This window comes from Mycobacteroides sp. H003 (assembly GCF_001440135.1).
Classification (GTDB): domain Bacteria; phylum Actinomycetota; class Actinomycetes; order Mycobacteriales; family Mycobacteriaceae; genus Mycobacterium; species Mycobacterium gwanakae.
Window position 1 is genome coordinate 1 of record NZ_LJYL01000029.1, and the last position, 227,916, is coordinate 227,916.

The following is a 227,916-nucleotide window of genomic DNA, read 5'->3' on the forward strand; positions in this document are numbered from 1 at the left end:
GGTATTGCAGGAGACGGCCGCCGCCGGTTATGCCACGGCTCTGGCCGCGATGCCGACGCTGGCCGAGCTGGCGGCCAACCACATGATTCATGGCGTGCTGCTGGCCACCAATTTCCTTGGTATCAACACCATTCCGATCGCGCTCAATGAGGCCGACTACATCCGGATGTGGGTTCAGGCCGCCACCACGATGGGCGTCTACCAGGGGGTCTCGTCCACAGCGCTGGCTGCTACGGCTCCGACGGAGCCCTCACCGATGATCATGGCTCCGGGTGGGGAAATGTCGCGGATGTCCGCCGACATGACCTCGATGGCGGCGCAACCGCAAGCCCTCGAATCCGGCACCGCGCTGGATAACAGCAATAACATGATCGACCAGCTCATGCGGTTCATGACCAATCCGCTCGGCACGCTCCAGGACATGATCGAAGACTTCATGAAGAACCCGATCGCTGCGTTCTTCGCGTGGTTCCCACTGTTGTTCTTCATCGCGTACGAGGCGTTCTTCATTCCCTTCGGGTTCACCTTCTGGGGCATTGTGCTTTCGGCGCCGGCCTGGCTGCCGATTGTGCTCGGACTCGCTCTTTCAGCCCTGGTTCCGCCCGCCGGTATCGAAGAGCCCGGGCATGAGGACGAGCCCGGCCGCGAGCCTGCACGGATCGAGCGCCGCAACCTCCAACAGGATCTACAGCTCGCGCAGGTGCCGTCAGGGCAGTCGATGCCGGGCGGCTCATCCTCCGCCCCAACGACTTCCAGTGCACCCACGTCCACATCACCGGCTCCGGCGGCCGCCACTCCCGCATACATGGTGTACGCGGTGCAGGAGGATCCGCCGGCGGCGCGGTTTGGGCCGACATTGAATGAAGGTGCAGGTGCCAAGGCGCCGGCAGCGGGGATCTCCGCAGCGGCCGCCGCGGCCGCGGCGGCGCGTTCACGTGCCCGCCGCAAGCGCGCGGCGCGGATCAAAGATCCGGCCCCGCAGTTCATGGACATGAATTCCACCGTGGACCCGGACTTTTCGGAACAGACAACACGGCAGCCTGCTGGCGTGGGGGCTTCTTCTCGCGGCACGGGCCAGCTCGGCTTTTCCGGGACCGTGTCCAGGAGTACCTCGAGCACCAGCGCGGCCGGTCTGATCGAACGCGAGACCGCCTCGGAGAGCATGGACGGCACGCGCACCATGCCCATGATCCCCACCACGTGGGGAGCCGAACCTGACGGACCCGCCGAAGGGGGGTCCAGCAGCTGACCGGCCGCCCCACTTCACTGACCATTTGAATCACATGCAACACAACATAATTCAGGAGGAACAATGAGTTTGCTTGATGCGCACATTCCGGCCCTGGTGGCTGCGGAGGGCACCTTTGGTGCCAAGACTGCTTTGATGCGTTCGACGATCTCGCAGGCGGAGTCGGCGGCGTTGTCGGCGCAGGCGTTCCATGTCGGTGAGTCTTCGGTGGCTTTCCAGGCTGCGCACGCCCGGTTCGTGGAGGTCGCCGCGAAGGTCAACGCGCTGCTCGATATCGCGCAGATCAACCTTGGTGATGCCGCCGCGACCTATGTGGCCGAGGATGCCGCCGCCGCCAGCCGTTACGTCGGTGTCTAAAACGGGACTTTTGAGGAGATAGAAATGTCGCAGATTACTTTCAACTACCCCGCCATGCTGGCCCACGCCGGCGAGATGAACACCTATTCCGGTGTGCTGACCGCTCTGGGTGCTGACCTGGCCGCTCAGCAGGCTTCCCTGCAGGCGGCCTGGCACGGTGATACCTCGATGAGCCAGGCCGCCTGGCAGGCTCAGTGGAACACCGCGATGGAAGAACTCATCCGCGCTTACCGCGCCATGGGCACCACCCACGAAACCAACACCCTGTCCATGAACGCCCGCGACATGGCAGAAGGAGCCAAATGGGGCGCATAAACGCCGGCTAGCGATTCGCATAAGGGCCAGAAACTCTCAAGAGTTTCTGGCCCTTATGCTTTGCCGATCCGACGAAACCTACCGAGCTGCGTTGATGGCCTTGATGATTCGTTGCTCACTGACCGCACGCGCGGTGCCGAGCTGCTGGGCCCACAGGCTCACCCGCAATTCCTCGATGAACCACGCGATATCCCTGATATCGGGATCATCGGAGCGCCCGGCGGGTAGATCACGCAGCAGATCGTCGTAGACGTCCTCGACTGCATGCACGCGTTGCATGCGTTCGCGGTCCGCCTCCACCCCCTGGGGCAGACGTTCCAGTCGCTTACCGATCGCGGTGACGTAACGCGCAAGATCGGCCAGCTTCGCGGCGCCGGTGGCCGCGACGAATCCCGCCTCCAGGAGTCTGGCGAGCTGATCGCGCATGTCGGCGATCGCATCGGCCTGCACCGCAGGCACTGTGGTGGGCAGCGCCACGTGTACCTCACTCCAGGCCGTCACAACCTTCTGGGCACGGCGCACGGTATCGAGCGTGGTGGCTGCCAGACTCTGTGCCGTACGATCGCGGAGCGCCGTGAACTCTGCCCGGGTCCATACCGGTGCGGGGGCAAGCAGATCGACGGCTGCGTCGGCACAGTCGTCGAGCAACGCGGCCAAGGAACCATCTGGGTTGGACGAGAGTACGAGCCGGGATCGCGGGTCCAGGCCGCGTTCAACGGCTTTCATCGGCGACGGAATCGACAGCCGCAGCAGGCGACGGGTGCCCGCCGCCATGGAGGCCCGTTGCTCGGCAGCGGTGGCGAAGACGTGAATGTCCACCGCGTTGCCCGTATCCACCAGCGCCGGATATCCGCGTACGGTGTGGGCGCCGCTGACTTGTTCCACGGTGCAGGGCAATTCGGGTAAGTCCTCCGGCCAGCCGCGTAGATCCCTGCGCTCCCAATCCCCCGCGACCGCCGCCGCCACGGCCTGGCGGGTGGAGCCCGCGAGCTGTTGCTGCAGCGCATCGAGGTCCTTGTCACGTGCCACCTCGGTGCCGTCGGCGGACTCGACCACGAAGGTCACCCGCAGGTGCGGGGGCACTTTGTCCAGGTCGAACGCGTCGGTGGGTACACGGATGCCGGTGAGCCGGTGCAGCTCCCGCCCCAACGCGTACACCAGCGGTTCGGATCCGGGCGCAATGTTCTCGAGCACCGCCCGGGCGGTGTCGGGCGCGGGAACAAAGTTGCGGCGCAGATCCTTCGGTAGCGAACGGATCAGCGCGGTGATCAGTTCTTCACGCAGAGCCGGCACATGCCAAGCGAATTCGTCGCCGCCCAGGCGAGCAAGAACCTCGACCGGAATATGCACGGATACGCCGTCATCAGCCGCACCGGGTTCGAATCGATAACTGACAGGCAACGCCACATCACCGGACCTCCAGGTGTTGGGCATATCGTCGATCGCGTGTTCGGAACGCAGCAGATCGTCACGTGTGAACGTCAGTAGAGCGGGCGTCTTGTGCCGCTGTTTGCGCCACCAGGCATCAAAATGCCTGGCGGACACGGCATCCTCCGGTATGCGTGCCGCGTACAGGGTGAAGATCTCGTCATCACCCACCAGCAGATCGCGCCGGCGCGCCTTGTCCTCGAGCTCGGACAGCTCGCGCAGCAGTCGCGCGTTGTCCCGCAGGAAGTGGTGCTTGCTCTGCCAGTCGCCCTCTACCAGCGCGTGCCGGATGAACATCTCGCGAGCCAGCTCCGGATCCACCTGCGCGTAGCCCACCCGGCGGCGCGGCACCAGTGGCAGCCCGTAGAGAGTCACCCGCTCGAAGGCCATCACAGATCCGCGCTCGGCGTCCCAGTGCGGCTCGCTGTAGGTACGCTGCACCAGATCCCCGGCGATCCGCTCTACCGATTGTGGTTCGACGCGGGCCGCGATCCGGCCGAACAGCCGACTGGTCTCGACCAGATCGGCAACGACCACCCACCGGGGAGGCTTCTTGGTCAATACCGAGCCAGGGGCGAGTACGAATTTGGTGTTGCGTGCACCGGAATAGTCGCGGGAGTCGCCTTCGCGCAGACCGATATGGGACAGCAGGCCCGCGATCAGGGCCGCGTGGACCAATTGCGGATCGGCGGGCTCACCCGACTCGCGGATGCCGAGGTCACGCGCGATGCTGCGTAGCTGCCCCACCAAGTCCTGCCATTCCCGGATGCGCAGGTAATGCAGGAACTCCTCGCGGCACATGCGCCGGAAGGCGCTGCCCGAGAGTTGGCTTCGTTGATCTTGGATGTATCGCCAGAGATTGAGATAGGCACTGAAGTCGGAATGGTCGTTGGCGAAGCGCGCGTGCTTTTGCCGAGCCGCCTCTTCGCGGTCGGCCGGTCGTTCCCGTGGATCGGGAATCGACAGTGCGGCCGCGAGTACCAGGATTTCCCCGACGCAGCCCTCGGCATCGGCCTGCAAGATCATCCGGCCGATGCGTGGGTCGAGGGGCAGCCGTGCCAGCCGTCGCCCCAGCTCGGTGATGGCGCCGCCGGTATCGAACGCACCCAATTCCTGCAGCAGCTGCACACCATCGCGGATGCTGCGTTTGTCGGGTGGATCCAGAAACGGGAAGTTCTCGATATCGCCGAGCTGCAGCGCCGCCATCTGCAGGATGACGGCGGCAAGGTTGGTGCGCAGGATCTCCGGATCGGTGTAGCGGGGCCGGGCCTCGAAGTCTTGTTCGGAGTACAGCCGGATGCAGATACCGGGTGCCGTGCGTCCGGAACGGCCGGAGCGCTGGGCGGCCGACGCCTGGGAGATGGGTTCGATGGGCAGGCGCTGCACCTTGGTGCGCCGGCTGTAGCGGGAGATGCGTGCGGTGCCGGGGTCGATGACGTAGCGGATGCCCGGAACGGTCAGGGAGGTTTCGGCGACGTTGGTCGCTAGCACCACGCGCCGGCCGGTGTGGGGCGCAAAGACCTTATGCTGCTCTGCTGTTGGTAGACGTGCGTACAACGGAAGAATTTCGGTGTTGCGGAAGCTGCCACGCAGCGTCTCGGCGCAATCGCGGATCTCGCGCTCACCCGACAGAAATACCAATACGTCTCCGGGTGGTTCGGCTTCCAGCTCGCGGACGGCGTCGGCGATTGCCTCGGTCTGGTCGCGGATCTCGGTACGGACGATTTCATGGTCGGGGTCGTCCGGATCATCTGACGAATCACTGGAAATAGGGACTTCCAGCGGCCGGTAGCGGATCTCGACCGGGTACGTCCGCCCGGACACCTCGACGATGGGTGCGCCCCCGAAGTGCTCCGCAAAGCGTTGCGGCTCAATGGTGGCCGAGGTGACGATGATCTTCAGGTCGGGCCGCTGTGGCAGCAGCTCGCGCAGATAGCCCAGGAGGAAGTCGATGTTGAGGCTACGTTCGTGCGCCTCGTCGAGGATGAGGGTGTCGTAGCGCAGTAGCCGTCGATCGCGCTGGATCTCCGCGAGCAGAATGCCGTCAGTCATCAGCTTGACCAGGGTGCGGTCGCTGGCTTGGTCGGTGAATCTGACGGTGTAGCCCACGGTTTCGCCAAGGGGCGTGCCCAGTTCCTCGGCGATACGTTCGGCGACGGTGCGTGCCGCGAGTCGGCGTGGCTGGGTGTGGCCGATGGTGCCACGGATGCCACGGCCCAGCTCCAGACAGATCTTGGGAAGCTGTGTGGTTTTCCCCGAGCCGGTGGCGCCGGCGACGACGACCACCTGATGCGCGGAAATTGCGCGGGCGAGTTCGTCCCGATGCGCGCTGACGGGTAGGTCCGGGTACGTGATCGTCGGGACGGCAGCGGTCCGGGTGGCCACCAGTGCCTCGGCGGTGGAGATCTGTTCGAGGAGTTTCTCGGCGTCGGCCGGGTTGCGCAGGTTTTTGAGGCGGCGGCCGAGCCGGGACGCGTCGCGAAGGGTCACGCCGTCGAGGCGCGCGCGGATCTCGGCGCGGGACAGGTCGGACACTCACGCAATCATAAACGCGCTGCCCGCGCTGCCACCGACTCGGCGTCAAACTGTGGAAATGCACTGTTGACCAGGGTGAAACGTGTTTGCCCGAGCATGTCACGCGGGGAAGAGCGCGGTGAGAAGGGGAAGCTCAGTGCAGGGACACACGATCGTGTACGGCAAGGACGCGCTGGCGGTGCGTATTGCCGAGGAGTTATGGAGCGCAGGGGTCGTCGTCTCAGCGTTGCCCGGCGCAGAAGGCCTGACCGCAGCGGGTGTCGTCGATGCCACTGCCATTGTGTGCGCGAGCTCCGACGACGAGAAGAACCTCGAGATTGCCTTACTGGCAAGGCAACTCAACCCCACGATGAGGGTCATTGCCCGTCTGGCCAATGATGTGCTGCGCGCGGCCGTCGCCGCGGACAACGGGCCGGGTGCGGTGCTCAGCGTCGCGGATCTGACGGCGAGCTCGGTGGTGGAGGCATGTCTGCGGCGCACCACCCACGTCATTCCCGCGGCCGGTGTCGATTTCATTGTTTCGGGAGCGACCGTGCCGCGGGAGGGGACCCTACGAGGGATTTACGGAGACTTGGCCCCGGTGGCGGTCGTCCATGGAGAAGGCTCGCCCACCCCGGGAGAGGTGGTCGCGTGCCCGGGGCGGGATCTTGCGGTTCGCGAGGGTGATTGGGCGGCAATGATCGGTACGGAAGAGGAGCTGGCGGCCCAGGGGATTGTCGCTGTGTCGGGGCGGACGAAGATGCGGCGGCGGCGTTCCCCCTTATCGCGATTGCTGGACGGCGTTCGCGCCTTTCGCGACGATGTGAATCCGATCTTCTTCCGGGCGTTGGGCGTTGCCTTAGGGCTACTGGTCGGAGCGACCGTTCTGCTGCGGTACACCTACCAGCGGCCCGGAATGAGTTACGTTGATGCGCTGTACTTTTCTACTGAGACGATCGCCACCGTCGGATACGGGGACTTCAGCTTCGTCGATCAGCCGACGTGGCTGCGATTGTTCAGTATCTTCCTGATGTTCGCCGGAATCGCCACTACCGCGGTGGTGATGGCCTTTGTGGTGGATCTGCTGCTGTCACGGCGCATCGCGCAGAATTCGGGTCGCCGGAAGGTGCGCGAACTCTCGGATCACGTCATCGTCGTCGGTGTGGGCTCCTTTGGCGTCCGGGTGGCAACAGATCTAAAAGCGGCCGGTTGCGACGTCGTCATCATCGAGCGCTCGGAGAGCAACCGATACCTGGCGACGGTCACCGACCTGGGGATCCCGGTGATATTCGGCGACGCGACCCTGCCGCAGACGTGGGATGCGGCGCGACTCGACGAGGCAGCGGCGGTCGCGGTGCTCACCCAAGACGACGTCACCAATATCGAAACCGGAATTGTGGTGCGAAACCGGTTGGGGGCCAGATGGTCCGACGTGCCGCTGGTGGTTCGGGTCTTTGACCGCACGCTCGGAACGGCTGTGGCGCAGCGATTCGGATTCGAGAATCTGCGTTCCACTGTCGAACTCGCGGCGCCCTGGTTCATCGGCGCTGCGATGGGACTGCAGGTGCTGGGCACCTTCTCGGTGGGGCAGCAATCCTTCACCGTGGGCGGGGTGCTGGTCGAAGAAGGTAGTGAACTGGCCGGAATGCGGATGGCCGACTTGTCCACGAAGACGCGGGTCATCGCGATATCCCGGCCGGGCCTACCGATCCGGCTGCATCCCCGTCGGGATACCCGCCTTTCGGCTGGAGATACTGCCTACGTAGTCGGCCCGTACCGGGAGCTGCTTGAGACGCTTCGCGGGGGTCGGACGGTCTGTGGCGACTAGACGCTCCAGGCGCTCGCCAGGCCGGCCGAGACCGAGGCCGCCGCGGTGACCAGGCCATGCCAGGTCTCGGGCTGCAGCTGATGGATGTCCAGCGGGCCCGCCGTGGCGATATGCGGGTCATAGGGCACGGCGACGATGTGGTTCGGCGAGATCCAGCGATGGAACCGGGCGACCATCGCCGCGACCAAACGCTCGGAGTTCCTGCGATCCTCGCGACTGTCGTAGCCGCGGACGTGGTTGATCACCACCACCATGCGGGGGATCAGATACTCGTAACCCTCGGAAATGAGCCACTCGATCGCGCGGACAGCGCCCTCGGCGCCGACCGGCGTGGCGGCCGCAACCAGCACCACGCCGTTGGCGCACCGCAGCACGCCGGGCATCACCGGATGCCAGAAGTCCACGCCGGTATCGGTGAGCAGCAGGCTGTAGAGCCGCTGCAGCCGATTGTGGGCCTGGGTGTAGATCTCGGAATTGAGTTCTCCGCGCGGACGCACCGAATGTGCGTTGGCGGCAAGCACATCCAGGCCGGTCACCGGATTCTGGCCGACGAAGAAGCGCAGATCGAAGTTGCGCTCGGGTTCGTCTTGGGCCAGCACATCGGCGAAGGTGGACGAGGCCGATGGATCAATCCACGATGCCAGGTTGGCCGACTGGCCCGGATCGGCGTCGGTGGCCAGCACCATGTCCTTGCGGCGCAGCTCTGAAAGCACCGAACCGAGGGCCGCGGTGATCATCGTCTTGCCGACGCCGCCGTTTCCGCCCAGCACCGCCAGGGAGTGGATACCCCGCCAAGGGGTGCGCACCACGGCGGTCAGCTCACGAAGCTCGGCCTCTTCACGGGATTCGCCCGGGTTGATGACGCCAAAACTCCCGCGGTACACCCACTTACGCCAACCAATGGACGCGGGCCGACGCGGCGAGGGCAGAATTTCTGAACGAAGCTGCGCTCCCAAGGCATCGCCGATGGCCGGAGGGAGGTCGACATGCGGATCGTGGGGCGGCACGGCATCGACGATGGACAGCGGGCCACGAGGGGGCAGTTGCAGTGGGCGGGGTTCCGCTTCGGGCTGGCGCTGCTGCAGCGAGACGGCTTCGGCGCGCTGCCGTTTGGCGTGTGCGCCCAGCTTGATGGGGATGATGGGTCCGGTCCGGTCGAGGATCTCGTCCTCGGAGCCGTCCGCCGGGGAATCGTTGGGCGCACTCACGGCAATCTCCTCCTCCACCAGAAGCCGTTTGGCCCCAGCGCTCCGACAGTTTCGATCTGCATCGCGGGCAGCGTGAGACCCGTCGCATACGCAGTCTCTTATGGTCGTTGCGCGGTTGGCGAGGGCCGTTACCCACCCGTGTCTGAATCGGCATCAAATGGAACGAGGTTGGTATGTAGTCGGTACCGGAGCTAAATCAGCAGGTCACATCCACATACATGGTCTTGGTGGTCGTGGTGTTGGTGAAGACGCCCGGACGCTTGTTGCTCGGCAGGCCGTAATCGGACCGCACGGTGGTCTGACCGGGACGCACGCTGCTGGCGGTGCACTGGTTGAGGGCCTTGGATCCGGTCTTGCTGACGATCACGCTGTAGCCCTGTGCCTGAAGCTCGCTGACGGTCTGTTGGGCGTTGGAGCCGTCGGTCTGAGCGGATGCGGTGCCGAGGGCGAAGCCGAGTGGCGCCAGCGCGAGGGCGGCGGCTGCGGTTCCGGCGATGATGTACTTCTTCATGATTTCTCCTGTGCCAGTGGGCCTTTGAGTTGGATCACCGGGTTGCTTGGTGATACTTCAACGATGCGGCGCGGAGGCCGGAATGTATGTCGGGCGACCGGCTGATACACCGGAGGATCTTGATGTCCCCCAATTGGGGGACACACGTGGATTTGGCGTGCCAAGCTTGCGTTTGTGCAGGTGAGCGGCGAACTTGTGCGGGTGGTTGTCGGCGATGACCACCCGCTTTTTCGCGAGGGTGTGGTGCGGGCGCTGACCGGAAGCGGCCAGATATCCGTGGTGGCGGAGGCTCAGGATGGCGCCGGTGCGCTCGCGTTGATCAGAGAGCACCAGCCCGACGTCGCGCTGCTCGATTACCGGATGCCGGAGCTCGACGGGACGCAGGTGGCGGCGGCCGTGCGCCGCGACGAGCTGCGCACCCGGGTACTGCTGCTCTCGGCGCATGACGACGCGGCGATCGTCTATCACGCGCTGGCGGAGGGTGCCGCGGGCTTCCTGTCGAAGGAATCCACGCGCGCGGAACTGGTCAGTGCGGTGCTCGACTGCGCGCGGGGCCGGGACGTGGTGGCGGCCAGCCTCACGGCGGGACTGGCCGGTGAGATCCGCAAGCGCGCACAACCGGCAGGCCCGTCGTTGAGCACGCGTGAACGTGAGGTGCTCCGGATGATCGCCGACGGCCTCACCGTGCCGGCCATGGCCAAGCAACTGTTCCTGGCTCCGTCCACTGTGAAAACGCACGTGCAGCGGCTGTACGAAAAACTCGGCGTCGGTGACCGGGCGGCGGCGGTAGCCGAGGCCATGCGGCGTGGATTGCTCGAGTAGCCGTGGCGCTGGAGCGGGTGGCCGGGTACTTCACCGCTGAACCCATGCGGGTTTCGGCCTGGCTACGTCTGCCCCTGATCGTGCTGATTGTGCTGCTGGGGTCTAACCCGAACATCGAAATGTGGCATGTCGGTGTGTATTACGGGGTACTGGCCGTGTACACGGTGTCCGCGATTGTGTGGGTGCTGATCGCGGTGCGCGGACATGTCCCGATGTGGGTGGCCCCTGCCGCCACCGCCGTGGACATCGCCGCCGTGGTGGCGCTGTGTGTGGCCTCCGGTTACGGCACGTCGGAATTACTCCCGGTGTTCTTCCTGCTTCCCGTTTCGGTGGCCTTCCAAGAGCGTCCGGCTGTGACGGCTGTCCTCGGAACCATCACCGCTGCAGGGTATTTGGGTGTTCTGGTGTTCTACACCAGGAGTGGCAATATCGACGGTATTCCCGGCGACGAGTACCTCACCGTTGTGACACTGCTGTGGCTGGCCGCTGCGACCGCCGGAATGTGCTTCGTGCTCAAACGCCGCTCCGAACACGTCGAGCAGCTCTTGCGCACGCGCGAGCAGCTGGTGCTGGAAGCGATGCGCGCCGAGGAACGGCACAACCGCGAAGTCGCCGAGCGCTTGCATGACGGCCCGCTGCAGAATCTGCTGGCGGCACGCCTGGAAATCGAGGAAGTTCTTGAACGACAACCTGATCCGGTGTTGGTGGCGGTGCATGCGTCGTTGCGCGACACGGCAGCGGAATTGCGCGGCGCGGTGTCGGCCCTGCATCCGCAGGTGCTCGCCGAGCTGGGATTGACGGCGGCGGTTCGTGAGCTCGGCCGACAGTACGCGGCGCGGGGCACCGTCGAGGTCAGCACTGAGCTGCAGGAAGTGGGCAGTCCCCCGGCCCAGCCGCTGGTGTATCGCGCGGTCAAAGAGCTATTGACCAATGCGGTGAAGCATGGACGTGCCAAGAACATTCACGTCGAGCTGGCTCGAGATGACGATCTCCTCACGCTGGTGGTCGCCGATGACGGCAAGGGCTTCGATCCGCGTGATCTGTCCGCGTCGGTCGCCGACGGGCACATCGGGCTGGCCTCGCTGACGGTTCCCATCAACGCCGCGGGCGGCGATGTCGCGATCACGTCGGCGCCGGGCGCCGGTACCCGGGTGTGCGTCACGGTGCCGGCCGATATGGCAGCGTAAGGGGCGAACGCTCGGCACCGAGAGAGCGCGCCCTCAACGGATGGAGAACAGGTGTACGACCTCGTCATCATCGGTTCCGGCAGCGGAAACTCGTTGCCCGATGACCGCTTCGCGGACCAGAAGATCGCGATCGTCGATCGCGGTGTGTACGCGGGCGCCTACGGTGGCACCTGCCTGAATGTCGGTTGCATACCCACCAAGATGTTCGTCTACCCCGCAGACCTGGCCGACGAGGCCCGTGACGGCTCGCGGCTCGGTGTGGACAGCTCGGTGCGGGGAACTCGCTGGGCCGAGATCCGTGAACGCGTCTTCGGCAGGATCGACCCGATCGCGGCGGGTGGGTTGCGCTACCGCGTCGAGGACTGCCCCAACATCACGGTCTTTCAGCAAGAAGCGCGATTCATGGCGCCGGGCACCGATACCGACGGCGACCCGATCCATCGACTCCAGCTGGCGGACGGCACGATCCTGGAGGCCCGGCAGCTGGTCATCGCCGCGGGTTCACGTCCGGTCATCCCGCCGGTGATCACCGACAGCGGCGTGGCCTTTCACACCAACGACGACATCATGCGTCTACCGGAGTTACCCGAGCGGGTGGTGATCGTGGGCAGTGGCTTCATCGCCGCCGAGTTCGCGCACGTTTTCAGTGGCTTGGGCTCGGCGGTCACGGTGATCGCGCGCGGCCCGCGGCTGTTGCGCGCGCAGGATGAGACGATCGCGCAGCGTTTCACCGATGTGGTGTCGGCGCGGTGGGATGTGCGGCTGAACACAGAAGTGGTGGCCGCTCGCGAGATCGATGGTGACGGTGTCGAACTGGACCTCACCGACGGATCAACGGTGACCGGCGATGTGCTGCTGGTCGCCACCGGACGCACCCCCAACGGTGATCAGCTGAACGTGTCCGCGGCGGGACTGGCGCTCGACGAGCAGGGCCGGGTGCCGGTCGACCAGTACCAGCGCACACCGGTGCGCGGCATCTACGCCCTCGGCGATGTGAGTTCGCATTATCTGCTCAAGCACGTGGCCAATCACGAAGCGCGGGTGGTACAGGCGAATCTGCTGTCCGGCTGGGATTCCCCGACTACCGCCAGCGATCACCGGTTTGTCCCCGGCGCGGTGTTCAGCCGTCCGCAGGTGGCATCGGTGGGGTTGTCAGAGGACCAGGCGCGGCAACGCGGGATCGACGTGGCGGTCAAGGTGCAGACATATGGCGACATCGCGTACGGATGGGCGATGGAGGACACCGAGGGGCTGTGCAAGCTGGTCGCCGACCGGTCGACAGGGCTGCTGGTTGGCGCGCACATCGTCGGCTACCAGGCGTCGGCGTTGATCCAATCACTGATCACTGCGATGAGCTTCTCGATACCGGTGCGCGAGATGGCGCGAGGTCAGTACTGGATACACCCGGCCCTGCCCGAGCTGATCGAGAACGCGTTGCTCGGCCTGGAGCTTTAGCCGAGCTCAGCCGGCCATGAACTCGTCGTACGCGGAGGCCAGGCCCGGCGGCAGCACGGTGACATTGCATTCGCGCTGGGCAGCACCGATCGGGGCCAGGATGCCGCGCAGCTCGTGGTACTCGGCGGGGTTGGCGGTGAAGTACGCGCGGATGTTCGCGGCGGCCTGGGCGCGCGGCTGGTCGGGCGCGGCGTCGAGCACCGCCCGTGCACCGGGGTGATTGTCGAGGTATCCGCGGGCGGCGATCGTTGTGGAGCCGACGGTGTCGGAGAGCCTCTCGCGGCTACAGTCCGGCGCGGCCGACGCCGTGGGCAATAGGGCCGTCGCGGTGATGAACCCGAGCACACCGGCGGTGCTGGTGGCACGGCGAATGCGGGTGTGGGAGAGCGTCATGTCGATGTTTCCTTCGCTGGGGCAGTTCTTGCTTCCCCGATCCACGCGAGGTGTACCCCGTAAACGCGTGCTGAAACATCAGGAGACGAGCGGTACCTCCGCGGCGATGAGGTCCAGCAGGGCCGGGTAGCGCTTGGCTTCCTTGTGGTTACCCGGCTTGCCGCTGCTGACCACACCGACGGATAGCGCACGGGCGGGGTCCGCCCACACGGCGATGTCCACCAGCCCGGTATGCCCGAACGCCGCAGGCGAGTTGCGCCCGAATGGTCCGAACCGCTTGGAGCCCAGCATGTATCCGGTCCCCCAGCGCATCGGCATGCCGCCGGTTGCCATGTCCGGCCGCAGGCGCCGGGCCGGTGCCGCCGCGGCCCGGATGGTCTCGGGGGACATGATCCGTACCCCATCGAGTTCGCCACCCCGGCAGAGGATCTCGGCAAATCGGGACAGTTCGTTCGCGGTGGAGACGGTGTTGGACGACGGCACCACGCCGGTGAGGAAGAAGGGCTGGTTCGACATCGGGATGATCTCGTGCATCGTCCCGCCGACCACCGCCCGGAAGGCCGCGCGCATGGGCGCGGGCAGTGGCTTACCGGTGGGATGGCTCGGCGCCACCAACGGCACATCCTCCGGGGCCACACCGTAGTTGGTCCACCGGAACCCAAGGGGATCAAGGATTTCGGTGGCAAGGATGTCGCGGATGCTCTTACCGGTCGCACCGAGCACGATCTCGCGCACCAACGGCCCCCAGGTTAGTGCGTGATACATGTGCACCAGGCCGGGACGGTAAAGCGGGCGCAGCTGGCCGAGCTGTTCGCGGGTGTACTCACTGTCATCCATCCGGGTGACATCCGGCCGGGGTCCGGTGGGCACCGGGATGCCCGCGCTGTGCGTCAGCACGTGGCGGATGGTGATGCGATCCTTGCCGCGGCTGGTGAAGGTGGGCAGGTACTCGCAGACACGGGCGTCGAGCGAGAGCGCTCCGCGTTCGATGAGTAGATGCATCACCGTCGTCGAGACGGCCTTGGCGGCCGAGTACACGCAAAACGGTGTGTCGGTGGTGACGGGGATCTTCTCGGCGTCGGCGGGATCGGTGGGCGCGTTACCCCATCCGTGCCCGATGGCACGGTTGAGGATCACTTTTCCCTTGTGCCGCAAACACACCTGGATCGCCGGGTGCATGCCCGCCTGATACCAGTGCCGGGCCGCCTGCCAAATGCGCTCAACGGCGGCGGGATCGATCTCGGAGTGGTCCTCGGCCTGATCGCCGCTGCCGATGTTCGTCACCGAGTCCAGGTCGGCTGGAACCCGTATGCGTCCGTCGTCAGTCATGATGCCCTTTCACCGAGTGGGAATCTCACGAGGAAATTCCGGCCAAACGCCTCGCCAGATTCCCATTCGACGGTAGCGGCCCGGGCGGGGTCGGATCAGAAGCCCAGGTCGCGACCGATGAGCTCCTTCATGATCTCGTTGGAACCGGCCCAGATCTTGGTGACGCGCGCGTCCATCCAGGCCCGTGCGACGCGGTATTCCTTCATGTAGCCGTAGCCACCGTGCAGCTGCACGCAGGCGTCGATGACCTCGTTCTGCACCTGAGAGGACCACCACTTGGCCTTCGCGGCATCGATCGCCGAGAGCTCGCCCTTGCTGTGCGCGAGCACACCCTGATCGACATACACCTGCGCCGCTTCGAGTTTGGTGACGAGCTCGGCGATGAGGAACTTGTTGTACTGCAGGCTGCCGATCTGCTGACCGAACGCCTTGCGCTCCTTGGCGTACTCGATCGTCTCCTCCAGCACGGCGGCCGCGTGGGCGATGTTGGCGACCGCACAGCCCATCCGCTCCTGGGGCAGGCGCTGCATCATGGAGATGAATCCCTGGTTGACCTCGCCGATCACGTTCTCGGCGGGCACCCGCACATCGGTGAAGAACAGTTCGGCGGTATCGGCCTCGGGCTGGCCCACCTTGTCCAGCTTGCGGCCGCGCTCGAAGCCGGGCATGCCCTCTTCGACGGCGAACAAGGTGATGCCCTTGGCCTTGAGCTCGGGTGCGGTGCGCGCGGCGACGACGACGAGATCGGCACGCGCGCCGTTGGTGATGAACGTCTTGGAGCCGTTGATGACCCAGTCGTCACCGTCCTTGACCGCGGTGGTCTTGAGGGCTGCCAGATCGGAGCCACCCGACGGTTCGGTCATGCCGATGGCGGTGATCATCTCGCCGCTACAGAACTTCGGCAGCCAGCGCTGCTTCTGCTCATCGGTGGTCAGCTCGACCAGGTAGGGGGCGACGATGTCGAAGTGGATGGACATCGAGGAGGCCAGTGCGGCGCTGGAGCGCGACAGCTCCTCCTGCAGAACCGCGTTGTAGCGGTAGTCGCCGGCACTGCTGCCGCCGAACTCCTCGGGCACGTCGAGCCCCAGGTAGCCCTGCTTGCCGGCCTCTAGCCACAGCTCGCGGTCGATGTAGCGCTGCTCGATGAAGTTCTCGGCGCGCGGCTCGACGTGGCGCTGCACGAATGTCTTCACGGACTCCCGGAACGCGTCGTGGTCCTCGGTGTAGATAGTGCGTTGCATGGTGTTATCGAAGCACGCGTCTAAATCCGCGTGCTCGGGTGTTCGGTGAGGTGGTAGGCATGGAGATCGTGAAACTGCTCGCCGCCGCCGCTCTCGCCGCCCTTGTCGCGGGCTGTACCGCCTCGCCGCAGGGGCCCGAACAGCACGAACATGGGAACTCGCTGACCGCGCCGGTGGCGGGAGACCCGATCTGGACGCAGCCGCGTGCGCCCATCCGTGTGCACGGTGACACCTACTACGTCGGGACCGAGGGCATCAGTTCGGTACTGATTCGGACCGACGAGGGCCTCATTCTTCTGGACGTGGGCATGCCGCAGTCGGCGCCCCAGGTGGAGGACAACATCCGCACGCTTGGTTTCGCCGTCGAGGACCTGAAGTACGTGTTGTCCTCGCATACTCACGTCGACCATGCCGGCGGTATCGCCGCGGTGGTTCATGACAGTGGTGCCACCGCGGTATCGAGCCCTATCGGTGCACAGTCGCTGCGCGCCGGGCACGTGTCCGCCGATGATCCGCAGGCCTCCGATACCGCGAATGCAGCCTTCCCTGCCGTTGAACGAGTGCGGGAGATAGCCGATGGGGAGGTGCTGAAGCTCGGAAATGTCGCGGTGACAGCGCATTTCACGCCGGGTCACACACCCGGCGGTGTCAGCTGGACCTGGAAATCGTGCGAGGGAGGCCGGTGCCTGGACATGGTCTACGCCGATAGCCTCAATGCTGTCGCCACCGGTAACTACCGTTTTGCGCCCGGTCACGTCTCGAGGTTCCGGCAGAGCATTCAGACGGTGCGCGCGCTGCCCTGCGACATCTTGTTCTCCGTGCACCCCGAACAAGCCGACGACATCACGAAGCTGAACAGGCTCGCGGCGCAACGTGACCCGAATCCGATGATTGACCCGACGGCGTGCACGGCGCTTGCCAACACGTTCGACGCAAAGCTGGACAAGCGGATCGCCGACGAGCAGGCGGCCCGCTAGCGAGGCGGTGCGTCTGCGGTGACGGTGGCATCGATCACCGGCTCAACGTGACGCTGAACACCCCGTGAAGTGTGTTTTTCGGTTTGCTATAGCTATCGCCATCATCTTAGATACAAGTTGTGTCTATTATTCGAACAGTTGCCATCTCCGCAAGTGAAGAGGCATATCGCTCGGTAAAGGAGCGCATCCTCAGCGGCGATATCCCCGGCGGTGAGCTGCTGAGCGAAGGAGAGATCTCGGCGCGGATGGGGTGTAGCCGCACTCCCGTGCGGGAAGCCTTCCTGAGGCTTGAAACCGAAGGCTGGCTGCGGCTCTATCCCAAGCGCGGGGCGCTGGTCGTGCCTATCACCCCGGAGGAACGCCGACACGTCGTCGACGCGCGTCGCGTCGTGGAGAGTGCTGCCGCGGCGCGCATTGCCGAACGAGGCGCATCTCCGGCACTGCTGTCAGACCTGTCAGCACTCATCGAGGTGCAATTGGGGCGTGCCGCGCAGGGCGATGCCGCAGGTTTTGCCGCCGCAGACGTGGACTTCCACCGCGCGATCGTGGCCAAGCTCGGAAACCCACTGCTGGAGAACTTCTACGACAGCCTGCGCGAGCGTCAGCGCCGAATGGCGGCGGCCGCCATCGGGGTAGACCCGGTGCGGGTCGCACGCTCGGTTGCCGGGCACCGCGCGCTGGTGGACGCGCTCGCGGCGGGCGACGCGGCACGCTTCAGCGTCGAGCTGGTGGAGCACATGAAAGTGGTGACCGAGCGTGACTAGCCGACTGCTGGCGCCATGGCAGCGGGTGGCCCTCGCGATGTTCGGAATTGCCTGGGGCGGTAATGAGTTCACCCCGCTGCTGGTGATGTATCGGCAGGCCGGGCAATCTGCCGCATCCGTTGACACACTGTTGTTCGCCTACGTGCTGGGCATCATCCCGGCGCTCTTCCTGGGCGGACCACTTTCGGACCGTTACGGCCGACGTGCGGTGATGCTGCCGGCCCCGTTCATCTCGATGGCGGGGTCCCTGGTGCTGGCCCTGGGGGCACAGCATTTCGCGCTGCTCTTCACGGGGCGGGTGTTCTCCGGTATCGCGCTGGGCCTGGCCATGGCCGCAGGAAGCTCATGGGTCAAGGAACTGTCGGCTCCCCCGTTTGACCGGATCGGCGCCGGTGCGCGGCGCGGAGCCATGAGCCTGACCGCGGGATTCGCGCTCGGCGCGGCCGTGGCCGGAGCGTTGGCGCAGTGGGGCCCCTGGCCACAGCACCTGGCGTTCCTGGTCAACATCGCGATCACAATTCCCGGTGCGGTACTGGCACTTTCGGTTCCGGAATCTGCGGCCGAGCGCGCGCCGGGCCGGCTGGTGGACGATCTGAAGATCCCTGCCGCGCGCCGTCGCCGCTTCCTGTTCGTTGTGATGCCTTTGGCGCCCTGGGTGTTCGGCTCGGCGGCGGTGGCGTACGCGGTGCTGCCCACGCTCATCGCCCCGACACTCCCGGGCGAGCGCATCGCGTTCTCCGCGTTGTGCTGTCTGGTCTGCCTGGGCTGCGGTTTCACCGCACAGCTGCTTGCGCCCAGGATCGATCGGCCGGGTACCGCGCGGCTCGGCATCATCGGGCTGGCGCTGGTCGCCGCGGGGATGGCGCTGGCCGCCGTTGCCGCGCACCGGCTCACGATCCCATGGGTCCTGATCGCCGCGCTGGTGCTGGGTGCGGGGTATGGGACGGCACTGGTCAGCGGGCTCCAGGAGGTGAACCGGATCGCCGGGCCCACGGACCTGGCCGGACTCACCGCCGTCTTCTACGGGCTGACCTACCTGGGCTTCGGGGTGCCGATGATGCTGACGATGCTCAGCGACACGCTGCCGGTGCTGACACACCCCGTGCTGCTCTGCGGTGGCGCGATACTGGCGGCGCTCTGCATGGTGGTGCTGGCGATGAACTCGCGCACCGATATCCGCGAAGAGGCCCCCCTAGAGGCGGCGGAATCCGGGATGACGCCCGAGCCGGCTCTGCGTTAGCGGCGAGACGGATAGGCTCTCGCAGCATGATCATCGCAGGGCTGGTACTGACCGGAATCGCCGCGCTCATCCACGTCTACATCTTTTATCTGGAATCGATCACGTGGACCAGTGAGAAGACGCGCAAGATTTTCGGTGTTCGCACGCTCGAAGAGGCCGAGGTGACGAAACCTCTGGCCTTCAACCAGGGTTTCTACAACCTGTTCCTCGCGATCGCCATCGCGGTCGGCACGGTGCTGTGGGCACGGGGCTGCACGTCGGTCGGTGCGACGCTGGTGTTCACCGGTGCAGGGTCGATGGTCGCGGCCGGGCTGGTGCTGTTGATCTCGTCGCCGGATAAGGCGTCGGCCGCGCTCAAGCAGCTGGTGCCGCCACTTCTCGGGGTTATCGCGCTGGCCGTGGGGCTGGCGCTCTGATCGGCTAGCTCGGATCGGGCCCGGTCGCGACGGGGCGCTGTGGATCGCTCGACCACTCCGACCACGACCCCGGATAGAGGGCGGCGTCGTATCCCGCGACGGCCAACGCCGCGATCTGATGCGTGGCGGTGACACCGGACCCGCAGTACACCGTGACAGGGTGCCGTCCGGCGCCGAGTAGCTCGAAGCGCTCGCGCAATTCGGCAGCGGGCCGGAAGGTGCCCTGCGGTGTAAGGTTCTCGGCAGTCGCAGCGGAGACGGCACCGGGTATGTGCCCGGCGCGGGGATCCAGGGGTTCTTCGTCGCCGCGGTAGCGGGCTGCCGCCCGGGCGTCCAGGACCAAGGCATCGGGTGATTCCGCTTGGGAAGCAATCGCATTGGCGTCGACCGAGGCGAAGCCGTCCAGCGAGGAAATGGTGATCCCGCCGGGCTCGGCGACAACCTCTCCCGTCTCGACGGGTCCTCCGAAGCGCTGCCAGGCCGCCCAGCCGCCGTCGAGAATCCGGACATCGGCAACTCCGGCGGCACGCAGCAGCCACCAGGCGCGCGAGGCCGCCTGCCCGTTCCAATCGTCGTAGACGACCACGGCGTCTCCGTCGCTCAGACCCCAGCGCCGGCCACTGGCCTGGAGAGCCTGCGGCGTGGGCAGCGGATGGCGGCCACGGCCCGTCGCCGAGTGGTCGGCGAGGTCGGCATCCAGGTCAACGAACACCGCGCCGGGAAGATGACCCTCTAGGTAGGCCGCGCGGCCGTTCGGCTGCATCACGGTCCAGCGCACATCGAGAACGCGAAAATCGGACAGGCGTTGTGCGAGTTCGTCGGCCGAGATGAGCACGTTCATGCCTCGACGGTACCGCCGAACGCTGCTACCGCTGCGTGCTGCCCGCGTCGACCGGCAGTGCGACCGAGGTGATGTAGCGCGCCTCGTCGGAGGCCAGGAACAGTGAGGCGTTGGCGATATCGAGCGGCTGTACCCACGGCAGGTCGAGCATGTTCATGGTCTTGGCGGCGTGAGCGAATTCTTCTCGAGTCGGTTCTTCAAGGTCGGGCCGGAACATCCGTCGCACATGGTCGTTCTGGATCATCGGGGTATCCACGTTGGTAGGGTGCACGGTGTTCACACGAATCTTGTGCGGCGCCAACTCCGATGCCAGTGAACGCATGAGCCCCACCACGCCATGCTTGGCCGCGACGTAGTGCGAGACCCCGACGAGACCGCGCAGTCCGGCGATGGAGCTCACCAACACCATGGAGCCGCCGCCACGGCTGATCAGGTGTGGAATCGCGGCGCGGGTGGTATGCCACACGCCGGTCAGGTTGACGTCAAGCATGGTCTGCCACACGCTTTCACTCATCTCGGTGAGCATGCTGCGCGAGCTGATTCCGGCGGTGGCACACACGACATCCAGTCCGCCGAATGCGGTAACCGCGTCGGTGACAAAGGTTTCCAGGGCACGCAGATCCCGTACGTCGACCACACCCGGAATGACCCGCTGACCGTGAGACTCCACCAGATCGGCCGTCCGGTCCAGGTCGGCCCGTGTCGCGGGCGGTGTGACGGTGGTGTGTACCGGCGCGCAGATATCGAGAGCGATGACATCGGCACCCTCCTGCGCGAAGCGTTCCGCCTGCGCACGCCCAATACCCCGGGCAGCACCGGTGACCAGCGCCACTTTGCCCGCCAATCGTCCTGTCACGCGATTCATCACACTTTCTGCGTTAGTCCGGCGTCGACCACCAGCTGGGTGCCGGTGATGTAGCGCGCTTCGTCGGAGGCCAGGAACACCACGGCATTGCTGATGTCCACGGTGTCCACCCACGGCACCGGCAACAAGGTGCGCGCTGCGAGGGCTTCGGCAGCGTCGGCCTCGGTGGGATGTGCGAGGTCCGGCCGCAGGCGAGCGATGACCTCGGGATTGAGGATCATCCCCGTGTTGACCGCGCCCGGATGCACGGTATTGACCCGAATACCTAACGGTCCCAGCTCATTGGCGGCCGTGCGGGCCAGGCCCACGACGGCGTGCTTGCTCGCGGTGTAGTGCACGGTGTTGGGGGTGCCCTTGAGGCCGTTCGTGGAACTGATGACCACGATGGAGCCGCCCGCTGTCAGGTGTCGCACCCCCGCCTGAACGGTGTGGAGGACACCCGTCAGATTCACGTCGAGCGACCGCCGCCAGGCATCTTCGGTGATCTCCCAGGAGGGGCCGAGGCTTTCGTAGATTCCGGCGTTGGCGACGACGATGTCCAGCCGTCCCAGCATCTGCACTCCGGCATCGATGGCCTGGGTGAGTGATTCCGGATCGCGGACATCGGCGAAGCCGGGCACGCAGCGCCGGCCGCGATACTGCACCTCTTTGACGGTGTCGGCCAGCTCGGTGCAGCCCGGTAGGTCGATCGCGATGACATCGGCACCCTCCTCGGCGAGGCGCTCGCAATGTGTGCGTCCCATGCCGCGGCCTGCGCCGGTGACCAGCGCAACCCGCTCCAGCAGCCGTGTCACGCGTTGCTACCGCTCAGGGCAAAGCCCTTGTACCCGCTGGCAGCGACATCGGCACAGATGGCCCCGTACACGCCGAAACCACCGATGAACGGCATGAAAACCCTTGGCTTGCCGGGGATATTGGCGCCGAGGTACCACGAGTTGGCTTGCGGGAACATGGTGGAGGCGGCGCGTTCATTGCACTCGGCGACCCAGTCGTCGACGGCTCGAGGGTCGGCCTCCACTGCCGAGAAGCCGTGTTCGGCCATATGTCCTAACAGCTCGCCGATCCAATCCACATGCTGTTCGGCACCCAGCACCATGTTGGCCAGCACCGAGGGGCTGCCCGGGCCGGTCACGATGAACAGGTTGGGGAATCCGTCGACCCCGAGCCCCAGATAGGTGCGCGGCCCGGCCCGCCAGGTGTCCTGGAGTGTCTTGCCGCCCCGGCCCCGGATGTCGATCCGATTCAGCGAGCCCGTCATGGCATCGAACCCGGTGGCGAAGACGATCATGTCGAGTCCGTAATGCTGTGCAGTGGTGGTAATTCCGTCGATGTCTATCGACTCGATCGGGCTGGTGCGCAGATCCACGACATGCACATGATCCTGGTTGAATGTCTGAAAGTAGTTGGTGTCAGTGCAGATTCGCTTGGTGCCGATGGGATGATCCGTCGGGATGAGAACATCGGCGACGGCGGGATCGTCGATGACAGCGCGCACCTTCTCCTCGAAGAAGGCGCGCGCTTCGTCGTTGGCGCGCATGTCGGCCGTCTGATCCGGGAAGGTCTTACCGAACAGCACCCCGCCGAGATCCCAGCGTTGCTCGAACGCGGCCCGCCGCTCTTCGGCGGTGATCTCCAGAGTCTTCTTGGGATGGGCCTGGTGTGGGGAGCCGCCGCCACTTGCCCGGGATTGTCGCCGCCGCTCGTCGTAGCTGGCCTTCACCTCGGCGCGGCGTTGCGGAGTGAGCACGGTATTACCCGCGGGGACACTGTAATTGGCGGTGCGCTGGAATACGAAGAGTTCGCCGGCGGCCTGGGCGGCGATGGGCACCAATTGGATACCCGAGGATCCCGTGCCGATGATCCCGATGCGTTTGTCGGTGAAATCCACGCCTGCCGTCGGCCAGTGTCCGGTGTGGTACAGCTCGCCGGCGAATGCATCACGCCCGGGGATGTCGGGCATGTTGGCGGTGGACAAGGCGCCGGTGGCCATGACGCAGAACCGCGCTGTCACCTCGTCCCCTCGGTCGGTACGCACCGTCCAGGACATCTGTCCCTCGTCAAGTACCGCCGACGTGACGCGGGTACGGCAGCGGATGTCGCGGCGCAGGCCGAACCGGTTGGCGACATGATTGATGTACCTCAGGATCTCCTCCTGGGTGGCGTACTTCTCGGTCCAGTCCCAATCCTGTTGCAGCTCATCGGAAAACGAATAGGAATAGTCGATGCTCTCCACATCGCAGCGCGCACCCGGGTACCGGTTGAAGAACCAGGTGCCGCCCACGTCCGAGCCTGCTTCGAACACGATGACCGACAGGCCCTGTGACCGCAGCCGTTGCAGGGCATACAACCCGGCGAAACCGGCGCCGACCACCACCACATCAACGCTTTTAACGAGGGCCTTCACGGTTGGCCACGCTAGGTCCGTGTCGCAATCCCCCGGTCCCCCATTCCCGGTGACCGGTCAATCAGATCCAACGGACCGCTGATCGGGAAAACGTCCCATGGGGATGGGGTGGCGAGCGCACTATCAAGCGCATGACCGAACGCGTAATCGATCGCATCAACGATCTCGCTGACCAGCTACGTGAGCAGGCGTGGGAGGCGGAGAAGCTGGGCAAGCTGCCCGACGAGACCGCCAAGATGCTCAGGGCTGCCGGACCGATCCGGCTGCTCCAGTCCAAGGGGTACGGCGGATACGAGGTGCACCCTCGCGAGTTCGCCGAAACCGTCATGGCCACAGCCACACTGGATCCCGCCTCCGGCTGGATCTGTGGGGTCGTCGGTGTGCACCCCTGGCAGGTGGCCTTTGCCGACCCCAAGGTTGCCGCCGAGATGTGGAGTCAGGACCAGGACGTTTGGATGGCCTCCCCCTATGCGCCCACAGGTGTGGCCAAGCCGGTGGACGGCGGATACATCTTCAACGGACGGTGGCAGTTCAGCTCGGGCACCGACCACTGCGACTGGATCATCCTGGGCGCGTTGCTCGGTGACGGCGAGGGCAAGCCCCTCATGCCACCGAAAATGCTGCATATGATCCTGCCGCGTCAGGACTACGAGATCGTCGAAGACTCCTGGAATGTGGTGGGGCTGCGCGGTACCGGCTCGAAAGACATCATCGTCAGGGACGCGTTCGTACCGTCGTATCGGGTGATGGACGGGGACGAGGTGATTGACGGCACCGCGCAGCGCAACGCCGGCATGACCGGCACCCTGTACCGGATGCCGTGGTCGACGATGTTCCCACTGGGTATCAGTTCGGCCGTGATCGGCATCGCCGAAGGTGCGCTGGCCGCGCACCTGGACTATCAGCGCGAGCGGGTCGGGGCCCAGGGCACCGCGGTCAAGGACGATCCGTATGTGCTGTTCGCGATCGGGGAGGCCGCCGCCGATATCAATGCCGCCCGCCAGGAGATCCTCGCGAATGTCGACAAGATCTGGGACATCGTCGATTCAGGCAAGGAAGTGTCATTCGAGGACAGGGCCGCGGGCCGTCGTACCCAGGTGCGCGCCGCATGGCGCGCCGTGATGGCGGTCGATCAGATCTTCTCGCGTTCCGGGGGTAACGCGATGCGCTTGGACAAGCCCTTGCAGCGGTACTGGCGTGATGCGCACACCGGGCTCGCCCACGCGATTCATGTGCCCAGCACCGTGTTTCACGCATCGGCGTTGAGCTCGCTGGGCATCGAACCGCAGGGCCCGCTGAGGGCGATGATCTGATGCTGAAGAGCTTGGGATACATCACCGTCCAAACCCAGGACATGGACCGTTGGCGGTATTTCGCCCTGGGGGTGCTGGGATTCGCCGAAGGCAGCGGGCCCGACCCCGGAGCGTTGTACCTGCGGATGGATGAACGTGCCGCGCGGATCGTTGTGGTGCCCGGCGATACGGATCAGGTCGTCACGATCGGCTGGGAGGTGCGTGACGGCGCGGCGTTGCGCGACGTCACGCGGGCAGTGGAGGCTGCGGGCCTTGGGGTTAAGCAGTTGTCCGTCGAGGAGGCCGACGCGCGGCGAGTGGAAGAGGCGGTGACGTTCACCGACCCCGGCGGCGCCACGGTCGAGGTGTTCCATGGCCCGGTACTGGACCACAGCCCGGTGGTCACGCCCTTCGGTGCGCGATTCGTCACCGGCGCTCAGGGGCTCGGGCATGTGGTGCTGCCGGTCACCGATCCGGATGCTGCCTTCACGTTCTATACCGAGGTGATGGGATTCCGGTCGAGGGGAGCGTTCCGCATTCCCGCGCCTCCGGAGTTCGGCCCGATGCGGGTGCGATTCCTGGGCATCAACGAGCGCCACCACAGTTTGGCGCTCTGTCCCGCGCCGCACGGTGGTGCACCGGGGCTTGTCCACGTGATGGTCGAGGTGGACAGTCTCGATGCCGTGGGGCAGGCCCTGGACCGGGTGTTGAAATCAGACTCCACGGTCTCTTCCACTTTGGGGCGCCACACCAACGACAAGATGGTGTCCTTCTACGTCCGGGCTCCTGGCGGCTGGGATATCGAGTTCGGTACTGAAGGTATGCGGGTCGACGAAACGTATTACACCGCAGAGGAAATCACTGCTGATAGCTACTGGGGCCATGACTGGTCGGGCAGCGAGCCGCTGGCCGCCATGTAGCCCCGGTCTTCTCTCCGGCAAAACAGACGCCTGTTGCAGACGCAACGGGCGTCTGTTCGCGTGTGGGGGCTCTGCGGGGTTGTGGCGGCGGACACACTCATGATACAAACAGGTATATGACTAATAGTCATATGTGACCGAGACCCCAACGCCGTGGGAGGGCACCATGACCACCATCACCGCCGAATCGGCGACCCCGAGCGCTGTCATCGATCGGGTATCCCTGCTGCTTGACGCCTTCGACGGCCCGGGCCGGCTCACGCTGGCGCAGCTGGTGCGCCGCACCGGCCTGCCGCGCTCGTCCGTTCATCGCATGCTGGAGCGGTTGGTACAGCTGCGGTGGTTGCGACGCGATGGTCGCGACTACGAACTGGGCACGCGATTGGTCGAGCTCGGCTCACTCGCGGTGCATCAGGACAGGCTGCATGCGGCCGCGCTGCCGATGCTGCACGAGCTGCATCGGGCCACCGGGCTCGTGGTCCACTTGTCGATCCTGGACGGCACAGACGTTGTGTACCTGGAGAAGATCGGTGCCGCGATGGGCGCGGCCCTGGCCACCCGCATCGGTGGTCGCCAGCCGGCGCACTGTACGGCCTCGGGTAAGGCGATCCTGGCGTACCAGCGCCAGACGCTCGACGAGTTCACCGCGCTGGCCCGCAAGACGCGCTACTCCATTGGCTCGGCGGCACAGCTGCGGCCCGAGCTGGATAAGGTTCGCGGTCACGGCGTGGCCTTCGACCGTGAGGAGCTGCAGCAGGGCATCGGCTGCGTGGCCGCCCCGATCGGAAGCATCGGCGATGCTGTCGCCGCGGTTTCGGTATCCGGGCCGATGCCGAGGATGACCTTCGATCAACGGCTGGTGGCTCCGGTGCGCATGACAGCGATGGGCATCTGGCGCAATGTCGAGAACGGCCCGACCCGGGTGGCGCCGACCCTGCAGCCGATTCGGCCACTGCGGTGCGGCCCGTCCTCTGCTCCGCGCGAGACGAACTCACGCGCACTGCAATACGCGTGAGCCTCGATCCACAGATCGCGGCGCTGCTTCCATCGCTGAACGAGGGGTTTCCGCGCGTCGAGACGATGACCGGAGCGGCGGCGCGCGCTGCCGTCCGTGCCCGATACACCGCACCGGCCGATCCGCTGCCGATGCGTTCGGTGACCGATGAGTACGCCTCCGGGCCTCATGGTGAGATACCGGTCAGGGTGTACCGACCAGTTGCGGCGGGGCCGCTAGCTACCCTCGTCTTCGCCCATGGTGGCGGATTTGTCTTCTGCGACAAGGACTCCCACGACGGCTTGTGCCGACGGCTGGCCAATCAGATGCCCGCCGTGGTGGTATCGGTGGACTATCGGCGCGCGCCGGAACATCGGTGGCCGGCGGCGGCGCACGACATGTTTCTGGCGACGTGTTGGGCGGTGCGTCAGGCGCGCACTCTCGGCGGAGACCCCAGCCGCGTCATCGTGTGCGGCGACAGCGCTGGAGGCAATCTCGCCGCAGTCACCGCGCTGATGGCCCGCGATATGGGTGGGCCCGCCCTCGCGGGCCAGATCCTGATCTACCCGGTGGTGGACGCGAATTTCGACACGGACTCTTATCGGCGGTATGCCAACGGTTACTACAACACCCGCGCCGCCATGCAGTGGTATTGGGATCAGTACCTGCCCGATCACGCCCTGCGCACACATCCCTACGCGGCACCACTGCGGGCAGATCTCACTGGACTACCTGCCGCGGCGGTGGTGACGGCGCGTTACGACCCGCCATGCAGTGAGGGTGAAGCCTACGCGCGGGCGTTGCAGAAGGCGGGGGTTGCGGTGCGCTACCGGCGCTACGACAACGCCATTCACGGTTTCATGACCATGCCGAGTCTGGACCTGGCCGCCGCCGCGATCGAGCGGTTGTGCCGCGATGTCCACGAGTTGCTTGCTTAAACGCCGTACTCTTCGGCGAGAACGGGTAGTCGTCCGCTGCGTGCGGCATCGAGAATCGAGCCCCGCAGCTCCGGGCACACCAGGAACAGTCCGGTGCTGTCCCGCCGCCGAAGGCACCGAGATTCGGCCTGGGCATTCCACTGCACGCTGGTCTGCTGCCAGCTACTCTTGCGCGCCAAAACCTCTGCGCCGCAACGCTGACAGCCGACCGGCACCATCGGTGAGTCGGCCAGGCGATTATCGGCGCGGATCACGACGATGAGCTTCCGGCCATCGCCGCGAGGTTCTCCTCGATCTGCGATTTCCAGGCCTCCCCGGGACGAGTGGTGTCCACCTCGTACTCGAACCGGTCGATCATCTCGTCGGCCACATCCTCGGCGTCCACATAGAACTGCTGGTACCAGCGCCGCAACTGGTACACGGGGCCGTCCTCCTCGCACAGCAGTGGATTGTCGATACGTGCCTTGTTCTTCCAGATCTGCACATCCTGCTCAAACCCGATCTTCACCCAGTCGCCGAGTGCGATAGCAGCGCCTGTGGCGGCGTCATCGGGCAAAGCCGGTGACTTCTTGACGATGATGCCGTATTGCAGCATAAAGGAATCCGCATCGATCGGATAGTGACAGTTGATGAGAATCGATTGCTGGTCGCCGCCAACGAAGTGGTAGGTCAGGTCATCGATCATGAAGGAGGGTCCGTAGTACGACGCGACGGAGGTCTGTCCGATCATCTCCACCCCTTCCGGGCTGGGCACGTCCGGCCGGGTTCCGCCGTTCATGTACTGCGTCGCAACGTGGCCCTCGAAGATGTTCTTGAAGTACGTAGGCAGCGCACCGTGTACGTAGAAGAAGTGCGCCATGTCGACGACGTTGTCGACGATCTCTCGGCAGTTGGTGTTGACAATCGTTGTGTACCAGTGCCAATCGGTCCACTCGTCACTGCCGGCGCCCTCGATCCGGGGAATCGTTATGCCCGCCGGCGGCGGACTCCCTTGCGGGTCATTCCAGATGAACAGCATGCCGTCCTGTTCCAGCGTGGTCCAGGTCGCCGTGCGTGCGAGCTTGGGGGTGCGACGGCTATAGGGCACCTGCTTGCAGCGGCCATCGCCGCCCCAGCGCCAATCATGAAATGGGCAAGCGATTTCGTCACCCTTGACCTCGCCCTGGCTGAGGTCACCGCCCATATGCCTGCAGTAGGCGTCCAAGACGCTGATCTTGCCTCCGGCGCCGCGGAACACCACAAGCTTTTGACCGAACGCGTTGATGGAGTGTGGCTTTCCGTCGCCGAAGTCCTTGATGAGGCCAAGGCAATGCCAGCCGCGGGCGAACCGGGTAGGCGCCGCGTCCGCCTCGATGCTTCGCACCTTCACAGAATCAAGATCGGGCTCTGACTGGGCTGTCGTCATGGACCCGTTCTAACAGCGTCTTCGCTCTCACAGCAGGGGGTCGGTCCGCTCACCGGACACCGGTTGTCGCCCGCAGAGCTGACGTCCCGCTGGGAGGGAATCGGCGGCTACCGCGAGGAACTATCGGCATAACCTCGCGGGCGTTCAGACCTATTCGACGGAGGTACATGCAGATGGCATCAGCACCCCATGGGCTGATTCCGGCGGGAACCGTCGCGGCCGACACCGAGGTCGATCTGCTGGTGGTCGGCGCGGGAACGGGGATGGCCGCCGCGCTGGCCGGCAGTGAGCGCGGACTGTCGGTGCTGATCGTCGAGAAATCGCACTACGTGGGTGGGTCTACCGCCCGCTCGGGAGGAGCCCTGTGGCTTCCGGCGAGTCCGGTGCTGAGTGCCGCCGGCACGGGCGACACCCTGGATAAGGCACGCGCCTACCTGCGGTCGGTGGTCGCGGGAACCGCTTCGGAGGCGCGCAGCGACGGGTTCCTTGAGCACGAATCGGCGACCATCGAGATGCTGATGCGACTGACACCGATGCGTTTTACCTGGTGCCGGGACTACGCGGATTACCACCCCGAAGAGCCTGGCGGCAGCCCGGTCGGGCGTACCTGCGAATGCCGCCCGTTCGATGCATCCGTGCTGGGCGCGTACCGAAACCGACTGCAACCGGGTGTCATGAAGCCCCCTGCGGTCCCGATGCCCGTCACCAGCGCCGACTATCGGTGGATGAACCTGATGGCACGGCTCCCTCGTAAGGCTTTGCCGCTCATCGTGAAACGAGTCGCGCAAGGAGTCGGCGGGGCGGTACTGGGCCGGCGCTACCTGGCGGGCGGTCAGGCCCTGGCGGCGGGACTGTTCGCCGGGGTGCTGCGTGCGGGGATTCCGATCTGGACGGACACCTCGCTCGTGCGTCTGGTCACCCAGGGCGCGCGTGTCACCGGCGCGGTGGTCACTCACGAGGGCCGCGAGATCACGGTGACGGCCCGTCGAGGCGTCGTACTGGCGGCCGGAGGCTTTGACCACAACATGGAGATGCGGCACAAATTCCAGTCGGCGACCCTCGGCAGGAACATGAGCCTGGGTGCCGACACCAACACCGGTGATGCGCTGCAGATAGGCCAAGAGTGCGGTGCGGCAATCGATTCCATGAGCCAGGCCTGGTGGTTCCCGGCGGTGGCGCCGCTGCCCGGCGGTAGCCCAAAGGTGATGCTGGCGGAGCGATCGTTACCGGGATCGTTCATCGTCGACCAGACCGGACGACGCTTCATCAACGAGGCAACCGACTACATGTCGTTTGGGCAGCGTGTACTTGAGCGGGAGCGGTGCGGCGACCCGGTGGAATCGATGTGGATCATCTTTGACCGGCAGTACCGCAACTGCTACGTCTTCGCCGGACAGCTGTATCCGCGTATGCCGATACCGGCCAGCTGGTTCAATGCCGGAATTGCTTATCGTGCAGAGAGTTTGGCGGCACTGGCGCCGATGATGGGGATACCGCGCGAGGAGTTTCTGGCCACGGTGCGGCGATTCAACGCATCGGCGGCAGCCGGTGATGACATTGATTTCCACCGGGGCCGCAGCGTGTACGACCGTTACTACGGTGACCCGACCGTGACACCGAATCCGAACCTGCGGCCGCTGCATGACGGCCCGTTCTATGCGGTGCGCATGGTGCTGAGCGACCTGGGCACCTGCGGCGGACTTCGTGCGGACGAGCGCGCACGCGTGCTGCGCGAAGACGGCACCGTGATGGAGGGGCTCTACGCGATCGGCAATACCGCCGCCAATGCGTTCGGCGCCACCTATCCGGGTGCGGGGGCCACGATTGCTCAGGGGCTGGTGTACGGCTACATCGCCGCACAGGACGCGGCGGTGCGGTAGCTACTCCGGCGAATCGTGTTGTTTAGAAAGCTTTTCGGCATCAACTCGTTTTTCGACCTCGCGCCAGTAACCCGGGACGAGGCGAGGGGTTCCGCCGTCGGGATCGGCCTTGTCGAATTCCTCCGCGGCCTCGGCAAGATCGTCGATCATCATCAGCGCGAGATCGCGCTCGGCCGCGTAGTAGCGCTCGGCCCATTTGAGTGCCACGCGCGAGTACGCCCAGGCAGGCTGGGCCGCAGCGCCATCCGCATCGAGCGCCGCGCGCCGTTGCATGTTTTCGGAGTACTCGACGTGACGTTCGAGAATCTCCTTGAGCCTGGCCGGATCCGTCATATGGCCCTGCATGACGCGCAGCACCACGCTGTGCTTGAGAACCTGCGGCTCGGCGGGCGTCTCGTTCGCCCACTGGTTCATCGCAGCCATACCCGCAGCCGTGATCTTGTACAGCCGGCGGCTACGGGCGCCGTTGTCGTGATCGACTCGCGACGTGGCGTACCCGATCTTTTCCAGTTTCCGTAGTTCCGAATAGATCTGGCTGAAGGAAGGGCTCCAGTAGAAGTAGCTGATACTCCAATCCGCCCACTTCTTGATGTCATAGCCGGAGACCTCTTCCTCGTAGGAAAGCATGCCGAGGATCGTCCAGCTGGTGGCAGCGAGATTCGGTTCGTCGGGCGAACTGGTTGCTGCCATCGATCAAGGGTAGCAACGCGACATGCCGTCCAGGGCGCTCCGGGGCCGCTCAGCGGGAGAATGGTAACTGTGTCAACATGACTGATATGGATGAGCAGGAATGGCAACCGCTCGGTGCGTTGATGTACCGCGTCTCGGCGGCCTTGCGTTCGGAGATCACGGCGGCGTTGGCGCCCCTGAATCTGCCATTCCCCCAGTACGTCTGCATGCGGGTGTTGTCCAAGAACCCCGGCTGGTCCAATGCGGATCTGGCCCGTGCGACGGATGTGACCCCGCAGTCGATGAACACCGTTTTGCAGGCGCTGCAGGACGCCGGTCTGGTGTCACGGCCGGACACCGTGGACTCCGGCCGTGCCCGGCCCGCTCAACTGAGCCGGTCCGGGGCGGCACTTCTCAAACAGGCTGACGTGCTGGCACGAGAGGCCGAAGAGCGCCTGCTCGCGGACATCTCGGCGGGGCAGCGCGCCGACTTCTTCCAGACCCTCCGCGACATCGCGGGCGAGGATGGCCCTACCTGCTGAATCGCTTCTCGTTGCACTGTCGGCGGGTAGCTTCGATGCCATGAACAGGCTTGTGGCAGGTGTGATGGTCGGTGTAACGGCAGTTCTGGCGGGGTGCTCGGCGCATCCGCCGTCGGCGGCTCCCGCCAACACACCGAGTGCGTTGTCCCCAGAGCGGCGCACACCCGAGGGCGCCATCGTTGTCACCCCTGACAACTTTGCGCGGGCAGAGTCGGACCTGTACTTCGGCAACATCGTGAAGGATGGCGGCTTCGGCTCCTTCCATCACATCCGGGAGTTGTCACCACTGGATCGGCAGCTGGTAATCCGCCAGAACCGTGACACCCTCTACTCGTCGGCGGTGTTCGACCTTGACGCGGGTCCGGTCACCATATCGATGCCTGACCCGGGGCAGCGATTCATGTCGCTGCAGCTCATCACGGAGGATCACTATGTTCCGGCCGTCTTCTACGGCAAGGGTCAGCACACAATCACCAAGGAACAGAACGGAACCCGCTATGTAGCCGCCGCCGTGCGGACCTTGGTGAACCCGGGTGATCCCGCGGACCTCGCGGAGGTCCATGCCTTGCAGGACACTGTGACGGCACAACAAGAACGCCCCGGGAGCTTCGATATCCCTCAATGGGACAGTGCAAGTCAACAGAAGGTGCGCGAAGGCCTGCTCGAGCTGGCCGCGACACTTCCCGATACCAAGGCAACGTTCGGTACCAGGGACACCACCGACCCGGTCCGCCATCTGATCGGTACCGCCTCGGCCTGGGGCGGCAACCCCGAGAAAGACGCCCTCTACCTCGATGTCAACCCAGCCAAGAATGACGGCACCACGGTGTATCGACTGACGGTCGGACAGGTACCGGTAGATGGATTCTGGTCGGTCACCGTCTACAACAAGAACGGGTACTTCACGCCGAACTCCCGTAATGCCTACTCACTCAACAACATCACCGCGCGACGCGGAGCCGGGGGCGACACCACGGTGCAGTTCGGTGGGTGCACGGACACCACGGTGAACTGCCTGCCGATCACGCCAGGCTGGAACTACATGGTCCGGCTGTACCGCGCGCAACCGCAGATTCTCGACGGCCAGTGGGTGTTCCCGGAGGCGCAACCCGTCGCCTAGTGGAATCTATTGGGGTGTAACGAGCTTGGCGACTTGCCCGGCGACCTCTGCGCGGATATCGGCATCGGACATGTCGTCCAGGCCGAAGCCGGCACGCAGGCTGGGCCCCATCAGCCGCCAGCCGAGCTGCAGGGCAATCGCGTGGGCCCCCGCTAGCCGGGCCTCACGCTCGTCCGCATGACCGGGGCGTATCTGTTCGAGTAGCCACTCCATCCCGGGTCTGCGCTCCTGGAGTTCTTCGATGGGAAAGCCGTCGAGCGTGGAGCGCACCATCACTCGCAGCTGCAGATCATGTGCGGCCTCCAGGTCCGGAGCGGATGCCCCGGCTTCGCGTAGTGCGGCCCCGGTGTCGGCCAGGTGTTGCAGCGTGGAGGCCAGCAGCTGGCGTTTGCTTCCGAAATGGCGATGCACTAGGCCGTGGTTCACCCCGGCGCGGGCGGCGACCTCGCGGATGGATGCGGCGGCGGGCCCCTTCTCGGCGAAGAGCTCGGCGGCGGCGTTCAGAACGGCCTCCACCACTTCTTCCTTGCCTACGGGCTTGGCAGCCGTTGCCTCGGGTGTAGTCATGTGTGTACAGTAGCGGACGAGCGAGTGTAGTCATTTGACTACACCGAATTATCGGGAAGAAGGAGCGGGTCATGAGCAGCGATGTACGTGTGGTGAAGCTGGGCGAGAACATCGGCGCCCGTATCGACGGAGTGCGCCTCGGCGAAGTGGACGCCGAGACGGCAGCTGCCATCAACGAGGCCATGCTGGAGCACAAGGTGATCTTCTTCCGCGGACAGCATCACCTCGACGACGAAGCGCAGTTCGCTTTCGCGCGCTGCATGGGCGTACCGACATCGCCGCACCCCACGTTGAAGTTCGACGGAGAGCGTGTGATGCGGCTCGACTCGGAGGAGGGGGGCCGCGCCAACCAGTGGCATACGGATGTGACCTTCGTGGACCGGATTCCGAAGGCCTCGATCCTGCGCGCGGTGGAGCTGCCACCGTATGGCGGAACAACCACGTGGACCTCCACGGTGGCGGCCTACCGGCAGCTGCCCAAGGCCCTGCAAGAGTTGGCGGACAATCTGTGGGCCATGCACAACAACCAGTTCGATTACGCCCAAGTAGATCCCGCGAAGGTGGCCGAACTGCTGGCCAAGGCGGGATCCGGATCCAAGTATGTGCGCGAGTTCGGGTCGACGCATTTCGAGGCGCACCACCCGGTGGTTCGGGTGCATCCCGAGACGGGCGAGAAGGCGCTGCTGCTGGGCAACTTCGTGAAGCGGATTCTGGATGTGAACGGCAGCGAATCGCAAGCGCTGTTCCGAATGTTCCAGGATCGGATCACCTGGCTGGAGAACACGATTCGATGGAGCTGGGAGCTCGGTGACGTCGCGATGTGGGACAACCGCGCCACCCAGCACTATGCCGTCTCCGATTACGGTGACCAACGGCGCCGGATGCATCGCGTCACCCTGGCCGGTGATGTGCCGGTGGGTGTCAACGGTGAAAGCAGCCGGGTGATCTCCGGGGACGCCAGTGACTACTCGGTGATCGACAACCCGAAGCGGCTGGTGGCGTAGGCCTCAGGGCATCGAGTGGGAATTTCGCGAGGAAATCCGGCCGATTCTCCTCGCGAAGTTCCCACTCGGCTGTTCGAGCCCGGTGCGCGTGGCCGTCAGGCCCCGCGCCTGCCCAAGAAGAACGTGGCGGCGGCGCCCAGCGCGGCTGCCACCACCGCAATCCCTCCGGCCAGCCACCAGGACGGGCCGTTCGAGGCGTCGGGGCTCTTGGATCCGAGCAGCGCACCGACGATCGTGTTGAAGTTGTCGGTCTGATCGGTGAGTCCGGAGACGTTCGCGGCACCCGGCCCGTAGGCGGCGATGCGCACCTGCGTTCCCGTGTGCGTCTGCGACTCCCCCTCTGGCGCGGTGGGATACATGATCCGCATGGTGGCGCCGTCGGCCGTCTTCACCGCGACCGACAGGGCGGTGGGGTTGTCGAAGTCCTCGGGAACGATGAGCGAGGAGTGCCCGTGATCGGCGGTCACGATGACCAGGGTGTTGCCGTCCTTGCGGGCGAAGTCCAGCGCCGCCGCGACGGCCTCGTCCAGCGCGATGGTCTCACCGATCTGACCGCAGATGTTGGCCGCGTGATCCTGCTTGTCGATCGACGCCGACTCCACCTGCAGGAAGAAGCCCTTGTCCTGCCCCTTTTTCGAGTTCACCAGCAGGTCAATGGCTTTGGTGGTCATCGCGGACAGTTGAGGTTGGTCTTTGGGCAGCTCGGGGTTGGGCCGGCAGGTGGTTGCGGGCAGCTTGCCGCCGTTGGGAACCGCCGCGGGCACCTTGTCCCACTGCACCGGCAGGTTGCCCTTCGCGAACACACCGAGCACCGGATTGTCCAGGCTGCCTACCTTGTTCAGATCACCCGCAGTGGTGGGCAGCTGGTATCCGGCGGCCTTGGCGACATCCAGTGAGGTCTTGCCCTTGTGCTCGCCGGCGGTGATGGTCTCCTCGAAGTACTTACCGCCGCCGCCGAGGCTGATATCGGCCCGGGTGGCCACCAGCTGCTCGGAGATCGAGCCCTTGCCGCCGTTGTCGACGGCGTTGCCCGCGCACTTCTCGAGGGTCTCCTTGGGGCCCTTGCAGTCCCGATCGACGACATGGGCGGTGAGCACCGCCGGGGTGGCGTCCTGCAGCTCCGCGGTGGTGACGTTTCCGGTGGCGAATCCCTGCTTCTGCACGATCTCCAGGATCGTGTCCAGGGGCTTGCCGTCGAGGTCGACCGAGATGGCTCCGTTGTAGGTCTTGGTCCCGGTCGCCCACCCGGTGCCTGAAGCCGCCGAGTCGGTCACGTAGTCCGGCTTGCCCTTCTCGGGACCGTCCTTGGTGAGCGCGAACGTGGTGTACTCACCGGTGATGGGCAGCGCGTCGAGTCCGGGAAGGGTCCCGGCGGCGCCGTGCTGGTAGTTGCGCGCCGAGGTGATCTCCGAGGTCCCCATGCCATCACCGATCAGCAGGATGACGTTCTTGGCGTTGCGGCCCTGCACCGAGTTCCGCAGATCTGCCGCCTTGTCGCCGTCGCGTCCGCCCGGCGTACGGTTGGCGCCACCGGTCTTCGCGATCTCGCCGACAGGCACCTCGGGAGCGTCCGAGGGCGGTGCGGCGGCCGCGGACGGAGCAAGGGCCAGGATCAGTGTCGAGGTGAGGGCGATGACTGCGTGGGAGATGCGCATCGGGCCAGTTTCCAGGGAACCGATGAACGCTCGGTGAACCGATGGGGAAACGCCTCACTCAGACCGAGGTTATGGCGCATACGTCTCGCACAAATTCGCCACAACCTCGGCCTCGGCGCAGAGGTGTTACTCGGCGGGCAGATCCAGAACCAGGCGCCCTTCCCCGCGCGATACGCAGGTCAGGATCTGTCCCTCGTCTCGCTGGGATTCGGTGAGGATCTGGTCCCGATGGTCGACGGTGCCTGCCAGCACATTCACTCTGCAGGTACCGCAGAAACCCTGCTGGCATGAATACGCCACATGCGGCAGCTGCTTCTTGATGACGTCCAGCGCCGTGCGATCGGCGGGCACCTCGAGCACCGGCCCACCGGGGCCCAGCTGTACCTCGAAGGGATGACCATCCACCACGGGTGCGGCGGCAAATCGCTCGAAATGCAGTTCCACCGAAGGCATTTCGAGTAGGCGCCGCTGCAGGACGGCGAGCATCGGTGCGGGGCCGCAGCAGTACACCGCGTCGTTCTCGCCCACCTCGGGCAGCAGGTCATTGGCGGTCGGCAGACCCGACTGATCGTCGGTCCGCACGATGACCCGATCACCAAAGCGTTTGAGCTCGTTGAGGAACGGGAGCGAATCGCGGTTCCGGCCGGTGTACACCATGGTCCAGGGCTTACCCAGCTGCTCGGCGAAGGCGATCATGGACAGGATTGGTGTGATGCCGATGCCGCCGGCCACGAAGTGCAGCTTGCGCGGTCCGGGCTGGGTCATCGCGAGCGGGAAGGCGTTGCGCGGTCCGAGGATCGACACGGTGGCGCCGATCTGAAGCGCGTCATGCACCTCGATGGAGCCACCGCCGCCCTCGGGGATACGACGCACGGCGATGCGGTAGTGGTACGGGTCGGAGACGTCGCCGCACAGTGAGTACTGCCGCATCCGGCCCGACGGCAGCAGTAGATCCAGGTGTGCGCCGGGATGCCACGGCGGAAGGCGTTCGCCGTCGGGTGCGGCGAGCACCAGGCTGGCGACGTCCTGATCCTTCGCCTCGATCCAGCGGTCCTTCACCACCAGCGTCAGCGTGCGGTCGACGTGGTTCTCGGGCGGTTTCTTGAGAATCAGCAGGGCGCCGATGGCCCGGACCGCGACCGGGAACAGCACGCTGCCGAGTGCGATCGTGGGCGACACCGGCAGGGTACCGTACAGCGTGGGCGGCAGCGAGGGCCGTTTGCGCTTGGGGGTGGGCTGCGGAGTGCGGCGAAAGCGATCGAACATCAGTAGCCGGCCGCGGCCTTCGCGGCGGGTGACGTACTCAGGTATGCCACCGCCTGTGCCGTGCTGCCCACCTGGTCGGGTGAGAAGCCGGGACGCATGAATTCCATGGCCGACTTGGCCAGCTCGCGCCACCGCAAGAACGCTCCCCGCTTCATGGCCTTGTTCATCTGCCGCAGCACGCCGAAGACGCCGTAGTTGGGCAGCGACGGGTCCTGCCGCACCAAGAACTTGGTGTAGCGGAGCATCACGCCCACCAGCAGCATGGTGGCCAGCACGAAGGTCAGCATCATGTGCCCGCGGCGGATCTGGAAGTACCGGGCCACGTCGTATGCGACGCTGCGGTGCTCGACCTCTTCGGCGCCGTGCCAGCGGAACAGGTCAACCATCTCCGCGTCGGCGTTGAACTTCTCGAAGGGGTGGTTGAGCACCCAGTCGCCGAGCACGGCGGTGAAGTGTTCGATACCAGCGATGAGGGCCAGCTTCTCCACCATCACGCGGTACCGGAGCTTCTCGCTGCGCAGCTCGTTGGTGCGCTCCAGCATGTGTGTGATGTATTCGATCTGGGTGATCGCGGGCGCGACGTTGATGCCGTTCTTCTCCAGGAAGTCGCCCAGCACCTTGCTGTGGGTCTCGGCGTGCACGGCCTCCTGGCCCATGAATCCGATCATCGCCTCGCGGATCTTGTCGTCCTTCACATACGGCAACGCGCGGGTGAAGGTGTCGACGAATGCCCGCTCACCCTCCGGCAGAAGGAGATTGAAGGCCGAGATGAAATGCGAGACGATGGGCTCGTTGGGGATCCAGTGCAGCGGCGTGTGGCTGGTGTCGAACTGGACATTGCGCGGCCGGAGCACTACCTCGCCGGGCTCAGTGGGTACGACGTGCAGGCCGGTGGCCTCAGTTGTGTTGCGCGCCATGGTGTCCTCCTATTTGTTGAGTTTGTTGCCAAGGCTGCCCCAGAAGAGCCGGTTCAGCGCCGGGGCCAGGCGGCTGAGGTGGTATTGCATGTGTGCTTCCGGGGTGACCGGGACGACCGACTTGCCTTTGAGGACGGCATTCACGATGCCCTTGGCCACCTTCTCCGGGCCGTAGCCGCGTTTGGCGTACAGTCCCGCGCCCTGCCGCTGGCGCTTGGCCTGGTCCTCGGCCGACAGACCGGAAAACTGCGTGGTGCGAATGATGTTCGTGTTGACGATGCCCGGGCAGATGGTGCTGACCTTCACCTTCGCGCGGGCGAGCTCGCCGCGCAGCACGTCGGAGAACATGAACACGGCGGCCTTGCTGGTGGCGTAGGCGCCCATCTCGGGGATCGGCGTGTACGCGGCGGCACTGGAGATGTTGACGATGTGACCGCTCTTGCGCGCAGCCATTCGGGGGCCGAACGCGCGGCAGCCGTACACGACTCCATTGAGATTGATGTTGAGCACGCGCTGGAAGTCCGCCGACGGCGTATCGAAGAATCGTCCGGCCTGGCCGATGCCGGCGTTGTTGATCAAGACGTCCGGCACTCCGTGCGTGGCGCAGACTTCGTCGGCGAACGCGGTCACGGCGCTCTCGTCGGATACATCCAGGACATAAGGATGGGCGGTGCCGCCCAATTTCTCCACGAGCCCGACGGTCTCGTTGGCGGTGTCGAGGTTGATATCGGCGACAACGACGCGGGCCGCCTGGCGGGCGAAGGCCAACGCGGTCTCGCGGCCGATGCCGCTTCCGCCGCCGGTCACCACCACCAGGCTGTTGCGCTGTGCACTGCCGGATGTCATGCATCCTCCGAATCCTGCGCACCGAGCGCGCTTACGTGATAGCGGAGATTGTAAATCACCAAACGGGGGTCAAAAAAGACGCAGCGTTTGGTAAAGGGGTCCGGTGGTGTTTATCGAGGAAACGGGCGTTGACCTACACGTTGAGAGAACGACGCCGCAAGGTGTCGCGCCATCTAACCACCCGAGTTGGCGTCCACCGGGGTTCCTGACATATCGTTTTGATTACTTGTCGCGTCGGGGCACGAGATCCGCTGGTCAACGGTGTCCGGCGGGTGCCTCATCGTCGGAGCCGGATGCTCTTCACGCAAGCGGTTCATCGCCGCGAGCCCACGAAGCAGACGGCCGAGAAGGACGCTACGGACAAGGGCCAACGGGCCAGCCCCGGGGTTTGAGCACCACCCCGTGCCGGTCTGTGGGGCACCTTCGAGGAGGGCATTGACGGGTGCATACAGCCTGTGCACCCAGGGAGGCCCTGGAGACGAGACGAGCAGCCATGCCACACCCCGCGACCGGGCTCTACAACCCGGCCTACGAGCACGATGCGTGCGGTGTCGCCATGGTCGTGGATATGCACGGCCGGCGCAGCCGCGACATTGTGGACAAGGCCATCACCGCACTGCTGAACCTGGAGCACCGTGGTGCCGCGGGAGCCGAGCCCAATAGCGGTGACGGCGCCGGAATCATGCTGCAGATCCCGGACAAGTTCTTCCGCGCTGTCGTGGACTTCGAACTGCCCGCCGAGGGCAGCTACGCCTCGGGTATCGCGTTTCTGCCTCAGGGATCCAAGGACGCGGCGGCGGCGTGCGAGGCCGTCGACAAGATCGTCGAGGCAGAGGGTTTGACCGTTCTGGGTTGGCGTGAGGTTCCGCACGACGACTCATCGCTGGGAGCTCTCGCCCGCGACGCCATGCCCACCTTCCGGCAGCTCTTCATCTCCGGTGCCTCCGGTATCGACCTGGAGCGGCGCGTCTACGTGGTGCGCAAGCGCATCGAGCACGAGCTGGGCAACCAGGGATCGGGCCGGGGCAGCCTCGGCGAGGAAACCGTCTATTTCCCGAGCCTTTCCGGCCGCACCTTCGTCTACAAGGGCATGCTGACCACTCCGCAGCTGCGGGCGTTCTACCTCGACCTGCAGGACGAGCGCGTCGAGAGCGCACTGGGCATCGTGCATTCGCGCTTCTCCACCAACACCTTCCCGTCCTGGCCCCTGGCGCACCCCTACCGCCGGGTGGCGCACAACGGTGAGATCAACACCGTCGCGGGTAACGAGAATTGGATGCGGGCCCGTGAGGCGCTCATCAAGACCGATGCCTTCGGCGATCCTGCCCAGCTCGACAAGATCTTCCCCATCTGTACGCGCGGTGCCTCGGACACGGCGCGGTTCGACGAGGCACTGGAACTGCTGCACCTGGGTGGCCGCCCCCTGCACCACGCGGTGCTGATGATGATCCCCGAGGCGTGGGAGCGGCACGAGTCCATGGACCCGCAGCGCCGCGCGTTTTACGAGTACCACGCATCCCTCATGGAGCCCTGGGACGGGCCGGCCTCGGTCTGTTTCACCGACGGCACCATTGTCGGCGCCGTGCTCGACCGCAACGGCCTACGCCCGTCCCGTGTTTGGGTGACCAACGACGGACTGGTCGTGATGGCCTCCGAGGCCGGTGTGCTGGATCTGGACCCCTCCACCGTCGTGCAGCGCACTCGCCTGCAGCCCGGCCGCATGTTCCTGGTGGACACCACCCAGGGCCGCATCGTCTCCGATGAAGAGGTCAAGGCGGAACTCGCCGCCGCGGAGCCGTACCAGAAGTGGATCGACGAGGGTCTGGTGCGCCTGGAGCAGCTGCCGGACCGCCCGCACCAGCACATGCCGCACAACCGGATCGTGTTGCGCCAGCAGGTATTCGGGTACACCTATGAGGAGATCAACCTCCTGGTGGCGCCGATGGCCCGCACGGGTGCCGAGGCACTCGGCTCAATGGGCACCGATACCCCGATTGCCGTGCTGTCCAACCGGTCCCGGATGCTGTTCGACTACTTCCAGCAGCTTTTCGCGCAGGTCACCAATCCTCCGCTGGACGCCATCCGCGAGGAGGTCGTCACCAGCCTTGGCGGTGTGATTGGCCCCGAGGGCGATCTGTTGAACCCGACCGCCGAGTCGTGCCACCAGATCCTGCTGCCGCAGCCGGTGTTGCACAACGACGAGCTGGACAAGCTCATCCACCTCGACCCTTCGGACGAGGTCAACGGGCGTCCGCATGGCTTCTCCAGTCGCGTGATTCGCTGCCTGTATCCGGTTGCCGAGGGCGGTGCGGGACTGCGGACCGCCCTGGAGTCGGTGCGCGCGGAGGTCTCCGCGGCCATCGCAGGCGGCGCCCAGGTGATCATCTTGTCCGATCGCGAGTCGGACGATCAGATGGCGCCGATCCCTTCACTGTTGGCTGTTGCCGCGGTGCACCACCACCTCGTACGCGAGCGGTCCCGCACCAAGGTCGGTCTGGTGGTCGAGGCCGGAGACGCCCGCGAGGTGCACCATGTGGCGGCACTGGTCGGTTTCGGTGCGGCCGCCGTCAACCCCTACATGGCCTTCGAGTCCATCGAAGATCTGATCGACCGCGGCATGATCTCGGGTGTGGAGCGCGACAAGGCGATCCGCAACTACATCAAGGCCGCGGGCAAGGGCGTGCTCAAGGTCATGTCCAAGATGGGCATCTCCACCCTGGCCTCCTACACGGGTGCCCAGCTCTTCCAGGCCATCGGCCTGTCACCGGAGCTGCTCAACGAGTACTTCACCGGATTGGCTTGTCCGACAGGCGGTATCGGTCTGGACGAGATCGCCGCCGACGTTGCCTCCCGTCACCACCTGGCCTTCCTGGAGCGCCCCGAAGAATGGGCGCACCGGGAGCTCGAGGTCGGTGGTGAGTACCAGTGGCGGCGTGAGGGCGAGTACCACCTGTTCAACCCCGACACGGTGTTCAAGCTGCAGCACTCCACCCGGACCGGCCAGTACTCGGTCTTCAAGGAGTACACCCAGTTGGTCGACGACCAGAGCGAGCGGATGGCTTCGCTGCGCGGTCTGCTGAAGTTCAAGTCCTCCGAAGACACTGGGCGCGCGCCGGTTCCGCTGGACGAGGTAGAGCCCGCCAGCGAGATTGTGAAGCGTTTCTCGACCGGGGCGATGAGCTTCGGCTCGATCTCTGCCGAGGCGCACGAGACCCTGGCGATCGCGATGAACCGCCTCGGTGCTCGATCGAACTCCGGTGAGGGCGGCGAGGATCCGCGTCGATTCACGCCCGATGAGAATGGCGACTGGCGTCGCAGTGCCATCAAGCAGGTGGCCTCCGGCCGGTTCGGTGTGACTTCGCACTACCTGAGCAACTGCACCGACATCCAGATCAAGATGGCGCAGGGCGCCAAGCCCGGCGAGGGTGGGCAGCTGCCCGCGCACAAGGTCTACCCATGGGTAGCCGAGGTGCGGCACTCCACACCCGGCGTGGGACTGATCTCCCCGCCGCCACACCACGACATCTACTCGATCGAGGACCTGGCGCAGCTGATCCACGATCTGAAGAACTCCAACCCGCAGGCGCGTATCCACGTGAAGCTGGTGTCGGAGAACGGTGTTGGCACGGTCGCCACGGGTGTTTCGAAGGCCCACGCCGACGTGGTGCTCATTTCGGGGCACGACGGCGGCACCGGTGCCACCCCGCTGACCTCCATGAAGCACGCGGGTGCGCCGTGGGAGCTGGGTCTGGCCGAGACACAGCAGACGTTGTTGCTCAACGGTCTGCGTGACCGCATCGTCGTGCAGGTCGACGGCCAGCTCAAGACCGGTCGCGACGTGATGATCGCCATGTTGCTGGGCGGCGAGGAGTTCGGTTTCGCGACCGCTCCCCTGGTCGTCTCGGGCTGCATCATGATGCGCGTCTGCCACCTGGACACCTGCCCGGTGGGTGTGGCCACGCAAAACCCCGTGCTGCGCCAGCGGTTCAACGGCAAGCCGGAGTTCGTGGAGAACTTCTTCCTGTTCATCGCCGAGGAAGTCCGGGAGCTGATGGCCGAGCTCGGTTTCCGCACCGTCAACGAGGCCGTCGGCCAGGTTGGCGCGCTGGACACCGAGAAGGCGATCGCGCACTGGAAGGCCAGCAAGATCGATCTGACCCCGGTGCTGACGGAGCCGGAGTCGGCGTTCATGAACCAGGACCTGTACTGCAGTGGGTCGCAGGACCACGGCCTGGAGAAGGCGCTGGACCAGCAGCTGATCGTGATGAGCCGCGAGGCCCTCGATCGCGGTACTCCGGTGAAGTTCGAGACGCTGATCACCAACGTCAACCGGACTGTCGGCACCATGCTTGGGCACGAGGTCACCAAGGCCTATGGCGGCGAGGGACTTCCGGACGACACCATCGACATCACCTTCACCGGCTCGGCGGGGAACAGCTTCGGCGCGTTCGTGCCGCGTGGCATCACGTTGCGGTTGTTCGGCGATGCCAACGACTACGTGGGCAAGGGACTGTCCGGCGGGCACATCGCGGTGCGCCCCTCCCGCGAGGCGCCGGCAGACTTTGAGGCCGAGAAGAACATCATCGGCGGAAACGTCATTCTGTTCGGCGCCACCAGCGGTGAGGCCTTCCTCAACGGACTGGTGGGCGAGCGGTTCGCCGTGCGCAACTCGGGTGCATCCGCTGTCGTCGAAGGCGTGGGCGATCACGGCTGCGAGTACATGACCGGCGGCACCGTGGTGGTGCTCGGCCCGACCGGGCGCAACTTCGCCGCGGGGATGTCCGGCGGTGTGGCCTATGTGTACGACCCGGCCAAACAGCTGGTGGACAACCTCAACGACGAGATGGTCGATGTGGACGCGCTGGATCCTGACGATGAGCAGGTGCTGCGCAGCCTGATCGAAAAGCACGTAGCGGCGACCGACTCTGCTGTCGGACAACGCATTCTGGCCGACTGGAGCGGCCAAAGCGACTCCTTCGTCAAGGTGATGCCTCGCGACTACCGTCGCGTGCTGGAGGCCATTGCCGATGCGGAGCTGACCGGAGGCGATGTGAACGAGGCGATCATGGCGGCAGCTCGTGGGTGACCCAAGCGGCTTTCTGACCCACACCACCCGCGAACTGCCGAAGCGGCGTCCCGTGCCGTTGCGGCTGCTCGACTGGAAAGAGGTCTACGAAGACTTCGAGCACACGGCCCTGCAAACGCAGGCGTCGCGATGCATGGACTGCGGAATTCCGTTCTGCCACAAGGGTTGCCCCCTGGGTAACTTGATTCCCGAGTGGAACGACATGGTGTACCGCGGAAACTGGCGTGAGGCCATCGAGCGGCTGCACGCCACCAACAACTTCCCGGAATTCACCGGCCGGCTCTGCCCCGCGCCCTGTGAGGCGTCGTGTGTACTGGGCATCAACCAGGACCCGGTGACCATCAAGCAGGTCGAGGTCGAACTGATCGACAACGCCTTCGAAAACGACTGGGTCAAGCCCATTCCGTCCGAGGTGAAGACCGGCAAGAAGGTCGCGGTGGTTGGTTCGGGTCCGGCTGGTTTGGCTGCGGCGCAGCAACTTACGCGTGCCGGACATGATGTCACCGTGTATGAGCGGGCAGACCGCATCGGTGGTCTGCTGCGGTACGGCATTCCCGAGTTCAAGATGGAAAAGCGCCACATCGATCGGCGGTTGGACCAGATGCGGGCCGAGGGCACGGTTTTCGAGGCCGGAGTGAACGTCGGCGTCGACATCACCGCCGATGAGCTGCGCGCGAAATTCGATGCGGTGGTGCTCGCGGGCGGGGCGACGGCTTGGCGTGACCTTCCGGTTCCGGGACGCGAGCTCGAGGGCATCTACCAGGCCATGGAGTACTTGCCCTGGGCCAACAAGGTGCAGCTGGGCGACGACGTCGTGGATGAGGACGGGCAGCCCCCGATCACCGCAAAAGACAAGCGCGTCATCATCATTGGCGGCGGCGACACGGGTGCTGATTGCCTGGGTACCGCGCACCGACAGGGTGCGGCAAGCGTCCAGCAGTTCGAGATCATGCCCAAGCCGCCGGAGCTCCGTTCCGAGCGCGACCCGTGGCCGACCTACCCAACGCTGTTCCGGGTGGCCTCCGCGCACGAAGAGGGCGGCGAGCGGATCTACGCCGTCAACACCGAGCGGTTCCTCGGCGAGGACGGCAAGGTGACCGGTTTGCGAGCCCACGAGGTCGTCTTCAACGCCGGAAAGTTCGAGAAGGTCGAGGGCTCGGACTTCGAGCTGGAGGCCGACATCGTCTTCCTGGCAATGGGATTCGTGGGTCCGGAGAAGCCGGGCCTGCTGGAGAACCTGGGCGTGGAACTCACCGACCGCGGCAATGTGGCGCGCGATGGCGCGTATGCGACGTCGGTGGACGGCGTGTTCGTGGCCGGCGATATGGGCCGGGGCCAGTCGCTGATTGTGTGGGCGATTGCCGAGGGTCGTTCCGCCGCTGCCGCGGTGGACGAGTACCTGACCGGTGAGACGGCGCTGCCCGCGCCGATCAAGCCGACTGCCGCACCACAGCGCTGAGCTTCCTGGTCGGCGTTGCCGGGCTCGCGAGGGCCGGTAGCTCCGGGCGATTTCACCTCGTGTTACCTGACATGTTTGCTTGTTGTCGGTGTGACACGTGATCTAGGTCGGAATTTGCGTTATGCTACTGCCTGGTTCTGAAAGCTTGCCGACGCAGGAGATGTTCTCGTGCCCAACACACCCGTTACGAAGACATGGGTTGGCCGAATTGCCTGGTCACTGCTCCGTCATCCCATGAAGAGTCATAGTTTCCCTGCGAAGAACGAGCGACTCATCACTCCCGAAGAGCTCCTGCGCTTCAGCCACTGAGCGTTGCTCGCGACAGCCATTGGGCGTGTCGAGGTGCGAACACGCCCGGTATTCAAGATCGTTATCGATCCGTAACCGTCTCTGTCGTAGGCGGTAGCGGATGATGCTGGTGGCCGATCCCGCTTAACTCCGTAGCGTGAGCACCTGTGGCCCGTCCTCGGTGATCGCGATGGTGTGCTCGGAATGCGCGCCCCGAGACCCGTCGGCCAGCCGGAGCGTCCAACCGTCTGGATCGACGGTCAGCCGATGGGTTCCCCGGCCGAACCATGGCTCCAACGCGAGCGTCAGGCCCGGCTTCAAGGTCATTCCCCGCCCGGCCGTCCCCTTGTTCGGAACATGGGGGTCCTCATGCATGGTCCGCCCCAGCCCGTGCCCGCCGAAATCGGTGTTGATCCGATACCCGCCACCCTCGGCCACCGCGGCGACGGCCGCGGAGATATCGCCGAGCCGGTTACCCGGCTGAGCGGCCGCGATGGCCGCATCCAGGGCGGCGCGGGTGGTGTCGATCAGCCGCATGTCCTCGGGGTCCGGGGTGCCGACGATGACGCTCACCGCGGAATCGGCCACCCAGCCGTCGATACTCACCGCGAAATCCATGCTCAGCAGGTCGCCGTCGGCCAGCACGTAATCGTGTGGAAGCCCGTGCAGTACTGCGTCATTCACCGACAGGCAGATGACATTGCGGAACGGTCCGCGCCCGAACGAGGGGGAGTAATCCCAGTAGCAGGAAACCGCGCCGCGTTCTGTGACCATTGCGCGCGCCCGCTGCTCCAGTTGCAGCAGATTGACGCCAGGCGCGGCGATGGCCGACAGCTCGGAGAGCACCGAGGCGACAAACTCGCCGGTCACGCGCATGTGCGCGATCTCGGCGGGCGATTTTAACTCGATCACGCGAACCTCCTGGACGGTATTTAAATACCACCTTAGGGCTTTCGGTATTTAAATACCAAGACTAGAGTCGGCGCCATGGTTCGGCAGCCGCTCACCGCAGAACAACTCGCCGCGGGGAAGCGTCTGGGTGGGCTGTTGCGCTCCGCTCGGGGCGACCGACCGCTGGACGATGTCGCCCGCGCGTCCGGAATCTCTCCGGAAACCCTGCGCAAGATTGAAACCGGGCGGCTCCCGACACCCGCGTTCGGTGCCGTCGTGCAGCTGGCCGCCGCATTGCGTCTCGACCTCAACGACATCGCGGCGGTGTGGCAGGAAGAGACGAAGATCGGCGCCGCGTCGTAACTGGCCCAGCGGCCGTAAAATCTGGCCGATGCACAGCTGGGGCGGGGAGATGCGGCTGCCGCGGGGCGCCGTTCTGAGTGCGCTGATCGTGGCCGGAGCTGCAATGGTGCTGCACAACGGCCTCGTCCCGTTCGATACGCGGTTCTTCGGACTGACCGAAAACGGCTACGACCTGGATACCTATCGCGCCGCAGTACGCGGCCTCTGGGAGGGCAAAAGGCTGTACGAGGCCCCGGCGCTCAACCAGGCGTGGTTCGTCTACCCTCCATTCGCGACGGTGGTTCTCGCGCCGCTTGCCTGGGCCTCGTTCGATGTCGCCAAGTGGCTGTTGCTCGCGCTGTCCATCGCCGCGCTGACAGTCATCGCGTGGCGCGTCCTGCGTCTAGCCGGCATCCGCGCCGATATCCAGCTGGCTGTGACGACCACGGCGCTCGCGGTTGTCGTGATCGATGCCGAACCGGTGCAGGCCACCCTCTGGTGGGGTCAGATCAACGTCCTGCTCATGGCGCTGGTGTTCCTGGATCTGGCGCGATCGAACCCGGGACGGTGGCAGGGGATCGGGCTCGGACTGGCTGCGGGTATCAAGCTCACTCCGTTGGTTTTCCTGCCGTACCTCCTGCTCACCCGGCAATGGCGTGCCTGCGCCATCGCGACGGCGACATTTGCCGCCACCGCGGCGTTGACGTGGCCGCTGCTCTCGCGCGACAGCGCATGGTTTTGGAGCCATCTCGGAGACACCGCGCACATCAGCCGCATCGATCACTTGGCCAATCAGTCGATCAACGGATTCTTGGCGCGTTACTTCTTTCCGCACGCGCGCCCGGAGTGGCTGTGGATTTCCTTGAGTCTCTTGGTGCTTGCCGCCGGCATGGCTGTCGCGGTGTGGGCACACCGCAGGGGCGAGTACGTGCTGGCAGTGGTGTCGGTAGGGCTCACCGGTTGTGCGGTGTCGCCCTTCAGCTGGGCTGCGCACTGGGTATGGTTCGCCCCTGCGATCGTCTGGCTTGTCGCCAAGGCGTGCACTACCGCGCGACCCTGGTCGAGCGGCTGGGCCTGGCGGGCGGCGGGGCTATTCGCGATGGTGTTCATGTGGACCCTGCACCGGCCGGGCCGTGGGCACACCACCATTTACTTCAGCGGGGTGTACTGGAACTTCCTTGACCTGCGCCCGTTCTGGATAGGCCAGCTGATGAGCGGCTGGTACCCGTTGGTGTTCCTGTGCTTCATGATCGGCGCCGTCAGCTGGTTGCGGCTCAGCAATGCGTCGGTGCGAGATGAGCCGGACGACTTTTCGATGCTGTCGACGGATGTCGAGGACTATCCGCCGGAAATTCTTGATGAGGAGCTGGCGCTGCGCGCCTAGAGTCCAGGGGTGGACCCTGTCGCGGCATTGCGTGAAGTTGCCTACTACAAGGAACTCGCGCGCGAAGAGTCGCGCCGCGTCATGGCGTACCGCAAGGCCGCCGACGTCATCGCCGCGCTGAGCCCCGAAGAGCGAGAGCGCCACGGTGCCAACAAGACCTGGAAGAGTCTCACGGGCCTGGGCCCCAAGACGGCGACCGTCGTCGCCGAAGCCTGGTCCGGAAAGGTGCCGGTTGCGCTCGAACAACTACGTGCCAGCGCCACGGGCACCGGCGGTGGCACCATGCGCGAAGCGCTCAGGGGCGACCTGCATCTGCATTCGAACTGGTCGGACGGCTCGGTGCCCATCGAGGAGATGATGAGCACCGCTAAGGCGCTCGGACACGAATACTGCGCGCTGACGGACCACTCGCCGCGTCTGCGGGTCGCCAACGGGCTGTCTGCGGAACGGTTGCGTGCTCAGCTGAAGGTGATCGACGGACTACGAGAACAGATGGCGCCCATGCGAATCCTCACCGGGATCGAGGTCGACATCCTGGACGACGGCGATCTGGACCAGGACCCTGAGCTTCTGGATCAGCTCGACATCGTTGTCGCGAGTGTGCATTCCAAGCTCGCGATGGACTCCGCGGCGATGACCCGCCGCATGATCGCCGCCGTGACCAACCCGCGCGTCGACGTGCTGGGCCATTGCACGGGGCGGCTGGTGGAGGGGGAGCGCGGCCTCCGCGCGGAATCGAAATTCGATGCCGCAGAAGTATTTCGGGCCTGTCGCGATTCGGGCACTGCCGTCGAGATCAACTCGCGCCCGGAGCGACGCGATCCACCGCGCAGGCTGCTGGACTTGGCGCTGAACATCGGTTGCGACTTCTCCATCGACACCGACGCGCACGCGCCGGGACAACTGGAGTTCTCCGGGTACGGCTGCGAGCGTGCGCTTGAGGCCGGTGTGCCGGAAGAACGAGTGATCAATACGTGGCCCGTGGAGCAGCTGTTGGCCAGGACCAGTAAGGGCCGCTGATCGCCTATTGACACTTTGAACACATTCGCGCAAAGTGTTCAAACGTGAAGCTCGTGAAGACGGCGGGTCCGCGCGGTGAGGTGCCCGAACCGATTGTCGCGGCCGTCGCGCAGACCCTGGTCCGCTCGGGAATCCAGCGTTTCAGCCTCTCGGCGGCCGCCGACGAGGCGGGCGTCTCGCGTGGAACCATCTACAACTGGTTCGGCGGCAAGAAGGAAGCCATCGATGTCGCTGTCGGCTTCATCGCGGGCGCCTTCATCGAGCTGTTCGCCGGGGCGGTGAGTGCCAAAGCCACGCTGACCGAGCAGGTGGGCGAGGCGGCGGTACGCATCAGCGATCACCGGGCCTGGTCCGACCGCCTGGATCCGACCCTGCACGTGTCGAACGTGCTGGAGCTGGTGCTCGAGGAGTGCGGTGACGACCTGATGCGCCGATCGGTGGAGTTTTGGGTGCCACAGGTGCAGGCGGCCAAGAAGCGCGGCGAGATCGGTAAGGACGTCGACGCCACCGAGGGCGCCGAATGGATCATGCGGACCCTGATGAGCATCGAGGTGCTGCCCGCCATCTCCGTGGACCTGAAAGACCCGGCCGTGGTGCGGGATTACTTCTCCCGGTTCATCCTGCGTGGGTTGGCATGAGTGACATCGACTATCAAGTGGCGATCATCGGGGCCGGCCCCGGTGGCATCGCCGCCGCCTACTACCTGCGCCAGCGGGGTATCGACGATTTCGTGATCCTGGACCGTGCCGACGATTTCGGTGGCACCTGGCGCGATAACACCTATCCGGGCCTCGCCGTGGACATCCCGGTCTTGTTCTATCAGTTGAGCTTTGCGCGAACCGGCCGGTGGAACAAGCTCTTCGCCGACGGTGCCGATATCCAGCGTTACCACCTGTCGGTGGTGGACCGCTTGGGCTTACGCAAGCACTTCCAGGGCGGCAGCGCCGTTACCGCGGAACGCTGGAACGAGGGCGGCAGCCACTGGGAACTCACCGTCGCCGGGAAGCCGACGGTGCGCGCCCGGTATGTCATCAGCGCCGTGGGTGGATACATCGACACCAAACCCGGCCCGGACATCCCGGGCCTCGGCGACTTTCGCGGCAGAATCATGCGGCCCAACGCGTGGGACCACTCATACGACTACGCGGGTAAGCGCGTCGCGGTGATCGGTACCGGCTCCAGCGGCATCCAGATCGCTCCCGCAGTCGCGGAAACTGCCGCGTCGGTCACCACCTTTCAGCGCACCCCCGCATGGATCATTCCCAAACCAAACCCGAGTATCTCGGCCCGCGGGCAGCGGATTCTCGGCGCACCGTTTGTGCTGACAGTCGTCAACGCGCTGATCATCGGATCGATGGACGCCGCTCAGGCGGTGCTGTTCCATCTGCTGCCGCTGCTACCGGAATCGCTGCTGCGCAAGATGATTCCTCGATACGACGATATGGCGCGCAGGTGGTATCGCAAACTGTTGGCGGACACCGTCCGCGATCCGGCTCTGCGTGAGGCCTTGATGCCAAGCTACGGAATTCTGGCACGGCGCACCGTCTTGTCCAATGACTTCCTGCAGGCCGTGGACGCCGGAGCGGTCCGACTGATCACCGACCCGATCTCACGGATCACCGAGAATGGTGTCGAGACGGCAGACGGCACCCATCACGACGTCGACCTTTTGGTATTGGCGACCGGATATGAGATCTACACGGATCCGGAGCACTACCGGCCCGGAACCGTGCGGGGCCGCGGCGGATTCGACCTGGGTGAGTACTACCGCGACCACGAAATGCGGACCTACGGCGGCGCGGCACTGCCGGGCCTGCCCAACCGGTGGGTGTTGGTGGGACCCGAGGGCAACCAGGGGCAGGGATGGCACGCCATGGTGGAGGCCAACGCGCGCCACGCCGCCCGGGTCATCGCCGAATCCGTGTGGACCTGCCGAGAGGTCGCGGAAGTACGCCAACGTGCCTTTGACGCATGGGTGCGGCGGATGGCCCATCAGAGCAAGGCGATCCGGTTGTACGCGACCGACTGCCAACCGCCACTGAACACCTACTTCGTCAACTCAAAGGGGGAGGCACGCTACTACCGGCCCCAAACCGTAAGCGAAATGAACTGGTTCTCAACGCATTCCCGACTCTCTGACTACTCATTTCGTCCGGCATCGATCCAAGCGAGGGCTTCCCATGGAAAAAGATCAGAACAGTCCCCCTGATAGACCACTGGCCGGCCGGGTCGCATACATCACCGGGGCGGGGCGCGGGCAGGGCCGCGCACACGCCATCCGGTTGGCCGCCGATGGTGCCGACATCGTGGCCATCGACAGCTGTGACAAGCCCTCGCCCTATAACGAATACCCGGCGACCACCGCCGAAGACTTCGACGAGACGGTCTCCGCAGTAAGGGAACTGGGCCGCGAGATCGTCGCAGAACGTATCGACGTAAGGGACCTCGCCGGACAGCAGAAGGTGATCAACGAAGCGATCACCCGCTTCGGTCGGCTGGACATCGTGGTCGCCAACGCCGGCATCGCGAGCTGGGCGCGGCTGTGGGAGATCGAGGCCGACCAGTGGCGCGACGTCATCGACGTCAATCTGACCGGTGTGTGGAACACCATCAAGGCAGCGGTCCCCGCAATGATCGAAGCGGGCAACGGTGGGTCCATCATCACGGTCAGCTCATCGGCCGGGATCAAGGCCATGCCCGGCTGCGGCCACTATGTGGCCGCTAAATTCGGTGTTGTGGGTTTGACGAACTCGCTGGCGGTTGAGCTGGGGGAGTATGGGATTCGGGTCAACTCCATCCACCCGTACGGAACCAACACGCCGCTGGCAGCCGACGAGTCGGTGCTGCGGATGTTCGAGAAGTACCCGGGTTATCTGCAGAGCTTTAGCCAGACACTGGTGGACAACGACAGGCTCGTCGAACCTGCCGAAATCGCCGAGGTGGTGGCATGGCTCGCCGGCGACGCATCCGGTGTCATGACCGGCGCCCAGATTCCCGTCGACAAGGGGTACTTGAAGCGATGACCACATGCCCGTTCGCACCCGGATTCGATTTCACCGACCCGGACCTCATCCAGCAGCGCATCCCCGCCGAGGAGTTCGCGTATCTCCGCAAGACCGAACCCATCTGGTGGAACGCCCAGCCCAGGGGAGTGGCCGGATTCGACGACGACGGCTACTGGGTAGTGACCAAACACAGTGACGTCAAAGAGATATCGCGGCTCAACGAAGTCTTCTCCAACAGCCTGAACACCACAGTGGTGCGCTACAACGAGGACATCACCGCCGAGCAGCTGGATATCCAGCGCGAGAATCTGCTGATCGATATGGATGAGCCGAAACACCGTATCCTGCGGCGCATCGTGTCTCCGCTGTTCACCCCCAAGGCCGTCAACGGATTACACGAACGGCTGGTGATGCGCGCCAGAGGCATTGTGGAAGCGGCCGCCGAAAAGTCCAGCGGCAACTTCGTGTCCGATATCGCCTCGGTGCTTCCCATGCATGCCATCGCGGATCTGGTGGGTATCCCGGAGTCGGACCGCCAACAGGTGCTGGACTGGACGAACCAGATGTTCGCCTACGACGACCCGGCGATCGGTAAAGACACGGCCACCACCGCAACTGTCTCGATGCTGGGCTACGCCTACGCGATGGCCGAAGAGCGACAACTGAATCCGCGCGACGACATTCTCACCGGATTGGTCCAGGGCGCGTACGAGGACCGCCCACTCACCCCGCTGGAGTTCGCCTACTTTGTCATCCAGCTCATGGTCGCGGGGAACGAGACCTCTCGTAACGCCATCACACATGGGGTACTGGCCTTCGCCGACAACCCCGCACAGTGGGAGCTGTATCGCGAGTGCCGCCCGCAGACGACTGCTGACGAGATCATCCGGTGGGCGAGCCCCATCATCGCCTTCCAGCGCACGGCGCTGCAGGATGTCGATCTCGGTGGTGTGCGGATCCAGAAGGGGCAGCGCGTGGGAATGTTCTACGCGTCGGCCAACTTCGACGAGGACGTTTTCGACGACCCGTTCACCTTCAACATCGAGCGCGACCCCAACCCGCATCTGGCCTTCGGCGGACACGGCATTCACTACTGCCTCGGCGCGAACCTGGCCCGGCTGGAGATCGGCATCATGTTCGATGCCATGGCCGACAGACTTCCGGATCTGATGCCGACCGGGGAGCCCACCCGCTTCCGGTCGGGGTGGATTAACGGCGTGGTGTCGCTGCCCGCAAGCTACCGAGGGTAGACATCCGTGCCCGCGCGTTCGGCAGGACTGCGTCCTGACCTGCGGTATCGGCGGCACAGTGTGCGTGCAACCGCAAGGGTCTAACTTTACTTTTCTCCCCGATCCGTAAGCGGTAGCATCGCGGCATGTCCGAACACTTTGACGTGCTCATCGTCGGCGCCGGCATCTCCGGCATCAGCGCTGCCTGGCACATCCAGAACCGCTGCCCGTCCAAGACCTATGCGGTGCTTGAGGCCCGCGACGATATGGGCGGGACCTGGAATCTGTTCAAGTACCCAGGTATCCGGTCGGACTCGGACATGTACACGTTGGGGTTCCGCTTCTCGCCGTGGAACGACAGCCGCACCCTGGCGGACGGACCGTCGATCCTCGACTACGTGCACAAGACCGCGGCCAACTCCGGAATCGACGGACACGTCCGATACCGCCACAAGGTGGTCGGAGCGGCCTGGTCCACCGAGACCCAGCAATGGACGGTCCAGGTGGATCACGACGGCAAGACCGTCGAGTACACCTGTTCCTTCCTGTTCTGCTGCAGCGGCTACTACGACTACGACCAGGGTTACTCGCCAGAGTTTCCCGGCGTCGCCGACTTCAAGGGCACCGTGATTCACCCTCAGCACTGGCCTGAGGACCTCGATTACAAGGGTAAGAAGGTCGTGGTGATCGGCTCCGGCGCCACCGCGGTGACCCTGGTGCCGGCGATGGCGCCCGATGTCGGACACATCACCATGCTGCAGCGCTCGCCCACCTACATCCTGTCGTTGCCGAACGAGAACCCGATCATCAACGGTCTGCGAAAGATACTGCCGGCCAAGGTCGCCTATCCGATCGCCCGCTGGATCAATATCGGCCAGCTGATCTTCAGCTACCAGGCCAGTCGCAAGTTCCCCAAGGCCGCGCGGCGGATCATCATGCAGCAGGCCAAACTGCAGCTGCCCAAGGGCTATGACTACAAGACTCACTTCGGTCCCAAGTACAACCCGTGGGACGAGCGTCTTTGCGTGGTGCCCAACGGTGACCTGTACAAGACCATCCGCAAGGGCAAGGCCGATATCGTCACCGATCACATCGAGACATTTGATGAGACCGGCATCAAGCTCAAGTCTGGTAAGCATCTCGATGCTGACATCATCATCACCGCAACGGGTTTGAACCTGAAATTCTTCAGTGGTGTCATCCCGACGGTTGATGGCGTACCCGTAGACCTGCCCGCGCAGACCGTGTACAAGGGTGCGATGCTCACGGGGATCCCGAACATGGCGTTCACCATCGGGTACACCAACGCCTCGTGGACACTCAAGGCAGACCTGGTATCCGAGTACGTTGGACGTCTACTGAACTACATGGACGAGAACGGCTATGTCACAGCGGTTCCCGAGCTGGCCGATGAGACGCTCGAGAAGCAGCCGTTCATGGACTTCACACCGGGCTACGTGTTGCGCGCGCTGGATGAGCTGCCCAAGCAGGGTGACAAGCACCCGTGGCGTCTGAAGCAGAACTATGCCTATGACGTCGGGATGATGCGGCGCAGCCGGGTCAGCGAGGGTATGCGCTTCGGCAGAAAGAAGGCCGCCACCGAGACAACACCGGTGGCCGTCAACAGCTAGATCTTCTCTGCGGAACGGCCGGGTGTCACGCGCGGACACCCGGCCGTTCGCTGTCTACGAACCGCTACCGGTGGACGCCCGTAAAACGCTATTTCTGTTCGGGTGCAGCCTGATCCGTGCTGGCGGCGATCAGCATGGGAAGCATCGGGCTCATGGGTAGCAGCCGTTGCACCGCGGTCAGGAGCCGCGCCGTCCAGTCGGTGGTCGATGAAGGATCTTTGATGCTGTCGAGGGCCACTCCCTGACCCATGGCGACGCAGAGGCGGGCGAGGTCACGCACGCTTGCCTCCGGAAGTTCGAGGTCGTCGTCCAGCTGCGAGATCGCACCCGCAACGTGGTCCAGCATGGTTTTGTCGCGTGCAGCGAGTTCGTCGTTCAGCGTCGAATTGCGTCGGGCAACCAAGGCGAGCTCGATCTTCAGCAGGGCCCAGCCGGTGTCGCTGAGTGATTGCTCGATCCAGTCCTGAAACTTTTGAACGCGATCCTCTGACGATCCTTCGGCGAGAGTGGTGCGATAGCTCTCCAGAACCTGTTCGGTGTGACGGTCGATGACCTCTAGTGCCAACGCCTCTTTGCTGGGAAAATTTGAGTACACGGCGCCGCGACTGTAACCGGCCTCTTCGGCCACCTGCTCGTTCGACGTCGCGGCGAAACCCTGTTGCAAATAGAGCTGGGTCGCAGACTCCACCAGCCGGGCCTTTGTCTGAGCCTGGGCTTCAGAACGAGTCAATCGCTTGGCCACAACCAGTGAGTCTATGCGGTCATCGGCACGGGCCAGGAGAGATATCGCGAGTAACGCCGCAGCGTATCGAGGGCGGAATCCCTCATCCCGCCGGTACTGAGCAGTTTTGGGTACAGTACGTAGCCAGATAGCCGCCGTCATTACAGGGATTGGAGAACGTCGTGGGACGACACAACCGGCCCGCCGTAGCCGACGATGTGCCCATCCGTACGGACTGGAGCGCCGACTTCCTGGTCGACAGCGAAGTGACCGCGGTATCGCCCGCGGTGATCGATTCCGACTCAGCGTTCTCCCCAACGCCGCCGCCCTGGTTCAGGGGCTGACCGGGCCCAGGAGCCTATTCAGGTACGCACCGCTGAACACGCCCTCGGGATCCAGCCGGGCGCGTACCTCCTGGAAGGTCCGCCATTGCGGATACCGCTCGCTGAGCTGCCCGGCGGTCAAAGTGTGTCGTTTACCCCAGTGGGGCCGGCCGCCGAGCCCGATCAGGATGGGTTCAAGGTCGTGGAAGTAGGGCTCCCATAGCCCGTGAATGCTCTGGTGCACTGCCAGGTACACGCTCTCGCGGCCGTAGGCCGGGGCCAGCAGCGCATCATCGGCCTGGGTGAAGCGGACCTCCAGCGGGAAGGCGACCCGATGACGATTCTGTTCAATCGTGGCCAGCACGGTCTCGATCGCATCACCCGCATTTGTCAGCGGAAGCGAATACTCCATCTCCGTGAACTTCACCTTGCGGGGACTCGCGAACACCGCGGCGCTTTCATCCTGAGACTCATTCGAACCCGCGAGTTTGGCGACCAATCTGGATATGTAGGGGGCAGCCACGGGTAGGCGCCCGGCCGTCCACATCAGCGCGCCGAGTGCGCCGTTCTCTACCAGGTCGCGCTCCAGCCAATGCCGTACCGGATGACTGGGCCACCGATCCTCTTGGGTGCGTGTCGATTGCAGCAGCAGAACCCGTCGCGTATGTGGAAACAAATACAGCTCAAGGTGATCAGTCTCGGCCAGCAATGTGGGCAGATCGGCCAAGACGGTGTCCAGGTCACGCACTGACTGGCGCCGGTGCAGACGGAAGGCCGGAACACATTGCAGGGTGAGTTCGGTGACCACACCCAGTGCGCCCAATGAGATCCGCGCGGCGAGCAGCTCATCGCCGCTGTCGATCTCATGAATTATGCCGTCGGCAGTCATGATTCGCATCGACACGATGGTCTGCGAGATGTTGCCGAATCGCAGGCCCGTCCCGTGCGTTCCCGTGGCGGCGGCCCCGGCAAGGGTCTGGACGTCGATATCGCCGAGGTTCGGCAGCGCCAGCCCGCGCCGCAGCAGTTTACGGTTCAGCTCATGCAGATTGATGCCAGCCTGGACTCGCACCCGGTCGTGTTCGTCCACTGAGATCAGTTGCCGCAGTTCGGAGATGTCGACCTGTACGCCGTCGGTGACGCACAGTTCGGTGAAGGAATGTGATGATCCGATCGGCCTTACCGTTCGTCCGGCGGAGCGTCTCAGGGCGAACGCCAGCTCGTCCTCGGACCGTGGACGCACCACAAGTCCTGGGGCGCAGGATGTTTGACCACTCCAGTTGCGCCACTGACTCATAGGAACATCATTCCCTCGCCGCGATACGTGGATACCGCACCTGCGTGTTGACCGTCTTCGACCAGCTGCAGTTCGGTGAAGTGTTCACAGAGCTCACCGGCCTTGGCGTGCCGGAACCACACCGCATCGCCAATCCGTAGTTCCCGCGCACCCCGTAACGGGGTCTGTACCTCACCGGCGCCCTCGGAGGCCTCGAAGGACAAACCCGTAGGCCACGACGGGAGCGGTACGCGGCTGGCCCCGGCAGGGCCGCTGGCGATGTACCCACCGCCCAGCACGGTGGCAAGCTCGGGACTCGGCTTGCGCACCACCGGCAACGCGAACGCCGCCGCGGGATCCAGCTGCAGGCTGCGATAGTTGTCGAAGAGAGCAGGAGCGAAGAAGCCCGACCCGGCCGCCAGTTCGGTGGCGAATCCCAACCCGCCGATACGGGCCAGGCTGCCGGTGCCGCCGGAGTTCACCAATTCCAGCGGCGGCGCTCCGGCGGCACGAAGCCGCGCGCTCACCGCGTCCAGAATCCGGGGAAGGCGCTGGCCGAGATCACGCAGCGACGAGGCCTGCATTCCGCGAACAGCCAATTGGTACCAGGGATTTCCGGGGACGATATCGCCCACACCGGCGATCTGCCCGTCGTAAGCCATTACCGCGGCGAGCCGCAGACCGGGTGTAGCACACACCAGGTCGGTGAGGGTGGCTGCCTGTTCAGGGGTGCGCACCGGTGATCGCTTGGGCCCCAGATGAACCGGCCCGTCGAGAGGCCGCCACCCGGCATCGATGTCGAGACACACCGGGATCGGTGCATTCGTCTCCTGCGCGATATCTGCCAGTAGACGGACATGGTCGGCAGAATCGATCAAGGGGCGGATGACCGAACGATGCCGCGCCGCAGTCGCCAGGGCTCCCCGATCGACACTCGGGTAGGCGATCAACAGATCGTCGACCCCGGCGTCGGCGAGGTGCACAGCCTCAGCGGGGGTGAACGCAAGCACCCCGCGAAAACCCGGTATTTCCAGGAATTTCCGGATCAATGCGGTGCTGCGTATGGACTTACTGGCCACCCTGATGGGTAAGCCGGAGGCGGCGGCGACCAACGACGCGGCATTGGCCCGGGCCGCGTCCATATCGACCGCTGCCAGCGGTGCGGGCGCTCCCCGCAGTGCCGCGGCTAGCCGCCGTATCGACATCAGGCAGGAACCACGACAACGCCGTCATGGTCGGCGTAACAGATCGCACCCGGCGTGAAGTCGATGCCGCCGAAGTTGACGACGATATCGCGTTCCCCGGCACCGGTTTTGGTGCCCTTGCGGGGGTTGGTGCCGAGAGCCTTGATGCCGATGTCCATGGTGGCCAGGGCGGCACTGTCGCGTACGACCCCGTTGATCACCAAACCCGACCAGCCGCTGTCGACGGCGATCCCCGCGATGATGTCGCCCACGAGCGCGCAGTGCAGCGAGCCTCCCCCGTCGATGACCAGCACACCGCCTGAACCTGGTTCCGACAGAATCGATTTCAGCAGCGCGTTGTCATGGTGGCAGCGCACTGTGGTGATGACTCCGGCGAATACCGGACGCCCCCCGAACTGGGTGAGCTGAAGATCGCAACTGGCCATGTCGATGCCCAGCTCGTCTCCCAGGTCGGCGGTCGGTTGGGGGGTGATCGGTGCGGTCGTCATATCCCAAGCCTATTCGTCAGTCCGCACGGCTGGGTCTCCGCATGGGCGATCACGACATCGCGCAGCCACTGCGCCAGAACCGGGCTCGACACCTTCGCAGTGGGCCCGGGCTGGACGCCCTCAAGCCCTTTTCCGACACGGCCGGGCCACGCGGATCAGTCCGATTCGACGGAGTCCTCGCGGCGACGCCTCCGCCGCAGTACCAACAGGACAAAAATCGCGAATGCGGCCCCGACCGCGATCTTGAGGTTCGGCGCTTGCCGGCCTGCTTCGGGTGCGGGGCCGGGAATCGGTGGTGGGGCCGAATCGACGGTCGACTTCGCCTGCGCGGCGGTCTCCCGGGCCGCCGCCGCGAGATCGGGCTGAGCCGGTTCGGGTGCGGGTGCAGGCTTGGGTGCCTCCGGCTTGGGAGCTTCGACGACCGGCTCGGGAGTGGGCTCAGGCTTGAGCTCCGGTTCAGGCGCGGGTGCGGGCTTCGGCACCGGTGGCGCGGCAGGCTTGGGGGCCTCGGACGCCGGTGCCTCGGCGGGCTTCGCCTGCTTGACGGGCTTCGGTGCGGCCGGCGGCTTCGGGGCCGGGGCAGCACCGGACTCGGGTTCGGCCTTGGGGCCCGACTTCGGCGGCGCCGTCGAGCCGGCGGGTCGTTTGGCAGGTGCGCGTTTGGCCGCGGGTCGCTTCGCGGCCTTCGCGGGGCGGGCCGGGGCCGCGGGCTTAGGTGCCTCGCCGCCAGCGGGCGTCTCCGGTGTCTGGTTGGGCTCGTTAGCCGAATTGTCCTGGTCCGCCATGCGCCTGCTCCTTCGCAAGTTTCGGTCGTCCTGGGTGTTCGTGGCGCGCTCGCGGCCACGATGGGCGGCTCACACCCGAATCTCTGCCGCCCCGCCGTTGTCCATCATGCCGTCACACCGGAAAAAGGCCAGTCGTCCCCCCTGCCGGTCTACGACTGACGACGCTGAGTCCAGATGAGTGCCGCACCCACAGAGACCACCACGGCCACCACAAACGGCCACATAGGAAGGTCGCCGTCGGTCGGATTCGCCGAAGGCGCGGGAGCCGAGGAACTTGTGCCCGACGGCTGCTGCGACACCGCCGGCGCGCCAGCGGAGGCCGGTGCACCCGAGCCGGTGACGGTGAACTGCCAGGATCCGTCGACCGGGTGGCCGTCCTCGGAGATCACCCGAAAGTTCACCGCGTACTTTCCGGCAGGCGCGCCCGGCTTCACCCCGACCGAGATCGTCGCACCGGCCACCACTGGGTCGCCTGCCTGCCACTGATCGGTCTTGGCGTCCGGCCCGATGATCGTCATCGCGGAGAAGCGCTTCTGCAACGGCTCGTTGAAGGTGGCGCTGACCTGGGCGGGAGGCCCGGATAGCACGGCATTCTCGGCCGGATCGGAAGACACCTTGACGGCGTGCGCCGCAGCCACACCCGGCAACGCCAGGCCCAGCGCCAACGCGATGAAGGCCGACAAGAACACGGACACGGACTTACGTAGAACAGACATCACTGTTGCCTCCGTCGATTTGTCACCGCAAGCACGAGCGCGACCGCACCAAGGATCAGACCGATCCCGCCAAACCAGCGGGCCGTCTTGTCCGGATGCCCCGCATTCTGCGCGGAATCATGGGTTGCGGACACCTGCGGTGCGTGCGCCGAGTGTCCGTCGTGGTCGGCCTTGCTCTGCGTCAGATCGAGGGTGGGCGCAGGGTGCTCTGGCTCGGCACCGCCGGGCTGAGCTTGCTGATCCCACCTGACGACCTGACCGTCGGCATAGGTCTGCGTCGCCGGGAAGGCGACCGACTCGGTCTCGGGGAGTTTGACGCGCACCCGGAACAAGGCGAACTGGTCGGGCCCGATCCCGTTGCCCGGGACGGCCTTCCAGGTCACCGCCCTGACCGTGCCCTTGGCGGCGTCCCGATCCACGGAACTGGTCCAGCCGGGCAGCAGCTCGGTGCTCGCCGAGCCCACGTCCGGCAGCTGGACGGTCAGTTCGGTGGTCAGCGCCTTGCTCTGGGACTCGTTGGGAACCGAGAACTCCAGCGTTGCGTAGCCACCGCGAGCGGTGTTGTCTGCGGTCACGCGCACATGGGCGGAGGCCGGAACGGCAAGCGCCAATAGCGCGGCGGTTGCCGCGGCCGACGCTGTCGCCAAGCGGGGGAACACGCGCATCGGTTACCTCACCCCGAGTCGGGCAAGTAGGTCGGCGTCGATGCCGTCGAGTTCGCGGGCGATCGCGGCATGGGCTGCGCGGCGGCGGGTCGGCGGCATGTGTTCGGAAGCCCCCACCGCAGTACCGAGCTCGTCCAGCCGGGCACGGACGGCCGAGGTGAACTTCTTGGTCTCCGCGTCCTTGGGCGCCCTGTCGAGCACGGCCTGCAGCGACTGCTCGGCGCCGGCGATACGAGCTGACAACTCCGCACCGAACCCCGAGTACTGGCCAAGCTCCGCCAGCGGTATCCCGAGGCGGTCGGCGCGGCGTTGATCCAACACGCCACGGACCGCGATCGCGCCCTTGTACAACACCGGTAGCAGCACCGGGGCCAGCAGCCGCACCACCGTGAGCGTGCGCCTGATCCGGGTGGGTGAGAGCAGCTTGCCCTCACGCACCGCCCGGAGCTGATCCTGGGCGATCTGCCGCTGGGCCTTCAACGTCGCCAGCTCTGTCTTGCGTGAGTCACGCCGGGCGGCGGATTCAGAGCGCGCTTGCATGTGCATCCGTCGCCGGTCGTTACGCGCCGCCAAGCGGGCTTCGAGCTTGGCTTTCGCCTTCAGCGCCCGAGCCTCGGCGCGTTTGGTCGAGCGGCTCTTGCGGCTGGTGAGAAAACCCATCCCAGCGGCCTCCGTTCATCGCGTTGCGAGTGTGGCGCTAACCCTAGCGCGCCGACCTGCGCTGGCCCCCTGCGGATAGGGCGGCGTATTTAGGTGGTCGCGCCGCGTGCTGCAAAGGTTCCCCGCGGCCCCCAGCGAATTCCAGGCAGCAATCATTTAGGCGGCTCATGGGCAACATGAGGTGAAAGAGCCCACAATTCGTCACAGATATTTGACCTGCGAGCAAATCACCGGCATGCTGTTCGCCGTGGGGCGACATCGTGCAAAACCGAGCGGGCGGAGCCAGCAGCTGAAGCGTGCCTCGGCGCGCGCTGCTGTGGTGACGGTGCTCAGCTCCGGGACGCTCATGGGGGGCTTCGGAGTATTCGCCATCTCGACGCCGGCCGCGGACGCAAAACCCGGCGGCGGATCAGGTGGCGACAACGACCACGACCACGGCTTGGGTGGTGCGATCCACAAGATCACCGGTGGCCTGCTCGGCGGGGGATCCGGTGGCGGCGGTGGGCCGGGCAGCGGTGGCACGCGCAGCGCGCCCTCTGCCCCGAGCTTCGGTAAAAGCCTGCATGGTGGCTCCGGATCGGAAAGCGCGGCGGGCAGCAGCAGCGGTAGCAGCGATTCGTCCAAGGGCGACAAGGACAAGGGGCCCGGAGCGAATGTTCCGAAGCCGGGATCTGCGGGCTCGAGCGGTAACTCCTCCGACCATGCCTCCGGTAACTCCGGCTCGAGCACCATCGGTGGCGCCGCTTCCAGCACCAACGGTTCCGGTTCGAGCACCAGCACTTCCGGTAGTACCTCGGGTGTGGGAATCGGTGGGGGCACCGGGATAACGCTGCCGCATTCCGGTGGTGCTGCGGGTGTCCATACCCCGAACGCAGAGGCCCCTTCGACTGAAAACCCTAGTGGCACAACAACTCACACCGAAGAGTCGCCGACCTTAAAGGGTGCTTTGGGCTCTGTCGCGGGCGCGATGGCCCCCAAGACGCAGACCGCCACGACACCCAAGGCCGACACCGCGACCTCGCCGCACAACGCGACGGCACCGGGCGCGACTGCCGACACACCGGCTCCCGGCGTCACACACACCGAGCACGAGACATCGGCTGAGGAGCCCAAGGTTCCCGGCGTCACCCTCAACGTGGGTGGGCGCACCATCATCATCTGGAAGAAGAAGCCGAGCACCTCGACGCACACGCCCGGCGCCGGCGGCGGATCGACCCACGAGCACGAAACCGACGACCACGATCACGTGATCACTCTGCCGGGGCTTCCCAACATAGGTGGCACCCCGAACCCGGCCACCCCGTCGTTCGGTGGCGCGGCCGGAACCCGGACACCGGGCGGAAACCCCGGTATCCACACCGGACCCATCGCCCCGCCCACCGTGCCCACGCCCAAGGCTCCTGCGGTCGCCATCGCGGCGCCGCCCGCGCCGCCGGTTATCGCCCCGCTGGCGCCTGTCGTACCTCCGGCGCCCCCGGTCGTCACCATCAAGCAGGCCGAAGGGGGCCGCGGTGGCGACGCCATCGTGACCGCCGGCGGGACCAAGCAACCTGAGGCGGTCACCAAACCGATCGAGCAGTTCGTCGCGGCCGAGACCATCGCGCCGCGTACCGGTTACGGCGACTACCTTCGACTGACGAAGACTTCCGAGATCGCCGCGGTGGCCATTCCGGGTGCCGTGGGCATCGCGATGATGACCTTCGTGGGAGGCGCCATCGGATACCGGCAAGCCAAGGCCGGGCATACCGTGCGTGCCTCCGCTGCCGCCCGCTTCCTGGAATAGGGGAGAATCGATACAGCACCCCGTGAGGGGTCTGTCCGGGAAGGCACACGGTGAGGGGAGACACACATGGGCGCAGGCCGTCGTGTGACCGACGCCGTCAGTGCTGTGCTCGACCTCGCCCCGCGTAAGGGTGAGGTGACACTGACGGCCCTCGTCGAGGCCGTTGGTCGCGATCGGGACCGGTCCATCGAGATCATCTCGGCTGATCTGCCGCCCGGGGTATGCGGTCAATGGCGCCAGTACGAGAACGAAGACATCTTCATCATCCAGCGTGGCCTACCCACCTGGGACCGGACCCTGGCCCATGAACTCGGGCATGTGGTGTTGCGGCACGAGGGCATCTCGGTGGTTGAAATGGCCAGGGACGAAGCCGAATTCGCCAGCGATGACCTCATCGCGTACATGCTTTCTCAGCGCACCGGCTGCATGGGGGCGGCCGGGATGGAGGCCGAACAAGAGGCCGAGGACTTCGCGGCGCTGCTGCTGTACCGGCTTGGTCGACTGCCATCTGATCGCGCATCCATTGTTCAGGTGAGGCTCGGGGAGGCCTTTGGGTGATCGCCTGGGTGATTGCCGGGCTGCTGGGGATGGCGACGGGTTTGCGCATCGGGTGGGTGCTCGTCCACAAACAATCCCCGGTGAGCACCGGCATGATTGTTGCGTTGGGGAGCCTGGCACTTGTATCGGCGCTGAACTGGGAGCCGCTGACGATTCTTGTGGACAGCTCGGTGGGCTGGCCAAACATTTCGGTGGCTGTGAGCCAGGCCGCGCTGACGGCCTGCGCGGCGGGCAGCTGCGTGATGATCACCAGTATGTCCGCGAACCGCACCGCGGCAGACAACAGGCGATGGGCGCGCTGGCAATACCTGGCCGCAACCGTGATCGCCGGCGCCAGCCTCGCCGTGTTCTTCTCTCGTGGGCCACAGCCCGAGATGACACCGCGCGAGTTTCTGAAGCACGATCTTGGCGGATTCGCCTCTGGCACAGCCTGGCTCATCCCGATGCTGTACATCGCCGTGGCGCTCTCGGTGGTCTTGTGGGCGGGTATGGCCTACTCGAATCGCAGCCGCCGTGGTCGTGCCCTGTTTCTTTTCACCGTCGGGATCAGCCTGCTGGTATTGGCCGTCTTGGTGGTCGCGGGCGTGGCTGTGGCCCAGTCGGAGTACGTGACGATCGGGACCGCGGCCACTTTGATCGGATGTGCGATGGCGATGGTGGCGGTGGGATCGCTGTTGCCGACCTTCGAGACCTGGCTGGTTGCTCGCCGCGAAATGTTCGTACTGGCACCGCTATACAAGGACCTGAAGAAGCGGCAGCCGGATGCGGCGATCGGAGTGCGGCCCCGTGGCCCGCTCGCCTTCCAGGTCGCAGATCGCATGGCGTACATCTCCGACGCACTCTTCCTGGAAGCGATGCACGCCCAGGGGCTTGACCCAGAGGCGGAGAGTGACGGCGATATCGAGCTCGGTGTGGACCCGGCCAAGCTCGACGTACCGCCCGAAGTGCAGGCACATGCGGTAGTGAAATGGGTTCTTACCGAAGGTGATCCGGAGGAAAACTTCCCGGGCCCGGAATGGCTACACCAGCCTGACGGATACTCCGATCGCGAATGGATTCTCGCGATCGCCACTGAGTACCGCAGACTGGTGCATGCCGAACGTCGTTCTTAAGTTGTACATCGCCGTCCCCCTGTGCGTACTCCGCCGGCTCGAATGAGCGGTGAACGCCAAACTGACCGGTCCTTCCCCGAGTGGACCGGCCAGGCGAGCGGCGGACTAGCTGTCGAGACCCTCTTTGCGACGGTATTCGTCGACGGCCTGCGTGATGCGGTCCTGCGCCTCGACGGACAGACCCACGGTGCGGGCCGCGATCCGGCGGACGCCCTCGTCGCGCATGTTGGCGAGCCAGGTCAGTTCCTGATCCAGCTTCTCGTAGTACTCGTCGTCGGTGAAGTACGCCGGCTTGATCCGGAAGAAGTTCGCGAGTGCCTTCATGGTCGCCGACGAAGGGTTGGTGCGGTTACCCGATCGCAGCTGCGACAGGTACGGCGCGGACATCGTGATGCCCTCGGAACGCAGGGCCGCGATCACCTCGGCAGAGGTGTGGGGGCCGCGTCCGGGCGGATACACGGTGTCGAACAACCGATTCAGACGTGCGGTGAACGTGGTGCTCATCGAGCCTTACCTCCACAAACAGATAAAGTTGCTAATTCGGGGGACGTATTTGCTGCCCATCGTAACCTTAATTTTGCCTGGAGCCAAGCGCAACCATCAAGTTCGCCCACGGTGGACATAGTGTTCGGTTATCCAAACCTGCTAGCTCAGGCACATCTGTGCAGCGTCCAATATTCGGGACGATCTGGGAATCTTCGTTCTCAGGCAAAGGATTGATAAATCCCCAGGGCGACGACTCGGGGACTCCGCCGCGGGCTGTGTGGAGAAGCGGCGTTCGTTTCCTAAGTCGGCCGGACACGGGGCCCGGCGATATAACCTGCTTCGTTGCTACTGACACCGACGCCGCGCTTTCTCGGCGCATGCCTCGCTGACCTGGCCCGATGTCATGCCCGTGACGATAACGGCAGCTTGCGATTATGGTGTGAATCGCCGCGCAGTCGTAACGTTTAAATACTGGAACATCGACCGCAAGTGTGGTCGTCAACAGGGCATCCCCTCTGACCAGCGGTAAATCCGCGACTGCGCACTGTGAGCAAGATCACAGCAACCTAGGGCAATGGGGGGCGGTCACTGCCCCGCGATGAAACCCTTCGGTGCCGTCGCGGATCCCTCAGGATCGGACTCTGGGCGGCTGTCGTCACCGTTCGTCGCGAGCAGACCTGGCGGAACGGCCCGGCGTGGCGAAGTGCCCGGCGTAATCAAGACCGCGCTAGCGCACACCCTGCCCGCCGAAGACCCGCACCACGCGCCGATGGACCGATGGTCGCTGGCAGGGGTGATCGCGGCCCGCGCTGTCGAGGCGCCGGGCCTGTCTAAGGAATGCGGAAATGGTCGCCAGGAAGAGGAAAGAACTCGCATGGGTGGTCGCTGGTTCGGCATGGTCGTTTGCGCCGTTCTCGCGTACCACGGCCGATTAACGACGCCGGTAAGCGCCGAACGCGCGTGGAAGGTGGGGCGCGCAGAGCTAGTGGCCCCGCGAACGCGGCTGACGGCCACGGAGAGGCCATGAACTCCTGCCGGATATCTCCCCCCTGTCACGACACCGCTGAACACGCGCAGCGGGGCGCACAACTCATGGGCCAGACACCACTTCGGGACTGCCGTGGGCAGGCCGATCAAACGCCGTCAGTTCTTCGGCGATCCGCTGGCGTCGGGCGCAGCCTGATTTGGAAAACTCCAGCAGGCGCGTGCCTTTCGGTTGTATGAGGCCGCTTCGTGACGTCTTGCCAGGAAGCCGGATTTCCTCAATTCCCTTATGCCGCAAGCAGCATTGCCAAAACGGCCGTATCCGGGTCGCTGATGGGGTCGATGCCCACTCGGCTCACCACCGATGTCACCGTGCCATCGGACTCGGCCTCGACCCAGGCGGCGCGGTGCTCCAGGCCCAGGTGCGGCAATCCTGGGAGGAGAAGGCAACCGGATGCCGCGCCAAGGCATTCGGGCAGTGTCGGGTTGGTTTCCGACGGTGGGTGGAGCATCAGCAACGCGGGTGGTTGGTGTTCCGCAAAACGCCCGGGTGTCACGGCGGACTCTCCGAGAACCGTTCCTTCGGCGATGACCAGTCCGACCATGCCAGGCGCGGGATCGTCGGGTAAGTCCTCGCGAGCGCCAAAAATCGTTGTGGTGGAAAGTAATCCAGGCAGCGTGGCGATGCGCACGGTCACGATCAGCAGCTGCATCCATTCCTTGGTGGAATCGGGCCAGCGGCCGCACACCACAAATCCTCTGAGTGATCCGCCCGCATGGAAGGGCGCGATCTCGATCGGCTGATCGGAACTGGTTGCCATATCTGCCACGCTCGCAATCACTCTGACATCACAATCCACATCGCGCGACGCTGCTCTTTCCAGAGTTACCATGCGCGGAGTCGGCCCGCAATCGCTAGCGGACACGCCGGAAACACACTTGGGCCCCGGATTTGTAACAAACCCGGGGCCCAAGCGAAACAGCAAGATCAGCCGAAGATCAGACCTGATGTCTTCGTGGTTGCCGCGGTGTAGCGGTCCTGCACGTCGGCCCAGTTGACCACGTTCCAGAACGCCTTGACGTAGTCCGCCTTGACGTTCTTGTACTGCAGGTAGAAGGCGTGCTCCCACATGTCGACCTGAAGCAGCGGGATGATGCCCAGCGGGACATTGGCCTGCTGGTCGTACAGCTGGAAGGTCAGCAGCTTCTGCCCCAGGCTGTCGTAACCGAGTACGGCCCAGCCTGAGCCCTGCAGGCCGTTGGCCGCGGCGGTGAACTGTGCCTGGAACTTGTCGAACGAGCCGAACTGGTCGTCGATGGCGGCGGCCAGATCGCCGGTGGGCTTGTCGCCGCCGTTGGGCGACAGGTTCTTCCACCAGATGGAGTGGTTCACGTGGCCGCCGAGGTGGAAGGCCAGGTTCTTCTCGTTGAGGAAGATCGCGGCGTGGTCGCCCTTCTCGCGAGCCTCTTCCAACTTGGCGACAGCGGAATTGACACCCGCGACGTAGGCCGCGTGGTGCTTACTGTGGTGCAGCTCGTTGATCTGTCCCGAGATGTGGGGCTCCAGCGCTCCGTAGTCGTAGTCCAAATCGGGCAGTGTGTACTCAGCCACGAGATTCCTTTCGGCTTGCTTCGTATCCGCGTGTGTGCAGATCCATTCAATGAGAAGACACGGCCAAACCGGTTTCACCGGATGCGCCGGCCTACCGATTCAACCCTGCTCTATTGCGCAACGCGTCGCAAGGACGCACGCATCCTCAATTGGTTACCCAATGTTGGCCGGATGAAACCGGTCGTCGAATATCCCGGCTAGATCAGGATGAGAATCGCGAGGCCGGCCGCGAGGATGACGGCGATGACTAGCGCGCGGAATGCCGCGACACGATAGGACGTGTTGTAGCAGCGAGGTGTCAGCTGCCAGCCGGAAGTGGACATCGACTCATGTCCTGCCGACTGTGCCGTCATCGCTGCCCTCCTGCTCACATTGCAACTACCCTCACGGTGAGATGAGTCACATCACCTCGCGTGTGACGGTCATCATAGCTCCAAATCGCGATGCGCGAAAATTCACCCTGCGTGTACCTGGAAACCCCAGCTAGACCAGCAAATTGGCTGGGTGCCACGGCGTACCATTGAGCCCATGGCTTCTTGGGTAGATAACGTTCGCGATCAGATCCTGGGACGGCTCGAGGAAGGGCTTAAACCGGGGAAGGCGGCAATCGTTGACGAGGGTGCGGCCCTGCCGGGGCGTGCCACCCCGATTCGGGTGTCCGGTGTCCATTTCGTCAACGGGCACACGATCGTGCCGCCCTTTCCCGAGGGGCTGGAGACCGCGGTGTTCGGGGAGGGCTGTTTCTGGGGTGCCGAGCGTGGGTTCTGGAACCTGCCCGGTGTCTATTCGACGGCCGTCGGCTACGCCGGGGGTTACACGCCCAATCCGACCTACGAAGAGGTGTGCTCGGGACAGACCGGTCACTCCGAGGTGGTGCTGGTGGTGTTCGACCCCCGCCAGGTGACCTACGAACAGCTGTTGGTGCAGTTCTGGGAGAGTCACGACCCGACCCAGGGCATGCGGCAAGGCAATGATCGCGGCACGCAGTACCGCTCGGTCGTCTACACGACCAGTGAGAGCCAGGCGGCGCAGGCCGCCGAGAGTGCCGCACGGTACGGCGCCGCCCTTGCCGAGGCCGGGTATGGCGCCATCACCACGGAGATTGCTCCGTTGGACGGCCCGCTGGGGGATTCTGGGGCCGCTTCCCGGACCTTCTTCTATGCCGAGGAGTACCACCAGCAGTACCTGGCGAAGAACCCGAACGGATACTGCGGCCTGGGTGGGACATCGGTGTCCTGCCCCATCGGACTGGACGTACCGCCCGGCGGTCCCGCGCAGGCGTGAGCTATCCCACGGCAGCGACCATGAATTCGCTAACTATGCACAGGCGGTGCTACGGTTCCCCGTCACCAGCCCTGCTGAGCGCCGCTACGAAGTCCTGGCCAGCGCAAATGCAAATGAGCAGCATGTGGTTTGTGGATCAACCTGTGGATACTGTGGATAAGCCGACATTGCTGTGGCGTGCGTCACACTGCGAAAAGTTGCAGGCGCGGCAGGTGTCATACCAATCGAGCGACAGGAATGGACGATGAGCTTCCCCTCGGGTGATGAGGTTCCACAGGTCGGAATCGACGAGATCTCGGCCGCGCTGGATCTTGGTGTCAAGTTGCTTGACGTCCGCGAGGACGACGAGTGGGCGGCGGGGCATATCGACGGCGCGCAACATATACCGCTCGGCGATGTGCCCTCTCGGATGGACGAGCTGGATCCGGACGCTCCGCTGTGGGTGATCTGCCATGCGGGTGGGCGCTCTCAGCGCGCGGCCGCCTATCTGAACCGCAACGGATTCGATGTCAGCAACGTCTCTGGCGGCATGTTGGCCTGGGTACAGGCAGGTAAACCCACAATCAGCTGAGCGCCTGGCGACCAACCTCGTGGGTTGGCGTCTGTGTGCTACTCGCTGCCGGTTGCCCCCTCAGGCCGTTACGCTGGACGAATGATCCAGGTGTGCTCCCGCTGCGGTACCCAGTGGAACGTGCGTGAGCAGCGTCGATACTGGTGCCCGCGGTGTCGGGGCACGCTCCTTGAGCCGGGCATGACCGCACCGGCGCGCCATGCCGCGCCGGTTTCGCGTCCGCCCGCTGCTGCGCAGCCATCGGGTGGCAAGTACTGGGTTCCGCCCGCCGCGCAGGGGCCCGTGGCAACACCCGCCGGCCGTCCGCAGGCGCGTCCGACACGGCTGCCCGCGGGATATCGATGGATTGCCGTGCGCCCCGGCTCGCCCCCGACCGCCACCCGTCGCCGCCGTCCGCTCGGGCCGACGCCGCGCTACGCGTACATCCCGCGCTGGGGTCTGGTCGACCACATCGAACCGACGGGATCCTCACGCCAAGGGATAGCCGGGGGTCGTGTCCCCAGCCGGGTGCTCGACAGGCTCCTGCTGGCCACAATCATCACCCTGGCAATCGTTTCGTGTGCACATTTTCTTCGATATGCGTTGATGGTTTACAACCGCGGAGCACTGATTCCCAGGTTCGTCGCCAGCACGTCGAACGGGCTAGTGCTCTTCAGCGTGGCGCTCGCTTTCGCGGTGATGGTGGCGACCGCGTGGTTTCTCACCGAGTGGATGATCGCGCGTCGGGCCGAAACCTACCGGGACCTGGGATTTGAGGATCCGCGGGCGCGCTGGGAGATCCGCGTGGGGTGTCTGCTGCCGATCGCGAACATCGTCGGCGTACCCCTGCTGCTGCTCGAGCTCGCCAAGATAGAGAACCGCTGGTACCGGCAATACCGAAACATCGTGTGGTGGTCGGTTCTGTGGGGCCTGACCTGGCTGCTGGTGCTGGTGACCTGGGTGGCCCGTGACTCGGTCACTGTGCAGGGAGTGGCGGACAACGCGCTGTTCACCGCGATCGACTACGCGATCGCAGCGGTAGCGGTCTGGTCCCTTCGGCGTGTGTACGACGGCTTCACCGCGCCAGAAGGACATCCCCGGGCGGTGCGCTGGCTGGCGGTGGAGTCGCCGCAAGGGCCAGTGCCGATCGACGCCGATCAACCCGATGTGCCGGCGACACGCGAAGACAATTCCGGCGCTGCGGTTGAACGGACGGGGCAGGAACCGGCAGCATTGGAGCGTGACCGAGTCGCCGGAGCCTGGTGATGGGGGGGACCCTCAGCTCGTGCAAGGAGCCGACGAGATAGACGGCAGGGCCGAGCGTCACCCATTCGTCGTCGCGCACCGGGGTGCGTCGGCGGATCGGCCCGAGCACACTCTTGCCGCATACGAGCTCGCCCTCGAAGAGGGCGCTGACGGTGTGGAATGCGATGTTCGCCTCACCCGCGACGGACAACTGGTCTGCGTCCACGACCGCAGGGTGGATCGCACGTCCAACGGGACCGGATTGGTCAGTGAGATGACACTGAGCCAGCTGCGCGCGTTGGACTTCGGAGGATGGCACCCCGGCGGAGCGGAGGCCGGACCGAGCACCGGGCTGCTGACCCTCGAGGAGCTGGTCTCGCTGGTGCTCGACTGGAACCGCCCGGTGAAACTATTCATCGAAACCAAACATCCGGTCCGCTATGGATCGTTGGTGGAAAACAAGGTGCTGGCGTTGTTACACCGGTTCGGCATCGCCGCACCGGCGTCAGCGGATATGTCGCGGGCAGTCGTCATGTCGTTCTCTGCCGCGGCGGTATGGCGTATCCGCCGCGCGGCGCCCATGCTGCCGACGGTGCTCCTGGGCGAGACGTCGCGATATCTGGGAGGCAGTGCCGCGACCACCGTGGGAGCCACCGCGGTGGGGCCATCCATCGCCACCTTGCGCGAGCACCCGGAACTGGTCGACCGGGCTGCGGCGCAGGGGCGAGCCACCTACTGCTGGACCGTCGACCATTACGAAGACGTCGAATTCTGCCGGAGCATAGGTGTCGCCTGGATAGCCACCAACCATCCCGGCCGCACCAAAGCATGGTTGCAGCGGGGGCTCACCGGTACCGCGCTGTAGTTGAATTTCTGTCATTAACCCCTATTTGCTACACGGGTCAGGCCCATAATCACGTTTGTGGCTGGTGACACGTCGCTGACATACGGGGAGGAGTACAGACTCGCCACGCGCGCGTTGCGAGTCAGCCGTAACCTGGTTCCTCTCAAGATCGCCATCGGATTGCTGTGCATGTCGATCGTGGTCTTTGGGGTACTCATTCAGCTCCATCCGATGGGGCCGCACGGTGTGTTGCCCAGGGGCATTCACGGCGTATTGGTGGCTTCTTCTCTGGTCGTCGGGATGTGCTGGATCGTGCTGCCCTGGCCTAAACGCCGCACGGCGATCGCCTTCGTGTGTTGGGCGGATATCTCACTGGTCATCGGTGCGTGCATGCTCTCGGCGCCCGCCTCCCGCCTGGGCGCGATTTCACATATGGGCCTGGTAGGTGTGTTCGCAGCGTTCTTGCTCGGTTGGCGGGTGCTGGCCGCCCACTGTGTCTTCGCGACCGCGGCGATCTGTGCCATCACGGTGTGGAATGTCCATCTCGGCGAGGCCACACTTTTCGGGCAGTACGTCTACCACGCACCCGTCATCTCCTCCGTGGTGTTGTTGCCCCTCATCATCCAGGCGGTGATCGAGGGCGGAAGGAGATCGCTGACGGCTGTCTCCATTGCGGCACACCAGGATCCGCTTACCGGATTGTTGAACCGCCGCGGCGTGCAACTGGCGTTGAACTCACTGTTGTTCGGGCAGCGCGCCCCGCGAATCGTCGCTGTCGTCTTGGTGGACGTGGATCGTCTCAAGGAAATAAACGACACGCTGGGGCACGAGGCGGGCGATGAAGCCATCAAGGCTGTCGCTCAGGTGCTCACCACTACGGCCCGGGCCAGCGATATCACGGCCCGGGTGGGCGGCGATGAGTTCATGATCGTGGCCTTTCATGATCGGGCCGAGGAAGCAGTCGCGTGTATCGAGCGGGTCAGCACACTGCGTGCCGGTATCGGACCGCACGGTGCCACCGTCAGCGTTGGATCAGCCTGGCGATCGACGGGCGATGCCGGCTTTGATTTCGAGTCTCTGCGCAGAACCGCAGATGACATGCTTTATCGCGTCAAGCGCGCTCGAGATTCGAATCTCAGTGCGGCGTCTTAGTTCTCGGCGCTAGGAGAGGTACGTCGATGGCAGCGTCGCGGTGAGAAACCGGCGTTCCGCGAATTCCTGGGCGTACGGTGCCGGCTCAGCGCTCAAAGCCTTGGCGTAGCGCTGCGCGAGTTCGTGCCCGGTGGTCGTGCCGGCAAGCCAGCCATGCCCCGACAGCCACTCACCGGAACGGGTCCGTCCGTCGTTCGCCAGCGTGAGTTCCTGCACCTGGAATGTGTCGGGAGTCAACGCATCGCGAACGTCGGCCCACGGCTGGCCGGAGGGTGCTGCGCCGTCGGTGTCGGTGGCGATGGTGCTCCCGAGGGCCGACATCTCGATGACGCGCTCAAAGAGTGCGTCATGGCTGGGGCCTGGCAGATGTGAGACGAGTGCCTCGGCCAGCCACGCGGTGGGCAGATCGGGGTCAAACCCGGCTGCGGTCAGGTCGGGCTGCCACGGCCCGCTGAGGAACGTTCCGACCTGTCGGCGTTCGGCGCGCGGTTGCGCACCAATCTCGGCGAGCACCTCTTGTTTGAAGCCGAGTAGCTCCGGATAGTCGACCTCGAAAACCGTGGTGCCATCAGGCCAGTCCAGCCGATAGGCGCGGGTGTCTAGGCCACCCGCTAGCAGCACCACCTGGCGGGCGCCGGAATGTGTTGCAGCCAGCAGGGAGTCGTCGTAGTGCCGCGTCATCAGTGACCGGCAATGCGCGATGAACGATTTGTGGTCGCTAGTCGGATCGGCAGCAACGGGAGAATCCGCTGGTTGATGGTCGAGGAGTGCTAACGCGTAGGGGTCACCCGATGCCAGTACCAGGTGTTGGGCCAATGTGTCGACAAACAATGGGTTGGCTCGAAGTGACTCTATGGCGCGAGAAGCAGTGAGCGTCAATTGAATCTGTCTGCCGCGGGACATCCGGTACGCCGCCCCCCTTTCCGTAGCGTCGTCCTTTGAGGTGGCAAATCAGGATCTGCCAATCAAGATTAGCCGACGGGGAGTGAGAGAACGGGCGTGATGGGTGCGAAAACAAACTCTCCCCCGTTCTCGACCGTGGTCGAGCGCGAGGGAGAGCAGTCAGCGGCGCGTCAGGTTGGCTACAGCGAGCCACCCGCGGCCGGGGGTGCGGTGGGATCGCTTGATTCGACCGAGATCTCGCGTGCGACGAACTCCTCCAGGTCGAAGTAGTTGTCTCCCGCACGCTCGGCCACGGTGAGCAGCGTGTCCATGAGGGCGACCTCTTCGACCTGTTCCTTGAGGAACCACTGCATGAACTGCTCGCCGATGTAGTCACCTTCGTCCCGGGCGGTGCGAGCCAGCTCGGTGACCTGCTCGGTGACGGTCTGCTCCTGAGCCAACGCCAGCGCCAGCGGCTCACGCGGCGCGGTGAATCCGTTCGTGACCGCGCCCACGGGCGGGATCTCCACGGAAACGCGCCGGTCGATCAGGTACCGCACGATCATCATGGCGTGATTGCGCTCTTCTACCGCCTGCTTGTAGAAATGTGCGGCGAGCTGCGGAAGATCGGCGTCATCGAAATACGCGGCAATAGCGATGTATTGCTGCGACGCGGTGAACTCGTGGCCAATCTGGTCGTGGAGAAGCGCGTTGAATTTAGTCTTGGGGGTGTCGTTCGCGGACATGAAATCGACAATAGACCAGGTCAGAGGCCTTGTCAGCCAAGGTCAGCCTTAATGAGGTTACCTTCACCTAAGTAATTCTCGAATTTTACGCAAGGTAATTGGCGGATTCTTAACTTAGCCAAAGTTAATTTCTGTGCAACAACAATTGGAAATCGGCGTGCACAAAATTGATTTAGAGTGCGCCCCCGGCGGCAGGGGGAGCGGTGGGGTCCTGCCCGATGGGCCGGTTGAGCTCGCGCGCCACGAAATTCTCCAGATCGAACAGGTCGTGGTCGGCACGATCGACAACCGTCAACAGCGTGTCCATGGCGGCGACCTCCTCTACCTGTTCCTTGAGGAACCACTGCATGAACTGCTCGCCGTAATAGTCGCCCGACGTACGGGCCGCGCGGGCGAGCGCGGTGATCTGGTCGGTGACGCGCTTCTCCTGTTCGAGGGCCAAGGCGATGGGTGCGCGCGCATCGGCGAATTCGTTCACGACGCCATCAACACCGGGGATCGAGACGTCCACGTTCTTGTCGATCAGATAGCGGATGATCATCATCGCGTGATTGCGCTCTTCGACCGCTTGCGCATAGAAGCGCTTGGCAAGCTGCGGCAGATCGGCATCGTCGTAGTAGACCGCGATCGCGATGTACTGCTGGGAGGCCGTGAACTCGTTGCCGATTTGGTCCCGCAACAGTTCGAGGAACGGTGAAGATGCGCGCGCATGGAGGTCGGTGGTAGCCACACCGAAAAGCCTAGTGCGTCAAGGGGTCGGTGTGGCCGGGTCGGGCAAGAGGTCTGCGGGTACCGGCTGACCGGTGCGCAAGGCCTCGAAGAGCCGTGCTGAGGCATCCTCATCCCAGGTGACGACGTCCCCCGCCCAGTTTGAGGAGAACGAGCCGATGGGCATGGTCAGGTTTTGGGTAGAGCCGGTTAGGGCCAGGCCCAGTTGAGCCAGATTCCAGCTGTGATCGCCCTGAGCGACGGTGATGGCATCGGCGGTGGACGTGGCGAGTGGATACCACCGGAATGGGTTGGCCCACACCGGCGGACTGCTCACGCGGTGAAAAAGCGCGGCCATGAAAATTCGCTGATGCGTCATGCGGTCCAGGTCTGCACGAGGGGTGGCTCTACTGCGCACATATCCAAGTGCGTTGGGCCCGTTGAGTATCTGACACTCGGCGGCCAGGTTGACTCCCGCTAGGGCGTCGTCGATCGGCTCGTCGAGACACATCGAGACGCCGCCGACGGCATCGACCACCGAGGCGAATCCACCGAATCCGATTTCCGCGTAGTGGTCCATGCGCAGGCCGGTGGCCTGTTCGACGGTTTGGGTGAGCAGGGCCGCTCCGCCCAGCGTGAAGGCGGCGTTGATCTTGTCGCTTCCGTATCCGGGAATGGGAACGTACGAATCCCGGGGGAGGGACACCATGGTGGCGGGCCCACCGTCGTAAAAGGCCGGTATGTGCACCACGAGGATGGTGTCGGTGCGGCCATCACCGGTGTCGCCGCCGGTAGAGAGCTCCGCCTCCTGTTCGGGGCTGAGGGCTTGACGGCTGTCGGAGCCGACCAGAAGCCAATTTGTCCCGCTGCCGGGCAGCGGGCGTTCCGGATAGTCGGTGAGCGCGTCCACGCGGTGCAACCGCCCGTCGATCCAGAACGCGGTGCCGACGATGGTGCAGAACCCGACGAGAACAAGAGTCACTGCGAGAAGGAGAGTGCGCCGTATCCAGGTGCCCCACCGTCTGGTGCGGCGCGGCCGGGACGGCGGCGGTTCGGCAGGCGGTGCCGGCCGCCGGGGTCGCACATCACGTGAGGTCGGGCGCGGCGGTGGAGAGTGTTCGCGGCGCGGCGGCGGTGGTCCCTGTCGACGCGGTGGGGTGCGGGCCGGTGGAGGCGGCGGCTGTTGCGGATACCGCCGGATGACCTCGCTGTCTTCCCGCCCGTCCCGTCGATGGGGGCGCCGCCCACGGAAGGGGATGGTGGGCTCGGTCATCGTGCGCATCCCATGAGATGAGGCTAGTGGAGCCAGCTCAGGTGATCCCGGAGCAACGCGAACCCGACGAAGGCCACGGTGTCGATCACGCCGTGGGCGACAACCAGCGGCCATAGTCGTCCGGTCCGCTGCCAGACGTATCCGAAGACCAGACCCATCACCAGATTTCCGATACCGGCCGAGACGCCTTGATACAGGTGGTAGCAACCTCGCAGCAGTGCCGAGAACGCGATGGCGGTCGCTGTTCCGTAGCCCAGCTGCCGCAATCGGGTCTGCAGATAGGCCACGACCACCACTTCCTCGGCCCAGCCATTTGCGAAGGCGGACAGCACCAGCACCGGTATGCGCCACCAGGTGTCGTCGAGTGAGGCGGGAATGACCTGAACGCTCAAGCTCATCCAGCGCGCGCCAACGTACAACGCCAGGCCCGGAAGTCCGATGAGCGCCGCCAAGCCGAGCGCCCCCAGGCCATCGGTACGCGAGCGCCAGCGAGCGAGGCCGATCGATGACGGACCGAATCCGCTGCGCCACAGCAGATACACCGCGAGTGCGCCCCACGCGATCAACCGGGTGATCGATACGAGATTCAATCCGAGGTCGATCAGGCTCAGCTCGGCGCGACGGGGATTCAGGGCGACGGTCTGGCCGGAAAGTCCCGCGACGACGGCAGATGTGAACTGCAGAAGGGCGCTCACCGCGCTCATCCCAAAGCTGATGGCGAGCACAATCCCCATCTCGATGCGGATTGTGCGCGCTGACATGTCCGATTCGGCCACGGCGCTCATTGTGGCTGGTATTGGTAGAAGAGTGTCCGATGTGGTGAGCGCGTTGCGCTATGTGGCATCGCCCGATGGAGTGCGGCTGAGCCTGACTGTGTCCGGCGAGGGGCCACCGCTCGTCATGGTGCACGGAGCCATGGATTCGGGGGCGACGTGGTCTGATGTCGCCGCGGAGCTGCAGCGGGACTTCACCTGTTTTCTCATCGACCGGCGTGGGCACGGCGCGAGTACCGACGCGGCAGAGCACAGCTTGGCGCGTGAGGCCGATGACGTCATCGCGGTGGCCGCGGAGGCCGGGCCCGATGCGGTGATAGTCGGCCATTCGTTCGGCGCCGTCGTCGTCTTGGAGGCGTTACGTCGCGGGCTCGATGTGGCGGCTGTTGTCCTTTACGAGCCGCCGCTTCCGGTGTCGGAGAGCGTGGCGGTGGCGAATCGGGAAGGCAGCGAGGCTGTCCGAGCGCGTTCGGTGACGGTGTCGCGGGAGTTTCAGGCGCTCGAAAAGTGCGCGGAGGTGCTCGATGAGTACACCCGGGCGGTGATCCCCGTGCTGCTGCTGGAGGGGGCCAACTCGCCGATACAGTTCCGTGAGCCAGTGGGCTACCTGGCGCGGCGGGTACCCGGCGTGCGAGTCAAAGAGCTTGTCGGACAGGACCATTTCGCGCACCGAACTGCTCCGGCAATGTTCGCCGGGGTGTTGCGCGAGCTGTTGCTGGGTTAGATCTTTCGGGCGCGCAGTCCGTTGAGGAAGGGGCAGCCGGCCAGGATGCGCAGCGCTTGGCTCAGTCCGGCGGTGTCGTTGACGGGTTCGTTGAACGGCAGCCTGACGTCGTGGTCACCGGCCTCGCCCTCCACGCGCAGCTGGATGCCGTAGCGGTCGATGCCGAGCAGCCGCACCTCACCGTGCTGCAGGCTCAGCGGAAGCCGCCGCGCCAGCCGCTCGACCAGATCGCGGTGGTCGTTGTCGATATGTGAGAGCCACCCGGCCTCGAGTGCGCAGAAAGGATCGGGGCGCGCGCCGAGCAGCGCGGAGACATCAACCGATTCGGCGCCGGTCGAATCGGCGACAACGACGGACTCCACGGTCAGGCACAGCAGGATCGAGCCGGGTTCCGTGCGTAGTCGCATATCGGTGCGGATGTCCAGGAGTGCCGGATCGGGTGTGCGGCTGGCGATGACGTCGACGATGCCGCGGGCCTCCCGATCGGTAGCGGCCACGACGTTGCCACGCACCCAGACCAGGGATCTGACCGGCTCGCGCAGCGGTAGCGGGGCCTGGTCTGTTAGTTCCAGGAGTGCCGGCATGCCGTTCGGCCCCGCGGAGACCACGGTCGCAGCGGTCGCGCTGTCGGCGGGGACCGCAACGGCGAAGGTTCCGTCGTCGAACAGGTGGTGCAGCGAGGTTCCGACCACATCGGCTCCGGCAATGGCGAGAGTGGAGCTTGCGGCGCGGGCACATGCCGAGCGCACGCGCTCTGCGGTGGTGGGCGGTGCTGCGGTCATGGCGACCCTTTCCTTGGAACCCTGTCGTGTCAACCAACTGAGGTAAGCCTAAGTTAACAACGGACCGTGGAGAGTGCAAGGGACACCTGTGCTGTCGACTGTGTCGGGGGTTCGCCGGGCGGTGGAACGCCTAAGGTTTGGAGTGTGCAGCGCATCACGTATTTGGGGCCGGAGGGGACGTTTTCCGAGGCCGCACTGATCAAGCTGCGGACGACGGGGCGGATACCGGGGCTACCCGAGGTGGAGCCGGTGTCGGTGGCCAGCGCGCGCGACGCGTTGGTGCAGGTCCAGGAGGGTGACGCGACGTACGCGTGCGTTCCGATCGAGAGCTCGCTCGAAGGCCCGGTGGTACCGACGCTGGACACCCTGGCGGTGGGTGCTCCGCTGCAGATCTTCGCCGAGGCGGTGTTGCCGGTGTCCTTCACCATCGCGGTGCGGCCGGGCACTTCCGCGCAGGACGTGAAGACCGTCGCCGGTTTCCCGATCGCCGTCGCTCAGGTACGTGAGTGGCTGGCGGATAACCTGCCGAACGCGGAGCTGGTCGCCGCCAACTCGAACGCTGCGGCGGCCGAGGATGTGAAGGCGCAGCGGGCCGATGCGGGAGTGTGTACAGAATGGGCCGCGCAGCGCCTGGGGCTGAATGCCCTGGCCAGCGGTGTCGTGGACGAAGCGCATGCGCACACCCGTTTCGTGCTGGTGGGTCAACCCGGGCCGCCGCCGCCGGCCACGGGCTCCGATCGCACTTCCGTGGTGCTCGGACTGGGGAACGTACCCGGTGCGCTCGCTGCCGCCATGAACGAGTTCGCGATCCGGGACATCGATCTCACCCGTATCGAGTCCCGCCCCACCCGGACCGGTCTGGGCACGTATCGCTTTTTTCTGGACTGCGTGGGGCATATCGACGATGTCGCGGTCGGGGAGGCACTCAAGGGACTGCATCGTCGTTGTGAGGATGTGCGGTATTTGGGATCGTGGCCACGAGAGACGACGGCACCCGACGGCGCCAACCCACCGGTGTTGGACGAGGCGTCGGGATGGCTGGCCGAAACGCGGGAAGGGAAGCTGCGATGAGTGGGCGCCTTGTCCTGGTCCGGCACGGACAGTCTTATGGAAACGTCGAGCGCCGATTGGACACCAAACCGCCCGGTGCGGCGCTGACCGAACTCGGACTGCAACAGGCGCGCCTTTTCGCCAAGCAGTATGAAGAGCTGGCGCCGGCGGTCCTGGTGCATTCTGTGGCGCTGCGCGCGGTCCAGACCGCCTCCGAGATCGCGGGACATCTTGGTGTGGAAGCTCTTCAGCTCGACGGTTTGCACGAGGTACAGGCCGGGGAGTTGGAGGACCACACCGGCGTGGAATCGTTCGAGGTTTTCGACCGCACGTATGAGCGTTGGCATTTTGGTGACTTCGGGACCCGTTTGCCTGGTGGCGAATCCGCGCAGGACGTGTTCGACAGGTACCTGCCCGTTGTCGCCGAACTCCGGTTGAGGCACTTGGAAAACGACGCATCAACCGGCGATGTGGTGGTGGTGAGCCACGGCGCGGCGATTCGCCTGGTGGCGGCCACACTCGCCGGAGTGGATCCGGGTTTTGCGGTGAACCATCACCTGCGTAATGCGGAAGCGGTTGTGCTGGCGCCGATTACCGATGGGCGATGGAGCTGCGTGCACTGGGGTGATGCGGTGGCGCCATTCCCGCATCAGGAGGCTGCCAGCGCCGAGGAACTGGCGCAGTCGGCCGACCCGATGGGCTAACCGGCTAGTTGTATCTCGCCTTCGCAATCACATTGTGCGGCAATGCAATCGATAACAAGGCTGTGTCGAAGTAGATAGAGTCCGTCGCAATCGCGATCTGTGCACTCGGCGTGGCGAGTGGAATGCACGATGAGAGTGCCGTGACAGTGATCGATGTCCTGGACGCAGTCACGGCATGCCACACCGCAGCTGATGGCGTGGCGCCACTCCGGTGATTTCTTCATACCGGTGTTGTAGCACCGTATGCCGACAAGTCGTCGTAACCGAGCGGATGGAGGAGCCCTTTTCCATATCTATATTGCAATGCAATCTGAATATCGATACTATTCCAACTGGCTGGAACCAAGCACGTCACACTGCGATGCAAGGGAGTTGGACTATGGGCAGCCTGCGAGACGACCCGAGGTACGCGGGAACTGTTGAGGAGCGTCGCAGGCGCGACCGGCGGTACGACTTCCTGTTGAAGCTGCACGGGAAGAACGGCAAGAAGGCATTGCAGATCGCCGAGGCGCCGCGCCAGGACGACGGCTACTTCGGGCTCGACTCGCTCAGCTTCAAGGTCTACGAAAATGTCATGATCGCCGGGATGGGTGCACTCTCAGGGTTGTTCATCTCGACCATCGACCCCGATGGCGCTTACGGCGTCGGCCAGCACACGACGTACTACTACGACACGGTGGGCAGGATCCGCCGGAGTCTGTTGTTCTTCGCCGGTGCTGTCGCGGGAGACACCGACGCGGCGGTCAAGGTAGGGCGAGATCTTTTCCGTAAGCACTCGCACGTCAATGGTGATGTGCCATCGACCGGCGAGTCGTATCGTGCGAATCATGTTGAGACGCTGAAGTTTACGTATGTGGTCGGGTGGCCGCACCTCTGGCGTGCCTACAAGAGGTTTGGCGACCCGAACGCGACGTACGAGGACGAGTGCGTGTTCTACAAGGAGCAGGTGCGCGTGTGCGAGTTGATGGGCATGCCGGCGGGCGAGCTTCCCGATACGCCAGAGGCCGTCGAAGCCTGGGTGAAGGACGCGGAGAAGAACATCATGGCGGTTACCCGGCCGGCCCAGGAACTGTACGACTTCATGCTGCACAATCCGTGGACGCCGTTGTATCCCAACGCGATTATGGGTGCGGGCATCAAACTCGCGATCTGGGCGGCGATCCCACTGCTCACGCCGTACGTCCGGGAGATCTGTGACCTGGAGACCATGCGCATCCGGCCCGCCATTGGCACGTTCGCGATCAAGGGTGCCGTGCGTGCACTGCGTAATCCGATTGTCGAAAAGCTGATTCTTCCCTGGTTCGGATACGAGATGTGGGGATACATGCACAACGCGATCCGGCATGCACCGGATACCGGGCCGGTGCCTTTCGATCATGAGGTGGGCCTGAAACTGCAGCAGGGCAAGGGGGGAACACTCGAGGCCAGTGTATGCCCGATGCATGCCGTCGCGGCGGCGCGGTCGGTAGAGGCACTGGTATGACACGTATCGACATCATGGCCAATGAGCGGCTACTCGATGATCGTCACCACCTGCATGAGTTTCAGGAGCTATGGGCCGAGGGCCCGGTGGCGTTCGTCTTCCTGCGCCAGTTCGGCAGTGCCTTCGCACTTCGGCAGGCCCAATCGCTCAACCGCTACCACGATGAGATCGTCGCTGCGGGAGCGAAAGTCGTCTTCATCGGATTGGGCACCTCTATCCAGGGCTTCACCTTTCGTAAGCGCAGCCAGACCCGATTCTTGGTGCTGACGACGCATGACCAGACGCTGTACCGGACGATGGGACTCTGGCGGTACCGAAGAGGAACGATCGGGCTCTCGAACCTCGGACCGTGGCTCGAGCTCATGCGTGAGGGTGTATATCCGTACCAACGAACGGGCGACCCGTATCAGCTGGGTGGTGTCTTCGTCGCGACCGCGGGAGGTCGTGAAGTCACCTGGGATTTCCGGGCGCACCGCGCCTGCGACGTCGCACCGGCGGGCGCCATAGCCAAAGCGCTCGTCGCCGCGGCCGCGCGAAATCCTGTCGCGACCTGACCGCCGCTGAAGCCCATGCCCCGAGCAGCGATCTCCGAGCCGATTGCGGTAGCTGGATATACTGCGAGCCACCCGGTTACGGTCGGGAATCGAAAGGCGCACGATGGGGCGCGCGGACTAGCGAGCGGGGTGTCGATGCCGAGGGCGCTGACACGCGAGGAGCTCCAGGCGCAGACCCGCGAGCTCGTGCTCACCGCCGCCGAGACGGTCTTTCTGCAACGGGGATTTCACGCGACGACGGTTGCGCAGATAGCGGCCGAGGCAGGACGCACCCAGGGGTCGATCTACAGCAACTTCGAGAGCAAAGACGCGTTGTGTCAGCAACTCCTGCGTATTCACTACGAAGGATGGCTGACGCAGGTCGCGCTGGCGGTGATGGCCTCCGAGGGGACATCGGCCAAACTTGAGGTCGTCGAGGCGAAGTGGCGAGTTCTCAGTGGTGAGACCGATTGGATCGGCCTCACCACGGAGTATCTCCTGGCCGCCCGGCACAGTCCCGAACAATCAGAGCTCATCAGGGAGACGGTGTCGGGTCTGCAGGACGGGGTGAAAGCGGTACTTCTGGGTCAGCTTCAGAGCGAAGGCGTCGACGTAGACGAGGGAGCCCTCCTCGACGACGCGGTGGCGGCGATCATCGCGACGGGTATGGGTTTGGTGGTCAACCACACCATGGGCCTGGTCGGTCTCGATCAGTCGACCAGCGTGTTCATGCAGACCCTCGAGACGTGGCGAGATCGACTGAGTTCTTCTCACTAACGCTGGTGAACTCGTAGTCGGTGAATGGGAAATACCGGTTCTGCAGGCGCATCTCAGTATTGGTGGAGGGGCGGTACGCGGCAGCATCACCCTGATAATTGATGTAGTAGGTGTTCGAGCCGGCACACAGCGGTGTGGGTAGGTGGCTCTTGGCGGCACGCGACAGCATCTGTTGCCAGTACTTGTCGTGGGGTTCCCGGCGAACCTCGCACCGGGTGGCTCCGCGCCGCCGGGACTCCTTTATTGCTCGAACAGCATGGGCCACAGTTGATTCCAGTAGCACTAGGTATGATCCGGGCGAGTACGCCCACGGGCCGATCAGCATGTAGGCGTTGGGCCAACCCGGAATGGTCACCCCTTGGTAGGCCTGATAGCGATTCTCATCCCACCAGGTGTTCAGGTCGACGCCCTCGCGTCCCAGGCAGGGGAAGGGCGGGGTTGCGCCCTTTTCCATGACCTTGAATCCGGTGGCACAGACCAGCACATCGATCTTGTGCTCGACACCGTCAGCGGTGAAGACTGAGTCCTCCGTGATGCGTTCGATGGGCTCGGTCACCAGGTCGACATTCGGCTTGGTGAACGTCGAAAACCACTCGTTATGCATCGAGGGCCGTTTGCAACCGAAGGCATAGGTAGGCGTGAGCTTTTTGCGTAGTTCGGGTTCTCCGGGGAGCTGCGTCCACATCCATCCCCGCAGGGCCAGACCAACGCTCTGCAGCACCGCCTTGTACAAGCGTTCCCCCAACAGCTGTCCGCCTAGCAGCGCACCGCCGAGCCCCAACTCGACGAGCACCATGCCGGCGCCGCGCAGGGGCGCGCGCAGCAGGCGATTGCCGAAGATGAATCGGGTGAGGGGGCCGGTCTTGAAGTCGAGCTTGGGCGCGACCCAGATCGCGGTGCGCTGGAACACCGCCAGGTGACTGACCTGATCAGCGATCGCTGGTATCAACTGCAGTGCGGTGGCGCCGGTTCCGATCACGGCCACCCGCTTGCCGGTGAGGTCGTAGTCGTGGTCCCACGCCGTGGTGTGCTGGAGCTTGCCGGCGAAGGTGTCGATACCCGGGATGTTCGGCAGGTTCGGCACCTCGAGCCCCCCGATCCCGACGATCACGTGACGTGCCGTGATTTCGCCTCGGTCGGTCTGCACATGCCAGATGTCGGTGGCCTCATCGAACCGGCTACCGAGCACCGTGGTGCTCAGCCGCAGCTTGTCGCGCAGGCCGTGTTGATCGACTACGTCCTCGGCGTACTGCTGCAGCTCTTCCCCCGGCGCGAACAGCCGGCTCCAGTTCCCGGTTTGGGCAAAGGAGTAGCTGTAGATGAAGGATGGAATGTCCACCGCGACACCGGGGTACTTGTTGATAAACCACGTTCCGCCCACGGACGGATGCTTGTCGACGATGACGAAGTCGTCGATCCCCGCCTTGCGTAGCTTGACGCCCGCGGCGATACCGCCGAATCCGGCGCCTACGACGAGGACCTCGTGTTGGGGGAGGGTGGGTGTGCTCACGATGTACCTGCCTTGGAGATGGTCGGGTTGGTGATCTGGCCGATGAAGTACGCCATGCCTGCAACGGCTGCCCGAGCATCAGGCAGCAGATCCGCCGCTATCTGAAAATCGTGCACGGCGTGGTCCCAGATCTGAACCGTGCACGGCACGTTGGCCTCGGCGCAGCGGCGGGCCAATTGCTCGACATCGACCAGCAGTACCTCGAGTGATCCCACTTGAATGAAAACCTTTGGTAGGCCGGTGAAATCGTGGTTCACCGATGACCAGGCGGGGTCCAACACCCCGTCGGGGGCCATGCCCAGTTCGCCCGGAACGGAGAGAATGAGACCGGACAGCATCGCGTCACGGGACTCGTTCGGATGAGCCTTCTTGGCCGAACAATCGAGGTCCGCCCAGGGGGAGATGGCGGCGATGCCGCCGGGTACAGGTAATCCGAGATCTCGCGCGGCGAGCGCAGCGCTGAAGGCCAGTCCGCCTCCGGCTGAATCACCCGCGAACACAATCTTGTCGGCGGTGTATCCCTGGTCGAGCAGATACCGGTAAGCGGTCATGGCATCGGCGACAGATTCGGTGATGTGCGCCAACGGGAGCTGGCGATAGTCGACCGCGAGTAGTCGCGTTCCCGCTGTGCGTGCAAGGCGTGCCGTCATGCGTCGGTGACTGTGGAGGCCGCCCAGAATGAAGGCACCGCCGTGGAAATACAGCACCGCTCCCTCCGCCGGATTCTCGGGATCGGAAAGATCCTTATGCCACAGCCATTCCGCACGGAAGCTGGGGAACGTCACAATACGGCGCGCCGTACCCCTGCTTGGACGCAGTGGGTATGCGGCCATCTCGACGAAGTTGACAGCCCGGAATCCGCGCGTCCTCAACGCGGGAAATCGTATGGCGAGCTTGGCAAGAAGCTCCAGCGGTGCTCGCAGCAGAACGCGCGCCGCCGCGTGGGAAAACCTTTGTAGGGCTGATCCACTCCCCGTCATCTCGACGCTGACGGAGCCCCCGGTTGCGGTAATCGGCACCGAGTTGTTCATGCGAGCACCTCCGCGGGCTGTTTCTCGTAGACGTAGTCGTCGAGCGGGAACTTGCGTGTGCTGCGGCGTGCCTCGAAGAAGCCCGCAGGCCGCAGGTACGTGCTGTCGCCCTGTGAGTTCCGGTAGTAGGTCGGAATATGTCCGTTCAGCTCCGCAAGGTAGTACCGGATGGCCTCGGATCGTTGCCGCACGGTCCGGTGGTACGTGTCGGCGATCTCCTTGCGTACCTCACAGCGAATCGCACCGCGCCGGTTGGTCTCGGTGATCGCACGCACGGCGTGATCCGATGTCATTTCCATGAAGGCGTGCCAACCCGAGCCCGTCCACGAATACGGCCCGCATAACGTCCATCGATTTGGCAGACCGTGCACCGCAACACTTTCGTAGGCTTGCAATCCTTGGTCGGCGTAGTATTTCGCCAAGTCGAAGCCGTTACTGCCCACAATTGCTCCGGGAAGATAGGTCTCCGGATCGGAGAACACTTCGTATCCCGTGGCCAGCACCAGTGCATCGAATGGGTGTTCGGCGCCATCGCGTGTCCGGACGCCGGCCTCGGTAATCCTCTCGATCGGCTCGGTGATCAGCGAGACGTTGTCACGGTTGTACGCCTGCAGATAGCCGTTGGATATGGTCGGGCGCTTGGCAAGCGGGCCGAAGTCGGGAGCCAGTTTCGCGGCCGTAGACGGATCCTTCACCACCCAACGGATGTAACGCCGGTATGCGGCAATGCATGCTGCATCGAATCTGTCCATCGCGGGCCGTGACCATCGGAACGGCGCTCTGCTCAGGGTGCGCAGTAGCAGGTCGGCAACTACCAGGACGGCGCCATTGAGTGCCGGCTGCACGCCGGGCGCCGCGTATAGGGGGCGCAGGATGGGACCGATTTCAAGGTCCGGCTTGGGCAGTGACCACACGGGTGTGCGCTGAAAGACGCTGAGATGCGACACCTGCGGCGCGATCGTCGGAATGATCTGCACCGCACTGGCTCCGGTGCCGATGATGCCGACACGTCTTCCCGCCATGTCGTACGAGTGGTCCCAGTCTGTAGGCCGTTGCACCTTGCCGCCGAACGAGTCCGCTCCGGCGATGCCGACATCGGCCTTGGGACGGACGAAGGCACCGACGGCGCTGATCACGAAGCGTGCGGTGATGACCGAACCGTCGCTGGTGAGCAGGTTCCAGAATCCGGCGTCGTCCCACTCTTCCCGTTCGACGTTGGTGTTGAAGCGGACACGTTCGTGGACACCGAAGCGTTTGGCCACATCGACGTGATACTGCTTGACCTCGTCGCCCTTGGGAAAAAGCCTGCTCCACTGAGAGTTTCGTGCGAAGGAGTACTGGTAGGCGAAGGACGGAACGTCCACCCCGAGGCCCGGATAGTGGTTCTCATGCCAGCTACCGCCCACGTCATCGGCCCGTTCCAGCAGCACGATGTTGCCGATACCGGCCTGCAGTAGTTTGACTCCGGCTGCGATGCCGCCGGGCCCGGCACCGATGATCGCGACATCGAATTTCGGTGCTGGTGCGCTCATTGTCCGACTCGATTCAGGAGGGGCTGCAGCCGAGACATCAGGCCGTCGGCCAGTTCGAACGAGCCGATACCGGTGACGACCCGGCTGAGACTCGGTGACAGGCGGTAGAGGCCGTAGATGAACCACGATTCGGGGTTCACGGGAACGACGGCCCAGTTGTGTCGCACCGATCGCTCGATGACGCGTGCCACCTTGTCCGGGCCTGCGTAACTGATCGACTGGATCTTGCCGGCGCGTGCGTACCACTGCTCTTGATCGATCGCGCTGATGCCTGCGCGATGACCATTGGCGATCAGATTCGTGTTGATGACACCCGGACATATCGCGGTGACGCCGATGCGGTGGCGACGTAGTTCGACGCGTAGCGCCTGTGATGCCATCAGCACGGCTGCCTTGGCGGTTCCGTACGCGGCAATCATCTTGTGCGGCAGGAAGGCCGCACCCGAGGAGATGTTGACGATCTGACCGTGTACCCCGGCATCGATCATTTGTTGAGCGAATACGCGTGAGCCGTAGATGACGCTCATCAAGTCGATGTCCATGGTGCGCTGCCATTCCTGTGCGGTCATCTCGACAAAGCCGCCCCAGTCCATGATTCCGGCGTTGTTGACGAGTAGGTGTGGCGCGCCGAATTCGGCATCAACCCACTTGCCGAATGCCTCCCACTGCTCCTCGTCCGCGACATCCAAGTGATACGCGATGGCGGTGCCGCCGCCGGTGACGATCTCGCCTGCGGCGGACTCGGCGGCATCGATGTCGATATCAGCCAGGATTACCCGATCTCCCTGGGAAGCGAAGAGGCGGGCGGTTTCTCGCCCAATGCCCGACCCGGCCCCGGTCACGATTGCGGTCTTCATCGATCTGCTCCGATCCCCAAGGTGTTGAGTGCGCGCGCGCCCAGGTCCACGACACGTTCGGCTAGCGACATCCGTCCCAGGCTCATGAGCCCGCGGGACAGGCCGGGAGAGAGCCGGTACAGGTACCAGCCGAGCCAGGCTTCCAGACCGACCGGCACGGTGGACAGATTCCACCGCATGCCTCGCTCGATCGCAGCAGCGACATGATCGGGGGAGCGTCCGAGAAAGTGCTGACCACGGCTGAGTTTGTTCGTCCACGTTGTGCCCGTTGGATTATCGACACCGCTGCGAGTGCCGTTCGCGGACAGATTTGTGTCGATCAAACCGGGACAGATCGCGCTGACACCGATGCCGTGACGCCCGAACTCGGCGCGTAGTGCCTGTGTGCCGAACCAAGCTCCTTGCTTCGCAACGACATACGACGGCGCCAAGGACGTCGGCAGGAACGCCCCAACCGAGCAGATGTTGGCGATATGACCTCTTGCGCCGGCATCGACCATGCGCTGCACAAACAATCGCGATCCAACCAGCGGGCTCATCATGTTGATCGAGATCATCCGCCGCCAGTCCGCGCCGGTCTGCTCCAGGAAACCACCGGCAATGAGGATTCCCGCGTTGTTCACGAGCAGGTCCGGCAGGCCGTGGTGCTCGCATACCCAATCGGTGAATAGCTCCCAATCCGCCAGATCGGCGACATCCAGTCGGCGGAAGACGGCGTTACCGCCATCGCCCACGATGCGGTCAACCGTCTCGGCGCCGGTGGTCTCGTTGATATCGGATACCACGACGGTCCAACCTTTACGACCGAAGCGCTCGGCAGTCGCGCGTCCGATGCCGCTGCCCGCCCCGGTCACGACGGCTACGGGCATGGGTGGCATCCCCAGGACTGTGTGAACCAGAACGGAGCTTTCATCATGTGGACCTCTCCTCGTCGAGCACTTCATTCAGATAATAGGATTATCTGAATGAAGGCGCAATGCCCTACGACAGGGAGAACGGCAAGGACTCCGTGACATCGGATTGCTCGCGTATCAGTTCGCGAGCTCGCTCGATGAATTAGCTGGAGGTGTTCGAAGAGAGCCGCAGGTCGGCAATCCACAGCTGCAGCGTGCGGGTCAGCAGCGCGACGTACTGCTGGTTGTCGATGGTGCCCAGCGTGCGGCCCAGTGCCAATCCCGTCGCGGTCGCGAGGATCGCGGTAAGCGCGGCGTCGCGTTCGTCATCGGGCACGCTGTCGGGAAGGGCGTTCGAAAGCACCGCACCCAGCAGACTGCGCCCCATGGCGATATGGCCCTGCGAGACCGCGAGCTGAGTTTGATCCTTGTGAATGGCCAGCGCATACTCGGCGGCCAGCGCTACCAGGCCCTCATCGCCGCTGAGCGCCGCGGACCATTGCGCGAGCTGAGCGACCTGATCCTCGACGGAGGAGGCGGACTGCAGGAGCTTGCCTGCGACCTCGGAGAAGGTCCTCATGTAGCAGCGCAGCAGTACCTCGGCGCAGAGGTTCTCCTTGCTGGAGAAGTTCGAGTAGATCGCCCCGACGGTCCGGCCGGCGGCATCGGCGATCTTGGTGACGGTAGTGCCGCCCAGTCCGTTGGCGAGGAACAATTCCTCGGCCGCATCAAGGAGATCTTCGCGGGTACGTTGCTGAGATTCGGCGCGGCTGATCCGTTGTCGCTGCCCGGACATCGCCACCTCCTTGAATCCTGCGCGATATTCGTCTAATCCGCCCAATACGGGTCGGCCGAGTTCATATTTTGCCATTATCCCGATTGAGGAGTCCAGTGTGCCGGACGGAGGCTTCTACCGCGCACCGCGCCTGAGGCCGAGCCGGGGTGTGCGCATGGAGCAGACGCTCAACATACAAATCCCGTTCCCGATCCGTTCACTTGCCGTAAATGAGCTCAACTTAAAAATCATCCATACCCAAAAGGGGTATGGGGTACTAGTCCCGGGCTTTCCGGGAACGGATCGTGTTGGACAACTGAGAGGCACCGCCGCCATCATGCTGAAAAGTCTTGTCGTCCTGACCATCGTGGGCGTGCTCGGCGCGACCGCTCCGGTGGCTATGGCTGATCCGCTGGGCGGTGAACCATTGCCGGATCGGATTGCCGCCGATTCCGCACCTGCCCCGGCCGCAGACAACGGTGCCGTGGCCTCGGCAGAGCCCGGCACCCTACGCACGCGGGAGGGTTGGGTGCTGGCCATCGCGGCCAAGGACGAGGCCCAATTGCCCGTCGCGCCATTGACCACAGCCTTATCTTCACGCGAATACGTGGTTAGTGGAACGTTCCTTGGTGCCATCCAGGGGTCCGGCACCACGAAACTGACCGATGGGATCCTTGAAGCTGGATACCAAATCGGTTGTGGCATAAGCGCTGCCGAGGTCGACTTGAGATTCGGAGGCGGTATCACACCGCAGATCAGTCCCGCGGGTGTGCCCAGCATCGGAGGTAACGTCTTTGGGCAGGTCCGACCCACTCTCAAGCCGGGTACCGCCACCATCATCCCGGTCACCAAGATGGCGTTCGAGGGGAACAGCGCGCGCGTCACCATTACGGCATTCCGCATCAAGATCGACAGCTGCGTGGGCCAGTCCTTCATCCGCTCCTATGCGATCTTGACCAGCTCGACCGAGGACACGCAGGACGTGGTCACCTACATGGGTGTGACCAAGGCCGTCTGACCCTGATTACCCAGATCTCAACTCGCTCAATCGTATCCAGCTCTGAGAGGCGTCGATGACCATGTTTAAGACTCTTGCCGCTGTGGCAACAGCGTGTGTACTCACGGGAGGGACACCGTTGGCGTCGGCTGAGCCCGGTCCCTCCCCGCTTCCCTTACCCGCCGGGATGGAGAACCCGCCGCGGCCCGCTGAAGGTGAGCCTGGCCCGCCGCTGGACAACGGTGTCGTCGCTTCCGAACCACCGGCGACCGTCACAACGCCGGATGGCTGGGTGCTGGCACTCGCGGCAGAGGAAGAGACCCAGCTGCCCATTCCGCCGCTCACCACGGCGACCTCCTCGCGTGAATACCTGGCCGGCGGCACGTTCATCGCCACCGTGAAAGGTGGTGGCAGCACCAAACTGAAAGGTGGGACCGTCGAGGCCGGATACCAGATTGGCTGCGGTATCGCCTTGAGTGGAGTTCGTCTGACGGGAAGCATCGGCCTGTCCTCGTCGATCGGGCAGTCCGGGCTTGGCAACATCAGCATGCCCCTCGTGGGAAACATCGAGGTGAGGCCCAAACCCGGCGAGGTCATCAATGTTTCGGTCACCAAGAAGAAGTTCAAGGGCACGCAGTCGCGCATCACACTCAAGGACGTTCACATCAAGATCGACGGATGTATCGGGCAGTCGTTCCTGCGGTCCTATGCGGTGCTCACCAGCACGACCTCGGGAACTGAAGACATCATCGCCTACTACGGCGTCACTAAGACGGTCTGAGCGGTACCGCAGTTTTATTCGAGCCCAAGGCTCTTGAGCGCGTGGGACATCCGCTGCGGGGTGGCGGGCGTAAGAGTTGCCCACAGCGCGCCGTCAGCCGAGGTGCTCGGCGTGGCCATGATCCGGCCAAATGCTGTGTCGTACACGGCAACTCCGCCGGGCGCGCGATCGGTGACACCGTCTACGCGACGAATCGCGGTGATCTCGGTCATCGCGCCGCGACGAGCCATTGCCTTGGCCACGGCTACCGCGTCGGCTTTGGTGGCGCCGAGCGCGATGAGGCGCCGGGCCATTTCGGCGGGTTCGGCGTTAAGGGCCAGCGCCAGCTGCTCGGCGGGCGCGTTGATCGACCCAAACTTCAGTGGTGTGGCGTCACCCAGGTACCGCCACAGTTCGGCGCCGAGCGACCCGGTGACCGAACGCATGGCCACGCCCTCGCCATCGTTGACCAGCAGCACGTACGCCTCGCCGTGCTCCACCAGGCACAGGCGCAGCATCTGCGATCCGGCCCAGCGGCGTACCGCTACCTGACCGGTGGCCTTGCTGGCCGAAGTCAGCATGTCCCGCAGAGTCGGGTGAAGGTCCTCGCCCTTGAGCAGGTTGCGTTCCTTCAGCCGGGCGCGCGCGCCCTCCAGAGCGTCTCGATGTTCGGCTTCGTCTTCGTGGCGCGGACCAGCGGCCAGCACGACCGGCAAGAGGTCGTTGCCGGTGATCTCGCGGGTCAGTTCCAGTTCGTCGAAGTCCAGGCGGACGGTCACAGCTCCGCGCTCGCACCGAGGACCGGCGGCGCGACCGCGCCCTTGGAGCCACCGCGCTCGAACAGCGCTGAGGCGTCGACGTTTTCGAAGTCGGCGACCTTGTCGCTGGCCGGCTTGGTGGTCAGGATGTCCGGCAACTCGACAGGCTTGCTCTCGTCCCCCATGAAGACGCCGGTGGCACCAATGGCGGTGAGGTCCTTGTCGTCCTCGTCCTCATCCTTTTTGGTGCCGGCGTTCCCCACCTTGATGCCCTTACCTGCACTCGCGGCCAGCGCACCGCCGGCCATCATGCCGGCCATCGGCGCACCCATTCCGCCCATACCCATACCGGAGCCGCCGGCGGAGGCCGCATTGGCGGTCATCGAGATGGCTGCCGCGCGGGCGCTCTGCACACCCGGCACCGAGTCGGGGCTCAGCGGGCTCGGTCCCATCTCGGACATACCGAAACCGGCAGCGCTGACGCCGGTGTTGCCGCTGTTGGCTTCCGACTTCTCTTCGGGGTACTTGATGACCTCGGGGGCCGGCGGGAACTCCACGACCTTGGCTGCGGGCTCGCTGGCCGACTCGTAGGTCTCCATCGCTTTGGCCGCCTGCAGATCCAGGCCCTGCTCCATACCCTCGGTGGTGGCGTGCAGCCCGAAGAGTGCCCCACCCGCGGACAACGCCTCGGCCTTGGCCTTCTCAAGCTGAGCCAAGTCGTTGATGTGCGGCATGTCCAGAACCGCCGTGCCGTACGACTCGGCGTACGTGTTGGCGGTGTCGCTGACCTCCTGGGTCAGTCCGGCCATCTTGTCCAGCCACTCGGTGAACGGGGTGAGCTTGGTTAGCGCCTCCTCGGCGCGGGGACCGCGATACCCCTCCATCAGCTTCTCGCCGACACCCAGGCTGTTCTCGTGCACCTCGGCGAACGCGGCGCTGATCTCCTGCCAGGCCAGGGCACTGTCGACGACATGCGTCGGTCCGGCACCCGTGGTCAGGTCCAGGGCCAGCTTCTTGGCCTTGCGGGCCACCCAGTTGACGCCAGTGAATCCGGTCATGATCTATTCCCCCACACCATTGATACGGGCGGCGTTGTGTCGTTCGAGATCGACGAACGCCTGCGAGTTGCGCCGGAACGCCTCGGCAATGCGCTTGAGCTGCTCGATGCCGTCCTTGGCGACCTTCTCGAAGTTCTCGTTGGTCTTCGCGGAGGCATTGGCCACCGCGGTGGACACCTCATCGCGACCGGCCGAACCGAACTTCGTGGCCTCAAGCTGCTTGTCGAGAGCTTCCTGCAGTCGCTGCGCCATCGCGTCGTACTCGACAGCGGCATCCTTCATGACATCCGGATCGACCTGCAGAACAGTTCCCGGCTGGTTAGCCAGGTCCCAACGGATCTCCTCACGCTGGGCGGGCGCTGGTACGTCAGCCATCTTCGGTCCCCTTTCCCCCACTCGTCTCGCGTCGTCCTAAGGGCAGTTTTGCCCTTTCACTAAAGATGGACGGCGGATCCCTCTATTCGGTTCCATCATTCTCCAAGATTTTTGGATTTTTTTCCAGCAAACCTCAGACGCCTCGTTAGCCCCAGCCCAGCTGGTGTAATCGCTCATCGTCGATACCAAAATGATGGGCGATCTCGTGGATCACGGTGATCGTCACCTCGTCCACTACCTCATGTTCGCTGGAACACATCTCGAGCAGCGGCTCGCGGTAGATCGTGATGGTGTCCGGCAGCGCGCCGGCGTAGAAGCTGTCGCGCTCGGTCAGTGCGATTCCCTCGTACAGCCCGAGTAGCTCGGGGTCCTCCGGATTGCGGTCCTGGACCAACACCACCACGTTGTCGATGGCGGCGGCGAGCTTCGGTGGCACAGCGTCCAAGGCGTCGGAAACAAGTTCCTCGAACCGTTGTTCGCTCATCTGGACGGCCATCAGGCGTTGAGGGCTCGCATAGAGCTAGGCCGGTCCGGGTGGCGGCGCGCCCGGAGGTGCCTGGCCCGGTGGCTGCCCCTCCATCGGCGGCCCCTCCATGGGCGGTCCGTCCATCGGCGGGCCCGCGGGCGGCGGAGGCGGACCCGCACCCGGAGGCAGCGTGGTCACGATCGTGTTGCCCGGAGGGTTGCTGGGATTCGGCGCTACCGAAGACGTCGGCGGCGCAGAGGTCCGAGTCGGCTGCTGTGTCGTCTGCTGAGTCGGTTGTTGGGTGCGGGTTGGCTGCTGCGTATACGTCGGCTGCTGCGTGTAGGTGGGTTGCTGAGTCGGCTGCTGGGTAGGCGCAGGAGTGGTGGACAGCGGGATCGGCGGCAAGTTCAGCCGGTCTGCCGGGATGTCCGGCGGCGGCACCGGCGGCTGCCCGTTGATGAGCAGCTGCCCACTCTTGGCGCTGTTGACCAGAGTCGACCAGGCACCGTTACCGAGGGTGGACCCGATGTTGCAGCTGACCTGCCGGCTGCCGGCCGTCCAGCTCGGCAAGGTGATGGTGTTGTACGACAGCGTCAGCGTGGTGGCGCGGAATCCGTCGGGATTGCCCATGTACTCATTGGTCAGACGGTTGCAGTTGTCCTTGATGAACGCGTCCTGGTCAGGCTCGGGCGGCACCGCACCCGGGAACTGCTCTGCCAGGCTCACCGTTCCGGTGATCTCCATGGCATGAGCTCTGTCGCAGTCGACCGGCAGCTCGGTGGGCAGGTTCGTCGTGGAGTCGATACCGACGCAGGTCCCTACCGGCCAGACCTTGGACTGGTCCTGCTCGGCCACCTTGCCGCGGAACAGCTGTTGCTGGTTGTCGGAGCCGGGGAGCTGCAGACCACAGAGCACGCGCCGTTCACCCGCTTCGGACCAGCCCTTCTTGTCTGGATACAGCATGCCCATGGTGAATCGGCTGTTCGGGTCGTAGCGATCTCCCAGGTAACGGTTGATGGCGACCTGGCACTGTTCCTGACTGATCTCCTGGATGCGCACCATGCTGGGTGGCTGTGAATCCGGCCCGTACTCGGTGCCGGGGAAGGTGCGCAGGTCAATGGACTCAGCGACCTCGAAGCGGTGATCGCTCCCGCAGTCAACGGTGCGGACATCGGCCATCGAGGTGGGCGCCGACCAGCTGAGGCAGTCGCCGGCCTTCGCCGAGTTGAAGGTGCTGTTGCCCGGGGCGCCGGTGCTCGGCACCGGGTTGGAGTCGATCCTGTTGACCAAGCGGTCTGCCGAGGTCCAACCGTCCGGCAGTGCCTGGGTGAGGCCGGCGATGAACAATCCGCCGAAGGTGACGAGCAGCAGGGCACGATGTGTGGACCGTTCCTTGAGTCCCTCTTTCAAGCCCTCCCACCAGTGCGGTTTGTCCGATGGGGAGTCGCCCTCGTCGACGGCCGCGGGCTCGACTGCGACGTCGTCCCCAGGCGCGTTCTCGGGGTAGTCCAGGACTTCCGTCTGCGGAGCTTCGTCGGGGGCCACCGATTCGGTGTCGTCGGAGTCCGAGGTGGCCGGGATCTCTGGGGCCTGCTCGGCCTCCGCGGGTGGCACGGCAGCAGCCGCGGACTCGGCTTCGGAGTCTGCGGATGTCTCGGTGCCCACCTCGTCGTCAGGGGATTCGTCCGGGGCGGACTCGTCCCGCTCGACCTTCGTGGGTTCGGCTTCGTCGCTCATACTGCAGCCATTGTTACAGGTGGCGGTGCGGGTTAGCCCAGCGATGCTGTCCGCATGCGCAGCTAGATTGAACTCTGTGACAACGATGGAACCTGACCGTGATGACGCCGGCGAGACCGGGGACTCTCCCGCGGAGGAAGCCGAGCATCAGGCCCGCGTTGCCGAGCAGGTCGCCGCGCTGGCCCACGAACTGTTCGATATGGCCCGGGAGGGCAACGCGTCCACCCTGGCCGCCTACCTGGACTCCGGGGCGCCGGTGGACCTGACGAACCAGGCAGGTGACACTCTGGTCATGCTGGCTGCCTATCACGGGAATGCGTCCACGGTTCGGTCGCTGATCGCGCGCGGTGCGGACGTCAATCGTGCCAATGACAAGGGCCAGACGCCGCTGGCCGGCGCAGTCTTCAAGGGCTCCGACGACATCGTCGAGATCCTGGTCAAGGCGGGTGCAGATCCCACCGCCGGGACCCCGTCCGCGCTCGATGCGGCGCGGATGTTCGGCAAGGACGAGTATCTGAGCCTGTTCGGCGTGTAGGCCGCATGTCGATTCACGGTGAACGCAACCCTTGTCGTGGTCGCGGCTGTAGGCGAGCGTTGCTGCGTGGCATCTGCCGAGACCACCCCCCAACTCGCTGCCCTGGCACCGCGGCTCGATGAGATCGCGCGCCTATTAGGTGTTCGATCGGTGCTGGTCATGCGTTCTGAACCTGGTGCGATGGCTGTCGCCGCCACGGCCGGCGAGGCGGCCGAGCATTACACGGTGGGATCCGTTGGCAAGAAAGCGGGCGACGACCAGAACAGGGTCCCTCTGTACTGCGAGCGGGTAGTGGACTCCGGTGACGAGATTTTCGTGCGTGACTCGCGTGTCGACGGGCTTTTCGCGGGCAACGAGGACGAAGTCGAGTTCGGCCTCACCAACTATTTGGGGCTTCCCGTTCACAACTCGGCCGGTGAGGTCGTCGGAACGGTGTGTGTGCTCGACGAGGTAGCGCGCGAGTACTCGCCCGCCGAGCGCGACGAGCTGGTGGGGTTGCGTGCCCAGGTCGAGACGATTGTCCGAGCCGATGGCTCAGCGCTGGGCTGAAGCGCAGGTGCGGAAACTAGCCCCAGTAGTGTTCAGCGGGTGATCGACCTCAAATTCCTGCGCGAAAACCCCGACGCGGTGCGTGCCTCGCAGCGTCTGCGAGGCGAGGACCCGGCGCTCGTTGACGTGCTGCTCGACGCCGATACGGCACGGCGGGCAGCGGTGTCGAACGGTGACACCCTGCGTGCCGAGCAGAAGACGGCAAGCAAGAAGGTGGGCCAGGCGACGCCCGAGGAGCGCCCCGCGCTGTTGGCAGCGGCGTCTGAACTTGCCACACAAGTCAAGGCCGCCGAGGCCGAGCAGGTAGTCGCCGAGGCCGCGTTCACCGAGGCGCACAAGGCGATCAGCAATGTAGTGATCGACGGCGTACCGGCCGGGGGTGAGCAGGACTTCGTGGTACGCGAGCTGGTGGGGGAGCCGACTGCCATCGAAAACCCCAGGGATCACGTGGAATTGGGTGAATCACTGGGCCTGTTCGATATGGAGCGCGGCGCAAAGGTCTCCGGCGCCCGATTCTACTTTCTCACCGGCTACGGAGCGCTGTTGCAGCTCGGTCTGCTGCAGCTGGCCGTGCAGACCGCGGTGGCCAACGGCTTCACCCTGCTGATTCCGCCCGTACTGGTGAAGCCCGAAATCATGGGCGGTACAGGCTTTTTAGGCGCCCACGCCGACGAGGTGTATCACCTCGAGGAAGACGACCTGTATCTGGTGGGCACCTCGGAGGTGCCGATCGCCGGGTATCACTCCGGCGAGATACTCGACCTGAATGAGGGGCCGCTGCGGTACGCCGGATGGTCCAGCTGTTTCCGGCGTGAGGCTGGTAGCTATGGCAAGGACACTCGCGGCATCATCCGGGTGCACCAGTTCGACAAGGTGGAGGCCTTCGTCTACTGCAAGCCCGAGGATGCCGAGGCGGAGCATGGCAAAATCCTGGGCTGGGAACGGCAGATGCTGGCCCACATCGACGTGCCGTACCGCGTGATCGATGTTGCCGCAGGTGATTTGGGTTCATCGGCCGCCCGCAAGTTCGACTGCGAGGCGTGGGTGCCGACGCAGCAGGCCTACCGAGAGCTGACCTCCACCTCCAACTGCACCACCTTCCAGGCGCGTCGGCTGGCGGTACGTTACCGCGACGAGAACGGTAAGCCCCAGACCGCCGCGACGCTCAACGGCACATTGGCCACCACCCGGTGGTTGGTGGCAATCCTGGAGAACCACCAGCTACCCGACGGCAGCGTTCGGGTACCGGCGGCCTTGGTGCCCTTCGTCGGAACCGAAGTGCTGGAGCCTAAATGAGCAAGATGTTCGACATCGAGCTGGACGAGCTGCGTAGCTGGTTCGGTTTCGGAGTCGCCGGGAACTTCGCGGGACACCTCGAACAGGCCGGGGAATCAGCTGATTTCGTGAATGTCGCCTCAAACGGTGTGGCACCCAAGGGAATATTTCCGTGGTACGTACCCGGTGACGACGGGTTCCTGGGCCAGTTCCCCCTCTCGCACGATGAGACGGTGCTGCCCGACAGCGACACTCCACTGAACCTGCAGATCGAACCCGAAGTGGGCCTGGCCTGCCGCGTGCATTGGCTCGGCGACGTTGTCGCGTCGTTGGAGCCGTTCGCGCTGGGTGCCTTCAACGACTGCTCGATCCGGCGTCCCAACGCTCCCAAAATCAGTTACAAGAAGAACTGGGGTTCAGCGTCCAAAGGCGTTGCGCAACAGTTCTTTGAGGTCAGTGACCTCACCCCCGACGGCCCAACGGCCACCCTGCGACTGAACTGTCACCTGCACACCTCGGACGGGCAGGAGCACGAGTATGGCGTGGACAGCCCGCTGCTTGGGTACTCCTACTACGGCGAGGTGCTGCTGGACTGGATCACCGAGCGCCTGGATAACCAAAAGGGTTCCGCCGATACGCCGCTGGAGGATGTGGGCGCGCTCATGGTGGCCGCCGGGCATCCTGCACATGTGCTGATCGGTATCGGGGCGACCAAGTACACGCCGCTGGGTGAATCCACGTATCTACAGGCGGGAGATGAGGCCGTGGTCCGTGTGTACAGCACCGCGTCCGACGAGGCGTCCGAGCTACGGCAGCGGGTTCGTAGCGTCCACTAGGCGGGACGGACAGGGTGTGCGGCCCCGAGTTCGCGCTAGCGTCGAGACATGACCGAAGGCGTGACCTCGGATACCTACCGGGAGCTTTCTGAGAACGGTGTGCAGAAGCACAACAGCCGGATGATCAGGCTGCTCCGCGAGAACGGCGGCAAGCTGCCCGGAGTGCCCGATGACGAGATGCCGGTGCTCATCCTGAAGATCCTCGGCGCGAAAACGGGAATCGAACGGTTGACACCGCTGGGCTACTTCGAGCACGAGGGTCGCAGGTTCATTGTGGGATCCAACGGCGGACAGCAGAAGCCGCCATCGTGGATCTTCAATGTGCGCACCCATCCCACCGTGACCGTCGAGGTGGTTCCGAACAGTTACGACGCCGTTGTGCGCGAGCTGGACTCGAGTGAACGCGATCAACTCTTCCCGGTGCTGGTGGCCAGATACGCATTCTTCGGTGACTATCAGGCGCGCATCGAGCGAGTGATCCCGATGTTCGAGTTGATGCCGCTCTAGCCGAGCTTTCTGGAGCGCAGCTCGTGCCCCTTGGAGGTCAGGCAGCGGCCGGTCTCCAGGTTCCAGTCCCATCCGTGCAGGTTGCAGGTGAGCGTCTTTCCTTCTACCACACCGAACTTCGAGAGATCGGCCTTGAGGTGCGGGCAGCGCCGCTGGATCTCCCAGCCGTCCAGTGTGATGGATGCGCTGTCGTCGTGGGCCTCGGCGAACCAGCCGTCCGCGTACGCGATGCGTTCGTTGGTGAGGCATTTGAAGAACGTGTACAGGTACTCGTTGTAGCCACCCACGCGCCACGCGGTGAAGCGGGTCGACAAGAAGATGGTGTTCACCCAGTCGGGCTCGTCATCGCGCAGCACCGTGCGCACCAGCTCCGGTGCGATCCCGAACCCGTAGCGGAACTTCTCATTGGGAATGGGTTCACGGACAATGCGTTTCGGAAAGTCGAGCGCCACAATCTCGTCTCCCATGCGCAGCTCCACCGGATAGCCGATGCCATCGCAGATCTGATCGGTTTGCGCCATGATCGGCTCGAACTTGGCACGTAGCGGCCCGAGCAGCGGTTCGCCCTCGGCGGGTGCCCAGGCAGCCTTCTCCGCGGCCAACACGGGAGCCATCCGCTGTGCGTACTCCTCGATGTAGGCGGCCTTGCCAGCGCCGAAGATGTGTTCGGCCTCCTCGTCGGACACCGGATGCGTCAAAGAATTCAATTCGGAGCCGGTGAAATCCGCAACGGTGCCGGGAATCATCAGTAGGCCCTTGTCGTGGCCGTGCTGGCGCATCTGGTCCAAGAACACCAGCTGGTCCGGGAAGATGTTCGCCGGGTCGCCGTGATCGTCGTTGAGGTCACGCAGTTCGGCGTCCAGGAAACACGGTGGCCCAGCGGACGGGATGACCCAGGTGGCGCCCACCTGCGCGATGTACTGACGGCAGCGGTCCATTCCGCGCTGCCGTTTCTGGGTGCCGAAGGCTTCCTTGGCGCGGGCAGGCATGTCGTAGACCATTGGGTACCAGATGGCGCCCGAGTACTGCAGCATGTGCACGTCGATGTGCCCGAACTCTTCGGCCAACACGTCAAGATCGACGGGGCGGGCGTCATTCATGTTGAAAGCCGTTGTGGTGCCGTCGGATACCACGAGGCCGGAGTCGCCGATGGGTCCGTCGGCCGGAGCGCGCAGCGCGATGATCATGACGTCCAAGTCACCCTTGGGGCCGCTGACCCGATGCTTGACGGAGTCCTCGGTCTCCACGAAGGTGTGGAACCCCAGCCCCTCCAGTTCGCGCCTCAGATCCGGCACCGGATAGTCGGGCAGCAGCACCACCGCGTCCTTGTTGACATGGTCGGTCAGGTTTTGCGGGTCGTAGTGGTCCTTGTGCAGATGCGAGACGTAGAGGTAGTCGCAGTTCCCCAGCCGGTCCCAGTCCAGGGTGCTGTTGTCGGGGTAGGGAAACCAGGAGGCGAAGTACGCAGGGTTAACCCAGGGGTCGCAGAGGATGCTGCCCGCAGCCGTCTCGATAAAGAATCCGGCGTGGCCGACACTGGTGACTCGCATGAGCCCCAGCCTATCGAGCTGCGATTACGGGAGCCAAAGCCGCGGACGGGAGCGTAGGTCCGCTATTTGTCCATCGAAATCCCCTTGCATAGAGATGCTACGTAAAATTGATCTGGTGTCCACCACCGATGGCCTCACCGCCGACGTCCTTACCGTGATCGCGCGGCTCAACCGCTGGGTGTCCAGCCAGGCAGAGTTGCCCGTACCCACCGGCCAGGCACGGCTGCTGGCACTCGTCGGCGAGATGGAGGACGCACGGATCTCCGATTTGGCGCAGGCCGACCACTGCAGCCAGCCGACGATGACCGTGCAGTTGAAGCGGTTGCAGGACGTCGGGTACGTCGAGCGGCGCGTCGACCCCACGGACAAGCGGGCGCAGCGGATCAAGCTGACCACGGCCGGGCGCAATGCCTTGGTCGCCATGCGCGCCGAGCGGCAGAGTGTGCTGGATCCGTGGTTGAGCACGTTGCCGCCAGATGAGCAGCGCACCCTCGCCGAGGCCGCCAGGATTCTCGAAGGGCTCACGCGCCGGATGGCGGCGCAGGCCGGCCGCTCACCAGGGCCCGACGACGTACTCCAGCAGGGCTAGCGAGAGCGCCCCCAGTAGGGCGATGACGAACGAAGCGCCGATTGTGTACATGATGGCTCGTTCGCGGCGCAGTCTTTCTACTGCGATTCCTGCGGCAGCACCCAGACCGCCCATGACGGCGAACCCCCCGAACACCAGGTAGAAGATGGCACTGAACATCGCGGGCCAGACCGCGCTGAGACCGCTGACGTAACCGACCATGAATGCCGGAAACCGATAGACCACGGCGGTCAGCGCAGCGGCGATGGGGCAGAAGCCGATCGCGGTCACCGAGCCGACGACGGCACACCGCATGTCTCGCTCCATCATTCGGCCTGGAACAAGTGTCGTAGATACGCGCGTGGGTCGGTGAGGAAGCGCTGCCAGTGTCCCACCATCTCCAGGTCGTTCCAATCGCTTTGCTGCACACCGTCTTCGCCGAATTCCAGAATGGTGGCGCCCGGGAAGGCCGCGAGTACAGGGGAGTGGGTGGCCATGATGACCTGAGATCCGGCGGCGACCACGGCGTCCAGCATCGCCATCAGTTGCAGGGATGAGGTGAAGGACAGCGCGGCCTCGGGTTCGTCGAGGATGAACAGTCCGCGCTCCATGTCTCGCTCGGCGAGGAACGCCAGAAACGACTCGCCATGTGAGCGTTCGTTGAGCCTGCCCTCGAAGATCTGTTCCGGGGTGCGCTGGTCGACCGTCGTGAACAGCTGGTGCATTGCCTCGGCCCGCAGGAAGCACCCTCCGCCGGGGCGCGGGTGCTCGGCATCGAAGGTGATGGCCCAGTACAGGTCGGTGTCCTCGCTTCCGCCGGGCGCGCCCCAGTGGTTGACGGCATAGGGCAGCCGTGAGCGCCACGAGGAAGCCACCGCCTCGAGGAACGTAGACTTGCCCGAGCCGTTCTCGCCCACGATGACGGTGACGCCGGTGGTCAATCGCAGGGGTTCTCGAGCGATCTGTGCGATCGCGGGGATCTTCAAATACCAAGCGTCGGGCTGCTTTTCACGATCGATCGCGATCTGGCGCAGGATCACGTCTTGATGGTATCGGCACCCATCATTCTCCTATCGCGGTATGTAATGTGGATTTCGTTCTGAAAAACAGAACGCTCTTATCGTTAGAAACCGCTGGACCTGCGGTTTCTCGCGAACCTACGGTTGAGGCATGACATTGAAGACTCGGCTGACCCGGCATTTCGGCATCGAGCATCCGGTGGTCCTGGCGCCGATGGATGATGTCGCCGACGCGCGCCTCGCCGGTGCGGTCAGCGCGGCGGGTGGCCTCGGCCTGCTTGGCGGCGGTTATACGAACGAGGTGTGGGTTCGCCGGCAGTTCGACCAGCCCGGCACTGCCGTCGGGTGCGGTTTCATCACCTGGACCCTGAACGGTAACGAGCATGTCCTTGATTTCGTGTTGGAACAGAATCCCGCGGCGATCTTTCTGTCGTTCGGAGATCCCGCGCCCTATGCGACGCGTATCCGGGCCGCCGGTGTGCCACTGATCTGCCAGGTCCACAACGTCGAGCAGGCTTCCCGGGCCATCGAGGTGGGCGCCGACGTCATCACCGCGCAGGGCGCAGAAGCGGGTGGCCATGGGGCCGGACAACGATCGACGTTCACCTTGGTTCCAGAGATCGTGGACCTTGTCGCGAAGAACGCGTCTCAGGTCCTCGTGCTGGCCGCGGGCGGAGTAACCGATGGCCGCGCCCTGGCGGCAGCGCTGGCGCTGGGCGCGGACGGTGTGGTGGTCGGGACCCGGTTCTGGGCATCACAGGAAGCTGCGATCTCCCGGGTTGCCCAGCGATACGCCCTTCAGGTCGACGGCGACAGCACCATCCGCCAACACGTCTATGACATTGTGCGTGGCAAGGACTGGCCGTCTACCTACAGCGGCAGGGTGCTGCGCAATAGCTTTGTCGACAGATGGCACGGCCATGAGGTGGAGCTCGCTGAACATCTCGAGCAGGCTCGATCCGAATACCAGATCGGTGTGGCCGCCGAGGATTACCGCGTGGCCAATCTGATCGTTGGCGAGGGCATCGGGCAGATACGGCATATCGAGAGTGCCGCAGACATCATCCATTCCATGGTGGCTCAAGCCGCCGCCATCAACCCGGCATATCAAGGAGTCAGCACATGCCACTAGTGCGTATCGACTTAACCTCTGACCGGCCACGCGATCAGCAACGGGCCATCGCCGACGCCGTGCATGACGCTTTGGTCGAAGTGTTGAAAATCCCTGTACGAGACCGATTTCAGATCATCACGGTGCATGAGGCCGCAGACATCATCGCAGAGGATGCGGGACTGGGCTTCGCGCGATCGCCCCGTGTGGTGGTCGTGCACATCTTCACGCAGACCGGCCGTACCGTGGAGACCAAGCAGCGGATCTTCGCCGAGCTGGCCGACAGGCTGGCTGCCGTCGATGTGGCGGGCGCGGATCTTTTCGTGACGATCAGTGAAAATGGGCCGCAGGATTGGTCTTTCGGTTTCGGTAACGCGCAGTACATTACCGGTGAGCTGGCTGTGCCCGCCGCGGCGAGCGCATGATGGAATCCTGATATGGAGCTCAGTGACATCGCGCACTTCCTGGCGGTCGCCGAGGCCGGGGGCATCTCTCGCGCCTCGAAACAGCTTCATACCGTGCAGTCCAACGTCAGCAGCCACATCAAAGCGCTGGAGGACGAGCTCGGTGTCGAGCTGTTCCGACGACATGCCCGGGGCATGACCCTGACCAACGCAGGGGAAGCCTTTCAGCCCTACGCCGAACGGATTACGGCGCTGCTGCGTGAGGCGACCCAGGTGGTTGGCGACGAGGCCGAACCCACCGGAACACTGGCCATCGGCTCCATGGAAACCACAGCAGGACTGCGACTTCCTGGCATCCTGGCCACGTATGCCGTCGACTGTCCCCGAGTGGATTTCACACTCACCACAGGCACCACCGTCGAGCTGATCGATATGGTGAACGATCACCGGCTCGATGGCGGCTTCGTCTGTGGACCCGTCGAACACGATGCTCTCTCGGCGAATGTGGCCTTCGTGGAGGAGCTGGTACTGGTCACCGCTCAACACCACGGCGACATCCGTGATGTCTTCGATACCCCGGTCCGCATGCTTGTCTTCCGCAACGGGTGCGCCTACCGCGAAAGGTTGCAGGAGATCTTCGCCGATCACGGCAACGTGGATCCTCAGGTTCTTGAATTCGGAAGTCTGGAGGGAATTCTCGGATGTGTCGCGGCCGATATGGGTGTGACGTTGCTTCCGGTCGCAGTGGTCATGGCCTCGCAGCGTGCAGCAGCGCTGCGGGTGCATCAGCTCCCGCCACTGCAGGCGCGAGTCGAGACGCTGTTCATCCGGCGAGCGGACTCGGTTGTCTCACCAGCAATGTCGCAGTTCCTGCGCCATGTGCAGCGCGCTGGTTCACCCGCGGTGCTGCGATCGGTCGGCCGGTGATTACTCGTAGCGTCCGTAGCCGGTGATACCCGAATCGTTGGCGGCCACGTAGGTCGACAAGCCGACTCCGCGGCCCTCGCCACCACCGACGGTTGTCAGGGTGCCGTTGTCATTGATCAGCACGATGTTGACATGCTGGCCCTTCGGACTGGGCTCGTCGTACAACACCATGTCGCCCGGCTTCGGTGAGTAATCGGGGGTCTCGTAGCGCCCCTGCTCCTTGAGGTAGGCGGTCAGCGTCAATACCCCCGGGATGCGCCAATGCCCGGAGTTCGGGTTGGCGAACGGCTTGCCTGATGCGCGCATCACCCAGCTGGTGAAGTCGGCGCACCAGGGCTCGTCGTTGCCCTCTGAGTACTTCACCATGCCCGCTTGCTCGGCGTATTCCTGCCCGAGGATCTGTACGACGGCGGCGCGCCCCGGGGACAGCGCAGTGGTGTCGACGATGGGAAACGATGGTGTTGCGGTGTGGGAACGGTAGAAGCCGAGGGCAGCACCGGCCGCCACGACAAGGCTTGCGGCCAGGGCTACCAGGAGCAGCGCACGGCGGGTCGTCAGACGCATGCGATCCAGATTACGGAAGTTTGTCGCAAGGCCACTTTCGGTCCTCGGAGTTCCATGGGGACCGGTTGGCGGCCGCGAGGAATGTGCGAAAACGCACGCGACGCCCATCACTGCTGGTCGTCACCGCCCTGCGGCGTTGCGGTGCTCGGAGTGATCAGGGACCCGGAGGTGTGTCGGTTCACCACACAGCATCGGTTGGATGGCCAGGTTTCGTTCTCTGTGTCAATATTTCTGCGCCCGGGCCACTTTGGATCGTGGATTCGTTAGACGGTACGGGCATACCGGGTGTGAATCCCGGCTAATCGAGGCCCCGTTAATCCGTGGTGGCTGGCAGCATCCTGCGCGTCAGGATGCTGCAGGGCCTGTGGGCGTAGAGAGGATCGTGATGCCGAAGTCGAATATGGATCTCGGAGTGTTGGGGGTGCTGCCGGTTCGCGCCAGCGCGCTCAATTCCGCGCGTGCGGTGTCGGAATGGCTTCGTTTAGCCGGCACTGCGGAGCGCAGCCGCATGGTTGCCCAGATGTCCAAAGAGCAAATCGTGCATCTGGTTTCATTGCTGGACGAACAGACCGGCCCCGAACTGCTGGGATCCCTTGACGCCCACGCCGCGGCTCAGGTTGTGCGTGCTGCAGGTGTAGAACGGTGCGGCCGGTTCTTTGAAGCCCTTGACTACGACACCGCTGCCGACATCGTGCGGCAGTTGGGGGGTGTCCGCCGAGAGACCCTCCTGCAGACCCTGAGCCCGGAGTACGTGGAGGCACTCGAAGCGGTGTTGCAGTGGCCGCCGGAATCGGTAGCGGCGCACATGATTCCGGATGTATTCACTATCGGTCCCGAGTTGAAGGTGCCTGCGGCCCAAGAATCCGTGCGGGCGCAAAGCCGCGGTGGGGGCGGCAAAGTTCAGGGTGGTACAGGCCAGATCTATGTCACCGACGCCGATCGGCACCTGCTAGCGTCGGTCGGCTTCGATGATCTCGTCCTGGCAGATCCGAATCAGACTGTCGCACAGTTCATGAGTGAGGACCCGATTCGGGTGGGGCCGCTTACCGACGCGGAGCACGCTGCTCGAATTCTGATCGATTACGACCTGTTGGCGTTGCCGATCGTCGATGATCAGGGTGAGGTGCTCGGGGTGTTGACCGCCGAAGCTGCCGACGACATCCTGATCGAAGAGGCCACCGAAGACGCGGAACGGCAAGGTGGTTCGGAGCCTCTTGACGTGCCCTATGTGCGGGCTTCGCCGGCACATCTATGGCGCAAACGCATTGTGTGGCTTCTGGTGTTGTTCGTCGCCGAGGCATACACCGGCACCGTGCTCAAGGCATTCGAGGACGAGCTCGAGGCGGCGGTGTCGTTGGCCTTCTTTATTCCGCTGCTGATTGGTACCGGCGGAAACACCGGAACTCAGATCACCACCAGTCTGATACGCGCCATGGCCACCGGCCAGTTTCACATCCGCGATCTGCCCCGCGTCTTGTTCAACGAATTGTCGACGGGCGTCCTTGTTGCGTTGACGATGGCTGGCGCAGGCATCATGCGGGCCTGGACCCTTGGTGTCGGCAAGGAGATCGCGATTACCGTCTCTTTGACGCTCTTTGCCATCGTTCTATGGACGGCTCTGGTGGCATCCCTGCTACCGCCCCTGCTCCAAAAGCTGAAGGTCGATCCCGCGGTGGTGTCTGCCCCGATGATCACCACCCTCGTTGACGGGACCGGCCTGATCATCTATTTCCTCATCGCACACGCGACCCTTCCGCAGCTGGCTGGCTTGTAGGGGGTTTCCAGCCTGCGCGGCATCGGTCGGCGGGTAGCGTGCCGGAGGTGAACCTCAATGACTTCCAGGCGCTCTACGACTTGTCGGGACGTACCGCCATCGTCACCGGCGGCACTCGTGGAATCGGGTACGCGATTGCCGAGGCTCTCGGCGCCTGTGGGGCATCGGTCGTGGTGTCGAGCCGGAAGGCCGACGCCTGTACCGCCGCGGCAAAGCAGCTACAGGACAACGGGTATCGCGCACTTGGCGTGCCTGCTCACATGGGGGACCTGGGCGATATCGACAGGCTGGTCGCGAGCACGGTTGACGAGTATGGCGGTGTCGACATCGTGGTGAACGCCGCCGCTAACCCGGTCGCGCAGCCCATGGGCAGCTACACACCGGAGGCGCTGGGTAAGTCCTTCGACGTCAATGTGCGTGGTCCGGTGTTTCTGGTGCAAGCGGCGTTGCCGCATCTGACCGCCAGTGAGCATGCGTCGGTGCTCAACGTGGTGTCGGTGGCGGCGTTCCAGTACGTGCCGATGCTGTCGATGTACGCGGCGATGAAGGCCACTCTCATGTCCTTCACCCGGTCGATGGCCGTCGAATACACCGGTCGCGGTATCCGGGTGAACGCGCTGGCGCCCGGCACAGTCGACACCTACATGCTGCAGCAGAACCCGCAGGAGGTCATCGACGCCATGGCCGCGCAATCCTTCATGGGACGTGTGGCACACACCGACGAGATGATCGGCCCGGCGCTGTTGCTGCTGTCGGACGCGGGTTCGTTCATCACGGGCCAGGTGATCGTGGCTGACGGCGGTGGCGGGGTTCAGCGTTAGGCGGGTATCCGAGTGCACTGAGCGGGCCGCCAGCGCTAGGCTCGTCACGTGGAGCCTGTCTATGGAACGGTGATCGGGCTTGCCCGCACCGTCTGGGCCGTTCAAGGCCTGAAATTCACCGTCACGGGTGTCGAGAACCTGCCGACCGAAGGCGGGGCGGTGGTGGCGATCAACCACACCGGGTACATGGATTTCACCTTCGCCGGGCTACCGGCGTTCCTTCAGAAAAAGGGACGCAAGGTGCGCTTCATGGCGAAGAAAGAAACCTTCGACAACAAGATCACCGGCCCCATCATGCGAGGGTGCCGGCATATCTCCGTGGACCGCGTAGACGGTGCGGCGTCCTATGCCGAGGCGGTCGACAAGCTCAAGGCAGGTGAGCTGGTCGGGGTCTACCCGGAAGCCACCATCAGCCGCAGCTTCGAGATCAAGGAATTTAAATCAGGGGCGGCACGCATGGCCATCGAGGCTGGCGTGCCGATCGTGCCGCACGTCATCTGGGGCGCACAGCGCATCTGGACGAAGGGGCATCCGAAGAATCTCGGTCGCACCAATACTCCGATCTCGATTGCGGTGGGCGCACCGATCCCGCCGACATTGCCGGTTGCAGAGCTCACCGCGCTGCTGCACGCACGCATGCAGCACCTGCTGCTGGAAGTGCAGGACGATTACGGTCAGCATCCCGCCGGCGAGTACTGGGTGCCGCATCGGCTGGGCGGGTCCGCGCCGACGCTGGCCGAGGCCGCGCAGTGGGACGCCCAGGACGCTGCCGAGCGCAAGGCACAGCGTGCTGCCCGCGAGGCGGAAAAGCAGGCCCAGCAGGATGGGGCACAGAAAGACGGCTAGATGGAACCGGTCTACCGACTCCTCGAAATCACGGCTAATACGGCGGTCCTCCTCACGGGGACCACGATCAGATATCGAGGTCTGGAGCAGGTCCCCTCTGGCGGAGGTGCGGTGATCGCAATCAACCACACCAGTTACGTCGACTTTCTTCCAGCGGGTTTGGCGACGGTCCGCGCCGGGCGGCGGCTGCGGTTCATGCTCAAGGCGGAGATGCAGGAGGTGCCCATCATGAACTTCCTGATCAAACATGCCAAGGCGATTCCCGTTGACCGCAGCGCGGGCCACGGGGCCTACGAGGCGGCGGTGGACAGCCTGCGCAGTGGCGAGATCGTCGGGGTGTATCCGGAGGCCACCATCAGCCGCAGCTTCGAGCTCAAGGAGTTCAAGAGCGGAGCCGCCCGAATGGCGCATGAGGCCGGTGTGCCGATCGTTCCACTCATCGTCTGGGGAGCTCAACGCATCTGGACCAAGGATCATCCAAAAAACCTGGGCCACAGCAAAATCCCCGTCAACGTGGCGGTCGGCCCGCCGCTGGACGCAACCCCGGATTTCGAGCGCACCACCGTCGAGCTGCACGACGCCATGGAGCAGGTACTGACGCAGGCGCAACAGGATTACCCGGAAGAGCCCGGCGCCTACTGGCTGCCCAGGCGCTTGGGCGGCAGCGCCCCCACACTGGAGGAAGCCGCCGCGCTTGACGCGGCGGAATTGGCAGAACGCGCCCGTAAGCGGGCCCAGAAGAAGACAGGCCCGAACCGCACGTGACTCCTCCCACCCTCATCGCGTCCGACGTGGACGGGACGCTGATCGATTCCGACGAGCTGCTGTCGCCGCGTACCCGGGCGGTCATCACTGCTGCGGTCGAATCGGGCAGCACATTCGTCCTGGCTACCGGCCGTCCGCCCCGTTGGATCACCCCCATCGTCGACGCCCTCGGCTTTGCGCCGATCTCGGTGTGCGCCAACGGCTCCGTTTTGTACGACGCGGACAGTGACCAGATCCTCTCGGCGGCGACGCTCGCTCCGGCGGAGCTCGCCGTGCTGGCCGAGGTCGCCCAATCCGCCATTCCCGGAGTGGGCCTGGCGGTGGAGCGGGTCGGCCGCAGCGCACACGACGCCGCGACACCGCAATTCGTCAGCTCACCCGGATACGAGCACGCCTGGCTGAATCCCGATAACACCGAGGTGTCGCTGGACGACCTGCTGAGCTTTCCCGCGGTAAAGCTGTTGGTGCGCAAGGCCGGAGCCCGTAGCGCAGACATGGCCGAGGTCCTCGCGCCCCTGGTGACCGAGGCAGGTGCGGCCATCACCTATTCCACAGATAACGGGCTTATCGAGGTGATGCCCACCGGGATCAGCAAGGCCAGCGGAATCGCGGTGGTGGCAGATCAGGTTGGGGTACGGCCCGAATCGGTGATCGCCTTTGGCGATATGCCCAATGACGTAGCCATGTTGCGCTGGGCCGGGCACGGGGTGGCGATGGGTAACGCGCACCCGGATGCGCGGGCCGCCGCCGATGAGATCACTGCCACCAACGACGACGACGGGGTGGCCAAGGTTCTCGAACGCTGGTGGGGCTGAGACCTTTGAGGTGCATCCAGCGCTAGGCGGCGGGTGCGAACTGCTCTACCGGGGGCGGCGGGGGAGGCGGAGCCGGTGCGGGTGGAGGCGGTGCTGCCGGTGCGGCAGGTGCTGAGAACTGTTCGGCCAGGGCGCTTTGTGCCACCGGTGCCACGCCGAGGATCTCGCGGGTCTCTCCGTTGATCACGCTTGACACCCGGCCACTGGCCCGGTCATAGATCAGGGAGCCATTCTGGAAGTTCTGCACGATGATGTTCGGTTCGCCCACTTCATCGGTCACCGGGAGCCCCAACGATCCTCGCTCGAAATCTGTTTCCGCCCAGGCGTGGTAGATCGCCCCGACAACGGGATGGGTGCCGGTGCCGGGAGAGAAGTACATGGCGCCGTTGCGGAAGGTCGCGAAACGGGCATCACCGGCAGCCTGCTGCTCAGTGGATGTCGGTGCACCGAGGGAACTGTCGGTGCTGCCCAACCGCATCCAAGTGTCGTAGATGGCGCCGCCGCGCATCGCATCGACCAGGTCAGGTGGCTCGCCGTTGGCGGCGCCTGCGGCGATATCGCGCAGGCGGGGTATCAAGCGGTACGCGGCCTCACCCGGGCATTCGGTGTTGCCGACGTCGCGGTGCGTGAAAATCGTTGGCAGCGTGACGACTTTTCCTCCGGGCACGGTGGTGAATGGTCCGCCCTCCGACGCCAGGTCCACCTGGCCGCGCGGATCAACGCCGGCGAGCCGCAGTCGCCAGCCCAGCATGCGGCCAGCGGATTGCAGCATCGCGGGAGAGGGCTCCTCGCGAGTGAAGTCGCCGATCAGCGCCAGCCCCCAGCTGTGCTCGTTGAATCCTCCGGTGTGTGCGCCCTGCACGTTGTTGGTGATGCCGCCGAAACGGCCCTCGAAGATCTGTCCGTACTTGTCCACCAGCACGTTGTAGGCGATGTCGCACCATTTGAGGGTTTTGGTGTGATACGCGTAGATGGCCCGGATGATGGCAGCGGAGTCGTAGGGCGAGTAGTTGTTGCTTCCGGCGGTGTGGTGGACCACTCCCGCGCGCACGTCCCTGTTGTAAACCGGTGGGCACCGGTCTGACTCATTGGCTCCCCATTGGGCACGGGTGATGATGCGCGGGCCCGCCTGGGGCAGCGCTATCGGCGCCGACCAGCGCTCTTCGAACCGCGCGCCATCGGGTGGTGCCAGCTTGGGGCTGATCAAGATGGCGTCGAGTCCGGTGGTCAGCGGCTGCTCGATGCTCGCCGGCCGGTACCCCAGGCCGGGGTCGCCGCCGCCGGTCTTCGGCGCCTTCACGTTCGCGCCGTAGCGGGGTTGCACGGCGATCTGAGCGGAATGGGTTGAGCCGACGAATACCGGCTCTGTCGCCGCGGGGATTGCCTTGTCCTGGGCCACGGGGTCGCCGGACTCAACGGGGTGGAGCTCGTACCACTGCCCCCAACCGCCATCGGTCTGTTGCGCCCGCACGGAAACGTTGACGGAGGCAAGGTCCTCGCCGCGGACGGCGACCAGGCTGAAGGATTCGGCCTGCTGGATGTCGTGCACGGTGGCCGGTGTATTCAGACCGGGTAGCCCGACCTCCGCGGTCAGGACCTCGTGAGTCGCGGAATTCTGCAGCGACTGCGAGGTGATGGCAGTCTCTTCGGCCTGCTCGGTTTTGAGGTGATCGACGACGCTGACGGTCATCACCGTCGCAGTCGCGGCAAGAGCCAGCGCAAGCTGCCGTCGCATGGGCATCTTGCTGACTCGTACTGGCACGTCGTCTCTCCTGGATCACACCGGACGTACCGCATGGAGCGACACGACCACCAGGGATGTTACGTATGGGACAAATGTGACTAGTGATTCGACACGCGTCAAATGTCGATCTTGATGTTTGGCGGGTTGGCCAGACGCAACGACACCGCAGAGCCTCTGTGCCCTGCGGTGCCGTTTCGCTACCTAGTTTGTGTGTGACCTATCCGGCCGGCGGAGCCGCCGCGGAGGCGGCTGCCGGGATGGCGCCCTTGATGAGGTCAACCGCCTGGGTGATGCCCAGCTGGTTCACGGCGCCCATCGCGTCGCTGATCAGGCTGCTGCCGCCACCGAGCCCGCTGCCGCCCCCGAGTGCGCTGGGGGTACCGAGGCCCGCCAGTGAGGGATCGGCAAGCGCCGGGTTGGTCAGTCCGGTGCCGAGCGCCGGGTTTGGCGTGATCGGGACTTCAGCGCCGGGGGAGGTCAGGCCCGCGGTCGATGCGGCCGGATCGGTGAGCGCCGGGTTCACGCCCGTCGGGCCGGTACCGGTGAGACTCGGGGTGCTGGCCGGAGCTGCCGGGTTGGTCAGTCCGGGGTTGGTCAGCGCCGGGTCGGTGAGACTCGGGGTGGTGGTAGCGCCCGGGCTGGTGAGTCCGGGGTTGGTCAGGGCCGGGTTGGTCAGCGACGACGAGGGGCTGGTGAGCCCGCCCGGCGTAGTGAGCCCACCGGGCGAGGTCAGCGCGGGGTTGGCGCCGCCAAGGCTGCCGAGCCCTCCGCCACCCAGGCCGGGGATGTTGAGACCGGACAGCCCGGGGATTTGCACGCCGAACTGGGACGTCATCTGTTGAACAGCGCCCATGACCTCACCGGGGAGGTCCGACACGATCGCGGCCTGCACGAATTCCTGCTGTGAGGGTGCGGGCGCGGCGGCCTGGGTCATGTTGGTCGCGAGGGCAATGGCAAACGGACTTGCGACGGCCAGCGCGGCGACCGAGCTCAAGGCTGTCGAAAGCCGGCGGCGGCGACGATTAGGCACGGAAGTCTCCTCAATATCGGGTCGATCACTTATGGTGTTCTGCGGTTTTGCGTGTTCTGTCACGGGTTTTCCCGCGGGTGTCGGATCGGTGGATCGGCACCGGAACCGACGCTTTCGATGGTAACCAGAGTTACTGGTGTGACTAATGGGACGAAACCAAATCGTGAGCCAATTGCGACCGGATCCGTACCTGCGAACCCGGGTACAGCCGTTCTTCACGGGGCGGATGTCGCTGTCAGGGGCTCGCGGTACCGGTCCAGTACCCTGACTGCACGTGACCGGAGAAAACCAGCAGTTCGACCTGATCGTTGTCGGATCCGGGTTTTTCGGCCTCACCATCGCTGAGCGCGCCGCGACCCAACTGAACAAGCGGGTCCTCGTCGTCGAGCGCCGTCATCACATCGGCGGTAACGCGTACTCCGAGCCCGAGCCTCAGACGGGTATAGAGGTACATAAGTACGGTGCGCACTTGTTCCATACCTCTAATAAGAGGGTCTGGGACTACGTGCGGCAGTTCACCGAGTTCACCGGATACCAGCATCGCGTCTTCGCGATGCACAACGGGCAGTCCTATCAGTTCCCGATGGGCCTGGGGCTGGTGTCGCAGTTCTTCGGCCGCTACTTCACCCCCGACGAGGCGCGGGCGCTGATTGCCGAGCAGGCCGCCGAAATCGCCACCGAAGACGCCACCAACCTCGAGGAAAAGGCGATATCACTCATCGGGCGCCCGCTGTACGAGGCGTTCGTGAAGGCGTACACCGCCAAGCAGTGGCAGACCGACCCCAAGGAGCTGCCCGCGGGCAACATCACTCGCCTGCCGGTGCGCTACACCTTCGACAACCGGTACTTCAACGACACCTACGAAGGCCTGCCGGTCGACGGGTACACCGCCTGGCTGCAGAACATGGCCGCCGACGACCGCATCGAGGTGCGCTTGGACACCGACTGGTTCCAGGTGCGCGACGATCTTCGCGCCGCGAACCCGTCGGCCCCGGTCGTGTACACCGGCCCGCTGGATCGCTACTTCGACTATGTCGACGGCCGATTGGGCTGGCGCACACTTGATTTCGAGGTTGAGGTGCTCGAGACCGGAGACTTCCAGGGCACCCCGGTGATGAACTACAACGACGCCGACGTGCCATTTACCCGGATCCACGAGTTCCGTCACTTCCATCCGGAACGGGCCTACCCGACGGATAAGACCGTCATCATGAGGGAATTCTCGCGGTTCGCCGAAGGGAATGACGAGCCGTACTACCCGATCAACACCGAGGCCGATCGGGCCACCCTGGCCGCCTACCGCGCCCGCGCCAAGCAGGAGACAGCTTCTTCGAAGGTGCTGTTCGGCGGACGGCTGGGTACCTATCAATATCTCGATATGCACATGGCGATCGCCAGTGCGCTGAGCATGTACGACAACGTGCTTGCGCCGCATCTGGCCGACGGTGCTCCCCTGTCCGGAGGTGACGAATAATGAGTGACATCCCATTCGGTCCCATCGATTCGACGGAATCGCATGCGGTGAGCCTGCTGTCCCGGGTGATTCTGCCCCGGCCGGGCGAGCCACTCGACGTGCGCAAGCTCTACATCGTCGAGTCCGAGACCAACGACCGGCGTGCGCACGCACCCACCCGCACCACGCTGGAGATCGGCGCGGAGTCCGAGGTCTCGTTCGCCACCTATTTCAACGCGTTCCCGGCAAGCTACTGGCGGCGCTGGTCGACACTGGAGAACGTCGTGCTGCACATCGAGCTGTCCGGTGCCGGCCGCGTCGACGTGTACCGGACCAAGGCCACCGGTGCGCGAATCACGGTGGGCGGCACTCAGTTCAGCGGTGCCAATGCGGTGATCGAATTCGAGATCGGCCTGGATGCGTTCGAAGACGGTGGCTGGATCTGGTTCGACGTCACCACCGACACCGAGGTGGCGGTGCATAACGCGGGCTGGTACGCCCCGACCGCAGCACCCGGCCGGGCCAGCATCACCGTCGGCATCCCCACCTTCAACCGCCCCGGAGACTGCGTGAACGCTCTCAAGGCGCTCGCTTCGGATCCCCAGGTGGACAAGGTAATCACCGCCGTCATCGTCCCCGACCAGGGCACCAACAAGGCCAAGGATCATCCCGAGTGGGCGGCCGCGGCGGGGCCGCTCGGGGAGCGCCTGCGGGTGTACGACCAGCCGAACCTCGGCGGTTCGGGCGGCTACAGCCGGGTCATGTACGAGGCGCTCAAGAACACCGACTGCGAACAGATCCTCTACATGGACGACGACATCCGGATCGAACCGGATTCGATCCTGCGGGCGCTGGCGCTGAGCCGTTTTGCCAAGTCCCCCATGCTCGTCGGTGGTCAGATGCTCAACTTGCAGGAGCCCTCGCACCTGCACGTGATGGGTGAGATGGTCAACCGTGACAACTTCATGTGGACCAGCGCGCCGTTCGCCGAGTACGACCACGACTTCGCCGAGGAGCCGCTGGCGGATTCGCCGGACCTGCACCGGCGCATCGATGTCGACTACAACGGCTGGTGGATGTGCATGATTCCCCGCGTGGTCGCCGAGGAACTCGGCCAGCCGTTGCCGCTGTTCATCAAGTGGGACGACGCCGAGTATGGGATCCGCGCCAACGAACATGGTTATGGCACCGCGTCCATGCCGGGCACCGCGATCTGGCATATGGCCTGGAGCGACAAGGACGACGCCATCGACTGGCAGGCCTACTTCCACCTGCGTAACCGGCTGGTGGTCGCGGCTCTGCATTGGGACAACCCGATCCGGGGTCTGCTTGCCAGCTCGCTGAAGGCCACCTTCAAACACCTGCTGTGCCTGGAGTACTCGACCGTGGCCATCCAGAACCGGGCCATCGACGACTTCCTGGCAGGGCCCGAGCACATCGCGTCGATCCTCGAGTCGGCGCTGCCCGACGTGCGCAAGATGCGTCAGCAGTTCCCGGACGCCGTCGTACTCCCGACAGCCACCTCGCTGCCCTCGCCTTCCGGGCGCCGCAAGGTGCACAAGCCGCCGGTTTCCCTGCCCGCCATCGGGTTACGGCTCTCCCGCGGCGTGATTCATCAACTGAAGAAGGAAAACCCCGAGCATCACGTGCGCCCGGAGCTGAACGTGGCGACCCAGGATGCCCGTTGGTTCCTGCTGTGCCGTGTCGACGGCGTCACCGTCACCACCGCCGACGGGCGTGGTGTGGTGTATCGCCAGCGTGATCGGGCCAAGATGTTCGAGCTGCTGCGCGCGTCGGCGCGTCGCCACCTGCAGCTGATGCGTAATTTCAACAAGATGCGCAAGACCTACCGCAACGCGCTGCCGACGCTGACCAGTAAAGAGCAGTGGGAGAACATCCTGGGCATCGGTAAGGACAATTCGGCGGCCCAGTCCGTGAATCCCGGGGTGAGTGCATGACCGGTCTGCTGCCGGGCGAGGTGACCGCGCCCCAGGGGGAGACCGCGGTTCTTGTCGCCGTGCAGTCGGCCCTCGCTGGTCGGCCCGGGGTGCTGAGCACCGCCCGCGGTCTGTCCCATTTCGGTGAGCACAGCATCGGCTGGGTGGCCGCGGCGCTGATCGGCGCCGCCATCAACAGGCGAGACAAGGCCCGTAGGCGCAGCTGGTTGGCCGCAGGTGCGGGCGCCTTTGGCGCCCACGCCGCGTCGGTGATCATCAAACGTGTGGTGCGCCGGCGTCGTCCCAGCCATGAGGCGGTGCGGGTGAACGTCGGTACCCCGAGCCGGTTGAGCTTCCCCTCCTCGCACGCGACCTCGACCGCGGCCGCCGCGGTGCTGTTGGCGCCGCTGACCGGATTGCCGTTGCCCGCGCTGCTGATTCCGCCGATGGCGTTGTCACGGTTGGTTCTTGGCGTGCACTACCCCACAGATGTGGCTGCCGGCGCTGCCTTGGGCGCGCTGATCGGCACTGCCGTTCGCCGGGCGGACTCGCGCCTGGCGCTCAAGGAGGAACAGGTATGAGCGAGGAGCCGGCACCCACCGCAGGCCCGCCCAAGAATCTCGTCTCGGGGATCATCAAGGCGGTACGCCCGCGTCAATGGGTGAAGAATGTCCTGGTTTTCGCGGCGCCTTTGGCGGCGCTGGGCGACATTTCGCCGCACGACTACCGGGGTATTTTCATCCGGGTCGCTATCGCCTTTGTTGCCTTCAGCATGGCGGCGTCGTCGATCTACCTGATCAACGACGCCCGCGATGTCGAGGCCGACCGGCAGCACCCCACCAAGCGGTTCCGGCCGATCGCCGCAGGGGTCCTGCCGATACCCGCCGCGTACGGGCTTGCGGTCGTGCTGGTTGCCGGGTCATTGGGCATCGCCTCTCGGGTCAGCCTGAACCTGGTCATCGTGATAGCGATCTATATCGCCATCCAGCTGGCCTACTGCTTTGGCCTCAAACATCAGCCGGTCATTGACATCTGCATCGTCTCATCGGCGTATCTCATTCGGGCGATCGCCGGTGGTGTGGCCGCCGGTGTGTATCTGTCGCAGTGGTTCCTGCTGATCATGGCCTTCGGGTCGCTCATGATGACTGCGGGTAAGCGTTATGCCGAATTGCAGATCGTCGAGAAGACCGGTGCCAAGATCCGTAAGTCGCTTGAGGGATACACATCCAGTTACCTGCGGTTCGTTTGGACGCTGTCGGCGACCGCGATCGTGGTCTGCTACGGGCTGTGGGCCTTCGAACGTGACCACCGCGCCGGATCCTGGTTTGTCGCATCGATGATCCCGTTCACCATCGCCATCCTGCGTTACGCGGTCGATGTCGACGGGGGCGAGGCGGGCGAGCCCGAGGAGATCGCTCTGGGGGACAGGGTGTTGCAATTCCTGTTCGTCGCATGGATCGGATCGCTCGGTGCGGCCTTCTACTTCTCCTAACACCCAACCCGGCCCGGGCACGAATGGCCTGACCCGCTTCACAGTGTGGGTCAGCGTCCTCACCGTGACCGTGTTGTTCGGCTGGGGGGCCTGGCAGCGGCGCTGGATCGCGGATGACGGTCTCATCGTGCTGCGTACCGTGCGAAATCTGCTGGCGGGCAACGGCCCCGTCTTCAACAAGGGAGAACGGGTAGAGGCCAACACCTCCACGGTGTGGACCTACCTGACGTATCTGGGCGGCTGGGCCGGCGGAGGTATTCGCCTCGAGTACGTGGCGTTGGCTCTGTCGCTGGTGCTCAGCCTGGTCGGCGTCGCGCTGGCGATTCTGGGTACCGCCCGGCTCTACGCGCCGCTGCTTGCCGGGCGCGCCGCGCTCATGGTGCCCGCCGGAATGCTGGTGTACATCGCGATCCCGCCGGCCCGTGATTTCGCCACCTCCGGCCTGGAAAACGGTTTGGTACTGGCATATCTGGGCGGACTGTGGCTCATGATGGTGATCTGGGCGCAGGCCGTGCGCGCGCCCGTCACCCTTGATCGGCGCGGCGGCCCACATCAGCCGGTGGATCCACGGATCGTGCATGCCGACCGAAAAGATCAGAAAGACGTTCTCAGTAGACGATTCACGATAGGGCTGGCCTTCATGGCCGGGCTGAGCGTGCTGATCCGTCCGGAGCTGGCTCTCGTCGGGGGTGGCTTCCTGGTGATGATGCTGATCGCCGCCCGCGGGTTCTCCAGCCGGGTGTACATCGTGGCGGCCGGCGGAGCGCTGCCCGTGCTGTACCAGATATTCCGGATGGGCTACTACGGCCTGTTGGTGCCGAGTACGGCGATCGCGAAGGACGCGTCGGGCTCCAAATGGGGGCAGGGCTTCGTCTACCTGCAAAACATGAACTCCCCGTATCTCATATGGGTGCCGGCGGTGCTGCTCATCGCCCTCGGCGTGGCCGCCTACCAGGCCCGTCGCGGTCAATGGTGGGTGCGCCAGGTGGCCGCCCCGGGTTACGGGTGGCTGGCGCGGCTTGTCCAAAACCCCACCGCCGTAGTTATTTTCATGCTCGCCAGTGGATTCATCCAGGGCCTGTACTGGATACGCCAGGGTGGGGATTTCATGCACGCGCGTGTGCTGTTGACCCCGGTGTTCTGCATGCTGTTACCTATCGCGGTGGTTCCGCTGGCAGCGCCGGACAGCGCGGCCTTTACGCCCAAGCAGGCTCGTCTGCTCACCGGGGCCACCATCGGACTTTTCGCGGGTATCGCCGGATGGGCATTGTGGGTGGCTAACTCGCCGGGAATGGGGGGTGACGGCACCAAGGTCACCTACAGCGGCATCGTCGACGAACGGCGCTTCTACGCACAGGCGACCGGCGTCGCGCATCCGCTGACCGCCGCGGACTACCTGAACTACCCGCGCATGCGCGCGGTGTTGGTGGCGATCGACAACACCCCGGATGGGGCGCTCCTATTGCCCTCGGGGAACTACGACCAGTGGGATGTGGTGCCGGCCATCCCGCCGCCACCCCCGATCCCGCACGACTACCGCGGGCCGCACGCGGTTCTGTTCACCAACTTGGGCATGCTCGGCATGAACCTGGGCCTGGATGTACGAATCGTGGACCAGATCGGGTTGGCCAATCCGCTGGCCGCGCACACCACGCGCATCACGGATGGACGCATCGGCCACGACAAGGATCTGTTCCCGGAGTGGATGATTGCCGACGGACCCTGGCTCAAGCGTTACCCATACATCCCGCGGTATCTTAGCCAGGACTGGGTCGCCGAGGCCGTGGAGGCGCTCAAGTGTCCGAGGACCGAAGCGATGTTGGGTTCGATACGCCGGCCCCTCTCACCTCGGCTTTTCGTGTCGAACTTGCTGCACGCCGCCGAGTTCACCACCTACCGGTTCGACCGTGTGCCGCGTCTTGAGCTGGCCCGATGCGGTCTGCCGATGCCGAAGCTGGATACCCCCCCGTACACTGGGCTTCCGGCGACCGGTCCCTAGAGGAGCGTTCCCGTCCGGGTCCTCGACGTGATCGTGCATGCGGGCTTCTGTGTCCGAATCGAGATCCCAATTAGGTAACGCCGCGGCCCCGTCGTCGCGATACGAAGACGACCGTGTCAGACACTTCAGACGCAATGTTGCGTTACAGAAGTGACAGTTGTGACTTCCCCCAATGAAACGGATGGACCCCAGATGAGCGTGCGCGTGATAGCCCGCCGCGTGCTGACGGCCCTGTTAGCGGCGTTTGTGATGCCCGTGGCAATGGCCGCGGGCTTGGCGGTCAACCCCGCCACCGCGCATGCTTTTTCGCGCGAGGGACTTCCGGTCGAATACCTGGACGTCTACTCCAATTCAATGGGACGCAACATCCGCGTCGAGTTCATGGGCGGGGGACCCAAGGCGGTTTACCTGCTTGACGGACTTCGCGCCCAGGACGACTTCAATGGCTGGGATATCAACACCGCGGCCTTCGAGTGGTTCTACCAATCGGGGATTTCGGTGGTCATGCCCGTAGGCGGCCAGTCGAGTTTCTACACCGACTGGTATTCGCCGTCGGCGCTCAATAAGCAGCCGTACACGTACAAGTGGGAAACGTTCCTCACTCAGGAATTGCCCGCCTACCTGGCCACCAATAAGCAAATATCGGCCACGGGTAATGGCGTGGTGGGACTCTCGATGAGTGGTGGCGCGGCATTGATCCTGGCCGCCTTTCACCCCGCGCAATTCAGATTCGCGGGCTCGCTTTCGGGGTTCCTCAATCCGTCGACCATCTTCATGACCAACGCGATCCGGGTCGCGATGCTCGACGCCGGTAGTTACAGCGTCGACAACATGTGGGGCCCGCCGTGGGATCCGGCGTGGCGGCGCAACGACCCCACCGTGCAGGTCCAGGCGTTGGTCGCGGCCGGGACTCGCCTCTACATCTACTGCGCTCCTGGTGGTTCGACACCCATCGACGAAAACGCCGATGCGGGTGTCGCCCTGAGCGCGAGCAGCTTGGAGTCGCTGGCCGTCAGCGGTAACAAGAGGTTCCAACAGGCGTATGCCGCAGCCGGCGGCAGCAACGCCACATTTGTCTTCCCCTCGTCCGGGAATCACTCCTGGCCGTATTGGGGACAGCAACTGCAGGCCCTCAAGGGTGATCTGATTGCCACGATCAATGGCTAGGGTCTCGGGGCACCTTGAGAAGGTCCGCAGGCGCACATAGTGATGGTGCTGCAGGTCCTTCAGATGTGGTTGACTACCGCGCGAGTATGCGATGGGCGTCCATCAAATCCCTTGACCTGCGCGTGGGAAATCGATTGAAACAGATGGGAAAACGAAGTAAATGAAGCTCTTTTCGAAGATGCGTGGTGCTACCGCGCGTCGGCTGGCTGTAGTTGCCACGGCGGCGGCCGTGCTGCCGGGTCTTGTCGGCGTCACCGGTGGTTCGGCGATTGCGGGCGCCTTCTCGCGTCCCGGGCTTCCGGTCGAGTACCTGCAGGTGCCGTCGGCGTCGATGGGCCGCGAGATCAAGGTTCAGTTCCAGCCCGGTGGCACCAAGGCTGTCTACCTGCTGGACGGTCTGCGTGCGCGCGACGACTTCAGCGGCTGGGACATCGAGACCACCGCGTTCGAGGACTACTACCAGTCCGGTATCTCCATGGTGATGCCCGTCGGCGGACAGTCCAGCTTCTACACGGACTGGTACAACCCGGCCAAGGGCAAGGACGGTGTCTGGACCTACAAGTGGGAGACCTTCACCACTCAGGAGCTCCCGGCGTACCTGGCTGCCAACAAGGGCATCTCGCAGACCGGTAACGCTGTGGTCGGTCTCTCGATGGGTGCCTCGGCCGCGCTGACCCTGTCGATCTACCACCCGCAGCTGTTCGTCTACGCCGGTGCGCTGTCGGGCTTCCTGAACCCGTCGGACATGAAGTTCCAGATCGGTATGGCCATGGGCGACGCCGGTGGCTTCAGCGCATCGGACATGTGGGGCCCGGACAGCGATCCGGCCTGGCAGCGCAACGACCCGTTCCTGAACATCCAGAAGATCATCGACAACGGCACGCGCCTGTGGATCTACTGCGGCACCGGTGACTCCACCGACCTGGACGCCACCCGCAACGGTTTCGAGAACTTCACCGGCGGCTTCCTTGAGGGTATGGCCATCGGTTCGAACAAGAAGTTCGTCGAGGCCTACACCGCGGCCGGTGGCAAGAACGCCCACGTGGAGTTTCCTCCGGGCGGTATCCACAACTGGACCTACTGGGGCCAGCAGTTGCGGGCCATGAAGTCTGACATGGTCGCCTACCTGCAGAGCCACTAGGCATAAGCAGTCAAAAGAGCGGTGGCCACCCTGTCTTTGGCAGGTGGCCACCGCTCTTTCGTCTTTTCGCCGGATTGTGTCTCAAGACCACATCGGTCCGGTTGCGGAGCACCAACAACCGTGACGGGATGTGTTGACAGCCGCCCTGATGTGGTTGACTACCTCGGGGACCCCACAGGATGTCTGTCGGCCTGACATGTAACGCCGACTGAAGCAGACGGGATACTGAGGTAATGAAGCTCTTTACACATATGCGTGGCGCGACTGCGCGTCGACTTGCGGCCGTGGCCGCCACTGCGGCTGTTCTACCAGGACTTATCGGCGTCGCCGGTGGTTCAGCGGTAGCGAATGCCTTCTCGCGTCCGGGTCTCCCTGTTGTAGACCTGCAGGTGCCGTCGGCCTCCATGGGCCGCGACATCAAGATCCAGTTCCAGGGAGGCGGCGCCAAGGCCCTCTACCTGCTGGACGGTCTGCGCGCACGCGATGACTTCAACGGCTGGGACATTGAGACCACTGCGTTCGAGGACTACTACCAGTCCGGTATTTCGCTGGTCATGCCCGTCGGTGGACAGTCCAGCTGGTACACCGACTGGTACCAGCCCGCCAAGGGCAAGGACGGCGTCTTCACCTACAAGTGGGAGACCTTCCTGACCCAGGAGCTCCCCGCGTACCTGGCCGCCAACAACGGTGTGTCCCGGACCGGTAACGCGGTCGTCGGCCTCTCGATGGGTGGCGCGTCCGCCATCACGCTGGCCAACTACCACCCGCAGCAGTTCATCTACGCCGGTGCGCTCTCGGGCTTCCTGAACCCCTCGGACATGAAGGGTCAGGTCGGTATGGCCATGGGTGACGCCGGTGGCTTCAGCGCCCAGGACATGTGGGGCCCGGACAGCGACCCGGCGTGGGTCCGCAACGACCCGTTCCTCAACATCGACAAGACGGTGGCCAACGGCACCCGGTTGTGGATCTACTGCGGTAGCGGTGACGCGACCGACCTGGACGCCACTCGCAACGGTTTCGAGAACTTCACCGGTGGCTTCCTCGAGGGCATGGCCATCGGCATCAACAAGAAGTACGTCGATGCCTACACCGCCGCCGGCGGCAAGAACGCCCACGTGGAGTTCCCTCCGGGTGGTCTGCACAACTGGACCTACTGGGGCAACCAGCTCCGTGCCATGAAGTCCGACATGGTGAGCTACCTCGGTAGCCACTAGTCATCACTGACAATCGCAAAAGCGGCGGCCACTTCGGTGGTCGCCGCTTTTGTCGTTTCGGGGATCGCCGACGGCCACAATCGAGTAACGAATTCTGTGCTGTGACGATCATTTGCGCAGGTGCGGGTGGCATCGGTTCGGTAGCCTCGCTCGGGGCTCCCGGTACCGTGGAGCAAGCTGCGAGACCGCACGTCACGAACGGCCAGGAGACACATGCCCAAGACCTCGAGTAGTAAACGGCACCGGATTCTCGGTTTGGCCGCGGCGCTGGCCGTTGCCGTCGTCGTCATCCTGGTGATCGCGATCGTCGTGGTCATCGTCCGCAGGCCCGACGACGTCACCCCCCCCGCGGGGCAGGTGACGACGACGACACCCCCGCTGACGCGTCCCGGCCAGAAGCCCCGGCCGGCTTTCCAGAGCGCCGACTGCCCTGATGTGCAGGCGCTCATCATCCCGGGTACCTGGGAGTCGTCGCGCACCGACGACCCACTCAACCCGACAGAGTTCCCACGGTCACTGCTGCTGAATGTGTCCCGGCCGATCACCGAGAAGTTCGACAAGGCCCGGCTGGAAACGTGGACGGTGCCGTACACCGCCCAGTTCCACAACCCGTTCGCCAATGACAACCAGATGTCGTACAACGACAGCCGCAAGGAAGGCACCGACCGGGCAGTCAAGCAGCTCTCCGAGATGTACGACAGGTGCCCGCTCACCAGCTACGTTCTGGTTGGTTTCTCGCAGGGTGCGGTGATCGCCGGTGACATCGCCAACCAGATCGGAAACGGCGAGGGACCCGTCGATCAGGACCTGGTGCTTGGCGTGACATTGATCGCAGACGGCCGCCGCCAGGACGGGGTCGGGCTGTCGCCAGGGCCCAACCCGCCCGGACAGGGCGCCGAAGTCACCCTGGGCGATCTGGGGGTGTTGGATTCCTTCGGTCTGAAGATGTCGGGGCCGCGTCCCGGCGGATTTGGTGAGCTCAACGATCGCACCAACCAGATCTGTGGAACCGGGGATCTCATCTGCGCGGCGCCGCCTGACGCCTTCAATATCTCCAACCTGGGTAAGACGCTGGACATTCTGTCCGGGGGCGCAGGTGCCCCGGTACACGCGCTGTACGCCACGCCGGAGTTTTGGCAGATCGACGGCCAGCCGGCGACGGTATGGACCACCAACTGGGCCGAGGGGCTCATCGAGAAGGCGCCCCACCCCAAGCACGGCTGACAAGTGTCGATGTCATCTTCGCAACAGGGCGCCGAGATATTTGGAGGGCGCGGTACGCTCGCCTAAGATTAAGAGAAAAATAAGACTGTAAGTCGTTCGTGAGGTTGAGTGATTTTGGCTGGCTGACGCTGACCGATAATCTCGTCGCGAATGGCCGCCTGAGCTGCCGTAGTACGCGATCGCCTCTCGGTAGGATCATCGAGGATTTGACGTTCGCGATGACGCGTGCTCGCGAATGCCTCAGGCCCGCGAAACGCGCATCATGCGCCGTCATAGGAGAGAAGCACACATGGCGTTCGACAACCCGTTCCTCGACTCGGCGGGCCACATCAAGTTCCCCGAGGACGGGAGCATCGTTGGCCACGTTGAGGGTTGGGCGGAGTCGCAGGGCGACAGCCTGGCCTACCGGTTCCTCGACTTCTCGACAGAGCGCGAAGGTGCCTATATCGACATCACCTGGTCGCAGTTCGGCGCGCGCAACCGCGCCGTGGCGGCCCGCCTGCAGCAGGTGACCAAGCCGGGCGACCGTGTCGCCATCCTGGCCCCGCAGAGCCTCGACTACCTCGTCGCGCATTTCGGTGCGCTCTACGCCGGCGCGATCGCGGTGCCGTTGTTCGATCCCAGCGAGGCCGGCCATGCGGGCCGCCTGCACGCGGTCCTCGACGACTGCCAGCCGTCCGCGGTGCTCACCACGACCGACTGCGCCGAGGGCGTGCGCAAGTTCTTCCGGAATCGCCCGCCCAAGGAGCGTCCTCGCGTCATTGCCGTCGATGCGATTCCCAACGACGTGGGTTCGACCTGGGTTGAACCGGTGGCCACCAAGGACACCATCGCCTACCTGCAGTACACCTCCGGCTCGACCCGCGCGCCCGCCGGTGTGCAGATCACGCACCTCGGCCTTGCGACCAACCTGCTGCAGCTGATCGACGCGTTGTCGGCCAAGCAGGGGCAACAAAGCCATGAAGATCTACGCGGAACCACCTGGCTGCCGTTCTTCCATGACATGGGCTTGATCACGGTGATGGTGCCGTCGATGATCGGCCGGTACATGACGGTGATGAGCCCGGCGGCGTTTATCCGCCGCCCGCTGCGCTGGCTGCGGGAAATGGCCGTCAAGGGCGACGATCATGGTGGAACTTTCTCGGCGCTGCCCAACTTCGCTTTTGAGCATTGCGCATTGCGCGGTGTGCCCAAGGAGGGCGAGCCGCCGCTGGACCTGTCGAACGTGTACTCGATCATTAACGGTTCCGAACCGGTGTCCACGGCCTCGATCAAGAAGTTCTGCGACGCCTTCGAGCCATACGGCTTTGATCCCAGGGCGATTCACCCGTCCTACGGCATGGCCGAGGCCACTCTGTTCGTCACCTCGACCATTTGGAACACGGAGCGGGCGCGCGTGCTGCACGTGGACCGCACCGAACTCAACGCCGGTCGCATCGTGCAGGTGGAGCCGGGTGCCGAGAACTCGGTGACGCAGGTATCCAGCGGCCGGATGGCTCGGGACGAATGGGGCGTGATCGTCGACGGCGAGACCGCGTCGGAACTGCCCGACGGGCAGATCGGCGAGATCTGGTTGCACGGCAACAACATTGGGTCCGGCTACTGGGGCCGTCCGGAGGAGACCCGCGAAGCGTTCCACAACACGCTCAAGTCGCGGATCTCCGCGTCCCACGCCGAGGGCGTGCCCGATGACGCCAACTGGCTCAACACCGGCGACCTCGGAGTATGGGTCGACGGTGAGCTGTACATCACCGGCCGCGTCAAGGACCTCATCATCGTGGACGGACGTAACCACTACCCGCAGGATGTGGAGTTCACTGCGCAGGAGGCCAACAAGGCGCTGCGCCCGGGATATGTGGCCGCGTTCTCGGTGCCGGCCAACCAGTTGCCGCAGGTGGTCTTCGACAATCCGCATGCCGGTCTGAAGTACGACCCGGAGGATTCCTCGGAGCAGCTGGTCATCATCGGCGAGCGCAGCGTGGGCGCACACAAGTCGGACAACCAGGCGGTCGGCGACGATGTGCGCGCCGCCATCGCTGTGCGTCACGGTGTGACGGTGCGGGACGTGCTACTGGTGCCCGCCGGCTCGATTGCCCGGACCTCCAGCGGCAAGATCGCCCGCCGCGCGGCCCGGACCAGCTATCTGGACGGCAGCCTGCGCGGCGGATACCAGCAGACCGCATTCCCCGACGACCGGCAGTAACCGTTCACGCACGGTCGTCCGTACGCAACACCCCGGAGAGGGCTCGAACATGACTGATACGCAACAGGATTCGACACCAGAGACCGAACCCGAGGCTCCAGAGGCAACGGATGGCGGTGCCGGTTCGGACGCGCCTCCCGCGGGCGGGACACCGCAGGGTGAGCTGACCATCCCGGAGATGCGCACGTGGCTGCGCGAGTGGATCGCCAAGGCCACCGGGGTGAGTCCCGACCGTGTCGACGAGTCGGCGCCCATGGTGGAGATGGGTCTGTCCTCGCGTGACGCGGTCGCGATGGCTGCCGATATCGAGGACCTCACCGGCGTAACGCTGACGGCCACCGTCGCCTTCCAGCACCCCACCATCGAGTCACTGGCCACCCGGATCATTGAGGGTGAACCGGAGCTGCCGGATGCCGGTGAAGAGGACTGGTCACGCGATCCCAATGTTGCCGCAGGCGAATTCGACATCGCGGTGATCGGTCTGTCGACGCGCCTGCCCGGCGATGTGAACTCACCGGCGCAGTTGTGGGAAGCGCTGCTGGAGGGTCGCGACGCCATCACCGATCTACCCGAGGGACGTTGGGAAGAGTTCACCGTCGAGCCGCGCATCGCCGAACGCGTTGCGCAGGCCAGCACCCGTGGTGGGTACCTGAAGGACATCAAGGGATTCGACGCCGAGTTCTTCACGCTGTCCAAGATGGAAGCCGACAACATGGATCCGCAGCAGCGGATCGCTCTCGAATTGACCTGGGAAGCACTGGAAAACGCCCGTATCCCGGCGTCCGCACTCAAGGGTCAGAGTGTCGGTGTCTACATCGGCAGCTCCAACAACGACTACAGCTATCTGTCGGTGGCCGACCCCACCGTCACGCACCCGTACGCCATCACCGGTAACGCGAGTTCAATTATCGCGAACCGGGTTTCGTACTTCTACGACTTCCGCGGGCCAAGCGTCGCCGTCGACACCGCATGTTCTTCGTCGCTGGTCGCGGTGCACCAGGGCGTCAAGGCCCTGCGGTGTGGCGAGGCCGACGTGGTGGTGGCCGGTGGTGTCAACGCGCTCATCACCCCGGTGGTAACGGTCGGATTCGATGAGGTCGGTGGCGTGCTCGCGCCGGACGGCCGCATCAAGTCGTTCTCGCAGGATGCCAACGGCTACAGCCGTTCCGAGGGTGGCGGCATGCTGATACTCAAGCGGCTCTCTGATGCGCGGCGCGACGGTGACCCGATCATGGCGATCATCGCCGGGTCCGCGGTCAATCACGATGGCCGGTCCAACGGTCTGCTCGCGCCCAACCCGGATGCTCAGGCAGAGGTACTGCGCAAGGCCTACAAGGACGCCGGTATCGATCCGCGCACCGTCGACGTCATCGAAGCGCATGGCACCGGCACCATCCTCGGCGATCCGATCGAGGCAGACGGCCTGGGCCGGGTGGTGGGTCGTGGCCGCGATGCCGACAAGCCCGCGCTACTGGGCTCGGCGAAGTCGAACTTCGGGCACCTGGAGTCCGCGGCCGGCGCCGCGAGCTTGTCGAAGATCGTGTTGGCCTTGCAGAACAACAAGGTTCCGCCGTCGATCAATTACACCGGCCCCAACCCGTACATCGACTTCGACGCGATCCGACTCAAGGTCGTCGATCAGGTTTCCGACTGGCCGCGCTACAGCGGCCACGCCATCGCGGGTGTCTCCGGTTTCGGATTCGGCGGCGCCAACGCCCACATCGTGGTGCGTGAGGTGCTGCCGATCGACCTGGTCGAACCGGCGGAGCCGTCCGAATCCGATGAGGACGCCGACGTCAATGGCAAACATGCTGCGGCAGAGGATGATACCGAGGGCAGCGGTGACGAGTCCGTTGCTACCCGCTTTGACGAGTATGGCGAGTTCCTGGGCGGGTACTCCGACGAGCCGGCAGAACTGCCCGGACTGACCGATGAGGCCAAGCGTCTCCGGGATGAGGCACTGGCGGCGCTATCGAATGAAGAGCCGGTGACTCCCGTTGTGCCGCTGTTCATCTCAGGCTTCCTTTCCTCGCGCAAGAAGGCCGCTGCGGCTGCCCTGGCCGACTGGATGGAAACCGAAGAGGGGCAGTCGTACTCGCTGGAGTCCATCGGCCGTTCGCTCTCACGTCGCAACCACGGCCGCTCGCGCGCGGTGGTGCTGGCACACGACCACGAAGAGGCCGTCAAGGGACTGCGTGCCGTCGCCGAGGGCAAGCAGAAGCCCTATGTGTACTCCGCCGACGGACCCGTCAGCAGTGGCCCGGTCTGGGTGATGGCGGGATTCGGTGCGCAGCACCGGAAGATGGGTAAGAGCCTCTACCTGCGTGATCCGCTCTTCGCCGAGTGGATCAACAAGGTCGACTCCTACGTGCAGGACGAGCGGGGCTACTCCGTCGTCGAGCTGATCCTCGACGATTCGCATGAGTACGGCATCGAAACCAGCAACATCGCCATCTATGCCATCCAGATCGGGTTGGGCGAGGTGCTCAAGGCGCACGGCGCCAAGCCCACCGCAGTGATCGGGCAGTCGCTGGGCGAGCCCGCCTCGGCCTACTTCGCGGGTGGCTTGTCACTGGCTGACGCCACCCGGGTCATCTGCTCGCGTGCTCACCTGATGGGTGAGGGCGAGGCGATGCTGTTCGGCGAGTACATCCGGCTGATGGCTTTGGTCGAGTACTCGGCCGATGAGCTGAAGACGGTGTTCTCCGATTTCCCGGACCTCGAGGTGTGCGTGTACGCAGCCCCGTCGCAGACCGTCATCGGCGGTCCGCCCGCGCAGATCGACGCGATCGTGGCGCGCTGCGAGGCCGAGGGCAAGTTCGCCCGCAAGCTGCAGACCAAGGGCGCCGGCCATACCTCCCAGATGGACCCGCTGCTCGGCGAGTTCGCCGCAGAGCTACAGGGCATCGAGCCGACGACTCCGACCGTCGGGATCTTCTCGACGGTGCACGAGGGCAACTATTTCCGCCCCGGCGGTGAGCCGCTGCACGATGTCGATTACTGGAAAAAGGGAATGCGGCATTCGGTCTACTTCACCCACGGCACCCGCAATGCCGTCGAAGCCGGCCACACCACTTTCCTGGAGCTGGCGCCGAATCCGGTGGCGCTCATGCAGGTTGGCCTCACCACCATGGCGTCCGGTCTGCCCGACGCGCAGCTGATCGCGACCCTCGCCCGCAAGGAGGACGAGGTCGAGTCCCTGGTCAAGACCATGGCGCAGCTGTACGTGCACGGCCACGCCCTGGATCCGCGGACACTGTTCGACAAGGCCGCCAAGTCGTCGGACTACGCGCCGATTCCCGCCACAGAATTCAAGCGCAAGCCGCACTGGCTGCCCGCTCACTTCAGCGCCGATGGGTCGACCCGCATCCCGGGCACGCATGTCTCGCTGCCTGATGGCAAGCATGTCTGGGAGTGGAGCCCGCGAGAGACCGCCGGGGTCGATTTCGCCGAGCTGGTGAAAACGGCGGCGACATCGGTTATTTCGGGTGCACAGCTCACCGCCTTTGAGCAGCGGGCCATCCCGGGCGAGGGATCCACGCTGGTGACCACGCTGTCGCGGCACCCGGGTGGTGCCACCGTGCAGGTACACGCCCGCATCGGTGAGTCGTTCACGCTCGTCTACGACGCAGTGGTCTCCCGTGCCGGTCAGGGCGGCGCCTTGCCGTTCGCGACCGCCGCGGGTGTGGCCACCAACGGTTCGGCGACGGTGACGGCCGCCCCGGCACAAGCGGTCGCGGTCGTGGAAGACGAAGTGCCCGAAGAGATTCACGACAACCTGCTCTCCGGGGCGGGCGCGGGCGCCGACTTCAAGAAGTGGAGCAAGGAGTCCGGCGAACCGGTTATCGAGCGCCTGGCCGCGATCGTGTCGCTGGCCATGGGCTACGAGCCCGAGGACGTGCCGCGTGAGGTGCCGTTGATCGAGCTGGGTCTGGATTCGTTGATGGCGGTGCGTATCAAGAACCGCGTCGAATTCGACTTCGACCTGCCGCCCATTCAGCTGCAGGCCGTGCGCGATGCCAACCTGCTCGATGTCGAGCGACTGGTCATCTACGCGTTGGAGAACCCGGACGCCGTGCACGAGCTGCACGACTACCAGCAGACCGATGAGTTCAAGGAGGCCGCGCCGACAGGCGGCATGCTGTCGAAGGCTGATCTGGAGAAGGTGCTGGATGCGGTGCCGCAGCCGACGGAGCCAGAATCCTCCAACGAAACGGCCGACAGCGCTCTCGCCGCGGAGTCGGCCCTTTCGGCGGAGACGTCGGAATTGGCCAAGGCCGCCGCCGCGATGAACCAGGAGGCGATCGCCGAGGCACTCAACGCTGATGTGCCGCCGCGTGATGCGGCCGAACGCGTGGCCTTCGCCACGTGGGCCATCGTCACCGGTGAGTCGCCGGGCAGCATCTTCAATGCGCTGCCCAAGATCGATGACGCAACGGCAGAGAAACTCGCTGAACGCCTTTCGCAGCGTGCGGACGGGGAGATCGGTGCCGAGGAGGTCAAGCTAGCGCCGACCATCGAGGCACTCGGCGAGGTTGTCCGCAGCCGCCTGGAGGCCGGCAAGATCGACGGTTTCGTGCGGACGCTTGCACCCCGGCAGGAGGGTTCCCCCACGGTTCCCGTCTTCGTGTTCCACCCTGCGGGTGGTTCGACGGTGGTCTACGAGCCGCTGTTGAAGCGGCTGCCGGAGGGCACGCCGATGTTCGGCTTCGAACGTGTCGAAGGCACCATCGAGGAGCGGGCCGCCCAGTACGTGCCGAAGCTGCTGGAGTTACACAAGGGCCCGTTCATCCTCGCCGGGTGGTCACTGGGCGCGGTACTGGCGTATGCCTGCGCGGTGGGTCTGAAGGAGGCCGGCGCCGAGGTCGCCTGGGTCGGCAATATCGATGGGGTGCGCCCCGGGACGCCGATCTTGACGACCACGGAGGAGACGCGCAAGCGCTGGGATCGCTACGCGAAGTTCGCGGAGAAGACCTTCAACGTGCAGATCCCGGAGATCCCCTACGAGCAGCTCGAGGAGCTCGACGACGAGGGTCAGGTGCGGTTCGTGCTGGAGGCCGTCAAGGCCGCCGGCGTGGAGATTCCGGGCGGCATCATCGAGCACCAGCGCACGTCCTACCTGGACCAACGGGCCATCGACACGTCGACGCCGGTGCCCTTCGACGGGCATATGACGCTGTACATGGCCGACCGGTATCACGATGACGCCATCACGTTCGAGCCCGCGTACGCGACGCGCCAGCCCGACGGTGGCTGGGGCGAGTTCGTCTCCGATCTGGAGGTGGTCCCGGTTGGTGGGGAGCACATCCAGATCATCGACGAACCGTTCATCGCTAAGGTCGGTGCTCATATGAGTCAGGCATTGCGTTCCATCAATGCGAAGAACCAGGAAGGCTAGACGTGCCACCACATACAACTGCGGAGAAGGTCGCCGACCTGCGTGAGCGGATTGCCCGCACACAAGAGCCGGGTGACGCCAAGGCCATCGCCAAGCGTGATGCCAAGGGCATCCCGAGTGCGCGTGCCCGCATCCACGCGCTGCTCGACAAGGGCAGCTTCCTGGAACTCGGCGCATTTGGGCGTACCCCAGGTGATCCGAATGCCCCGTACACCGACGGTGTGGTGACCGGATTGGGCCGCATCGACGACCGTCCGGTGGCAGTCTTCTCGCACGATCAGACGGTGTATCAGGGAAGCGTCGGCGAGATGTTCGGCCGCAAGGTCGCCAAGCTCATGGAGTGGGCGGCCACCAACGGCTGCCCGGTGATCGGTATCAACGACTCGGCGGGCGCCCGCATTCAAGACACCGCCACCTCGTTGGCCTGGTACGCCGAGCTGGGGCGTCGTCACGAGATGCTGCGCGGCATGGTTCCGGAGATCTCGTTGATCTTCGGCAAGTGTGCCGGCGGTGCGGTGTATTCGCCGATCCAGACCGACCTCGTGGTCGCGGTGCGCGATCAGGGCTACATGTTCATCACGGGCCCCGACGTCATCAAGGACGTCACCGGCGAGGACGTCACATTCGACGAACTCGGCGGCGCGGACGTGCAGGCTCAGCGTGGCAACATCCACAAGGTGGTCGAGGACGAAGCGGCCGCGTACCAGTACGTGCGCGACTACCTCAGTTTCTTGCCTTCCAACACGTTCGACTATCCGCCGATCGTGAATCCGGGCCTGGAGCCCGAGATCACCGAGGACGATCTGTACCTCGACACGATCATCCCGGATGCCGATAACCAGGGCTACGACATGCACGAGGTCCTGCTGCGGATCTTCGACGACGGTGACGTCTTCGAAATCGCCGACCAGCGCAGCCCGTCCATGATCACCGCGTTCGCCCGTGTCGATGGAAGCCCGGTCGGCGTCATCGCCAACCAGCCGATGCACATGTCCGGAGCGGTGGGCAACGAGGCCTCCGACAAGGCGGCCGGTTTCATCCGCTTCTGTGACTCGTTCAATCTTCCTTTGGTGTTCGTTGTCGATACTCCGGGCGCCATGCCGGGTGTGGAAGAGGAGACGAACGGCGTCATCAAGCGCGGCGGCAGGTTCTTCAATGCCGTGGTGGAGGCCGATGTGCCCAAGGTGACCATCATTACCCGCAAGGCGTACGGCGGCGGGTACGCGGTCATGGGCTCCAAGCAGCTCTCAGCCGACCTGAACTTCGCCTGGCCCACAGCGCGTATCGCGGTGATTGGCGCCGAGGGTGCCGCGCAGCTGCTGGTGAAGCGATTCCCCGATCCGACGGCTCCGGAGGTGCGGAAGATCCGACAGGACTTCATCGACGGGTACAACAAAAACCTGGCCACACCGTGGATCGCTGCCGAGCGTGGCTACATCGACGGCGTCATCGAGCCGCATCAGACGCGGCTGCTATTGCGTCAGTCGCTGAAGCTGTTGCGGGACAAGCAGAATCTCGGCAAGGTGCAGCGCAAGCACGGCCTCACCCCGATCTAACGATTAATCACCAGAAGGCCCCCGCACGCGACGCGTGGCGGGGGCCTTCTGCTTGTCGGAGTTTTAGTCGCGCAGCACCAGGGCGCGGCTGCCCGCGTGCGCCCACACCATGGCGGCGGCGATCGATATCAGCATCGTCATCCAGGAAAACCAGGTGACGTCGATGCGCGGACCGGAGATGAAGCTGTCTTGCACGGCCGGCCAGTACGTCGGCATGAGGTGGACATAACCGAGCCCGAGGACGCTGGCGGTGCCCACCACAACGGTGGCCTCAGGGGCGTGCTTGCGGTGGCGCAGGATCATCGTTACCGCAATCGCGATCAGCACTGCGTGCGTGGCCGAGAGGTACGTGAGCGTGGGCGGTGCCGCCGCGATACCGCGGCGCAGGTGGTCGATGAGGTCCAGTGCCCAGCCGATGATGAAAGCAACGGTGGCAGCCCGCAAAAATCTGTCGGCGCGAGTGGTGAGCTCTGTCATCGCGACCTCCGTTGGTCTACTACAAGCGATAGTAGATACCTAACCCTTGCCGGGCAACATGTTTTCGCCCGAGCGGTACGGCTCTCCATGGGGGTCGAGGCAGTGTGTAGAGGCCTCGGTGTCCTCGTGGTCGACCTGCAACGTGGTGTGGTCGATGTCGTACTGCGTATGCAGTAACCCTTCGATGTCGCGCCGTATTCCATGGCAGTCCGCATCGGGGGCCACCAGGATGTGGGCGGATAGTGCGGGCTGACCGGAGGTGATCTGCCAGATGTGCAGATCGTGCACTTCGGCAACGGATGGCAACGCCGCGAGCTGGGTGCCGATGCCTTCGGGATCCATGTTCGCCGGTGCGGCTTCCAGGAAGATGCGGCCCGACTCACGCACCAGACCCCAACCGGCCTTGAGCATGAGCGCGGCGACGACGAGGGCGGCAATGGCATCGGCCCGGGTGAACCCGGTGAGCCACACCACGGCACCGGCGACGGCGGTGGCGATGAAGGCGTACAGGTCGTTGAGGATGTGCTGGAAGGCCCCCTCGACATTGAGGCTGGACCGGTTGGCCTTGCTGATGCACCAGGTGGCTGCCACATTGACGGCGATACCCGCGAGCGCCGTGATGAACACAAGCAGCCCCGACACCTCGGGGGGAGTGATAAGGCGACGGATGCCTTCGTAGATGAAGAAGGCGGCAAGCAGGAACAGGGTGACGCCGTTGGCCTGTGCCGACAGGATTTCGGCGCGTTTGAGTCCGTAGGTGTAGCTGCCGCGAGCCGGGCGGGAGGCGAGTCGAATAGCAATGAGCGCCAACACGATCGATGCCGCGTCGGTCAGCATGTGCCCGGCATCGGAGATCAGCGCCAGCGACTGGGCGATCACACCGATGACGACCTCGATGGCCATGAATCCGCCGATCAGGATCAGGGCTATGGTCAGCCATTTCCGATCGGCGTCGGCACCCACGCCGTGGCTATGCGAGTGCCCGGCTCCGTGCTCGTGTGCGTCGGTGGACATGGCCACTTCCTTTCTCAGATTCATGCAAACATATGCATGCTAGCATGTGTCATGACAAACGTTCAGCCCTTGACCTGTCCCAAGTGTGAGTCGCAGATGCTCTCGACGAAATGGTTTGGTGTCCGCACGTTCCAATGCACGGGCTGCGCCGCCGTGCTGGTGGAGCAGGAGAGTCTGCAGCAGTTCGTGGACGGCGCCGCACGCTTCGGCCCGTCGGCGCACATCGACCAGGCGCCCCCCGCGCAGCCGTATCCACCCGCACCGCAGCCGTATCCGCCCGCGCCACCGCAGCAGGACTACCGCGGCGTCATGGGTGGACTATTCGGTGGAGGAGGCCACGGCTATCGGCGACGGGGCCACCACTAGTGCCCTCCGTGAGGTGGATTAGGGCTTGATCCGGATCTTGTTCGGCTTCCACAGCCCGCTGTGTACCTCGGACCCGTATTCGATCTGGGCGGGTTGTGCGTCGACGAGGGTCTCGAACTTACGCAGTGAGCCCCAATCTCTGCCCCAGTCCTTGGACAGGTAGGTCGGCATCACATGCGCGCGCAGGAGCAGATCGCTGATCCCCAGCAGGCCGCCGTTCTCGCCGTCCTCCCAGGTATCGGTGTCCTTGCGCTTCTGGTCGTAGTCCGGGGTGATGCGGAACTCGGGGATCTCGGTGATCCCGTACTGGTGCAGCATCGGCTGCTGGCAGGGGAAGACGAGTCCCACGGTCCAGTCCATGAGCACCGGTCGCTCACTACCCACGTACTCCTGCAGCGACTTCAGCTCGGGCACCCGCGGCGGGGCGAAGGCCAGCCAATCGCCCGGACTCAGCGAGAGGTCAACGGCCACGATGCGTACGGCGGTGGCGGTATCCGGGATATCCGAACGTGCGAAGCGCAGGTTGCGCCATGACGGCGCGGGGCCAAGATCATAGGGCGTCAGCCGTCCGGCGGGTGCGAAGGTGCCGTCCGGTCCGGCCGTGCCGTACTCCAGCTCCAGTGTCTGCCCGGCGACGGCGCCCTTGACGTTCTTGGCCGCAATCGTTCCGGCAGCTGTCACCACCACCAGCGGGTGGGCGGCGTCACGGGCAGGTAGCTCATACCAGTCGGAGGTCGCCTTCGCCTGCTGTTGCGGGCCGACCCGGTAGGTGCCCACGATCGGCACTCGCGCCGGGTCCAGCCCGTAGGGCAGGCGCACGGTGGAGCCATTGATTCCCGGAGTCTTGTTGCGGTCCTTGGAGTCCCAGTCGTAATCGGTGCCCGGGCGCGAGTCGTTCATCCGGATCGACTCGGCGACGATCTTGTCCGGTACTCCGTCTGGTGTGAATCCGGAGGGATTCGCGCCGCCGAGCGGGCCCAGGGGGCCAGACGGTGCGCCAATGGCCTGCAGCAGACCGGCATTCGCGTCGGATTCGACCAGAACGTCGTCGGCCAGCCCGCACCCGCCGGCCAGTTCACGGATGTTGGCCCAGCCGTTGGAGTACGACGGGTACTGACGAACGACACCGATCGCCAGCTGGCAGATGGACGTCAGCACCATGAACCCGGCCGCCCAGGCCACCGGGGCCGAGGTGATGGACCTGGTCACCCGATTGTCCTCGTGCCGGGGCGAGAAGTGCAGCCATGCCGCGTAGGCCACAGCGAGCGCGAACAGCGCGAAAAATATTGTGCTGACGCTTATTCCGGCGATCTTCGGCATGCTGCTGTTGAAGGGCACGCCGAAACTCGAGACGTACCACCAGCCGGCCGCACTGGCCCAGCTCAGTGCCAGCACGAACAGCACGGTCGCTACGACTGCCATCCTGTTGCGGCTCCAGCGCAGTACCTGGGGCGATACCAGCACCGTGGCCAGCGCCGCCACCGCGGCTCCCAGGGCGGCGAAGAGCCCGAAGTGGTGCACCCACTTCGTCGGCGCGAACATCAGGAAGAAGATGGTGCCGAAGACGACGCCCAGCACGCGCCAAGCGGGTCCCCGGGCGACACCGGGAACCCGCTTGCGGCGCAACAGGATGAACATCGCGATGAACAGGCACGCGGCGATGAGCAGGAACCCGAAGCGGCGCGATACCGAGCCGTCGACGGTCGGCAGGAACATGTAGTAGTACCGCAGGTTGTCCGTGTACCACGCCTGTGCAGGGCCGATTGCGGTGCGAATCCGGGTGGCTTCGACGACTGTCGCCAGGGTCTGGTCGGCGAAAATGACGGCAAGCACCACTGTTCCCGCCGCCAGCATGGGCGACACCAACGGCCAGGTGCCCACCTGCCGGTGCTTCGTCACGATGATGCGCAGAATGGGCCGGCCACCGGCGAGCAGGGCGGCGACGGCGATCAGACCTGTCGGCTGGATCCCCAGGGTGAAGGCCGCGGTGACGATCGCCAGTGCGGCGGGAGTGAGTCGGCGTGAGGTGATGGCGCGTTCGATGAGCACCCAGGTGATCAGCGATCCGACGGCGATCTGGCCCTCGGGGCGCAGGCCGTTGTTGAACGGGAACCACGATGCGAGCAGCACAAAACCGGCTGCCCAGGCCGCGGGCTTGCTGCGGGCGACGGCGGGCCCCAAGCGGGGCAGCACTTCCCGGCTGATCAGCAGCCAGCAGACCAGTGAGGCCATGAGGTCGGGCAGCCGGATCCACAGGCTGATATCGCTGAACTTCGTCATGATGGCCAGCAGGTTGTAGTACCAGCCGAAGGGGTCCTCGGGGCTGCCGAACCAGCGGAAGTAGTTGGCCATGTACCCGGCATGCTCGGCGGTACGCGCGATGCCCATCTGGTAGCCGTCGTCCGAAGATCCCGCGCCGATCACGTACCAGAGCACCAGGCTGCTCATGATGACGGTGTCGGTGAGATCGAAACGGCGCCATCGGGTGGGAATGACCCGCCGCATGCGATGACCGTCGGTCTGGTCGATTCGCCACAGGGCCAGCAGCGCGATGATTGTGGAGACGATCGCGCCGACCATCGCCGCGAGCTTGAGAAGCGTTGGGCTGGAGGAGAACCGGTTGTCGATATGGGCGGTGAGGCTCAGTCCTGCCGGAGCGGGACCGGTGAGCTGGGTGAAGACCCCGACGATCTGCGGGCGCAGATTGGGATCGGGGAATCCCGACTTGAGGTCAGTGCTCTTGTCGGCACCGTCGCCGCGCAGCCCCTCGAAGGTCGCGTACGTGCCCTTGTCCGAAGAGGTGATGACGATCTGCCGGCATTCGGGCGAGGCGACCTTGGCGCGCGGAGCGGTCGCGATGACCACGTTGCGGTCGGTGATGTCGACGCGTTCCTTGGAGACCTTGACGAACAGGCCCTGTAACGCAGCCTCTTTGCCTTCGGGAGGTGCGGTACCCAGGATCACCGCGCCCTCGGCGGGTGCCGAATTGATCACCGCGCACGGCACGGTCACGGTCATGTCCATGGGTGTCTGCGCGATCAGCGGCGCGGTGACGTTGTTCAGCTGTCCCTGCTGCGGCCAGTTGAGGGTCGCGGTGGACACCTCGACCGGCAGTAGAGGGATGGAGACACTCAATACGAACCCGAGCAGGCCGAAAACGGTTGCCGTCCAGCGTGCGATGTTCAGCTTGCGGGCCTCAGGGGAGGGGTCTGTCACGGAATTCTGTGTCATGGCAGGGCTCGAATCGGTCCGTTGCGGGTCCAGCCGTTCACCACGACGGTGCCCTCAGTGAGTTGTGCGTTGGGTGCCAGGTCTGCGGCGATGACGGGCTCGTACTTCTCGATCGAGCCCCAGTCGCGGTACCAGTCATTACGCAGGTAGGCCGGAACCGAGGAGGTTCGCAGCAGCGCGGTGGTGAACATGAACGGTCCGCCGTCCTCGGCCGACATCCACATGTTCGACGACGTCGCGACCTGCTTGTGCTCGGGCATCACCCGGAACTTGGGCAGCTCGGCTACCCCGAGGCGCTCGCTGAATGGCCGCTGGCATGGGAAGTTCTGCGCCACGGCCATATCCAGTAGCACCGGAGTGTCGGAGCCCAACAGATCCTGTGCGGTCTTGAGGGTGGGTACCCGGGGTGGGGTGAATGCCAACCACTGGTCGTTGGACAGGTTCGGGTCGTCGGCGACTATCCGAACCACGTTGGCCCCTGCAGGAGCGGTCTTGGTGGGGAACCGCAGGTTGCGCCAGACCCGCTGCGGCCCAATGTCGATCGGGTAATCCTGGCGAAGCGCGCGGATGCCACCGGGACTGCTCTGGTCGCGGATGCCCCACTCCAGCTTGAGCGACTGGCCGTAGTTGATCTCCGGACTGAAGGTGCCGTCTTGCTGGAACGACCAGATCGCTCCGGCGGCCGAGATCACCACCAGTGGGCGATCCGGGCTGGGCGGGGGAAGCTCGTACCACGAGGACTTCAGATGCGCGGCAATCGAATTCTCACCGTAGCTACCCATCACCGGAGTGCGGGCGGGATCGAGTCCGAACGGCAGCAGTGCGTTGGAGCCATTGATTCCGACGGGCCCGATACCGCCGGTGGTCCCGGCCGCATCGCTGACCTCCATGATCGGCGCGTTGGGTGAGGCATCGGAGTTCACCAGGCCCGGCTTGCCGATGACGGGCAGCGAGGTCATACCGGTCTCCACCGCATCGGGGGTGAAGCCGATGGGATCGGTGCCCCCGAGGGGTCCGTACTTGCCCGCTGGCTGGCCCGGAACGGGTTGCAACAGGCCCTCATTCGCATCGGGTTCGACAAGGACGTCATTGGCCATCGCGCACGGGCTGCCGGCCAGGGCCAGTAGATTGGCCTTGCCGGTGGTGTAGGTATCGCTGCGTGCGTAGACCCCCTTGGCCATGGAGGAGACCTCGAGTATCACCATGATCGCCGCCACGATCATCAGCGGTGTGGAGGCCAGAAGCCGGTTCCTGCGGGTGTTCTCGACCTCGGTGTGCCCGGCGTAGTCCAGGCGGAAGTGCAACCAACCAGCCAGCAGGGCGGTGACGATCGACAGCGCCAGGAAGATCGTGGTGACCGGTTGTCCGGCGATGACCGGTTGCTTGTCGAACCACGGCACGCCGTAATTGCCGACGTAGAACCAGCCGTTAATGCCGGAGGTGGACCACGCCAGGATGAACAGCAGGGCCGTGACGTATAGCGCCAGGTTGCGTCGTGAGTGCAGTCCGACCCGGGCGAACGTGAAGGCCGCGACCGCGCCGAGTGCACCGGCCAGCCCGGCGAAGACGCCGAATTGGATCGCCCATTTGGTGGGGGTGAAGGTGAGTAACAGCAGCCCGATCGCGGTGCTCCCGAGGAGTCGCCACACCGGTCCGCTGGCCAGGCCCGGAAGTACCCCGCGGCGCAGTAGCACCGCGAGTGTGCCGAAGAGGCAGAGCAGCAGGGTGAACACCGCGATGCGGCGTGTCAGCGAGCCGTCGACATTGGATTCGACGGTCAGGAAGTAGTAGCGCAGAAATTCCTGGTACCAGGCGATCGTCGGGCCCACCACATACTTGATGCGGGCGGATTCGGCGACCGTGGCCAGTGTCTGGTCCCGGAAGGTGAAGGCCAGCACGCCTGCGACCGATGCCGCCAGCACGGTGACGGGGGTGAATCGTCCGTACCGGACCCGCCGTACCGAGATCACGCGGGCAATGGCCCGTCCGCCGGCGAGTAGCGGTCCCAGCGCGATGAGGCCCTGCGGAGCGACGGTCGCGGTGAGCAGCGCCGTCACGATAGCCAGAGCGGCGGGGGATAGGCGCCGGGTCGCGATGGAGCGCTCCACCAGGATCCAGGTGACCACGGTGCCGAACACGATGATCGGTTCGGGCCGCAGGCCATTGTTGAAGGGCAGCCAGGCAGCCAGGAAGACCAGTGCCGCGGTCCATACCGCGGTGCGGCTCGCGGCGAGCTGTTCACCGAGGCGGGGCAGCATCTTCTTGCGCAGGATGTACCAGGTGCCGATGCCCGCGAGAGTGGCCGGCACGCGCATCCAGACGCCCACCGTGCTGACTTGCGTAAGCCAGCTCAAAAGGGTTGCGTACCAATCGAATGGAGAGGCCGTGGCGCCAAAGTAGCGGTAGTACTCGGTGACGTATCCGGCCTGATGGGCCACGCGCGCCTCGACCAGGACATTGCCGTCGTCGGAGGTGATGGCGCCGATGACATGCCAAAGAAGAAGTGTGCCAACGACTCCGACATCGGCGACGCCGTTGGTCAGCAGAGCCGCGCGGTCAGGCAGCTTGAACGAGCGCCGGGTGGGTCTACGTGCACCGCGGTCCAGTACGGCCAGTGCTCCGATGGCGATGGCCACCGCGGCAAGGCCGAGAATCAAGGCTGCGAGCTTCAAAGCGGTTGGGCTGGTGATGAACCGGGTGTCGACCACCACGTGGGCTGTCGGCCCGCCCGCCGCGGGCACCTTCAGGTCGGTGAACAGGCCGGTCACCTGAGGCTTTTTCTCGATGGGCAGGGTTCCGTTGGCGCCGGGGAGTCCGGCGAAGTTGGCACCCACACCGCCGGCATTGGCCCAGATGTCCAGCGAGGTGCAACCACCGGATTCCACCGCCTTGCGTGGGGCGACCGTCGCGACGTTATCGCGGAAGGCGACCACCACCAGGTCGGAGGTCGCACGGACGAACAACGCGTGCCGGCTTGCCTCGAGCCCGCCGTCGGGACTGGTCGACAGCACCACACCGCCGCTGGCGGGCAAGGTCGCGATGGCAGCGCAGGGGATGTGCGCCTCGAAGGACAGCGGTGCGCCCGACACCAGCGGTGCCGTGATGCTGGTGATATTCCCGTCGGCCGTGACTCCCTGAGGCCAGGTGATGTCGACGGTGGACTGGCGGACCGGCAGCAGGGGAACGAGCACACACAACAGCACACCGATGGAGGCCGCAGCCAATGAAATCAGACGTGCCCGCTGGGCTGTACCTGCTGTCGCGGACTTTGAAAGCGGCGAAGGCACGAGGGCGATGGTATGTGACGAAGCTTCGGGCGCCTCAATGCAGCGCGCCCGGTTGGCCGGATTGAGACCTCACCAGCTGGATACGTATTGATACCTTGGTAGAAGTATCAAAAAGTATCCACGCTGTCGGACGCATCTGATACTTGTTGATACAAGGCAGCTCAGTATCGATAAGTATCAGGTGGAACACGTATGCAGCCCAGCCCGTACACACCAGGTCAGGTGGCGCGCGACGTGGTCGGGCGCACGGAACAGCTTGCCGAGATCGGTGAGCGGCTGATGTATATGACCGAGCTCGGCCGGCTGATCGGGCGCATCCGCGTCGACACCGGCCCACGTGGGGTGGGAAAGACTTCCCTATTGCGCGAGGTGCAGCGCGATGCGGAGGCGCGTGGCGTGGTGGCGGTGTGGGTCACCGCCGGAGGAGATGAGCCGCTCGCGTCGGCCATCGCGACGCAGATCCGCGTGCGGGGGGCGGCGTGGAAGAAGAAGTCACGCGGCCGCCTGCTTCGCGCCATCGATCAGGTCAACTTTACGGCCGGCGTACCGGGTGTGGCCCAGATCGGTGCCACCGTCAAACCGGCGCAAGGCGGCCAGGCCGAGTCGTCGTTCAAGGAACTGATTGTCGAGACCGTTACGGCCGCCCGCGGGGAGGGACACCGCGGACTGGTGCTGCTGATCGACGAGATCCAGGACGCCGACCGGGCCGGGCTTCGTACGCTGGCCGTGACCTGGCAGGACCTGCAGGCCGAGGCCGCGGCCCTGCCCGCCGGGGTGTTCGCGGCGGGTTTACCGCAGACGCCCGAGATCATCAGTACTGCGGCGACATTCAGTGAACGATTCGCCTATCGCACGCTGCAGCGTCTTGGCGCCGACGCGTCTAGGGTGGCGCTCGTCAAACCGGCCGGGGAAGCGGGAGTCGGGTGGGCGCCGGATGCGCTCGATGCCGTTATCGCGCAGACGAGCGGGTATCCGTACACCCTGCAGCTGTACGCCGACGCCGCATGGGCGCGCGCGGGTTACCCGGATCCAGGGGGTCAGATCCGGATCGCCGACGTGGAGCACGCCGCCCGACAGGTCGCCGACGATATGGATGCGCTGTTTCGCGCGCGCTGGAACAACGCCACACCGGTGCAGCGGCGCTTCCTGTCGGCGATGGCGCAGGCGTTGTCCGATGATCGCTCGGCCAGCAGGGCCGATATCGCGGCCGCCATGGGCCGGGATTCGCGGGCGATCAGCGCCGCCCGCGCCGCACTCATCGATAAGGGCTTGATCGCCGTCGCGGGCCACGGACTTCTCGAGTTCACCATCCCTGGCTTCGCGGGTTTTGTTCGCGCTCAAGAGGGCTGACGCAGCGTCGGCGAATTAATCGTTGTGCGGCGACTTCTCCCGGACCACTCCGGAGCGCTCGCACTTGGGATCGACCTTCACCGGGTGATACGGGCAGGGCTCACTGCCGGCTACGGCAGGGGAGGCCGCCACCAGGGACGTCGTCAAACACACGGCCATCGCGAACTGCCGGACCATCGCAGGAACCTTCCTCGGGGATCTCTTTGGAGACAACCCCATTGAAGTTGGTGGGCCCTGCTACTGGCTTCCGATAAGTTGCCAGTCTCTGTCGGAAATCGGCCAGGTTTCGGCGCTGATGCTGCGCGCTATCGACTCTTACGCAACGGCGCGGGTGTCCAGAGTCCGCTGTGCACAGCGGTTCCGAGCTGCAGCTGTGCCACGGTGGCATTCCGGTAGTACGGCGTAAACCGTTGCAACGCACCCCAGTCGCGGAACCAGTCGTTCTGCAGATAGGTCGGTACCGGAGTGGCCTTCAACAGCAGCTCGGTGATGCCCAGTGGGCCGCCACCGAGGTAGTCCATCACCGGCGAGTTGGCTTCCGCGCCGAAGCGGTCGGGGAGGATGCGCCACTTCGGGATCTCGATGACCCCGTTCTTGTGGTCGAACGGCCGCTGGCAAGGGAAGGCAAGTCCCACAAGCCAATCCAGGAACACCGGATCGGCGCCCACAACGGCCTGCAGTGAACGCAACGACGGCACACGGGGCGGGGTGACCGCGATCCAATGTTGCGGTGCCAAGTCGTCATCGGTGACCAGCAGCCGGATTCGGGTGGCGCTCGTCGGGATGGCATCGCGAGACATCCGTAGGTTTCGCCAAGCCGGGGAGGGGCCCAGGTCGGCAAATGATATGGCGCCCATGACCTTTCCGTCCTCACCGGCGAACTGCGCCTGCAGCTCTACCGGGTCGAACCGGCCCGCGGCCGCCAACACGACCAGCGGCTTGGTGGCGTCCTTGGGGGGCAGCCGGTACCACGCCGACTGCAGCCGGGCGGGACGTTGACTGCCGATCTGATAGCTGCCCATCACGGGGGTGGTCTCGGGCCTGAGGTCGAAGGGCAGGCGTGCCCGTGATCCATTGACACCCGCGACGACGGTGGTGCCGCCCTCGGTGCCTTCCTGGCTGCCGTTGACGTTGTTACCGCTCTTGTCGCGTGCGACGAAGCTGTCCGAGGCCTGGGGGTTGTTCTCCTCGTCGGCCGAGACATCCGAAGGAATCCCGTTGGGGTCGAACATGATGTTGGTATCGGCGGCCAGTGCCTGCCCGATCGGGGCGTCGATCGGTTGCAGCATCCCGGCGTTCGGATCCTCCTCGACCAGCACGTCGTTGGCCAGCCCGCAGCCGTTTCCGCGCAGTGCGTCGAGGTTGGAACGTCCGACCGACCAGGCCGGGTACTGGTTGACCATGCCCGCGGTCAGGGAGAAGACCGACCAGATGACGACGATCCATGTGCCGACGGCCAGAGGAGACTCGGCGATGCGTGCCAGCACCGGATGCACGGGTGTGCGGCCGGGGTGGTCGCGGCCGGTGAAATGCATCCATGCCGCTGTCAGAATGGCGAGCACCGACAGTCCGAAGAAGACGGTGCTGATGCCGAAGTGCCATTGCGGGAAGGAATTCGACCACGGCACGCCGAAGTTGGAGACGTACCACCACCCGTTCACGCTGGAGAACGAGAGGGAGAGGACGAACAGCACGATGGCGGCGTACAGCGTGCGGTTGCGTGGTGAGCGCATCGCTGCGGCGGTCACGGCCACGGCGGCCAGCGCGCCCAGTGATCCCGCCAGGCCCGCGAACACCCCGAAGTGGTGTGTCCACTTGGTGGGAGTGAACATGATCGCGATGAACGAGATCAGCGTGATGCCGATGATTCGCCGGCTGGGGCCGCTTGCGGTGCCGGGGATCTTGTTCTTGCGCAATGTCATCGCCACGGCCACGCCGAGCGCGATGAGCAGGGCCAGCACCGGGAATCGCCGGGAGATCGCGCCGTCTGTGGTGGGCAGGAACAGCCGTTCGTAGCGCACGTGTTCGTCGAACCAGTTCAACGACGGTCCCACGGCCGACTTGAGTGCGTTGGCCTGGATCTCACCGACCAGGGTTTGATCCCGGAAGATGACGATCAATGTGACCAGCCCTGCTGCCAGGATCGGTGCCAGCAGTGCGGCGTAACCGAACCGTTTGGCGCGCTTGCCCACGATGGTTCGTAGCGGTCCTATCGCGACCAGCAACGCACCGATGGAGGCGATGCCCGTTGGTCCGGAGAACAGGGTGAGCGCACCGATGATGCATGCGACCGCGGCGGGAAGGAGCCGGTTGGTGGCGATCGATCGTTCGACCGAGCACCACGTCAACAGGATGCCGACGGCGATGATCGGTTCGGGTCGCAGGCCGTTGTTGAACGGCAGCCAGAACGCCAGGAACATCGCGGCCGCCGTCCATGGCACCACCGGATTGGTGCGCGCGGCGTGGCCCAGTCGCGGGATCACCTCGCGGCTGATGACGGCCCAGCACAGCACGCCCATGATCAGGGTGGGCAGCCGCATCCAGACGCTGGCGGTGCTGATGTGCGCCCAGAGGGTCAGCAGGTCGTAGTACCAGCCGAACGGCGACTCGGGGGTGCCGAACCAGCGGTAGTAGTTGGCCATGTAGCCCGAGTGCTCCGCGACGCGGGCCATGGTGAGGATGTAGCCGTCATCGGAGGTATTGGCGCCCACGAAGTGCCACCACACCAGTACCGCGCCGACCAGCGCGTCGAGCGGTCTGGGCTTCCACCAGCCCTCGGGCATGAAGCGCTTGTGCTTGCGCCCGTCGGCCGTATCGAGAGTGTGCAGCGCGATCAGCGAAATGCCGGTCAGCAAGACGCCCAGGATCATCGCGATGAACTTCATGACGGTGGGGGAGCTGCTGTAGCGGGTGTCGACGGTGGCGGAGAGGTGCAGGCCCGCCGGAGCGGGTCCGGACAGGTCGGTGAACACGCCGACGATCTGGGGCCGGAAGTCGTACCCGCCGCGCTCCCCGGCGCGGGGCTGTCCGGGTTTGGCGTCCTTGGGACCCTGCGTCAGGCCGACGAACTGGCCGGTCACCTTGTCCGAATGCGCGATGACTTGGAGTTGTTGGCAGTTGGGGCCGGTGACCTCGGACAGGGGGGCAGAGACCACCGGCACATTGCGCACGATCACCACGAGGTCGCCGCCGATGCGCTGGATCAGCATGCCGCGGTCCACCGCGTTGGGCGCCTGCTTGGGCACGGTCGAGAGCAGCACGGTGTTGTGGCCCTCGAGCCCCTTGGCCGCCGCGCAGGGCACGGTGATCGTGAGGTCGGTGGGTACGTACCCGATGAGGGGCGCGTCAACACTGGTGAGGGTGCCGTTCTGCGGCCAATTCAGCTCAGCGGTGTCCTGCCGGACCGGCAGCAGCGGAGTGGCAATGGCCAATACTGCGCCAAGAAAACCGGTGACGATCGCGATCAGCCGGGCCCTGCGGTAGTCGCCGTCGCCGTTGCCGGCGACCTTCTCCGTCGCGTTGCCCTGAACCGTCACGGAGGAAGATGTTAGTTGGCTACTTAGAGGGGACCCGCACAACCAGGACGAAGGGCCCTATGGTGCGCACGGTGAACCGCGGGTCGGCGAATAGCTGTTTATTCAGTGTGACGGTGTACCGCTTCACGTTCGGCTGGTTGGGGTAGACGTCCTTGGCGAGCCGCAGGGAGTAGTTGTCACCGGTTTGGCGCATGAGCAGCACGGTCGGTGCCCGCCAGGGCAGCGCGTCCAATGCACGGATCATTTCGTCGGCGGTGTGCAGGTCTTCCCAGCTCTTGATAGCGGCCGCGCGCTTGTCGAACTGGGCCAGCGGATTCGCGTAGTGCGGGGTGAGCCCCTGGAAACCGTAGTAGGGGTAGAACGCCAGGAAGCTGTAGTCGGCGGTGAGCACTACGACCTCATCGCGCGGCTTGCCGGTGATCTCGGTGATCGCCTTGTCGATGGCGCCGTAGTGACTTTCCGGGCCGGGCGGGCGGCGGTCGGCGCGTTGTCCGGTGCCGTCGGTATCGGCATACGCGATGACGATGTCATTGCGTAGCACATTGGGGATGTCCTGGCTGAAAGCCAGCGCGCCGGCCAGGCCGATCACGGCGGCCACGATCGTCGCGGATTTGGCGCGCACCGCGGCCCAAGCGGCGACTTCGATGAAGGCGAACACGCCCGCCGCGGTGAGCAGCACGGTGAGGGTGGGCACGAGCCGGAAGGAGAGCAGGGTGGTCTTGGCGAGGGTGGCCAGCATCGAGAGCAGCGACCACAGATAGACAGACCCCACGCCAATGGCCAGCGCACCGGCCCGCGCCGAGGTTCGTGCCCGCACCACCAGCCAGACCGTTCCGAGCAGACACAGCCCGCCGAGCATGGTGGGCTGCAGCATCGGGAAGGCCAGTTCGGCACCGTCGTTGGGCAAGTAGTGCTGTGCCGATGCCGCCTTTTCCAGAGAGGCCCGGGAGACCGCGATCAGGTAGGGGCCCCAGAACACCAGCGCCACCGCGATGGCGATGCCCGCGATGGCGAGCCAGCGCAGCAGGGGCTCCTTGACGGCGGGCCACCAACCGTCCCGCCGGATGCGGCTGATCGCCAGTACCTTGGCGGCCACGGTGATGGCCAACGCGCCGTACGCGGTGAGCAGTGTGTAGAACAGCGCCGCGAACCCCAGGAATACGCCGACACCGGCCACCGCTGCCCAGCCGCTGCCTGCGGGTGCGCGTAATCCGCTGTAGCCGAGCACAAGTACCGGCGCCAGCAGCACCGTGATGATGGCGCCGTACGGCTCGGCGGACGTGTACGCGAGTGTGACGGCGGCCGTCGCAGTAGTCACGATGAGTGCGTACTCGAAGCGAATCATCTTGTTCCACAAGACGAATGCCGCACATACCGCGATCGCCAGGGAGGTGATGGCCCACGGCTTGTACATCTCCCAGCCTGCGGTGCCGGTGAGCGCCGCCAGGCGCCCGCCGATCCAGAACCAGCCTGCCGGATAGAACGGTGGCATGTCCGGGTAGGTCATATCGTGCAGCGCGGGCGAGTCGGTGAACCGTGTCAGGTACTCGGTGCGGAACTGCTGGTCCACCGAGACCCCGAACAAGTACAGCTTGGTGGCTCCCAGTGGCATCCCCAGCGTCACGACGGTGAACGTCGACAAGAAGAGCAGGGAAAGCATTTTCGCGACGGCCTGGCGTCCGCTGCGCCAGAGAGCCCCGGCAAGCAGCAGTCCGGCGATGGCGCCGAACTGCCCGACCGTGGTCAGGGCGTGCAGCTGGTTTGACGATCCGAAGGCCGGCCACTCCACCCGGGCGATCGCGAGGAGTGCGACGACACTGACCGCCGAGGCCGTGACGGCAGCAAGCGCCAGGTCCTTGGTGGTGTCTAAAACGTGCCGACGTGACGCCTCTGCTGTCTGGGCCGTCATCTCGCGCCTAGACAGGCAGCTTGCGGAAAATGGGGCGAGGAACGTGACGCAGTACCGACATCACAAAGCGCCATTGACCGGGCGCCCAGATTAGCTCCTTGCCCGCGGCGGCCGACGCCACCACCAGCTCGGCGATCTCTTCCTTGTCGACGGTGAACGGTGCCTCCTTGGCGCCGGTGGCCTTCCAGTGTTCGATCGTCGTGGTGGTACGCACTTGGCCCGGGCGTACCACCAGTACGCGAACACCGAACTCGCGCAGGGCTTCTCCGAGACCGAGGTAGAACCCGTCGAGCCCGGCCTTGGTTGAGCCGTAGACGAAGTTGGAGCGGCGCACCCGCTCACCGGCGACCGAGGACATCGCGATGACCTGACCGAAGCCCTGTGCCTTCATCTTCTGGCCGATCAGCACGCCGACGGAGACGGCGGCGGTGTAGTTGACCTGTGCGCTCAGCACCGCCTTGGCCTGGTTCTGCCAGAGTTCCTCGGCATCGCCGAGGACGCCGAAGGCGACGATGGCGACATCCACATCGCCCTGTGCCCAGGCGGATTCGATCAGAGCGGGGTGGCTCGCGGTATCGACGGCATCGAAGTCCAGGTACTCGACGGACTTGGCTCCGGCAGCCTCGATCTGTGCGATGGCGGCCGCGCGCTTGGGCGCGTTGGGCAGGTCGGCCAGGATGACGCGCGCGTGCGCGTTCTTGAGGTAGCGCTCGACGATGGCCAGGCCGATCTCCGAGGTGCCGCCGAGTAGCAGGATGGTCTGGGGGTTACCCGTTGCGTCAATCATTGTGGGGCGGAAGCCTTTCTAGAGCAGCTCGAGGCGGCGGGCCATATCGGAGGCGAACACGCCGTGGGGGTCGGCCTTGCGCCGGGTGGCGATCCACTCGTCGACGCGCGGGTACATCTTGTGGAACTTCTCGGCACTCACCCGGGAATCCTTGGCGGTGTAGACCCGGCCGCCGAACTCCATGGCACGGGTGTCGAGCTCGTTGAGGAACTCGTTGACGCCGGGCTTGTTGGGGAAGTCCATCGCGACGTTCCAGCCCTTCATGGGGAAGCTCAGTGGCGCTTTGTTTCCCGGGCCGAACAGCTTGAAGACGTTGAGTGCCGAGTACTGGCCCTGGGTCTGGATCCACCGGATGATGCCCTTGAACTCATCGAGCGCATCGGGCGGAACCAGGAACTGATGTTGCGCGAAACCTGCTGGGCCGTAGGCATATTGCCATCCGGTGGTGATGTCGAGCATGTGGTAGAACTGCGTCAGATTGACGATTTTGCCCTGGTAGTTGCCGCTCATCCGGTAGAACGCCTCGCCGATCGCCATGAGTGACGGCTTGATCATGAAGTTGACCGGGAAGAGGTCGGGGAAGCCGGGCAGTTGCGGCGCACTGAATTTCAGCGGATCCTTGGCCAGCTTCGGGGGCAGCTGATCCAGCTTCGCGAGACTGCCGCGGCTGACGGCCGCCCGGCCCAGCTTCGGTGCCGGATTGATCAGGTCGAACCACGCACTGGAATAGGTGTACTGGTCTTCGCTGCCGTCCTGGTGCACCGCGATGGTCTCGTCCAGGTCCCGGGTGGCGACGCCGTCGGCGATGAAGTAGGCGGTTTCGGTGCGCGTCATGGCGATGCGTGCGCGAACAACGATGCCCGTCAACCCGTTTCCGCCGACGGTGGCCCAGAACAGCTCGCTGTCGGGTCCGTCGGGGGTGATGGTGCGCACCTCGCCATCGGCCATCAGCAGGTCCAGAGACACCACGTGGTTTCCGAAGCTTCCGGCGCTGTGATGGTTCTTGCCGTGGATGTCCGAGCCGATGGCACCGCCCACGGTGACCTGGCGGGTACCGGGCAGCACCGGCACCCACAGGCCGAAGGGCAGCGCGGCCTTCATCAACTGATCCAGGCTCACACCCGCATCGACATCCGCGATGGCGGTCTCGGCGCTGATCGAGTGCACCCTGTTCAGCGGAGTCATGTCGACGACGATTCCGCCACCGTTGCACGCGTGATCACCGTAGGAGCGGCCCAGGCCGCGCGCGACGATGCCACGACGCAGGTGCGCGGGGCTGGCGGCGCTGGCATCGGCGACCTGGCGTACCGCCTCGGCGATCACATCGACATCGGGAGTGGAGAGCACGTGCGCGACGGTGGGCGCGGTGCGACCGAACCCGGTCAGTGCGCGCTGGGTCAGCGGGAGGTCTGTAGACATATCAGTCAAAAAGCGTACTTGAGCCGATCGGAGGGCAGGAGCGAAGCGACCGGCGGACGACTCAGCGCAGCCGGAAAATCACGGCGCGCTGGACGATGAAGTTGATGACAGTCGCGGTGCCCTGAGCGATGACAAAGGCCACGAGCACCGCGGTGGGCGTGTAGTTCAGCAGCCCCAGGAACAGATGGTTGAGGCCCACCTGGACGAAGAAGGTCGTCAGGTACAGCGCCCACACCGCGATCAGCCGGGCGGTGCTGGGCGGCGCCTGGAACGTCCAACGCCGGTTGATCAGGTAGGCCGTGGTGGTGCCGGCGATGAAGCCGATGGCCTTGGCGAGGTCGGGCTGCACCCCGGCGACCTTGTAGAGCAGCACATAGAGCCCGAAGTCGACGACGGCCGAAAGCCCACCGGTGATGACGAAACGGGTCGCTTGAGTGGTCAGCGACAGCGGAGCCTGCTCGGCTGGGACACCTGACACGGGCCAGAGCCTATGCCAGGTGCCTGGCCACAGCGCCAATCAACGGGCCCCGCGCACGACTTTCCGCGCGCGGGTAGGGTCCCAAAGGGTTCTCTAACAAGATTGCTGGAACATCGATGCGTGAGGGGCAACCATGACGACTCCAGAGCACGGAAGGCACGAGCGGGCCGAAGGCGAAGGACTTGATCCGCTGATCGACCTGTCGCGCGATCCCAACCCGGGAGTCCCCGACCACGCCAAAGACGACGAGTAAGCACTCACACTCGTTGCGGGACGAACGCCTCGATCTCCTTCACCATGAGCTCGGGCTGGTCCTCACTGACGAAGGTGTAGCTGTCCGGCACCTCGACGAGTCGTGCGTCGGGCAGTAGCTGCACCCATCGTTGCGCATGCGCGAACGGGAAGAATGGCAGCTTGCGCGGCCAGAGCAGCAGCACCGGCTTGTCGAAGGTGCGCAGTGTCTCGGCCGCGGCCAGCGTGTCGTGGTAGTCGATACCGCGCAGGAACGCCCGCACATCGCGCCGCACGGCCTTGTTCTGTAGCACGGGCCGGACCCACTCGCCGAGCACATCCTCGGGGATGGAGTGCTTGGCAAGGGTGTTACCGAGAGCGCGTTGCGCGATCTTGAGCCGGAACGGGCGCAACACGAAATCGGTACCGGGAATGCGTGCCCAGTACTGGAAGACGCGAATCGACATCGGCAGGAAGTTGTCGAAAGAGTCGCAGGGGGTCAGCACCACCCGCCCGATCCGGTCGCAGCCGTCCGCGAGGAGCAGCTGTGTGATGGCGCCGCCGGTATCGGTCGCGACGATGGTGACGTTGTCGAGGCCGAGGGACCCGATCAGTTCCCGGATCAGCCCCGCCACCGAGCGTGGGGTGAGGTTCGCGCTCGCGTTCATCGGAGTCGCGTGCGCGCCCAAGGGGAGATCCGGTGCGATGCATCGGAACCGTTGGCTCAGCGGTTCGGTGACCTTGCGCCACATGGTGCTGGTGACGAACAGTCCGTGTACGAAGACGATCGCGGGACCGTCACCGTCATCGCGGTAGTGGATGGGGCCGGCGGAAGACTCGAAGATGGGCATGCCTCAACCATGGCGTTGACCTGCTGCCATGACGAGGCACGGCACTGCCAGCCGGTGCCACTCGGATGCCTGCGCGCTAGAGGCCCGCGGCCGCCAGCACACCGCAGAGCGCGTCGACGGCGGGTGTGAAACCGTGATCGGCAGGTGTGCCGAAGCTGACGACCACCCCGTCCGGATCGGGGATATGCGGACCGGCCTGGGGGTGCCGCAGCCGCGACAGCCCGGCCAGCGCCACCCCCGCCTCTCCTGCTCGATACAGCACGTCGGGTTCTGCCCCGTCGGGCAGCGTCAGCAGCAGATGCAGTCCGGCCGAGAGTCCACGGACCCCGACGTCGTACTCGGAGAGTCGTGCGACGAGTTGGTCGCGCCGGCGCCGGTATCGGCCGCGCATCCGCCGGATGTGCCGGTCGTAGTGGCCACCCGCGATGAAGTCCGCCATGGTCAGTTGCGAGATGGCGTCGACGTACCACTGCCCGCCCCCGGCTGCCGCCACCGCGGCGTCCACCAGGTCCGGCGGCAGCACCATCCAGCCCAGGCGCAGCACCGGGGCCAGGCTCTTGCTCGCCGAGCCGAGGTAGACGACGCGATCGGGGTCGAGGCTTTGCAGCGCGCCGACGGGCTGCCGGTCGTACCGGAACTCGCCGTCGTAGTCGTCTTCCAGGACGTAGGAGTCGGTGCGGCGCGCCCAGTCCACCACTGCGGTGCGACGAGCCGGGTGCAGCGGCAGCCCGTGCGGAAAATGGTGGGCGGGGGTGATCATGGCGGCGCGCACGGCGAGGGTGTCAAGGTCGCTGACCACGGCGCCCTCCTCGTCGAATCCGATCGGGATGCTGGAGCCGCCCGTGGCTTCGATGCAGTCGCGAAAGATGAAGAGCCCGTAAGCTTCCAGAGCGATCGGCTGGGTCAGTCCATACATGCGGGTGAGGATCTCCACGGCATGACGGGTGCCCGCGCAGATGACGACCGAATCCGGTGAGGTTCGCACGCCCCGCACCCGGCCCACGTATTCGGCGACGGCAGAGCGCAATTCGGGACGTCCGCGTGGGTCGCCCGCGCGCAGGGCCTCGTGGGGCGCGTTGCTCAGCGCCCGGCGCACGGAGGTGACCCAGTCGGTGCGGGGGAAGGCGGTGACGTCTCCGGAGCCGGGCATGAGGTTATGGGGCGGCGGAGAGCCCGCTCCTCGTGACCGCGGAGCCAACTGGTTCTGGACCCGATTGACCACCCGGGTACCCGAGCCCTGCCGCGATTCGAGCCAGCCTTCGGCGACAAGCTCCGCGTAGGCCTCGGCGACGGTGTTGCGCGCCAGTCCGAGATCGACTGCCAGGGTGCGGGAGGGCGGCAGCATCGCACCCACCGTCAGACGCCCGGACCGGACTGCCTCGCGGAGTGCGGTGATCAACACATCGCGGACGCCGCGGGTACCGGGGGTGATGGCGTGACGCAGGTCCAGATGCAGATCGTGGCTGAGGGGACGCGGTTCCGGTATTCCCGAATTGGCCCACGAACTCATGGTCAGATTGAACCATGAGTATGGGCCTTTCTGCTCCTACCGTTAAGGCATGACAAGCACCCTGAATGCCCCAAGAATCCGCATGGACAAGGTCTCGCCCGAGGTTTACGAGGCCATGATGGCGTTGAGCATCGCCTCGGCCAAGGACGTCGAGCCCAGCCTTGCCGAGCTGATCAAGATCCGCGCCTCTCAGCTCAACCACTGTGCGTTCTGTCTCGATATGCACACCCACGATGCCCGCAAGCAGGGAGAGACCGAGCAGCGCATCTACCTGCTGAATGCCTGGGCCGAGGCAGGCGACATCTACACCGAACGGGAGAAGGCCGCACTGGCCCTCACTGAGGAAGCCACTGTCCTTTCCGCTGGTGAGCACGTGTCCGATGCGACCTACGCGCGAGCAGCGGCGGTGTTCACCGAGCGGGAGCTGGGGCAGATCATCGGGATGATCCTGACGATCAACGCCTGGAATCGCATCGCTGTCACTACCCGCAACGCACCTCCGAAGCGTGGCTAGATTTGCCACATTCTTCGCCGTCGGCGTGACAGAAGCGTGATCGTTTCGTAATCTGACCGGGTGATCTCGGCGAGATGGCGTGCGAATAACGGTGGGAAGAGGCCCGTGATGCCGCTCTCTCGCGTCGCAGGCCTCGGCCTGTCACTCGTTGCCGGTGCTGCCGTGATGGGGGTAGTGAGCGAAGTTGGGAAGCCGGACGTCCAGCTTTCACTCAAGCCGGAAGAGAAGGCGATCGTCCTGATTGCCGACCTGCCGCGTGCGCAGCGGGACCGGCGCTATGTCTCGGCCGAGGCGCTGGCCCTGGAGGCCAGGGCCAGGGCCATCAAGCCATGCTCGACGGTGTTGGCAGGTGCACAACCGGCGGTGGCGCAAGCGGGCAACTTCTTGAAGACGATGTTCGGCATCAGTGACATCGGCGGTGCCAGCGGGCGTGGCGGCGGCGGTGACCACGGCCGCGGTCTGGCCCTGGACTTCATGACGAGCTCCAACACCACCGGTACGGCGCTTGCGAACTTCGTGCTTGCCAACCGTGATCGGTTGGGGGTGACATACGTGATCTGGCAGCAGCGGTACAACGACGGCAATGGCTGGTCGATGATGGAGAACCGCGGCAGTCCGACCGCCAATCACATGGATCACGTACACGTCTCGTTCCGCGCCGGCGCGAAACCGCCCGCGATCAGCTGCTGATATCAGCCACCCGCGATAGACAGCGCCGAGGGCCCGTGCGCAGATATGTTGAATTCCATGGGTTTCTTGCCATCTCGTAATTCCCTGCGCGGTCTGCGGCAGATTGGTGACGGTCTCGGCACACTCGACCGAGAAGTGTTCGAAGCAATTGCGGAGTCACCGAGTCCGCTGCTGGACACCGTCATGCCCCGGCTCACGCGCGCGGCCGACCATTCCAAACTGTGGATCGGGATCGGCGCCGGGCTGGCCATGTTCGGCAAGCCGGCCATGCAGCGCGGCGCCACGCGTGGCCTGTTGACACTGGCGGTGACGAGTGCGGTTACCAACCAGGTGGCCAAGCGGCTGCGGCGGCGCGCTCGTCCCAACCACCTCTCGGTGCCGCTGATGCGGCGCAGCAGGCGCATCCCCACGTCGTCGTCGCTGCCCTCGGGCCATTCGGCGAGCGCGGCGGCCTTCGCGGTGGGCGTTGGCCTCGAGAGTCCGCCGGTGGGCTTTGGGCTCTCGCTCCTTGCCGGATTGGTGGGTCTGTCGCGCGTGGCCACCGGTGTCCACTATCCCGGAGATGTGTTCGCCGGATTCGGGATCGGTGCGGGGATAGCGGTGTTGGGCGCACGGGTGGTGCCGCCCATCGCGCCGGCGACGGTGCGTGCGGCAGATCCGCTGCGGGTGGTGACTGCCGCACGGCCCGAGGGCGAGGGCGTGGTCTTGGTGGTCAACCCGGCCTCCGGTGACGGAACCGGGCAGCGGATCCTGGATCAGGTGCGGAAAGCCTTGCCGCGCGCTGAGATCGTCGAACTCGAGAAAGACGATGATGTGATCGAGGTGATGCGCAGCGCGGCGGGCCGGGCCGAGGTGCTCGCGGTGGGCGGCGGTGACGGCACGGTGGCGTGCGCGGCCGGTGTTGCGGCTCAGACCGATACACCGCTGGCGGTTTTCCCCGGTGGCACGTTCAACCACTTCGCCAAGGACATCGGCTGTGACAGTGTGGCCAAGACGGTCGATGCCATCCGCAGGGGCAGCGCCAGCCGCGTCGATCTGGTCTACCTGAACGAAGACCAGGTGGTGATCAACACCGCCAGCATCGGTTCCTATCCGAAGTACGTACAGATCCGGGAGAAGCTCGAACGCCGGATTGGCAAGCCGCTGGCGAGTGTGTACGCGATGCTGCACATGCTGCGGCGCGATCATCCGGTACGTATCCGGTTCGATAACAAGACCATTCAGACATCACTGTTCTTCCTGGGCAATTCGGTCTACTTGCCGGCGGGTTTCGCCCCCTCGCTGCGAAGCCGTCTGGATGACGGGTTGATCGACGTGCGCATCCTGGAGACCGGCCGCAGGTTCAGCAGCGTGCGAATCCTCTGCGCGCTGGCATTCGGCCGCTTGCAGCGCAGCCCGCTCTATCACGAGCTGCAGGTGCCGGAGTTCACGTTCACCGCGGTGGATGGTCCGACGGTGATTGCGCATGACGGTGAGGCCGGCGACAAATACCCGGAGGCGCGCTTCAAGGTTCGCTACCGGGCGCTGGCGGTGCTCCGCCCGCTGCCGTGAGGCCAGGGCGGCAGCACCAACAGGCAGGCAATGAAGTACGCGTATCCCAACGCCCACCCTGCCAGCACGTCGGAGGGGTTGTGGACGTTGAGCAGAACTCGGCTGACGCCGATCGCCAGAATCAGCACACCACCGAGCACCACGAGCCAGGGGCGCAGCGCGGCAACCGCTTTCGGCAGGAAGACGGTGAGCAACGCCAGCACGCCGACCATGACGCCCAGGGCATGTCCAGACGGGAACGAGGATCCGTACGCATCGACCAACCTGGTCGCCGGGCGCGGGCGGCCCGCGAGCAGTTTCGCCAACTCGGTCACCAGCGCGCTGAGTTCCACGGTGATCAGCAGGAACATCGCCGGGCGTCGCTGACGCTGCACCAGCAGCACGACGATGACGACGGCCACCGCGATGCGGAATGCGCCCGGACCCAAGGCAGTGGCGAACATGTCCCAGGCCGTGACCCAGCCGGGGTGCGCGATTCCGTAGTCATGCGCGGGCGCCAGCGCCGCGACGTCCAGTCGAGACAGCCAATCCCACTGCTGGGCATAGCCGATCCAGAGCAGTGCGAAGACGATGAAGGCAGCGCCGGCGGAGACCAGCAGCCATCGGTGTTCGCGGGCGCTTATTTCTGGCATGACTAGACCCAGTACGGGACTCGGGCGCGGTACTGGCGCATCACCAGGATCGCGACGGTCCAACCGACGACGGTGATGGCGATCGCGATGATCCAGTGGTGCAACTGCTGATCGAGCCCGAGCAGCGGATCGCGGATGATGGCCAGGAAATGCACGAATGGGTTGAGCTGCACCACCGTGGCCAGCTTGCCGACCTTCTCGTTGAGCATGTTCTCGTTCCAGATGATCGGCGTCATGAAGAACAGCAACTGCACCAGGCTGCCCAGCAGCGGGGAGATGTCCCGATAGCGGGTCGCCAGCACGCCGAAAACCAGTGAAACCCAAACACAATTCAGGGTGATCAGTATCAGCGCGGGAATGAAGCTGAGATCGGTGATATGCCAGTGCGGCGGATACACGGCCACGACGACGAGAAAGATGATGATGTTGTGGGCGAACAACAGCAGCTGTCGCCACACCAGCCGATAGACGTGCACGCTCAGCGGTGTGGGCAGCTGTTTGATCAGTCCCTCGTTCGCGACGAAGACGTCCGCCCCCTCCAGGATCGCGGCGTTGAACAGGTTCCAGACGATCAAACCGATGGTCACGTAGGGCAAGTGCTCGGCGAGTGGGATCTTGAACAGCTGCGAGTACAAGATGCCCATCGCCAGGGCCGTCGAGCCGGTGGCGATGGTGATCCAGAACGGTCCCAGCACCGAGCGGCGGTAGCGCTGCTTGATGTCCTGCCAGCCCAGCTGCAACCAGAGCTGCCGGTGCTCGAAGCCTTCCGACAGATCACGCCATGCACGTTTGAAGGTGCGGGAGTCCGACGATAGCTCCACCAGTTGGTCCGTCATTTCTCAGTCTCCTGTACCGAAGGAGTTGGGTTGCCCGGTCTGCCGAACTGCTCGCGTCTGCCTAAGCGCCGCAACGCAATCCAGTCGCGTAGGCCGGGCAAGTCGCGTCGGGTTATGAGGAAGTACCAGCCGAAGCGCACCCATTCCTGGGGGAGCAACTTGCGCATGCCTGGCTGGGACATCAGGTAGCCACGGTTGCGGTAGGTGAAGTACCGCTTAGTGGCATCGTCCGGGTACTGGGTGTGCATGCGCCCGCCCAGAATCGGTTTGAACTCGGCTGCACCGTTGGGGTGCAGATACGTGGCATCCAAACAGGTCCCGAACGGCAGGCCCGAACGCACGAGCCGCCGATGTACGTCCACCTCGTCGCCGCGCACGAACAGTCGTAGGTCGGGAACGCCCACGGCCTCTAGGGTTTCGGCGCGGAAGAGCGCGCCATTGAACAGCGAGGCGATGCCGGGCAGCAGATCTTGACCGGCTTCGGTGCGCAGCTCCTCGACCCGTCGCCGCCACACGAGCCCGCGTCGCAGTGGAAACGCCAGCCGGCCGGGATCGTCGATATCGCACACCATCGGCGACACCTCGGCGAGGCGATGCTTGCGGGCGCAGGCCAACAGCGTCTCCAGAACACCGGTGCCACCGGGGCGGCCGTCGTCGTCGGCCAGCCATACCCAGTCGGCGCCGAGAGTGAGGGCGTGGAGTATGCCGAGCGCGAATCCTCCTGCACCCCCGAGGTTTCGGCGAGAGCCCAGGTATGTGGCGGCAATGGGTTGACCATCGACCAGAGCTTTGACCGCAGGGTCGTTGTCGTTGTCCACCACCACGACATGGTCCGGCGGGACGGTCTGCGTCGTGACGATCTTGAGCGACTCGGCCAGCTCCGCGGCCCGCCGATAGGTGACGACGACGGCAACAACACCGCTGGTCGTGTCATTCATGGCGGTCTTCGGCGAGGATCTGGGCGACGTGATCGCCCGCCTCGTTGCCTTCATAGGCGCGGACCACGTCCTCGATACCACCGCTCATCTTGATCGTGCCGTGGTCGATCCACATCGCCGTGTTGCACAGACGGGCCAGGAACTCGTTGGAATGGCTGGCGAAGACGAGCATGCCGGAGCGTTCCACCAACTGCTGCAACCGAACTCGCGCCTTCTTCATGAACTCGGCATCGACCGCACCGATGCCCTCGTCGAGCAGCAGAATCTCCGGGTCGATGCTGGTGACCACGCCCATCGCCAGACGCACGCGCATGCCGGTGGAGTACGTGCGCAGCGGCATGGAGAGGTACTCGCCCAGCTCGGTGAAGTCGGCGATCTCGTCGACCTTGTCCTGCATCTGCTTACGGGTCTGCCCCAGGAACATGCCGCGGATGATGATGTTCTCGTATCCGGAGATCTCCGGATCCATGCCCACACCCAGGTCGAACACCGGCGCGACCCTGCCCTGGATGGACGAGCTGCCCCGGGTGGGTTCGTAGATTCCCGAAAGGAGGCGCAGCAGAGTCGATTTGCCCGCACCGTTGTGGCCGACAAGCCCGATCCGGTCGCCCTCCTTGAGGGACAGCGTGATGTCCCGCAGGGCCTCGATGACCACCACGTTCGACTCGTTGCGGCCAATCGCGCCGCCTGCCTTGCCGAGGAACGCCTTCTTCAGCGAGCGTGACTTGGCGTCGAAAATCGGGAACTCCACCCACGCCTCGTGGGTCTGGATACTGACCACGGTTACAGATACTGACCGGTGCCGCTGCCGCCGCCCTGCGCGGGTACGGAAAGCCCTGGCGGCAGAACACCTTGACCACCTTGACGCATCTGCTGAAGCTGCGCGCGTGCCGCCATCTGCTGAGCGAAGAGCGCAGTCTGGATGCCGTGGAACAAGCCCTCCAGCCAGCCGACCAGCTGTGCCTGCGCGATACGCAGCTCGGCATCGGACGGAATGGTGTCCTCGACGAAGGGCAGGGTCAGACGCTCCAGCTCTTCGCGGAGCTCGGGGGCCAGCCCTTCTTCCAGCTCGGCGATGGAGGCGGCATGGATTTCGCGCAGCCGGGATCGACTGGCATCGTCGAGAGGAGCAGCGCGCACCTCCTCGAGAAGCTGCTTGATCATCGTGCCGATGCGCATCACCTTGGCGGGCTGCTCGACGAGATCCGTGATGGACGGGTCGTCGTCCGCACCGTCGGCACCCTTGTCGGAATCGTCGGCGCCCAGAATGATCACCTGGTCGTCGTCATCGTCCTGACCGGGATGGGTCATCTGTCACCTTCCGCCTGTGTTTTCTGGTCGCCGACCCATTCGTAGATCTGGGCGGCGCCGCTGTCGTACAGCTTTCTCCATGATCGGGATCTGTCCAACGACCTTAGTCCGTCGGGAACCTTGAACCCCTGGACCACGGGAGTACTGGTCATGACGTAGCGAATGTTCAGCGCGTGCACAGCGTCGGTCACGCGCCGATCGGTATCGGCGTCGTCGGCGTAGGCCCAGAAGATGTACCGGTGATAGCCCGGACCCTGTTGCTGCGGGAAGTCGTAGTGCGTCCACAGCGGGTGCAGTCCCGCCACCGCGTACATCCAGCCCGAGCCGTCCACGTTTCCGTCGCCGATAGTGGTGTCTTTTGCGCCGGGTAGGGTCGCCAGGTACGCGAAGGCGTCGAGCTTCTTGGGCCCGACCATCACCTGGTCGTATTTGGCGCCGACGAGGTACTTGTGCGGCAGGAAGTAGTGCCGGGCGGAGAAGGCGCAGACCGCGGCCAACGTGATGGCCGTGGCCACGAGCGCCCATTGTCGGGTGCGCTCCCCTCGCAGCCTCGTCAGCACGGGGTAGGCCAGCGTGAACAAACCGATCCCGGCGGCCGGGGCCAGCAGCAGACACACGATGGCCGACAGCCGGCGCGGGTCGCTGTAGAAGGCATCGGAGAACAGGGCCACCGCGCGGCCGATGAAACCGCCAAAGGGTGTGGAGGAGTGGACAATTGCCACGATCAGCAGTAACCAGACGGCAAGTGGCCAGTACACCCGCTTCACGATCAGTACGACAGCTCCGAGAAGGGCCAGCCAGAGCAGGGCGGACTGCACCGGGTAGTCGGCGAGGTGGCGGGTGTGCTGGGTGAGGGCGTCCAGCAGCGCACGCTTCTTTCCCCACGGAGTGGTGAATTGGTGTCCGGCGATGATCTCGGACAGCTGGAGCAGGGTGCGCAATTGCGGATAGAGCAGCACCAGAGAGACGACACCGGCAATGGCCAACGGCAAGAACCCATTTCCCACCCGGCGTCGGGGCTTGCGTTCCTTGCCGCGGTATCGGGACAGTGGTGCAAGGAGCCACCAGGCGGCCACGAAGACGACCGCCACGATGGCACCCGAGGTGTGCACCGAGGCGATTCCCACGAATGCCAGCACCGCCACCGGTATGCGGCTGCGGTCGGCGACCACGCTCGTGACGGCGATTACCGCGGGACCCCCCAAGGCGAAGGACACTAGGTTCGGCACGGCTGCCACGTAGAACTCCACGTATGGCAGCGCCGTGAATGAGGCCGAGAGTGCAGCGGCGGTGGCGGCGCAACCGGCCTGGAAGGTGCGGCTGGCGCGGCCGCGCAGCATCTGCCAGGCCAGCGCTGCGGCGCTGAGCGGGAAGAGCAGCGACCCGGCCACCGCGTACAGCGTGTAACTCGTCGTGGGAGCCGCGCCGGTCAGTTGGCTCAGCACCGCGGCCAGCCCGTGGAAGGCCGAGGGGTAGTAGAGCGTCGCGTGCGTCTCGACGTTGCGGAGGTCACCCATCCGGGTCGACGATGCTTGCCCGGTGTCGAGGATGTAGCGGATGGTGTTCCCGTGCCACATCGAGTCCCAGGTACTCGGGACCGATTGCCAGTTGGTCAGTCCACGCACGAATGCGTAGAAGATGAGCCCGGAGCCGATCGCGATGCCCAAGGCGACCGCGATCACTGCCGCACGACTTTGTGACGGGAATTGTTCGGCGTGCTCCTTTGGCCGCAGCCAACGCCACAGCAGCCGAGCGACGACGATCGCGCCCAGGAGCGCAAACCCGGCGGAGACTGAGTTCCACGGTATGCCGATTGAGCCGAAGGTGACGATGCACAGCCCAACTAGCCCATAGGTCAATGCAGGTGCGGTGACGGCGGCCGAATGTGTTGGTAGCCCGAAGGCTCGGCCAATCAGCCAGCCTGGGATGAACAGCAACAGCAGTGCCGTAGCCACCCCGAAAGCGAACGACATTGCTCTAGTATGACTACACGAGACGGCGCCGTTAACCGTCGTCCGTCGGGGCGTGGTGCAACGACGGGTTCAGCGCCGTGACCTGTGGTGAGCATCTAAGGTGTCTGGCATGGCTTATGACGTCGCCCGGGTGCGTGGTTTGCACCCGACCCTCGGCGACGGGTGGGTACATTTCGATACCCAAGCCGGGATGCTCATCCCCGATGCGGTTGCTACGACTGTATCCACAGCGTTCCGGGGATCCTTTTCCGACACGCGGGGTCCGCACCCCAGCGCGCGGCGCAGCGCTGCGGTCCTCGAGGCCGCCCGGCACGCTGCTGCCGATCTGGTGGGTGCCGACGCGCGCGGGGTGGTGCTGGGCAGTGACCGCGCCGTTCTGCTCAACTCCCTGGCGGAGGGGTCGTCGTCCAAGGCGGGGCTCGGCTATGAGCTGGTGGTGTCCAGGCTCGACGAAGAGGCCAATGTGCAGCCGTGGCTGCGGTCGGCCAACCGATACGGGGCCAAGGTCAAGTGGGCCGAGGTCGATATCGAGTCCGGTGATCTGCCGTCCTGGCAGTGGGAGTCTTTGATTACCAAGCCGACCCGGCTGGTGGCGGTGACGGCCGCTTCTTCGACCCTGGGAACGGTGCCGGATCTGCAGCAGGCCACCAAGCTCGCGCACGCGGTTGGTGGTCTCGTGGTGATGGACTGTTCCAGCCTGGTGCCGTATCGCGCCTTTGATATCGAGGACCTGGACGCCGATGTCGTCGCCTTCAACGCGACGGCATGGGGTGGACCACCGGTGGGCGCGTTGGTCTTCCGGGATCCTGCGCTGCTGGATTCGATCAGTTCGATTTCGCTCAACCCGTTGGCTAGCGGGCCCGCGCGCCTGGAGCTGGGCGGGCATCAGTTCGCGATGCTGGCCGGCCTGGTTGCCAGCGTGGAGTATCTGGCCGGTTTGGACGAGTCCGCGTCGGGCACCCGGCGTGAGCGGCTGCTGACGTCCCTGACTTCGGCGGGCGCGTATCTGGATTGGCTGTTCCGGTATCTGGTGAGCGCTCTGCGGACCCTGCCACGGGTCATGGTCATCGGGGCTCCGGAGGACCGGATTCCCGCGCTCAGCTTCACTGTGATCGGGATTCCCGCGGATCGGGTGGTGCAGCGACTGGCCGACAACGGGGTGTGTGCGATCGCCAACACCAGCTCGCGGGTGCTCGACGCCATCGGTGTGAACGAGATCGGCGGCGCGATAACGGTTGGGTTGGGGCACTATTCGACGGCCGCCGAGGTCGACCAGCTGGTACGCGCGGTCGCCTCGCTGGGCTGACCCGCCACCGGGTCAGAGCGTCAGTAGCACCTTTCCCACGATCTCTCCGCTCTCCAGCAGGCGGTGCGCCTCGCCCGCTTGGCTCACCGGGATCTCGGCGCCCACGATCGGCAGGACCTTCCCCGCCTCGACAAGTGGCCACAGGTCCTGGGTGACGGCATCGACGATCGCGGCCTTGCCAGACGGTCCGCCCAGCGGCCGTCCGCGCAGCGTGGTGGCGGTGATGGAGCCGCGTTTGGTGATCAGCTTGGCGATGTTCAGCTCGGCTACCGCGCCGCCTTGCATACCGATGATGACGAGGTATCCGTCATTGCCGAGAGCGTCGACGTTCCGGTCCAGGTACTTCGCTCCCATGATGTCCAGGATGAGGTCGACCCCGGCACCGTCGGTGAAGTTGTGAACTGCCTGTACAAAATCGGTGGCCCGATAGTTGATGGTCAGATCGGCACCAAGATCACGACAGGCGTCGAGTTTGTCGGGGGTGCCTGCGGTAATCGCAACCCGAACGCCGAGCGCCTTGGCCACCTGAATGGCATGGGTGCCGATTCCGCTCGAGCCACCGTGAATCAGGATGGATTGTCCGGCAGCCATTCTCGCCGTCATCACCAGGTTCGACCACACCGTGCAGGCGACTTCGGGTAGCGCCGCCGCGACATCAAGGTTGATGTTTGAAGGAATCGGCAGTACCTGGCCGGCCGGTACCACCACCTTCTCGGCGTACCCGCCGCCGGACAGCAGTGCACAAACAGCTTGTCCTACAGCCCATTCCGATACATCTGCGCCAACCTGGGCGATAACTCCCGAGCATTCGAGTCCCAAGATGTGACTCGCGCCGGGTGGCATCGGATACAGGCCCTGGCGCTGTAGCAGATCCGCGCGGTTAACTGCGGCGGCCGTTACATCGATCAGTATTTCGCCTGGTCCCGGAGTTGGGTCGGGAACTTCGGTCCAGCACAGCGCTTCTGGCCCACCCGGCTGGTCAACGGTGATAGCGTGCATAGCATCCAGACTATGCCGAGCTATTGGTGGTCGCCGGGTTATCAGACAGTGCGGGTGGAGGCGCGGTCGAGGCCATGGCTTGGTCGACGGAGGGGGATGGTGCATGAGTACACGTTCGGAGAGCGAGGTCCCGGGACTTGACCTCGCCGAATTTCGTTCGTGGCAAAACTTTTGGATAGCGACTAACCGGTTGTATTTTTTGTTGAACCGTAAAATGGTTGCTTCGCATGGTATTTCGTTGACCGACTTCCAAGTGCTTCAGCAATTGTTGCGGTCAGCTAACGGTAGTTGCCGGATGGGGGATATCGCGACCAGTCTGTTGGCCTCGCGTAGCCGGATCACGCACCAGGTGCGCCGCCTCGAGGAACAGGGGCTGGTGAAGCGGGGGTCGATGCCCCAGGACCGCCGGGCGGTCCTGGCGGCGCTTACCGAGCAGGGCCGCACGCTGGGCGAGGCGGCGATGCGTACGTACTCCGAATGTGTCCGCGAGCACTATCTGACCCGCCTGACCCGGCCACAGCAGGCGGCTATCGCCGAGAGTTTCCGGCGAGTGGGTGAGGGTGCCGAAGAGGCGCTCCATGACACCGAGGGCCGCGGCGGGGAGTAGGTCGCTCGGCGGAGCCGCTAGGCTTGCCGACGGTGGCGTGGCAGAGCGGCCTAATGCACTCGCCTTGAAAGCGAGAGACGGCTAACACCGTCCGGGGGTTCAAATCCCTCCGCCACCGCTCTTAACGCCGCAGCTGGACGGTGCGCAGCTGGGGATCTTTCTGGGTCCCGGCCCGGCTCGAACGGGCTGCCTCCCTCGCCGGCTGCGTGCGCAGCGGACCGCGGGTACCGGTTGACGCGGCCTAGGGCGGGCGCCGCTGATGCTGCCAGGCGGGATGCACGCCAGGCAACAGATTTACGACCGCGGCCGCGTGATGAGTTCTGTATGTACGGACGTCAAGCCTGTGGTCAGATCCAGTACCGGGCAGTGTGCGTCCACGGCCTCTTGTAGCTCGCGATATCGTTCTTCGCTGTCTGGCCCCGAGACCGTCACGGTGACGCGGATCTGCTGGAAGCCGGGCCGGACGCTGTCGTCCAGGCCGAAGAACCCGCGTACATCGAGGTCGCCCTCGGCGCTGGCGCTGAGCGAATCGACTTGAACCCCTAGTCTTTCCGCCCAGAAGCGATAGGTCACCACTTGGCAGGACAGCAGCGATGCCAGGTAGTACTCGACGGGGTTGGGCGCGGTGTTCTGTCCGCCGAGACCCGGTGGCTCGTCGACGTGCACGCGGTACTTGCCCAGGGCGATCGCGCTACCGACCGTGCCCTCCGGTTGGGCGGATGCCTTGAACACCACCGTTGCGGCGGCCGGGTTGTCGGCTACTGCCGCCCGGGTCGCATCGGTGATCGCGTTGAGGGATGTCGTCGAGGCAGTCACGCGCGGTGATGTTAGTGGGAACGGTGCCGCGCTGGGAGGTTTGCGTCCGCGGTGAATCCAACCAGCCGTGGACGTAGGCCTATTTAAAAGGAGAAATATCCTCTAAATTGGAGACATGGCTGACAGAGAAACACTTCCGCTGGCTGGGCGCAGAGATGAAGATCTTCCCGGGCACTGGCTGTTGGCGCGGCTGGGCAAGCGCGTCCTGCGCCCGGGCGGCCTTGAACTGACCACGCGGCTGTTGACCGCCGGGAAGGTGACTGATGCCGATGTGGTCGAACTCGGGCCGGGTCTTGGCCGGACCGCGCGCGACATCGTGGCGCTGCGCCCGCGGTCCTATGTCGGTGTCGACGACACCGCGGCGGCTACCCAATCGGTGCGTGATGTGGTCGCACCCTGTGGCGGGCGCGTGATCGTCGCCGATGCTGCCAGCACGGGCCTGCCTGACGGTAGTGCCGACGTCGTCGTGGGCGAGGCGATGCTGACGATGCAGAACGACAAGACCAAGCGGGCCATCGTGAACGAGGCCTATCGGGTGCTACGGCCGGGCGGCCGGTACGCGATTCACGAGCTCGGGCTCACGCCGGACTCCGTGGACACCGCCACCAAAGACGAAATTCGCCGTGCGCTGGCTCGTTCCATCAAGGTCAACGCTCGGCCGCTCACCGTGGCCGAGTGGAGCGAGCTGCTCAAGGCCTCGGGATTCGAGGTGGTGAGCACCGACCGGGCGCCGATGGCACTGCTCAATCCGCGTCGCGTCATCGCCGACGAGGGCGTACTCGGAGCCCTGCGCCTGCTGAAAAACGTTCTCCTGCATGGTGCGGCGCGCAAGCGAGTGCTCACCATGCGTCGTACGTTTCGGGAACACCGCAATGCGCTGACGGCGGTTGCGGTGGTCGGCGTGCGGCCCGAATGACGGGTAACCGCCGAGCGGGCCAGCAGCGCGAGCGGGTGCTCGGGCTGCTGCGGGAGGCAACTCAGCCGGTTGGGGTGCAACACATTGCTGACAGTCTGGGGATTCACATCACCACGGTGAGGTTTCACCTCAGAACCCTGGAAGAGCAGGGTCATATCGTCCGGCGCAGCGGCGGTGTCGGGCAGAGGGCGGGCAGGCCGAGCCTGGCCTACGCGGTCGCCCCGCGACTGGATTACGCCGATGTCGTGTCACTGTTCGCGGTGCATCTCGGGGGCACCGCGGCCGAGCGCGAATCACGAGCGGCGCTGGTCGGCGCCGACCTTGCACATCGGGTGAATGTTGCGCGGCATCGGGCTTCACTTCCTGCCGTGGATTTGGTGGTGGAAACCCTTGGTGAACTTGGGTTTACGGTGAAGTCCACGCTGATGTCCTTTGGGAGCGTCACCGTGCAGATCTGCTCATGCCCACTCGCCGAGATCGCCACGACGGCCCCGGAAGTGGTTCGCGGAATCCAGCGCGGACTCATCCAGGAGGTTCTCGACGTGAACGCCGACGCGGTCGGGGGACAGTTTGAGGTCACCGTATCGCCCGATGCCGGGAACGGCGACTGCACCGTCAGCCTGACTCTGGATCCACAGGTGAAAGGGAGATAGTCGTGGATGTCATATCGATAACGGCGCTAGGGGATGAGCTGGTCGAAACAGCGAGGAAGGCGCACAGCGGTCGGTCGGCGCACACGGTGCATGGTGGCAGGGGCCACGCGCTAAAGCAGGTGCTGTTGGCCCTCGGTGCCGGCCATAAACTCGCCGAACACGAAAACCCCGGCGCGGCAACCTTGTTGGTGCTCAGTGGGCGGGTGGAGATCGCGACAGCGACCGCGAAGGCAGCGCTGGCCACCGGCGACTACACGATCATCCCGCCGGAGCGCCATGACCTTACGGCGCTGGAAGACTCGGCGGTGCTGCTGACGGTGGTGGGCCGGGCGGGCTAAGCCCGCCGAGTGCATACCAGGCGCAGGGTGTTTCGGTGAGATGCCTGCGTGCGGTATGCGCTCGGCGAACTGAGCCTTACGCCTTGGGCCCGCCGCTTTCGGCCAGCCGCCGCACCGCGTCGATGAAGACGTCGATCTCGTCGAAGGTGTTGTAGAACGCGAACGAGGGCCGCACCGTCTGCTCCAGTCCGAGCCTGCGCAAAATCGGCTGCGCGCAATGGTGTCCGGCACGCACCGCGATGCCGTCGGCATTCAGCGCCTTACCGACTTCCACCGGATCGTGCCCGTCGAGCACGAACGACAGCACCGATGCCTTGTGGTCGGCCGTCCCCACCAGCCGCACACCGGGGATGGCAGCCAATTGCGGTGTCGCGTACTCCAGTAGCGCGTGCTCGTACTCGGCGATCCGGTCGATACCTATGCGCTCGACATACCGCAGCGCCTCGCCCAGTCCCACGGCGTCGGCGATGTTTCCGGTGCCGGCCTCGAACTTGTTGGGCGGACCCTGGAACACCGCGCGCTCCAGGGTGACATCGGCGATCATGTTGCCGCCGCCCTGCCACGGCGGCGTCTCCGCCAACGCGTCTTCGCTGCCGTAGAGCACGCCGATCCCGGTGGGGCCGTAGATCTTATGACCCGAAAAGACGAAGAAGTCGGCACCCAGCTCCTGCAGATTCACCGTGAGGTGCGGCACCGACTGCGCACCGTCGATGAGCACACGCGCGCCGTAGCGGTGCGCGATCTCGACGATCTGCTTGGCGGGCGTCACAGTCCCCAGCGCGTTGGAAACCTGGGTGGCCGCAACCAGTTTGGTGCGCGGACCGACCAGATCCTCGAGCTCGGAGAGCAGCAGGTTACCGGCGTCGTCCACCGGAGCCACCTTGATGACGGCGCCGGTCTTCTTCGCGATCAATTGCCACGGAACGATATTGGCGTGGTGCTCCAGGTGGGTGATGACGATTTCATCCCCGTGTCCCAGGTTCTTACTGCCCCAGGCATGCGCCACCAGGTTGATGGCCTCGGTGGCGCCGCGCACGAAGATGATGTTCTCGTCGGCCTCGGCGCCCAGGAACTTGCGGGCCGCGCCGCGCGCATCCTCGTATGCATCGGTGGCCCGTGCCGCCAATTCGTGTGCCGCACGGTGGATGTTCGAGTTCTCGTGCTGATAGAAGTGCACCAGGCGATCGATCACCGACTGCGGCTTCTGCGTAGTCGCGGCGTTGTCGAACCAGATCAGCGGCTTACCGTTGACGGTCTCGGACAGGATCGGGAAATCTGCCCGTATCGACGCGACGTCGAAGGCGCGTGCGTCTTCGTGGATCGGCGCCGCGGTCGGCGCTCCACCCAAGAAGTAGTAGTTCGACTCGTCGCCTCCCGTTGGCGCCACGGGGGGCGTCCACCCCAGATACGGCACGGCCGGCGCCTGGGAATGCGGAGCCACCCGTGGTGACGTGGTGGCGGGGCCCACAGAGTTCACCGAGGGGGTGGCGAGCACCCCGGGGATTGTCGGCACCAGGCCCGAGGGGACCGCGAAATCGGCGAGACCGGTTGTCGGATAACCCGTTGCGGCGGTGTGCGCCGCAGAGGGGCCCGATGTCAGGTCACCGCCACCGCCGCGAGGTGCCACCGGCACCGCTCCGGGAATGCCGTCGGGGGTCGCCGAGCTGAAAGCCGCGACCGGCGGGGCCACCGTTGCCGTCGACAGGGCGTCGGCGACGGGTGCGGGTGCATATGGACTGGCCAACGAGCCCGCCGTGGCCGCCGCGGAGGAACCGGCCGTCGCGTCGGGGACGTTGCCCCTGGGCGCGACGGGTACGGCCGGTCCCGGGGTGTCGATACCCGGTGCTCCGGTGGGTGTGGCTTCCCAAAACAACTGGGTGGCCAATGCCGACAGCTCCGCCGCAGAGGGGAAGCCCGGCGGGCTGTCGGTTACGGGAATCGCGTCACTTGTAGACATGGAACTTGTCCACCTGCACGTCGTCGAGAACGGCCAGTGCGTCATCAGTCAGCACGGCCAGCGACGAATACAGGGTGACGAGGTATGAGGCGATGGCCGACCGGTTGATTCCGGTGAACCGCACCGACAATCCCGGTGCCTGCTCGCCGACCAAGCCGGGCTGGAACAGGCCGACAACGCCCTGGCGCTCCTCGCCGGTACGCACCAGCAGGATCTTGGTCTTGGCGTCCTTCACCGGAACCTTGTCCGACGGGATGATGGGGATGCCGCGCCAGGTGATGAACTGCGCACCGAACAGGCTCACGACAACTGGTGGCACGCCACGGCGGGTGGCCTCACGGCCGAACGCCGCCACACCCAGCGGATGGGTCAGGAAGAAACCGGGGGTCTTCCACACCTTGGTGATCAGGGCGTCCAGGTCATCCGGTGTGGGAGCGCCACCGAGGGTCTTGATGGTCTGCTCGGGTGTTGCCTGAGCCAGCAGGCCGTACTCGGCGTTGTTGATGAGCTCGCTTTCCTGACGCTCCTTGATGGACTCGATGGTCAGGCGCAGCTGCTGGGCGATCTGGTCGTGCGGGCTGGAGTACAGGTCCGAGACCCGGGTGTTGATGTCGAGCAGCGTCGAGATGGTACGCAGCGTGTACTCGCGCGGGTTGGTCTCGTAGTCGACGTAGGTCTGTGGCAGCGGGGCCTCGTTCTCGCCCTGCTCCTCGCTGTGGATCGCTACCTTGTCGGGGTTGATGACGCGGTTCACCCGATAAATGCCCGCCTCGACGGGTACCCAGTTCAGCAGATGTAGCAGCCACCGCGGAGTGATCGTCGACAGCTGAGGGACGGTCTTGGTGGCGTTGGCTAGCTGCCGTGCGGCGAGATCGCCGAGGGCCTGGGATTCATTCTTGGCAGCGGGCACAGCGGTTTCCTCCTCAGCGAAAGGGATCAAGACCTGATGTCTTGAAATCCTAATCGCGATTGGGGCGGCGCATCAGGTAACGAATACCCGTGCGCCAAACTCCACGCACCCGGTTTCGGCGACCCGCCGGGTCGACGTGAATACGTGTCGGGTTCGCTCGCTCCAGGGAAGCGGCGCCGGTGGAAATCCCGGCGCGCGGCCGCGGATCCGTAGACTGGATGCATGCAGCACGTCGCACAGTCGCACCGACTCCGGGCGATCAGCGCGCTGCGCGCCGACAGCTTCGGGGCGCGCAGCGCCGCCGTGTGTTGCTGTTGTTGTTGATTCCCTAACCCCGCCCCTGGCACCCGGGATCGCCGTCTACCGACGTTGACGAGCTTCTGGGCTGCAATCCGCCGGCACAAGGATCAACCAACCCATGACCACTCATTCTTTGCTATCGCTCGTCGAATGGCCGTCTGCCCGCATCACTGGCAGGCGTCACGGCCACCACGCCGAGGTGCTCCCGCAGCGCCTGACGAGGTACCGCGGGGGCACCTATTCGTCCACCGTGGACGAGGTTGTGTTCACTGACGGAACTTCTGCTCGCACAGATTTAATTCGCCTGAACCCCACTGTCGCCGCGTATTCACTCGATATCGCGGGGATCGCCCCCAACCTGCCCTCGGGCTACGCGGTGGCCGACTGGCTGTCGGTGGCGAACCTGCGGGCCCGCACCCGCGAATCGCAGGTCGCGTGGATCTTGGCCAACTCCTTCCCGGCACTGTCGACGGCACAGCTGAGTCGCCGGTTGCGTGCGGCGGGGTACCTGGGCGAGGCGAACATCAAGGACCATGAGGCCATCGCGGGAACCCAGGCCGCCATCTGGTTCCTCACCAATGGGGTAGAGCTGGACACCGCTGCGCGCAATGTGCCCACCGCTACCCGAAAGTCCCCGTCCTTCATCGAGTTCGAATTCAAGGAGCGCCCGCAGCTGGGCGGTCTGACGGTGCGTACCAGTGCTGGGCAGCAGCCGGCCAGCGTACGGCTGCACGCATCCGTGAACGGGGCCGTGTGGCGCGAGGTGTCCTCTTCGGAATTGAACTTCACCGAAGGTGAGGCGCAGTACGTCAAGACGTTGGGCGTCGGCGCGACAGTTGCCGAAACCCGGCACGGTGCACCGGATCTCGGATATCGCTTCTACCGCCTGTACGTGCAGGGTGGTACCGCAGATGTCGAAGGTGTCGAATTCTGGTTGCATGATGCGCGTAATCACCGCAATGCCGACCGGGTGGTACAGCTGTACCGCTATCTGTTGGAGCAGTCGTTGCTCGCCGCCGGTCGGGTGGATCCGATCCCCGCGATCGATGATTCGCAGGCGGTGATGGCCGCGGGCCTGATGGGGCCGTTCGTCGTGGATTCGCAACGTCCGGTGTTGCTTTCGTTGTCCGAGGGTGCCAAGGCGATGGACATCTCCGGTGCGGAGCTCACCGGACTGGTGGACCCGGGCACCCGCTTTTATGTGCGTCCGGCGGAGTGCGTTGCGGCGGTGACGGTCTCGGTGGTCGACCCAGTGTCGACCGCCCGGGTACTCACCGGCGTGGCAGAGGGGCCGTTGACGCCACTGGCGCTCGTGCTGCCCGGTGCGCGCGAAGTTGTCGAACTCACCGTCGAGTGGGCCGAGACCACGCAACTGTCACGGGTGAGTTAACGCCAGAAGCGCGCGAACTCTAGGAATGCGTCGTTCTCTTCGGGTGCGCCGATGGTGACTCGCACGCCGTCGGCACCGAAGGGGCGCACGATGATTCGGGCTTCGGCGGAGGCTTGTGCGAACTCCGACGAGCGATCGCCCAGCGGTAGCCACACGAAGTTGGCCTGCGATGGTGGCACCTCGTACCCCGCCTCCCGGAGTGCTTGGGTCACTCTTGTGCGTTCGGCGACAACGTCATTGGTCCGTGCGAGGAGTTCCTCTGCGGCGCCCAGGGAGGCCACCGCCGCGGCCTGAGCGAGGCTGGACGCGCTGAACGGCACGTACACCTTGCCCAGCGTGGTGATCACATCGGGATCGCCAATCGCGTAGCCCACCCGCAGGCCGGCCAGGCCGTAGGCCTTTGAGAAGGTGCGTAACACAACAACATTGGGATGTTCGCGAACAAGGGCAATGCTGTCGGTGAAGTCTTCGCGCACATACTCGATGTATGCCTCGTCGATCGCGATGAGGATGTGGGGCGGTACCGCCTCGACAAACCGGCGTAGCTCGGCTGGTGGGACCACGGTGCCGGTCGGATTGTTGGGATTGCAGACGAAGATCAGCCGGGTGGTGTCCGTCACCGCGGCGGCCATGGCCGCCAGATCGTAGGTGTGGTCGGTCAGCGGCACCTGAACGGGAGTGGCCCCGGCGACCCGCACCACCAGCGGGTAGGTCTCGAAGGATCGCCAGCCGAACAGCACCTCGTCACCTACCGTGGCGGTGACTTGTACGAGCTGCTGGCACAGGCTCACCGATCCGCATCCGACCGCGATGTGTTCGGGCGGCATGTCCACGTGTTTGGCCAGGTGTGAGCGCAGCTCGGCGTAGCCGTTGTCCGGGTAACGGTTGATCCGCGCGGCTGCCTCGACGATGGCCGTGTGGACGCTGGGCAGTGGTCCGTGCACGGTCTCATTACTGGCGAGCTTGATGGCACCGGGGACGTTGCGGCCGGGGGTGTACGCCGGCAGTTCGGTCAGCTCGGGGCGAAGTCGGGCAGGCACTGGAACAGACTATCTGTGCATGTTGGACCGGATGGCGACCAACGGCTTTGCCTTCCGGCCTCGCGGACCTGTACTCTGTGCCCTCGGCGGTTCGGAATCCATTTATGGGTTCCGGTACCCTCGGGAAGTTCAGGAGGCGTGCCAGAGCGGCCGAATGGGACTCACTGCTAATGAGTTGTCCCCTTTACGGGGGACCGGAGGTTCAAATCCTCTCGCCTCCGCGTCGGTCTGCAGGCCAAACCTGTTGACCTGCAACAATTGAATAGCACGCGCCCGTAGCTCAACGGATAGAGCATCTGACTACGGATCAGAAGGTTAGGGGTTCGAATCCCTTCGGGCGCACCATTTATCAAGGAACGCGTATCGATCAAGCGGGCCATGCCGCTCATAGTCCGCCATTTTCAGGCCTACTTCCTGGTGCTGCTCAGTGGCGTCGCGCGCTTCCGGGCCTGGGGTCTGCCGCTATAGGTGGTGGGGTCCCGGGTCGTCGGTCAGTCGGAGTCCTCGTATCACTACGAGCGCAGTGTTAGGCTGCCTGGCAATCAGGTGATGTACGTCACCAAGTCGGAGGGGAGCCGATAGGTCGGGAGTTCTGGGGGTACCACCGGAGCAGATGCACCAGTCAGCTGCCAAGCTGCACGAGATCGCACGGAATCTGAAAGACCAGCACGAGCAAGCCCATGGTGCCGTGTCGGACTTACTCGCCGGGTTTGGTGAGAGCGAGTCTCGAGCGGCACTGGCAGCGCGGCTGGAGCAGTGGGAAGAGGAGACCCGCTCTCACCACCAGCACCTGACGACCCATGCGGAGAATCACGTCCGCATCGCTAACAAGTTCGTCGATGCCGACAACCTCGACGCCCAGGCCACAGGTGAGATCGTAGGCAAGCAGTGATCTCGCTGGAGCTGATGTTGCGTGCTCCGCAGATGTATCAAGAGGTAGCCGAGGCTGCCCGCCTGCGGGTGAAGGGAACAGCCAACGCAGCCGAAGAAGCCGATGCGGTAAGCAAACTGTCGGAATGGGAGGGGGTGAGCGCCGAGGCTGCCACCACCTATACCAAGCGAACGGTATCGATATTCGAGCAGTCGAAAGCTGCCGATCTGGGCCTCGCTCAGATGGCCGAAGTCGCGCTACAAAGCGCCACTAAGAGCGCCCAAGACATCAAGGCAATGCTCGAGAAGGCCGATGCATACCCTGCGGTAGAGGTGAACCTCTCGACCAACGAAGTTAAGCCCGCAGACATGTCCAACATGCATAAGGAAGCTCTCGACCGGGCATGGCGGAAGTACCAAGACATAAAGGATGAGGTGAAGCGGATACTTGAGGCTGGCCGAGCGACCGATATGCAATTTGCGTCCGGCATGCCAGAGGGAGGTTTCAGGAGCCCCGACGAGATCAAGGACTATCCGATACCTGATTCGCTGAAACCCCCTGTGCCTCCTGGAAAATCAGATAACTCCGGCCATTGGGTGTTTAGTCAGAACCACACGGGCGATCTGTCAGAGGCTCCCAGTGCCACGGGGTTCCATCCATTCGGGCCGGGTAGTGTCAACGGATTTGATAAGCCCCCCACCGTGGGTACCGATTGGTTCACCTCGAACAAGCCGTGGGTACAGGACTCATCGAAGCCACCCACAGTGCTTGAAGAGTCCTACGACGTCCGTCTTGCAGGACATGACTACACGGACATACGGAAGGTGATCCCCGTCGACGGCCACTATGTGACGGCGCAGTGGGTAGACAATGTCTACGACATGCGACACAACTACAGGCCAGTAGTCGATGGCTTCGAACCGTTCACTCAAACAGATTTCGGCGAATGGAAGCGCACCTCAATGACTGAGATAACCGATCTATCTAAGAGGTTCCCAACCGAGACGTTCCGGTATCCCATCGCGCAGCCGTGGCGGTTCCCTGAATACAACGGAATGCCCAGTGGGGGCGTAGTTGAACTGGCAAACGGAGCCGTAAAGAAGGTCTATTAGTGTCGCGCAGGAGTGTTCTGATAAGTGTCTCAGCTGTCATCGCCGTAGCGGCTTTGGTGTTGGGCGGAGTGTACTTACTGCGGTCGGCGCCGTCCGCGCCAGACGTGAGCTGTCAGACCGTTGGGGAACTGCTCAGGTATTCCGACGATGAGATGGTACGCCTTCAAAAGCACAACGAAGAGGTGGCCGAGACACGAGACGCTGACCGACAAGACGAAGCGATCCCGATGTATCAGAAATGGGCTGCCACCCTTAGGGATTACGCCGAGAAGATCTCCGACCCGGAGGTCAAAGGTACTGCGGTGCAAATGGCCGACGCAGCCGACGAGGTTACCGAGCGGGAGATTCAATTTCTGGGGAAACCGGCGGCAGGGCAGACCCGAGAGCAGCATCTGAAAGAGTCGACGGACAACATTGTGGCGGCCGTCCGCAAGGTCAAAGATGCCGAGGCCAAGCTGCGAATCAGGTGCCCGGTCGGATCCTCCGACACCAAACTCTAGCGTCGTTCCTCGATGGGATTACCGTCCTCATCGACCGGCCACGGTGGACGCGGGGTGGCAGGCATTTCTGGTGCGCCACCGTACAAATACGGATGCGGCATGTCGGGGTTTTTCCACGCGGGACGGACGTTGCGAGTCTTGTACATCACGAACATCCCCACGCCGAAGATGAGCAATCCGACCAGCGTTAGCAGGGGGGCCATGGATCCAGGGTATATGACCTAGGGCGCTACATTCCTGATTCAAACGCACGCGAACCCAGGTGTGCGGTTATGAATAGCAGCGGTGGTAATTCGATGGAAAGTCATGTGCGACAACGTCGCTAGCGTACTCTGGAGAACGCAGGCAAACGCACGAGTATGTCAGAAGGTTAGGGGTTCGAATCCCTTCGGGCGCACCAGGACTTCTTCACGAGTGAGTGAGAAGCAATGACACAGATTCAGCGATATTTCCCGCACCCACCCCATGAGGTGTGGTCGGCTCTCGTCGATCCGGCTTCGTGGTGGGGCAAGCCTGATGCCCCACCGGTCGATGTCACCGTGGGGAGCGCTTTCACGATGACGACCGTTCCCGTGGTGGGCACGCGGTTCAACGGCGTATTCGAGGTTGAGTTTCTCGACGCCGTTCCCTACGAGCATTTGACCTTGGGTCTGCTAGCCCACGCGTCTACAGGCCAGTCGGCGCGATGGACGCGTCATGTGGCCTTTCGCGAGCACGAGGGCGGCACTCTGTTGACGGTGACGAATAGGGGCGTCAATCTCGACGACGTCGATGAACGGATTCTGCTCCGGGTCGTCAAAGAGATTCAGGCGACCGAGTTGTACGGCATCGCCAAATTGTTGGACCAGCCGCGCCCGTGATCCGGAGAGAGTGCATGGGTTCGCTGCGCCTTGCGAGACGGCGTTACCTGCGTCGATAGACTTCCGGCATGACAGCGGCGCGTACGACGGAGTCGGCTACGTTCGGCGCGTGCCTTCGCGATCAGTTCGATGTGTTCCTTGATGAGCACAGGTCCTTGCTCCACGAGTGTCTCGACGGTTTGACCGAGGAGGAGGCCCGGCGCTCGCTGGTTCCTTCCCGCACCACGCTCCTGGGTTTGGTCAAGCATGTGACGTTTGTGGAGGAGGTGTGGTTCAACGAGGCGATCACATGTCGCTCCCGCGCTGATCTGAGACTTCCATCGACCCCCGACGAGTCGTTCCTTCTGGAACCCGCAGATGACATCTCGTCTGTACAGCGCCGATACCGCGAGGTTTGTGCCGCATCGAGGCAACGGGTTGCTCCACTTGCATTGGACGATCTGGTCATGGGGAACAGACGCGGTCCATTGCCCCTGCGCTGGGTGTACTTGCACGTGCTTAGGGAGTTGGCACAGCATCGCGGCCACGCTGACATCTTGCGAGAGCAGGTCATCGCGCAGCGGTAGTCCGGTCCGCCGAACTGCATGGTGTCTGCGCCACGCGACCCGTGTTAGCCCCTGGGTGTCGATAGCCCGCCGCGCAGCTGGCGGAAGCCCTGTCGGACAAGCTCTTCGGGTTCTCCCTGTAGTCCAGCGTCGGTGCTTGCCAACTGGATGATCGTGGAAAGCACCGCGTACGCGGCATTGCAGACCAGGCGCGGGTACAGGTCGAGGTCTCGGTCCAGGCCGGTGCGCCGTGCGACTTCGGAAAGCACGGAGCCGTCTTCATTGCTCGGTTCTGCCGCGGCATGGGCGGCCAATCCCGGGCTCAGCTTGGCAAGGCGCGTGACTGCGACAACGGTATCTACGGCCTCGGACGTGACCAGGCCCAGCATGGTTGCCTCGAGTGAATCGATGATCGGTTCATCGTCGGGGCGTGAGCACAGCAGCTCCACTCCCGTGTCCCCGTATTGGCGCATCAAAAACAGTACGGCGTCTTCCTTGCTGGTGAAGTAGTTGCGGAACGTGCGGGACGAGACGCGCACCGCGTCGGCGATGTCGTCGACGGTGACGGCGGCGAGATCCCCGCGTTCCAGCGCCAGCTCCAGTGCGGCGCGACTCAACGCCAGCTTGGTCTCGGATTTCTTCTGCTCGCGCAGGCCATTGGGCGGTGGCATGTGGCCATCGTAACAAACCTTCCTTTTTAGGAAACTTTTCCAAAAGCGGAAGCGTTCTACGGGTATGTCCGGCATCGCGGTGAGGCCGGGGGCACGAAGAAGAGGCGATTGACATGAGGAAAGCACTGGCTTCCCTGGGCATCGCCGCCGTACTGGCGGCCGGGGGCATTGCCCTTGCCGGTCCCGCTGCGGCGGCGCCCTGCGGCAAGGTTGTGGTGTGGGGTAACGGCGGCGGCGTGTGCGAATCCGACTTCGCGCCCGATGGCAGCTTCACTCGATGCGACACCGTGTACGTGCTCGGCATCGGGGGGACGAACTGCTATCGGGTGTACCCGTAGGCGCGCAAGAGTGGCACCTGGGACGTCCTGTACCAGAAGCTTCCCGGCACGGTGTCCAGTCCGCTAGCGTCGCCACCATGGTTGAGGACCTGACAGCTGACTACGTCATCGTGGGCGCCGGATCGGCGGGGGCTCCGCTGGCCACCCGGCTCGCCGAACGCACCAACGACCAGGTGCTGGTTCTGGAGGCGGGGCCCAAGGACAAGGACATGGGAATCCACATTCCCGCCGCGTTCTCGAAGCTGTTCCGCAGCGATGTCGACTGGGACTACCTCACCGAACCACAACCGCAGCTGAACAACCGCCAGATCTATTGGCCGCGAGGCAAAACGCTGGGCGGCTCGTCGTCCATGAACGCGATGATGTGGGTCCGTGGATTCGCGGCCGACTACGACGACTGGGCGGCGGTGGCCGGTGATCAGTGGTCGTTCGCGAACGTTGCCCCCTACTTCAAGCGCATCGAGACGGTGGAGGGCGCGACCGAAAGCGATGAGGGTACCGAGGGTGCGCTGAAGATCTCCAAACAGCGCAGCCCCCGCTCCAGCACCGCGGCGTGGCTGGAGGCCGTCAAGGAAGCGGGATTTGACGTCGAGCGGGCCAATACTCCTGAACCCAAGGGTTTCTCGGAGACCATGGTGTGCCAGAGCGGCGGACGCCGGTGGAGCACCGCGGACGGTTACCTCAAGCCGGGTCTGAGGCGCCGGAACCTGAACGTGGTTACCGAGGCCCAGGTGCGCCGAGTGCTGTTCGACGGCACCAGAGCCATCGGTGTGGAGTACGTGCGCGACGGCATCACACACACCGTGCGCGCGCGGCGCGAGGTGATCTTGAGCGGCGGCGCCATCAATTCTCCTCAGCTGCTGATGCTTTCGGGTATCGGTGATGCCAAGCACCTTGGTGAGTTGGGAATCCCGATCGTGCACGACGCCCCGCAGGTGGGCCAGAATCTGCTCGACCACCTGTGCTGCCCGGTGGGTTACGCGGTCGAGGCCGACTCGCTGTACAGCGCGGAAAAGCCGCTACAGCTCGCCAACTACTTCCTGCGCCATCGCGGCATGCTCACCTCGAATGTCGGCGAGGCCTACGGATTCCTGCGCAGCCGGGCCGATCTCGCACTACCCGACCTGGAGCTGATCTTCGCCCCCGCACCTTTCTTCGATGAAGGCCTCGGGGAGGCCACCGAGCACGCCATCGTGATGGGCCCGATCCTGCTCAAGCCGGAGAGCAGCGGTGAGATCACGCTGACCTCGCCCGATCCGCTGGCCAAGCCGCGCATCGACCCGCGTTACCTCAGTGACAGCGCCGGACAGGACCGCGCCGCGATGATGTTCGGGCTGCGGAGCACCGCCCGTATCGCCGAGACGCCGTCGATGCGGGCGATACTCGGCAAGATCCTGCGGCCGAGGAATCCCAGCGACAATCTGGAGGAGACGCTCGTCGCCGCGCTGCAGAGCAACTCACACACCCTCTATCACCCCGTGGCTACCTGCCGGATGGGTGCGGACGAGGCCAGCGTGGTTGCTCCGGATCTCACGGTGCGCGGTGTGCAGGGACTTCGGGTGGTCGACGCCTCGGTGATCCCGAGCCTCATCCGTGGTCACACGCACGCTCCGTCGGTGTTGCTCGGTGAGAAAGCTGCCGATTTAATTCTTTCTCCACAAGCATGAAACCGATCCGCGTCTCCGAACGTCTGACTGGATAGAGTCAGCAGTTGAGGAGTTAGCGGAGGGAAATCATGAGCGACGAGTTCGGTGTCCGGACCGAGGAGCTCGCGGCCATTTCCAAGACATGGCTGGGTGAGACGCTGCACATCAACGACATGCCATGGACGTCATTTCAGGATGCCTCGGGTTCGGGAAGCGAAGTCCTGGCTGCCATTCGTGACACCGCCTCGCCCGGAATCAAGGCGATGTCCTCGATTGCCCGCAGGTTCTCCGACATGGCAGGGCTCGTCGATACCTTCGCCACCAACGTGACGGCGCAGGACGAGAAGACCGCCACGTCGTTCGATGCGCTGAAGCCACGCTGATGCGCCCGACGATCAGTGAGCTCCGCGGCTGGAATCTCGACGCGCTCAGCAAGGCCGCTGACATCGCCCGCGACAACGCCCGGACGCTGGATGCGTCCTTGGACTCGTGCGACCGCGTCTTCAACGACGCATCGGGCTGGTTTGGCAAGACGCACGACGCGGCCCGGATCAAGGTCGACCAGGAGCTCGACCACGGTCGCGAGGTCCGGAATGTCCTGAACCGGTTATCCGATGACGCCGAGGACGCGGGACGAACTCTTAAGCACGCCAAGGAATACACGCTTCAAGACGTGGACGCTGCGGTCGCCGAAGGGTTCACGGTCACCGATACCGGAGAAGTCAGCCACCCGGATTCTGCGAAGGCACAGGCGGCCGCCGACCACCAGCGCCGGATTCAGGCGGGCCTCGACGAGGTGGCCCGTCTGGACGAGTTGTACGGCCGGAAGCTGCGGGAGGCCGTCAACGACCTGGAGGCCATGCGCGACGGACAGCAGGATGTCACGCTGCCGACGGGCGAGAAGATCGATCCCGATGCACTGGTCGACCGGGTTCGCGGCATGTCCGAGCAAGAGCGCCGCGCGTTCCTGGAGGGTCTGCCCCCCGAGACGGTGCACCAGATGGTCATCGCCGATCCCGAGTTCATGGGGAACACCAACGGTGTTCCCTTCGATGTCCGCGCGGACGCCAATGAGATCAACATCAGGAACGCGCTCACCGACGAGCTGCAGAACCCGTCACCCAATCAAGCCCGCGTCGATCAGCTCCGGGCGATGCTCGAACCGATGAATGATCCGTTCGCGACGATCCCTGCCGGAGGCTCGCCCGCCGACTTCAAGATCGATCGCAAGTTCGTGATGTTCTCGACAGAAGGCAACGGCCGGATGATTGAGCAGATCGGCGACCTCAAGCCCGGCGCACCCGGCGTCGGGGTCTACGTGCCCGGCACCAACACCAACCTCAACGGCAGCAGAAGCAACCACGACTCGGCCGTCAACCTGGCCAAGCAGAGCGGGTCGCCGGTCTTCCTCTATATGGAGAACGATTTTCCGCAGGGGCTGGACAAGGCGACTGACCCGTCCTACGGATTGGCAATGGCGCCGCAACTCGTCTCGTTCGGCAAGGAACTCGACGCCGAGGTCGCCCGCCATGCGCCGGGTACGCCAACCACGTACATCGGACACTCGTATGGCGGCTCTGTTGTCGGCACCGCCGAACAGATGGGTCTGCGCGCCGACCGCGTGTTGTACGCCTCGTCCGCCGGCACGGGCATCCTCAGCACCGAGTGGCATAACCCCAACCCGAATGTGCAGCGGTTCTCCATGACTGCCCCCGGCGACCTCATCGGCGCAGCACAACTCGCGCCCCGTGACAGCGATATCCCCACCAGATTCTCCCCGTTCCCCGGGGTGAATCTGGATCTGCCGCCGGTGATTCCACGGGCGCCGGACGGCGATATCGGTAATCCGCACGCGGGTAATCCGCTTGGTGGAGACCCGGATTCGATTCCCGGCGTCACCCGGCTGGACACCGGCTACTACAGCGACGACAACAAGGATCATCCTGGCGAGGTGGTGTTCGGCCCCAAGGGGCACGGCAGCTACTGGGACGACCCGAAATCTGATGCGTTCCAGAACATGGCGAACGTGATCAGGGGCGGTGAGGTGACCACGTACGTCGAACGGGGTATCGAGTCGAACAACGTCGACATCAACCTCGGAGACGACAGCAGCCTGAACGAATCGGTGAAGGACATCGCCAAGGCGTACGGCGATCAATGGTTGTCGGGGGCCAAGATCGGCCCGATCACGTTGCCGACCAATCCCAAATGGGAAGACCCCTACGGCAATCCGCACGTCACCGACAACCCCGGTCTCGGCCGGAAGGTGCAGGTCCGATGAGGCGCGCATGGACGATTGCGGTGGCGGGGCTGACGATGCTGACTGCGGTTTCGTGCAATCCCGGTGCGGGCGGCGAGCAAGGAGGTAGTACGAGCATGGAACCCACGACGGTCAAAATGTCCGATGCGCTGCGGGTCACGGCCGAGAATTTGTCGTTCGTCACGGCGGAGAAGGTGCAGCCGGGTGTCAACGACGTCGAGCGGATGGGCTGCCGCACGAGCTACAACTCGGCCCTCCCGGAGGGGCCGCCGTGGTGGTTGCGCCTGCAGCGCGATTTCGCGGACCCGACCCCGGAGCTGATCTCGGGCGTGCTGGATCGCCTCGAATCGCTGTCCAGTAAGGGCTTTCGTCGTCAAGAAAGCAAGCGGCCGGAGCCTGAGCCGGTGAACAGCCGGACCTACCGTGATGACGCCGGCTACATCGTGAGCGCCCGCGAAGACATTCGCGGCAATGGGGTTCGGGTGTACGTCGTCACCGCGTCGTCTCCCTGCGCCAACGAGGACTAGCGGTAGGTCACCAGATCCCTGTTGCCGCCGTCGCCGATCAGGTGGGTGTGGTCATTGAAGGAGAGCAGGCTTAAGCCGCGCTTACCGTTGACCAGTGACGTGATCGAAGAATTGACGACAACACGTTGTGCAGTAAGCCAATTCGAGACATTTCCGCCCCACAGATCGGCGACGATCATCCCGATGACCCCGGCTGAGGTGGCCACCACGGTGTCACCGTCACGTTTGGCGGCATCGGACATGGCGTCGAGCACGCGCTGCTGAAACCTGGTGTAGCTCTCCGCGTATCCGCCGGAGGGATCGGTGCTGGCCCATTGCGCCAGACCGTCCTCCAGGATGGCCTGCGTGTCACCCTTGGCCAGGCTCTTGACGGTGTTCACCGACGCCAGACGTCGCATCCGCGAATTGCCGACGATCTCCTTGTAGTCGTATTCGTCCCAGCGGTCATCCTGCTGCGGCTCGGATCCCAGCGCGAGCGCGATGGCCTCGCCGGTCTGCCGCTGTCGCTTCATTCCGCCGTGCAGGAGCCGGGTGCCGCTCAGGCCGCGGCGGGCGAGCTCGGCTGCCACGGTATCGGCCTGTCGCTGTCCGGCGCTGGTCAGCGGGCTATCGGGGCTGCTGGAGTAGTTGGCAGCCTGACCGTGCCGGACCAGGTAGATGACGCCCATGCGGGCAATCGTATCGACTAGCCGCCGCCGAGGACTCGCCGCTTCTCGGCCTCGAACTCGGCTTCGGTAAGCGCTCCGGAATCTCTCAGGGCAGCAAGGGATTTAAGTTGTTCGATGCGCACACCGTCGTCACTGGGTTCATAGGAGGATGTGGGCTGCGGATTGTTCAGCGGTGATGGTGGCGAGGAACGGGTGGAACGCACTCTCGTCAGCACGTAGGCGATCCAGCCGAGCGCTGCCACTCCGAGTAATCCGGCGAAGCCCCAGGTGAGCGCCCAATAGGGACTGCCGTGCCCGAAGGCCAGGCGCGGGCTGACGAACCCGCTCACGTCACCGTCGACCTGCACGTTGTAGATACCGGCGGCGGGGATCTGCGCGACCCACACCCGCCGACGGGCATCGCCGTTCACCGTCGTCGAGCTTCCGATGCTCTCGCGCACCTGGGGTTCGGCCACCCCGGGCGGCGGAAAGAGCGACATGCCGAGCTCGGGGACGAGTAGCCCGTTGTCGCCGGACACCCAGGAGTGAAAGCTGACAGTCACCTCACCGGCGGGCAATTCCAGCTGGGTATTGCCCGGGATCTTCACCTCGCCGTAGGCGTCGAACTTGTCGAACACGAAAACGTTGAGGATGAGGGTGGCGATGACGCCGATGACCCCACCGATGGTCATCGTGGTCAGTGCCAGTACCGAGGTCCGGCGCATGCTCATGTGCCGAAGTCTGTCACGTGCCGCGTCAACCGCCCTAGCATCGGACAGATGGACTTCGCCCCCTCCGCCCGTGCCGCCGAACTGACCTCCGCCGTCCGCGAGTTCATCGACGGGGAGATCATGCCGGTGGAACGTACGGTGCTGGCCCACCACGACGCGCTGCTGGGTGCGCGCGCCGGCACGACGGCCGAGCTGTGGGAGGTCCCAGCGGAGCTGGACAGTTTGAAGGTGAAGGCGCGCAACGCGGGGTTGTGGAACCTCTTCCTGCCGGATCCGGAGTTAGGCGGCGGCCTGTCCAATTCCGAGTACGCGCCGCTGGCCGAGCAGATGGGACGGTCGCTGTTCGCCCCCACCGTGTTCAATTGCAACGCACCGGATTCGGGAAATATGGAGGTGCTGCACCGGTACGGCAGCCAGGAGCAGAAGGAGGTCTGGCTCGAACCGCTCCTGGAGGGCGATATCCGGTCCGCGTTTTGTATGACGGAGCCCGACGTGGCTTCCTCTGATGCCACGAACATGGCGGCCACGGCCATCGTCGACGGTGACGAGGTGGTGATCAACGGCCGCAAGTGGTGGAGCACCGGTGTCGGTCATCCCGACTGCAAGGTGATCATCTTCATGGGGTTGACCGACCCGGACGCGCATCGATACGCGCGCCACTCGATGGTGCTCGTCCCGATGGACACTCCGGGCGTCACCGTCGAACGGATGCTGCCGACGATGGGGTTCTACGACGAGCCGGGTGGACACGGCGTGGTGTCGTTCGACGACGTACGGCTGCCCGTCGATGCCTTCATCGCGGGACCGGGCAAGGGATTCGAGATCGCCCAGGGGCGGTTGGGGCCGGGCCGTGTGCACCACGCGATGCGCCTGATCGGCCTGGCCGAGGTGGCCCTCGAGCATGCGTGCCGACGGGGACTGGACCGCACCGCGTTCGGAAAACCGTTGGTGAACCTGGGCGGAAACCGGGAGCGCATCGCCGACGCTCGCATTGCCATCAACCAGACCCGGCTGCTGGTGCTGCATGCTGCCTGGCTGCTGGACACCGTGGGCATCATGGGCGCGCTGTCGGCGGTATCCGAAATCAAGGTGGCCGCACCGAACATGGCTCAGCAGGTCATCGATATGGCTATCCAAATCCACGGTGGTGGAGGACTTTCCAACGATTTCCCGTTGGCGGCCGCGTGGGTCAACGCCCGCGCACTGCGGCTGGCCGACGGTCCCGACGAGGTGCATCGCGGTGTCGTGGCCCGGATCGAGCTGGCGAAATACGCTACCGACGGACAGTGAGCGCGTAACGCATCCCGCGGTGCAGGCTCGCCCCCACCAGAAGCCCCAGCGCGATCGAGAAGATCGCCATGCAGGTATCGAGCAGTGCGGTGAGGTTCGCATGTCCGGTGGCCGCGACCTCGCTGACGTTCACGAAGCTCAACGCGCCGGGAACCAGGCACCAGAAGGCGGCCAGTAGCAACACGATTGCCGAAGGCGCCCCCTTGAAGCGTGCCGCGAACAAGGCGAAGGGAACGACAGCGACCGCTCCGATGAAGCCCGTCATGGCAGGTGCCAGAAAGAGACCGCCGAGGCGCTGTCCCAGCATGGCGACCCCGATCGCCAGCACCAACCAGATCAGTGATCCGCGGGGCGCGGACTTGTACAGGTAAAACCCCACCGCTATAACAGGTACGGCCAGGGCGATCGTCCAGCTGCCCAGCGGCGGTCCCAGCGGCGAGGGCTCAGGCGGTCCAGCGACTTTCACGCCGATCACCACCCCGAATGCCAGCAGCATCAGCTGCGCGATGCCGTACACGATGCGCGTGGACCCGGCCATCAGCTGGGTGCTTGTCAGCTCCAGCGCCCCGATGGTGAGGGTCACCCCGGGCAGCACGGCGATCAGGGCGGGCGCCACCACGCGGGCAAGCCCCTCGCTGGGCACGTTCGCCACGATGAACGTGCTGATGACCGTCACCACGAAGGCGGCGACGGCGGGCATGGTGGCGGCGAGGGTGGGCATGGGGTTGGTGGCCAGCATCAGGACGCCGACGATCAGGCCCAGCACCAGATAGGCGGGCAGAGCCGAGGAGGTCGGTGCTAGGGCAAGCCCGAAGCCGAGGGTCAAGATGGTGTGTCCGATGACGGTGACGACCGTCCCGAAACGTGGTTTCAAACAGCGGATCTCGTAGATTCGGGCGATCGCGTCGGCCGGGGCGATCGCCCCGGCGACGGCCATGTCGGCGATGGTGTCGATGTGGCCGGCCTGGTCCAACTGTGCTGTGCTGCGGGTGGATTCCTCCACTTCGAGCTGGCCGGTGACGCCGTCGATCTGGATGATCAGCACCGTCGGCAAGACGACGGCGCGCAGCTCTTTGTCGGTGTACTGCGGTGCGATGTCATGCAACTTGGCCAACACCAGGTTGGTGGGCTGACCGACTTCCAGCATCGCGATACCGAGCATGCGCAGCATCGTCACGACTTCGGCGTCGTCGAAATGCTTGGCGTCAGCCAGGGGTACGGGCTTGTCCTTGAGAGCCTTCCGGACAAGTGTCTGTACCCGTCCACGCCCGGTCAGCGCCGTCATGCGCCGAACTGTAGTCGGGTGTCAGGCCTTGAGGTTCTTCTTCGCCGCGCGCCGCAGCTGGATGATTCGCACGCCACCGACCAGTGCGGTGAGCGCTGCTCCGGTGATGGCCGCGAACAACACCGTGATGCCCAGGGGCATCTGGATCTCCCACGCGAGGAAGTGGGTGGTCGTGTCCGTCAGGTTCTGCAGAATGAACACCAGCAGCAGAATCAGGATCAGCAGGCCAAGGATGACGCCGGTCCAGGTCGCCGCCGCGCGGGTCCGCTTGACCGCATTTTCCTTCTTGACGGCCTTCGCGGGGGGCAGAGGCGCCTGCTCGCCGACGGGGACATCGATGGATGTGTCGGCAACCGGAGAGTCCGGAGTCGTACCGGGGTCACTGGTCATATGTCCATCATTTGCTACATAGGCGGTTATTGCAAGCGCCCACGGTCGGCTTTTCGCGGAAAATGCCCCGCGGATACCGCGAAAAGCCGCCGCTTGGCGCAGGTCAGGCGCGGATAGTTCCTTGGCCCGCGATCAACGGCAAATCCAGCGGTGTCAGGAAGCCCGGTTTAGCGCCGATGACCGCTGGTATCGCGTTGATGGCCCGCATCCCGGTGGCGAGGCAGCCGCCGATCGCGCCGTCGCCGGTGCGTTCGTCGCGGAACACCGTCTCCTGGGTGATGTTTGGACTGCCCTTGATCTCGATGCGGTAGGCGTCGTTGTCGACGGACTGTGCGCGCGGCCAATGCGGTGCGGTGTCATTGGTGATCCGGTTGACGTGCTCGATGACGATCTTCGGCTTACCGCCCACCCACCCACGGATCTCGAATCGCACCGCGGCACAGTGGCCTGCCTCGATGATGCCGGTGTTGGGTTCCGCGCCGTAGGCGATCTCGGTTGGCGTCGCCCATTTTTCGTAGACGGTATCGATCTTGTCGAGTTTGACTCCGACGGCGTCGGCGATCATGGGAATGGTGTGGCCCCACGCGAGGATCAGCACCTCGGGGATTTCCAGCACCGCCGGTTGGTCCATGGGCGCGCCCAGTCCCATCGGCATGCTGAAATCGCCGTTGTAGTACTGGTAGTCGAGGAGTTCCTGTACCAGAACAGAATCCACCCGTCCGCCCACGCCCAGCAGGGTCATGGGGAACAGATCGTTGGCGAAGCCGGGGTCGATGCCGGTGGTGAAACAGGAGGTCTGGCCGTCCTCGCAGGCCTGTTTGATGTCGGCGAGCATCTCGGGTGGGCACACCTGCGGGTACACCCACGGTGTCATCGCGGTGGAGACGATGTTGTGCCCGCTGCGCAGTGCCCGGGACATGTTGTCGATGTTCTCCAGCGCGTACTGCGCCGTCGGCCCGAAGTACGCGACCGTGCCCTCGGTGCCCAGCGCGGCATCGATGTCGGTGGTGGCGGCCAATCCGGTCGGATGGCTACCGACCAGTGTTCCGACGTCCACACCGTCCTTGGCCGGATCGTGCACCAGTACGGCAGCCAGCTCGAATACCGGATGGTCCAATAGCTCGCGGATCACCAGCTTGCCGACAACCCCTGTGCCCCAAACGATGACGGGATACTTATCACTCATGCGAAAAACTCTCCTGCGTTGACGAACAAGGTCTGCCCGGTCACCATCCGGGCCCGGTCGGATGCGAAGAACACCACCGCATCGGCGACGTCTTCATCGGCGGGCATCTCGCCCAACGGGAATTTGGCCGTCAGCTCGGCCAGTACTTCCTCTTGCGTGATGCCGCGCTGCTGGGCGACCAGGCCGATGTACAGCTGAATCGGCGGACCATACATCCACGTCGGCACCACCATGTTGAGACGAATCTTCTGTGGCCCCAGCTCCTTCGCGAGCTGATACATGGCGTTCTGCAACGCTCCCTTGGATGTCGCATACGCGGACTGGGGTAGCTGCGGATGGAACGCCGACTGTGATCCGATGAAGACCACCGATCCGCCGTTCTTCTTCAGCTGCGGGACGGCCACCTGAACGAGTTGAAGCGTGCCCACGACATTCGTGCTGAGCATCGCCTGCCACTGGGACAGATCCGCGCCCTCGATGCCGCCGAACACGTCCTCTTTTGCGGCGACATTGACCAGTGCGTCTACCGTGCCGAACCGCTCGACGGCGGTGTCGATAAGGCCCTGGCACGCGGACGCGTCGGTGATGTCGGTGACCGCCCAGGCAGCGGTGCTGCCCGAATCATCGAGTTCGGCGGAGAGTTTTTCGAGGTTTTCCTGGGTTCGCGCGCCGAGCACCACATTTGCGCCGTCCTGGTGCGCCTTGAGCGCGACCTCCCGCCCCAATCCGGTACCTACGCCGGATATCACCACCGTTTTTCCGGAAAGAAGTCCTGTCATCGGCTGCCTTTCTCTCTGTGACCCACGCCACCAACCTTCTTAATACGTAACATGGTGTACCGTTATTTGCAATGACTACTGACGAGTTACCTGCGGGCAGGGGGCGCCGCCGCAGTTCCGATATCGACACCAAGGCGCTTGCTGCCGCGCGTGAGCTCCTGGTGGAGCAGGGGTGGGATGCCACCACCATGGTTGCGATCGCCGAGCGGGCCAGCGTGGGCAAGCCCGCGCTGTACCGGCGGTGGCCCTCCCGTGCGCACCTGGTCTTCGAGGCGGTGTTCGGTTGGACCGCACCCACCCGGGAGATAAGCGCCGCGGCAGGAGTGGGCGACTGGGTTCGCCAATCCTGCTCGTACACAGCGGAACTCTTCGAGCGACCCGATGTCATCGCGGCCGCCCCCGCCCTTCTCGGCCAGATGCGTACCGACCCCGAGCTGGGGCAGGCGCTGTGGGCAAGCTTCGGTGAGACGGGTGCCGAATTGCTGTCGCAGGTGATGCGTGCACAGCGTCCGGACGTTGGTCAGCAGGAGGCCCACGACCGGGCCAACGCCACCATGTTGATGATCATCGGAGCGAATGTCCTCGCGCGCCAGCTGCTACCCGACGACCAGGCGGAGGCGGTTATCAAATATTTGCCAGAGCTCCTGGCGGGCTCGGCCGAAGGACCCGCCGCGACGGCGTCGCCGGGTTAGCCACCGGAATCTTCCTGACGCTAAAGCCGGGCATGACGGCGGTTGCCCGGTTACTGTCGGAGGATGCGCAGGGCCGCACGACTCTTCGCTGCCGTCATGGCAGCGGTTGTCTTCAGTGGCTGTGGCAGCGCCAATCCTCTGGGCGGAGGCCCGCTTTCGGGTGACCTCAACACCCTGATCGTCGGTTCGGCCGACTTCCCCGAATCTAAGACCGTGGCCGAGCTGTATGCACAGATATTGCAGACCAATGGTTTTGACATCACCAGGCAGCTGGGCATCGGTAGCCGCGAGACCTACATCCCGGCGGTTAAGGACCATTCGATCGACCTGATCGCCGATTACACCGGAAATCTGCTGCGCTACTTCGATCCTGAGGCTACCGCTACCAGGCCCGATGATGTCGAGCTGGCGCTGCTGCGCAAGCTCGATGGCGATCTGGACATTCTGTCCCCATCACCGGCCTCGGACGCCGACACGCTGTGCGTCACCAGAGCCACCGCCGACCGATGGAATCTGCACTCCATCGCCGACCTCGCCGCGCACTCGGAGGAGGTAACAGTCGGCGCACCTTCGGAGTTCCTGCACCGCAGTGTCGGGTTGGCCGGCCTCAAGGCCAATTACGGCCTGGATGTTCCGGAATCGCGATTCGTGGCCATCAGCGATGGTGGCGGACCGGCGACGGTGCGGGCGCTGTTGGACGGAACGATCACGGCGGCCAACATATTCAGCACCTCGCCGGCCATCGCCGAGCATGATCTGGTGGTGCTCGAGGACCCCAAGTTCACCTTCCCGGCGGGCAATCTGGTGCCGTTGGTCAACGCGCAGAAGAAATCCGAGAAACTGAAGAAGGTGCTCGACGCACTCTCCGCGCGTTTGACGACGGAGGACCTCACCAGGCTCAATGCGGAAGTCTCCGGTAACAACGGTGTCGACCCCAAGGAAGCTGCGCAGAAGTGGTTGACGGACAAAGGTTTCGACAAACCGATAGGGAACTGATCGCGTGATCACCTTTGAGAACGTCACCAAGAAGTACCCCGATGGGACCACCGCTGTCGATGATCTCACCATGCACGTCGACGAGGGTTCGTTCACGGTGTTCGTGGGGCCGTCGGGCTGCGGCAAGACCACCTCGATGCGGATGATCAACCGGATGACCGACCCGACGTCCGGGGTACTGACTGTCGACGGGGCAGATGTCCGCACCGTGGATCCGGTCAAACTGCGGTTGGGCATCGGGTATGTCATTCAGAACGCGGGCCTGATGCCGCACCAGCGCGTCGTCGACAATGTGGCGACGGTGCCGGTGTTGCGCGGCGAATCCCGTCGTGCCGCACGCAAGGCAGCTCTTGATGTTCTGGAAAGGGTGGGGCTCGATCCCAAATTGGCCAGCCGGTACCCGGCGCAGCTCTCGGGAGGTCAACAACAACGTGTCGGTGTGGCGCGTGCGCTCGCGGCCGATCCGCCGATCCTGTTGATGGATGAGCCGTTCAGCGCCGTCGACCCGAATGTGCGCGATGACCTGCAGGCCGAGATGCAGCGCCTGCAGGCCGAACTCAACAAGACCATCGTCTTCGTGACGCACGATATCGACGAGGCCGTCAAGCTTGGGGACAAGGTCGCAGTCTTCGGGCCCGGCGGGGTGTTGCAGCAGTATGACGAGCCTGAGCGGGTGTTATCCAACCCGGCAAGCGATTTCGTCGCCGGGTTCATCGGGCGTGATCGGGGCTATCGAAGCTTGCAGTTCCGCGAGGCGGGTGAGTTGCCGCTGTACGAGATCAGGCAGATCTTTGAAACAGACGTCCCTGACCTCATCATCGCCCCGCGCAGCTGGGTGCTTGTCTGCAATCCCGACGGCACACCGTTCGGCTGGATGGACGACGCAGGCGCGGAGGTCTACCGGTCGGGAAAATCGTTGTACGACAGTGTGATCGCCGGAGGATCATTATTCGGCCCGGACGGGACATTGCGGCAGGCTCTCGATGCCGCACTGTCCTCGCCATCGGGGCTGGGGGTGGCCACCGATGAGGATGGCCGCGTCCGCGGCGGCGTCCGCGGGGATGACGTCCTCATCGCGCTGGACCGGCAACGCCGTACCGGGCAGCGGTGAGATGCGTTATCTCTTTACCCATCTCGGCGACGCCTGGCAGCTCTCGCTGATCCACGTGCGGCTGTCACTGGTCCCCATCCTCATCGGGTTGGCCATCGCGATTCCGTGTGGCGCACTGATTCACCGGCACCGGACCGCGCGGCGGATCACCACGGTGATAGCCAGCATTGTGTTCACCATCCCGTCGCTGGCTCTGTTCGTGGCGTTACCCCTCATCATTCCCACCCGGATCCTCGACGAGGCCAACGTGATGGTGGCGCTGACCCTGTACACCACCGCGCTGCTGATCCGTGCCGTGCCCGAGGCGCTCGACGCCATTGCCCCACAGGTGCGTGATGCGGCCACCGCCGTGGGATATCGGCCGTTGGCCCGCCTCGTCCGGGTTGAGCTGCCGCTATCCATACCGGTGTTGGTGGCGGGCCTGAGAGTCGTTGCCGTCACGAATATCTCGATGGTCTCGGTGGGATCGGTGATCGGTATCGGTGGCCTGGGTACCTGGTTCACTGAGGGCTACCAGGCCAACAAGAGCAGCCAGATCGTTGCCGGGATCATCGCCATCTTTCTGCTGGCCGTCGTCGTGGATTCGCTCCTGGTGGTTCTCGGCCGCGCGGCGACGCCATGGACCAGAGCAACGAAAGCCGTTGGTGCAGTGTGAACTTCCTCTCCGATGCGCTCGGCTACATATTCACCGCATCCAATTGGACGGGCCACAGCGGGCTGGGTGTGCGGATCGGTGAGCACCTGCAGTACACCGCGATCGCGGTGCTGGCCGCGGTCATCATCGCGGTGCCGATTGGTCTGATCATCGGGCACACGGGCCGTGGCACCTTTCTGGTGGTCAGCGCGGTCAATGCGCTGCGCGCACTGCCGACGCTGGGCGTGCTGCTGTTGGGTGTGCTGCTGTGGGGCCTGGGTTTGGTGCCGCCCACCGTCGCGCTACTCCTGCTCGGGGTGCCGCCGCTGCTGGCGGGAACCTATTCCGGCATCGCGAACGTGGACCGCACGGTGGTGCAGGCCGCGCGGGCCATGGGGATGACGGAACGTCAGGTGCTCTTCGGTGTCGAGTTACCCAACGCATTACCGCTGATTCTGTCGGGCTTGCGGACGGCGACCTTGCAGATCGTCGCGACGGCGACCGTGGCCGCCTATGCCAGCCTCGGCGGACTAGGCCGGTACCTCATCGACGGCATCAAGGTGCGGCAGTTCCACTTGGCATTGGTCGGCGCCCTTTTGGTGACCGCGCTGGCGCTGCTGCTGGATGCGTTCCTTGCCTTGGCGGTGTGGCTGTCAGCTCCGGGCACCGGGCGGCTGCGATGGGCTCCGCGTGATCTCGGCGGTGACTCAGGGGCGGGGGACAGCGGCGTAGAGGGGCGGGTCGAACCAGGTCGGCAGGCCGCGACACAACCGTGACGGCCCGCTGAAGGCCACCTCACCGGAGCGCAACACATCCGACCACGCGGAGTCGCCGCGCCACACTCGAGTCAGGCTGCGGAGCTGAGCCGTCACGCCGATGTTCGCGTCAAAGCCCGGGTCGGCATCGCAAAGGTCGGCGCCTTCGGGCGTGATGATGAGCCACCAGTGCCGCTTGTCGGCGGTGACGTCGCCGAAGCGGAAATGCAGCACGGTGCGGCCCTCGGGAACCGCGCTGCCGATGACGTGACGGCGCATATCCCAGAGCAGCAACTTGGGGTCTAGATCCTCGTCCCCGATCTCACCGATCCACCGGATCCCCCACTGGCTCAACATCTCGACGACGGGGCGCAGCTCACGGCCGGCGTCCGTGGGTACGTAGCGGTTGTCGTGACGTTCGGCGATCCCGGCGCGCACCAGCCGGTCCAGCCTCTTGGACAGCAGAGACGGGGACATGCGGGGCACTCCGCGCCGAATATCATTGAAATGCTCACTGCCGAGCAGTAATTCACGCACGATCAGCAGAGTCCAGCGCTCGTCGAGCAGCTCCATCGCCTTGGCGACTGGGCAGAACTGGTAATACGACGCACCCATGGATGAACGGTAGGCCGCCGACGTCACGGTGACCAGCCCCAGTACAGATCTTGTACTAGCCCAGGTGCGGCGATCTGCCTAGCGTCTATATGTATGAACACAGAAACAGCCCGAAGAGTTTCACTGTGGGCCCTGGGCAACTACGCCGCAGTGGCTTCTGAGGTGATCGCACCGCTGGGGCCGGTCCTCGTCGAGGAGTCCGGCGTCGTCCCCGGCGCCCGAGTATTGGATGTTGCGGCCGGATCCGGGAATGCGGCGATCCCCGCCGCGGGTATCGGCGCGAAGGTGGTGGCCTCCGACCTGACTCCCGAGCTGCTGGAGGTGGGGCGTGCCGTGGCGGCGCGGTCCGGTGCAGAAATCGATTGGCGGGTCGCGGACGCTCAGGCGCTCCCGTTTGGTGACGACGAGTTCGATGTCGTGATGTCCTGCGTCGGGGTGATGTTCGCTCCGCGGCATCAGGACAGCGCCGATGAACTGATCCGCGTCTGCCGGCCGGGCGGAACCATCGGTCTGATCAACTGGACACCGCAGGGATTCATCGGCCAGATGTTCGCGACCATGAAGCCGTTCGCGGCTCCCGCGGCGCCCGGTGCACAACCTCCGCCCTTGTGGGGAGACCCGGCTCATGTGCGAGCACTGCTGGCGGACAGGGTCACCGAGGTCACGGTGGAGCCGCGGACGTTGGTGGTGGACCGATTCGCCACCGCCGAGGAGTTCCGCGACTTCTTCAAGGCTTGTTACGGGCCGACGATCGCCGTCTATGCCGGTATCGCCGGTGATGCGGACAAGACCACCCAACTCGACGATGCGCTTATCGAACTGGCGCGACGGCATGATCGCGGCGACGGGCGGCTGTCGATGGACTGGGAGTACCTGCTGTACGTCGCGCACACGAGGAAGTGATTCGGAGGCGCCAAGGGCTCACGAGGGATCAATTTGCGCGGTCGCCTACGGTAGACGGGTGAGTAACCCCAGCCCGATGGACCCGGCGACTGGGCCCGCCGTGCTGACCTGGCGTGCCCACGACGCGTCGCGCATGGAATCCACCCGCGTTCAACTATCGGGTCGACGCATCCGCGCACACGGCCGTTTTGTGGCCGGTGCATCCGAGGCGCACCCCGCGTTCAGTGCCTCATACGACTTGGTGACCGACGAGACGGGATCCACCAATCGGTTGTCCCTGTCGACCACCGTGGCCGAACGGGAGCGGCAGCTGTCGATCGCCCGGGACGAAGAAGGCATGTGGACCGTGCAGAACCACGAGGGCGCGACACGCTCGGCCTTCGACGGCGCATTGGACGTCGACGTGGTGTTCAGCCCCTTCTTCAACGCGCTTCCGATCCGTCGCACCGGCCTCTACCAGCAAGAAGGCAGCACAGTGCTGCCGGTTGTGTACGTGACCCTGCCTGATCTGGTCGTCAGCCCCGCCACCATCAGCTACCGCAACGACGGTAAGGGCATCAAGGTGGTCTCTCCGGTCGCAGACACTACGGTCACCGTCGATGACGAGGGATTCCTGCTGGAATACCCCGGGCTTGCCGTCCGGATTTAGGGGACGACCCGCAGCACGCCGCCCTGCCGTCCGGCTTCGGCGAGCCGCTCGCGCCAGTCGGCGTCGGTTCGGCTGACGCCGCTGATGTCGAACCGCGTGTGCGCCTCGTAGCGTTGCCGCGCGGCGTAGCCGGCCTCCACCAGCAGCTCGACCGAATTCTCCGCGTTCAGGGTGTTCCACGTCGCCGCCAGCAGCGCCATGGCCTCCTCCAGGGCCGGCAGCACACCATGCGGATTGGATTCGCACATGGCGCGCACCAGCGACGGATCGGTGGCGGCCACCCGGGTGCCGTCCCGGAATGATCCGGCGGCCAGGGAGTACGCCAGGGGGATCCCGTCGGCGGTGACGGCCAGGGCCTCGGCGAGCAGGTGGGGCAGATGCGAGATGGCCGCCGCCGCGGCGTCGTGCTCGTCCGAGCGTGCCGGGACGACGACGGATCCGCAGTCCAGCGCCAGCCGCGTTACTTGAGCGAACACCAGCGGATCGACCTCGTCGTCGACACTGACGACCCAGGTCGCGTCGCGGAAGAGCTTGGCGTCCCCGGCGCCCCACCCTGACTCGGTGGTGCCCGCCATGGGATGGCCACCGACGAATCGTTGCGCCAGTCCGTGCTGGGACACCTTTTGTAGGACAGCTGATTTCACGCTGGTGACGTCGGTGAGCGGGCATTCGGGGGCCAGCTCCGCGATGCGCGTCAGGAGCGCGGGCAGGGCTGGGACCGGTACCGCGAGCACAATGAGGGCCTGGGCGTTGCGGGCGCGCCGCAACGCCAGATCCAGGTCGGCGGTGGCGTCGAAACCGGCCGCCCGTGCGGCGTCCGCGGCCTCCGCGGAACGGTTGTATCCCCAGACGTGCCGCCCTGCGGCGGTGGCCGCGCGGACCAGAGAGCCGCCGATGAGCCCGAGGCCAAGTACGCAGATCGGGGGGCGTTGGTGGTCGTGTTCGGCGGCGTTCATCCCATCAGGTTGGCACACGTGACCAAGTTGTTTGTGGTCACAACACGGGGTGGGGCACTACCGTATTGCCCATGGACGCACAACGTGCCAAGGCCGCAGGGCCCAGCGCCGAAAGCCTGGAGGGCTTCGGCGTGGCCGTCGTTCGTGAAGAGGGCCGCTGGCGGGTGACATCGTTGAAGGCTGGAGCGCTCACCGATTTGGCGGCAGCCGAAACCGAGCTACGCGAATTGCGCAGCGCTGGTGCCGTGTTCGGCCTGCTGGATGTGGATGAGGAGTTCTTCATCATTATCCGCCCGGCACCTGCGGGAACGCATCTGCTGCTTTCCGACGCCACGGCGGCCATCGACTACGACATCGCCGCCGAGGTGTTAGAGCGGCTGAATATTCCTGTCCCGGAGCTCGATTCCGATGAGCTGGACGAGGTCGATCCGTGGGAGGAAGGCGATCTGGGCCTGCTCTCCGATATCGGGCTGCCCGAGCCGGTACTCAGCGTGATCCTCAGTGAGACGGATCTCTATCCCGATGAGCAACTCGGGATGATCGCGGCGCGCATGGGCTTCGCCGACGAGTTCGGTGCGGTGCTCGACAAGCTAGATCGGTGACGTTTCCGGATGACGAGGCGCTGATTCGCGCGGCGCTGGTGGCCGCCGGGGAGGCTGGTGCCGACGATGTGCCGATCGGTGCGGTGATCTATGCCGCAGACGGAACAGAGCTGGCCCGCGCCGCCAATGCTCGTGAACGCCTGGGTGATCCGACGGCACATGCCGAAGTTCTCGCGTTGCGCGAGGCCGCCGCGAAGCATGGTGACGGCTGGCGGCTGGAGGGGACGACGCTGGCGGTGACCGTCGAACCGTGCACCATGTGCGCCGGGGCGTTGGTGCTTGCGCGGGTTGGCCGGGTGGTGTTCGGGGCGTGGGAACCCAAGACCGGGGCCGTGGGATCGCTGTGGGATGTGGTGCGTGACCGGCGCCAGGCCCACCGGCCTGAGGTGCGTGGCGGCGTGCTTGCCGAGGAATGCGCGGCCCTGCTGGAGAACTTCTTCGCGGCTAAAAGGTAAGTGGCCCGCCCGGCGCGCAGAGTGGTCGGGGTCGCGCGCCGGACGGGCCGATTCGGGAGGCTTACCGGTGCCAGTCGTTGCCGGGGCCGCGGTCAGGGCCGCGATCGGGTCCACGGTCAGGTCCGCGGTTGTCACCGGGGCCGGGGCCGTTGTTGCGCCAGCGGCCGTCGTCACCGCGCCAGTCGCCGGGACGGTCGCGGTCCAGGATGCCGTCGGCGTGGCATTCTCCCCAGTTCATGTTGAAGCCCCAGATCGGGTTCCAGAACTCGCCTGGGCACCAGTGGTACGTGGGCGCCGGAAGCTCTGGAGCCGGAGCGGCATTGGCGGTGGCGGCGAGGCCGAGCCCGCCGGCGGCTATGGCAGCGGAAGCGGCGATTCCAACGAGAATTTTCATAAGGAAAGCAAAGCATTCTTTGCTGGCAATCAACGTGCGCTATGCGTACAGTGAGCTGTAAATCTGCTGTCAGTCAAGATATTTCGTATGGATCTTATTTCCCACCCATTGCGTTGTGGCGGTGCAAGGCAAACAACCCCACCCACTGGAGCGAGTCCGGCGGGCGGGGTTGCTTCTCGATGAAGGTGGGCTAGGGCCTCCAGTCGCGATCGTGGCCATGCCCCCATTCGCCGCGGTCATGGTCATGCCAGTCACCACGATCGCCGCGCCAGTCGCGGTCGTGCCAGTCTCCGTCGCGGTCGCGATGCCAGTCGTCGTGGCATTCGCCGAATTCCCAGTTGAATCCCCAGATCGGATTCCAGAACTCGCCCGGGCACCAGTGGTAGTTGGGGGCGGGGAGTGCCGGTGCCGCGTCGGCCGTCGCCGCGAGGCCGAGCGTGCTCGCGGCGATGGCCGCGGATGCTGCGATTCCTACAAGAATTTTCATTGGTCAGGGCCTTCCCATCGTGATGGTGTCGATCTCCTCGTGCCGGTCTCGCTGATGGCCCGGCGGCGTCCGCCCGCCCCGAGAGGCGGATGTCGCGATGCCAACGAGAACCTGCACAAGCAAGATGGAAGGCCACTTTCCTTGGAGCCACGCCGCTGATTTCGTACAGCACGCTGGGAGTTTCCTGCCAGCCATGCGACTTCACGCATATGGATGGCGCGTTGCTAACGCCGCCGGGTGATAACGCGATATGGCGCTTTCGCTTGCGGCTGCAGCCGCGCCTGTCGCCGGTGGCCGGGTCAACCGATTGGGGGATCGGGCCGGCCTGCCTGTAGTCTCTTCGGCGGTGGCGTGTCCGAGCGGCCTAAGGAGCACGCCTCGAAAGCGTGTGACGGGTAACCCCCGTCCGAGGGTTCAAATCCCTCCGCCACCGCCATTACCCCCTGACTGTTACTGCAGTTCAGGGGGTATTTTTATGTGCGATTGCTGTCGGTCAGCGCATGTCCCAAGTGCTGCCGTAGGTGGTGACGCTGTCCCCTGCCGCGCTGATGAGCCGTGCAAAGGGGCGTAGCAGCACGCCCCCGGCAGCGCCGGTGACGGTTCCGTGCGCGTTGCTGACGGCTACGGCGCCCTTCGCGCCTTTGATAGCTACAGAAAACGTTGTGACTTCCTGTATCCCGGGACCGTTGCCGAGATCGACATTGATCCCGGCGCTGGGCAGCAAATTGGTGGTCTGTACGTAGGAGTCTTCAGCGCCGGTCTTGACGTTGGCCAGATTCGGCACGCCGCCGGTAGCGGCGGCATTGGCCAACTCCCCGGCCAGAGAGGGGCCGGCGACAAACGGATTGGGCACCCCATACAGCGCCGATACATTGGGCGTCGTGTAATTGAAATTGAGGCCAACCCCGAGTGACCACGGATAGCCCACCTGGTAGCCCAACTCCAGCGTGCCCTCAAAATCGGCGGCGCCGGGTCCGCTCACTTCGTAGGCGGCCCGCCCGGAATGAAACCACTCCCGTGTTAATCGATTGCGGTCCAACGGAAATACACCGTTGAGAAAGGTGTCCCATTGTTGAATGCGCAACGACCGGCCCTTGCCGTCAATCACGTTGAGCTCATCGTCGAGGCCGGCATGGGCTACGCCCAGTGATGGGCTCGTGGCAAGCAAAACCAACATCGCCAATACTGGCATCAACGGCTTTGGGGCCCTCCTTAGGGCAGTGAAAACCACACGCACAGTGCACTCCTTGCACATTCCCCGACCGGTTTAAACACATCGCAAGAACATGCCGCCTTTGCCACGCCGATGCCCGCGAAGCTCACCACAGCGAATTTGGGCACGCAACCGCTATCGCGCCGATGTGTGGTCCAAAATCTCGATCGGAACTCGTTGCTGTGTCACGTGGGGCCCTCTGCCTGCGATATCACTGCATGGCGTAACGGGACGGCTAGTGCGGCTTCATAGCATTCACAAAGATTGGAAGTGTCGTCTGGCATCGCCCAGTGCACAGTGGATCTGCTCGACTTGACAGAGTCGATCGGAAGCTGATGTGGGATCGTCAGTGCGGCAAGGGTATCCGCGCATTCCAAGAACTAGTCGCGCATTCCAAGAACAGTGTCACGCGAACTCGTATCAACGAGGTCCTCGGGATCAGACCCCTCCGGCACCGGCGTCGTCTGCGGCGGGTATCCGGTAGCGATTCGCCAGGCACTCTTCGAGTACGTATGCGGATCGCGCCGTGCTCTCCGACACGATGCGCATCAGCACCCTCTCGGACTGGTCGTGGACATCCACCCCATCGAGACACGTGGTGAGGGTGGTCCCGCCGTCCTCGGCAGTCAGACGGTGGCTGATGGTCCAGCAGGCGGGATTTCCCTCACGCACCGCGCCCACGAATTTAACGGCCAACAGCTCACCCGGATTCGCGGCGACGACCGTGCAATCACCCGTCCCTAGTAGTCGGGTGCCGATGATCGCGGGGTGGGTGACGCGGTACTCACAACCGACCTCGGGCCGGAACCCGTTGGTCTGTAGCGACCACAGATCAGGATCGATCATCACACGCCAGACCTGCGGCGGTGCGTAGGCGAAAGATCGCTCCAACAAGATCATTTCGGCGCCCTCACTTGGGCAGCTTAGACACCGTCAGACCTGGGGCCAGCCGAGGCCCAGTGCGATCTGCAGACCGACAGCGATCGCCATGCTGCCCAAGCAGATCCGATGGTCGCGATAGATGAGTCGGGCGAGGCGACTTTGGACCTCCGATGTGTCGGTGTTCTGCGCCAACCGTCGTGCATTGCCGAAGGTGCGCCCCGTGGCGATTCCGATGGCAGTCAAGGCAGCGGCCAACGACAGCCAGCAGGGCCCGCCAGCGGTCCGGCCCTGCGCGATCTCCACGACGATTGCCGCGACGGTCGCGAGCATTGCGACGCTGACCAGTGCACCCATAGGTGACGCGTCGGTGGTCACGCGACGGTAGTAGGCGCGGATGGAGACGAGCACTGAATCCGGTAATGCCGGCTCGCGATGGCTGCGTACCTGCACGTCGAACATCAGGTCAAACCACAGCACCGCGAGGAGAAATGCGCCACCGGCGGCGGCGATTGCGGGCAACCGTGTTCAGTCGCGGCGCAACGTGAAGAAGTACGGCTGGTCCATGTCCCGCAGGTCCATGATGCCCAGCAGTGTGTCGTCATCCACCTTGCGGAAATGGTCGATGATCGCCTTGTGGTCGTAGACCATGGCCGCGCTGACGGCGCCACGGAACTCGATATTGCGGAGCCGGGCGCGGTGCTTGTTGGTCCGGATCAGCGGCTTGAGCGCCGACAATGCGGTCGGTGACGTCCGCTTCACCATGGGAGACTCGGTCAGCCCGCTGATCCGGCCCGCGAGCCCCATCGGCGCCAGCATCGGATCGACCGCGAAGATATCGCCGCCACCATCGCTGAACAGCAGCGGATGCACATGGTCCACATCGTCGAACTGCTTGCCGTACCACCCCGACACCGTCAGGATGCCGTCCATCGAATGCCCGGTGGGCACCTCGCCGCCGTGCCAGCGCTGGCCGACCAGCTCCTCTGATCGCACGGGCTCCAGGTTGTCGAAGAAGACCAGGGCTTCCTGGGTAGTGGTGCCCTGCTCCAGCGCGTGCAGATCCGACGTCGATGTCATGCCCCGAGCCTACGACTGCGATAAGCCGCATGGGCGAAGAGCCGAAAGCCGGGAGGCCGACACGCCCAAGGCAAAATAGCCTCCGATGACTGACCAGTACTTCTCCATCGACGCCACCCTGCCGGGAACCGCGGGCCGGGCCGGGGTGATCCACACCCCGCACGGGGACATCCAAACTCCCGCCTTCATCGCCGTCGGAACCAAGGCCACCGTCAAGGCCGTCCTGCCCGAGACCATGGCCGCTCTCGGTGCTCAGGCCGTGCTCGCCAACGCCTACCACCTGTATCTGCAGCCCGGCCCCGACATCGTGGACGAGGCCGGAGGGCTCGGTGCATTCATGAACTGGCCGGGCCCTACGTTCACCGACAGCGGCGGGTTTCAGGTGCTCTCCCTCGGCTCGGGGGCACGCAAGGTGATGGCGATGGAGGTCGACCGGGCCCGCGCCGACAATCACGTCGTTGCCGGTAAGGACAAGCTTGCCCACGTCGACGATGAGGGTGTCACCTTCACGTCACACCTGGACGGGTCGACGCACCGGTTCACTCCGGAGGTGTCCATGCAGATCCAGCATCAGCTGGGTGCCGACATCATGTTCGCCTTCGACGAGCTCACCACGTTGATCAACACCCGTGATTATCAAGAGAATTCGGTACAGCGCACCCACGAGTGGGCGCAGCGGTGCCTCGACGAGCACGAGAAGCTGACGCGCGAGCGTGCCGACAAGCCCTATCAGGCGTTGTTCGGCGTGGTGCAGGGCGCACAGTACGAGGATTTGCGGCGTCAGGCCGCACGCGGATTGGAATCGCTTGTCAGCGAGGAAGGCCGGGGCTTCGATGGCTACGGGATCGGTGGCGCGCTGGAAAAACAGAACCTCGGCACCATTGTCGGATGGGTGACATCCGAACTGCCCGAACATAAACCGCGCCACCTCCTCGGGATCAGCGAGCCCGATGACCTGTTCGCGGCCGTGGCCGCCGGTGCGGACACCTTCGACTGTGTGTCCCCGTCCCGGGTCGCGCGCAATGCCGCCGTCTACACCCGCGACGGCCGGGTGAACATCACCGGATCCAGGTACCGCCGGGACTTCACCCCGATCGACGCCGAGTGCGACTGCTACACCTGCGCGCATTACACCCGGGCCTACATGCACCACCTGTTCAAGGCCAAGGAGATCCTGGCATCCACCTTGGCCACCATCCACAACGAACGATTCACCATCGGGCTGGTAGACCGCATTCGGGCCAGCATCGTGGACGGCCGCTTCGAGGAGCTGCGCGAAGAGACCCTGGGGCGCTACTACCGCTGAATCCCGACGGCCGGAGCGGCTGCGGTTCGGGCGCATCTCCAGATCCAGGCGCACACTGGACACATGCCTACTACGACTGACCCGGGCACCCTGCTACTTCAGGTGCTCGACCCGGCCAATCGTGCCAATCCATACCCGGTGTACCGCCAGCTGGTCGAGCAGACGCAGGCCGGCCCGGTGCACCCGCCGGGCATGGACGTGAGCGTGCTGGCGACCTTCGCCGACTGCAACGCCGTGCTGCGCCACCCGCACGCGTCGTCGGATCGCCGTAAGTCGAAGATCGTCCAGCGCCAGCTCGCACAGAATCCCAACCTGATCGCCAGGCCCTCGTTCTTGGGGCTGGACGCCCCCGATCACACCCGGCTGCGCAAGCTGGCTGCGAAGGCGTTCGCACCCAAGGTGATCAATGCGATGGCCGAAGACGTTCAGAACCTCGTCGATCAGCTTCTGGAAGACATCGCGCGGCGCGGCACCGTCAACCTGGTCACAGATTTCGCCTATCCGCTGCCCGTCGCGGTGATCTGCCGGATGCTGGGGGTACCGATCGAGGACGAGCCCGAATTCGGCAGGGCCTCAGCGCTGCTGGGTCAAGGGCTGGATCCGGTTTTCGCATTGACCGGTCAGGCGCCCGCCAACATGAACGAACGATTCCAGGCGGCCCATTGGATGTGGGACTACTTCGCCAATCTCATAGCGGCCCGCCGTCGCAACCTCGGAGATGATCTGCTGTCGGCCCTGATCCAGGTCGAGGAGGCCGGTGACCAGCTCACCGAGGAAGAGATTATCTCCACCTGCACGCTGCTGCTCATCGCCGGACACGAGACCACCGTCAACCTCATCGCCAACGCGTCGCTCGCTATGCTGCAGACTCCGCATCAGTGGAAACTGTTGGGACAGAACGCTGATCGTGCGGCGGCGGTCATCGAGGAGACACTGCGCTATGACCCGCCCGTGCATATGGTGGCCCGGGTCGCCGACGGTGATATGGCGGTTGGTGGCTTCACCTTCCCCAGCGGTGAGTGGGTGCTGTTGATGCTTGCTGCCGCGCAACGTGATCCGGAGATCGGCCCGGATCTGGACGTCTTCGATCCGGATCGCGCCGAGATCAAACACTTGGCCTTCGGGCACGGACCACATTTCTGCCTGGGCGCTCCGCTGGCGCGGTTGGAGGCCAAGCTGGCGTTGAGCTCGATCACCGCACGGTTCCCCGATGTGAGGTTGACCGGTGAGCCCAGCTACAAGCCGAACGTCACGCTGCGCGGACTGGCCGACCTTCCGGTACGCATCACCTAGTGGGCAACAGACCTGGCTAGACGTTCCTCGACGCGGTCCTGCACCACCGACATCGCCATGCAGACGATCCAGTAGTAAACGCCGGCGGTGACGTAGAGCGTGAAGAACTGGAAGGTGGGGGCCGCGGCAACCTGTGCCGTGCGCATCACGTCGGTCACCAGGATTGCCGATGCTAGCGAGGTGTCCTTCACCAGGGAGATCAGCGTGTTGGACAGTGGGGGCACCGCGACCCGACTGGCCTGCGGAATGACGATGCGCCACAACGTGGTGCGGTAACTCATGCCCAGACTTGAGGCGGCCTCCCATTGCCCGCGGGGGATGCTCAGGATGGACGACCGGATGATCTCGGCGGCGTAGCCGCCCACGTTGAGACTGAAGGCGATGACCGCGGCGGGAAACGGACTGATCTTCACCCCGAATTCGGGCAGCGCGAAGAAGATCAGAAACAGCTGAAGCAGCAGCGGGGTACCCCGGATGATCGAGATGTAGATGCGGGCAAGACCGGAGAGCACCCGACGATCGGACATGCGGGCCAGCGCCACCCCGAGGGCGATGACCAGCCCGATCGTAAAGCTGATGACGGTCAGCGGAAGGGTAACCGTGAGCATGGCGCGCGCCATCGGCCACAGGTTGTCCAGCACCAGTTGAGTGTTTGATCTGCCCTGTGCAGCTTCGATTTTGGTTGTCCCGCTTACGTTGGCCTTGAGGTACTTCTCGGAGATGCGGGTCAGTGTGCCGTCGGCGGATAACTGCTCCAGTGCCTTGTTCAACTCGGGCAGTAGACCGCTGTTCTTACGGGCGGCGAACCCCTGCTCGCTGCGTTCACCGGTGCTCCCGGCGATCTTCACCGCGGGGTCACCGGTGCTCGCCAGGTAGGCGTAGACCGCGATGCTGTCGTTGACCACGACATCGACCCGGCCCTGGCTCAACAGAGTGATGGATTGGGTGAAGCCCTCGACCGCCTCGACCCGGGCGCCGGCGTCGCGGGCGATCTGGGACCAGTTGCTCGTGGCATTCTCGGCCGCCACCTTGCCGCGGATATCGGCGAGGCTGTGAATGGTGTTGTCGTTGGCCCGGGTGACGATCACGCCCTCGCCGACCGCATACGGCGTGGACAGGTCGTACTTGGCCCGACGTTCCGGGGTGATGGTCACCTGATTGGCCACCACGTCGAACCGCTCGGCGTCCAACCCGGCGAAGATCGCGTCCCACGGGATCTCGACGAACTCCACGGGTCGGCCAAGTTTCTCGCCGACGGCGCGGGCGACATCCACGTCGTATCCGGTCAGCTCCCCGGTGCGCTCATCGTGAAAACTGAATGGCGCGTAGACGCCCTCGGTGCCCACCCGCAGCGATTCTTGTGCTTGGCCCCCACACCCGGCTACTGCCAGCAGTGTTAGAAGTGCGAGCGCGAGGGCACGAAACACCGCGGGAGGCTAACACAGTTCCGGTGCAGACAGGCTGCTTCGGATCAGCCCGGGTATATCCACGGGTCGTGCGGGATGCGCCGCACATCGAACTGTCCCAGCAGCTCCGCGGCATTGGCGGCCTCGTATCCGAGGGAGTCGCATATCAAATCGAAGGTCCGCCGCGCACCCAGATCGCCAACGGTCACCGCGCCATCGCGTTTGGCCAGCCGCGCGCCCGTGGTGTTCAGAACGAGCGGAACATGGGCGTACGTCGGCACCGGGTAGCCCAGCAACGCACCAAGGTAGGCCTGGCGGGGCGCGGAGGCCAGCAGATCATCGCCGCGCACCACCTGGTCGATGCCCTGCGCGTGATCGTCGATCACCACCGCGACGTTGTAGGCGATCACACCGTCGCCGCGGCGCACCACGAAATCGTCCACCAGACCGGTGTATTCACCGAGTAGCGCATCCTGCACGGTGAAGGCCGAGTTCTCCGTGCGCAGCCGCAGTGCGGGCGGGCGTTCGGGGCGGGCCGCGCGGTGTTGTGCTCGCTGAGATTCCGACAGGTTTCGGCAGGTGCCCGGGTATGCGCCGGGTGGCGAATGCGGCGCCGTGGGTGCCTGGGCGATATCTTTTCTACTGCAATAACATTCGAACAACCGGCCGCGAGATCGCAGTGTCGCCAACACTGACTCGTAGGCGGTGTTCCGATCCGACTGCCAGACCACGGGTTCATCCCACTCCAGACCGATCGCGGCGAGGTCGGCCAGCTGGCGCCGTGCCACGGTGGAGCTGGTGCGGGTGTCCAGGTCTTCCACCCGCATGAGGAACCTGCGGCCGGTCGCGCGTGCCAGCAGCCATGCCAACAATGCCGTGCGCAGGTTTCCTATGTGCAGGTCACCGGAAGGGCTCGGCGCGAATCGTCCGGCGCCGGTCACACCAGGCCCGGAACAATCTCGTTGAGACTGAATGCAACTGGCCGTTCGAGCTGTTCATAGGTGCAGGAACGTGGATCGCGATCCGGGCGCCAGCGGTTGAATTGCGCGGTGTGGCGAAACCGCACGCCCTCCATGTGGTCATAGCGGACCTCCACCACCCGTTCGGGGCGCAGCGCGACAAACGAGAGGTCCTTGCCGGCATTCCAGCGTGAACCGGCGTTCTTCTGCGGAGTGCGTTCACCGGCCTGATGAGCCGCCCAGTTCCAAGGATGATCCTCCAGATCGGTGACGAGCGGCTGCAGCTCCTGGAAGAGCCGCTTGCGTTCGGCCATCGGAAACGCGCCGATCACGCCGACCGAGGCCAGCGCACCGTCGTCCTGGTACAGGCCGAGCAGTAGCGATCCGATGGCGTCATCACCGGACTTGTGCACCCGATACCCGGCCACCACGCAATCGGCGGTGCGCTCGGGTTTGATCTTGAACATCACCCGTTTGTCGGGCTGGTAGGCGAGGGCCAGTGGTTTCGCGATGAGGCCGTCGGTTCCGGCACCCTCGAACTCCTCGAACCAGTGCTGTGCCGTGTCGTGATCGGTGGTGGCGGGGGTGAGATGAATCGAGGTGCCTGCTCCGGACAGCGCATCCGTCAGGGCGGCGCGGCGCTCGCTGAACGGTCGTCCAGTGAAGTCCTCGTCACCCAGCGCGAGCAGGTCGAAAGCGATGAATGAGGCGGGCGTCTGCTCAGCGAGCAGCCGCACCCGGGAATCGGCCGGATGAATCCGCTGCTGCAGCGCCTCGAAGTCCAGACCCGACTCGGTGGCGATCACGATCTCCCCGTCGACAACGCACCGCGGCGGTAGCTCGGCCAGCACGGCCGTCACCAGCTCCGGGAAGTACCGGGTCAGCGGCTTTTCGTTGCGACTGCCCAGCTCCACCTCGTTGCCGTCGCGAAAGACGATCGACCTGAACCCATCCCACTTGGGCTCGTACGACGCGCCGGCCGGGATTTTCGCGACAGGTTTCGCAAGCATTGGCGCGATAGGAGGCATGACGGGCAGGTCCATTCCCATATGATGACGGTAATGCCCACGCCCGCCGAGGAACTGGATGTCGACGGCATCGCCGTCCGGCTGAGCAACCCTGACAAGGTGTACTTCCCTCAGTTGGGGGCCGCTGGCGGCACCAAGCGACATCTCGCCGAGTACTACCGCACCGTCGCGCTCGGCCCGATGATGAACGCGGTGCGGGAGCGTCCCACGCATCTGCAGCGCTTCCCCGACGGCATCGACGGCGAGGAGATCTACCAAAAGCGCTTGCCCAAGCACTATCCCGACTACCTGGACAGCTGCGAGGTGACGTTTCCGTCCGGCCGCACTGCCGAGGTCCTGCGGGTGACCACGCCCGCCGCGATCGTGTGGGCGGCGCAGATGGGCACGGTGACGTTACATCCGTGGCAGGTGCGATACCCCGATCTGGACCACCCGGACGAGCTGCGTATCGATTTGGACCCGCAGCCGGGTACCGGATTCGACGAAGCCAAGTCGGTGGCGCTCGATGTGCTGCGTCCACTACTGGATGAGCTGGGGTTTGTCGCCTATCCGAAAACTTCCGGCGGCCGCGGCATCCACATTTATCTGCGCATCGAGACCCGCTGGGATTTCATCGAGGTGCGCCGTGCCGGTATCGCGCTGGCCCGCGAGGTGGAACGGCGCGCACCCCGGCAGGTGACAACCTCGTGGTGGAAGGAAGAACGCGGCGAGCGCATCTTCATCGACTTCAATCAGAACGCGCGTGATCGCACCATGGCATCGGCCTACTCGGTGCGGCGCACGCCGATCGCCACCGTTTCCACGCCGTTGACGTGGGAAGAACTCGCCGACGCCGAGCCCGACGACTTCACCATCGCGACCGTGCCCGACCTGCTCCGGAAACGTCCGGACCCCATGGCCGATATGGATGATGCGCCGCAGTCGATCGAGCCGCTGCTTGAGATGGTAGAACGGGACGAGGCAAACGGACTGGGCGATATGCCCTACCCGCCGAACTACCCGAAGATGCCGGGAGAACCGAAACGCGTTCAGCCGTCCCGGGATACCGATAGGAAGCAGTAGTGACGGTCCGCAGGATGTCGTGGCGGGCGGCTGGCCTATGGCTGGCGGTCGGCGTTGTGGCGGTGCTGCTACAGCATTGGCTCATACCGCTGAACGCCCCGAACAGCTTCGGACTGTTCAGCAATGGTGGCGATCTGATGACCTACCGGTTCGGGGGTCTGCGGGTTCTGCACGGCGAGCCGCTGTACGCCACAGAGATTCCGGATGCCGGATGGTTCACGTACACGCCGTTCGCAGGATTACTCTTCGCCCCTCTGGGTTTCGTGCCGTTGGGGACGGCGAAGGTTATCTGGTTCCTGGTGAATCTGGGGGCGCTGTTCGCCATCATCTGGCGGTGCTGGCGGGTTCTTGGATTCTCGGCCGATGGACCGTTGGCTGTCGCGTGTGTGGGAATGAACTTGGTGGCCTGGGATATTCAGCCAGTCCATGGAACCCTGTGGCAGGGGCAGGTCAATCTCGTGCTGGCCGCGCTCATCATCTGGGATCTCACGAGGCCAGCGGATGCGCGCTGGCGCGGTTGGTCGGTGGGTGTGGCCTCGGGCGTCAAACTCACGGCCATCATTTTCGTTCCCTACCTGCTGATCTCCCGGCAGTGGAGGGCGGCGGTGACGGCCATGGTCACGGCCGTGGGCACGGTGGTACTGGGATGGATTGTGCTGCCTTCGGATTCGTCCGACTACTGGCTGGGTGCGGTGCGTACCACTGGCCACATCGGTTCCCTGGACCATCCTGCCAATGCATCGATAGGTGGTGCACTGTCGAATATCTATGCGCCGCAATCGATGCCGACGTGGTTGTGGGTGCTGCTCGCGGGCGGAGCCGCGCTGCTGGGAATGGCCGCCGCCCGCAGAGCGCACGGAGACGGGCGGGAGCTGCTGGCCGTCACGGTGGTCGGCATGGTCGGGTGCGTGGTCTCTCCATTGGCATGGGGTCATCACTGGGTGTGGACGGTGCCGTTGATGGTGTTGTTGGTCAACCAGATCCTGATCGCTCGTGGTGCCCAGCGGTGGCGGTGGACGGCGGTGACGGTTGTGATCGCGGCGATCGTGTCCATGTGGTGGTATCTGATGCTGTACGTCCGCGCGATGCGGATAAACCCCGATTTCGGGTCGTATATCACCGCGTGGGACGCCGTGATCGCACAGATGTCGCGTGGCGAAAGAGTTTTCGACTCGGCCTTCTTTCCGTTGCTGTTCCTTGCGGTGGCCATTTGGATACTGGCAACGCGATCTCGTCCTGCCGGTACCGTGCAGTAATGAAACGTTGGGCGGTGGCCTGCGCCGTGGCGCTTTTCGCGGTGAGCGGCTGCTCGGCCTGGGATGAGCCCAAATCCACCCAAACCTCCTATACGCCACAAAAGACCGGAGCGTCGCCGATCCGCTACGACTCCGAACCCTTGGAGCAGCGTTTTCCGAAATTGCCGCAGCCGGTGACCGGTGAGTGGGTCCAGGGCTTCTTCGGCGACGAGCCCCTGCCCGGTCCGAACACCACGTATTGGGTGGACGCCATCATCGAAATGCCACCCCAGCAGTTGGCCGCGTACGTGGCACCCTTCCGCTCCAGCATGGTCCTGGCCACCAGGCCACGTCTGTGGAAGACACTCGATGCGGGTGTGCCGTCCTCCGCGCAGTTCGAACGCAGCGATGAGCTTGATCGAATGTTGTCCACCAACACCGCGAAGGGCGGATGGGAGGTCAAAGCGTTCGCGCCTAAGGACGGTTCGGTGCTCGTTTTGTCCTCCCAGGGGAAGGACGCGATCTAGGACCTGCGGGTGCGACGGTTCCGTAGACCGCGTGCCGGTTCGAGCGCTTCCCCGTCCTCGATGTCCGGGGTGGCTTCGGTGTCCTCGGTGTCCTGAGCGGCAGCCTCGACTGCCTCGTCAACCGCAGACTCCTCGGCAGGGGGTTCGTCGGCCTTCGCGGTCTCGTCCGTGTCCAGTGTGGGCTCGGTGACCTCGGTGGGCTTCTTCTTGGCCGGACGGGGCTTGCGTTCCTTTTCCGGGCTTTCGGCCACGAATGCCAGGTGATAGGCCGCGAAGGCCAGGATTCCGATCGCCCCGGCCGCGCCGTACGCCCCGAACTCCCAGATGCCGAACCGATCCAGGCTCAGCCAGATCTCGGCGGTCGCCGTACCGATGATCAGCGCACCGGCCAGGAAATGGCCGATGAAGGCCGCCGCCCGCAGCGTGAGCGCGAGCTGCGGTGTCGCGAACTCAGGCCGGCGGGTCTGTCGCCACCGGATCAGGGCGGGGACACCGGCGGCCGCCAGCAGTACCCCGGAGACGATGCGCAGGCCGGTACCTAAGGCGTGGCTGGTGGTCCCGTTCAGTTCGGGCCAGCGGGGCAGCACGAAAAAGAAAAAAGCAGTCCCGCGATCAAGGAGAGAGCGGCATGGCTGCTGGTCAGAACGATGGTCGCCGTCCGGCGTCCGGCAGCCATTGCCCTCCTTGATGCGGTCCTGCAGTGGCGGAGGATAGGGGATTTGAACCCCTGAGGGCTATTAACCCAACCCGCGTTCCAGGCGAGCGCCATAGGCCACTAGGCGAATCCTCCGTCGGTCATGGTAGCGGACTGCGCTGGGTGCCTATGTCCACCGTCGTCTTGACCGGCCCAGATGCATTCCGTCGTGAGCTCGCGACGAGCACTGCTCCGCCGATCAGCGCCGTCACCAGCACCCCGAGCAGGGGCCGGAATCCGAGGGCGTGGGCGAGGTAGGGCGCGGCGCTGGCGCCGAGAAAAACCGTGAAGCCGTACAGGGCGGTACCGGCACCGCGCCGGGGCGCCGCCCGATCGCCGAACATGGTGACCATCGCCGTTGATGCGATGGCGATACCGGCGACGAAGATATTGCTGCCCACGATGATGACGGGAACGGAGCCCGCGCCCAGGGCCTCCACCGCAAGCCCGACAGCGGCCAGCGAGTACCCGACCAACGCACCGGTTTCGGTACCGACCTTGCCCACCCAGGAGCCGACGAACGGGGCGACCAGCATCCCGGGAATGCCTGCCAGCCGAATGGTGGTACCCATGGACTCAGGCAAGTGCAACGCATCCACCAACTGGGTCGCCAGGCTCGTGTACATCGCCACGAACGACAACATCAGCACGAACACCGCGGCCAGCGGAACTGCGATGTCTCGGCGGGTGAGTAGACGGGCTTGCGCGGCGAAACCGGACACCACCCGTGCCGAGGAATCGCCGCCGCGCTGCTCCCGCATGACGAATGCCAGCGGTAGGACATTCAGCGCGAGTCCGGCCGCACTGACCCAGAACACCCATTGCCAGCCCCTCGCGTGGGTGATGAGGGAGGCCATCACCTGCCCGAGCACCCCGGCCATCAGATACGCGGTGGATACCGCACCGATCGCGGTAGTTGCCGTCCGGCGGGGCAGCGCCTCTCCGAGATAGCTCAAGGCGGACGGAGAGAACGCACCACCGGCGAAACCCTGCAGCACACGGATCAATCCGAGCAACGCCGGTGTGGGAGCCCACGGCACCAGAAGGGTGAGCAAGGCCATCACCGATACCCCGGCGATCAGCACACGTCGGCGTCCGAATCGATCGGTGACGGGACCGAACAGCAAGAATCCGGCCGCGTATCCGAAGAGTGCAGAGGAGAGGGCGGGCGTCATGTTGTGTCCGCCGTAGGACTCCGATACGGCATCGTGGATCGGAATCCACACGTAGAGCTGCATGGTGACCTGTAGCGCGCACAGCACGATCAGGACAACCCGCGTCATTTCTGCACTATTTGTCGGGCGGGGGTTCACCGGCAACCACCATGGGCATTGTCCGTCACCTCCAAGATTCGGCGATTCCCAGCAATTCTCCAGAATGCGCGGAACCTTCTTACAGGAAGGGCACCGACAATCATGGCGTGCCGCCGTCGGGGACATGGGTACTGGCCGCGTTGCCTGATTACGCGCGGAACAATCCGCTGTACGCGGGCCCCTCCCTGATCCATGGCTGGCTCCCGGTGGCGATTCAGGTCGTGGCGGCGCTGGCCCTGGTCGTTGGGCTCTATCGCCGACCGCGCAGCTGGCTGCGGGTGTGGGGGCCGGGCGCCGCGGTATGCGGTGCGGGCGCAGGCGCACTGGCGTATTGGTACATCACCTCTCAGGGGATGGCGGACAACCCGCCGCCGCTCATGTTGTGGATCTGGATCGGTTTTGCCGCAGTGGCTTTGGTTATCGCGATCGTCGGTTGGGTGGGCGCGCGGTGGCTGCGCCGAGGCGTGATGGTGCTGGCCGCCCCACTGTGCCTGCTGGCCGCGTTGACCGTGCTGAATCAGTGGATCGACTACTACGACACGCTGCGTCTGGCGTGGGCCGCGGTGACCGCGGGTCCGCTGCCCGGTGAGACCGATATGGCTGTGGCGCAGGATCTGAAAGGCAAGGGGCCCACGGCAACCGGGCATGTGGTTCCGGTCGACATCCCGGCGGATGTTGCGGGCTTCCAACACCGAACCGAGTACGTCTATCTGCCGCCCGCCTGGTTCGCGAGTCCCGCGCCGCCGAAGCTTCCCGTGGTGGTCATGATTTCCGGAGCGTGGTCGACACCGGCCGACTGGGTCCGTCAGGGAAACGCCGCCGGAGTCATGGACCGTTTCGCGCAGTCTCATGACGGAGTCAGCCCGGTACTGGTCTTCGTCGATACCGGTGGAACCTTCAACAACGACACCGAATGCGTGGACGGTCCTCGTGGAAACGTGGCCGCTCACGTCACCAAAGAAGTTATCCCGTATGTAAATTCCGAATTCGAGACGAGTCCAAATCCCGAGAACTGGGGCGTCGCCGGGTGGTCGATGGGCGGCACGTGCGCGGCCGATCTGGTCATCACCCACCCGGAGCTGTTTCACTCTTTCATCGATATGGCCGGTGACCTCACTCCGAATGCGGGCACCAAGGAGCAGACCGTGGAGCGGCTCTACGGCGGCGACGAAAGGCAATGGGCACTGTTCGACACGCTCACCGCCTTACACAGTCACCGTCGATACCAGGACGTGGCGGGGTGGCTGGACGTCTCGACAACCGCGAAGATCAGGGCGGGACAGGAGCAGCTCACCGGCCCGATCGCGGCTGCCCGGCTGTGCGACGCGGCGGTGCCCGTGGGGATCGACTGCGCGGTGGTGAGGCGCACCGGCAACCACGATTGGGCATATGCGCAGGAGGCATTTGCCCAGGCGTTTCCATGGATCGCCGGTCGGCTAGGAACTCCCGGGGTACCACGCGCCCCGTTGCCCGTGCCCAATGCGTGAATAGCAAGCATTGGCAACGTAATCCGTCACATTGTGGGTGCGCCAGACATACCGCAAGATGTGTGCATGCGCGCCGCCTACATCGAGCAGCGGGGACCCGCCGAGAACATCCGGTACGGCACGCTTCCCGAACCCGACATCTCGCCCGATGAAGTGCTCGTCAAGGTCGACGCGGTGGCGGTCAACCCGGTAGATACCTTTGTGCGTTCAGGCTCGTACCCCACCGCGATTCCACTGCCGTTTGTGGTGGGACGCGACCTGGTGGGCACGGTCGCGCAGCCGTCTGGGGGCTTTCGGGCCGGCGACCGGGTGTGGTGCACAAGTCTCGGGTATGACGGACGGCAAGGGGCCACAGCGGAATTCGCCGCAGTCCCGGTGGACAGGTTGTACGAGTTGCCCGCCGAGGTAGATCCGGTGACGGCCGTCGCGGTGGCACACCCCGCCTCTACCGCCTACCTGGCGACCGTCGAGTACGGCGAGATCAAGGCAGGGGAGACGGTGCTGATCGTCGGCGCCGGCGGGAACGTGGGGTCGGCTGCCGTTGCCCTAGCGGCGCGATCCGGTGCGACGGTGATCGCGGTGTCCTCGGCGCGGAGCCGGGACAGATGTCTGCAACTCGGCGCTCACGAGGTGTACGACTACGCCGCCGATTGGGCACCGCTGGTCAGCAAGACACATCATGGTGCCATCGACATCTACCTCGATACCTCGGGTGTCAACGACGTCGTCGCGGCGGTGGATCTGCTTGCGCCGCACGGCCGAATCGTCCTGATATCGGGTGACGGAACTCCGGAGACACAGCGGCCTGTCCCACTTGGGCCGCTGTACCGCAAGAGCGGGTCCATTCGCGGGTTTGTCATGTCCAGGGCCTCGACCCGTCAACTCGCCGCCGCGGCCCAGCGCATGGCGGTTCTGCTCGCCGAGGGCGAGCTTGTTCCGAATTTCATTGACTTGATGCAGTTTTCGGAAGCCGCGCGGGCCCATCGGCGTATCGAGACCGAAGTGATGGGCGGCACCCGTCTCGTTCTGCTTCCCGCCTGATTCCCGGCCACGACCAGGCGTTTGCGTCGATCCGGCTGGTGGACTTGACGGACCCGAAAACCAACTTGACGGACCTTTCGCGGATACGTCGCTGCCCCCTACCGCCGGTGCCAGCCTTTGATGCGTGAGCCTCTTCGAAATCGAAACCAGCGCCTTCTGCACCGCTTCCCCCGACGAGCTGTACGCATTGGTCAGCGACCTCCCCGAGAGTGGTCGCTGGAGCCCTGAATGCATTGGTGGACAATGGATATCAGGCGAACCGGGCCAGGTCGGTGCCCGCTTCCGTGGAAACAACAACCGTGCGACCGATGTCGTCGCCTGGGCGCCCGTGGTGCGCGGCGGCTGGCAGACCGAAAGCGAGATTGTGGCGGCCGAAGCGCCGAAGCAATTCAGCTGGTCGATCCTGAACCGTTCCGGTGAACTGCAGGAGAGCGTCTGGAGCTACTTCGTCGACGCTGCCGAGGGCGGATCGATCCTGCGGCACCACTACCGGATGGGCAGGCCCACCGAGGGCATCACCGAAATCATGTCCCACCTCGACGAAGAGGGTAAGGAACGTTTTGTCCGCGAATGGGGCGACAAACTCCGCGCCGATATGCAGACCACCGTGGACGCCATCGCGCGCATCACCGAGGAAGCCAGTGTTGTCCAGAAAGCCGGAGTATCCCAATGATTCTGCAGCGCATCGGAAACCGCGGTATCAAGCTCGGTACGCTCTTCGAGCGCGCGGCACGCAAGCACCCCACCAACACGCTGACGCTGGACCATCGACCGTCGCTGGCCCCGCAACTGGAAGGCACGTCGACCATCGCTCAGGTGGCGGCGGCCGTTGATGACATCGGGCGGCGGTTACGCGCTGCCGGTGTCGTGCCGGGAGACAAGCTGGTCATCCACAAGTCCGACGGTTTTGATATCACGCTGGCGGCCTGTGCCGCGGCCCGCGTCGGTGCGGTACCGGTTCTGTTGTCCCCCAAACTCGATGGCCTGACCGTGGCGACCCTCATCGGGCGCGTCGGCAATCCGACCTTGCTGACCGATGCCGCCAAACTGGATGGTGACCTGGCCGGTCAGCCCATCGCCGAACTCACCTCCCGCGTGCTACTCGCCGAGGGTGAGCATCCCCAGGCCGTGACGCTGTCGGCACTTACTCCCGCCGCGGCCGCACCCGCCGCCGTGCCCAGCCCGCATGATCCCGCACTCATCACCCACACCTCCGGGACCACTGGGGTGCCTAAGCTTGCCGTGCACACCAACTTCACCTTCGAGGCGCGGTATCGGCCGCAAGCCGCCGTAGCGGCACTGGTGCGCCGCCGTGAACCCCTGGTCATCCACGTTTCCTTCGTACATTCGCGCCTGGTGACCGCGCTGGCCATCGCGATTCTGCGTGGTTTCCCCGTGGTGGTGCTCGTCGACGACGAACCCGAGCACGCCGCCGAGATATTCCTGCGGGTGAAGCCGGGAATTCTTGAGGCTCATCCGAACACATTCATCAACTGGGAAGTGCTGGCCGACGATCCGCGGCGACCGCTGGCCTCGGTCAAGTACTTCAGCAGCACCTTCGATGCCATTCACCCGCGCACCGTGCGTACCCTGCTGGCGGCCACGCAGCGCCGGCGCCCGCTCTTCGGGCAGCTCTACGGTCAAAGCGAGGTGGGGCCGATCGTCGCACGTGGCTTCAGCCGCCTGCGCTCTGCCGATTCCGATGGACGGTGCGTTGGCTATCCGTTCCCGGGCATGACCGATGTGCGGATCGTGTCGCGCAATGGGCAGCCGCCGTCGGCGGAGAATCCCGGCTACATCGAGGTGCGCACCGACGGGCGAATCCGTACGTACCTCGGCGAGCAAGATCGTTACGACAAGCAGCTCGACGACGGTTGGTGGCGGATGGGCGATGTCGGCTACCGCACTCGTTGGGGCTGCATCCATCTACTTGACCGCGAGGTCGACCTCATCGACGGTTTCGGCAGCACCCTGGCCGCCGAGGACCGCCTGTTCCTGGCGGTGGATGAGCTCAGCGAGGTGATCATCGTTGCCGGCCCGGGCGGGCTCGCGCAACCGGTCGTGTGCACGAAAAATGATGTGCCGCTGAATCTGAACGCGTGGGATGCGGCGGCAGCACAATTGCCGCCGATGGCTCCGCCGTTGCATCTGCGTCTTGATGAGCTGCCGCAGACAGCGACCACCAAGATCAAGAGACTGGAATTGTCGGCGCGGATCGGTGCGGGGGCCATCTGATGTCGCGGCTCATTGTGGTCGGCGGCGGTATCGGCGGCCTTGCCATCGCGTTGAGTGCCGCAGCCTCCGGTAACGACGTGGTCGTGTTGGAGCGGGCGCGCGAGTTCGCCGAGATCGGCGCTGGTATCCAGCTTGCACCCAATGGATTACATGCTCTCGGCCTGCTCGGTGTGGGTGAGAAGATTGAGCGGATCGGCGTTCAGGTTGATTCGTTGCGACTCTTCGACGCCACCGTCGACCGGTTGATCAACGCCATGAGCCTGGGCGCGGATTATCAGCATCGGTTCGACAGCCCCTACCTGGTGGTGCACCGCGCCGAGCTGCACCGCATCCTGGTGGACGCGTGTGCCTCGGACCCGCGTATCGAACTACGTAGCCGTAGTGAGGTATTCGGATACCAACAGGATGCCGGGGGAGTGCGCGCGCTGCTCGCCGACGGCAGCAGCGTGGACGGCGACGGTCTCATCGGCGCCGACGGCATCAATTCGTCGATCCGGCGGGCACTGCTCGACGACGGTGAACCACGAGTCGCCGGTATCACGGTGTACCGCACCACGGTGCCCATCGATCAGGTGGACGAGAGCCTGCAATCCAACTCGGTCACCTGGTGGACCGGGCCCGGATGCCACCTGGTGACCTATCCCATCGCGGGGGGCTCACTGCTGAATCTGGCGGCAAGCCGTACCGATGGCGTCACACAAGCGTTTTCAGGCGTCGAGGTCAGTGAGGCGCGAGTATTGCGGGAGCTGGCGCCGTTGCGTGGAACGGCCCGCAGTCTGCTCGAACTGGGGCGGGAGTGGAGATCCTGGTCGCTCGTGGACCGCGACCCGGTGCGGCAGTGGTCCGATGGCCGCGTCGTGTTGCTGGGCGATGCGGCGCATCCGATGCTGCACTACGCGGCGCAGGGTGCCAGTCAGGCGCTCGAGGACGCGGTGGTTCTGGGCGCGCTCATCGGCGCCGACCCGGACAGGCTGCCCGGCAGATTCACCAGGTACGTCGAGGCGCGGCGTGACCGCACCGCCGATGTGACACTTGCGGCGCGGGACAGTATCGGCATTTGGCATGCGGCGGGCGACGCCGCTATCGAACGTAACGAGAAGTTGGGTGCCATGCGTGATTCCGATCTGCATGACGAGTTGGCCTGGATGCATGGTGACACCGATTTTGGGCTGGCGGCAGTCACCTCGGCGGTAGGGGCGCGATAAATGTCGGACCAACAGATATGCATCATCGGTGCGGGACCGCGCGGTCTGGCGGTGCTGGAGCGTCTGTGCGCCAACGAGCGTCAAGCGCCCAGCGCGGACCGAATCGTCGTGCACGTTGTCGATCCCTATTCGCCGGGCGCCGGATCTGTCTGGCGTACCGATCAATCCTGGCATCTGTTGATGAACACCGTGGCATCGCAGATCACTGTGTTCACCGACGACAGCGTCGCCATCGAAGGGCCCATCGAACCGGGGCCGACGCTTTATGAGTGGGCACAAAGTCTTGCCCTGCTGGGTGATCCGTCGCGTAGCGGTGAGAAGGCCATCGCGGAGGCACGCACGCTGCGATCCAACTCCTATCCCACGCGTGCCCTCTACGGTCATTACCTCAGTGACAGTTTCGCGCGTGTCGTCGGGTGGGCGCCCGAGCACATGACGGTGCGAGTCCATCGATCCCGTGCGGTGGCGTTGGCCGACACCCACGGTGATATCGATGGGCCGCAGGGGGTTCGGCTGGAGAATGGCACGAGGTTGCATGACCTCAGTGCCGTTATTCTCGCTGTCGGTCACGTGCCCGCCGGTCTGCGTCCCGGCGAGGCTCGAGCTGCTTCCCTCGCCCGTATTCATGGGCTGACGTACGTCACACCGGCGAACCCGGCCGATATCGATCTGTCCACCATCAAAGCCGGTGAGCCCGTGGCGGTTCGGGGTTTGGGGCTGAACTTCTTCGACTACATGGCACTGCTGACGGTGGGTCGGGGCGGAAAGTTTGTCCGGGACAACGGCGATGACGGAGGCCGGCTGGTGTACCGCGCGTCGGGGCAGGAACCCATTCTGTATGCCAGCTCGCGCCGCGGGATCCCGTATCACGCACGGGGTGAGAATCAGAAGGGATCTTCAGGTCGTTACTTTCCGCGGTTGCTCACGGTGGAACGCATCGCCCAGCTCCGCGAGAACCTCGGCGGTCTCCTGCAGTTCCGCCGCGACCTGTGGCCGCTCATCGCGCGAGAGGTGGAATGTGTCTACTACGAAGGGCATCTGACGCAGCGGGGGCTGTCGGTGCAAGCCTTCTCCGAGCGGTACCTGCACGCTGACGAGAGCGAACTGCACGCGATCTTGTCCGAGCATGACCTGCTCGAGATCGCCTGGGAATGGGACGACCTCGACCGCCCTTGGGGTAAGCGCACATTCAGCGGTCCGGACGAATTCACCGCGTGGATTCTCGAGCACCTGCGTGCCGATGTGGTGATGGCGCGCGAGGGCAATGTCGACGGTCCGGTGAAGGCCGCACTGGATGTATTGCGGGACCTGCGCAACGAGATCCGGCTCGCGGTGGACCACGGTGGGCTCGACGGTAAGTCGTACCGGGATGAGTTGGAGAGCTGGTACACCCCGTTGAATGCCTTTCTGTCCATCGGTCCTCCGGCCCAGCGGATCGAAGAGATCATCGCGCTGGTGGAGGCCGGGGTCATGCATCTGGTGGGACCACAGATGCAGGTGCGCTTCGACACTCACGATCCGGCCGTGGTCATCGAGTCACCCCTGGTGCCGGGCTCGGCCGTCAGGACGCGCAGTCTCATCGAGGCGCGATTGCATGAGCCGGATCTGCGCCGGAGCAGCGATCCACTGCTGATCTTCCTGCAGGAGACCGGACAATGCCGCCCTTACGAGATTCCCACCGATGATCACAAGGCCTACCAAACCAAGGGATTGGCGGTGACCGAGCGCCCGTACCGCTTGATCGGTGCCGACGGAAGGGTCCACCCGCGCCGGTTCGCCTACGGAGTTCCCACCGAGTCGGTGCACTGGGTCACCGCGGCGGGTATCAGGCCGGGTGTGGATTCGGTGACCCTGGGCGACGCCGATGCCATTGCGCGCGCCGCCTTGGCCAGCGCACCCAGCCCGGTCGCGGATGTGGGTGATCACGGGGTGTTGGTGTGAGCGGTTTCCTGGAGACCGGATTGCTCTCACCTGTCAGCGCCGGCACTGTCGCCGAGGCTGAGTTGACCGATGCCGCGTGGCTGCAGGCGATGCTCGACGCGGAGGCCGCGCTGGCTGCCGCGCAGGCCGATATCGGAGTCCTGCCCAGGGGGGCCGCGGATGTCATCGCCAAGGCCGTGGCCACCCACGATATCGACGTCCGCGCCGTGGCACTGTCCGCGCGGGAGACCGCTAATCCCGTTGTGGGTCTGATCAAAGAACTGACCCGAGTGGTGGGTGAGATCGATCCGAGCGCGGCCGATTACGTGCACCGTGGGTCGACCAGTCAGGACATCCTCGATACCGGCGCCATGATCCTGACCAAGCGCGTACTGGCACTTGTCGCCACGGACCTGGGTTATGTGGCCGAGGCACTCGCCGTCCTGGCGATCGAGCACAGGAATACCGTCATGGCCGCTCGCACACTGGCGGTGCAGGCGGTGCCGACGACGTTCGGGCTCAAGGCGTCTGGTTGGCGGGAGCTCATTCTCGAGGCACGTACGCGTGTGCTCGCGGTGGCAGCCGCACTTCCGGTATCGCTCGGGGGCGCGGCGGGCACCCTGGCGGGGTACCTCGAGTACGCCGGACCGCAGGGCGCCGAACCCGGGGCGTTCGTCGAGAAACTGAACGCCGCCTTCGCAACCCGGACCGGACTGGCCCCGTCCGGGTTGCCCTGGCACGCGTTGCGTACCCCGATAGCCGATATCGGTAGCACCACGGCGTTTGTGGCGGGTGCCCTCGGTAAGTTCGCCATCGACGTTCTGACGTTGAGCCGCACCGAGATTGCCGAAATCGCCGAGCCGGCACCGCCAGGGCGCGGTGTTTCCTCGGCCATGCCGCATAAGCGAAACCCGGTGTTGGCCACGATGATCAGATCGGCCGCACTACAGGTTCCGGCGCTGAGCACTATTCTCACGAACTCGTTGCTCAGTGAGGACGAACGGTCCGCGGGGGGATGGCATGCGGAATGGTTGGCTTTGCGCGAATGTCTGCGTCTCACCGGAGGCGCGGCACAGACGGCCGTCGATCTGAGCCGCGGACTGCAGGTGCGTGCGCAGCGCATGTCAGACAACCTTGCGTTGCTCGGTGGGCAGCCCTCGGCCGAGCGGCTTGCGGCGGCACTGTCCCCGCGACTGGGCAAGGGTGCTGCGAAGGCCGCCGTCTCCGCTGTGATCGACGCGGCGGTCGGGCGCGGCGTGAGTTTGCGCGAGGTGGCTGTTGCCCAGCCCGAGATCACCGCGTGGTTGAGCGAGACCGAGATCGATGAACTATTGGACCCGGTCACCTATGTCGGAGCTGCAGGTCAGTTGGTTGAGGGGGTCATCGAGCGCTAAACCCGAGGGAGCCACCTGCGGGAATTTTCCCTCACGTCGATTCTTTGCGAACTGTTCGCGCGCAAGAGTCTTGACGGTGCCATACCCCGCCCTTACCGTTGCCACGCACACACGGCAGACGGGTAGTTGGTATTGACTGACATACAGGTGAGTGGGGCACGCGAAGGAGGTCCCACCGCGTTAGCTGTGCTGCGGTTGTTGGCATCGGGAACCGCGCCCGATGTCTTCGAAGCACGGCTCAGGGAGATCGCCCGGGAATCCTCGCCACCGTGGAGTGCTGCGGATTTACACCGTGCCCGTGGATACGCCGAACGCATCTACGGGCTCATCGAGACACAGAATCAACGTGAGGCCCGGCTGTCCAACCTGGTCGGCGTGGCCATCGAGTTGCTCGGATGCCACGATATCGACGAGGCGTCGACCACTCTGGTGAAGCGGGCGCGGATCATGCTCGACGCCGACTTCGCGTTCATCTCGGTGCGCGATGACTCCGGACCCGAGGTGCGACATCATGTCCGCTACGTCGATGGGTCTACCACGGCGATCAATCGAAGCCTGTACTTCCCGATCGGCGACGACATCGGACTGGTGAGTCAGTATCGGCCCGGCCACGGTCCGGTGTGGACCGCGGATTACTCGTCCGACACCCGGTTCAGCCGGGCCAGCGACGGCGACGCCGCCATGCGCTCGGAAGGTGTGCACAGCCTGATGATCATGCCGATGGAGCATGAGGGTCAGCACTTCGGGAACCTCTATGTCGGCTCACGGACGGTGCGCAGCTTTACCGCCGCCGAGCGGTCCCTCTTCGTGAGTCTCTGCTCGTTCGCGGGTATCGCGCTGGCTCGCGCCGACGAATTCTCCAGCAATACCGCGCAAATCTGTGAGTTGGAGCAGCGCATCGAGCTGCGGACCAAGCTTCTGGATGCCGGGGCCGGCCCTGGTGGCATGGACAGCTTTGTCCTTGCGGCGGCGGAACGTTTGGGAGTCGCGATGCGGGTGACCGGACATGACGGCGCCGAGATCGCCTCGTACAAATGGGAATCCGACCCCGAAGACTATGTGACGACCGCGCTCACAGTGGGCGACGACTACCACGGCGAACTGTCGGTGGCCAGTCTGGACGACACACCGGTCTCGGTGTATCCGCTGAAGCTCCAGGATCTGGCCACCACGGCCGCGGTGGTGATGTCCGGCGATAATCGGATGTCGTTGTCGGTCTCCCAGTTGCGTGACGACCTGCTCCACGATGTACTGGATTCGCGTCAGCGCGACAATCGATTGGTTCAAACCTACGCCCGCCGTTTGTCTTTGGATCTCAACCAGCCGCATATCGTGGTGATCGTTCGACCCGAACGTGGTGGACTGGACCGCGCAGCACTGTGGTCGGCGTCATTCGCCTCTCGGGTGGGTGGGCTACGTGCCACCCAGGACGAGGTGGTGGTGCTGCTCGTACCCGGATCTGACCCGGGCCGGACCGCACAGGCGGTATGGGACGAGACCACTACGCATCTGCGCATGCCGGTCACGGTGTCCTCGGCGGGGCCCTCGGACCGTGTCGAGTCTATCGAGGAGACCTATCAGGACGCGCTGCGCTGTATGGACGCCATGAGTGCGCTGGGTGCACTCGGAACAGCGGCTGCCGCAAACGAACTCGGATTCCTGGGGGTGCTGTTGTCGCGCCACCAAGACGTGGAGGGATTCGTCAGATCGATGGTCGGTCCCGTCATCGACTATGACGACGAGCGTGACACCGACCTACTCCAGACGCTCGATGTGTATTTCACGGTCGGTGCCAGCCCCACCCGCGCCGCCAAGATCCTGCACACACATCCCAACACGGTGGTGCGCCGGCTGGACCGGGTGAATGAACTACTGGGTGACGGTTGGCAGGATGCCGAGCGCCTCCTGGACACGCAGCTCGCCATCAAGCTGTGGAAAGTTCGTGGTTCGCTGCTCACTCGCCAGACCGGGTGACACCAGGCATCCCACCGTCGCGGCGATCGACACGAGGGTGGCGTGACGGTGCCATCCGGTGAACGAACGCCCCGCGAAGTCCTGCATGCCCATGCGGTTCGCCAGGTGCAGGTATCCCTGCTGCACGTGATCGGCCAGCGCCACCTGGTGTGCCTGAGACGAGGTGGAGAACTCGGGGTCGTTGGTCAGCCAGAGTTCGGTACGAGCTCGCGAATGATCCAGCGGTGTCATGCCGACGAGAGTCAACGGTGTCCGTGAACGGGCAGCGGACGGGTCGGCCAGCTGAACCTTCGCGATGCTGATCAGGTGGCGGCGTCCCTGGTAGACGTACTGTTCGGTGCGTCGCGAGCCCTTGGTGGCCTGCACGATTTGTGCTGCCGGAAGTACCCGGCCCTGATAGCCCACGAACGCCGGGTCGACAATCTGCAGTTGCAGGTCACCCGATACACGTGAGGTCGCGACCTGGTGGGTCAAGCTGCCGAACAGCTGGGTCAGATCCGCGCTGTTGGCGCCCAGCAGGTCGAAGACCACCGGGGCATTCGACGGCCGGGCCACCTTGAGGAACTCCTGGAAAGCCGTGAGTGCGCATCCGCTGACCGATTCCAGCGGGTAGTCCTCGGGGATCGAGGTCTTGGACTTCTTGGTGGCCGATTCCAGCCAGGGCTGCGAGAGATGCAGACGCCAGCTGACTGGCACCGCGAAGCCGTCGGCCGCCAGCCACACGCTGAGTGCCAGCTGGCCGTTGACCGCGCGCCCGGCGCGGGGGCAGTAGCGGCGGTCCACTCCCACCGAGTGCACTCCGGCCTTGGGAATCAGCATCGGCGTGACCACCCAGGCGGCGGGGTGATAGGCGCTGGTGAGGTAGCTCGTCAGATCTCGACGGACCGACCACCAGTCCCACGTGGAGCTGTTGACGAAGTGATGCAGGTTCTGCTCACTCACCTCGCGCCCCATGGACTGGCCCATGGTGGCGGCCATGTTCCGCGCGGACTTGCGGCCGCGGACCTTCAGCAGACCGGTCACATAGTCCTCACCCTTGGCCCGCTGGTCGCACCGTGGCAGTGATCGCAGCACGTCGGGGCACACGTGCGCTGCCACCGACGCCATGGCGTCGACCGGAGAAACACGAGGACGTGTGTCGAATAGTTCGGGTGCGGCCTGCACCTTGGTCGCAGATGTCATGTCTGGAGCACCTCAATGAATTAGCGGGTGATCGATGTCGACCTCAGAATGGGCGAGATGCGGCGCTGGGAACAGGTATTGGCACCACACAAAGTGACGGACTATGCGTGTGGCCCGCTACACCCAACGCGGTGGACGAATAGGTGATGACAGATATGTGAACAACCCCGTGACCAGCGAATGATTAACCGCATCCTGAGTCACTAGGTGGCGCAATGGGGTGCTTGGGGGGTCAACTTGACGGATTGTCTCCGAACTGACGAATTGAATTCGCGATTGTTTGGTGCGCGATGCCCCATCTCGAAGATAGAGAGGTGATTACCCGGCGGGCGTTGCTAGGCACGACATTTGCGTTGGCTGGGGCGGCGGCACTTGCGGGCTGCGGCTCGCAGGCCAGTGCGGCGGATCCGCAAGTTTCGGTCACCGGTGGTGCGATCCGCGGGGGGACGGCCGGAAAGGTTCACGTCTTCCGTGGCATTCCCTATGCGCAGCCGCCGACCGGGGAGAATCGATTTCGTTCCCCGCGCCCGGCGGTTCCGTGGCGAAATACTTTGAACACCACACGGTTCGGCTCTGACTTCATCCAGCCGGCCGGCGGTGACCCGGTGCGCCAGGAAGACGCGCTGTATACCAATGTCTGGACGCCCACGGTGGACGCGGGAGCCAAGCTGCCGGTGATCGTCTATATCCACGGTGGCGGCTGGTCCCGGGGAGCGGGCAGT

216 protein-coding genes, 5 tRNA genes and 2 pseudogenes (1 of these 223 only partly in view) are annotated in these 227,916 nt (G+C 64.7%); 122 read left to right on the plus strand and 101 right to left on the minus strand.

The window, feature by feature from the left end; all coding sequences use genetic code 11:
• From AOT87_RS17970 to AOT87_RS17980, 3 genes are all read left to right on the plus strand, one after another.
• Positions 1-1,249: PPE domain-containing protein (locus tag AOT87_RS17970; protein ID WP_057968304.1), on the plus strand; the 1,249-nt coding region annotated here is incomplete at its 5' end.
• Between the two features lie 63 nt (positions 1,250-1,312).
• Positions 1,313-1,606: a type VII secretion protein EsxS gene (locus tag AOT87_RS17975; protein WP_030098163.1), complete on the plus strand. Its 294-nt coding sequence runs from the start codon at positions 1,313-1,315 to the stop codon at positions 1,604-1,606.
• Between the two features lie 24 nt (positions 1,607-1,630).
• Positions 1,631-1,921: a WXG100 family type VII secretion target gene (locus AOT87_RS17980; RefSeq protein WP_030095673.1), complete on the plus strand. Its 291-nt coding sequence runs from the start codon at positions 1,631-1,633 to the stop codon at positions 1,919-1,921.
• A gap of 78 nt (positions 1,922-1,999) precedes the next feature.
• Here AOT87_RS17980 and hrpA read toward each other — a convergent pair whose 3' ends face one another.
• Entirely contained in the window at positions 2,000-5,884 is a 3,885-nt protein-coding gene (gene hrpA / locus AOT87_RS17985; protein ID WP_057969311.1) for an ATP-dependent RNA helicase HrpA, read from the minus strand.
• 136 nt (positions 5,885-6,020) lie between these two features.
• On the opposite strand from hrpA, the gene AOT87_RS17990 reads away from it, so the two are divergent.
• On the plus strand, positions 6,021-7,691 hold the full coding sequence (locus AOT87_RS17990) for an NAD-binding protein (RefSeq protein WP_057969529.1): 1,671 nt from the start codon (positions 6,021-6,023) through the stop codon (positions 7,689-7,691).
• Here the strand turns inward: AOT87_RS17990 and AOT87_RS17995 are convergent.
• Positions 7,688-8,917 (minus strand): MinD/ParA family protein, encoded by a 1,230-nt coding sequence (locus tag AOT87_RS17995; protein WP_057967362.1) that lies wholly within the window; start codon positions 8,915-8,917, stop codon positions 7,688-7,690. The genes AOT87_RS17990 and AOT87_RS17995 overlap by 4 nt on opposite strands.
• Before the next feature lie 178 nt (positions 8,918-9,095).
• Complete coding sequence (locus tag AOT87_RS18000) at positions 9,096-9,410, minus strand: hypothetical protein (RefSeq protein ID WP_030096222.1); 315 nt, start codon at positions 9,408-9,410, stop codon at positions 9,096-9,098.
• A gap of 195 nt (positions 9,411-9,605) precedes the next feature.
• Between AOT87_RS18000 and AOT87_RS18005 the strand changes: the two genes are divergently transcribed.
• From AOT87_RS18005 to AOT87_RS18015, 3 genes are read left to right on the plus strand one after another with little or no spacing between them, the layout of a single operon-like run.
• A complete protein-coding gene (locus AOT87_RS18005) occupies positions 9,606-10,232 on the plus strand; it encodes a response regulator transcription factor (RefSeq protein ID WP_057967378.1) in 627 nt (208 codons plus the stop codon).
• Positions 10,233-10,276: 44 nt separating this feature from the next.
• Complete coding sequence (locus AOT87_RS18010; RefSeq protein WP_057967377.1) at positions 10,277-11,419, plus strand: sensor histidine kinase; 1,143 nt, start codon at positions 10,277-10,279, stop codon at positions 11,417-11,419.
• Between the two features lie 51 nt (positions 11,420-11,470).
• On the plus strand, positions 11,471-12,874 hold the full coding sequence (locus tag AOT87_RS18015) for a mycothione reductase (RefSeq protein ID WP_057967361.1): 1,404 nt from the start codon (positions 11,471-11,473) through the stop codon (positions 12,872-12,874).
• Between the two features lie 6 nt (positions 12,875-12,880).
• Here AOT87_RS18015 and AOT87_RS18020 read toward each other — a convergent pair whose 3' ends face one another.
• The 3 genes from AOT87_RS18020 to AOT87_RS18030 all read right to left on the minus strand — a co-directional run bounded on the left by AOT87_RS18020 (position 12,881) and on the right by AOT87_RS18030 (position 15,837).
• Entirely contained in the window at positions 12,881-13,267 is a 387-nt protein-coding gene (locus tag AOT87_RS18020; RefSeq protein ID WP_057967360.1) for a hemophore-related protein, read from the minus strand.
• 78 nt (positions 13,268-13,345) lie between these two features.
• Entirely contained in the window at positions 13,346-14,596 is a 1,251-nt protein-coding gene (gene lipE, locus AOT87_RS18025; protein ID WP_057967359.1) for a lipase LipE, read from the minus strand.
• A 95-nt stretch (positions 14,597-14,691) separates the two neighbouring features.
• Positions 14,692-15,837, minus strand: a complete 1,146-nt coding sequence (locus AOT87_RS18030; protein ID WP_030096216.1) for an acyl-CoA dehydrogenase family protein — start codon at positions 15,835-15,837, stop codon at positions 14,692-14,694.
• A gap of 59 nt (positions 15,838-15,896) precedes the next feature.
• Here AOT87_RS18030 and bla point away from each other — a divergent pair, with 59 nt between their 5' ends.
• The 4 genes from bla to AOT87_RS18050 all read left to right on the plus strand — a co-directional run bounded on the left by bla (position 15,897) and on the right by AOT87_RS18050 (position 19,234).
• A complete protein-coding gene (gene bla / locus AOT87_RS18035; protein WP_057967376.1) occupies positions 15,897-16,814 on the plus strand; it encodes a subclass B3 metallo-beta-lactamase in 918 nt (305 codons plus the stop codon).
• 125 nt (positions 16,815-16,939) lie between these two features.
• A complete protein-coding gene (locus AOT87_RS18040; protein WP_057967375.1) occupies positions 16,940-17,578 on the plus strand; it encodes a GntR family transcriptional regulator in 639 nt (212 codons plus the stop codon).
• A gap of 37 nt (positions 17,579-17,615) precedes the next feature.
• Entirely contained in the window at positions 17,616-18,818 is a 1,203-nt protein-coding gene (locus tag AOT87_RS18045; protein WP_030096213.1) for an MFS transporter, read from the plus strand.
• Positions 18,819-18,844: 26 nt separating this feature from the next.
• On the plus strand, positions 18,845-19,234 hold the full coding sequence (locus tag AOT87_RS18050) for a DUF1304 domain-containing protein (RefSeq protein ID WP_030096212.1): 390 nt from the start codon (positions 18,845-18,847) through the stop codon (positions 19,232-19,234).
• Between the two features lie 4 nt (positions 19,235-19,238).
• Here the strand turns inward: AOT87_RS18050 and AOT87_RS18055 are convergent, their stop codons facing one another.
• From AOT87_RS18055 to AOT87_RS18070, 4 genes are read right to left on the minus strand one after another with little or no spacing between them, the layout of a single operon-like run.
• On the minus strand, positions 19,239-20,075 hold the full coding sequence (locus tag AOT87_RS18055; RefSeq protein WP_057967358.1) for a sulfurtransferase: 837 nt from the start codon (positions 20,073-20,075) through the stop codon (positions 19,239-19,241).
• 25 nt (positions 20,076-20,100) lie between these two features.
• Positions 20,101-20,931 (minus strand): mycofactocin-coupled SDR family oxidoreductase, encoded by an 831-nt coding sequence (locus AOT87_RS18060; protein WP_109398608.1) that lies wholly within the window; start codon positions 20,929-20,931, stop codon positions 20,101-20,103.
• A gap of 8 nt (positions 20,932-20,939) precedes the next feature.
• Positions 20,940-21,734, minus strand: coding sequence for a mycofactocin-coupled SDR family oxidoreductase (locus tag AOT87_RS18065; RefSeq protein ID WP_057967356.1), 795 nt, complete (start codon positions 21,732-21,734; stop codon positions 20,940-20,942).
• On the minus strand, positions 21,731-23,344 hold the full coding sequence (locus AOT87_RS18070) for an NAD(P)/FAD-dependent oxidoreductase (RefSeq protein ID WP_057967355.1): 1,614 nt from the start codon (positions 23,342-23,344) through the stop codon (positions 21,731-21,733). The genes AOT87_RS18065 and AOT87_RS18070 overlap by 4 nt, the downstream gene beginning before the upstream one ends.
• A gap of 131 nt (positions 23,345-23,475) precedes the next feature.
• Between AOT87_RS18070 and AOT87_RS18075 the strand changes: the two genes are divergently transcribed.
• The 4 genes from AOT87_RS18075 to AOT87_RS18090 all read left to right on the plus strand — a co-directional run bounded on the left by AOT87_RS18075 (position 23,476) and on the right by AOT87_RS18090 (position 27,488).
• Positions 23,476-24,657, plus strand: coding sequence for an acyl-CoA dehydrogenase family protein (locus AOT87_RS18075; protein ID WP_057967354.1), 1,182 nt, complete (start codon positions 23,476-23,478; stop codon positions 24,655-24,657).
• Positions 24,657-25,556, plus strand: a complete 900-nt coding sequence (bphC, locus tag AOT87_RS18080; RefSeq protein ID WP_030096206.1) for a biphenyl-2,3-diol 1,2-dioxygenase — start codon at positions 24,657-24,659, stop codon at positions 25,554-25,556. Before AOT87_RS18075 ends, bphC begins: the two co-directional genes overlap by 1 nt.
• A 166-nt stretch (positions 25,557-25,722) precedes the next feature.
• Entirely contained in the window at positions 25,723-26,571 is an 849-nt protein-coding gene (locus AOT87_RS18085; protein WP_057967353.1) for an IclR family transcriptional regulator, read from the plus strand.
• Positions 26,568-27,488, plus strand: coding sequence for an alpha/beta hydrolase (locus AOT87_RS18090; protein ID WP_057967352.1), 921 nt, complete (start codon positions 26,568-26,570; stop codon positions 27,486-27,488). Before AOT87_RS18085 ends, AOT87_RS18090 begins: the two co-directional genes overlap by 4 nt.
• Here AOT87_RS18090 and AOT87_RS18095 read toward each other — a convergent pair.
• Positions 27,485-27,742 carry a ferredoxin gene (locus AOT87_RS18095; RefSeq protein ID WP_078321777.1) on the minus strand — a complete coding sequence of 86 codons (258 nt, stop codon included), beginning with the start codon at positions 27,740-27,742 and terminating at the stop codon, positions 27,485-27,487. The two genes, AOT87_RS18090 and AOT87_RS18095, sit on opposite strands and share 4 nt — an antisense overlap.
• A complete protein-coding gene (locus tag AOT87_RS18100; RefSeq protein WP_057967351.1) occupies positions 27,739-28,893 on the minus strand; it encodes a Rieske 2Fe-2S domain-containing protein in 1,155 nt (384 codons plus the stop codon). Before AOT87_RS18100 ends, AOT87_RS18095 begins: the two co-directional genes overlap by 4 nt.
• A gap of 173 nt (positions 28,894-29,066) precedes the next feature.
• Here AOT87_RS18100 and AOT87_RS18105 point away from each other — a divergent pair, with 173 nt between their 5' ends.
• Positions 29,067-30,773, plus strand: coding sequence for a 3-ketosteroid-delta-1-dehydrogenase (locus AOT87_RS18105; RefSeq protein ID WP_057967373.1), 1,707 nt, complete (start codon positions 29,067-29,069; stop codon positions 30,771-30,773).
• Here the strand turns inward: AOT87_RS18105 and AOT87_RS18110 are convergent, their stop codons facing one another.
• A complete protein-coding gene (locus tag AOT87_RS18110; protein ID WP_057967350.1) occupies positions 30,774-31,463 on the minus strand; it encodes a PadR family transcriptional regulator in 690 nt (229 codons plus the stop codon).
• A gap of 86 nt (positions 31,464-31,549) precedes the next feature.
• Between AOT87_RS18110 and AOT87_RS18115 the strand changes: the two genes are divergently transcribed.
• Entirely contained in the window at positions 31,550-31,984 is a 435-nt protein-coding gene (locus AOT87_RS18115; RefSeq protein ID WP_030096199.1) for a MarR family transcriptional regulator, read from the plus strand.
• 40 nt (positions 31,985-32,024) lie between these two features.
• Positions 32,025-33,104, plus strand: coding sequence for a DUF1254 domain-containing protein (locus AOT87_RS18120; protein ID WP_198528412.1), 1,080 nt, complete (start codon positions 32,025-32,027; stop codon positions 33,102-33,104).
• Positions 33,105-33,110: 6 nt separating this feature from the next.
• Here the strand turns inward: AOT87_RS18120 and AOT87_RS18125 are convergent, their stop codons facing one another.
• The gene (locus AOT87_RS18125; RefSeq protein WP_057967349.1) at positions 33,111-33,671 is read right to left on the minus strand and encodes a TetR/AcrR family transcriptional regulator; all 561 of its coding nucleotides are present in this window, start codon (positions 33,669-33,671) and stop codon (positions 33,111-33,113) included.
• 71 nt (positions 33,672-33,742) lie between these two features.
• Here AOT87_RS18125 and AOT87_RS18130 point away from each other — a divergent pair, with 71 nt between their 5' ends.
• A complete protein-coding gene (locus AOT87_RS18130) occupies positions 33,743-34,675 on the plus strand; it encodes a TauD/TfdA family dioxygenase (RefSeq protein ID WP_030096196.1) in 933 nt (310 codons plus the stop codon).
• Positions 34,676-34,770: 95 nt separating this feature from the next.
• On the opposite strand, the gene phoA is transcribed toward AOT87_RS18130, so the two are convergent.
• From phoA to AOT87_RS18150, 4 genes are all read right to left on the minus strand, one after another.
• Positions 34,771-36,330: an alkaline phosphatase gene (gene phoA / locus AOT87_RS18135; RefSeq protein WP_057967348.1), complete on the minus strand. Its 1,560-nt coding sequence runs from the start codon at positions 36,328-36,330 to the stop codon at positions 34,771-34,773.
• Positions 36,331-36,456: 126 nt separating this feature from the next.
• Positions 36,457-37,596 carry a PDR/VanB family oxidoreductase gene (locus AOT87_RS18140; RefSeq protein ID WP_057967347.1) on the minus strand — a complete coding sequence of 380 codons (1,140 nt, stop codon included), beginning with the start codon at positions 37,594-37,596 and terminating at the stop codon, positions 36,457-36,459.
• Positions 37,596-38,513, minus strand: coding sequence for a metal-dependent hydrolase (locus AOT87_RS18145; RefSeq protein ID WP_030096193.1), 918 nt, complete (start codon positions 38,511-38,513; stop codon positions 37,596-37,598). Before AOT87_RS18145 ends, AOT87_RS18140 begins: the two co-directional genes overlap by 1 nt.
• A gap of 9 nt (positions 38,514-38,522) precedes the next feature.
• Complete coding sequence (locus AOT87_RS18150) at positions 38,523-39,359, minus strand: SDR family NAD(P)-dependent oxidoreductase (protein WP_057967346.1); 837 nt, start codon at positions 39,357-39,359, stop codon at positions 38,523-38,525.
• 493 nt (positions 39,360-39,852) lie between these two features.
• Here AOT87_RS18150 and gltB point away from each other — a divergent pair, with 493 nt between their 5' ends.
• Positions 39,853-44,445, plus strand: coding sequence for a glutamate synthase large subunit (gene gltB, locus AOT87_RS18155; protein WP_057967345.1), 4,593 nt, complete (start codon positions 39,853-39,855; stop codon positions 44,443-44,445).
• Entirely contained in the window at positions 44,438-45,904 is a 1,467-nt protein-coding gene (locus tag AOT87_RS18160) for a glutamate synthase subunit beta (RefSeq protein WP_057967344.1), read from the plus strand. The genes gltB and AOT87_RS18160 overlap by 8 nt, the downstream gene beginning before the upstream one ends.
• A gap of 432 nt (positions 45,905-46,336) precedes the next feature.
• Here AOT87_RS18160 and map read toward each other — a convergent pair whose 3' ends face one another.
• Positions 46,337-47,104, minus strand: a complete 768-nt coding sequence (gene map, locus AOT87_RS18165) for a type I methionyl aminopeptidase (protein ID WP_057967343.1) — start codon at positions 47,102-47,104, stop codon at positions 46,337-46,339.
• 75 nt (positions 47,105-47,179) lie between these two features.
• On the opposite strand from map, the gene AOT87_RS18170 reads away from it, so the two are divergent.
• The 8 genes from AOT87_RS18170 to AOT87_RS18205 all read left to right on the plus strand — a co-directional run bounded on the left by AOT87_RS18170 (position 47,180) and on the right by AOT87_RS18205 (position 55,694).
• Complete coding sequence (locus tag AOT87_RS18170) at positions 47,180-47,446, plus strand: helix-turn-helix transcriptional regulator (protein WP_057967342.1); 267 nt, start codon at positions 47,180-47,182, stop codon at positions 47,444-47,446.
• Positions 47,447-47,474: 28 nt separating this feature from the next.
• Entirely contained in the window at positions 47,475-48,809 is a 1,335-nt protein-coding gene (locus AOT87_RS18175; RefSeq protein WP_057967341.1) for a glycosyltransferase 87 family protein, read from the plus strand.
• A gap of 9 nt (positions 48,810-48,818) precedes the next feature.
• Entirely contained in the window at positions 48,819-49,829 is a 1,011-nt protein-coding gene (locus AOT87_RS18180; protein WP_030096186.1) for a PHP domain-containing protein, read from the plus strand.
• A gap of 44 nt (positions 49,830-49,873) precedes the next feature.
• Entirely contained in the window at positions 49,874-50,467 is a 594-nt protein-coding gene (locus tag AOT87_RS18185; RefSeq protein WP_057967340.1) for a TetR/AcrR family transcriptional regulator, read from the plus strand.
• Positions 50,464-52,038, plus strand: coding sequence for an NAD(P)/FAD-dependent oxidoreductase (locus AOT87_RS18190; protein WP_057967339.1), 1,575 nt, complete (start codon positions 50,464-50,466; stop codon positions 52,036-52,038). The genes AOT87_RS18185 and AOT87_RS18190 overlap by 4 nt, the downstream gene beginning before the upstream one ends.
• Positions 52,010-52,852, plus strand: coding sequence for a mycofactocin-coupled SDR family oxidoreductase (locus AOT87_RS18195; RefSeq protein ID WP_057967338.1), 843 nt, complete (start codon positions 52,010-52,012; stop codon positions 52,850-52,852). The genes AOT87_RS18190 and AOT87_RS18195 overlap by 29 nt, the downstream gene beginning before the upstream one ends.
• Positions 52,849-54,084, plus strand: a complete 1,236-nt coding sequence (locus tag AOT87_RS18200; RefSeq protein WP_057967337.1) for a cytochrome P450 — start codon at positions 52,849-52,851, stop codon at positions 54,082-54,084. The genes AOT87_RS18195 and AOT87_RS18200 overlap by 4 nt, the downstream gene beginning before the upstream one ends.
• Positions 54,085-54,209: 125 nt before the next feature.
• Complete coding sequence (locus AOT87_RS18205) at positions 54,210-55,694, plus strand: NAD(P)/FAD-dependent oxidoreductase (protein WP_030096181.1); 1,485 nt, start codon at positions 54,210-54,212, stop codon at positions 55,692-55,694.
• Positions 55,695-55,782: 88 nt separating this feature from the next.
• Here the strand turns inward: AOT87_RS18205 and AOT87_RS18210 are convergent, their stop codons facing one another.
• A complete protein-coding gene (locus AOT87_RS18210) occupies positions 55,783-56,382 on the minus strand; it encodes a TetR/AcrR family transcriptional regulator (RefSeq protein WP_057967336.1) in 600 nt (199 codons plus the stop codon).
• Positions 56,383-56,597: 215 nt separating this feature from the next.
• Here AOT87_RS18210 and AOT87_RS28880 point away from each other — a divergent pair, with 215 nt between their 5' ends.
• The gene (locus tag AOT87_RS28880; RefSeq protein WP_157859024.1) at positions 56,598-56,759 is read left to right on the plus strand and encodes a hypothetical protein; all 162 of its coding nucleotides are present in this window, start codon (positions 56,598-56,600) and stop codon (positions 56,757-56,759) included.
• Here AOT87_RS28880 and AOT87_RS18215 read toward each other — a convergent pair.
• From AOT87_RS18215 to AOT87_RS18245, 7 genes are all read right to left on the minus strand, one after another.
• A complete protein-coding gene (locus AOT87_RS18215; protein ID WP_057967335.1) occupies positions 56,749-58,035 on the minus strand; it encodes a D-arabinono-1,4-lactone oxidase in 1,287 nt (428 codons plus the stop codon). The two genes, AOT87_RS28880 and AOT87_RS18215, sit on opposite strands and share 11 nt — an antisense overlap.
• Positions 58,032-59,219, minus strand: a complete 1,188-nt coding sequence (locus AOT87_RS18220; RefSeq protein ID WP_057967334.1) for an amino acid deaminase/aldolase — start codon at positions 59,217-59,219, stop codon at positions 58,032-58,034. The genes AOT87_RS18215 and AOT87_RS18220 overlap by 4 nt, the downstream gene beginning before the upstream one ends.
• Positions 59,219-59,707, minus strand: a complete 489-nt coding sequence (gene rraA, locus AOT87_RS18225) for a ribonuclease E activity regulator RraA (RefSeq protein WP_057967333.1) — start codon at positions 59,705-59,707, stop codon at positions 59,219-59,221. Before rraA ends, AOT87_RS18220 begins: the two co-directional genes overlap by 1 nt.
• Positions 59,708-59,862: 155 nt before the next feature.
• Positions 59,863-60,492 carry a hypothetical protein gene (locus tag AOT87_RS18230; protein ID WP_057967332.1) on the minus strand — a complete coding sequence of 210 codons (630 nt, stop codon included), beginning with the start codon at positions 60,490-60,492 and terminating at the stop codon, positions 59,863-59,865.
• 149 nt (positions 60,493-60,641) lie between these two features.
• Positions 60,642-61,208, minus strand: a complete 567-nt coding sequence (locus tag AOT87_RS18235) for a copper resistance CopC family protein (protein WP_057967331.1) — start codon at positions 61,206-61,208, stop codon at positions 60,642-60,644.
• Positions 61,208-61,873: a YcnI family protein gene (locus tag AOT87_RS18240; protein ID WP_057967330.1), complete on the minus strand. Its 666-nt coding sequence runs from the start codon at positions 61,871-61,873 to the stop codon at positions 61,208-61,210. Before AOT87_RS18240 ends, AOT87_RS18235 begins: the two co-directional genes overlap by 1 nt.
• A 3-nt stretch (positions 61,874-61,876) precedes the next feature.
• On the minus strand, positions 61,877-62,533 hold the full coding sequence (locus AOT87_RS18245) for a DUF6474 family protein (RefSeq protein ID WP_057967329.1): 657 nt from the start codon (positions 62,531-62,533) through the stop codon (positions 61,877-61,879).
• 316 nt (positions 62,534-62,849) lie between these two features.
• Here AOT87_RS18245 and AOT87_RS18250 point away from each other — a divergent pair, with 316 nt between their 5' ends.
• From AOT87_RS18250 to AOT87_RS18260, 3 genes are all read left to right on the plus strand, one after another.
• Positions 62,850-64,316, plus strand: a complete 1,467-nt coding sequence (locus AOT87_RS18250; RefSeq protein WP_057967371.1) for a hypothetical protein — start codon at positions 62,850-62,852, stop codon at positions 64,314-64,316.
• Positions 64,317-64,382: 66 nt separating this feature from the next.
• The gene (locus tag AOT87_RS18255; RefSeq protein ID WP_030096171.1) at positions 64,383-64,874 is read left to right on the plus strand and encodes a hypothetical protein; all 492 of its coding nucleotides are present in this window, start codon (positions 64,383-64,385) and stop codon (positions 64,872-64,874) included.
• Complete coding sequence (locus AOT87_RS18260) at positions 64,871-65,986, plus strand: hypothetical protein (RefSeq protein WP_057967328.1); 1,116 nt, start codon at positions 64,871-64,873, stop codon at positions 65,984-65,986. The genes AOT87_RS18255 and AOT87_RS18260 overlap by 4 nt, the downstream gene beginning before the upstream one ends.
• 105 nt (positions 65,987-66,091) lie before the next feature.
• Here the strand turns inward: AOT87_RS18260 and AOT87_RS18265 are convergent, their stop codons facing one another.
• Positions 66,092-66,490: a secretion protein EspR gene (locus tag AOT87_RS18265; RefSeq protein WP_030096169.1), complete on the minus strand. Its 399-nt coding sequence runs from the start codon at positions 66,488-66,490 to the stop codon at positions 66,092-66,094.
• 556 nt (positions 66,491-67,046) lie between these two features.
• Between AOT87_RS18265 and AOT87_RS28740 the strand changes: the two genes are divergently transcribed.
• Positions 67,047-67,499: a hypothetical protein gene (locus AOT87_RS28740; protein ID WP_123771696.1), complete on the plus strand. Its 453-nt coding sequence runs from the start codon at positions 67,047-67,049 to the stop codon at positions 67,497-67,499.
• 244 nt (positions 67,500-67,743) lie between these two features.
• Here AOT87_RS28740 and AOT87_RS18270 read toward each other — a convergent pair whose 3' ends face one another.
• The 3 genes from AOT87_RS18270 to AOT87_RS28455 form a co-directional block, all read right to left on the minus strand.
• Positions 67,744-68,277: a hypothetical protein gene (locus AOT87_RS18270; protein ID WP_030096168.1), complete on the minus strand. Its 534-nt coding sequence runs from the start codon at positions 68,275-68,277 to the stop codon at positions 67,744-67,746.
• A 167-nt stretch (positions 68,278-68,444) separates the two neighbouring features.
• Positions 68,445-69,068, minus strand: a complete 624-nt coding sequence (locus AOT87_RS18275; RefSeq protein ID WP_030096167.1) for a superoxide dismutase — start codon at positions 69,066-69,068, stop codon at positions 68,445-68,447.
• Positions 69,069-69,265: 197 nt separating this feature from the next.
• Positions 69,266-69,421 carry a hypothetical protein gene (locus AOT87_RS28455; protein ID WP_101312434.1) on the minus strand — a complete coding sequence of 52 codons (156 nt, stop codon included), beginning with the start codon at positions 69,419-69,421 and terminating at the stop codon, positions 69,266-69,268.
• A 175-nt stretch (positions 69,422-69,596) separates the two neighbouring features.
• On the opposite strand from AOT87_RS28455, the gene msrA reads away from it, so the two are divergent.
• From msrA to AOT87_RS18300, 5 genes are all read left to right on the plus strand, one after another.
• Complete coding sequence (gene msrA, locus AOT87_RS18280; protein WP_081346461.1) at positions 69,597-70,352, plus strand: peptide-methionine (S)-S-oxide reductase MsrA; 756 nt, start codon at positions 69,597-69,599, stop codon at positions 70,350-70,352.
• Between the two features lie 244 nt (positions 70,353-70,596).
• The gene (locus AOT87_RS18285) at positions 70,597-70,923 is read left to right on the plus strand and encodes a rhodanese-like domain-containing protein (protein WP_030096165.1); all 327 of its coding nucleotides are present in this window, start codon (positions 70,597-70,599) and stop codon (positions 70,921-70,923) included.
• Positions 70,924-71,103: 180 nt separating this feature from the next.
• On the plus strand, positions 71,104-72,168 hold the full coding sequence (locus tag AOT87_RS28460; RefSeq protein WP_234796460.1) for a DUF4328 domain-containing protein: 1,065 nt from the start codon (positions 71,104-71,106) through the stop codon (positions 72,166-72,168).
• Positions 72,143-73,012 carry a glycerophosphodiester phosphodiesterase gene (locus AOT87_RS18295; protein WP_109398597.1) on the plus strand — a complete coding sequence of 290 codons (870 nt, stop codon included), beginning with the start codon at positions 72,143-72,145 and terminating at the stop codon, positions 73,010-73,012. Before AOT87_RS28460 ends, AOT87_RS18295 begins: the two co-directional genes overlap by 26 nt.
• A 75-nt stretch (positions 73,013-73,087) precedes the next feature.
• A complete protein-coding gene (locus AOT87_RS18300) occupies positions 73,088-74,143 on the plus strand; it encodes a GGDEF domain-containing protein (protein ID WP_057967368.1) in 1,056 nt (351 codons plus the stop codon).
• Positions 74,144-74,152: 9 nt separating this feature from the next.
• Here AOT87_RS18300 and AOT87_RS18305 read toward each other — a convergent pair whose 3' ends face one another.
• From AOT87_RS18305 to AOT87_RS18325, 5 genes are all read right to left on the minus strand, one after another.
• Entirely contained in the window at positions 74,153-75,046 is an 894-nt protein-coding gene (locus AOT87_RS18305) for an SAM-dependent methyltransferase (protein ID WP_057967327.1), read from the minus strand.
• 179 nt (positions 75,047-75,225) lie between these two features.
• Positions 75,226-75,771, minus strand: coding sequence for a ferritin (locus tag AOT87_RS18310; protein ID WP_030096160.1), 546 nt, complete (start codon positions 75,769-75,771; stop codon positions 75,226-75,228).
• A gap of 172 nt (positions 75,772-75,943) precedes the next feature.
• Positions 75,944-76,501, minus strand: coding sequence for a ferritin (locus AOT87_RS18315; RefSeq protein ID WP_030096159.1), 558 nt, complete (start codon positions 76,499-76,501; stop codon positions 75,944-75,946).
• A gap of 18 nt (positions 76,502-76,519) precedes the next feature.
• A complete protein-coding gene (locus AOT87_RS18320; RefSeq protein ID WP_057967326.1) occupies positions 76,520-77,461 on the minus strand; it encodes an LCP family protein in 942 nt (313 codons plus the stop codon).
• A gap of 314 nt (positions 77,462-77,775) precedes the next feature.
• Positions 77,776-78,537 carry a CPBP family intramembrane glutamic endopeptidase gene (locus tag AOT87_RS18325; protein WP_057967325.1) on the minus strand — a complete coding sequence of 254 codons (762 nt, stop codon included), beginning with the start codon at positions 78,535-78,537 and terminating at the stop codon, positions 77,776-77,778.
• A gap of 22 nt (positions 78,538-78,559) precedes the next feature.
• Here AOT87_RS18325 and AOT87_RS18330 point away from each other — a divergent pair, with 22 nt between their 5' ends.
• Complete coding sequence (locus tag AOT87_RS18330) at positions 78,560-79,249, plus strand: alpha/beta hydrolase (RefSeq protein ID WP_057967324.1); 690 nt, start codon at positions 78,560-78,562, stop codon at positions 79,247-79,249.
• Here the strand turns inward: AOT87_RS18330 and AOT87_RS18335 are convergent.
• Positions 79,246-80,031: a DUF2470 domain-containing protein gene (locus tag AOT87_RS18335; protein ID WP_030096155.1), complete on the minus strand. Its 786-nt coding sequence runs from the start codon at positions 80,029-80,031 to the stop codon at positions 79,246-79,248. The genes AOT87_RS18330 and AOT87_RS18335 overlap by 4 nt on opposite strands.
• 144 nt (positions 80,032-80,175) lie before the next feature.
• Between AOT87_RS18335 and pheA the strand changes: the two genes are divergently transcribed.
• A complete protein-coding gene (pheA, locus tag AOT87_RS18340) occupies positions 80,176-81,102 on the plus strand; it encodes a prephenate dehydratase (RefSeq protein WP_057967323.1) in 927 nt (308 codons plus the stop codon).
• Positions 81,099-81,785, plus strand: coding sequence for a histidine phosphatase family protein (locus AOT87_RS18345; RefSeq protein WP_030096153.1), 687 nt, complete (start codon positions 81,099-81,101; stop codon positions 81,783-81,785). The genes pheA and AOT87_RS18345 overlap by 4 nt, the downstream gene beginning before the upstream one ends.
• Here AOT87_RS18345 and AOT87_RS27950 read toward each other — a convergent pair.
• The gene (locus AOT87_RS27950) at positions 81,782-82,009 is read right to left on the minus strand and encodes a hypothetical protein (protein ID WP_075908321.1); all 228 of its coding nucleotides are present in this window, start codon (positions 82,007-82,009) and stop codon (positions 81,782-81,784) included. The genes AOT87_RS18345 and AOT87_RS27950 overlap by 4 nt on opposite strands.
• Before the next feature lie 155 nt (positions 82,010-82,164).
• Between AOT87_RS27950 and AOT87_RS18350 the strand changes: the two genes are divergently transcribed.
• The 3 genes from AOT87_RS18350 to AOT87_RS18360 all read left to right on the plus strand — a co-directional run bounded on the left by AOT87_RS18350 (position 82,165) and on the right by AOT87_RS18360 (position 84,578).
• A complete protein-coding gene (locus AOT87_RS18350) occupies positions 82,165-83,268 on the plus strand; it encodes an oxygenase MpaB family protein (RefSeq protein WP_030096152.1) in 1,104 nt (367 codons plus the stop codon).
• Positions 83,265-83,822 carry a peroxiredoxin-like family protein gene (locus AOT87_RS18355; protein WP_030096151.1) on the plus strand — a complete coding sequence of 186 codons (558 nt, stop codon included), beginning with the start codon at positions 83,265-83,267 and terminating at the stop codon, positions 83,820-83,822. The genes AOT87_RS18350 and AOT87_RS18355 overlap by 4 nt, the downstream gene beginning before the upstream one ends.
• A gap of 129 nt (positions 83,823-83,951) precedes the next feature.
• Positions 83,952-84,578, plus strand: coding sequence for a TetR/AcrR family transcriptional regulator (locus AOT87_RS18360; RefSeq protein WP_030096150.1), 627 nt, complete (start codon positions 83,952-83,954; stop codon positions 84,576-84,578).
• Here AOT87_RS18360 and AOT87_RS18365 read toward each other — a convergent pair.
• The 6 genes from AOT87_RS18365 to AOT87_RS18390 form a co-directional block, all read right to left on the minus strand.
• Positions 84,529-86,088, minus strand: coding sequence for an NAD(P)/FAD-dependent oxidoreductase (locus AOT87_RS18365; RefSeq protein ID WP_057967322.1), 1,560 nt, complete (start codon positions 86,086-86,088; stop codon positions 84,529-84,531). The two genes, AOT87_RS18360 and AOT87_RS18365, sit on opposite strands and share 50 nt — an antisense overlap.
• Positions 86,085-87,119, minus strand: a complete 1,035-nt coding sequence (locus tag AOT87_RS18370; protein WP_057967321.1) for an alpha/beta hydrolase — start codon at positions 87,117-87,119, stop codon at positions 86,085-86,087. The genes AOT87_RS18365 and AOT87_RS18370 overlap by 4 nt, the downstream gene beginning before the upstream one ends.
• Positions 87,116-88,651 (minus strand): NAD(P)/FAD-dependent oxidoreductase, encoded by a 1,536-nt coding sequence (locus AOT87_RS18375; RefSeq protein WP_057967320.1) that lies wholly within the window; start codon positions 88,649-88,651, stop codon positions 87,116-87,118. Before AOT87_RS18375 ends, AOT87_RS18370 begins: the two co-directional genes overlap by 4 nt.
• Positions 88,648-89,508, minus strand: coding sequence for an SDR family NAD(P)-dependent oxidoreductase (locus AOT87_RS18380; protein WP_030096146.1), 861 nt, complete (start codon positions 89,506-89,508; stop codon positions 88,648-88,650). The genes AOT87_RS18375 and AOT87_RS18380 overlap by 4 nt, the downstream gene beginning before the upstream one ends.
• Positions 89,505-90,377, minus strand: a complete 873-nt coding sequence (locus AOT87_RS18385) for an SDR family NAD(P)-dependent oxidoreductase (RefSeq protein WP_057967319.1) — start codon at positions 90,375-90,377, stop codon at positions 89,505-89,507. Before AOT87_RS18385 ends, AOT87_RS18380 begins: the two co-directional genes overlap by 4 nt.
• A 187-nt stretch (positions 90,378-90,564) precedes the next feature.
• Complete coding sequence (locus tag AOT87_RS18390) at positions 90,565-91,197, minus strand: TetR/AcrR family transcriptional regulator (RefSeq protein ID WP_057967367.1); 633 nt, start codon at positions 91,195-91,197, stop codon at positions 90,565-90,567.
• A gap of 316 nt (positions 91,198-91,513) precedes the next feature.
• On the opposite strand from AOT87_RS18390, the gene AOT87_RS18395 reads away from it, so the two are divergent.
• Entirely contained in the window at positions 91,514-92,194 is a 681-nt protein-coding gene (locus tag AOT87_RS18395) for an MspA family porin (RefSeq protein WP_057967318.1), read from the plus strand.
• 61 nt (positions 92,195-92,255) lie between these two features.
• The gene (locus tag AOT87_RS18400; RefSeq protein ID WP_030096142.1) at positions 92,256-92,954 is read left to right on the plus strand and encodes an MspA family porin; all 699 of its coding nucleotides are present in this window, start codon (positions 92,256-92,258) and stop codon (positions 92,952-92,954) included.
• Between the two features lie 14 nt (positions 92,955-92,968).
• Here AOT87_RS18400 and AOT87_RS18405 read toward each other — a convergent pair whose 3' ends face one another.
• The 5 genes from AOT87_RS18405 to AOT87_RS18425 form a co-directional block, all read right to left on the minus strand.
• Positions 92,969-93,712, minus strand: a complete 744-nt coding sequence (locus tag AOT87_RS18405; protein WP_030096141.1) for an ESX secretion-associated protein EspG — start codon at positions 93,710-93,712, stop codon at positions 92,969-92,971.
• Complete coding sequence (locus AOT87_RS18410; RefSeq protein WP_030096140.1) at positions 93,709-94,749, minus strand: PPE domain-containing protein; 1,041 nt, start codon at positions 94,747-94,749, stop codon at positions 93,709-93,711. The genes AOT87_RS18405 and AOT87_RS18410 overlap by 4 nt, the downstream gene beginning before the upstream one ends.
• Positions 94,750-94,752: 3 nt before the next feature.
• Positions 94,753-95,124, minus strand: a complete 372-nt coding sequence (locus tag AOT87_RS18415; protein WP_030096139.1) for a PE family protein — start codon at positions 95,122-95,124, stop codon at positions 94,753-94,755.
• Positions 95,125-95,269: 145 nt separating this feature from the next.
• A complete protein-coding gene (locus AOT87_RS18420) occupies positions 95,270-95,620 on the minus strand; it encodes a metallopeptidase family protein (RefSeq protein ID WP_030096138.1) in 351 nt (116 codons plus the stop codon).
• A gap of 24 nt (positions 95,621-95,644) precedes the next feature.
• Positions 95,645-97,327: a septum formation family protein gene (locus AOT87_RS18425; RefSeq protein WP_057967317.1), complete on the minus strand. Its 1,683-nt coding sequence runs from the start codon at positions 97,325-97,327 to the stop codon at positions 95,645-95,647.
• Positions 97,328-97,412: 85 nt separating this feature from the next.
• Between AOT87_RS18425 and AOT87_RS18430 the strand changes: the two genes are divergently transcribed.
• The 5 genes from AOT87_RS18430 to AOT87_RS18450 all read left to right on the plus strand — a co-directional run bounded on the left by AOT87_RS18430 (position 97,413) and on the right by AOT87_RS18450 (position 101,029).
• On the plus strand, positions 97,413-97,862 hold the full coding sequence (locus AOT87_RS18430) for an ankyrin repeat domain-containing protein (RefSeq protein WP_030096136.1): 450 nt from the start codon (positions 97,413-97,415) through the stop codon (positions 97,860-97,862).
• Positions 97,863-97,928: 66 nt separating this feature from the next.
• The gene (locus AOT87_RS18435) at positions 97,929-98,411 is read left to right on the plus strand and encodes a GAF domain-containing protein (protein WP_057967316.1); all 483 of its coding nucleotides are present in this window, start codon (positions 97,929-97,931) and stop codon (positions 98,409-98,411) included.
• Positions 98,412-98,450: 39 nt separating this feature from the next.
• Positions 98,451-99,707: a serine--tRNA ligase gene (gene serS, locus AOT87_RS18440; protein ID WP_057967315.1), complete on the plus strand. Its 1,257-nt coding sequence runs from the start codon at positions 98,451-98,453 to the stop codon at positions 99,705-99,707.
• A gap of 5 nt (positions 99,708-99,712) precedes the next feature.
• Positions 99,713-100,522 (plus strand): DUF5718 family protein, encoded by an 810-nt coding sequence (locus AOT87_RS18445; protein WP_057967366.1) that lies wholly within the window; start codon positions 99,713-99,715, stop codon positions 100,520-100,522.
• 48 nt (positions 100,523-100,570) lie between these two features.
• Entirely contained in the window at positions 100,571-101,029 is a 459-nt protein-coding gene (locus tag AOT87_RS18450) for a nitroreductase family deazaflavin-dependent oxidoreductase (protein ID WP_057967314.1), read from the plus strand.
• Here AOT87_RS18450 and AOT87_RS18455 read toward each other — a convergent pair.
• Positions 101,026-102,579 carry an MBL fold metallo-hydrolase gene (locus tag AOT87_RS18455; RefSeq protein WP_057967313.1) on the minus strand — a complete coding sequence of 518 codons (1,554 nt, stop codon included), beginning with the start codon at positions 102,577-102,579 and terminating at the stop codon, positions 101,026-101,028. The genes AOT87_RS18450 and AOT87_RS18455 overlap by 4 nt on opposite strands.
• 115 nt (positions 102,580-102,694) lie before the next feature.
• On the opposite strand from AOT87_RS18455, the gene AOT87_RS18460 reads away from it, so the two are divergent.
• Complete coding sequence (locus AOT87_RS18460) at positions 102,695-103,168, plus strand: MarR family winged helix-turn-helix transcriptional regulator (protein WP_057967365.1); 474 nt, start codon at positions 102,695-102,697, stop codon at positions 103,166-103,168.
• Here AOT87_RS18460 and AOT87_RS18465 read toward each other — a convergent pair.
• Both AOT87_RS18465 and AOT87_RS18470 read right to left on the minus strand, forming a co-directional pair.
• Positions 103,133-103,462 carry a hypothetical protein gene (locus AOT87_RS18465; protein WP_131727297.1) on the minus strand — a complete coding sequence of 110 codons (330 nt, stop codon included), beginning with the start codon at positions 103,460-103,462 and terminating at the stop codon, positions 103,133-103,135. The two genes, AOT87_RS18460 and AOT87_RS18465, sit on opposite strands and share 36 nt — an antisense overlap.
• Before the next feature lie 11 nt (positions 103,463-103,473).
• A complete protein-coding gene (locus tag AOT87_RS18470; RefSeq protein WP_057967311.1) occupies positions 103,474-104,187 on the minus strand; it encodes an AAA family ATPase in 714 nt (237 codons plus the stop codon).
• A 130-nt stretch (positions 104,188-104,317) separates the two neighbouring features.
• Between AOT87_RS18470 and AOT87_RS18475 the strand changes: the two genes are divergently transcribed.
• From AOT87_RS18475 to AOT87_RS18485, 3 genes are read left to right on the plus strand one after another with little or no spacing between them, the layout of a single operon-like run.
• Positions 104,318-105,298, plus strand: a complete 981-nt coding sequence (locus tag AOT87_RS18475; protein ID WP_057967310.1) for a nitronate monooxygenase — start codon at positions 104,318-104,320, stop codon at positions 105,296-105,298.
• The gene (locus tag AOT87_RS18480; RefSeq protein ID WP_057967309.1) at positions 105,289-105,702 is read left to right on the plus strand and encodes a tautomerase family protein; all 414 of its coding nucleotides are present in this window, start codon (positions 105,289-105,291) and stop codon (positions 105,700-105,702) included. Before AOT87_RS18475 ends, AOT87_RS18480 begins: the two co-directional genes overlap by 10 nt.
• A gap of 12 nt (positions 105,703-105,714) precedes the next feature.
• Complete coding sequence (locus AOT87_RS18485; protein ID WP_057967308.1) at positions 105,715-106,608, plus strand: LysR family transcriptional regulator; 894 nt, start codon at positions 105,715-105,717, stop codon at positions 106,606-106,608.
• On the opposite strand, the gene AOT87_RS18490 is transcribed toward AOT87_RS18485, so the two are convergent.
• Entirely contained in the window at positions 106,609-107,172 is a 564-nt protein-coding gene (locus tag AOT87_RS18490; protein ID WP_030096124.1) for a CHAP domain-containing protein, read from the minus strand. It abuts the gene before it with no gap.
• A gap of 385 nt (positions 107,173-107,557) precedes the next feature.
• Here AOT87_RS18490 and mgtE point away from each other — a divergent pair, with 385 nt between their 5' ends.
• The 5 genes from mgtE to AOT87_RS18515 are packed head-to-tail and all read left to right on the plus strand — an operon-like array spanning position 107,558 to position 112,193.
• Positions 107,558-108,946 (plus strand): magnesium transporter, encoded by a 1,389-nt coding sequence (gene mgtE / locus AOT87_RS18495; RefSeq protein ID WP_234795791.1) that lies wholly within the window; start codon positions 107,558-107,560, stop codon positions 108,944-108,946.
• Between the two features lie 47 nt (positions 108,947-108,993).
• Complete coding sequence (locus AOT87_RS18500; RefSeq protein WP_057967364.1) at positions 108,994-109,767, plus strand: SDR family oxidoreductase; 774 nt, start codon at positions 108,994-108,996, stop codon at positions 109,765-109,767.
• A 48-nt stretch (positions 109,768-109,815) separates the two neighbouring features.
• Positions 109,816-110,613 carry a lysophospholipid acyltransferase family protein gene (locus AOT87_RS18505; RefSeq protein WP_030096121.1) on the plus strand — a complete coding sequence of 266 codons (798 nt, stop codon included), beginning with the start codon at positions 109,816-109,818 and terminating at the stop codon, positions 110,611-110,613.
• Positions 110,614-111,378: a lysophospholipid acyltransferase family protein gene (locus AOT87_RS18510; protein WP_057967306.1), complete on the plus strand. Its 765-nt coding sequence runs from the start codon at positions 110,614-110,616 to the stop codon at positions 111,376-111,378.
• Positions 111,375-112,193, plus strand: coding sequence for an HAD family hydrolase (locus AOT87_RS18515; protein ID WP_057967305.1), 819 nt, complete (start codon positions 111,375-111,377; stop codon positions 112,191-112,193). The genes AOT87_RS18510 and AOT87_RS18515 overlap by 4 nt, the downstream gene beginning before the upstream one ends.
• Before the next feature lie 22 nt (positions 112,194-112,215).
• On the opposite strand, the gene AOT87_RS18520 is transcribed toward AOT87_RS18515, so the two are convergent.
• A complete protein-coding gene (locus AOT87_RS18520) occupies positions 112,216-113,955 on the minus strand; it encodes an N-acetylmuramoyl-L-alanine amidase (protein ID WP_057967304.1) in 1,740 nt (579 codons plus the stop codon).
• A 199-nt stretch (positions 113,956-114,154) separates the two neighbouring features.
• On the minus strand, positions 114,155-114,967 hold the full coding sequence (locus AOT87_RS18525; protein ID WP_046252137.1) for a hypothetical protein: 813 nt from the start codon (positions 114,965-114,967) through the stop codon (positions 114,155-114,157).
• 274 nt (positions 114,968-115,241) lie between these two features.
• On the opposite strand from AOT87_RS18525, the gene glf reads away from it, so the two are divergent.
• The 12 genes from glf (at position 115,242) to AOT87_RS18585 (ending at position 135,751) form a co-directional block, all read left to right on the plus strand.
• Entirely contained in the window at positions 115,242-116,441 is a 1,200-nt protein-coding gene (gene glf / locus AOT87_RS18530) for a UDP-galactopyranose mutase (protein ID WP_057967303.1), read from the plus strand.
• Positions 116,441-118,378, plus strand: coding sequence for a glycosyltransferase (locus AOT87_RS18535; protein ID WP_057967302.1), 1,938 nt, complete (start codon positions 116,441-116,443; stop codon positions 118,376-118,378). Before glf ends, AOT87_RS18535 begins: the two co-directional genes overlap by 1 nt.
• Complete coding sequence (locus AOT87_RS18540) at positions 118,375-118,938, plus strand: phosphatase PAP2 family protein (protein ID WP_030096114.1); 564 nt, start codon at positions 118,375-118,377, stop codon at positions 118,936-118,938. Before AOT87_RS18535 ends, AOT87_RS18540 begins: the two co-directional genes overlap by 4 nt.
• Complete coding sequence (locus tag AOT87_RS18545; RefSeq protein WP_046252141.1) at positions 118,935-119,849, plus strand: decaprenyl-phosphate phosphoribosyltransferase; 915 nt, start codon at positions 118,935-118,937, stop codon at positions 119,847-119,849. Before AOT87_RS18540 ends, AOT87_RS18545 begins: the two co-directional genes overlap by 4 nt.
• 28 nt (positions 119,850-119,877) lie before the next feature.
• Positions 119,878-121,848, plus strand: coding sequence for a flagellar motor control protein ZomB (gene zomB, locus AOT87_RS18550; RefSeq protein WP_165589961.1), 1,971 nt, complete (start codon positions 119,878-119,880; stop codon positions 121,846-121,848).
• A 192-nt stretch (positions 121,849-122,040) separates the two neighbouring features.
• Positions 122,041-123,015, plus strand: coding sequence for an alpha/beta hydrolase family protein (locus tag AOT87_RS18555; protein WP_057967300.1), 975 nt, complete (start codon positions 122,041-122,043; stop codon positions 123,013-123,015).
• A 160-nt stretch (positions 123,016-123,175) separates the two neighbouring features.
• The gene (locus AOT87_RS18560) at positions 123,176-124,156 is read left to right on the plus strand and encodes an alpha/beta hydrolase family protein (RefSeq protein WP_057965353.1); all 981 of its coding nucleotides are present in this window, start codon (positions 123,176-123,178) and stop codon (positions 124,154-124,156) included.
• A gap of 233 nt (positions 124,157-124,389) precedes the next feature.
• A complete protein-coding gene (locus tag AOT87_RS18565; protein WP_046252145.1) occupies positions 124,390-125,370 on the plus strand; it encodes an alpha/beta hydrolase family protein in 981 nt (326 codons plus the stop codon).
• Between the two features lie 213 nt (positions 125,371-125,583).
• Positions 125,584-126,594, plus strand: coding sequence for a cutinase family protein (locus AOT87_RS18570; protein ID WP_057967299.1), 1,011 nt, complete (start codon positions 125,584-125,586; stop codon positions 126,592-126,594).
• 289 nt (positions 126,595-126,883) lie between these two features.
• Positions 126,884-128,797: a long-chain-fatty-acid--AMP ligase FadD32 gene (gene fadD32 / locus AOT87_RS18575; protein WP_057967298.1), complete on the plus strand. Its 1,914-nt coding sequence runs from the start codon at positions 126,884-126,886 to the stop codon at positions 128,795-128,797.
• A gap of 49 nt (positions 128,798-128,846) precedes the next feature.
• Positions 128,847-134,195: a polyketide synthase Pks13 gene (gene pks13 / locus AOT87_RS18580; RefSeq protein WP_057967297.1), complete on the plus strand. Its 5,349-nt coding sequence runs from the start codon at positions 128,847-128,849 to the stop codon at positions 134,193-134,195.
• Positions 134,196-134,197: 2 nt separating this feature from the next.
• Positions 134,198-135,751: an acyl-CoA carboxylase subunit beta gene (locus tag AOT87_RS18585; protein WP_030096105.1), complete on the plus strand. Its 1,554-nt coding sequence runs from the start codon at positions 134,198-134,200 to the stop codon at positions 135,749-135,751.
• Positions 135,752-135,814: 63 nt separating this feature from the next.
• On the opposite strand, the gene AOT87_RS18590 is transcribed toward AOT87_RS18585, so the two are convergent.
• Both AOT87_RS18590 and AOT87_RS18595 read right to left on the minus strand, forming a co-directional pair.
• Positions 135,815-136,228: a hypothetical protein gene (locus AOT87_RS18590; protein WP_046252150.1), complete on the minus strand. Its 414-nt coding sequence runs from the start codon at positions 136,226-136,228 to the stop codon at positions 135,815-135,817.
• A gap of 39 nt (positions 136,229-136,267) precedes the next feature.
• Positions 136,268-137,242 carry a cation diffusion facilitator family transporter gene (locus tag AOT87_RS18595; protein ID WP_057967363.1) on the minus strand — a complete coding sequence of 325 codons (975 nt, stop codon included), beginning with the start codon at positions 137,240-137,242 and terminating at the stop codon, positions 136,268-136,270.
• A gap of 96 nt (positions 137,243-137,338) precedes the next feature.
• Here AOT87_RS18595 and AOT87_RS18600 point away from each other — a divergent pair, with 96 nt between their 5' ends.
• Positions 137,339-137,608 carry a hypothetical protein gene (locus AOT87_RS18600; RefSeq protein WP_030096102.1) on the plus strand — a complete coding sequence of 90 codons (270 nt, stop codon included), beginning with the start codon at positions 137,339-137,341 and terminating at the stop codon, positions 137,606-137,608.
• 18 nt (positions 137,609-137,626) lie between these two features.
• Here AOT87_RS18600 and AOT87_RS18605 read toward each other — a convergent pair whose 3' ends face one another.
• Together AOT87_RS18605 and AOT87_RS18610 are read right to left on the minus strand one after the other, a co-directional pair.
• A complete protein-coding gene (locus AOT87_RS18605; protein ID WP_030096101.1) occupies positions 137,627-140,839 on the minus strand; it encodes an arabinosyltransferase domain-containing protein in 3,213 nt (1,070 codons plus the stop codon).
• Complete coding sequence (locus AOT87_RS18610) at positions 140,836-144,126, minus strand: arabinosyltransferase domain-containing protein (protein WP_030096100.1); 3,291 nt, start codon at positions 144,124-144,126, stop codon at positions 140,836-140,838. Before AOT87_RS18610 ends, AOT87_RS18605 begins: the two co-directional genes overlap by 4 nt.
• 192 nt (positions 144,127-144,318) lie before the next feature.
• Here AOT87_RS18610 and AOT87_RS18615 point away from each other — a divergent pair, with 192 nt between their 5' ends.
• Positions 144,319-145,476: an ATP-binding protein gene (locus AOT87_RS18615; RefSeq protein WP_057967296.1), complete on the plus strand. Its 1,158-nt coding sequence runs from the start codon at positions 144,319-144,321 to the stop codon at positions 145,474-145,476.
• 15 nt (positions 145,477-145,491) lie between these two features.
• Here AOT87_RS18615 and AOT87_RS28465 read toward each other — a convergent pair whose 3' ends face one another.
• The 8 genes from AOT87_RS28465 to AOT87_RS18650 all read right to left on the minus strand — a co-directional run bounded on the left by AOT87_RS28465 (position 145,492) and on the right by AOT87_RS18650 (position 156,197).
• Positions 145,492-145,653 carry a hypothetical protein gene (locus AOT87_RS28465; protein WP_044104916.1) on the minus strand — a complete coding sequence of 54 codons (162 nt, stop codon included), beginning with the start codon at positions 145,651-145,653 and terminating at the stop codon, positions 145,492-145,494.
• Between the two features lie 128 nt (positions 145,654-145,781).
• Complete coding sequence (locus AOT87_RS18620; protein WP_057967295.1) at positions 145,782-149,012, minus strand: arabinosyltransferase domain-containing protein; 3,231 nt, start codon at positions 149,010-149,012, stop codon at positions 145,782-145,784.
• A gap of 19 nt (positions 149,013-149,031) precedes the next feature.
• Positions 149,032-150,921: a galactan 5-O-arabinofuranosyltransferase gene (locus AOT87_RS18625; protein ID WP_057967294.1), complete on the minus strand. Its 1,890-nt coding sequence runs from the start codon at positions 150,919-150,921 to the stop codon at positions 149,032-149,034.
• A 7-nt stretch (positions 150,922-150,928) separates the two neighbouring features.
• A complete protein-coding gene (locus AOT87_RS18630; RefSeq protein WP_030096096.1) occupies positions 150,929-151,708 on the minus strand; it encodes a decaprenylphospho-beta-D-erythro-pentofuranosid-2-ulose 2-reductase in 780 nt (259 codons plus the stop codon).
• Between the two features lie 18 nt (positions 151,709-151,726).
• Positions 151,727-153,127, minus strand: coding sequence for an FAD-binding oxidoreductase (locus tag AOT87_RS18635; RefSeq protein WP_044104914.1), 1,401 nt, complete (start codon positions 153,125-153,127; stop codon positions 151,727-151,729).
• Between the two features lie 61 nt (positions 153,128-153,188).
• A complete protein-coding gene (locus AOT87_RS18640; RefSeq protein ID WP_030096094.1) occupies positions 153,189-153,605 on the minus strand; it encodes a GtrA family protein in 417 nt (138 codons plus the stop codon).
• A gap of 257 nt (positions 153,606-153,862) precedes the next feature.
• Positions 153,863-154,687, minus strand: a complete 825-nt coding sequence (locus tag AOT87_RS18645) for an alpha/beta hydrolase (protein ID WP_057967293.1) — start codon at positions 154,685-154,687, stop codon at positions 153,863-153,865.
• 76 nt (positions 154,688-154,763) lie between these two features.
• The gene (locus AOT87_RS18650) at positions 154,764-156,197 is read right to left on the minus strand and encodes a PLP-dependent aminotransferase family protein (RefSeq protein ID WP_057967292.1); all 1,434 of its coding nucleotides are present in this window, start codon (positions 156,195-156,197) and stop codon (positions 154,764-154,766) included.
• 49 nt (positions 156,198-156,246) lie between these two features.
• On the opposite strand from AOT87_RS18650, the gene AOT87_RS18655 reads away from it, so the two are divergent.
• The 3 genes from AOT87_RS18655 to AOT87_RS18665 all read left to right on the plus strand — a co-directional run bounded on the left by AOT87_RS18655 (position 156,247) and on the right by AOT87_RS18665 (position 158,952).
• The gene (locus tag AOT87_RS18655) at positions 156,247-156,711 is read left to right on the plus strand and encodes a carboxymuconolactone decarboxylase family protein (protein WP_030096091.1); all 465 of its coding nucleotides are present in this window, start codon (positions 156,247-156,249) and stop codon (positions 156,709-156,711) included.
• 108 nt (positions 156,712-156,819) lie between these two features.
• Positions 156,820-157,401, plus strand: a complete 582-nt coding sequence (locus AOT87_RS18660) for a hypothetical protein (protein ID WP_044104910.1) — start codon at positions 156,820-156,822, stop codon at positions 157,399-157,401.
• Positions 157,402-157,458: 57 nt separating this feature from the next.
• Positions 157,459-158,952 (plus strand): bifunctional phosphatase PAP2/diacylglycerol kinase family protein, encoded by a 1,494-nt coding sequence (locus AOT87_RS18665; RefSeq protein WP_057967291.1) that lies wholly within the window; start codon positions 157,459-157,461, stop codon positions 158,950-158,952.
• On the opposite strand, the pseudogene AOT87_RS18670 reads toward AOT87_RS18665, so the two are convergent.
• The 6 genes and pseudogenes from AOT87_RS18670 to AOT87_RS18695 all read right to left on the minus strand — a co-directional run bounded on the left by AOT87_RS18670 (position 158,906) and on the right by AOT87_RS18695 (position 164,642).
• Positions 158,906-159,584: pseudogene (locus tag AOT87_RS18670) on the minus strand (phosphatase PAP2 family protein). The gene AOT87_RS18665 and the pseudogene AOT87_RS18670 overlap by 47 nt on opposite strands.
• 2 nt (positions 159,585-159,586) lie before the next feature.
• Positions 159,587-160,420: an ABC transporter permease gene (locus AOT87_RS18675; protein ID WP_030096088.1), complete on the minus strand. Its 834-nt coding sequence runs from the start codon at positions 160,418-160,420 to the stop codon at positions 159,587-159,589.
• A complete protein-coding gene (locus tag AOT87_RS18680) occupies positions 160,417-161,358 on the minus strand; it encodes a glycosyltransferase family 2 protein (RefSeq protein ID WP_030096087.1) in 942 nt (313 codons plus the stop codon). Before AOT87_RS18680 ends, AOT87_RS18675 begins: the two co-directional genes overlap by 4 nt.
• Positions 161,351-162,139 (minus strand): ABC transporter ATP-binding protein, encoded by a 789-nt coding sequence (locus AOT87_RS18685; RefSeq protein ID WP_109398605.1) that lies wholly within the window; start codon positions 162,137-162,139, stop codon positions 161,351-161,353. Before AOT87_RS18685 ends, AOT87_RS18680 begins: the two co-directional genes overlap by 8 nt.
• 2 nt (positions 162,140-162,141) lie before the next feature.
• Entirely contained in the window at positions 162,142-162,669 is a 528-nt protein-coding gene (locus tag AOT87_RS18690; RefSeq protein ID WP_030096085.1) for a bacterial proteasome activator family protein, read from the minus strand.
• Positions 162,666-164,642, minus strand: a complete 1,977-nt coding sequence (locus AOT87_RS18695; protein WP_057967289.1) for a DUF6541 family protein — start codon at positions 164,640-164,642, stop codon at positions 162,666-162,668. The genes AOT87_RS18690 and AOT87_RS18695 overlap by 4 nt, the downstream gene beginning before the upstream one ends.
• A 109-nt stretch (positions 164,643-164,751) precedes the next feature.
• On the opposite strand from AOT87_RS18695, the gene AOT87_RS18700 reads away from it, so the two are divergent.
• Positions 164,752-165,948 carry a cysteine desulfurase-like protein gene (locus AOT87_RS18700; RefSeq protein WP_030096083.1) on the plus strand — a complete coding sequence of 399 codons (1,197 nt, stop codon included), beginning with the start codon at positions 164,752-164,754 and terminating at the stop codon, positions 165,946-165,948.
• A 12-nt stretch (positions 165,949-165,960) separates the two neighbouring features.
• On the opposite strand, the gene AOT87_RS18705 is transcribed toward AOT87_RS18700, so the two are convergent.
• The gene (locus AOT87_RS18705; RefSeq protein ID WP_057967288.1) at positions 165,961-166,947 is read right to left on the minus strand and encodes an NAD(P)H-quinone oxidoreductase; all 987 of its coding nucleotides are present in this window, start codon (positions 166,945-166,947) and stop codon (positions 165,961-165,963) included.
• A gap of 103 nt (positions 166,948-167,050) precedes the next feature.
• Here AOT87_RS18705 and AOT87_RS18710 point away from each other — a divergent pair, with 103 nt between their 5' ends.
• Both AOT87_RS18710 and AOT87_RS18715 read left to right on the plus strand, forming a co-directional pair.
• Entirely contained in the window at positions 167,051-167,554 is a 504-nt protein-coding gene (locus AOT87_RS18710) for a MarR family transcriptional regulator (protein WP_044104906.1), read from the plus strand.
• Positions 167,555-167,585: 31 nt separating this feature from the next.
• A tRNA-Ser gene (locus tag AOT87_RS18715) sits at positions 167,586-167,672 on the plus strand.
• 176 nt (positions 167,673-167,848) lie between these two features.
• Here AOT87_RS18715 and AOT87_RS18720 read toward each other — a convergent pair.
• Positions 167,849-168,370, minus strand: coding sequence for an OsmC family protein (locus tag AOT87_RS18720; RefSeq protein ID WP_057967287.1), 522 nt, complete (start codon positions 168,368-168,370; stop codon positions 167,849-167,851).
• 115 nt (positions 168,371-168,485) lie between these two features.
• Between AOT87_RS18720 and AOT87_RS18725 the strand changes: the two genes are divergently transcribed.
• The 3 genes from AOT87_RS18725 to AOT87_RS18735 are packed head-to-tail and all read left to right on the plus strand — an operon-like array spanning position 168,486 to position 170,277.
• Entirely contained in the window at positions 168,486-169,286 is an 801-nt protein-coding gene (locus tag AOT87_RS18725; RefSeq protein WP_057967286.1) for a class I SAM-dependent methyltransferase, read from the plus strand.
• Positions 169,283-169,939 carry a helix-turn-helix domain-containing protein gene (locus AOT87_RS18730; RefSeq protein ID WP_081343310.1) on the plus strand — a complete coding sequence of 219 codons (657 nt, stop codon included), beginning with the start codon at positions 169,283-169,285 and terminating at the stop codon, positions 169,937-169,939. The genes AOT87_RS18725 and AOT87_RS18730 overlap by 4 nt, the downstream gene beginning before the upstream one ends.
• A 2-nt stretch (positions 169,940-169,941) precedes the next feature.
• Complete coding sequence (locus tag AOT87_RS18735) at positions 169,942-170,277, plus strand: cupin (RefSeq protein WP_057969748.1); 336 nt, start codon at positions 169,942-169,944, stop codon at positions 170,275-170,277.
• Positions 170,278-170,353: 76 nt separating this feature from the next.
• On the opposite strand, the gene AOT87_RS18740 is transcribed toward AOT87_RS18735, so the two are convergent.
• Both AOT87_RS18740 and AOT87_RS18745 read right to left on the minus strand, forming a co-directional pair.
• On the minus strand, positions 170,354-172,234 hold the full coding sequence (locus AOT87_RS18740) for a family 2A encapsulin nanocompartment cargo protein cysteine desulfurase (protein ID WP_057968915.1): 1,881 nt from the start codon (positions 172,232-172,234) through the stop codon (positions 170,354-170,356).
• Positions 172,221-173,144 (minus strand): family 2A encapsulin nanocompartment shell protein, encoded by a 924-nt coding sequence (locus AOT87_RS18745; RefSeq protein WP_030096076.1) that lies wholly within the window; start codon positions 173,142-173,144, stop codon positions 172,221-172,223. Before AOT87_RS18745 ends, AOT87_RS18740 begins: the two co-directional genes overlap by 14 nt.
• Positions 173,145-173,562: 418 nt before the next feature.
• On the opposite strand from AOT87_RS18745, the gene AOT87_RS18750 reads away from it, so the two are divergent.
• Complete coding sequence (locus AOT87_RS18750; protein WP_057968916.1) at positions 173,563-174,834, plus strand: thioester domain-containing protein; 1,272 nt, start codon at positions 173,563-173,565, stop codon at positions 174,832-174,834.
• On the opposite strand, the gene hisC is transcribed toward AOT87_RS18750, so the two are convergent.
• Positions 174,831-175,874 (minus strand): histidinol-phosphate transaminase, encoded by a 1,044-nt coding sequence (gene hisC / locus AOT87_RS18755; RefSeq protein ID WP_057968917.1) that lies wholly within the window; start codon positions 175,872-175,874, stop codon positions 174,831-174,833. The genes AOT87_RS18750 and hisC overlap by 4 nt on opposite strands.
• 132 nt (positions 175,875-176,006) lie before the next feature.
• On the opposite strand from hisC, the gene AOT87_RS18760 reads away from it, so the two are divergent.
• The 5 genes from AOT87_RS18760 (at position 176,007) to AOT87_RS18780 (ending at position 178,357) form a co-directional block, all read left to right on the plus strand.
• Positions 176,007-176,095: transfer RNA gene (locus AOT87_RS18760), tRNA-Ser, on the plus strand.
• A 48-nt stretch (positions 176,096-176,143) separates the two neighbouring features.
• A tRNA-Arg gene (locus AOT87_RS18765) sits at positions 176,144-176,219 on the plus strand.
• Positions 176,220-176,487: 268 nt separating this feature from the next.
• Complete coding sequence (locus AOT87_RS18770) at positions 176,488-176,766, plus strand: WXG100 family type VII secretion target (protein WP_057969749.1); 279 nt, start codon at positions 176,488-176,490, stop codon at positions 176,764-176,766.
• The gene (locus AOT87_RS18775) at positions 176,763-177,857 is read left to right on the plus strand and encodes a hypothetical protein (protein ID WP_057969750.1); all 1,095 of its coding nucleotides are present in this window, start codon (positions 176,763-176,765) and stop codon (positions 177,855-177,857) included. Before AOT87_RS18770 ends, AOT87_RS18775 begins: the two co-directional genes overlap by 4 nt.
• A 56-nt stretch (positions 177,858-177,913) precedes the next feature.
• Positions 177,914-178,357, plus strand: coding sequence for a hypothetical protein (locus AOT87_RS18780; protein ID WP_057969756.1), 444 nt, complete (start codon positions 177,914-177,916; stop codon positions 178,355-178,357).
• Here the strand turns inward: AOT87_RS18780 and AOT87_RS18785 are convergent.
• Entirely contained in the window at positions 178,354-178,560 is a 207-nt protein-coding gene (locus AOT87_RS18785) for a hypothetical protein (RefSeq protein ID WP_057969751.1), read from the minus strand. The genes AOT87_RS18780 and AOT87_RS18785 overlap by 4 nt on opposite strands.
• Before the next feature lie 225 nt (positions 178,561-178,785).
• Between AOT87_RS18785 and AOT87_RS18790 the strand changes: the two genes are divergently transcribed.
• Positions 178,786-179,217: an SRPBCC domain-containing protein gene (locus tag AOT87_RS18790; protein ID WP_057968918.1), complete on the plus strand. Its 432-nt coding sequence runs from the start codon at positions 178,786-178,788 to the stop codon at positions 179,215-179,217.
• Positions 179,218-179,285: 68 nt separating this feature from the next.
• Positions 179,286-179,783: a DinB family protein gene (locus AOT87_RS18795; protein WP_057969752.1), complete on the plus strand. Its 498-nt coding sequence runs from the start codon at positions 179,286-179,288 to the stop codon at positions 179,781-179,783.
• Positions 179,784-179,827: 44 nt separating this feature from the next.
• On the opposite strand, the gene AOT87_RS18800 is transcribed toward AOT87_RS18795, so the two are convergent.
• Positions 179,828-180,433 (minus strand): TetR/AcrR family transcriptional regulator, encoded by a 606-nt coding sequence (locus AOT87_RS18800; protein ID WP_057969753.1) that lies wholly within the window; start codon positions 180,431-180,433, stop codon positions 179,828-179,830.
• A 113-nt stretch (positions 180,434-180,546) separates the two neighbouring features.
• On the opposite strand from AOT87_RS18800, the gene AOT87_RS18805 reads away from it, so the two are divergent.
• The 5 genes from AOT87_RS18805 (at position 180,547) to AOT87_RS18825 (ending at position 185,204) form a co-directional block, all read left to right on the plus strand.
• Positions 180,547-180,771 carry a hypothetical protein gene (locus AOT87_RS18805; RefSeq protein ID WP_044104904.1) on the plus strand — a complete coding sequence of 75 codons (225 nt, stop codon included), beginning with the start codon at positions 180,547-180,549 and terminating at the stop codon, positions 180,769-180,771.
• 77 nt (positions 180,772-180,848) lie between these two features.
• A complete protein-coding gene (locus AOT87_RS18810; RefSeq protein WP_030096069.1) occupies positions 180,849-182,438 on the plus strand; it encodes a GMC family oxidoreductase N-terminal domain-containing protein in 1,590 nt (529 codons plus the stop codon).
• A 68-nt stretch (positions 182,439-182,506) separates the two neighbouring features.
• Positions 182,507-182,800 carry a hypothetical protein gene (locus AOT87_RS18815; protein WP_030096068.1) on the plus strand — a complete coding sequence of 98 codons (294 nt, stop codon included), beginning with the start codon at positions 182,507-182,509 and terminating at the stop codon, positions 182,798-182,800.
• Positions 182,800-184,698 (plus strand): alpha/beta hydrolase, encoded by a 1,899-nt coding sequence (locus tag AOT87_RS18820; protein WP_030096067.1) that lies wholly within the window; start codon positions 182,800-182,802, stop codon positions 184,696-184,698. The genes AOT87_RS18815 and AOT87_RS18820 overlap by 1 nt, the downstream gene beginning before the upstream one ends.
• Complete coding sequence (locus AOT87_RS18825; protein ID WP_030096066.1) at positions 184,695-185,204, plus strand: hypothetical protein; 510 nt, start codon at positions 184,695-184,697, stop codon at positions 185,202-185,204. The genes AOT87_RS18820 and AOT87_RS18825 overlap by 4 nt, the downstream gene beginning before the upstream one ends.
• Here AOT87_RS18825 and AOT87_RS18830 read toward each other — a convergent pair.
• Together AOT87_RS18830 and AOT87_RS18835 are read right to left on the minus strand one after the other, a co-directional pair.
• Positions 185,201-185,872, minus strand: coding sequence for a histidine phosphatase family protein (locus AOT87_RS18830; RefSeq protein ID WP_030096065.1), 672 nt, complete (start codon positions 185,870-185,872; stop codon positions 185,201-185,203). The two genes, AOT87_RS18825 and AOT87_RS18830, sit on opposite strands and share 4 nt — an antisense overlap.
• Before the next feature lie 17 nt (positions 185,873-185,889).
• The gene (locus AOT87_RS18835; RefSeq protein ID WP_030096064.1) at positions 185,890-186,582 is read right to left on the minus strand and encodes an SHOCT domain-containing protein; all 693 of its coding nucleotides are present in this window, start codon (positions 186,580-186,582) and stop codon (positions 185,890-185,892) included.
• A 48-nt stretch (positions 186,583-186,630) separates the two neighbouring features.
• On the opposite strand from AOT87_RS18835, the gene AOT87_RS18840 reads away from it, so the two are divergent.
• Positions 186,631-187,872 (plus strand): acyl-CoA dehydrogenase family protein, encoded by a 1,242-nt coding sequence (locus AOT87_RS18840; RefSeq protein ID WP_030096063.1) that lies wholly within the window; start codon positions 186,631-186,633, stop codon positions 187,870-187,872.
• Here AOT87_RS18840 and AOT87_RS18845 read toward each other — a convergent pair.
• The 4 genes from AOT87_RS18845 to AOT87_RS18860 all read right to left on the minus strand — a co-directional run bounded on the left by AOT87_RS18845 (position 187,856) and on the right by AOT87_RS18860 (position 191,512).
• On the minus strand, positions 187,856-189,157 hold the full coding sequence (locus tag AOT87_RS18845; protein WP_057967405.1) for a threonine/serine exporter family protein: 1,302 nt from the start codon (positions 189,155-189,157) through the stop codon (positions 187,856-187,858). The two genes, AOT87_RS18840 and AOT87_RS18845, sit on opposite strands and share 17 nt — an antisense overlap.
• Positions 189,158-189,178: 21 nt before the next feature.
• Positions 189,179-189,547 (minus strand): lipopolysaccharide assembly protein LapA domain-containing protein, encoded by a 369-nt coding sequence (locus AOT87_RS18850; protein WP_030096061.1) that lies wholly within the window; start codon positions 189,545-189,547, stop codon positions 189,179-189,181.
• Positions 189,548-189,650: 103 nt separating this feature from the next.
• Positions 189,651-190,733, minus strand: a complete 1,083-nt coding sequence (locus AOT87_RS18855; RefSeq protein ID WP_057963513.1) for a dihydrodipicolinate reductase — start codon at positions 190,731-190,733, stop codon at positions 189,651-189,653.
• Positions 190,730-191,512, minus strand: coding sequence for an SDR family oxidoreductase (locus tag AOT87_RS18860; protein WP_057967404.1), 783 nt, complete (start codon positions 191,510-191,512; stop codon positions 190,730-190,732). The genes AOT87_RS18855 and AOT87_RS18860 overlap by 4 nt, the downstream gene beginning before the upstream one ends.
• Positions 191,513-191,583: 71 nt before the next feature.
• Between AOT87_RS18860 and AOT87_RS18865 the strand changes: the two genes are divergently transcribed.
• From AOT87_RS18865 to AOT87_RS18885, 5 genes are all read left to right on the plus strand, one after another.
• Positions 191,584-192,204 (plus strand): TetR/AcrR family transcriptional regulator, encoded by a 621-nt coding sequence (locus AOT87_RS18865; RefSeq protein ID WP_057967403.1) that lies wholly within the window; start codon positions 191,584-191,586, stop codon positions 192,202-192,204.
• 63 nt (positions 192,205-192,267) lie between these two features.
• A complete protein-coding gene (locus AOT87_RS18870; RefSeq protein ID WP_057967402.1) occupies positions 192,268-193,200 on the plus strand; it encodes an ABC transporter substrate-binding protein in 933 nt (310 codons plus the stop codon).
• Positions 193,201-193,204: 4 nt separating this feature from the next.
• Positions 193,205-194,311, plus strand: a complete 1,107-nt coding sequence (locus AOT87_RS18875; protein ID WP_057967401.1) for an ABC transporter ATP-binding protein — start codon at positions 193,205-193,207, stop codon at positions 194,309-194,311.
• A gap of 1 nt (position 194,312) precedes the next feature.
• A complete protein-coding gene (locus tag AOT87_RS18880; protein WP_057967406.1) occupies positions 194,313-194,966 on the plus strand; it encodes an ABC transporter permease in 654 nt (217 codons plus the stop codon).
• Positions 194,963-195,721, plus strand: a complete 759-nt coding sequence (locus AOT87_RS18885) for an ABC transporter permease subunit (RefSeq protein ID WP_057967400.1) — start codon at positions 194,963-194,965, stop codon at positions 195,719-195,721. Before AOT87_RS18880 ends, AOT87_RS18885 begins: the two co-directional genes overlap by 4 nt.
• Here the strand turns inward: AOT87_RS18885 and AOT87_RS18890 are convergent.
• Positions 195,653-196,315, minus strand: a complete 663-nt coding sequence (locus tag AOT87_RS18890; RefSeq protein WP_030096053.1) for a helix-turn-helix domain-containing protein — start codon at positions 196,313-196,315, stop codon at positions 195,653-195,655. The two genes, AOT87_RS18885 and AOT87_RS18890, sit on opposite strands and share 69 nt — an antisense overlap.
• A gap of 93 nt (positions 196,316-196,408) precedes the next feature.
• On the opposite strand from AOT87_RS18890, the gene AOT87_RS18895 reads away from it, so the two are divergent.
• On the plus strand, positions 196,409-197,218 hold the full coding sequence (locus AOT87_RS18895; protein WP_057967399.1) for a class I SAM-dependent methyltransferase: 810 nt from the start codon (positions 196,409-196,411) through the stop codon (positions 197,216-197,218).
• Between the two features lie 100 nt (positions 197,219-197,318).
• Positions 197,319-197,867, plus strand: a complete 549-nt coding sequence (locus tag AOT87_RS18900) for a putative glycolipid-binding domain-containing protein (protein WP_030096051.1) — start codon at positions 197,319-197,321, stop codon at positions 197,865-197,867.
• Here the strand turns inward: AOT87_RS18900 and AOT87_RS18905 are convergent.
• On the minus strand, positions 197,864-198,823 hold the full coding sequence (locus AOT87_RS18905) for a prephenate dehydrogenase (protein ID WP_057967398.1): 960 nt from the start codon (positions 198,821-198,823) through the stop codon (positions 197,864-197,866). The two genes, AOT87_RS18900 and AOT87_RS18905, sit on opposite strands and share 4 nt — an antisense overlap.
• Before the next feature lie 71 nt (positions 198,824-198,894).
• Between AOT87_RS18905 and AOT87_RS18910 the strand changes: the two genes are divergently transcribed.
• Both AOT87_RS18910 and AOT87_RS18915 read left to right on the plus strand, forming a co-directional pair.
• Positions 198,895-199,425, plus strand: coding sequence for a tRNA adenosine deaminase-associated protein (locus tag AOT87_RS18910; protein ID WP_057967397.1), 531 nt, complete (start codon positions 198,895-198,897; stop codon positions 199,423-199,425).
• Positions 199,422-199,880: a nucleoside deaminase gene (locus AOT87_RS18915; RefSeq protein ID WP_057967396.1), complete on the plus strand. Its 459-nt coding sequence runs from the start codon at positions 199,422-199,424 to the stop codon at positions 199,878-199,880. The genes AOT87_RS18910 and AOT87_RS18915 overlap by 4 nt, the downstream gene beginning before the upstream one ends.
• A 61-nt stretch (positions 199,881-199,941) precedes the next feature.
• Here the strand turns inward: AOT87_RS18915 and AOT87_RS18920 are convergent, their stop codons facing one another.
• Both AOT87_RS18920 and AOT87_RS18925 read right to left on the minus strand, forming a co-directional pair.
• Positions 199,942-200,274 (minus strand): hypothetical protein, encoded by a 333-nt coding sequence (locus AOT87_RS18920; protein WP_030096047.1) that lies wholly within the window; start codon positions 200,272-200,274, stop codon positions 199,942-199,944.
• A gap of 190 nt (positions 200,275-200,464) precedes the next feature.
• Positions 200,465-200,761: a hypothetical protein gene (locus tag AOT87_RS18925; protein WP_057966627.1), complete on the minus strand. Its 297-nt coding sequence runs from the start codon at positions 200,759-200,761 to the stop codon at positions 200,465-200,467.
• Between the two features lie 345 nt (positions 200,762-201,106).
• Between AOT87_RS18925 and AOT87_RS18930 the strand changes: the two genes are divergently transcribed.
• A tRNA-Ser gene (locus AOT87_RS18930) sits at positions 201,107-201,197 on the plus strand.
• A 57-nt stretch (positions 201,198-201,254) separates the two neighbouring features.
• Here the strand turns inward: AOT87_RS18930 and AOT87_RS18935 are convergent.
• The 4 genes from AOT87_RS18935 to AOT87_RS18950 form a co-directional block, all read right to left on the minus strand.
• Complete coding sequence (locus AOT87_RS18935) at positions 201,255-201,953, minus strand: MspA family porin (protein ID WP_109398606.1); 699 nt, start codon at positions 201,951-201,953, stop codon at positions 201,255-201,257.
• A gap of 459 nt (positions 201,954-202,412) precedes the next feature.
• On the minus strand, positions 202,413-202,874 hold the full coding sequence (locus AOT87_RS29400) for an SRPBCC domain-containing protein (RefSeq protein ID WP_234795793.1): 462 nt from the start codon (positions 202,872-202,874) through the stop codon (positions 202,413-202,415).
• A gap of 33 nt (positions 202,875-202,907) precedes the next feature.
• Positions 202,908-203,375 carry a hypothetical protein gene (locus AOT87_RS18945; RefSeq protein ID WP_057969754.1) on the minus strand — a complete coding sequence of 156 codons (468 nt, stop codon included), beginning with the start codon at positions 203,373-203,375 and terminating at the stop codon, positions 202,908-202,910.
• A 6-nt stretch (positions 203,376-203,381) separates the two neighbouring features.
• Complete coding sequence (locus tag AOT87_RS18950; RefSeq protein WP_030096045.1) at positions 203,382-203,933, minus strand: DUF4334 domain-containing protein; 552 nt, start codon at positions 203,931-203,933, stop codon at positions 203,382-203,384.
• A gap of 85 nt (positions 203,934-204,018) precedes the next feature.
• On the opposite strand from AOT87_RS18950, the gene tgt reads away from it, so the two are divergent.
• On the plus strand, positions 204,019-205,239 hold the full coding sequence (gene tgt / locus AOT87_RS18955) for a tRNA guanosine(34) transglycosylase Tgt (RefSeq protein ID WP_057967030.1): 1,221 nt from the start codon (positions 204,019-204,021) through the stop codon (positions 205,237-205,239).
• 63 nt (positions 205,240-205,302) lie between these two features.
• On the plus strand, positions 205,303-206,532 hold the full coding sequence (locus AOT87_RS18960) for a cytochrome P450 (protein WP_057967029.1): 1,230 nt from the start codon (positions 205,303-205,305) through the stop codon (positions 206,530-206,532).
• Here the strand turns inward: AOT87_RS18960 and AOT87_RS27955 are convergent.
• From AOT87_RS27955 to AOT87_RS18980, 3 genes are read right to left on the minus strand one after another with little or no spacing between them, the layout of a single operon-like run.
• The gene (locus AOT87_RS27955) at positions 206,529-207,959 is read right to left on the minus strand and encodes an ABC transporter permease subunit (protein WP_081343481.1); all 1,431 of its coding nucleotides are present in this window, start codon (positions 207,957-207,959) and stop codon (positions 206,529-206,531) included. The two genes, AOT87_RS18960 and AOT87_RS27955, sit on opposite strands and share 4 nt — an antisense overlap.
• Positions 207,960-208,003: 44 nt before the next feature.
• Positions 208,004-208,879, minus strand: a complete 876-nt coding sequence (gene gluQRS / locus AOT87_RS18975; protein WP_057967028.1) for a tRNA glutamyl-Q(34) synthetase GluQRS — start codon at positions 208,877-208,879, stop codon at positions 208,004-208,006.
• Positions 208,876-209,940 carry an ATP-dependent DNA ligase gene (locus tag AOT87_RS18980; RefSeq protein WP_057967027.1) on the minus strand — a complete coding sequence of 355 codons (1,065 nt, stop codon included), beginning with the start codon at positions 209,938-209,940 and terminating at the stop codon, positions 208,876-208,878. The genes gluQRS and AOT87_RS18980 overlap by 4 nt, the downstream gene beginning before the upstream one ends.
• Positions 209,941-209,958: 18 nt before the next feature.
• Between AOT87_RS18980 and ligD the strand changes: the two genes are divergently transcribed.
• The 3 genes from ligD to AOT87_RS18995 are packed head-to-tail and all read left to right on the plus strand — an operon-like array spanning position 209,959 to position 212,749.
• Complete coding sequence (gene ligD, locus AOT87_RS18985; protein WP_057967026.1) at positions 209,959-210,987, plus strand: non-homologous end-joining DNA ligase; 1,029 nt, start codon at positions 209,959-209,961, stop codon at positions 210,985-210,987.
• Positions 210,987-212,243, plus strand: coding sequence for a glycosyltransferase 87 family protein (locus AOT87_RS18990; RefSeq protein WP_057967025.1), 1,257 nt, complete (start codon positions 210,987-210,989; stop codon positions 212,241-212,243). Before ligD ends, AOT87_RS18990 begins: the two co-directional genes overlap by 1 nt.
• Positions 212,243-212,749: a hypothetical protein gene (locus AOT87_RS18995; protein ID WP_057967024.1), complete on the plus strand. Its 507-nt coding sequence runs from the start codon at positions 212,243-212,245 to the stop codon at positions 212,747-212,749. The genes AOT87_RS18990 and AOT87_RS18995 overlap by 1 nt, the downstream gene beginning before the upstream one ends.
• On the opposite strand, the pseudogene AOT87_RS19000 reads toward AOT87_RS18995, so the two are convergent.
• The 3 genes and pseudogenes from AOT87_RS19000 to AOT87_RS19010 all read right to left on the minus strand — a co-directional run bounded on the left by AOT87_RS19000 (position 212,746) and on the right by AOT87_RS19010 (position 214,726).
• Positions 212,746-213,425, minus strand: a pseudogene (locus AOT87_RS19000) (hypothetical protein). The gene AOT87_RS18995 and the pseudogene AOT87_RS19000 sit on opposite strands and share 4 nt — an antisense overlap.
• Before the next feature lie 25 nt (positions 213,426-213,450).
• Positions 213,451-213,539 (minus strand) — tRNA-Ser (locus AOT87_RS19005).
• A gap of 5 nt (positions 213,540-213,544) precedes the next feature.
• Entirely contained in the window at positions 213,545-214,726 is a 1,182-nt protein-coding gene (locus AOT87_RS19010) for an MFS transporter (RefSeq protein WP_057967023.1), read from the minus strand.
• A gap of 197 nt (positions 214,727-214,923) precedes the next feature.
• On the opposite strand from AOT87_RS19010, the gene AOT87_RS19015 reads away from it, so the two are divergent.
• The 8 genes from AOT87_RS19015 to AOT87_RS19050 all read left to right on the plus strand — a co-directional run bounded on the left by AOT87_RS19015 (position 214,924) and on the right by AOT87_RS19050 (position 226,012).
• Entirely contained in the window at positions 214,924-216,243 is a 1,320-nt protein-coding gene (locus tag AOT87_RS19015) for an alpha/beta hydrolase-fold protein (RefSeq protein WP_234795835.1), read from the plus strand.
• A 66-nt stretch (positions 216,244-216,309) separates the two neighbouring features.
• A complete protein-coding gene (locus AOT87_RS19020; RefSeq protein WP_057967022.1) occupies positions 216,310-217,284 on the plus strand; it encodes an NADPH:quinone reductase in 975 nt (324 codons plus the stop codon).
• Between the two features lie 124 nt (positions 217,285-217,408).
• Positions 217,409-217,957: an SRPBCC family protein gene (locus tag AOT87_RS19025; RefSeq protein WP_057963531.1), complete on the plus strand. Its 549-nt coding sequence runs from the start codon at positions 217,409-217,411 to the stop codon at positions 217,955-217,957.
• A complete protein-coding gene (locus AOT87_RS19030; RefSeq protein ID WP_057967021.1) occupies positions 217,954-219,519 on the plus strand; it encodes an AMP-binding protein in 1,566 nt (521 codons plus the stop codon). The genes AOT87_RS19025 and AOT87_RS19030 overlap by 4 nt, the downstream gene beginning before the upstream one ends.
• On the plus strand, positions 219,519-220,724 hold the full coding sequence (locus tag AOT87_RS19035; RefSeq protein WP_057967020.1) for an FAD-dependent monooxygenase: 1,206 nt from the start codon (positions 219,519-219,521) through the stop codon (positions 220,722-220,724). The genes AOT87_RS19030 and AOT87_RS19035 overlap by 1 nt, the downstream gene beginning before the upstream one ends.
• Positions 220,725-222,665: an FAD/NAD(P)-binding protein gene (locus AOT87_RS19040; protein WP_057967019.1), complete on the plus strand. Its 1,941-nt coding sequence runs from the start codon at positions 220,725-220,727 to the stop codon at positions 222,663-222,665.
• Positions 222,662-224,038, plus strand: a complete 1,377-nt coding sequence (locus tag AOT87_RS19045) for a lyase family protein (RefSeq protein WP_030096029.1) — start codon at positions 222,662-222,664, stop codon at positions 224,036-224,038. Before AOT87_RS19040 ends, AOT87_RS19045 begins: the two co-directional genes overlap by 4 nt.
• A gap of 186 nt (positions 224,039-224,224) precedes the next feature.
• Positions 224,225-226,012 (plus strand): helix-turn-helix domain-containing protein, encoded by a 1,788-nt coding sequence (locus tag AOT87_RS19050; protein ID WP_044104891.1) that lies wholly within the window; start codon positions 224,225-224,227, stop codon positions 226,010-226,012.
• Here AOT87_RS19050 and AOT87_RS19055 read toward each other — a convergent pair.
• Positions 225,908-227,194, minus strand: coding sequence for a transposase (locus AOT87_RS19055; protein ID WP_030096027.1), 1,287 nt, complete (start codon positions 227,192-227,194; stop codon positions 225,908-225,910). The genes AOT87_RS19050 and AOT87_RS19055 overlap by 105 nt on opposite strands.
• Before the next feature lie 314 nt (positions 227,195-227,508).
• Here AOT87_RS19055 and AOT87_RS19060 point away from each other — a divergent pair, with 314 nt between their 5' ends.
• Positions 227,509-227,916: the beginning of a carboxylesterase family protein gene (locus AOT87_RS19060; RefSeq protein ID WP_044104963.1), read on the plus strand. 1,218 nt of this gene lie beyond the right edge of the window; 408 of the gene's 1,626 nt are visible here — the first part of the coding sequence; the start codon lies at positions 227,509-227,511; its stop codon lies off the right edge, out of view.

Bases quoted from the DNA above. Each gene is read 5' to 3' on its own strand.
- AOT87_RS17975 (WP_030098163.1), top strand. From the start codon at position 1,313: ATGAGTTTGCTTGATGCGCACATTCCGGCCCTGGTGGCTGCGGAGGGC.
- AOT87_RS17980 (WP_030095673.1), top strand. From the start codon at position 1,631: ATGTCGCAGATTACTTTCAACTACCCCGCCATGCTGGCCCACGCCGGC.
- AOT87_RS18000 (WP_030096222.1), bottom strand. From the start codon at position 9,410: ATGAAGAAGTACATCATCGCCGGAACCGCAGCCGCCGCCCTCGCGCTG.
- AOT87_RS18010 (WP_057967377.1), top strand. From the start codon at position 10,277: ATGCGGGTTTCGGCCTGGCTACGTCTGCCCCTGATCGTGCTGATTGTG.
- AOT87_RS18020 (WP_057967360.1), bottom strand. From the start codon at position 13,267: ATGACGCTCTCCCACACCCGCATTCGCCGTGCCACCAGCACCGCCGGT.
- lipE (WP_057967359.1), bottom strand. From the start codon at position 14,596: ATGACTGACGACGGACGCATACGGGTTCCAGCCGACCTGGACTCGGTG.
- AOT87_RS18030 (WP_030096216.1), bottom strand. From the start codon at position 15,837: ATGCAACGCACTATCTACACCGAGGACCACGACGCGTTCCGGGAGTCC.
- bla (WP_057967376.1), top strand. From the start codon at position 15,897: ATGGAGATCGTGAAACTGCTCGCCGCCGCCGCTCTCGCCGCCCTTGTC.
- AOT87_RS18045 (WP_030096213.1), top strand. From the start codon at position 17,616: ATGTTCGGAATTGCCTGGGGCGGTAATGAGTTCACCCCGCTGCTGGTG.
- AOT87_RS18050 (WP_030096212.1), top strand. From the start codon at position 18,845: ATGATCATCGCAGGGCTGGTACTGACCGGAATCGCCGCGCTCATCCAC.
- AOT87_RS18055 (WP_057967358.1), bottom strand. From the start codon at position 20,075: ATGAACGTGCTCATCTCGGCCGACGAACTCGCACAACGCCTGTCCGAT.
- AOT87_RS18075 (WP_057967354.1), top strand. From the start codon at position 23,476: ATGACCGAACGCGTAATCGATCGCATCAACGATCTCGCTGACCAGCTA.
- bphC (WP_030096206.1), top strand. From the start codon at position 24,657: ATGCTGAAGAGCTTGGGATACATCACCGTCCAAACCCAGGACATGGAC.
- AOT87_RS18085 (WP_057967353.1), top strand. From the start codon at position 25,723: ATGACCACCATCACCGCCGAATCGGCGACCCCGAGCGCTGTCATCGAT.
- AOT87_RS18100 (WP_057967351.1), bottom strand. From the start codon at position 28,893: ATGACGACAGCCCAGTCAGAGCCCGATCTTGATTCTGTGAAGGTGCGA.
- AOT87_RS18105 (WP_057967373.1), top strand. From the start codon at position 29,067: ATGGCATCAGCACCCCATGGGCTGATTCCGGCGGGAACCGTCGCGGCC.
- AOT87_RS18110 (WP_057967350.1), bottom strand. From the start codon at position 31,463: ATGGCAGCAACCAGTTCGCCCGACGAACCGAATCTCGCTGCCACCAGC.
- AOT87_RS18115 (WP_030096199.1), top strand. From the start codon at position 31,550: ATGGATGAGCAGGAATGGCAACCGCTCGGTGCGTTGATGTACCGCGTC.
- AOT87_RS18120 (WP_198528412.1), top strand. From the start codon at position 32,025: ATGAACAGGCTTGTGGCAGGTGTGATGGTCGGTGTAACGGCAGTTCTG.
- AOT87_RS18125 (WP_057967349.1), bottom strand. From the start codon at position 33,671: ATGACTACACCCGAGGCAACGGCTGCCAAGCCCGTAGGCAAGGAAGAA.
- AOT87_RS18130 (WP_030096196.1), top strand. From the start codon at position 33,743: ATGAGCAGCGATGTACGTGTGGTGAAGCTGGGCGAGAACATCGGCGCC.
- phoA (WP_057967348.1), bottom strand. From the start codon at position 36,330: ATGCGCATCTCCCACGCAGTCATCGCCCTCACCTCGACACTGATCCTG.
- AOT87_RS18140 (WP_057967347.1), bottom strand. From the start codon at position 37,596: ATGTTCGATCGCTTTCGCCGCACTCCGCAGCCCACCCCCAAGCGCAAA.
- AOT87_RS18145 (WP_030096193.1), bottom strand. From the start codon at position 38,513: ATGGCGCGCAACACAACTGAGGCCACCGGCCTGCACGTCGTACCCACT.
- AOT87_RS18150 (WP_057967346.1), bottom strand. From the start codon at position 39,359: ATGACATCCGGCAGTGCACAGCGCAACAGCCTGGTGGTGGTGACCGGC.
- gltB (WP_057967345.1), top strand. From the start codon at position 39,853: ATGCCACACCCCGCGACCGGGCTCTACAACCCGGCCTACGAGCACGAT.
- AOT87_RS18170 (WP_057967342.1), top strand. From the start codon at position 47,180: ATGGTTCGGCAGCCGCTCACCGCAGAACAACTCGCCGCGGGGAAGCGT.
- AOT87_RS18175 (WP_057967341.1), top strand. From the start codon at position 47,475: ATGCACAGCTGGGGCGGGGAGATGCGGCTGCCGCGGGGCGCCGTTCTG.
- AOT87_RS18190 (WP_057967339.1), top strand. From the start codon at position 50,464: ATGAGTGACATCGACTATCAAGTGGCGATCATCGGGGCCGGCCCCGGT.
- AOT87_RS18195 (WP_057967338.1), top strand. From the start codon at position 52,010: ATGGAAAAAGATCAGAACAGTCCCCCTGATAGACCACTGGCCGGCCGG.
- AOT87_RS18200 (WP_057967337.1), top strand. From the start codon at position 52,849: ATGACCACATGCCCGTTCGCACCCGGATTCGATTTCACCGACCCGGAC.
- AOT87_RS18205 (WP_030096181.1), top strand. From the start codon at position 54,210: ATGTCCGAACACTTTGACGTGCTCATCGTCGGCGCCGGCATCTCCGGC.
- AOT87_RS18215 (WP_057967335.1), bottom strand. From the start codon at position 58,035: ATGAGTCAGTGGCGCAACTGGAGTGGTCAAACATCCTGCGCCCCAGGA.
- AOT87_RS18220 (WP_057967334.1), bottom strand. From the start codon at position 59,219: ATGTCGATACGGCGGCTAGCCGCGGCACTGCGGGGAGCGCCCGCACCG.
- rraA (WP_057967333.1), bottom strand. From the start codon at position 59,707: ATGACGACCGCACCGATCACCCCCCAACCGACCGCCGACCTGGGAGAC.
- AOT87_RS18230 (WP_057967332.1), bottom strand. From the start codon at position 60,492: ATGGCGGACCAGGACAATTCGGCTAACGAGCCCAACCAGACACCGGAG.
- AOT87_RS18235 (WP_057967331.1), bottom strand. From the start codon at position 61,208: ATGTCTGTTCTACGTAAGTCCGTGTCCGTGTTCTTGTCGGCCTTCATC.
- AOT87_RS18240 (WP_057967330.1), bottom strand. From the start codon at position 61,873: ATGCGCGTGTTCCCCCGCTTGGCGACAGCGTCGGCCGCGGCAACCGCC.
- AOT87_RS18245 (WP_057967329.1), bottom strand. From the start codon at position 62,533: ATGGGTTTTCTCACCAGCCGCAAGAGCCGCTCGACCAAACGCGCCGAG.
- AOT87_RS18255 (WP_030096171.1), top strand. From the start codon at position 64,383: ATGGGCGCAGGCCGTCGTGTGACCGACGCCGTCAGTGCTGTGCTCGAC.
- AOT87_RS18265 (WP_030096169.1), bottom strand. From the start codon at position 66,490: ATGAGCACCACGTTCACCGCACGTCTGAATCGGTTGTTCGACACCGTG.
- AOT87_RS28740 (WP_123771696.1), top strand. From the start codon at position 67,047: ATGGGGGGCGGTCACTGCCCCGCGATGAAACCCTTCGGTGCCGTCGCG.
- AOT87_RS18270 (WP_030096168.1), bottom strand. From the start codon at position 68,277: ATGGCAACCAGTTCCGATCAGCCGATCGAGATCGCGCCCTTCCATGCG.
- AOT87_RS28455 (WP_101312434.1), bottom strand. From the start codon at position 69,421: ATGACGGCACAGTCGGCAGGACATGAGTCGATGTCCACTTCCGGCTGG.
- msrA (WP_081346461.1), top strand. From the start codon at position 69,597: ATGGCTTCTTGGGTAGATAACGTTCGCGATCAGATCCTGGGACGGCTC.
- AOT87_RS18285 (WP_030096165.1), top strand. From the start codon at position 70,597: ATGAGCTTCCCCTCGGGTGATGAGGTTCCACAGGTCGGAATCGACGAG.
- AOT87_RS28460 (WP_234796460.1), top strand. From the start codon at position 71,104: ATGACCGCACCGGCGCGCCATGCCGCGCCGGTTTCGCGTCCGCCCGCT.
- AOT87_RS18305 (WP_057967327.1), bottom strand. From the start codon at position 75,046: ATGTCCCGCGGCAGACAGATTCAATTGACGCTCACTGCTTCTCGCGCC.
- AOT87_RS18310 (WP_030096160.1), bottom strand. From the start codon at position 75,771: ATGTCCGCGAACGACACCCCCAAGACTAAATTCAACGCGCTTCTCCAC.
- AOT87_RS18325 (WP_057967325.1), bottom strand. From the start codon at position 78,537: ATGAGCGCCGTGGCCGAATCGGACATGTCAGCGCGCACAATCCGCATC.
- AOT87_RS18335 (WP_030096155.1), bottom strand. From the start codon at position 80,031: ATGACCGCAGCACCGCCCACCACCGCAGAGCGCGTGCGCTCGGCATGT.
- AOT87_RS18345 (WP_030096153.1), top strand. From the start codon at position 81,099: ATGAGTGGGCGCCTTGTCCTGGTCCGGCACGGACAGTCTTATGGAAAC.
- AOT87_RS27950 (WP_075908321.1), bottom strand. From the start codon at position 82,009: ATGAAGAAATCACCGGAGTGGCGCCACGCCATCAGCTGCGGTGTGGCA.
- AOT87_RS18350 (WP_030096152.1), top strand. From the start codon at position 82,165: ATGGGCAGCCTGCGAGACGACCCGAGGTACGCGGGAACTGTTGAGGAG.
- AOT87_RS18355 (WP_030096151.1), top strand. From the start codon at position 83,265: ATGACACGTATCGACATCATGGCCAATGAGCGGCTACTCGATGATCGT.
- AOT87_RS18370 (WP_057967321.1), bottom strand. From the start codon at position 87,119: ATGAACAACTCGGTGCCGATTACCGCAACCGGGGGCTCCGTCAGCGTC.
- AOT87_RS18375 (WP_057967320.1), bottom strand. From the start codon at position 88,651: ATGAGCGCACCAGCACCGAAATTCGATGTCGCGATCATCGGTGCCGGG.
- AOT87_RS18380 (WP_030096146.1), bottom strand. From the start codon at position 89,508: ATGAAGACCGCAATCGTGACCGGGGCCGGGTCGGGCATTGGGCGAGAA.
- AOT87_RS18385 (WP_057967319.1), bottom strand. From the start codon at position 90,377: ATGCCCGTAGCCGTCGTGACCGGGGCGGGCAGCGGCATCGGACGCGCG.
- AOT87_RS18390 (WP_057967367.1), bottom strand. From the start codon at position 91,197: ATGTCCGGGCAGCGACAACGGATCAGCCGCGCCGAATCTCAGCAACGT.
- AOT87_RS18395 (WP_057967318.1), top strand. From the start codon at position 91,514: ATGCTGAAAAGTCTTGTCGTCCTGACCATCGTGGGCGTGCTCGGCGCG.
- AOT87_RS18400 (WP_030096142.1), top strand. From the start codon at position 92,256: ATGTTTAAGACTCTTGCCGCTGTGGCAACAGCGTGTGTACTCACGGGA.
- AOT87_RS18410 (WP_030096140.1), bottom strand. From the start codon at position 94,749: ATGACCGGATTCACTGGCGTCAACTGGGTGGCCCGCAAGGCCAAGAAG.
- AOT87_RS18415 (WP_030096139.1), bottom strand. From the start codon at position 95,124: ATGGCTGACGTACCAGCGCCCGCCCAGCGTGAGGAGATCCGTTGGGAC.
- AOT87_RS18420 (WP_030096138.1), bottom strand. From the start codon at position 95,620: ATGGCCGTCCAGATGAGCGAACAACGGTTCGAGGAACTTGTTTCCGAC.
- AOT87_RS18425 (WP_057967317.1), bottom strand. From the start codon at position 97,327: ATGAGCGACGAAGCCGAACCCACGAAGGTCGAGCGGGACGAGTCCGCC.
- AOT87_RS18430 (WP_030096136.1), top strand. From the start codon at position 97,413: ATGGAACCTGACCGTGATGACGCCGGCGAGACCGGGGACTCTCCCGCG.
- AOT87_RS18445 (WP_057967366.1), top strand. From the start codon at position 99,713: ATGTTCGACATCGAGCTGGACGAGCTGCGTAGCTGGTTCGGTTTCGGA.
- AOT87_RS18450 (WP_057967314.1), top strand. From the start codon at position 100,571: ATGACCGAAGGCGTGACCTCGGATACCTACCGGGAGCTTTCTGAGAAC.
- AOT87_RS18455 (WP_057967313.1), bottom strand. From the start codon at position 102,579: ATGCGAGTCACCAGTGTCGGCCACGCCGGATTCTTTATCGAGACGGCT.
- AOT87_RS18465 (WP_131727297.1), bottom strand. From the start codon at position 103,462: ATGCGGTGTGCCGTCGTCGGCTCGGTGACCGCGATCGGCTTCTGCCCC.
- AOT87_RS18475 (WP_057967310.1), top strand. From the start codon at position 104,318: ATGACATTGAAGACTCGGCTGACCCGGCATTTCGGCATCGAGCATCCG.
- AOT87_RS18480 (WP_057967309.1), top strand. From the start codon at position 105,289: ATGCCACTAGTGCGTATCGACTTAACCTCTGACCGGCCACGCGATCAG.
- AOT87_RS18485 (WP_057967308.1), top strand. From the start codon at position 105,715: ATGGAGCTCAGTGACATCGCGCACTTCCTGGCGGTCGCCGAGGCCGGG.
- AOT87_RS18490 (WP_030096124.1), bottom strand. From the start codon at position 107,172: ATGCGTCTGACGACCCGCCGTGCGCTGCTCCTGGTAGCCCTGGCCGCA.
- mgtE (WP_234795791.1), top strand. From the start codon at position 107,558: ATGCCGAAGTCGAATATGGATCTCGGAGTGTTGGGGGTGCTGCCGGTT.
- AOT87_RS18510 (WP_057967306.1), top strand. From the start codon at position 110,614: ATGGAACCGGTCTACCGACTCCTCGAAATCACGGCTAATACGGCGGTC.
- AOT87_RS18535 (WP_057967302.1), top strand. From the start codon at position 116,441: ATGAGTGACATCCCATTCGGTCCCATCGATTCGACGGAATCGCATGCG.
- AOT87_RS18540 (WP_030096114.1), top strand. From the start codon at position 118,375: ATGACCGGTCTGCTGCCGGGCGAGGTGACCGCGCCCCAGGGGGAGACC.
- AOT87_RS18545 (WP_046252141.1), top strand. From the start codon at position 118,935: ATGAGCGAGGAGCCGGCACCCACCGCAGGCCCGCCCAAGAATCTCGTC.
- AOT87_RS18555 (WP_057967300.1), top strand. From the start codon at position 122,041: ATGAGCGTGCGCGTGATAGCCCGCCGCGTGCTGACGGCCCTGTTAGCG.
- AOT87_RS18560 (WP_057965353.1), top strand. From the start codon at position 123,176: ATGAAGCTCTTTTCGAAGATGCGTGGTGCTACCGCGCGTCGGCTGGCT.
- AOT87_RS18565 (WP_046252145.1), top strand. From the start codon at position 124,390: ATGAAGCTCTTTACACATATGCGTGGCGCGACTGCGCGTCGACTTGCG.
- AOT87_RS18570 (WP_057967299.1), top strand. From the start codon at position 125,584: ATGCCCAAGACCTCGAGTAGTAAACGGCACCGGATTCTCGGTTTGGCC.
- fadD32 (WP_057967298.1), top strand. From the start codon at position 126,884: ATGGCGTTCGACAACCCGTTCCTCGACTCGGCGGGCCACATCAAGTTC.
- pks13 (WP_057967297.1), top strand. From the start codon at position 128,847: ATGACTGATACGCAACAGGATTCGACACCAGAGACCGAACCCGAGGCT.
- AOT87_RS18590 (WP_046252150.1), bottom strand. From the start codon at position 136,228: ATGACAGAGCTCACCACTCGCGCCGACAGATTTTTGCGGGCTGCCACC.
- AOT87_RS18595 (WP_057967363.1), bottom strand. From the start codon at position 137,242: ATGTCCACCGACGCACACGAGCACGGAGCCGGGCACTCGCATAGCCAC.
- AOT87_RS18600 (WP_030096102.1), top strand. From the start codon at position 137,339: ATGCTCTCGACGAAATGGTTTGGTGTCCGCACGTTCCAATGCACGGGC.
- AOT87_RS18605 (WP_030096101.1), bottom strand. From the start codon at position 140,839: ATGACACAGAATTCCGTGACAGACCCCTCCCCTGAGGCCCGCAAGCTG.
- AOT87_RS18615 (WP_057967296.1), top strand. From the start codon at position 144,319: ATGCAGCCCAGCCCGTACACACCAGGTCAGGTGGCGCGCGACGTGGTC.
- AOT87_RS28465 (WP_044104916.1), bottom strand. From the start codon at position 145,653: ATGGTCCGGCAGTTCGCGATGGCCGTGTGTTTGACGACGTCCCTGGTG.
- AOT87_RS18625 (WP_057967294.1), bottom strand. From the start codon at position 150,921: ATGACGGCCCAGACAGCAGAGGCGTCACGTCGGCACGTTTTAGACACC.
- AOT87_RS18630 (WP_030096096.1), bottom strand. From the start codon at position 151,708: ATGATTGACGCAACGGGTAACCCCCAGACCATCCTGCTACTCGGCGGC.
- AOT87_RS18635 (WP_044104914.1), bottom strand. From the start codon at position 153,127: ATGTCTACAGACCTCCCGCTGACCCAGCGCGCACTGACCGGGTTCGGT.
- AOT87_RS18645 (WP_057967293.1), bottom strand. From the start codon at position 154,687: ATGCCCATCTTCGAGTCTTCCGCCGGCCCCATCCACTACCGCGATGAC.
- AOT87_RS18650 (WP_057967292.1), bottom strand. From the start codon at position 156,197: ATGAGTTCGTGGGCCAATTCGGGAATACCGGAACCGCGTCCCCTCAGC.
- AOT87_RS18655 (WP_030096091.1), top strand. From the start codon at position 156,247: ATGACAAGCACCCTGAATGCCCCAAGAATCCGCATGGACAAGGTCTCG.
- AOT87_RS18660 (WP_044104910.1), top strand. From the start codon at position 156,820: ATGCCGCTCTCTCGCGTCGCAGGCCTCGGCCTGTCACTCGTTGCCGGT.
- AOT87_RS18665 (WP_057967291.1), top strand. From the start codon at position 157,459: ATGGGTTTCTTGCCATCTCGTAATTCCCTGCGCGGTCTGCGGCAGATT.
- AOT87_RS18675 (WP_030096088.1), bottom strand. From the start codon at position 160,420: ATGACGGACCAACTGGTGGAGCTATCGTCGGACTCCCGCACCTTCAAA.
- AOT87_RS18680 (WP_030096087.1), bottom strand. From the start codon at position 161,358: ATGAATGACACGACCAGCGGTGTTGTTGCCGTCGTCGTCACCTATCGG.
- AOT87_RS18690 (WP_030096085.1), bottom strand. From the start codon at position 162,669: ATGACCCATCCCGGTCAGGACGATGACGACGACCAGGTGATCATTCTG.
- AOT87_RS18695 (WP_057967289.1), bottom strand. From the start codon at position 164,642: ATGTCGTTCGCTTTCGGGGTGGCTACGGCACTGCTGTTGCTGTTCATC.
- AOT87_RS18700 (WP_030096083.1), top strand. From the start codon at position 164,752: ATGGCTTATGACGTCGCCCGGGTGCGTGGTTTGCACCCGACCCTCGGC.
- AOT87_RS18705 (WP_057967288.1), bottom strand. From the start codon at position 166,947: ATGCACGCTATCACCGTTGACCAGCCGGGTGGGCCAGAAGCGCTGTGC.
- AOT87_RS18710 (WP_044104906.1), top strand. From the start codon at position 167,051: ATGAGTACACGTTCGGAGAGCGAGGTCCCGGGACTTGACCTCGCCGAA.
- AOT87_RS18725 (WP_057967286.1), top strand. From the start codon at position 168,486: ATGGCTGACAGAGAAACACTTCCGCTGGCTGGGCGCAGAGATGAAGAT.
- AOT87_RS18730 (WP_081343310.1), top strand. From the start codon at position 169,283: ATGACGGGTAACCGCCGAGCGGGCCAGCAGCGCGAGCGGGTGCTCGGG.
- AOT87_RS18740 (WP_057968915.1), bottom strand. From the start codon at position 172,234: ATGTCTACAAGTGACGCGATTCCCGTAACCGACAGCCCGCCGGGCTTC.
- AOT87_RS18750 (WP_057968916.1), top strand. From the start codon at position 173,563: ATGACCACTCATTCTTTGCTATCGCTCGTCGAATGGCCGTCTGCCCGC.
- AOT87_RS18770 (WP_057969749.1), top strand. From the start codon at position 176,488: ATGCACCAGTCAGCTGCCAAGCTGCACGAGATCGCACGGAATCTGAAA.
- AOT87_RS18785 (WP_057969751.1), bottom strand. From the start codon at position 178,560: ATGGCCCCCCTGCTAACGCTGGTCGGATTGCTCATCTTCGGCGTGGGG.
- AOT87_RS18790 (WP_057968918.1), top strand. From the start codon at position 178,786: ATGACACAGATTCAGCGATATTTCCCGCACCCACCCCATGAGGTGTGG.
- AOT87_RS18795 (WP_057969752.1), top strand. From the start codon at position 179,286: ATGACAGCGGCGCGTACGACGGAGTCGGCTACGTTCGGCGCGTGCCTT.
- AOT87_RS18800 (WP_057969753.1), bottom strand. From the start codon at position 180,433: ATGCCACCGCCCAATGGCCTGCGCGAGCAGAAGAAATCCGAGACCAAG.
- AOT87_RS18805 (WP_044104904.1), top strand. From the start codon at position 180,547: ATGAGGAAAGCACTGGCTTCCCTGGGCATCGCCGCCGTACTGGCGGCC.
- AOT87_RS18810 (WP_030096069.1), top strand. From the start codon at position 180,849: ATGGTTGAGGACCTGACAGCTGACTACGTCATCGTGGGCGCCGGATCG.
- AOT87_RS18815 (WP_030096068.1), top strand. From the start codon at position 182,507: ATGAGCGACGAGTTCGGTGTCCGGACCGAGGAGCTCGCGGCCATTTCC.
- AOT87_RS18820 (WP_030096067.1), top strand. From the start codon at position 182,800: ATGCGCCCGACGATCAGTGAGCTCCGCGGCTGGAATCTCGACGCGCTC.
- AOT87_RS18825 (WP_030096066.1), top strand. From the start codon at position 184,695: ATGAGGCGCGCATGGACGATTGCGGTGGCGGGGCTGACGATGCTGACT.
- AOT87_RS18830 (WP_030096065.1), bottom strand. From the start codon at position 185,872: ATGGGCGTCATCTACCTGGTCCGGCACGGTCAGGCTGCCAACTACTCC.
- AOT87_RS18835 (WP_030096064.1), bottom strand. From the start codon at position 186,582: ATGAGCATGCGCCGGACCTCGGTACTGGCACTGACCACGATGACCATC.
- AOT87_RS18840 (WP_030096063.1), top strand. From the start codon at position 186,631: ATGGACTTCGCCCCCTCCGCCCGTGCCGCCGAACTGACCTCCGCCGTC.
- AOT87_RS18845 (WP_057967405.1), bottom strand. From the start codon at position 189,157: ATGACGGCGCTGACCGGGCGTGGACGGGTACAGACACTTGTCCGGAAG.
- AOT87_RS18850 (WP_030096061.1), bottom strand. From the start codon at position 189,547: ATGACCAGTGACCCCGGTACGACTCCGGACTCTCCGGTTGCCGACACA.
- AOT87_RS18855 (WP_057963513.1), bottom strand. From the start codon at position 190,733: ATGAGTGATAAGTATCCCGTCATCGTTTGGGGCACAGGGGTTGTCGGC.
- AOT87_RS18860 (WP_057967404.1), bottom strand. From the start codon at position 191,512: ATGACAGGACTTCTTTCCGGAAAAACGGTGGTGATATCCGGCGTAGGT.
- AOT87_RS18865 (WP_057967403.1), top strand. From the start codon at position 191,584: ATGACTACTGACGAGTTACCTGCGGGCAGGGGGCGCCGCCGCAGTTCC.
- AOT87_RS18870 (WP_057967402.1), top strand. From the start codon at position 192,268: ATGCGCAGGGCCGCACGACTCTTCGCTGCCGTCATGGCAGCGGTTGTC.
- AOT87_RS18880 (WP_057967406.1), top strand. From the start codon at position 194,313: ATGCGTTATCTCTTTACCCATCTCGGCGACGCCTGGCAGCTCTCGCTG.
- AOT87_RS18890 (WP_030096053.1), bottom strand. From the start codon at position 196,315: ATGGGTGCGTCGTATTACCAGTTCTGCCCAGTCGCCAAGGCGATGGAG.
- AOT87_RS18895 (WP_057967399.1), top strand. From the start codon at position 196,409: ATGAACACAGAAACAGCCCGAAGAGTTTCACTGTGGGCCCTGGGCAAC.
- AOT87_RS18905 (WP_057967398.1), bottom strand. From the start codon at position 198,823: ATGAACGCCGCCGAACACGACCACCAACGCCCCCCGATCTGCGTACTT.
- AOT87_RS18910 (WP_057967397.1), top strand. From the start codon at position 198,895: ATGGACGCACAACGTGCCAAGGCCGCAGGGCCCAGCGCCGAAAGCCTG.
- AOT87_RS18920 (WP_030096047.1), bottom strand. From the start codon at position 200,274: ATGAAAATTCTCGTTGGAATCGCCGCTTCCGCTGCCATAGCCGCCGGC.
- AOT87_RS18925 (WP_057966627.1), bottom strand. From the start codon at position 200,761: ATGAAAATTCTTGTAGGAATCGCAGCATCCGCGGCCATCGCCGCGAGC.
- AOT87_RS18935 (WP_109398606.1), bottom strand. From the start codon at position 201,953: ATGCCAGTATTGGCGATGTTGGTTTTGCTTGCCACGAGCCCATCACTG.
- AOT87_RS29400 (WP_234795793.1), bottom strand. From the start codon at position 202,874: ATGATCTTGTTGGAGCGATCTTTCGCCTACGCACCGCCGCAGGTCTGG.
- AOT87_RS18950 (WP_030096045.1), bottom strand. From the start codon at position 203,933: ATGACATCGACGTCGGATCTGCACGCGCTGGAGCAGGGCACCACTACC.
- tgt (WP_057967030.1), top strand. From the start codon at position 204,019: ATGACTGACCAGTACTTCTCCATCGACGCCACCCTGCCGGGAACCGCG.
- AOT87_RS18960 (WP_057967029.1), top strand. From the start codon at position 205,303: ATGCCTACTACGACTGACCCGGGCACCCTGCTACTTCAGGTGCTCGAC.
- AOT87_RS18980 (WP_057967027.1), bottom strand. From the start codon at position 209,940: ATGGACCTGCCCGTCATGCCTCCTATCGCGCCAATGCTTGCGAAACCT.
- ligD (WP_057967026.1), top strand. From the start codon at position 209,959: ATGCCCACGCCCGCCGAGGAACTGGATGTCGACGGCATCGCCGTCCGG.
- AOT87_RS18995 (WP_057967024.1), top strand. From the start codon at position 212,243: ATGAAACGTTGGGCGGTGGCCTGCGCCGTGGCGCTTTTCGCGGTGAGC.
- AOT87_RS19010 (WP_057967023.1), bottom strand. From the start codon at position 214,726: ATGACGCGGGTTGTCCTGATCGTGCTGTGCGCGCTACAGGTCACCATG.
- AOT87_RS19020 (WP_057967022.1), top strand. From the start codon at position 216,310: ATGCGCGCCGCCTACATCGAGCAGCGGGGACCCGCCGAGAACATCCGG.
- AOT87_RS19030 (WP_057967021.1), top strand. From the start codon at position 217,954: ATGATTCTGCAGCGCATCGGAAACCGCGGTATCAAGCTCGGTACGCTC.
- AOT87_RS19035 (WP_057967020.1), top strand. From the start codon at position 219,519: ATGTCGCGGCTCATTGTGGTCGGCGGCGGTATCGGCGGCCTTGCCATC.
- AOT87_RS19040 (WP_057967019.1), top strand. From the start codon at position 220,725: ATGTCGGACCAACAGATATGCATCATCGGTGCGGGACCGCGCGGTCTG.
- AOT87_RS19055 (WP_030096027.1), bottom strand. From the start codon at position 227,194: ATGACATCTGCGACCAAGGTGCAGGCCGCACCCGAACTATTCGACACA.